We start from the raw sequence: 230,686 nt of genomic DNA, 5'->3' as shown, positions 1-230,686 counted from the left end.
CTCTGTCTGAAATGTTCGGTTACATCGGTCAACTGCGTACCATGACTTCCGGTCGTGGCCAGTTCTCGATGGAATTCAGCCACTACTCTGCATGTCCTAACAACGTTGCAGAAAAAATTATCGAAGAAGCCAAGGCGCGTAAAGCTGCCAAGTAATCCTTCGCTAGCGAAGACGCTTATAAAAGCCCGCCATTTGGCGGGCTTTTTTGTGGCTGTGATTCAGCTGATAGACATCGCTGTTCCTGACTTCGCTCTGCAAAGTTAGCTGTTGTTTGCAGCAGTCTAGTCAGGCAACGGAAGAGTGAGAGTGTTTGAGCGCCCTGAACAACTTTTTTTGCGCTCTGCGCATTGCCAGCAAGGCGGAGGTGTTGGGGGGGGAAGATTTGTACTCAATGACTTCGAAAGCATTGCACAAGGTTTTAAACTGTTGCGCGGCTGTTTCGGGCAAAAGTGGGGAAACTTTGGCACAGTAGGCTCCCACCGGCTGATTGTTGCGTGCCTGCCCGGTATGGGTGGATACTAAAACTTCTGCCTGCTGGTACAGCCTAACGTGTTTGGGCCGTGCGGGCTTGCGCCAGCCGGGTAAAAAATACAGTGCCAGTAATCCTGCTATCAGTGCCAGTACGGCAAGGAAGAGCAAGGTAAGCCGAAGTGGTGTCAGGCTACCGAGCAGCCACTGGAACAAATCCTGCTGACGATTGGCATTGAAACCCAGCACCCACCGGCTCCAAAGGTAGTCGATATTGGCAAAAAGGTGATTCAGTTCAGCCAGCAAAGCAAACTGTTTCAACCCGTAAAACGGGTTGCGGGTGTACGACTCTCCGCTCTCGTTTATCGCCTGTTCAAGCCCGAACCGGATGCGGGCGGGGGCTACAACACTGGTGGGGTCAAAACGAACCCAGCCACTGTCTCCAAGGTGCGCCTCTATCCAGGCATGGGCATCGTACTGGTGAACACTGAGAACCTGGTCGGTTAACAGGGAGCCGCCATGATACCCGGTGACCATGCGGGCGGGGATCCCCGCAAGCCTTAGGGCATATGCCATTGCGCTGGCATAATGGGAGCAAAATCCGCTTTTATGCTCAAACAGGAATGTGTCTACCGGGTCGATGGGCATTACCGGAGGCTCAAGCGTGTAGCGGAATCCGGCATTGGCAAAGTGATCCATCAGAGCATTGAGCAGGGCTCCGTCCTCTGGGTATCGCTGTCTGAGCTGGCTCACCCACTGGCGGGTTTTGGGGTTCCCATTGTCAGGAAGCTGCAGGTTGATACGCTGGTCGAAGGGAAAAGATGCCTGATTGAGCGGCACATGCGGATAGGAATTTACCTGATAGGCCCATTTGCTCATCAGAGGCTGGTGGGCTATCAGCAGGTAGTCGTTGCTTTGCCAAATGGCCGCACGGCTGGCTGAATCGCCGGGCACTGCTAAATCCATCGCATACAGCCAGCGCTGGCCGGATGGCTCAGCAATAACCTGGTATTGATAGGCCGGGCCACTCACGGCAGGGGCAAATTCCATATTCATCCATTGTTGTTTCTCCCGTGTGTTTTTGCGCAGCGGGCTTACCTGCCAGCTCTTGCCGTCAAAATGCTCCAGTGTCAGCGCGCGCCAGTAGCGGTCTTTCATGTCGGGCAGTGCGTTGTTGAATGTGGCATTGAATACCAGATCAGATGACTGACTGAGGCGGGCGATGTCTCCGGGTGTAACTTTTTCAGACAGCCCGGTGGCGGCGGATTTTGCCGCAGGCATTTGCCACATTGGTGGTAGCTTGGGCAGAACGATGAACAGCACCAGAGCAATCGGTGACGCCTGCACACACAGTGTCAGTAATTGGCGAAGTTGCTGTTTGAGAGGCATGCGCGGCGCGTAAGCCCCAAATTGGGCTATCAACAGGGCAACCAGCACGGCGAGGTAGAAAAGGGCGCTGAACAGGGTCTGGGTAAATATGTAACCACAGCCAAGAATAAACAGCCCACAAATGAACAGCTGCAGGAAATCCCGCCGGTTTTTAAGCAGCATCAGCTTCAGGCTGCAGGCCATCACCAGGAGGTTTACCATCGACAACAAAAAGCCCAGTTCGGAACTGAACCAGGCCAAAGTGGAGGCGGACAATATTGCCAGCAGGTTGACAGTGCGGTGGTTGGGAGCATGGTGATACCAACCCAGGTACAAGGCAACCCTGACAGTGACGGCGCACAGCGCAAGCAGCAACACCCAAAGCATCAGGGGCGAATACAAACTGATGCTCAGCACAGCAAACACAAGTGCGATGATCAGGCTGTTTCTGTTGCCGGCTATGGGCAGACGGCCAGCTTTCATACCGCACTCTCCAGGGTGCCGTACCGGGCCAGTGCGAGCAGGCAGGTTTGCTTGTGGCGCTCTCCGCTGCCGGGTTCAACGCACTTTGAACCCAGTATCAGCCCAAAGGGTACCTGATTGTCACTCAGCTGCAGCACCTGAAAGGCCAGTTTGCCCAGTTCTTTCTCGATATCGCGGCTGGACAAGTTCAGGCGCAGGAACCCGCCCAAGGATTGTTGCTGACTGAATGATTTACTGACCCAGTCTGCACCTTTGGCTACGTTTTTCCACGCTACCCGGTTTAGTGGTTCGCCCGGAACAAACGGCCGGAGGGAGTAGAAATCATCGTGCCCTGGTTGTGAGGTTGCGTTTTTACCCGCCTCCTGGGAACGGCTTTCCAACTGCATTTCACAGGGCACGGGCGCTGGGTAGACCACAAGCCGCTGGTCGAAGTCCAGATGTGTCCAGCAGCGGTAGAGTCCCAGGGGATATTCGCTGATACAGGTTACCCTGGGGAGTGGGTAAACTCCCCTTCGCTGGGTAATGTAGGGCAGCCGGATTGAGCGCTCTGCCTGATTCAAATCGCAGTTGAACATTGATTTTTGCCGAAGCCAGCGAAAATGCAACTGGCCTTGCGGAAACTTGTCGTCATGCCCACCTGATGTCCCGGGCCTCACATTCGCGGCCTGGATTTGAATGGATAGAACCGCATTATTGCCGGCAAAAACCGATTGGATAGGATCAACCGTTAACGTCAGGCATGCAAAATTCAGGTAACTTTTGAACAGGCAAACCAGCAGCAGAGCGAGCAGAAAATAACACAGCAACAGCATGAGGTTGTTCTGATAGTTGGTGCCCAACAGAAAAAGGCAACCGCACATCAGCAGGTAGCTGAGTCCAAATTTGCTTGGAAAAATGAAAATGGAACGCAGGTTCAAAGTATGCTTGGTTCTTGCCGGAATGCGGTCATCCAGCCAGCGCAGGGACTGCTGCTGCCAGCGGGTTTTCAGGGTGTTCAATGTCCGGGCCTACGCAGCGAGTGGATCAACGCTTTCAAGCAGTCTGCGGCTCAGAATGCTGTCCTGGTTGCGTTCGTCCTGCTGCGATCGCAACCGGTGCTCGGCAACAGAAACAAATACGGCCTGTACGTCCTCGGGGACCACATAGGGGCGGTCATGCAGGTACGCCCAAGCCTTTGATGCCTGCATCAGTGCTTTGCTGGCTCTGGGCGACAAGGGGTTTGGGTAGCCGATGTCGTCCCGGCTGAGCGCTACCAGTTTCAGAATGTAGTTGATCACAGCGTCACTGCAGTGCACTTTGTTTACCGCATCCTGCATGGTCACCAGCGACTGGGTCTCTACGCAGGTTTCGATGTCCGGATTACGCCGGATGCTGCTGGCTTCCAGCATGGCTTTTTCTGCTTCCCAGCTGGGGTACCCCAGTGATATGCGCATCAGAAACCTGTCGAGTTGCGATTCCGGCAAGGGGTAGGTTCCGGCCTGATGGCTGGGGTTTTGGGTGCCAATTACAAAGAATGGTTGCGGTAAAGGGTGGGTGACACCGTCAATGCTGACCTGCTGTTCTTCCATCGCTTCGAGCAGCGCACTCTGGGTTTTGGGGCTGGCACGGTTGATTTCATCGGCCAGTACCAGCTGGCTGAACACCGGGCCAGGGCGGAACTGAAAGGCATTCTGCTGAGTATTGTAAATGTTGACGCCCAGCATGTCGGAGGGCAGCAAATCGGAAGTAAACTGGATACGGGAAAAGTCCATGCCAAACGCTCTGGCCAGTGAGTGAGACAGGGTGGTTTTGCCCATCCCGGGGAGATCTTCAATCAGCAAATGGCCATTTGCCAAAAGGCAGGTGAGCGCCAGCTTGATTTGCTGCTGCTTGCCAATAATATGTTGACTCAGGGCGTTAACAACCGGCTGAAATTCTGCACGCATAGTCAGGGGTATCCCACAGTTCTTTACTGAAACAGACTACCAGTTGTGGAAAAATCCAAAACCCCACCGCTGATACATGAGTATCATTTAGCCTAATCAAGACCTTAGCATCAGGCAATCTTTTTGCACGTTCATTCCTGTTCATGGATGGAAATTGATCGCCAATGCTTTGCGACACTTCATCGTTGGGCGGCTTTCTGGTACATTCTTGGACCACATAAGATTGTTGCAGCCCAGCGTTCAGGAGGCTGCAGGTGTGTCCAGGTAGCCCACAGTGGTGCAACCCAATTAGGAAGTAGTTATGAAAAGAATTGAAATTGAAGACGATTTGTACGCTTTTATCGCCGCTCAGACCAAGCACATCGGCGAAAGCGCGTCGGATATTTTACGCCGGTTGCTGATGCCCGAATCGCCGCTGCCTCAATCTCTGGTTCAGCAGGACGAAGTGACCGATGCTGAACCGGTTGCCGATATTGCCCCTCAGCCCGAAGAGAATGTTGTTGAGGTAACCGGCCCGCAAACCGACCTTCTGGAAGTGATCACCGACCACAGTCTGGCGGCGTTCAGCAAGCGGGTTGAACAGTTTTTGTTTGTGCTTTCTTCGCTGCACGAGGCTGATCCGAATGCGTTTTCCAGGGTGACGCAAATCAAAGGTAAAAACCGCATCTACTTTGCAACCAGTAAGGAAGCGTTGTTGCAGACTGGTAGCAGCACCAACCCTAAAGCAATTCCAAATAGCCCCTACTGGGTGGTAACCAACAACAACACCGGCAAAAAAGTCGCTATGCTGGAGCAGGTTTTGCAGGTATTGGGGTATGACGACGCATTAATTCGTACTATCGTTGCACGCTTTGCTCCGGAAACGTCTCCAAACGGATAATAAACAGACACTAACCAAACTGATTGAAAAAGGACCTCTCATGGCATTACATCCGCAGGCTGGACAGCCCGCCGCACCAGAACAACTGATCAACGTCGCACAGCTGGTCAGCCAGTATTATTCGTACAATCCAAACCCGGCCGATCCGGCGGAAGCGGTGAGTTTTGGCACGTCGGGCCACCGAGGCAGTGCAATGCACGCCACCTTCACCGACACGCACATCAGTGCCATTTGTCAGGCGTTGGCGGAATACCGGCTGGAGCAGGGTTATACAGGCCCGTTGTTCATCGGCAAGGACACGCACGCGCTGTCTGAACCTGCAATGATGACCGCTATTGAGGTTCTGGCTGCCAATGAGGTTAAGGTGGTGATCCAGCGAAGTGATAATGCCAGCCGCGGATATACCCCTACGCCGGTTATTTCACGCACTATCGTGCGCTACAATCGCGGGCGTCAGGATGAACTGGCTGACGGTGTGGTGATCACGCCTTCTCACAACCCACCGGAAGATGGGGGATTTAAATACAATCCACCGGACGGCGGCCCGGCTGACAGTGACGTTACCAGCCAAATCCAGAAGCGTGCCAATGACCTCATCGCCGGCGGAAACAAAGGCGTAAAGCGACTTGACCTGCGCTCTGCCATGGCATCGGGCAAGGTATCGGAACAGGACTTTATGGAGCCCTACATTGATGACCTGGCCGAAGTCATTGACATGCAGGCCATCGCTAAAGCGGGCTTGAAACTTGGAACGGATCCGTTGGGCGGTGCCGGGGTAGGCTATTGGCAACGCATCGCCGAGAAATACGGGTTGGATATTACCGTTGTCAATGACAAGGTTGACCCGCAATTCGGCTTTATGCGCCGCGACAAGGACGGAAAACTGCGCATGGACTGTTCCTCAGCCTATGCAATGGCAGGATTAATTGAGCTGAAAGACAAGTTTGACCTCGCCTTCGGGAATGATCCGGATTTTGACCGTCACGGTATCGTATGTAAGAGCAGTGGCCTGATGAACCCTAACCATTACCTTGCGGTTGCCATTGATTATTTGTATCAGCATCGCCCTCAGTGGCCTGCTTCGCTGACCGTTGGCAAAACCCTGGTCTCCAGCAGCATGATTGACCGCGTTGCTTCGGCATTGGGGAAAACCCTTGCAGAGATGCCGGTGGGCTTCAAATGGTTCGTTCAGGGCATGGCAAACAGTGAAATCGGCTTTGCTGGTGAAGAGAGTGCCGGCGGTATCTTTCTGCAACGGGATGGTAACACCTGGGCCACCGACAAAGACGGCTTCATTCTGTGTTTGCTGGCAGCAGAAATTCTGGCGGTGACCGGCAAAGATCCGGGCGAGCACTATCAGGCTCTTACACAGCGGTTTGGTTCCCCGTGTTATCAGCGTACGGATGTGGCAGCGAGCCTGGAAGAAAAAGCCAAATTGTCTGCAATGGACGCCTCGGTTGTCACCAGCGATACCCTGGCCGGGGAACGGATAGAGAGCGTTCAAACCCACGCTCCGGGTAACAATGCTGCTATCGGAGGGGTAAAAGTGTCAACCGCTAACGGTTGGTTTGCTGCCCGGCCTTCCGGTACAGAGCAGATTTATAAAATTTACGCTGAAAGCTTCAATGGTGAAACTCACTTACATGAGTTACTCAAAGAAGCGGAGCAATTGGTGGCGAAGATCATCAAATAATACAGAGGTTGTTAATGCTCTGTTAGCACCTTGCTTTTCCGTTGTAAATAAATGGGTGAATGCATACGTTTTCATCCATTTTTTTTGATAATTAACATTTATTTTACGTAAAGCTGTCTTGAACACTGCTATATTGCTGTCATATCGTTGTCTATAAATGTAATTTTATTACAGAATCACTCACGAAAATTTTCTCATTAGCTGGGAAAATCGTGACCAAGGCTAGAGTGAGAAACTGCAATGAACGCAAAAGTGACGTCTGCGAAAAAGCTGACTGAGGTCAGTATCGACAAAAAAGATTTCAAACAGGCGGTGATCCGCCATCTGCACAGTACGCTTGGTACTGATGAAAACAAAGCTAACAACCACGCCTGGTGGAAAGCAACCTGTGCAGCCATGCAGGAACAGGTGCTGGAAGGCTTGCGCAAAACCCAGAAAACCCACTATCTGAACGATACCCGCGCGGTGCATTATCTGTCCGCAGAATTTCTAATGGGGCGTTTGCTGTCCAATAACCTGCAAAACTTCGGACTGTTTGAAGTGGCGCAGGGGGCACTCAAAGAGCTTGGCGTTGAACTTTCGGATGTGCTGGAAGAAGAGCCGGACATGGCGCTGGGGAACGGCGGTCTGGGTCGTCTGGCAGCCTGTTTTATTGACTCTCTGGCGACCATGGAATTGCCGGCAATTGGCTATGGAATTCACTATGAACACGGTCTGTTTCGCCAGGAGATTCACGGCGGAGCCCAGATAGAGCGCCCCGACAGCTGGCGTGATTATGGCAACCCGTGGGAAATCTGCCGCCCGGAGTCGATTCAGGAAGTGTCTCTGTACGGTTATGTTGAAACCAAATACGGTGACAATGGGCGTATCCATAAAGAATGGCACCCCGGCGCTATCGTGAAAGGGGTTCCATGGGATATTCCTATCGTCGGCTACGGCGGCAATACCGTGAACGTACTGCGTTTGTGGCAGAGCCAGTCTTCCGGTTACTTTAACTGGGATGTGTTCAATGCCGGTGGCTATGTGGATGCCCAGCGTGAAAACGTGCTGGCAGAAACTATCTCCAAGGTGTTGTATCCGAACGATGAGACCGAGGCAGGCAAAGAACTGCGTCTTATCCAGCAGTATTTCTTCAGCTCATGCTCGCTGAAGGACATCATTCGCCGTTACAAACGCGCTCATGGTGATGACTGGAGCCGCTTTGCTGATCAGGTGGTTATTCAGCTTAACGACACCCACCCGGCAATCGCTATCCCAGAACTGATGCGCATACTGGTTGATCGTGCGGAACTGGATTGGGACAGTGCATGGAACATCTGTACCAACGTGTTCGCTTACACCAACCATACTCTGTTGCCAGAAGCGCTGGAAAAATGGCCTGCCCGTATGTTCGAAAAGATCCTGCCGCGGCACCTTGAAATTATCTATGAAATCAACCACCGCTTTATGGCGCTGGTAGACAAGCAATGGCCTAACGACAATGCCATGAAGGCGCGCCTGTCCATTATTGAGGAAGGCAACGAGAAAATGGTGCGCATGGGGCATCTCTCGGTTATCGGTTCGTTTGCCGTTAACGGTGTGGCGGAGATTCACTCGCGTCTCGTCAAGCAGAACCTGTTCCCGGAGTTCGACCAACTGTGGCCTGGTAAACTGACCAATGTGACCAATGGGATCACGCCACGCCGCTGGCTGAAAGCCTGTAATCCGGAGCTTTCCAAGCTGATTGACAAAAAGATTGGCAGCGACTGGCCGATGGATCTGGACAAGCTTCAGGGGCTGGCGAAACATGCCGACAACAAGACCTTTCAAAAGCAGTTTATGAAGGTTAAACAGGCCAACAAGCAGGCGCTGGCTGACGAAATAAAGCAAAGCATGGGCATTGATGTGGACGTTAACGCCATATTTGATGTTCAGATAAAGCGCCTGCATGAATACAAGCGCCAGCATTTGAATCTTTTACACATTATGGCCTTGTACCGTCGCCTGCTTGAGGATCCGGACTACGACATGCATCCTCGCGTGTTCATCTTCGGGGCCAAGGCCGCGCCGGGTTACAAACTCGCCAAAGACATCATCTTTGCCATTAATAAGGTAGCGGACAAGGTCAACAACGACCCGCGGGTGAACAACAAGCTCAAAGTGGTATTTATGCCTAACTACCGGGTGTCGTTGGCTGAGAAAATGATCCCCGCAACAGACGTCTCAGAGCAAATCAGTACCGCTGGTAAGGAAGCTTCAGGAACCGGGAACATGAAACTGGCTCTGAATGGTGCTGTGACCATCGGTACCCTGGATGGGGCGAATATTGAAATTGCTGAAGAAGTTGGTGATGACAATATTGTGATTTTCGGTATGACCGTAGAAGAGGTCGAGGCCTTGAAAGCCAGTGGCTACAATCCTTACGACTATTACTACAACGATGCCGAGATCAAGGCTGTGCTGGACTGGCTCGAAACGGATTACTTTACTCCCGGCCAACCAGGTGCGCTGGTTTCCATTAAACAGAGTTTGCTGGAGGGTGGCGACCCTTATATGGTTCTGGCGGATTACCAGGCTTATTCCGAGGCGCATAAAGTGATAGACGCAGCGTACCGTGACAAGGAACGTTGGGCTCGCATGGCAATCATTAATACCGCCAAGATGGGTAAATTTACCTCAGACCGCTCGATCCGCGATTACGTTGAAAAAATCTGGAAGCTGGAATCCTGTAAAGTGGAATCCTGACATCACACCGGAAATATCTTGTAAAACGGGCGCTTAGGCGCCTGTTTTTTGTTGCACGGTTTTTTAAACAGGCTTTACCTGGCTGACAGAGAGCACTCCGGCAGGGAATGGCCTGAATCCGGTTTACCCCGGAATGCTGCAGCATAACAAGGTATTTAGTTTTATACGTTATAACAGTTGCGTAACACAATGTTGCGTGATTTGATGGGCCCGGATTTCATTTTAATCATGCTTTAGTCTAACAAGGCTAACAGCCCAGCGCGCGGGGAAGCGTAAACGATGAGCCGATTGCACCAGTCTCTGGCGACAATCCCGAACCGATATGCCTTTATTGATGCTATCGATCAGCGCGCCAGACGACACTCGGAATTTTCCCTCATGCTGGTGGATGTGGTGCGCTTTTCCGACGTAACCACCAGTCTGGGTATTACCGTGGGCGACCGCTTTTTACTCGAAATTGCCAACCGTATCCTGGCACTTTTTGATGAGGATATTGAGTTTGGGCGCATCAGCGGAGACGTGTTTGGCCTGATGTTTCCCGGTAAAGCCAGTCGTTACCTCATGCAATACCGTTTTGAACGTCTCGTCGAACATTTTAAAACTCCGATGAACTACCGCAATCATGCATTCATCGCCGATTTTAACGTGGGCGTGGTGAGTGGTTGTCGCAGCAATTTCAACCTTACCGCGTTTGTTTCCCGCGCCGAAGCAGCGTTGAAACACGCTAAGGAAAACAAATACGAGAATTTTTCTGTACTGGGGATGACCGAAAAGGCGGATACCGGCCGCAGTCTTGCGCTTAAGGCCGACCTGAAACGGGCGTTGTCTCATAATGAACTGGAGCTGTATTTTCAGCCCAAGGTGAACCTCTCAACGCTGGAGATTATTGGCGCGGAATGCTTATTGCGCTGGAACCATCCGCTGGATGGCCTGCTGTTTCCCGGGCCGTTAATTGAAGCGGCAGAATCCTACAACATGATGAATGAACTGGCTTACTGGACCTTCGAGCAGGCCTTTCGCAGTCAGTCCCTGCTCAAGGCGCAGGGGATCAACATTGTGTTGTCCGTGAATATCTCTCCCACCCAACTGTACGACAGTCGTCTGGTGCCAACCCTGGAAATGCTCAGCCAGAGTTACGATATTGCTTTGTCCAATATTGAACTGGAGCTTACCGAGGATGTAGCCCTGTCGAATTCCCTGATGGTTCGCCGGCAATTGTCGCAACTGCGCGCGCTGGGGATTGACATCTCGGTGGACGATTTCGGCAAGGGTTACTCCAATCTGGCCTACATTCGTGAACTGGAATTCAATTGTCTGAAAATTGATAAAACCTTTGTCATGTCGTTAAGCGACAATCCGGTTAACCGGGCCATTATCGAAGCGGCTAAAATTATTGGTAATGCCAAGGGCTGTAAAGTGCTTGCTGAAGGTGTGGAAACGGTCGAGCAGCTTCACGTGCTGCGGGAAGTCGGGGTTGAACTGGGGCAGGGCTTTCTGTTTTCACCGGCAGTGCCGCTCCAGGAATTTGTGCGCCTGGCCAGTGAGGACATCATTGTCGGCGGCTCTCCAATGCGCCATGCTATGCGCTAGTCTTTCTTTTCTGAGTTTCAAATCCTTTTTGGCATTGCGTGCCGAACCCGTTAGACTAGCCCACATTTGTTAGATTCCTGGGTAGCAGTATGACTATCAGTGCACTCGCACGGGGAGAGTTTCTGAGTGTCTCCCGATTACAGCCCGAATTGCTCGCATCGGTCGCGCCTTTCACCTTGCCTAACGGCACCAGTGTATCGATTCCGGCAGCGGGTATTATTTCCTTTGAACCGCCTGTCCAGGCGTCTCCTGCCAGGCATGTTGTGCTTTCCTGTGGTGTACACGGCAACGAAACCGCGCCGATAGAAATTTGTGACGAACTGGTAAAGCGGGTCCTTACCGGGGATTTGCTGCTTTGCCATCGGGTACTGTTTCTTTTTGGTAATCTTCCAGCCATGGATCTGGGCGAGCGCTTTGTTGAAGAGAACATGAACCGTCTGTTCAGCGGTGCTCATTCCATGGGGCCTGGCCTGGTAAATGAGGAACGTCGGCGGGCCAGGGCGCTGGAGCAGGCCGTTAGTGACTTTTATGCCGGGGGAAGTGATGGCGTTCGTTTGCACTACGATTTGCACACCGCTATTAGGGCCTCAAAAAATGAAAAATTTGCGGTGTACCCCTATTTGCATGAGCGCAGGCACAGCCTGTCTCAACTGGCTTTTCTGGCTGAGTGTGGCGTGCGCACCGTTTTGCTGTCTGAAAGCCCGACAACGACGTTCAGTTATTATTCATCGTATCAGCATCAGGCCCATGGGTTTACTGTGGAGCTTGGCAAGGTACAGCCTTTTGGGCAAAACGATATGAGCCGCTTCGAAGCAGCGAAAATGGCACTGACCCGCCTTGTCAGCGAGGCGGACTTTGCGCCCCGTATCAAGCCGGATGAAGTGGAACTGTTTCGGGTGAATCAGGTTATAAACAAACATCAGGAAGATTTTGTCTTACACTTTGCGGATGACACCCCCAATTTTACCGATTTTGCTGCCGGAACTTTACTGGCGTCGGAGAGCGGTGCCCAATATCGGGCTGAGTATAATGGAGAGGCCATTGTATTTCCGAATGCCAGGGTGGCAATCGGACAACGGGCTTTGTTGACGGTGGTACCGACTCAACTGGAGGAATGGGATGTTTGAACTGGATAAACGGCTTGCCGCAGACTGCCTGGAAGTAGGGGACTTGCCGTTGTGCCGGGTATTGCTGATGAATGACAGTCAGTTTCCCTGGCTTATTCTGGTGCCCAGACGCGAAGGCATCACCGAAATTCTTGAGCTGGATGCTGCGGAGCAACAGCAGCTTTGGGCGGAATCGAACCAGGTTGCCCAGGCTTTGACAACCCTGTACCAGCCTGACAAGCTCAACATTGCTGCCATAGGTAATGTGGTCAGTCAGCTGCATGTCCACCATATTGCCCGTTTTCAGGGCGACAGCCTGTGGCCACAACCGGTGTGGGGTAAGTTGCCCGCCAGGCCCTATGCGGATGAAACGGCGCTTGCGGCAATTGCACAAATTCGACAAACACTATCACTATAGGGATAACGCATGATCATATCGACCACCCCTCAACTGGAGGGCAAACGGATCACTCATTATTACGGCATTGTAATAGGCGAAGCGGTAATGGGTGCCAATTTGTTCAAGGACATGTTTGCCTCAATCCGGGACATTGTGGGCGGGCGTTCCGGCGCGTATGAAGACGAACTGACCAAAGCCAGAAAACTCGCCTTTGCCGAAATCGAGCAGGAAGCGCTGGCTATGGGCGCCAATGCAGTGGTTGGGGTTGATATTGATTATGAAGTTATCGGTGATAAAGGCAGCATGCTGATGGTTAGCATCAGCGGCACCGCAGTACGTGTACAGGATATCGGCTGATACCCGTCACGGCTGATTATCTTCAGGCGGTTTCTGGTTCTGGGGTGATGAATTTTTACCGGAAGGTGCGCCCCAGTCGTCTTCGTCGTCATCGAAACCGGTTCCCTGTTTGTGCTCGGGTGGCCGGTAGCTTTTCGGCATTTTAAAGCGGGCGCTGTACTTCAGCAGCGTAATGTTGCCAATCACCACACCCAGTACCAGCAGAATGATGAGTATTGTCCACCCCAAACTCATAACGCGACTCCACGGTTAAGCACATATCGCCGGTACAACTCATCAAAGCGCGCCAGCACGCTTTCCTTACCAAGCAAATCACTTTCTGCCAGGGCACTGGCCAGTGCATCTTTACTTCGTAGCGCTTCGAACTGGCTGGCGGTAGCGCGGTGGCTGAGGTGCCAGAGTTCCCGGGCAACTCCACCGGTGTAGTGGCGAAAAGGGCGGTAAAAACCGTAGGCTTCACAATTCTGCTCCAGCCATTGTGCCAGTTCGAAGCACGGGCCTCCGGGTTGATACTCGGCGTCCACCAGCTCAAGTCGGTGCCCACAGCGGTTGACTGAATTTTCATCATACACATCCATGTCGGTACCCCAGTGATGGCGAGAGCCGCCGGGCAGTGCTGACCAGGTCAGTATGGCCTCAATGCGTTCATCTTCGGTCAGTGAAGCGGTATCAAGCAGAATGCCGTCTGCGTTGTAGAGGGGAAGTTCGCCCTGCCATTTGCGGTTCCAAATAGAGAGCTGACGATCAAAACTGCGAAAACTGCTGGTAAGCTGGCAGTCCACACCGTCCTGCTCAGCAGCGCCCTGTAATGCAATAAATGCGGCGACAACGTCACAATGCAGGCGGTGACCGTTTCCGGCGTCGGCCAGAAACGGGCTTTGTTGTCCCAACCAGTGCGAGGCAGTGATGATCATGTCAGCAGGTGTACCATAAGGCGATAGTAAACTTCGGTTAAGGTACGAAGATCGTCCATTTTGACGTGTTCGTCAATTTTATGAATGGTGGCATTGACCGGTCCCAGTTCAACCACTTCAGCCCCGGTTGGTGCGATAAAACGTCCATCCGAAGTGCCGCCTGCGGTGGACAGTTCAACTGGCTGCCCGGTTACCTCCAAGATCGCACTCTGTGTGGCTTCGACAAGTGCACCGGAGTCAGTCAGAAAGGGTTGACCGTTAAAAGTCCATTTGATCTCGAAGTCCAGTTCGTGTCGGTTGAGGATCTGCTCGACCCGTTCAATCAGCTGCTGGTCGGTAACTTCGGTAGAGAACCGGAAATTAAAGCACACATGCAGGGTGCCGGGAATAACATTGCCTGCTCCGGTACCTGCCTGAATATTGGATATCTGAAAACTGGTAGGCGGAAAAGAGGCGTTGCCGTCGTCCCAGTGGGCCTGAGCCAATTCGGCCAGGGCAGGGGCAGCACAGTGAACCGGATTTCTGGCCAGGTGCGGGTAGGCCACATGGCCCTGAATTCCCTTGACTATCAGGTCGCCGGTCAGTGAGCCTCGACGGCCGTTCTTGACAACGTCGCCAACCCGCTCGGTACTTGAGGGTTCACCCACCACGCACCAGGTGATTTTTTCATTGCGGGCTTCCAGGGTATCGATAACCCGGGTGGTACCGTTGATAAAGGGCCCTTCTTCGTCGCTGGTAATGAGGTAGGCAATGCTGCCCTTGTGATCCGGGTGCTCCTGCACAAACCGTTGCGTGGCCACCAGCATGGCTGCCAGACTGCCTTTCATGTCTGCGGCACCGCGTCCGTGCAGATTACCGTCTTTTTGTGTAGCAACAAAAGGGGGCGTTTGCCAGGCGTCTTCCGGCCCACTGGGTACCACATCGGTGTGACCGGCAAAGCAGAATACCGGGCCACTGGTTCCTCTTCTGGACCAGAGATTAGTGGTATCCTCAAATACCATGGTCTCGTTACAAAAGCCTGCCGGTTCCAGCAGCTGTGCCATCAACGTCTGGCAGCCTGCGTCTTCAGGTGTTACTGAACGACGGTTGATTAAATCGCAGGCCAGTTCAATTACGTCATTCATTGAGCGAACAATTCCTTATACATGTCGGGTTTGAATCCCAGATAATATTGCCCTTCGTGAACCAGAACCGGGCGTTTTATCATGGCCGGATGAGCCACAAGCAAAGCCAGAGCCTTGTCCCGGTTTAGATCAGTTTTTTGCGCATCAGAGAGTTGGCGGAAAGTTGTGCCACGTTTGTTGAGTAGCGCTTCCCACCCCAGATGCTGCTCAGCAGTTTCCAGCCAGTCAGGGTCCAGGCCGTCTTTGCGGTAATCATGAAATTGGGCTTCAACGTTGTTATCTGCCAGCCATTTGCGGGCCTTTTTAATGGTGTCGCAGTTGCTTATCCCATACAAAGTAGTGCTCATGTGCTTGAGTTCCTGAATTAAAGTAGCCGAAGTCTATCCTTTGCGATGCCCTGATGCAAAAACTACCCGGTAACCTGCGTTGCAACCTGCAGGGGGAAAGAGCACTAACACAGGGGCTCACAAATAAAGTGTAAACAGGGGATCTTCCATGGCCCGAAGGCGGGTGTGATTCGGGCTAGTGAGGGCTTTGATGCCACGGCGATTTGTCACGGTAATGATGCAAACCGGTGATAGCTGATGCTGATTGAGCCACAGTGGGTCAAACCCTGCCAGAGGTGTGCCTGGGGGCACGTTAGTATCTGGTTGAACCAGACGTTGCCAGCGCTCCCCCATCAGTTGAGGGGAGGATTCCCCCACCTGGATACGCAGTTTAAGCCCGTTTTGCGCTCTAAAATGGAGTTCGTAGCCAATTTCCGGCATCGCCACAACCTTACCGGGAAAAGGCGCCAGAATTCGGTTCGACTGAGCCATAACACAAACCCCGGGGCCCAGAGAGCCGGAATGAAACAGCGGAGCATTTACGTTTGAGCGTGGCACTACAGAGCCGCTAACCGGGCTGAGTACCGTGATTTCGTGGCGGAACTGTTCTGGTTTTGATGAGGGGATACTGGCGGTGACAATCATTCAGCTGACCCGATAACCCGCTTTTTTCAATGCAGTTACGGCATCCTGAAGCTTGGTACTTTTAACCAGAAAGAAATCGGTTTCAAACGTTGATATTACAAAAATGCTGATTTTGGCTTTGGCCAGTACGTCTCCGATTTGTGCCATTATTCCCACCATGGAAAGGTGTAACGGCCCAATAAGTTCCAGGGCTCGCCAGTGCTCATCAGATTCCAGTGAGTCCACAGTGACATCAGACGGGACCACAATGGAGAGTTCATCTGAGGTTTTACCGACAAAATACAACGGGCTTTTCAGCACTGCCGCTGGAATTTGTGCATTGCCATCCAGACTGTGAATGGTGAATTCCTGTGGCAGAATTTCCAGTGTTTGTTTTGGCATTGTTATCCTGTCTTGACGGCACCTACCTTGTGTGAGCCATTAAATCACAGAATGGCGACAGTGCCACGTGTTATCCACTTTATCTGTGGATAAGTTTGTTGAGTAGTCTGGTGGATTATTTTAAGTTGTTGATATTAAAGATTTAATATTATTGGTCAAAGAATGCTCAGTGGATAAGATCCGGTTATCCCCAAGCATTTTCCACAGCCGATGTCTACACTCAGAACAACATTATTTTTGGATTATTGTCGGTTTCTTTGCTTTACAGGAGGGTGGGTTTATGCGAACGACTGTACAGTACTTGAGCGTTGTGTAGCCGCTATAGATGCCGAGCATGGGTTTTGTTTTATCAGGCGGCTCCGGGTGGGTTATCGTAATCCGGTGGACTGAATTGCGTGGTCATTGTGCAGATTTGAATTCCTGCAGCTAACTGGTAAATTGTGCGCCACACGTTTTGAACGAGGAGACTCTGTTGGCTGCCCCACTTGATGTTTATGCAGGGCCGGATGCGCTGGCTTTATTGCGGGAAAAAGGGTTTTACCCATTACTGTTTAATTATTTTCTCGGTGCATCGGGTGGCCCGAAGTGGTTTGTTCTAGCAGGTTTGGACAGGGTGTTATTCCCTGAATATTTTCAGAGCCGGGGCGGGCAGATAAACATCATTGGCTCATCTGCAGGTGCCTTTCGCGCCGCCTGCATGGTTCAGCAGGACCCGCTCAAAGCCATCAACCGACTGGCAGAGCACTATTCTCAAACGGTTTATTCCAATAAACCTTCGGCCCAGGAAATTTCCCGCAAAGGCCGGCAACTGATTGATTATACCCTGGGCGACGAAGGCGTTATGGACATACTGACCAACGAACGTTTTAAGGCGCACTTTTTCGTCGCCAAATGCAGCGGGCTGATGCAGAAGGAGAGTCGTATGGCCCAGATGTCCGGGCTTGCTCTGAGTGCGTTAGCCAATACTTTCAGTCGCAGGGCCCTGCAGCGGCAGTATACCCGTTATGTGTTTTCAGCGCCGGGCGCCCATCTGACCATCGAAGATCCCTATTCCATTGAAACCCGTTCGGTTGAGCTGGGCTACAACAATGTCAAGGATGCGTTGCTGGCTTCCGGTTCCATTCCCATAGTGCTTAACGGTGTTGAAAAAATTATTGCCGCTCCTGAGGGCGTTTACCGCGACGGTGGGATTATTGACTATCACTTCGATTTGGCTTTTGGGCCCAAACCGGGTCTGGTGCTTTATCCGCACTTCTACCCTCATCCGGTGCCGGGTTGGTTTGACAAGGGGTTAAAACGCCGTCGCCCGCACGCCAGCAGTTATCGTAATGTGGTGATGCTGGTCCCATCGGCGGAATTTGTCGCCAGTCTGCCCTACGGAAAGATCCCCGACCGCAAAGACTTTGAGAAGCTTGATGATCAGACCCGCATTCGCTACTGGCAGAAGGTATTGTCGGAGACTGACCGTCTGGGGGAATACTTTATGCGCATTACCCAGGATGGCAGTGTTATGGATAAACTGCGCCCGCTTCCTTTCACCTGCGTCTGACCTGTGTTTTTCATTGCCAATGGTATGCCCGTATCGCCTGAAGGGATTGGGCATATTCTTCGCACACTGTCTATGCTCTATGAGCAGGTCAGTGAAATCACCCTGGGATAGCAACAACAGGTGTAAAGTTCTAACTGACCTGGAACAGGTTGCGACTATGGCCGCAATGCGGACCTGAGCAGCTCGCTGAAATCTTGCAGGGAAGTTATGGTATGAGAACGTACTTAGTCTATTTTATTGCTGTCTTTGTTCCAACGGTTTGCGGCCTTCAAGTCTTGGCACAGGAAGCTCCATCGGCAACAACCGTTTCAGAGCCTGAAATCCCCACCGATCATCTGAGTTTATTGCTCGACCCGCTCACAAAAAGCGAACTGGAAGCAGAAGTCTTAGGCTGGCAAGGCCTGCTGCAGGCGAAAGTCCGTGATATAGCAATGGAAGAAATCCGCATACGCAAGCAAAACGCCGTCATTGAGAGTAAACAAGCCGATTCCGGTGATCAGCAAACTGAACAGGCAGAACAGCAAAAGCGGCAGGACCTGGAAAAGATAAACGCATTGCGTGAACAAAAAGCCGCATTGCTGGAACGATTTGATATTGCCATTGAGGCGTTCAAGGAAAAAGGCGGCGAAGCCGAAGATTACCGCCTGTACGCTGATGCAGTAACCGGCATTAAAGTACAGGCAAGCGATGGGCAGGCAATCTGGTCTGCGTTAACCGGCTGGTTCACATCGAAAGAGGGCGGTATTAAGTGGGCCAAAAAGCTGCTGAGTTTTGTAGTGGTGATGCTGATTTTCTGGGTGCTGGCCAAAATCATAGGTTCACTGGCCAACAAGGCCATAGCCCGAAGCCGCAATATGTCGTCATTGCTGAAGAACTTTCTGGACACCTTTGTCAAGCGCACAGTTCTGTTTGTGGGTCTGCTGGTGGCACTGTCAATTGTTGGCGTGGAAGTGGGGGCAATCCTTGCTCTGGTTGGTGGCGGAGCCTTCATTCTTGGCTTTGCCTTGCAGGATACGCTGGGTAACTTTGCCGCCGGGATCATGTTACTTCTTTATAAACCCTTCGATGTGGATGACATTGTTGAAGTGGGAGGGGTGTTTGGAAAAGTAGACAGCGTCAGTCTGGTGAATACGACCATCCGTACTTTTGATAACCAGGTCACACTGGTACCCAACAAACAGGTGTGGGGGCAAATCATTACCAATGCCACCGCGAGTCACCAGCGCCGGGTAGATTTGGTGTTTGGCATCAGTTACTCGGATGACATCGACAAAGCCGAAGAAGTGATGTGGCAGGTTGTAGAGAACCATCCGCTGGTTCTGAAAGATCCGGAAACCGTGATTGAAGTCAATTCACTGGGTGAGTCTTCAGTCGATTTTGTCTGCCGACCCTGGGCCAAAACCGATGATTACTGGCGGGTGTACTGGGATTTGACCAAGCAGGTAAAATTGGCGTTTGACGAGGCGGGTATCAGTATACCTTTCCCTCAGCGGGACGTGCATCTGTTCCAGCATCAGCAGGAGCAGCTTGAATTGCAAATGTCCCCTGCGCAGAATCAACCGCCACATCAGCACCGGCGGCCGGATAAAACCGATCCGGCTCCGGTTGATAATGACAGTGGTGATGATGAAGGAGGCGGTGAGTCTTCCTCGGACTGAATAACGGTTCCTGAGTGTCAGTGGAGGAGCGGACTTTAGGACAGTTATTCAGGTTAGGAATGGGAATTGGCACCCGGCAGAGCAAACTGCTGAATTAGTGAACAAACGGTTGGTTCTTGCAAAAATGTGCTTGCACCCCACAGGCAGCGTCGCTATTATACGCGCCGAATCCGCTGCTCTGTTGCGGAAACATTTCTAAAATGCGTCTATAGCTCAGTTGGTTAGAGCGCTACCTTGACATGGTAGAGGTCCCCTGTTCGAGTCAGGGTAGACGCACCACTTACTCGCCTTGCACTGTTTCAAATCCATCAACTTTTCTAAGTAATTATTATTACTGTAAAAATGCCATCTCATTAAATACCAATTTTGTTGGGTTAAAAGTTCGAGTCATCCAGGGGCGTTTTCCTTTAAACAACCGCTAAAGGAAATTGTACATGCTGCCTGTTGTGGAATACCGATGATATCGATATGGCTGTCCTGAATGGGATAAAAAATCACAAGCCTGCGTTTGCACTGTTTCTGCTCTCAGGAACAATTATGCAGGGGAATCTGAACTTCCGAACAGTTATTTAGAATATATAGCGGGGTAACATCTATTTGTCAGACTGCTTCGTTACCATGGGTTTACGATAGTTAATTTAAAAGCTCGCTATACTATTTTTTGAATTCTGGTGGTGATGCTGGAATGGTTAAATATTTTGATTTAGAAGAGCCAAATGAAAATAATCATGGCTTAACCTATTTGAACTTAATTGCAGGGAAAAGTTAATGTTGAGTAAGGTTTTTGGTCCTCATTCAGGTGGTTTTCTTTTCTCTTTTTTTGCGGTTGTTCCTTACCTTTTTTTTAATGGTGTGATCTTGTATGGAAAAGTGGATCCTCAACTCGGTTTTTATGTTTTAAGTATTGTTGTTGTGGCGATGGTGCTTGTGATGGGGTTATCATATTTTTTGAATGAAATCAAAGTGAAAAGATTTGAAGGTAATTTAATTGGGGCTTTTGTTCGTATTTCTGGATTGATTTTTTTTGTTTTCCTATACGTTGGTTTTTCGGCTAAAGCTTTTCTTGAATATTCAGCATATCAGGACGCATCCAATCCAGAGACTCGCCCAGAAAGACTTCGGGAATTGGAAGGTTTTGAAATTCCTACAGGTTATGAAATTGATAATTTATTAGCTGGAAATCCGTCTTCACCTATTGATTTGCTTGAAGCACTATCAAAAAAGGAAGAGCACATTGGAACGCTGATATCATTGGTAAGCAATGAAAACACGCCTCTTGAAATTCTAAATCGAATTGCATCTATGCCATCTTTTATAGAGGCACGAAAAAGAGAAATCTTGATTCAGTCACTAAAGAAAAATCCTCGCATTGTTAAGGGAGATTTTTTGCTGATTCATTTGCCGTCAGGACGGGTAACTATTGTATCCCGTTGATCAATAGTTACTATCGGGAAAGTGGGCCGTGCCAATTAACCCCTGTTGTGAAATCAAAGTGGCATAGCAAATATCAAGGCTCCGTCCTTCAAAGGGGAATCCTGTCGGCGATGAACGGGCATCGCCCGACAGGAGGTTGTCACTTAGTACGCTCTTACTTTGATAAACTGACAACCATTGCTTGGCGTCAGTTGCAGCACAGTTCCTGTGTAATCGGAAGATTGTTTGTAGGTGGCATCAATTACAATTGAACCTGTGCCATCTACCGAACTTGCCGTGCCGTTAAAGTCGCAGGAGGTGTTTGTGTCACTGTCCCAGAATTGTACGGTGCTACCGGTCAGATCTCTGTCAAAACGAATGCAGCTGTCAGAACCACTCAATTGCACTTCGGTACGGGTGTCCCACGTTATATCGGTGGTACTGCTGCAGGCTCCTGAAGAGGCGTTAACGGTTACGGCCAGTGAACTTTGCCCCTCCAGCCCATTTTCATCCGTCGCCACTGCTGTAATGGTATGCTGGCCAGCGCTAAGCCCAAGCAGTTCCGCTGAGTTCGGAGAGCCCGAATGCCCCCATTCGTAAGGTGCCACTAACTCCTGGCGAATGAAATTACCATCAACGTAAAGCTTTACATCGCTAATCGAAACACCTGTTGCCGGGCTAACCGCACTTACATCAAGGTAGAGCTGCTGATAACCTTCTTCCAATGTGATACTGGATGACGGAAAGCTGACAACTGGTACCGCTGTATTATTCACGGTTACGGTTAGCGATGCTTCACCCTCCAGCCCGTTTTCATCTGTCGCCACCGCTGTAATGGTATGCTGGCCAGCGCTGAGCCCAAGCAGTTCTGCTGAATTCGGAGAGCCCGAATGCCCCCATTCGTAAGGTGCCACTAACTCCTGGCGAATGAAATTCCCATCCACATAAAGTTTCACATTGCTGATAAGCACTCCGGCGGTTGGACTGACAGCCCCTACATCGAGATAAAGTTGCTGGTAGCCTTCGTCCAGTGTGATAGCGGATTGCTGGAAGCTCACCACCGGGGCCTGATAGATATCGAGGTCTATTATCTGCAGGTAAAGCGGCTGGGTGGTGCCGGATGAATTTTCCATCAGGTAGTAATACAGTTTGCCGTTGTCTATATGTACTACACCATGGTCAAACTGGGTTCCCGATGTTTGTTCGTAAACCTGGGTGAAATTATTGGTGCCTCCGGTGGCCTTTTCTACGTAGGGGTACCCGGATGAATTTAAACCAATGATATAGACATTGTTGCCAGCAGTATAAATATCAGTGGCACCGGTAAAATTGGTTGAATGGATGAAACTGCCGCTGCCGGCTGGTTTGTAAGAATGCAGGTACACTTCCTGATAATCGGGCCTGCTGGTGTCTGTTGAGCGCACCTTGCTGATGAAATGCACATCTCCCGCATCCGTTACTGTCCAGTCAAAATTGCCAACAATGTAAACCGAATTTGCTTCGGTGTGAGTAATCAAATCTCCCGGCTCGTAAAATTTGATTTCATCCGAGTTGATCAGTGGAAAGGTCATATTCTGGCCTTGATGATTTTTCCAGCTGCCATTGCCTTCAGGGTGATCAGAATAGGCGTAGTAGAGGCCGTTCTGATATTTGAATTTGTCGTTGTTGTTGCTGCTCCGTTGTTGAAAGCCGACCCTGAGCTTACCGTTGACGTATTTCATGTGGCCATACAATCCCCAATTGTAGGCGTTACCATAGTTCACAGCACTTACCACGTTAAATTCGGTAAAGTTCGACCAGGTTTGAGTGGCGTCGTCGTAGCGGTTAAATACATAACCACCGTTGTTGTTACCGCCTTTGCGCATGTAGAGCAATAAAGTGCCATCGGTGTTGGTGAAAAATGTCGGATAGGTAAGGCTGGCAAAGTTTGCTTTATCGCTTAAGTTTCCGGTCATGGTGAGATGTTTGTAATCATCGCTTCCCTGGCTGAGGCTACTGGTATCCTTTACAAACTGGGTGAGGGTAAAGTTATTGTCAGAAACGTCAGCTGCTCCGGGAATACTGTAGGTATAGCGAAAATAGTCGTCTTCGAAAGCGCCGCCATGATTGGTGTCAGTGTAAGCGTGCATGTCGTAGAGCATGTGGATTGTGCCGTTTATCGGGCTGATTGCGAGCGCGATGGTATTGTGGGATTCCCCTACGTTTGGGTCACCTCTGAAGCCAGTGTGCTGATGGGGAAACTCAATGGAGGCAATAGCCCCTGTTTGTGTATTGTAGCGGGATAACATGACATGACGGTCGTATTTTCCACCACGATACCAGGTCATAAATACGTAGTGCTTGTAGGTTTTTACGGCATCTCCGTGGGCAGAAATATTGGGCCCAAAAAAGTAGTCATAGGTTTCGGTAGTGGTATCGGCGTTGCCCAGCGTACCGTAATCGAGATTTTGTCCGTCAAAATGCAGGCCATAGTCGGTTATTTTAACCTCGGTTTCCAACGTTACGGCCGCCTGGCTGGTGAAACACAAAACCAGCAGTGCGAGTGTGCCGCGCCTGACGACCTGGCTGGCAATGCGGCAGTGGTGTTGAATGTTTTTCAGTGCGGGTCCATTCATATTTATTCCTCTGGGAGTTGTGGATGAGATTGCTCTTCAAACACTTTGAATCTGTTCGCGTTATACGCTTTGTTGATTCACACCGTAGTAACCTTTTATAAACAGCAAAAACTGTGTTTGCGATGCAGTATTATTTGAGTATTTTTGCTCGATTTTGGTTCTTCCTGTCTGACAGTATCTTCAGTTAGAATCTAAATTACACGTAACAGATCATTAAACATTCATTAACAAACAAAATCGATCAGTGTGAGTTTAGGAGAGGCTAAAGGATCCCGCCAGCGTAAAACGGTTAATGCATGCAAGTGGCAACCAGTAACGTCGTTGTTTAAATGGCGTTGAACTTTGTCTGGAATCGAGGAAGGTGTTGTCGAATTTATGCTTAACCTCAGGGGAGATGTGATTATGCCCCCCTGAGATTGCCAAGCGGCTGTCTTTGAAAGTTATTTTTTGATGAGTATCGCACCCACCACCAGGCAAATAATTCCCCCGGCGTAGTGCCATATAGCTTTGTCAGACATGGAGCCGGTGACCGATTCCTGGAGCTGGGAAGAGACTGACCCGGAAATCTGGTACCCGTAGTACAATAATCCGGCGCCAACAATAAACAGAGCAATGGCAATAATTTTACTGGTAGACATGGTATTTTCTCCAATATGCAGTTTGTTGTTTTCCCATTTCTGATGGCAACTTTATAAGGCAGGGCACAGAAAAAGGCTTTTAATGCAACGACCTAAAGCCAGTGTAGCAGTTGTTACACATATACACCGAATTTGGCGGGGAGTGTTTTTATGGCGGTTTCCAGTCAATGCCAAAGTTATAACCGGTATATACGACAATGGTCGGGTTTTCATTCATTACTTTTTGAGTCTACACTCAGATAAGGTACTTACCTATGCCCGCCATGCCGGAGCATTGATGATAAAAAAGGTACTCAGCCTGCCTCATATTCAGAATTGTGTATTTTTTGTTGGCGTTAGCGCCTAACACCTAGCGCCGTCAGGAGAAGTCTTGTCTGTGACTGTGAACTTTAGAATTTCATCCGACATTGGAAGGACCTGAATGCCTGACAAATCGTCTGCAGAGTCATATCAGAAGATATTTCAGCATTGTGCAATGGGTATGGCTCACGTCAGCCCGGAAGGGCGTTTCATTGAGGTAAATCCCCGCCTGTGTGAGTTTCTTGGTTACTCGGAAGATGAGCTGACCAACATGACCTTCCAGCAGGTTACGCCGGAAGAATACCTGGCTATTGACCTGCATCATGTTCACTCTCTGCTGGAGGGCGTGAGTGAAACCTTTTCCATAGAGAAACAGTACGTTCATAAGTCAGGCCTCAGGGTCTGGGGGCGCCTGACGGTCTCGCTGGTCAGGGACGCACAGGGCAACCCGGATTTTTTTGTTTCCGTGGTTGATGATATTGCGGAGAAGAAACGTATTGCTGCACAGCTGTATGAAACCGAAAGAACGTTCGGCAAAATTATTGGCGCCATGTCCGATCACATTATGATCTGGGTGGCGTCGCCGCGGCTGGATTCTCTGTTCTACGTAAATGAAGGGTTTCAGAAGATTTGGGGCCGGCCGCAGGAGGCACTGCTTCGCTCACCACGAAGTTATCTGAGTTTTGTGCATCCGGATGACCATGCCCGGGTCGTTGCCCATTACGAGCAGGTAAATAACAGCCGCTGGGAGCTTGAGTACCGGGTACTGAGGCCAGACGGTGAAGTACGTTACATTCGCGACAGAGGAAACGTGATCACCGATGAAAAAGGCAAAAAGCTCTACCTTATAGGCCTGGCTGAGGATATCAGTTCGGATCGTGAACTGGAAAATGCGCTGAGGCGCGCCAATAAACAACTGGCAAGGATGAACCGGATTGACAGTCTGACTGGCCTGTATAATCGCCGGGAAATACTCCACCAGATTGAAGCTGAAGTAAAACGACTGCAGCGAAGCGAATCTGTTGCAACCCTGATGTTCCTCGATTTGGATGATTTTAAGCAAATTAACGATGAGTATGGCCACTGGGCAGGGGATTGCGCGCTCAGAAGTTTTGCGGAAGGATTGCAGCATGGTTTGAGGGAGTCTGACAAGCTTGGGCGTTACGGTGGTGATGAATTTCTTGTGTTGTTGTGCGATACCGAGCAGGGCGCTGCAGAACAGTTTTACCAGCGTTTGTTACAACTCAATATTCATTTTCGGCTTCCTGAGGAAGAGCGAGACATTCCGTTAAAATTCAGCTGTGGGCGGGTTAGCTGGCAGCCCTCCTTTCAACATGCCCAGCAATGGATAGACGCCGCTGATAAACAGATGTATAGGGATAAGCAGCGGGTGTAGCGCCCCGCAAGGGGCGCGCAGAGTGTTATAAAGTCCGGCTACTCACGTTAAACACGCCGCAGGCTGGTTGCATAATTACGGCTGACGTTGCTGATACCACTGCGCCAGCTGGTTGCGTTCATCCTCAGTCATATTGGTTTTGTTCATAAAAGGCATATCTTTGGTTATGGCAGCCCGCTGTACTATCTGAGGAGCAAGCCGCTCCACATCTTCCCAACCGTCAAGCACAACCCCCAGAGGAGCTATTTTGAAAATGTCGTCTGTGGGTGAACGGGAATGGCAGCTCTGACAATGGGTTTCAACCAGCTGCATAACAGTTTGGTCATCCACTTCAGTATTGGCCTTGGTGCTTTCCTGCGTATTGAGCGAAGCGGGAGAGGCATCCGGCCACGAAACCCAAATACTCAGAGCAAGCATGGCTGCAGCCCCTGACACCAGTATGCCGGGTTTGACGATACCGTGGTGGCGCAAATTGAAAAAATGCCGGATCCACGCAGAAATCGCAATAATCAGAATGAGTACCAGCCAGTTCCATTCATGCTGATAGGTCATAGGGTAGTGATTGCTGATCATGATAAACAGCAGTGGCAGGGTAAAGTAATTGTTGTGCACAGAGCGCAGTTTGGCACCTTCGCCCCAGGCGGGATTGATGTCCTGTTTGTTGGCAACCGCCGCCACCATTTTGCGTTGCGCAGGCATGATATTGAACAGCACGTTCCCGGCCATGATGGTTCCGATCAGGGCGCCCACATGGATATATGCCCCCCGGCCGCTGAACCAGTGGCATGCGAGGTAAGTGGCAAGGCAAATCATTACCGCCAGACAACAGGCAAAAACTACCGGGTACTGGCTCAACGGGCTGCGACAGGCCAGCTCGTATAAAACCAATCCGCCAAATACCAGTGCCAGCCCCAAACCAATGGCCTGCCCGCTTTCCATTGGCATTACTGAAGGATCGATAAGATAGGCGGATGCCCCCAGGTAGTACACCAGAATCAGCAAGGCAAAACCACTCAGCCAGGTGGTGTAGGCTTCCCACTTAAACCAGTGCAGGTTTTCAGGCATTTTCTCCGGGCCGTAGGCGTATTTGGCAACCTCGTAAAAACCGCCACCGTGTACCGCCCATAAATCGCCTTTGATGCCCTTTTGCTTTTTCCACTCCGGCGGGCTCTCCAGGCTGTTGTCCAGCCAGATAAAATAAAATGAAGCGCCTATCCAGGCGACACCGGCAATCACGTGAAACCAGCGTACGAATAATGAGAGCCAGTCAAACCATGGCATAGGGCATTTCCTCCTGTTTGGCGTAAACACACTCACCTGCGACCCAGGTTTCAAAGATGGCGCGATCGTCACCCAGCATGCTCATTGCAAAAATCATATCCTGTGGGTCCCTGGAATCGGCAAGGCGCAACTGTGTCAGTTCGTCAAAAGCCGGTTGCAGAATAACAAAATCCGCATGGGTGCCGGGATTCAGGTTACCAATACTGTGGCTAAGCTGGTGGGCGATAGCGGCACCCTGGGTCATGCTGTAAAGGCCATGCAACGGCGAGTATGCTGTGTGTCGCAGTTGGCAGATTTTGTAGCCCTCGCCATAGGTACGCAACAGGTTAAAGCCGGTACCACCGCCCACATCTGAAGCCAGTGTAAGATGCACCTGACTGGCCTGAGCCTTGGCCAGATCAAACAGCCCACTGCCCAGAAACAGATTCGATGTGGGGCAAAACGCGACGCTGGCGTTGGCATCATGCAGGCGCTGCCATTCTTCATCGGTAAGGTGGACACAATGGCCAAACACGGCACGGCTGCGCACCATATGGTATTTATCGTAAACGGCTAAATACCCATCCTGATCCGGATAAAGGCTCTTCACCCAGGCAATTTCGTCCAGATTTTCGGAAAGGTGGGTCTGAATGAATACATCCTGGTATTGCTGGGCCAGTTCGCCCAGAGCGGCCATCTGTGCTTCGCTGCTGGTGGGAGCAAATCTGGGGGTGAGGGCATACAGATTCCTTCCTTTACCGTGCCAGCGTTCAATCAGTTCGGCACTTTCCCTTTGGGCAAGAGCTGGAGAGTCCATGAGGTAATCCGGGCAATTACGGTCCATGCAGACCTTACCGGTTACCATCGCCATATTCAGCTGGCTAGCCTGTTCAAACAGGGTTTCGGTAGCGGATTGATGCACCGTTGAAAATACCAGCCCGGTCGTGGTGCCGTTTTTAAGCAGTTGGCGCAAGAACACCGCGGCGATCCGCTCGGCATAATCCCGCTCACTGAAACGTTTTTCCGTAGGGAAGGTGTAAGTTTCCAGCCAGTGCAGTAATTGCTTGCCGTACTGACCGATGATTTCTGTTTGTGGGTAGTGCAAGTGGCTGTCGATAAAGCCGGGCAATATCCACTTGCCGCGATGATCATGCAGTTGAGCTTCAGGATAGAGGTTCTGAATTTCAGCGTATACGCCTACATCAACAATGGTGTCATTTCTGATCACCAACGCCCCATCTTCGAAAAAAATGGCGTCGTCGTCCGGCGTATGGGTCTGATGCGGGAAGTGAACAATACTGGCTCGAAAAAGTTGAATGTTGCTAGCCACTTAGCTTCCCCGGTAGCTGCTGAAACCAAAGGGTGAGATCAGCAACGGTACGTGGTAGTGACCACCGTTGTCAGCCAGTTCGAAGGCAATGTCCACATAGGGGTAGAAGCTGTTGCCATGGCGCGTGGACAGATAACCGTGGCAATGAAAACGCAGGTGATAGATGCCGGCGTCAAGAGTTGGTTGCCCCCAGTCTTTACAGCGGCCGTCGTCGTCGGTCATACCTTCATAAGACTGGCCGTCCGGGGTGGTCAGGGTTATGGGGATCCCGGCTGCCGGGCAGCCGGCCGTGGTGTCGAGAACGTGACTGGATAGGGTGTTCATGGCGTGACTTCCTGTGACAAATTCTTTTCGATTCTTAGTAACGTGATCTTTATCTGCTGCTCGGCAGCGTTGCGTATTTCTGTCGGGGTATCGTTTGGCAGGCGTGCATTTAACGCTTCCAGCATGGTTTCAGCGCTGAGCCCGGTGGCGCAGATGATAAAAATAAACCCATGCTTGTCGAGATAGGCGAGGTTGCCGTCCCGCAACGCCTCCAGCGTGGCTTCACCGGCCTGGGCCGCACCGCTTTGTTCACCCGCTGCCATGGTTTTGGTGTGGGCGTACTTTTCGCGCAGGCTATTCATATCGCCTATCATGGGGTGGGCGGAAAAGGCTTCCAGTAAGTCTTCTTGCTGCATGGTTTTCCAGGCTTCGAGGGCCTGCTGCCTGACTGCCTCTATACTGGAATAGGGGCGGTGGGCCACCATAATGTCCACCCATTTCTTTGCCGCACACGTTGCGGCAAACCATTCGCTGGCCTTGGCTTTGTGGAGTTGGTTGAGTTGTTCAAGGGTCATACTTCGGATTCCTTGGTGAGTGGCAGATTGGAAGAACGCTGGGGCCGTGGGGCGTGGTTCTGGGGCTGGTTGAGCCGTTCAATGATTTGCGCACTTATGGACACCGCCACTTCAATTGGGCGTTTCCCTGGCACCGACAGATTACCGATAGGGCTGACCAGAGGCGCCAGGTCCTGATCATTGAGGCCGCGATTTCGTAGCCGGGTTTCGAATCGGCGGGCTTTGGTGTCGGACCCTATCATGCCAACATAATCAAAGCGTTTTTGCCTGAGTGCATTCAACACCAGTTCATAATCCAGCTGGTGGTTGTGGGTCAGGATCACCAGCCAGCAGTTGTCTGGTAGCCGGGCAATTTCGCCTACCGGATCGTCGTCAACCACGGTATCAACGTTGGCAGCAACGGGAGTGTGTTCAAACAGCTGTGCCCGGCTGTCAACCCAGTGAATTTGCAGGGGGAGCTGGGCCAGAATGGGCACCAGAGCCTGGGCGACATGGCCGGCACCAAAGACCGCTACATGCTGGCAATGGGCCGCTTTGGCTTCCAGCAATACTTTGACTGCGCCGCCACAGCACTGACCCAGCGTGCTGGCCAGTGGGAAAGAATGAATTTGCTGGCAGTCCCGGTTCTCCAGCAACAAATGCCGGGCCAGTTCAATGCTTTTGAATTCCAGATGACCGCCGCCAATGGTGTCGTGTACCGAATCGGCAGTTACCACCATTTTGCTGCCAGCCTCCCGCGGGGTAGAGCCGGCAGCGTTCAGCACCGTTACCAGCACGTACGGAGCCCCCAGTTGCTGGCATTGATACAGTGCCTCAAACCAGGTCTGGGTTCTCATACTGCCTCCTTGACAACCTGTTGTATCGCACTCAGCACTTTTTCCGGTGTTGCCGGGGCATGAAGCTGCGGGTCAACCCGATAGCCTGCAAGGCTGGAAATCGCATCTTTCAGTGCGCACCAAACAGAAATGGCGAGCATAAACGGCGGTTCACCGACGGCTTTGGAGTGGTAAATGCTGTCTTCATCATTGGGGCGAGGGTACAACTCCACACTAATCCGCTCTGGCGTGTCGCCTATGGCCGGAATTTTGTAGGTGGCCATATTGTTGCTGATGAGTCGGCCTTCGTTATTCCACAACAATTCTTCACTTGTCAGCCAGCCCATGCCCTGTATAAATCCGCCTTCGATCTGCCCGATATCAATGGCCGGATTCAGGCTGGTGCCAACATCGTGCAAAATATCCACCTCATTGACCCGGTATTCACCGGTGAGAATGTCGATGCTGACTTCCGAAACCGCAACGCCATAGGCAAAGTAAAAGAACGGTCGCCCGTTGCCCGAGGCGCGGTCATAGTGAATTTTTGGGGTGCGATAAAAGCCGCTGGAAGACAGGGAAACCCTGGCCATGTAGGCATCCTGAACCAGTTGAACAAAGTCAATACTGTGCTCGCCAATGAACAGTTTGCGTTCACTGAAACGTGCGTTGTCGGGCGCTACACCCAACTGGCCGGCGTAATATTCGATAAGGCGCTGCTTGATAGCTAAGCAAGCATTCTGGGCGGCCTTGCCATTAAGATCTGTCCCGCTGGACGCGGCGGTGGGCGAGGTATTGGGAACCTTGTCTGTGCGCGTTGCGGTTACCTCCACATCATCAATGGCCACTCCAAATTCATTGGCAACAATTTGCGCTATTTTGGTGTGCAGCCCCTGACCCATTTCAGTTCCACCGTGGTTAACCTGTATGCTGCCATCGGTGTAAATGTGCACCAGGGCACCGGCCTGGTTAAGGTGTTTGGCGGTGAATGAAATGCCGAATTTCACCGGTGTCATGGCCAACCCTTTTTTAATGATTGGGCTGGTTTGATTGTATTGACGAATTGCTTCCCGCCGTTGCCAATACTGGCTGCTGTGCTCAAGCCGCGCAATCATGTCTGGCAGCAGGTTGTTTTCTATCTGCATGCCATACTGGGTGGTGGTACCGGTGTCAGGCCCATAGAGGTTGAGTTTGCGCACAGTCAGAGGGTCCTGCCCGGTTTTGCGTGCGATGGCATCCATCATGGCTTCGGCCATGATCATGCCCTGTGGGCCACCAAACCCCCGAAACGCAGTGTGGGACACGCAGTGGGTTTTAAGCCGGTGACCAACCACGTCGCAGGCTGCCAGGTAGTAGCCGTTGTCGACGTGAAACATGGCGCGGTCGACAATTGCATCGGAAAGGTCGGCCGAGTGACCACAGTTGCCTCGCACTTCAACCTGTGCCGCGAGGATTTTACCTATTTCGTCTACGCCTACTGAATAACGGTTTTCGAACGGATGTCGCTTACCGGTCACCACCATGTCGATTTCTCTGGGCAAGCGCATTTTCACCGCCCGCCGGTTGCGGTGCGCAAGTACGGCCGCGAGACAGGCCCATTGAGCTGCCTGGGTTTCCTTGCCACCGAAACCGCCGCCCATGCGGCGCATATCGACGGTAACCCGGTGCAGTTTAACTCCCAGTACTTCGGCGACCAGTTTCTGCACTTCGCTGGGGTGCTGGCTGGAGGTATAGATGGTCATGCGATCTTCTTCACCGGGCACTGCAAGGGACACCTGGCCTTCCAGATACATGTGCTCCTGGCCGCCAATATTGAGCTCACCGTCAATTTTGATCGGTGCGCCCTCAAAGGCCGTGCAGAAATCTCCCTGCTGCATGCGGTGAGAAGGGCGCACAAACGACTCCTGCTCAAGTGCAGCGTCCACATCTAACAGTGGCGGTTGGGGTATGATATTTATCTGCGCTTTGTTGGCTGCCTGCCAGGCGTGCTGGTGGGTGTCTGCCAGAACGGCGAAAACGGGCTGGCCGTAAAATTTGATTTCCTGCTCTGCCAGAATTGGGTCGCCGTCGAAAACCGGGGCAATGTCGCGGTGGCCAGTGATGTCGTCTACGGTAATCACATCAATAACACCGGTGCTGCTTCTTACCGCTTCAAGATCAATCTGACTCAACTGACCGGCAGCAGCTTGGCTCAATCCTACTGCGGCGTAGCAAAGGTCAGAAGGATGTGGCATATCATCGACATAACGGGCCAGGCCCGTTACCTGGCGGATAGCACTTTCGTGAGGTACAGACTGATTCACTGCGCCTTTCGGTGTGGTGGTGAGGTTTTGATCAATCAGTTTACGCATAGGTCACCACCCGGGTTTCCACCAATTGATGTTTGGCAGAATTGCTACTTTGATGTTCAAGCCAGAATCGATGCCACAGGTTAGCCAGCACCGTTCTGCGATACTCTGCACTGGCGCGGACATCGTCAATGGGGCTGAATGCTTGTTGCAGGATCTGTTTGCCCAGATTCAGGGTTTCCTGGCAATCCCAACGTTTACCTGTGAGAGCGTCGCTGAGTTGGGGACAACTGACGGGGGTTGCGGCAACGCCGCCAAAACCGCTTTGAACGTTTTCGATTACACCGTTTGTAACCGCAATATTGAATACCGCGCAAACGGCGGATATGTCATCCTCGTGGCGTTTTGAGACTTTGTAAGCGGATAGACACTGATTCTTGCTGAGCTTATCAACGTCAATACGGCTGATCCATTCGTCCGATTGCAGGGCGGTTTTTCGGTAGCCAGTGAAAAACTCTGCTACCGGGATTGAACGCTCTGTTTCACCATTGTCGACGAAAATTTGGGCACCAAGTGCCAGGAGCACCGGTGGCATGTCGCCAATTGGCGAGGCATTGGCGACGTTACCCCCTAACGTCGCCTGGTTTCGAATTGGCAGTGACGCAAACCTGTGTATCAGTTCCTTCAGGCTTGGGTAGTGGCTGAGCAACAGTGGAGTAATGTCGGATAGGGGGGCTGCAGCACCAATTTGGATCGTTTGCCCTTCATCGGTGCATTTTTTCAGTGGTTCCATCTTTGCCAGGCTGATCAGGCGGTCAAATTTGTGTCCTTTCTGAGTGACCTCCAGACTTAAATCGGTGCTCCCTGCTACCAGTGGAGCGTCCGGATATCGAGTACGGTAATCGGCGAGCATCTGGCGACTGGTCGGTATCAGCAATTGTGAAGCAGTGGAGCAGGAATCTGTACCCAGAGCCTTGAGTGCAGACATGGTTTGCTGTTGATCACGCAGAAATTCATCCGCAACAGGTTGGTTACAGGCGTCCAGCGCGGCATCGATAATCGGGCGATAACCGGTGCAACGGCACAGATTACCTGATAGCGCCTGTTCAACGTCGCTGCGTACCAAAGGCGCCGCTTCATTACGCGAAGAGTGATAAAGGGAAAAGAGTGACATCACAAAACCGGGAGTACAAAAACCGCACTGTGAGCCGTGATGACGAACCATCGCTTCCTGTACCGGGTGCAACTTCTTATCGCGAGCAAGGTGCTCAACAGTGATCAGCTGCTTTCCGTCCAGTGCCGATAGCAGTGCAATACAACTGTTTATACTGCGGTAGTGAAGGCCGCTTTCGTCCGGATTAAGTTCCGCCACAACCACTGTGCAGGCCCCACAGTCTCCGGCAGCACAACCTTCTTTGGTGCCGGTAAGTGCGCGTTGTTCGCGCAAAAACTGTAACACTGTCAGGTCGGCAGCTGCGCTTATTTCTACGAGTTCCCTGTTTAGTAAAAAGCGGACCATGCCGTTCTCCCGGGTATACTAAATGCTTGTTTAGGCATTACTATATCTGTCTTTGCAACTTAAAAGTAGACCAAATGGTCAGTTTTTTGATTAAAAAAACACGCCAACCCTTCAACAGGCATGACGCTCTCATTTTCCGTTAAACCCGATTTTGCTGGAAAAACGTCCAAAGGCTGTTTATTTGAAACCTGGACGGGTTCGAAGTTTCGTTTTTTCGCCAAAAACCGTACGCAAGTTTCATGCTCAAATGCAATTTTGCTGAGGCCTGGTACAAAATCTGAAGCCAGAAGAATTATTTCTTGTGCCACTATGACAATGTGGCACTATGACTGAATGGTCAGGATCGGCAACGTTCACACAAGGAATTGAAAACACCAATGACATTAAGCAAGATGGCGGACGCAGGAGTAGGGGCCAAGAACAAGGCCCGGATCATGGATGCGGCCGAGAAAGCATTCGCGCAAAACGGTTTTAAAGGCACCTCGGTTCAGCAAATCGCTGACGGTGCTGGTCTTCCCAAAACCAACGTATTGTATTACTTCAAGTCCAAGCAGGATTTGTATCTGGCAGTGTTGCAACAAACCCTTAGTTTGTGGAATTCCCGTTTTGACCAGGCGACAGCGGAGGATGACCCGGCTGAGATTCTGGCCAGTTATATTACCGAAAAGGTGGAAATGTCCCGTACCCATCCTGTTGCATCAAAAATATTTGCCATGGAAATCCTGAACGGCGCGCCGAATCTGAACCGATACTTTGATGACGAGCACGCTAAATGGATGGCCAGTCGAATTGCAATTCTGAAGGCCTGGATGGACAGCGGCAAAATGCGCCGTATGGACCCCTACTATCTGCTGTTTCACATCTGGTCCAGTACCCAGCACTATGCCGATTTTGCCGTTCAGGTAACACGCTTGCGCGGCGCGAAGATGAAGAAGGCCGATTATCAGGCCGCGACCCAGCAACTGATTGAGGTCATTTTAACCGGGTGCGGTCTGACTGTACCTGAAAAATACCGGAGTTCAATTTGATGTCTGAAAAAACGTGCAACGCCTCTTACCCTCGTGATCTGGTTGGATACGGAGCCCAGCCCCCGCATCCAAAATGGCCGAATGACGCCAGAATTGCAGTTCAGTTTGTTCTGAACTATGAGGAAGGGGGGGAAAATTGTGTACTGCATGGTGACAGCCATTCGGAAATTTTTCTCTCTGAGATCGTCGGGGCGCAACCCTTTGCCGATCGCCATATGAGTATGGAGTCGCTGTACGAGTATGGCAGTCGTGTGGGGTTCTGGCGCCTGCACCGGTTGCTGACAAAGTATGATATTCCTGTCACCGTGTTTGGTGTGACCATGGCCCTGCAACGTAATCCCCAAGCGCTGGCGGCCATGCAAGAAGCCAACTGGGAAATTGCCAGTCACGCGTTACGCTGGATCCATTTTCAGGATATGGATCGCGAAACCGAACGCAAGATGATTGATGAATCGATACAATTGCATGAAGCTCTGACCGGCAGTAAACCTGCCGGCTGGTACACCGGTCGTACCAGCCCCCACACGCTGGAACTGCTGGCAGAGCGCGATGACATTGTTTACTGCGCTGACTCATACGCTGACGATTTGCCCTATTATGACACCCATTACGCCCGGCCGCTGCTAATGGTGCCCTATACTCTGGATACTAACGACATGCGCTTTGCGACTCCTCAGGGGTTTAACAGTGGTGAGCAATTTTTTCAGTATCTGAAAGATGCGTTCGATGTTTTGTATGAGGAGGGAACCTATGCCCCTAAAATGCTCTCTATAGGATTGCACTGCAGAATCGTTGGCAGACCGGCAAGGCTGGCTGCACTGCAGCGCTTTATTGAGTATGTACAAGGGCATGAGCAGGTTTGGCTGGCAACCCGGGAAAACATCGCCCGTCACTGGCTTGAGCATCATCCGTATCAGAAATAGACTTACTGCCTGAAGCAAATCGCAAACAAAGGATAATCAACAATGAAACTAAAAGTACTGGGCCTGGTAGCCCTGGCTGTGGCGCTGGCCGGTTGTTCAAAGCTGAATAAAGAGAATTACGACAAGCTGGAGATGGGCATGTCACAGCAGCAGGTTGAAACCATCATTGGTAAGCCGGACAACTGCTCAGAAACACTGGGTTCAACAAGCTGTATTTGGGGAAGCGATGATGGCAGGCACATCAAGGTTCTGTTTATGGCCGATAAAGCCATGACATTCTCAAATGATGGGCTTAAATAATTCTAGGGCCGGTCTGGGTGACCGGCTGTTTGCCAGTGCCTTTTTCAGGCCTGTTCGAGCGCGGTTTCGGGTTGAGGGGTGAGTGAAAGGTGGCTTCTTGCCAACCGGCTTATCAGCGCCTGACATTTTGCCGGCGAGAGCACATCAATCGATGAAATGGCGTGCATTCGGCTGAATTTCGGCAAATCGCCGCTCAACAGAATTTCCTGCATTACCGATAACGCGGCCAGAATATTGGCCTGTTCCTGCACACTGAGCTGGTGCGGTGAAGCTTTGGATTCCGGTTTCGGTTGCTTGTGCTGTTCCCGTAATGTTTGTAATCGTTCTACCGAGTTAACGGTTTCGGTATCAATTTTACAGTAGCCACCAAAATAAAAATTTCTTCTCAGTTTACTGCATAAACGGTCATTGATGGCGACCAAAGGCATTTCAAAAGACAGATTGTCCAGGGGGTCGAAAAATTGAACTATCATGGAAAAGCTTCCTTGTTATGATTTGGTTTTTATGCCGGTGCAAGGGCAGCCCTATCAAATACGCGGACAAAGAATGCAAGAGGAACAATGATCGCTGATGGCCTTGAACAGGCTGAATTAAATTTAGCAATGGACTGGCAGGTTACTCAAGCTGTCTGAATGTAAAATTTGCGTTAATTTTTTGGTTATTCAGCTAACCTTTTGACAGACAAGAAAAACAATATTTCTTTGCGGGGGCGAAACTCCCGCGGGATTCTAGGGCCTGTTGATCTTTGGTGTTCAATTTTGCAACGAGTTGCCTTGCACAAAAGCGCGACAAACGCTGCCCTTCGGGTTCACTCTGAGTGCTTCCATGGCTGCGTTGCTCGCCATTTACTTAGCTGACTAAGCTTCATGACTCTCGCCTTGCCCTGAAACCACTCAGAGAGAACAAATTTTGAACAGTAAAGATCAACAGGCCCTAGGGAGTGTTTATCTTTGTTCATTATTTATGTTGGAAACTAAAATGGCTGAGAACAAGGCGTCGGTGACGCAGTTTGGCAATCCAATAAGTCAGCGACAACGCGGTTATCGGTCATTTTAGCTTCAACCCGTTGGGCAGTGGCCATTATTGCGCCATACTGCCCACAAATTCGTTCATTTAGGCCCGCTAAACCTCACTCATTTGTGATTGTCTGGCGCAATAATGACTGACTGCATAAACAATGCACAAAGATAAACACTCCCTAGCCATATGGCTCGACAGGAATTGAGCCTATTTCAAATCAAACAGGTACCGGAGTACGAACAGGGCAGCCAGCATATAGGTAATCAGGCTAACCTGGCGGAACCGGCCGGAACCGACCATAACAGCGGTGTAGGTGATGAATCCCAGCGCGATGCCCTCACTGATACTGAAGGTCAGCGGCATGGCAATCAGGGCGACGAATGTGGTGGCCAGTGCGCCTAAATCGTCAAAATCAAGTTGGCGGATGGATTCCATCATCAGAATACCCACCATTATCAGCGCCGGGGTTGTTGCCATCAGTGGTATGACTTTCATCAACGGGGTCAGGAACAAAGCGCCGACGAAACACAGGGCAACAACTACTGCGGTGAGGCCAGTGCGGCCACCTGCAGATACGCCCGCTGCAGATTCAACGTAACTGGTGACAGGCGAGGTACCCAACGCCGCACCCACTACGCTGGCCGAAGCATCGGCGGTCATGGCGCTGCCAATTTTGGGCAGGCGGCCGTTTTCATCCAGCAGATTGGCGTTGCGCGATACCCCAATCAGGGTACCAATGGTATCGAACATGTTGACAAACATCAGGGCAAATATCAGGTCCCAGGTTTGTGAAAAGTTATCGATGGGGTACCAGATGTCCATAGCCAAAAATGTATCGGAAATGCTGTCAGGCATACCTACAACGGCATCGGGGTGAGCCGTCAGGAATCCGGATTCTGTGGGGATGAAATACCCAATCAGCGTGAGTACCACAATAGACACCAGAATGGCGCCAGTCACCCGCTTCATTACCATGATCACAGTCAGAATAATACCAGCCAGAGCAAGTAATACGGGAGGGTGAGACAGATCACCAATGGTTACAAACGTGGCGGGATGGTCCACGATAAGGCCGGCATTCTTTAAACCGATGAACGCGATGAACAATCCAATACCGCACTGAACACCGATTTTAAGTTCCGCCGGAATTGCCTCGGCAATTTTGGTTCGAATGCCAGTCAGTGTCAGCATCAGAAACAGAATGCCATTCCAGAAAACGATGCCCAAGGCCGCTTCCCATGGCATTTCCCGTGTCATACAGATTGTGAAGGCAAAGAAGGCGTTAAGCCCCATCCCTGGTGCCATGGCAATGGGGTAATTGGTCAGGGCAGCCATCAGCAGCGTGCCAAGGCAGGCCGCAAGCGCCGTCACTGTGATAAGCCCTTCAACCGGCATTCCGCTGAGGCCTAGAATGCTGGGGTTGACCACCAGAATGTAAGACATGGCGGCAAAGGTAGTCAGGCCGGCTATCACTTCAGTCTTAATGGTTGTTCCGTGTTCCTGAAGTTTGAATATTCGTTCAATTAGTGCGTTTGAAGACATGGTTGCTCTCAATTGATGGGATTTATTATTGTCATCCTGCATAAAGCAATTACCTGACCACATAGTCAGCTTTCGGGTGCGCAACGGGCCTGATTTGTGTTATTACTGCTTTAGCGGTCATCGAACCGGGTTTCAGTGCTCATTAATCAGGCAAATTGTTGCTCCGCATGCCTAAAATTTGCAGCTTTCCCCTTGGTTGGGGCCATTGTCGATGACATTTTGTTTAAGGCTATCATAGTTTTGCCAATCTTTTGCACCGAAATTGTGAGCGTGCATTAGATTGGTGCTAAGGGGTAGCCCAAGAGAGGTTTGAATGAATACAGAGACAATCAGTCAATTACCTAAAGCCGAATTGCATTTGCACATTGAAGGCAGCCTGGAGCCTGAACTTTTATGGCAACTGGCCAGCAAACATCAGGTTTCCTTACCGTACCAGAGTGTAGAGGAAATCAGGGCGGCGTATCAGTTTGAAGACTTGCAGAGCTTTCTGGATATTTACTACCAGGGGGCTAGTGTACTCAGGGATGAGGAGGATTTTTATCAGTTGATGTGGCGTTACCTGTGCCGCTGCCGTGAACAGAATATTGTGCATGCAGAAATTATGTTTGACCCTCAAACGCACACCGAGCGGGGCGTGGGCTTTGAGGTATTTATGCCCGGTTTTTTGCGCGCCATTAAGGATGCCGAATCACAGTGGGGCATGAGTGCAATGCTGATCATGAGCTTCCTGCGCCACCTGAGCGAAGAAGAGGCCATGGATACCCTGGAGTTTGCAAAGCCTTACTATGCACACATAACCGCTGTCGGTCTTGACAGTTCCGAAGTGGGAAACCCGCCATCAAAATTTGAGCGTGTGTTCGCCAGGGCGCGGGAGCTGGGGTTTAAGTGTGTTGCTCACGCCGGTGAAGAGGGGCCACCTGAGTACATCTGGCAGGCCATCAAGCTGTTAGGGGTTGATCGAATCGACCATGGGGTGCGCTGTGAGGAAGACACCGAATTAATGGCTTACATCAAGATGCGTCAGCTCCCGCTGACGGTTTGCCCATTGAGTAATCTCAAACTTCGGGTTATCAGTGCGATGCAGCAGCACAATATTCTTCGGTTGTTGGAGGAGGGGCTGCTGGTAACGGTAAACTCAGATGACCCTGCGTATTTTGGTGGTCAGTTAAATGCCAATTATCAGGCTCTTTGTGATGCTTTGGATATGACAGAAGTGCAGTTGCGCCAATTGGCCATCAACAGCTTTAAAGCCAGTTTTCTGGATGATTCAATTAAACAGAAGTGGATTAACACGCTCACGCCCTGATGTGCAGGGGTAACAGGGGAGCAGGCTCAAGCCTGCCCCAAAAAACCTTATTCCGCAGCAGGCAGGGGTAACTGAGTCTGATATTTAGCCCAGTTGTTTACCAGTTCGTCGACAACGGTGCTGCCAACCAGATAAGCTGCTTCCAGTGACGGGACCATGCCCGCATAGCCTTCACCAGAGCTTTCCATCTTGAGGTTTTCAGCTGCAGTCAGGCCAGGAGGCTGCATGGTGAAATTACTCGCCGTGCGCAAGACAAGAAAACGCTGCTTGTCGACCTTACCGGCGCGATCCAGGTAAATCATAGCCTGATAACTGCCGGTGTCTTCCATACCGGATGTCATGAAGTTGCCATTACCGTTGGTCCAGTATTTGGTCCAGTCGTTGGCCCACTGATTGAACAGTTCACCATGCCAGAACGTTGAAGAGGCCATTTGCGCGCCCTTCATCACAATTGGGGTTTGCATGGCTTTCGGATGCGCGGTGTAGCGGCTGCGCAGCGCCTCCATACCGTGTGTGTCCATAAGGGTTAGTGACTCAGTGAGCTGATAGGCCCAGTTAACCAAATTGGCATTCAACTGGTACATTTCACCATTATGTGCCTGCGGCGCACTGCCATCTTCCGGTTGTTGATAGGGTTCATTAGCAAATAGCGGGAAATAACCGGTTGACCAGTCTTCAGGAATTTCGCGCCCGTCAATCTGATGGGCCAGGTCACCGTCGATCAGGTAGTCGGCCCACACGGCAGAGCCAATGGTACCGTCGGCAGGGTCAATACCGGCAATGCCAGCGACCAGCCAGTAGGCTTCGGTCAAGTCGAATCTTGGATCCAGCCCCAGCGCCATGATTGCCGCAGTGGCGCGGGCAATGCCCATGCCGGTGACAATAGCGAGTACGCCTTTTTCTTCATTCACGTGGATGTCGTGGAAGGATTGTGGGAACGGATATACCGTATCCAGCCCGTAGCGCTCTTTCCACATCTGAAATTCACCGGCTTTGTCGCCGGTATCTTCACCTATTTCAAACATGGTGACGACCACAGCTTTCACTTTTAGCGGGGCAGGGGAATGGGCTGCGGATGTTGACTGGTCGCTCTGGCAACCGGATAGCAGGCTGACGCAGAGAGTCAGCAGCGCCCACAAAGGCACGAATCTTGGCATGATGAATACTCCATTAATAAAACAAAACGGCATAAACCATGACGGTTTATGCCGTTGCAATGTTACAGCAAAATTTGGTTAGAATTTGTAGTTAAATTTCGCATTCCAGTGACGAGGCAACTCAGGAAGTACGATTGCGGTTCCAAACAAATCTGGGAAATTAGAGCGGAAATACTCTTCATTCGTCAGGTTTTTAACCGTCAAGTTTACACCCCAGGATTCGGTCTGGTATGACAAACCAGCGTTCACCAAAGTATAAGAAGGTAACGTTACCGCACCTGAGAAACCTGAAGCAACTTCATCTACGTCGATGACACTGACGCTAGCGGCGTAACCGTTCTGGAAGTCATAGGTTGCGGTCAGACCGTAGGTGTTTTCTGGAATACCTGCTTTAACAGCCCCTGTGTTCGCATAGGCAGTGTTACCGTTAGGCGTTCCACCAAAAAAGATTGAGGGATCGTCGATGTTCGGGAAGTCCTCTGCACCGAAGAAGCCGAATTGGAAACCGCCGCCATCAAGCACAGTCAGGTTGGTTACTTCGATATTGGTGTAAACTGCTGTAAGGACTAATTGCTCATTCACAACCCAACGCAGTTCAAACTCGGTACCTTCGTTGTTGGTGGTATTGTTTGTTACGCTGGACTGAGCGTTGATGTCAGTACGTTCTTGCTCGTAAATGGATAACGCAAAGTACAGGCTGTCATCCAGAAATGAACCTTTGACACCGTATTCGAACAACTCTGACGTATCAAAGTATCCGCCAGGGATATTTTCAACATCGATGTTGGCACCCTGGCCAGCTACAATGGTAACCTGCTCAGCGGCTGTAATGTAAGGGATTAAGCCAAATGGAGTTTTGTAGGAAATACTGGCATTCCAGGAAATTCCATCTTCTTTGTCTTCTGCAGTGATGTCTTCGTCACCGTCAAACAGAGTTATGCCGCCGGGTGTTGTACTTTCAACGTCAACGGAATCATAACGCACACCCAGTACCAGACTCAGCCCTGATTCCCAGGTCAGGTCGGTCATGGCCGCCAAGCCCAGGTTGAGGTAGTTGCCCTTATCATAGTTGGAGTAACCCCAGCCTGCTCGAGTTGCCAACAAACGTCTGTCAAGTGCAGTTGATGGACCGGTCAAATCTCTACGGTCAAAGTATTCATTGATAAAGTCATCACCACTTTCAAAATCCGTATAGCGAACGGAAGGTGAAATTTGGAACTGAGCATACAAGCTGTCGGTTTCAAACTCGGTAGCAACAACAATTTTGTCTTCTACTACAAAAGCATCATGGAACTGAGAGAAGCCATAGGCATTTTCATTGAGGTTCTCGTAGCTTTCATAAAACAGCTGGTTTTTGACTTCCCAGCCACTGTCTGAGTAATAAATAGTGTCAAAGTAAAGAGTAGTTACTTCGTTAGCCAATACGTCGTCAGCTGCAATAAGAGTTTGGTCACGCCCAAGCTTAGTTGTTCCGACATTGACCAGTGCCAGAGAGTCACCGAAGCTTGAACCGTCTTCAGTCTGTGCATCGATACCGCCTACAAACAAACCACCAGCAAAATATTCAAAGTGATCAATGCTGCCGTCACCATTAGCATCAAGAGGCTTGGCGTCACCGGTAATGTAGGTGCCGTGGTCGATAAGGTCTTGGGTCAGGCGGTTCCATCCAGCGTTTTGGTTACCATCGTATTTATGGTACATACCACCAAATTCAATACTCAGACTGTCAGTTAACTCCATATCAAAAGCGGCTTGTACTACTGACTGGTCAGTTTTACTGTTTCTGTAGTAAGAATCAGAATTTTCTACTTCTGCGTAGATGTAGTAACCGAAGTCTTTGCCTGTTACTTTGCCAGGGCCACCTACTTCGGCGGAGACAATATTTTTGTCCCAGGAGCCGGTGGTGTAAGACATTGCGCCTGTTGGCTCTTCAATATAGGCACCGCGGCCAACTTTGGCTGACTTAGGATTGAAGTTCAGGTAGCCACCAATTTTGGCCGGACCATAAATTGGTGATGCCGGGCCACGAACGATATCTACGCTGCTGGATGCACCAATTGGTGTGGGGTAGTTGCCCGGGTTGTCCAGTCGTCTTACGCCCCGGAAGTAAACTTCACCCGGCGTTCCCCGCACATCCAAGGAGCCTGCAACACCGAAGAAAGACTGCGTAAACGTACCGGGGGCAAATGCAACCAGTTCATCGATGTCGGATACGTTAAAACGTTCCATCTGAAGATCGGAGATGGTAGATGCCGAACGTGGAGTTTCCAGAATGGATTTGCCAAAGCCGAATACAGCCTCAACATCCTGACCTGGCAAGCTGCCCAAAGAGCCGGTTACTTCAATTTTCTCGATGGCGCCTTCCTGAGCTGCTTTGCTCTCAGCCTCTTGCGCCAACGCCTGACCTGGCAGTAAAACCATCAGGCCCAGTGTTACCGCGCGGGCAAGCGGGCTTTTGGTGAATGTTGAGTGTGTCATGTTCTTCCTCGCTGTAGTTTTAATATTTTCACAAAGCACTATTTTGGTTATTTACTTAGTGAATTATCTGCCAGAGTTTGCAGATATTGTGCCAGATTACTGTCCATATGGTCAGGTGCGGGATTGGCTTTAACCTATTGTTTTTATTGTATAATTCAATTCTTTACAAAGTTGTTAATGAAATTGTTGGGTGAAAACTAACCGGTTTGTTTTTGTGGCGCACCAAAATAGTGATATGGTGGGTGCGTTAGTCTTATTTTGGTGCATTTTGGAGTGTGAGGGGCTGCAAGAGATGAGCTTGCAGCCCCCTTCAGGGGAAAAGACCTACTGGATTTCGTTAGCTAATGCACATAAGGCGGGGGTATGGCCACAGATAAACTGGCGTTTGGGCGGGCTTTGTTCAAGCGTTTTATTCTGCAGGCGGGCCTCAATAAAACGGTCTAGGCTGGACTGGAATTGCGCTAGCGCAGAATTTTTCTCTTCCTCAGGCAAGAAGCTGTGGGTAAGACCATTACGAGACAAGGTAACCAGTTCCTGCCAGGAAAGGTTGAAGTGCTTTACCGCAATAAAATATTCGTCTGTCAGGTTACTGTCCCACATGCCTCTGTCGTCAGTGGAAAGCGCCACCGGAATACCGGTGCGCAGATATTCCGGGAACGGGTGTTGGCGGTAGTTTTCCACGTATTCCAGAAGTTTATTGGATATCAGATTGATTTCTATAAGGTAAGGGCCGTGTCGCATCAACAGCAGGGTATCCGGATCGGTTATGGTATTCAGGCCGTGGCCGATACGATTGGCACCCAGCAACAAAGTATTGCGAACGTGGGCATTGGGTTCATCCACCTCACCGGCGTGTATGGCCAGAGGAATACTGGGGTACTGATGACGCAGTTCTCTGAGTACCGGAAGAAAGCGCAAAGGATGGCCTTTGTCATTGTCTTCCCGGCCGACAAAGTTTATGCCGACGTAGATGTCTCGGTTCCGATCGACAAAATCGTACATCCAGCGCAGGCGCTCTTCTGCATTCGGTAAAAAGCGCAGCAGGGCGTACTGGAATTTTACCCTTACCCCGGTTTGTTTGGCTGCGGGGCTGGCAAGCATTTGTTTGTAGATTGCCAGTGCCGCTTCGGGTGAGTAGTGCTCGCCATCAGGCTTTAATTTGTTGGCCACATTGACCTGGGTTTCAAGATAGATCAACCCTTCCTGCTGATAGGCCTGCATATTTTTCAGTAGCAGTTGTGCCATCAGAGTGGGGTTACTGGTCATTTCATTGAGGCGCTGCCAGTGGGTCTGGAAAAATTCATCCCGTCCTTCGTGTTGTTTATCCAGCCGAATGCTGTCAAGAAACGCCTGCTGCTGTTGTTCTGACAACTTAATGAGCGGCAGGTATTCACCCTTTTCACAATCATCAAGTCGCTCCCAACTGGACTCTTGCAGGGTTCGGAACATCAGATATTGTGGGTCAGGCCCAAACTCATCAGTGCCATAGCCGCGGCAGTGATTAAACTTCACCCGTGTATAGTAATGATAGCCGCCGTTCAGTTGGGGGTTAATGGCAAGCTCGTACCACCATTCACTGAACGCAGAGCCTGACAGGTGATGATGCAAATCCGCGCCTTTGGGAAACTGCCATAAGAAGTTGTAGAGTTGTTGGTCTGAGGCTTCATTCTTAAAGTCACGAAACCACTGCGACATGCGTCGATGGTTCTCATCAGCAAAGGTACATGGCACCATCAGGGTCATGACGGCAACAATAGAAAGTGTTAAGGCAAGGCGCATAGGGGATCGGCTGTGAATGGTCAGTTTCGGTATTCAATCAATAACCTGACCAGTGAGTCAAGTAATGCCTTGATTTTTAGCGTTAAACGGTGGGAAATGCAGCGGGCATGGCCCGCAGCAACCTAGAATGTAACGTGGTCGGGAAGGGTAACAAAAATGGAATGTCTGACTTCGTTGTACATTGCCCGGCTGCAGTGGCCTTCACCCTCAGTGTCTTCCAGCAACAGGACGTCTCCGGCGCCAAACACCTTACGCTCTCCTGAAGACACAGTAAATTCCGCACGCCCTTTGAGAATGAACAGCAGCTGGCGGGCCGGGGCGGGGTGCCATTTGAAATCGTAGTCTGCGGGAGTTTCCCTGAAAATAATGGTACCCGCATCGAAACGTTCCGAAAGCAGGCCTATCGGGCCTCCGTCTGACAACGGTATGTCAATCTCACCAAAGTGGCTCTTGCCTTGTTCATCGTGGTATATCCGTGGAATTATCATCCTTTACTCCTGTATATCAAAGGTCATCAAAATTTCAGTTGGGTAAGAAAGCGGTGCAGTACCTGCAGGCTTACCGCTACATCATCCTGTCGGATGGCTTCGTCGGGGTGGTGGCTGATGCCACGGTGACAGCGGGTAAACAGCATGGCAACCGGGCAAATGTCAGCCATTGCCATAGCGTCGTGACCCGCTCCCGAAGGCAGTGTCAGCACAGGGTAACCGCACCCGGCCACGGCATTGCGCAAATTTTGCTGCAGAAATTCCGAGCACAATACAGCCGGGGCACTGTGAGTTTGCTGGATTTGCAGTGAAACACCTCGTCGTTGGGCAATTTGCTGAAAGCAGGTAAAAATTTCATCCACTGTGGCATCCCTAAGAGCGTCCGATTCGCTTCGTATGTCCAGTGAAAAACTGGTGTTGCCGGCAATAACATTTACCCCGTTAGGGCGGTTGCTAATTTTGCCGACAGTGGCCACCAGGGCGTGTTGAATGGCCAGCTGTTCGACGCAGAGAATCATTTCACTGGCGGCGCACAGGGCATCCTGACGCATATTCATCGGAACGGTACCGGCATGCCCGGCCATGCCGGACAGCGCTATTTCAAACCTTCGGGCGCCCGCAATGCCGCTGACAACGCCGACCGCAAGATTTTGCTGCTCCAGCACAGGGCCCTGTTCAATATGAAGCTCCACGTAGCCGAGCAGTTGCGCTGGGGCGATTGCGGCTTCTTTTATCCGGCTGAAATCCAGGCCGAATTCCAGCAGAGCCTTAGCCAGTGATTTGCCATCGCTGTCGGTGAGTTTGGCCCATTCATCCGGCCAGGTGCCGGTGAGTGCCCGGCTTCCCAGCAGGGTTGAACCAAATCGGGTGCCTTCTTCGTCTCCAAAGCCTACCACATCAACATGGAATGGCAGTTTTACCTGCTGCCCTTTGAGAATGGCCAGCAACGAAATGGGCGCTACCACGCCCAGCATGCCATCGTAACGCCCCCCATTGGGCACTGTATCCAGGTGGCTGCCAAGGATTAAACGCGGGGCGTCAGGTACGTCACTGGCGTAGCGGCCCCATACATTACCTGCGGCGTCCACCCAGCTATCCATTTCTGTTTCGGCCATCCAGTGTGCCACCAGCTGATTGGCGTGACGGTGTTGCTCGGTCAGGTAACGTCTGTCCAGATGTTGCAGCGATTGGCTGATGTTTCCCAGTTCGTCGCAACGGGCCATGACCTGGGCGGCGGCATCTTCAAACAGCATCATGCAATAGCCTTGGCATAAACGTCCATGGCTGCGTCTACGCCTGCTCCAGGAGAGAGTTTATGACCCGCTCTTCTCAGAACGGTTTCCAGAGACTGCAGAGTGTGCAGTACCGCATCCTGGCGGGCGTTATAGCCCATGGTGCCAATACGCCAGATTTTGCCTTTCAGTGGGCCGAAACTGGTACCAATTTCAATGTTGAAAGTGTTCAGCATTTCGCTGCGGATTTGTTCGCCTTCAACGCCCATGGGAATGTAAACCCCCACCACATTATTCATTTTATGTTTGAGGTTGCCAAACGGGGCCAGATTCATGGCCTGGATCCCTGCCAGCATGGCGACTCCGGCCATCTTGTGCCGTTCAATAACCGCCTGCTGGCCTTCTTCCAGCAGGTTGACGGCACATTCTCTGGCACAGAACAGCATGGAAGCGGCTTCGGTATGGTGGTTCAGACGTTCATCTCCCCAATAATCCATAATCATGGGTAAATCAAAATAGTTGGAGCGAATGCGTGAACCGCTGGCATCTTTGTGGTGTGGGTCACGAATGCCAGCTTCAACATGATGACGTTGGCGCACACAGTCCACAAACCGGTCGCTCATGGTAACGGGGGCGCTACCGGAAGGGCCGCCAAGACATTTCTGTAAGCCCACCGAAACGGCATCCAACTGCCAGGCGTCGGTTTCAAACGGGTTACCGCCAATGGATGCAGTGGCGTCAGAGTAGAACAGAACGTCGTACTGGCGGCAGATAGCACCAATGTGTTCAAGCGGCTGTAGCATGGTGGTTGAGGTGTCTCCCTGCACCAGCGCCAGCACTTTAGGCCGTATCTTACGAATGGCCTGTTCAATTTGCTCTGGGTCAAAAACTTCACCCCAGGGGACTTCAATGGTGTGAACCTCGGCGTCTGCGCGTTCGGCAATTTCGGCCAGCAGGTGTCCAAAACGGCCGAAAATCGGCACCAGTACTTTGTCACCGGGCTCCAGGCAGGATACCAGCACTGCTTCAATACCGGCCCGGGACGTTCCGTCGATCAGCAACGTCTGGGTGTTTTGAGTATTGAATACCTGGCGGTAGAGTGCCATAACCTCATTCATGTAAGCGGTCATGACAGGGTCGTATTGCCCCACCAACTGGGTGGACATTGCCTGCAGTACCCGGGGGTAACAGTTGATTGGGCCTGGGCCCATCAGCAGGCGCGGTGGTAAAGACAAGGCTTTCATTTTTTGCTCCTAAACGAAAGATTGGGCCAGCATGCGAACGCCGGTAATAATGAGAACGATGGCAAAGACTTTTTTCAGTTTGCCGGCATCCAGCCGATTGGCCAGCGCTGCTCCAACCGGGGCGAACAGCACCGTAAGCGGTACAATGCAGATAAATCCAACCAGATTCACTAGTCCAACAGTGCCAACCGGCGCGTCTTGCGGGCTGGCACCGGCAAACAGCAGGGTGACAGCAGCAGGCAGGGAAATCAGCAGGCCTACAGCAGCAGCCGTACCTACCGCCCGGTGAGCGGGGTAGTTGCAAAATGTGAGCGTGGGCACGGTAAGCGTTCCACCACCGATGCCTACCATCGAACTGAAAAGACCAATACTGCCAGCCATGATGCCCTGGCCGGTGCGCCCGGGCAGGCCGCTGAACAGGGCATCCTTGCGGCCAATAAGCATGTTGATGGCCGACAAGGTAGCAATAACACCAAACATAATGCTCAGCCATTCCCCTTTCACCCTGGTGACCAGGTAACTTCCCATCAGCACGCCAATCAGAATGAACGGAGCCCACTGTTTTAACAGGGGCCAGTCGACATTTCCTTTCCCATGGTGCGCGCGGATGGAGCTGACCGAAGTGGGGACAATGGTGGCCAGTGAGGTTGCGGTGGCGATCACCATTGCCGAGTCTGCTGATACTCCCAGCGCCTGAAACAGGAAAAACAGTACCGGAACGATGACAATGCCACCGCCTACGCCCAGCAGGCCTGCCAACAGACCGGCAAACACACCGGTTCCAGCCAGTGCAACAAAGGTACTGGCGTGTTCAGCTATAAATTCCATTGAAATTCCTTAAGTTACAACGAGTCCCCAAGAGAAGATGCGAACGCTTTACCGTCGCTGCGCGGATCGGTGGCAGCATCGGTATAACCGTTTGGATGCAAAACCACGGCACCGGCATGCCCCATTAATTCGTTGCACGGTGGTACAACGACCATCTCGTGCCCACGGCGCAGCAGTTCCTCACCCACATACTCGGCCACGTCGGTTTCGGCCTTGAGGTTGTGGCTTTGATCACCCCAGGTTCGCCCCAGCAGCCAGCGACCGAGGGTGATTGACTTTGCCAGCGGCTGATTGTGGTATACGTAGCGGCTGAATATGGCAGCCTGGGTTTGTGGTTGCCCCTCGCCACCCATAGTGCCATAGCTCATCCTGCGCCCGTCGTTCAGTTCGGCAAACGCCGGATTGAGAGTGTGGAATGGTTTCAGGCCCGGTTTCAGGGCTTGCAAATCATTGGGCTGTAATGAGAACGAGGTGCCGCGGTTGTTCCATACAATACCGGTGGACGGACTGACCACACCACTGCCAAATTCCCAGTAAAGGCTTTGAATGTAACTGACCATTCGTCCCTGGTTGTCACACGCCCCCATCCAGATGGTATCGCCGGGTCTGGCCGGATGGGGCCAGGTCTGAGCCGATTCCAAGTCAATGGCCTGCAGCATTTGGCTGAGCGCATCATCGCTCAGGAGTGCCTGCAATTCCGTGCTCAGCCGGCTAGGGTCAGTCACATAGCGGTTACGGGCTATGAAGGCCTGTTTGGTGCACTCAATCAGTAAATGCACCATGTCGGCGTCGGATTTACCCTGCTGCCACACCCGGTCATACAGGGCCAGAATCAACAGCGAGGCAATACCCTGGGTTGGGGCAGGCAAGTTGTAGAGTGTGCCTTTGGACGTGGTGACCGCGAGGGGCTCTACAAAAGAAGCCTGGTACTGGTGAAAATCTTCCAGCGTGATGGGAGAACCGGCATCCGCCAGGTCATTGGCCAGTTGCTGAGCGATGTCGCCCTGATAAAAATCACTCAGCCCGGCGTGGGCAAGCTGTTGCAGGGTCGCCGACAATTGAGTGAGCTTGACGATTTTACCTTTCTTCAGCGGCTTGCCTTTGATCAGGAAAGGAGCGAAGTTGGCGGCGGAACCCAGTTCCTCAAAGGTTTTGAAGCTGGCATCGGAAAGGCTGGTGGTGACCTCAATGCCCCAATTGGCCTGGCTGATAGCGGTATCGAGCAGTTCTGTCAGTGGTATGCCCGGCTGCCATTGGTGGCTGATGTCGAGAGCCTTCTGCCAGCCGGCAACGGCGCCGGCCATGGTAAGGGCCGCTTTACCTCCGCGGCTTGGAATGGCGCTGTGCCCGGCGTAAAACTCCGGTGTGGCTCCACTGGCTGCGGTGCCTGAAGCGTCTATGGCGATAGGCTTTTTGCCCGGTTCGCTGATAAGCCAGAAGCCGTCTCCGCCCAGACCGTTCATGTGCGGGTATTCCACCGCTATGGATGCGGCAGCGGCGACCATCGCCTCAATAGCTGTGCCGCCCCGCTCAAGAACCTGATTGCCCACCTGGGCGGCAGCATAGTGGGGAGCGGTAAACCCTGTGGCGATTTTTTTTGTCATAGTTCGAATTCCAGAATTTGAGTTGCCACAGCAAGCAAAGCAAGATCGCTGCCTTTTTTGCCCAGCAGGGACACTCCGCAAGGTGCACCGGATACTGAAAATACCGGCAAATGTAATTGCGGCAGCCCGCCAAGCCCGGCCAGAGCCGTGAAATTCAGCAGGTGGTTACGATAGCTGACCAGGTTCTTTGGGGCTTCATCCAGTTTTGGTGCCAGCCCAGGGGTAGTGGGGAGCAGCAGTATGTCTGCCTGCCCGAATAGCGCATCCAGTTGTTTGATAACTGTACCCTGGCCAGCCTTTGCCAACTCAACCTGCTGGTCCGTAATGGTTTTGCACCAATCCAGCCGGCTGCGGATGTCTGCCGCAATCGCGGGTTGGGTTGCGGATATCCATTCACCGTGCTGTTGCCAGATTTCAGCTCCCTGCAATACCCGGAATAACTCTCCGGGGGGAACCGGGCCCCAATCAGTTGAAAGCGCTGTTATTGATTCAAATGCATCGCGAACTGAGTCGGCTTGAAGCCATGTTTCTATCTGCTCCCGGTGCTGCGCGTGATTGAGCAGCGAAGTCAGCACCCCAAGCCTTGGTTGATGGAAGCGGGGCAGTGATCCATTGAACATGGCTTCGGCCACCTTGACCAGGGTGTCGAGGTCCCGGGTCATCCAGCCAACTGTGTCGAAGGATGGGGCCAGCGCAACCATATTGTCGCAGCCGATCGCACCATGCGTCGGGCGCAGGCCGAACAAGCCATTGTAACTGGCAGGTACTCTTATGGAACCGCCGGTATCGGTACCCAGGCCAATGTCGGCTAAATCTGCTGCAACGGCCACGGCTGATCCCGATGATGATCCTCCGGGCAGCCGGTCGGGAGTAATGGGGTTGACTGGGGTTCCGTAATGCACGTTTTGGCCGTTAAGACTGTACGCCAACTCATCCGTAACGGTTTTGCCAACCACATGTGCCCCTCTTTCGAGCAGCCGGGCTACTGCACTGGCTGTGTGGGTTGGCAAAGGGTGAGTACGAGCCCAATCCGGATTTCCGGCAGTGGTTTCCAATCCCTCAATGTGAAACAAATCTTTCACCGCCAGTCGCATACCGCTTAACGGTAAGGAACTAGCTCCGTTTTCTGGGTTTGGGGGGGTAACGAGGATAAAGGGGTTGGGCTGTACTGTTGTTTTCATGATTCATTCCGTTGGATAACAACACAATGAAACAATTGTTTCATAATTAAGTCAAGTGAAACAATTGTGTTTGGCGGTGCTTTTTTCCTTTGCTGCCACCGCACGAAAAAAGGTATGGGGTCAGCTTTTTGAACCGGCAGACAAATAGCGCAGTTCAGCTTCGCTGGAAGGCCGGCCGAGCACGGCATTGCGCTGCGGATAACGACCAAACTCCAGCAGCAGCTTGCGATGCTGGTTCTCGTAAGCGAGGTGTTGCTCAAGGCCGGGGGCGCTGAAAAGTTCATACGCGATGTCGTGCACCTCCAAAGATTCACTGTGCATAAAGGGCATGTATAAAAACAGTTTTTGCTGGTTCTCCAGTGCTGTGTCGGCATTCACACTCAGTGCTTCCTGGGCCAGCGCCAATGCCATTGGGTCGGCGGCGTAGGCTTTGGGGTCATCACGGTACAGGTTGCGCGAAAACTGGTCGAGGACCAGTATTTCCGCCAGACGGCCCTGCGGCGTCGCGCGCCATGGCCAGAGTTCGCCCTGGCAGGCTGCTTCGTGCACCGCCAGAAATCGCGCCCGAATCATGGCGTCCAGCGCTGCATCCGCTTTAAACCAGTGTTCTTCACACAGCTCTTCAAACCAGAATGACAGAATCGCCGCTGACGCCTCGACTGTAATCAACTGTGAGCCCATACCGCTCCTTTCGTCTCTTTCGGTTCGTGCAATGTTTGCTCTGATAAATCAGTATGGACCAGGATGTTCACAATGGTAAGCCGGTTTACCGGATAGACCCGGTGAGCGTGCTCAGGGTTCCAGTTCACCTAACTGGTCATAGGCACGGGTGATACGATCAGAACGGTTGAAGGCACTGTCTCCCAACTGCAGGTAGACCCGGTTGCACAGCAGCGAAATTACACTCATGGGCGCGGCATAGCTGTCGAAGGGCGAATCCTGGCCCAGGTGGCAAACAATCAGGTGGTTGACTTTCTGGTTGTAGACCTGGCCGGTGGGATCGGTAATCAACACGGTATACCGGTCCTTGAGGATTTCCACCAGCGAGGAAAATATTCGGGTTCGACGTCTGAATCCCATCAGAATGATCACTTCGTCTTCGGCCATATCGAGCAAATCTTCCCCTAATGTTTGCCCGGGCTGGGGTAATAGTCGCACGGTGGAACGAATTTGTTTGAGTTGCTGGCGAAAATGCAATGCCATGGGGTAGGCGTTGCGAAATCCAATCACGGTGATCCGGCTGGCAGTGGCCAGTTTTTCGGTAATGACCTGCAGTGCTTCACTGTCCAGGTTATGATAGGTAAGTTGCAGATTTGCCAGTTCCTGCTTGGCTTGATCCGTTGGCGCGGTGGCGGTTTCCAGAGGAACTCCGCTTTGTCGCAGGGCGAGATAATTCTGTTTGGCATCCTGGTGTGACTCAAAACCCAACTGGCGAAAAAAACGGCTCACCGTGGCCTTTGATGTACTGGTATTGCCTGCGATGTCGGCAACTGACTGGCTCAGCATCGCCAGCGGATTTTTCTGCAGATAGTTGGCAATGGCGCGGGAAGAAGGCGGTAGCGCCGGGTAATGCTGTTCTATCAGTGCCAGAAGGTTTTTGCGAGACACCATACTCCCTGCCCAACGCGATACACAAAGGTAACAAAATAGCGAAATCTGACGCTGCTGCCAACCAAAATGCGAATAAGTGAGTTTTGGCCTGAGGTTGCGCGCCAGATCGATAATCTGGCACTACACTTTTTAAGTGCCGGACACAAACAAAACAATATCGCGCACGGTCAGATCTTCATCAGGTGTTAAACAACCAAAACGACTCATCTAGAGAGGAATTACTGTGGACTCCAACGCTAACTGGCAAAAAATGGGTGACCTACTGAATGATTTTGGTCTGTCGTTGTGGCAGCAACTTCCCGGAATCGCTTTGGGGTTGTTGCTGTTGTTACTTACCCTTTTTTTGGCCAACCCGTTGTCGTCCTGGGTGGTGAGCCCGTTTTTCCGTTCTTCACAAAACGCATTGATGCGGCTGGTAACCCGCAGAACGATAGCGGTGCTGATTGTACTGATGGGCTGTTATCTGTTTCTTAAACTGGCCGGACTGACCGAGTTTGCCGTGGCGGTAGTCAGTGGTACCGGCATTTTGGGTATTATTCTGGGCTTTGCGTTTCGGGATATTGCAGAAAATTTTGTCTCCAGTTTGTTACTCACTGTGCAACGGCCTTTTAAGCTGAATGATGTGGTACAAATCAACCAGCATATGGGAATTGTGCAAAAGGTTACCACCCGGGCCACCACACTGGTCGATTTTGATGGCAATCATATACAGATCCCCAATGCCAGCATTTATAAAGGTGTGATTAAAAACTTCACCGCCAACCCGAAAATGCGCGGTCAGTTTGTCATTGGCGTGGGTTATGACAACGACATTGCCGTCGCGCAGCAACTGGCTGTGGACTTGCTGGCGTCCCGCCCCCAGGTGCTGGATGATCCTGCACCCCAGGTGCTGATAGACAGTCTGGGGTCCGCTACGGTCAATATCAAAGTGTATTACTGGATCAATGTGGAACAAACCAGCGTAGTGAAAATGAGCTCGGTACTGATGCGGGAATTGGTGGCCTTGTACACCCGGCAGGGGATCAGCATGCCTGATGACGCCAGGGAGATTATTTTTCCGCAAGGGATCCCAGTCATTCATCAATCTGAAGACAAAGCTGGGCCTGCAGCCAAGCCAGAGGCTCCCGCGCAGTGGGCGCGCACCGCGCCCGAGGAAGTTACTACCCAGTCCCAGTTAAACGAAGACGTGTCCAGTGACAACGAGACCATTCGTCAGCAGGCGGCCAAATCACGGGATCCGGAAGCGGGCGGCAACATACTGTAATGTATGGTTCAGAGTAAGGCTGGGGCCTGGGGAGATAGTGAACAGCGCGCAAAAAGCTGCTGCCACAGTTCGATGTGCTGGGCCATGGCTTGTTGATAAGCGGTAAACGCTTCTTCGGTGTGGTATTTCAGGTAATAGCGAAACTCGGGGTGCAGCGCATCGTCACTCAGCCACGCCTGCCAAACAGGCTTAAGCTGATAGCTGTGGTGGTTCAACCGGCTGGCCACAGGCTGAATTTTCTGGATAAAAAACAGATAAAACACATTTCTGAGTATCTCCACCTGTTCACTTGCCTTACGGCCAGGGCAGGCAAGTTGCTGGAAAAACTGTGGTAATTGATTATTAAGGTTTTCCAGCTCTGCAGTAAGCTGTGCCTGAAGCCGCCATATTGTGGCAGGCAACCGTTCATTAGCCAGAGTTTTGAGTTGTTGCTCAAGCTCTCTGTCCGTTACGGTGTTGTATTCCCTTTGTTGGCCAAGTAGTTGAAGCGCTCTCACACTGGCATCAGCCCCGGCTCCGGGCGCTATGGCCAGATTGTCGTGCCCCATCGTAAATGCCTGACGCATCTCCGGGCTGGTTTGAATAAGGTTCGCCCAGACGGCAGGATACTGGTCCAGCTTGGTTCGCAGCCAACCACGGAGTTGTTGGGTTTGCGCGCTTTGTTGAGGTTGCCCGAGCAGACAATCCTGCAGAGCTTCAATCAGTTTTGCCTCGTAAATAAGGCGTTGTGAGGATGGGGCGGTTTTTCCAAGCGTTGTATTGCGTTCGGCGATTAATGTGCCCAGTCTGCAACTTCGAAGTCCGTACCACTGGGTAAGATTGATGGTTACGGCGGAAATGTCCTGTCGCATCAATCGGGTGTCTGGGAAGGTTAACATCTGCGCCTCAGATGGCTCGCTTAACTCCAGTCTCAATACCCGTGCCAGTCTTTTGCGGTACTCTGCTGTATCACCTTCAAGCCCTTTACTGGCAATACACCCGCTTAAAAAAACAGCCAGTAAACACACAGTGGTATACCGGTAAACGCAGTGTGTCTCACGCACTGGCGTTGGACATGATGCTGCGGCCGCCATCCACATACAGGATCTGGCCTGTGACGTAATCTGCTTTAAGCAAATAATCCAGTGCCTGAGCGATGGCCTGGGGGTCACCCAGCTTGCCGAGTGGGACGGTAGCGAGAAGTGCATTTTTCTCGGCATCATCCAGTTCACGTTCCGGCCAGAGTATGGCGCCCGGAGCGATGCCATTGACTCGTACTGCAGGAGCCAGTTCATTGGCCAGCGAGCGGGTGAGGGAAGCCAGTGCCGATTTGGCCAGGCAATACACCGAATGTTTCGGCAGGGGGCGGTCTATGTGCATGTCAATCAAATTAATAATGCTCCCTCCCTCGCGCCTGAGGGAAGGCAGTAATGCCTGACTGAGAAACAAAGGGCCCTGAACGTTACTACCCACCAGCAGATGCCAGTCCTGAGCGGTTATATTTCCAACAGGGGTGGGGTAAAACGAAGAGGCATTGTTTACCAGCACGTCAACTTGTCCAAACGCAGTGCTTGCACGCTCAGCAAGTGACTCGACCTGGTTTATGTCGCACAAATCTGCCGAAAGGGTCAACGCAGAATTAGGACGCTGGGCATTGAGTTCATCTGCCAGCAGACTCGCCTGGGAGGCGGAATGCTGATAATGAATGATGACCCGGTAACCCGCTTGGTGCATATGCCGGGCTAAGGTAGCACCAATGCGCCTGGCTGCACCGGTGATCAGAACTACTGGATTGGAAACAGTCAAACAGTGACCTCTAGAGTTGTTGCTGAAAGTGTATAATGGCAGATTTGCAGGAGGCCAGATAGTGTCCGCCGAAAATCAGTGCGTGATTCAGCAGATGATACAGTTGATATAGAGATTTGCGCCTTGCATAGTCACCATCAATGGCGTAGGTGTCGTGGTAGCCCTGATAAAACCCGGCCGGAAAGGCACCAAACAGCTCGCTCATGGCCAGGTCAGTTTCCCGATCGCCGATGTAAACGGCCGGGTCGTACACAATGGGGCCACGCTTGCAAATGCTGGCGTTACCGCTCCATAGGTCACCGTGTAATAAGGCTGGTTCAGGACGGTGGGAACTGAGAAACTGAGCAATCTGGGTTATAAAGACATCGATATTCACCAGTCGTTGGTTATGCCGGGCGAGTTCTTCCAGCATCCAGCCAATACGTTGTTCGGCGAAAAAACACGCCCAATTTCCATTCCATTGATTTTTCTGACGGGTCTTGCCAATAAAATTGTCCGTTCGCCATCCATACTGACCGTCAGTGGGTTGCTGGTGCAACCGTGCGAGCTGCTCTCCCAGCATATACCAGTGTGACGCCTCGGGGCTAATAAACCGGACAAATCCGAGAACAAGGTACTCCGACTCCTGGTGCCCCAGTTCCACACTGCCATGGCAAATTAGAGGGGGAGTAAGCAGCTGCCCTGTTTTGGCAATTGCCTTGAGCCCGTCCGCTTCGCATGCCAGTTGACCATGGCATTGCTGAGCACAAACTTTGACGAAATATCGGTGGGTATCGTCACGAATGACGTAGCATTGGTGAGTGTCACCGCCCTGAACTTCGGTTCGGCTTTGACATACAAACAGTGCTCCAGTCGCCTCGCTGATACGTTCGCTGATGAAATGCCACATGTGGAAGATAAATCTAACAGGTCTGTTCCACACTGATTATGACCCAATTTTTCTCCATTGCTAGTTCCATACCTGATGAGCTGATCTTACATGCGAACCGGGAATTCATTGCATGTGTCATATCAGCCGTTATAATCCTTTGGTTTTGATGGCCCTTACCCGCTTTTTATTCAGATTTAAGCATTGCGGATGAGTCTGGCCAAGCCGTTTTTGCCCGTTGTCGGGTTTTGATTTTATGAACAAGTGGCGCAGAGTAGGCGTCACCACTGTAAAGGAATAATAATGCCTGTAATCACCCTTCCTGATGGAAGCCAGCGCGCTTTCGACCACTCAGTGTCCGTTATGGACGTCGCACAAGATATCGGTCCGGGGCTGGCCAAAGCTACCATCGCCGGAAAAGTGAATGGGGAACTGGTTGACGCGGTAGAGCTAATCGAACAGGACGCCCAGTTACAAATTATTACCGCCCGCGACGAGGAAGGGTTGGAGATCATCCGTCATAGCTGTGCTCACCTTATCGGGCACGCCATCAAGCAATTGTGGCCGGGTACGAAAATGGCAATTGGTCCGGTAATTGACAACGGCTTCTATTACGATGTGGAAATGGATCATTCGCTGACTCAGGAAGATCTGCAGAAGCTTGAAAAGCGTATGCTGGAACTGGCGAAATCCGATTACAACGTGATCAAGAAAAAAGTCAGCTGGGCACAGGCAAGAGAAACCTTTGCCCAGCGTGGCGAATCGTACAAAATTCAGATCCTGGACGAAAACATTCCCAAAGACAGTTTCCCTGGCCTTTACCATCACGAAGAATACGTCGATATGTGCCGTGGGCCTCACGTGCCAAACATGAAGTTCTGCCATCATTTCAAACTTATGAAAGTGGCCGGTGCATACTGGCGTGGCGACAGCAATAATAAAATGCTGCAACGTATCTACGGCACAGCCTGGGCAGACAAAAAGCAGTTGAAATCTTACCTTACCCGTTTGGAAGAAGCGGAAAAACGCGACCACCGCAAAATTGGTAAAACTCTGGATTTGTTCCATTGGCAGGAAGAAGCGCCCGGTATGGTGTTCTGGCACAACGATGGCTGGTCGATTTACACCGAGCTGGAACAGTTTGTCCGTCGCAAGCTGCGTGAATACGGATACGATGAAGTGAAGGGCCCGCTGATGATGGATCGGAGCCTGTGGGAAAAATCAGGCCATTGGGACAAGTATTCCGAAAACATGTTTACCACAGAATCGGAAAAGCGTGAGTACGCAATCAAGCCAATGAACTGCCCGGGCCACGTGCAAATTTTCAACCAGGGACTGAAGTCATACCGTGATCTGCCGCTCAGAATGGCGGAATTCGGCTGTTGTCACCGTAATGAGCCTTCCGGCGCCTTGCACGGTCTTATGCGGGTGCGTGGTTTTACTCAGGATGATGCTCATATTTTCTGTACCGAAGAGCAGATCCTTGCGGAAGTCAGCGGTTGTATTCAGATGGTGTACGAGACCTACGCAGCGTTCGGTTTTGAAAAGGTGGCAGTGAAGCTGTCAACCCGCCCTGAAAAACGTGTGGGCTCAGATGAAATCTGGGATAAATCCGAATCGGCACTGGCTGAAGCACTTAAAGCCAATAACATCGAGTTTGACTACCAGCCGGGTGAGGGCGCGTTTTATGGGCCTAAGATTGAATTTACCCTGCATGACTGTCTTGACCGGGCCTGGCAGTGTGGCACCATCCAGTTGGATTTCTCCATGCCTGGGCGCCTGGGCTCCAGTTATGTCGCCGAAGACGGTGAGCGCCGGGTTCCTGTGATGATTCACCGAGCCATTCTAGGTTCTCTTGAGCGTTTTATCGGTATTCTGACCGAAGAATTCGCCGGATATTTCCCGTTGTGGCTGGCGCCTCAGCAGATTGTGGTGATGAATATTACCGACAATCAAGCCGATTATGCTAAAGATTGTGTGAAAAAACTGCAGGAAATGGGCTTTAGAGCAAAGTCTGACTTGAGAAATGAGAAGATAGGCTTTAAAATCCGCGAGCACACGCTTAAGCGCATCCCGTACATGTTGGTCGTAGGCGACAAGGAAATGGAGAGCGGCGAAGTAGCGGTGCGTACCCGCAGAGGCGAAGACTTGGGTAAAATGACCCTGGAAGCCTTTATAGGAATGGCAAAGCAAGAAATTGCCGATAAAGCCATTAAGTAACGATTTATCATGCGATACGCATGAAGCGGTCTGCTTTTCCGATTGGAACCGGGAAGCGGACTTTATGATTAAGATTTTTGGAGGAATAGCACATTAAAGGCGCTAACAACAAGGCTCAGGGTGATAAAGCCCGCATTAATGATGAAATCAAAGCCCGAGAAGTACGACTTATTGGTGTAGAAGGTGAGCAGGTAGGGGTTGTGAGCTTGAATGAAGCTTTGCAATCGGCCGAAGAGGCGAGCCTCGACTTGGTTGAAATCAGTCCCAATGCTGAGCCGCCAGTCTGTAAAATTATGGACTATGGCAAATTCCTCTTTGAAAAAAGTAAAGCTCAGAAAGAGCAGAAGAAAAAACAGAAGCAAATTCAGGTCAAGGAGATTAAATTTCGCCCTGGCACTGATGAAGGCGATTACCAGGTAAAACTGCGCAACCTGCGTCGCTTTCTGGAAGGTGGTGATAAAGCCAAAGTAACCATCCGTTTCCGCGGACGTGAAATGGCGCACCAGGAGATCGGTATCGAACTTTTGAATCGCGTTAAAGGCGATCTGGAAGACGTTGCCAACTGCGAGTCTTTCCCCCGACGGGTGGAAGGCCGGCAAATGATCATGGTGCTCGCCCCAATTAAGAAGTAGTAGTGGTTTAAAGTTTTTGGGAATCTGCACCCCAAAACACCCTGCTGCAAACATTAACCAGCCCAACGATGACTGCACATCCGAAGGTTGATATTTACAATGCGGAGTTTTAGCAATGCCTAAAATGAAATCGAACAGTGGTGCCGCCAAGCGTTTCAAGAAAACGGGCTCTGGCCGCTTTAAAAGCAAACAGTCTCACTTGCGTCACATTCTGACCAAGAAGAGCAGTAAGCGTAAACGCCATTTGCGTGGCAAGAAATTGGTTCATGACTCTGATACCAAACTGGTTCAGCGCATGCTGCCTTACGTTTAAGACTAGGAGACTGAATAATGGCTAGAGTAAAACGCGGTACTATTGCACGTGCTCGTCACAAGAAAGTCCTCAAGCAGGCAAAAGGTTATTACGGTGCCCGCAGTCGCGTTTATCGCGTAGCGGTGCAAGCTGTAACCAAAGCTGGTCAATATGCTTATCGTGACCGTCGTCAGCGTAAGCGTCAATTCCGTCAACTGTGGATTGCACGTATCAACGCTGCTGCACGTCAGAATGGCATTTCTTACAGCCGTTTCATCAATGGTCTGAAAAAGGCTTCTGTTGAAATCGATCGTAAGATCCTTGCTGACATTGCGGTACATGACAAAGCAGCATTCAGCGCATTAGTCGAAGCGGCTAAAGGCGCATTAGCTTAATTTTTTAACTAAATTAAGTTTAAGTTCTTTCGGGAAACGGCGAGCAGGAAGCTCGCCGTTTTTCGTTTCTAATCTAGCTTGCAGCCCATTCGGCATCAGAAGCTACACTATCATCGATCGTTTTCATTCATATCAATATTAAGCAGGGGGAGTGATGTCTCATCTATATGATTTAACCAATAAAGTGGCGGTTGTCACCGGCGGAGGTAAGGGGTTGGGGAAAACCCTTGCGGAGTATCTGCTGAACCAGGGTATGAAGGTGGCTATATGTGGCAGAACCCAGAAGCACATTGATGAAACCGTTGCTGAATTCTCGCAAACGCACCCCGGCAATATCATTGGCAGGGTGTGTGATGTCAGTCAAGCGGCTCAGGTTGAAGCGTTTATTGATGCTGTGATTGGTGAATTTGGTCCGGTGCAGGTACTCATTAATAACAGTGGTTTTGGGAAGGAAACTCTGGTTTGGGAAACTGCGGAACAGGACTGGGATGAGGTGATGAACACCAACGTCAAAGGCACTTATCTGATGTGCAAATCGGTGGTGCCGCACATGATTGAAAGCCGCGAGGGTTACATCATTAATATTGCTTCTCAGGCTGCCTTGAACGGTTATGCCAATGCCGGTGTTTACTGTGCATCCAAATTTGCCATGGTGGGATTGGGTAAAGCACTGCAGGAAGAAGTCAGACAATATGGCATTCATGTGCATTCACTCAATCCGGCATTGATCCAATCGCAGAAACAACCCCAGGACGCGGTCGACAATGGCCTTATCCAGAATGAAGATCTCGCGTCAATGGTGCTTTATCTGTTGCAGCAGCCCAGACGTCTTAAAATTGACAATATTGGTATGTGGGGCTTTTAAAGCTGGCTTTTTGTGCAGACGAGAAGTATCAATCTTTCCAGATAGGTAACGCCAGCGAGAGTTAAAAGTGGCTCTCGCTGGCGTTTTCCATTGCATCAGAATGTTAAGCTGAGCGCTCAATCTTCTGGCTGGCGTTTGCTGGTATCCTTACTTTAATCAAACACCGGCAGTCCACTGGGGACCCGCTTTGGAATAGCGTCCCGCTTGTCCAGCATAGCGGGGTCGGTGAGAGTTTGCAGGAAACTCATCAGGTCTCGTAATTCGCGTGCGGTCAGGGCAACAGGATCCAATTCATTCTGTGATGCACGGTCTGCTCTGGCACCAGCATTATTGTGTTCGACAAAATCCAAATCACCCATTCGATCGCTGTCAGGTAGTACAGCTTCGTCGGTATTATAGCCGTTTAATGATACAACGGGATTAAGGTGGTGGCGTACGACGGCTTCCAGGGTATCGTAGGCACCATCATGACCATAGGGGGCCGTTAACGCTACATTGCGAAGCGACGGTGTGCGGTACTTGTATTGGTCTGCGAGTCTCCCGCTGTTGCGCATGCGACCATTATCTACCCCTCCAAATCCAAACTGCCGTCCCGGACCGATTTGGGGAATGGAGATTGCGTGAAAGTCCTGATCTGTCAGTAGTGGCCCTGAGTGACAGGTATCACAACCGGCTTTACCATAAAATAAATCCGCTCCACGGCGTTCCTGGCCTGTCAGGGCTCCCCGGTTGCCCCTGAGGTAGGTGTCAAACCGGCTGTTAACCGAGGTGAAGTGTTTAATCTGGTAGGCTGCCAGCGAATTGGTTACATGCACTACGGTAATATCTGAGCCCTGATTTACGTCGCTGTAGACTGAACGAAACAAATCAACGTATTCAGGAATGGCTGCCAGACGGGCAGTGTAGGCGTCCCAGACACCTAACATATCCTGAGCCAGACCCAGCGCTGCGATGGGATTGGCCGGGTCAATGCCGGCCATTTCCCGCGGCTGTGCAGGTGGCAGGAAGTTGTGTGCAGCCAGAGGGTTCTGGAATCCGGTTGGAAAACTGTTTCCTAATGGATTAACAAATCCTGTTGGTTCGCTGGGATCGACTATCAGATCACCGTCCCATTGAAAGACTTCAAAACCTTCCCAGCCCAGGTTATAAAGAGGTAGTGCGTTTCGCACGATGCGCCCCCGGGCCCGAGAGTCAGTTGGCGGAAGATGGATGGTAGTACGCATCATACCATGCCCTTCTGAGCCAGTTCCCAACCCCAGAGAGAGACCGTCACCGGTACCCGATGTGGGGTTGTGACAGGTGCCGCAGGAAATATCCTGATTGCCGCTTAAGATCTTGTCCCAGAACAACAATTTACCTAGCTCAACCTGGTCAGCTGGGGGATTGGCGTTGGCGTAGAAATCGTTGACGGATATCGGTGGGGGGAGCGGACCTGCCTGTATTGTCAGCGAAAGCCCTGCCAGGGCTGCGAGTACAGGAGCCCTGACCAGCCTCAGCAGAGAACGAGGCTTTGGCTCAAGAGTATTGGGTGTGTCGCTTGCATTTGGATACACGTTTCTCTCCTCGTGTCATTAAAATGCTACGGAGCTCAATTTTACGACTTCAACATGAGCTGGGTCTGAAAAGCCCTAAACTACAAATATCAAGCATGAGAATTATTGCCGACACAAAGCAGTGTCAGTGAATCGGGTTCAACGCAGGAAAATTTTCAACTTACCAATCCTTTGGCCTGTTTTGTCGTTTCTCAATCGTAGTGTGGTTATTCAGGTGGTCGTAACAATCGGTTAATTATTAAAAACATCAGTTGTACCCGCAGACGGTACATCAGTTTTGACCGGACATCGGAAACATTGCATCTGGGAGTGCCCGCGGGTTACGAGCAATGCAAACATTGCGCTCAGAACAGGAAGGCGAGCTAAAAAATGTCTGCTTAGCTCCAGTATAATAGCTAAATGACCAATTTCACTTTTTTCGACTAAAGTTTGAATTTTTTTTTGATCTTTTTTCTATGTGTTTGTTTTTGTGATTAAAGATACTAATTATTGCGGTATGGGGTTTTGTCAAAATGAATGGTCGCTTTCCCTCATCCTAAGCGCTTGCTCGTGAAATCCAAAACTGCCATAGGGGTCTGCTTCGTAGTACATACGAGGTGTATGGGCGACCCCTTCAAGTTTGCCGTATTCATGTTCTAACCCCAGTTTTTGCAGTGCTTCATGAGCAGCATCATTGTAGCGCCTGGTGCCGTCCTTACTGCCGACCAGCATCCTTATTGCCAGATGCCTTTTACGGATTTTATCTGCATTGTGTTTCAGCCAGTATGAGGGGGAATTCAGGATAAAGTAATTCGGGTCGCTGCTGAATACGTTTTGATAGGCAGCAGCATCCTGCTTGAATGGCATGAATTGTTCACTGAGCAGGGCGGCGCCGTACGTTTGCACCGAATTGAAGTAATCAGGGTATTTGGCTGCCAGTTTCAAGGCTCCGAATCCCCCCATTGAAAAACCTTCCAGCATCCGCATATCGGGATTTCCTCCAATGGAGTGCCGGGACTCTGCCAAGGGAATTAACTCCTGAATCAGCATGTCTTCAACCGGGTGTTTGCCATCAAAGCTGTTACTGTAAAACGAATGCAGACCACCATTGATCAGCACCATGGCAGTAGGGCGGATAATTCCTTTTTGAATTGCTTTTTCAAGGTATTGGGGGATGTATGCCCCGCGTATTTCATTCCCCCCTTTGCCATGCAGCCAGTAGATGACAGGCAGTGCCTGATTGCTGGTGTTTTTGGGTAAGTAAAGGGTATATCCTACCTCGGTTTTGAGTAGTTCACTTTTGAAAGTAAGGTGTGAAACCAATCTGGGTAGTGGTCTCTCTCCGACTTGATTTTTCCATCTTCCCCAGGAATCCCCTGGGGCTAGGCTATCCAGCGGAGACGGAAGCTGGCCGGCTTGCTGATGGTCTTTTTGATCGGTGTGCTCTGGCATGGGGTTGCCCTGCTGGGTTGAATCTGGGGAAATGGCCGCTGAGTTTACTGAAACAGCGGGCACTTGGGTGGCAGTGATTGTGCCAGTACCGTCGAACATTTTGGTGAATTGCTGGTACTGGGGCTTGTCGGCGAATCGCAGTGCATCACTGGCATATACTTCCAGGTAATGCAGCCTGTAGCCCGATATCAGGTTGTAGATATCATCCAGCATCGTCAGGCTGTCGCAGGGGGAAATCTGTCCGTTTGTACGGCAACTTTTGGTGTCCGATACAGGCCAGAGAAATTGTGCAGCAGCGTACGGTCTGGCGTCAAATATCAGTTGCCATCCCATTAATCGTCGGGTTTCGTTTGGGTTCGGCGTTGTGGTGGAAAGATTGTGTCGCTGTATGTAAAACCTTCCCGGATAAGTCTGGCTGGCATAATGGTATATACGTCGGGCAAGTGCGTATCGGTCCCGCATCAGAGGGGGTTGAATTGGACCAACGGCCATACGTACAGCAGCAGTTGGAAACAGTGTTGCTGCACTGTCAATCAGGCTTTTGCAGGCGAAGAACAGTTTGTCGTCATCGAATCGGGATTGATTCCACTGGAGATTGGGCGGGACGTTCCAGTCGTCGGTTGTTGCATTTGCACATTGAACCGAAATCAGTTTCAGGGCTTTGAACCCGGCCAGTTCACGGGCCAGCAGCCGGAGCAGATTGGTTTTGTGTTTCAACAGGGTTTCATCCCAAAAAAGCGGGATCCCCACATCCTGTTTATGGGTGTCATGAAAGCGATTTTTGTTGCTGAATTGCAGCCAGTTTTTGATTTCTTTTTGAATTTGTTCAGGTGTATTGAGGCCTCCATTATTGACGACAAGGCTGGCCGCTTTACCTGCTTTGGTGATTTGTTGCAGTTTCAGCTTAATCTCAGTTACATCAATTTCCTGCTCCGATACATAAATTTCCTGCCAGTTTGCCCGAATTACCATCCCGGTAATCTGCGAAGATTGAAGCAATCGCTCCGGTATGGCTTTATCTGGTGGAATGAGGACGTAAATACCCCCAGGCACGTCAGCCTGCGTGTGAAACGAAATAACAAGAAAAGCAAGCCAGTGAATTACCTTCTTCAATGTTTTTATTCCTATTGGATGAAGTAGGGGTTCTCCCACAGCATCAATTTTCCGTCTGATATCTCCCACATGGTTCGGGTATGCTGATCGAGATAGGACACCATGTCTTCTCCGGCACTGGATAATGACGCCCCGGAAGGTGCGAATAAAAACCAGACACGCCGATGTTTGTGAAGGATTTCTTTAAGCGTGAACCGGTCCTGTATAACCGGATTACCTATCCATTTGTCCAGATAATAGGGCATGGCATCCGGGTAATAAACTACGGTTGTGGAGGTCCCTTGCTGGATATAGTGATCGCCGGTCAGCGTGGTGTAGAACATGAATGGAAAGGGAGCCTGGATAACCACTAAGTCACCTTGCTGGTAATAATGGTTGAATGCCTGATAAATGCTCCTGAATCCAAACCCTTTGGATTCGTAGCTCAATTCATGGGGGGAAAAACCAAACCGCGATCGTTCATAGAGTTTAAATCCCCAGGGGGAACTGATGTATACGGTGAGTCCAAACACAAGGGCAAATGAGAGAGCCTGGAAATACTTGGGTTTCATGCCAGCTCTCAGCGCCAGAGTACCGATGGGCCGGGTTATTTCAATCAACGTGCAGGAAGCCACAATCAGTATGGCCGGTAGCATAAAATAGACATAGCGGAGGGCGTAATAGCCCAGCATTGTGGTGAGTAGCAATATGGCAAAACTCACTGTCATTACCAGAAACATGGGGCTCCATTGTTTACGTAACACATAAATGCCCATCGCAAATGCGAGCAGAATAAGCAGGCTTTCAGGAGTGGTGAGAGCGGTTATATAAAAGGTTGGGTCGAACGAATAGGCCTCATAAGCAGGCTCGAGAAACGACACATCAGAGCGACTTGTGCCAAGCCCTGTGTAGGGCGCACGTAATACGGTACGCCAGGTTAACTGAACAACCAAAAGCACAACAATGATGACTGCGGCTATCCAGGCATGAATCGTCTTAAGCCAGTTCCATCGACCCCATGTCAGAATAATTGCAACAACGAAAAATACTGGCAACAAAAATCCGGAGCCTTCCCAGGTGAGGTAGGTTGTGATGACGCAAAGTGCTATGGCATAGAATAATTTTGGCCGGGTATTGCCATGTAAAAGGATAGCGTGCAGCACCAGCATTGTGATCAGGGTCAACAGTTGCAACTGTGAGGGGTAAAATGCATTGGTGCCCCAGTAGATTGCCCAGGGTAATACTGCAAAACAGCCCGCAGCCATAAGCCCGGCCCTGAGACTGTGAAATCGTTCTCCCGCAAGCACAATTAGCATTGCGGTAAGGCTGGAGAAAATCAGTGCGGGAATTCTGACAGCAAATTCCGACTTTCCAAGGAACGCCATGGAAAGGGCAATCGGAAATGGAACCAGTTCGTATGTAGACATAGCGAACAAACCATTATTTTGATTAATGGTTGGAAAAGTCGGGGATGTGGACGACAGAATGCCTTCGGCGAACAACACCATGGTTGACTCATCCTGGCTGATTGAGCGTTCGTCAATCACACTTAATCGCAGAAAAAAAGATGTTGCTACAATCACTGTGATTGCAAGCCATTTTAGCCTTCTTTGCAGTAACTCCTGGGGATTAGTTTCCATCGGTGATCTTCTCCTGTTTGGTTACCAGCAATGACAGACACAGCAGCATGGCACTGAAAAGACCGATGTAAGGAAGCAAAATAGTAGGCAAAGCCAGCCCCGCTATTTGCAGCAGCATCAATAGTATCCCGCCCAGACAAAGGACCAGTGCGACACCGGTAATCGATTCAATGCTGTCCCGAATTTTAAACCCCTGTAAGAGAGATTTAATCAGGACACAACAAAGAAACGCCAGTATCAAAGGGAATGCGTTGACCAATAGGTTTGTTACGATGACCCGGGAATTGAGAGTTGCCTGTTTTACAGGGCGAAAACGAACGCCGGGAGGGGACTCAGCCAATTTGCCATGATAGAGAATTTCGTGGTCGGCTTCCCAAAACTCGATTTGAGATAGATCCTGCTGGCCCTCCAAAGTATACAGGTAGCCAATGATGGCGGCCTGTGGCTGAAACACCTTGGACTGCAGATAAATGTCGATACGGTTGTACCCCCGTCGCAGAAAGCTGCTCAGATCGTGATACTGAACCGCGTTGGGGTGACCGGCAAATATGGCTGCCGTTGCCTGGTTGATACGTATCTCGTAGGAACCATCGATGGCGATACCCATGTACAGTTCATCACCTTGTGATACAAACAGTGAACGGTTCAATTCGAGGGTCTGGTCGATGGGGTTGTTTGACCAGAACCAGTCGCCCATGGCGTTACCTGTATTGGTGGAAACCGGGAATCCGGAATGACCGGGGGCCAAGCTATCGGGCATTTTTACAAGGGTCGGGGGGGCCCAGTTGCCGCTTCCGTAAACGTGCTTGCCCCAGGGCGCCAGATACTGGTTGTTCTGTGCGTTAGCGGCGACTTCCCACTGCAAAGCAACGGGCTGAACCTCGCTTGAACCCATTCGTTTAGATTCAACGAACGCCTGTAGCAGAGCCGGTGAGGAATGCGAGTTGCTGAATACTTTGATCACCAGCATATTGGCACCGGGACGAACGAAAGGCGTCAAATCAAATTTGCCCAAAAGATATTCGTTGGCAGCGGGGTTTCGCCATATTTTGTCACCGTTGAGATATAGCTCGGCTGTATCTCTGGATGCGAGATTCAAAAAAACAGCTTTCTCATGCTGGGTAACGGTAAGGCGCGCTCTGGCAATCAGCTGTTCTGAGTTACCTGCCGTTTTCATCCACATACCCGAGTGTGTCTGCCACTGCGGTTTTTCTGTGAAGTGGGTGAGAATATCACTCAAACTGGAGAGAAAACCTATACAAACGAGAAGATAAAGCAGTAGAAGCCGGATGCTCACGTCAGGTCCCTCCCAATCCGCTTACGGCCCAATAATTCCCTTCGCTGTCAAAGTCGATGCACTGTTGATAATAATACCGGGCTTGCTCGAAGTAGGTATTGCTGACCATGGTATCACCCAGAGTGCAGTACAGATTGGCGATGACCGTGTGATTGTTCAGTTCCTGAACGGCTTCTTCGAAACTGGATATGGTGTCGTGTAACTGGCCCTGCTTGGATCGCGCGTATCCAAACAGGATCCACGACGACACATCTTCCCTGAACCAGGCCGTGTTGGTAAGCATATTGGCCGCAAGGTTGTAATCCTGCTTCTTAATGGCGTCCAGCGCGCGAATATTTTGCAGCATACGATAGTGACGCATGGCAAACAGCAGAAACATCTTATCGAGATCATTGTGTACCGGAAGGTAGAGTAGTGGTGTGAGCCTTTGCTCCATTTCCGCAAACTGGTGCTGAGAAAGATACAAAAAGTTATTGTTGCCCATAAAGTCGTAGATGACCGGAATATGGGAAACCGGGCCAGCCCAACCGGCGTAATTGGAGTAAGCACGGGCGCACTGGGTAACAAAATAGTCAGACTGGGAAAGCTCGGGATTTTCTTTGAGTTTTTGTCCGCAGTGTTCTATGAGTTGGACAGAGCGTGAAGCGTCCGCGCTGATGCCTGATAACCGATAGGGGTCGCGGGCATAGTAGAAGCTGAATATCATCATCACAACCAGGCCGACCGTCAGGTAGTACAGCGTGGTGCGCTGCTTTTTCTGTGTTATCAGACGGAATACCAGAGGCATCAAAAGCCCCATGATGACAAACGCGTACCAGCCAAAACTGAGGTTGCTCAGGATAGCTACCGTGCGCTCCAGTACACTCCGGACATCGTACACTGCCGTGTAGGTTGGTTGCATGTTGAAATTGTTTTGTACCTGCAGGCGAAAAACCTGTTCCACCAGAGAGCGGGCTCGAGCTTCCTCAAAAAATGTAGGCAGCAGGCCTGAAGTCTCATTAGCAATGATGACTGGCCAGCACAGCCCAAGTAGCGGGGGTAACAGCAGGAATGGTAGCCCCAGTTGAAAATGCATCAGTCCAAGAACTATCGCCAACAGATAGCCGATCAGCACGATTATTGGCATGGAGAGACCAAACAGCCTGATGTCTGCACCCACGTGATTGGCTGACAAAGGCATGTTTAGCCAATCCAGACGCAGAATCAGTATCAGTATCGCCATAATCATTAAAAAGAGCAGGGCGGCTCCCAGCTTTTTGTATTGAATATGGTGGTCAAGCGTATTCGTTCGCATTAGGAATTCACCACGGGTTGCTCATTGCCGTTCGGCTTTTTAAGCATCAACTGGATATCCCGAATGGAATACACCCGCAATGTGAACAGGCACATCAGGTAAACGGGGATACAGGCACTGAGTCTGAGTAATTCCGGTAGCAGCCCGGCCTGCTGAGGAAGCAACTGGTACACGAGCATTGTCAGGCATACAGACAACAGGATCGTGAGGACTTTGCTTAGATTACGGAATCCATAACCCAGCTTTCCGAGAATGACTAAACCGGTGAAAAATACCACGCATTCGGTGACTGCAGTGCCAATTGCGGCACCCAGATAGCTGAAATACCAAATTAGAATAACTCCCAGTACTGAGTTCAGCGCCAGGCTGGCAATCGCCAGTTTCATCAAAATCTTTTGCTCGTTAATGGCCGCAAACGCAGGGTGTAACAGGGAGGCGGGGATCAGTGCAATCAAGCCGATACCCAGAACCTGCAGTACCTGCCCTGCTGATTTGTAGTCTTCTCCGTAAAGTGCCAGAACCAGGTTGTCAGACGCAACCCATAACCATGCTGCAAGGGGGATTGCTGCGGCAAGCATAAAGGTAAGTACATTGTTGAGCATACCGGCATACCGGGTTTTGTCCTGAACAGCCAACTGTGACAAAACCGGAAGCATTACGCCGCTAAAAGCAATTGAAGCCGTTTCGATTAGCTGCAAAACCCGGTAGGCGGAGCTGTAAAGGCCAACGGCAAAAACCGTCGCCAGGACAGACAGCAGGAGTATGTCCAGATGCACAGTCAGCTTACGCAGTACCATGGAGATCCCCAGGGGTAGGGAATCCTTAAATACGGTTTTCCAAAGCGTGCGGTCAAATCGGTACACCAGCGCACCATACTTTCGGTGCACTACCCACTGTAGCCATAAAGTCTGAATCAGGTTGACTATCAGGTTTGCGGCGCATACCGCTGTCAGGTCTCCACCAAGTTCCAATGTGCCCCACATGGCCGCTACCAGCATCAGCTTATGTACAACGCCAATAAATGCCGTGATTTCCATGTCTTCCATCGCCCTTATTGCAGCACCAAAAATCAGGCCCTGCAGAGCACAAAGCTGTGCCAGTAACATTAGCAACAGAGATACACCCACCTTACTGGGTATGTCAGCCACATAAACAACCCCCCCGGTGATTAGCAGTAGTAAGGCAGAAACCATGATTAAGCCGATGGATGTGCTGCCAATGTACCTGTTGAGGCTTTGATTATCTCTGGCAACATCCCGTATGGTGATGTTTACCATTCCGCCATCGGCGAACAGCTGAATCAGACTGACGATTGCCAACAGGGTGGAAAAAATTCCAAAATCCTCCACACCGAGGTATCTGGCCAGAATTATCATGGCCAGAAAAACCAGAATACCTCCTATGGCAACGCTAAGCGTGACGGCGGCGGAGTTTTTTAGCAGGCGACGGTTACTGGCCATAACTGAATGTGACATCCCTTGGGTCAATAGGGTTTACGTAGTCGCCGTCGATCAAGTCAAGCTGGCCCGCTACGACCACTCTGTCACCGGGTTCCAGACCACTGGTTATGGCAACAAAACCGCTGGCCCGCTGACCGGTATTTACTGTCACGAGGTTAGCGGTCGTATCATTAACCCTGAATACCTGAGCCTGGTTCTGATTTTGGTTAAGCAGTGCAACTGCAGGGATGCGCAGTACCTCTTCGGTGGACGTAAATCGAATGAAGCCGGTCATATTGGCTTGTACCATCAGATGATCATTGTTGATGGTGAAATACCAGTTGAGGTTATCGATTTGTTCGGCTTCCGGATCCAATGGCGCTTCCTGCAAAAAGCGCCCTGAAAACTGATAACCGTCCAGACCTTTCAGGACAACTTCGCCTTCATTGCGTTTTGCCATCAAAAACTGATAGTCAGAGGTATCAAACACACAATTTGCAACCATGGGATTGACTACAGTAATAGTGGCTACAGTCTGGTTGACCCGCGCGACTTCGCCCTTGGCGGCTATGATATCCACCCGCCCGGTGACGGGCGAGATTATGTCGGTCTTTTCCAAATCAACCTGAGCCAGGGTTAACTCTTCATCAGCGGTTGAACGATCTCCTTCAGCCTGTATCAGGTCAATAAGCGCACGCCGGTAATCAATCTCCAGCGATTGCCCGCTGGCTCTGTTTTCTTTGTAATACTGCACCAGGCTTGCCCGCTCACGTATCTCCTCATTGAGCCAGCGAATACGATCCTGTGCCTTGCTGATGCTTGCCTGTATTTGACGTTTGTCCAGCTCAAGCAATTTTTGACCCTCAGAAACCAGATCTCCTTCGACAAAATAACTTCCGGTGATGATGATATCGTTGATGGCGCTGGCCAGTTCCACGGTCTTACTTGGTTGAGTGGTACAACTGCCTACAATCAGAGGCTGAATGGGAGCTACGTTGGCTTCGTAGACACTGACCGGAAGGGGTTGGCCGGCTTGTCGGGCGGAGTCGGCGTTAACAATATTGGAATGACGGCGCATTTCTCTGAGCAACAGAAACGCCATTGCGAGCAAGATTAATATAATGGTCGCGGGGATAATCACTTTAACAAAATAATGAATGACAGTTTTCACCCTTTTTGCTCCCTATCTTTGAATGAATCCAACGTCTTTCTGCGGATCAGACACCAGCAACTTATGGCTAGTATTGGCCCATAGATAGCGATGTCGTATACCGCATTTATCAGGTTGTTCTGACTAAACCAGTTATCGTGTTCCACACCATGGAACAGGGTCATCGGAAAGCTGACCGGTAGCTGGCTGAATGGCAGGAAAGCGGGTACGCCAGGCGTACTGTAGAAGCCCAGTTCCGGACCAGTAAGCCCATCTACAATGACGTGACTGAGAACCAGTAAGGTGGCTGCCAGGGCAAGCTTGGTGTTGGTAAACCACCACACCAACCAGCCTGAAATCAGAGAAAATACCAGTGTATGCGTATGTTTGAAATGTAAGCGAATTGCGTCACCGGTGAGTAAATAGGAGTAAATCAGATCCAGGTCTGGCAGGCACGCAAAGAGTATGGACCCTGCGATCACTTTGGGCATGGGCAGGTTAAAATGCTGCTTATTGGTCAACAGTGGTATGGCTACCAGCGTGACGCCTACACATGCATGTACTAAAGGTGTTGCCACAGTATGTCTCTCTCTGGTTACTTGTTGTGGGGTTTACCCCTTTGCACATAGTCCGAGGTGATCGTTCTCGATATCAAAACCCCCGGTACACCCGACACTAAACAGCAGTCCGGAACATCTTTGATGATGCAGGAATTGGCAGCCACAATCGCATTGTCGCCGATACGGACTTTTCCAATGATTTTTGCACCAGCTCCCACATAGACGTTGTTGCCTATCGAAGGTTTGTCTTTAGAAAGAGCGCCTTTTCCAATATATACCCCCTGATTAATCGTCAGATTTTTGCCAATGTGTGCACAATCGATATGCACATTACTGAAGTTATGGATGACAAACCCACCACCAATGGTCTGACGCGGATTGATATAAATTCCAGTCAGTAACTTTACCAATGGCGCCATTAATGCGTGCACAAGTTCAAACGGCAGGCGAACCGGCACAGGCATCAATGTGCAACAGTGGCCAAAACGATAAAACATCACCGCAATTGTCCCATGTTGTAAAAGCACCTTTACAACCTGATTAAAAAAGCGTTGAACCAACACGTAGTTCTGCTGCTTTCTTCTAATATCAGTAAACATCAACTTCATAGTCCGGTCGTTCCGTTCCTTTGGCCTTAACGTCTGGTTTACTGGTCATACTGCGGAAAGGTCAGTACCCCTTCCTTGAGAAAGCTGCTGCCAGCACTGGTGACTTCCACAAACTCGGGTATGTAGGATTTCTTGACGACATTGCGAAGTCGGGCGGTATCAATTTGCCCCCTGTCCACTAACTGTGCGTAAATTTCCACCGTTCCTCTGGCAATGGCGTCCCAGTCAAAGTTACCTTGGATGGTTTCAAATGCCCGTTGACCCAGAACGGCAGAGAGTTGTGGGTCTTTCAACAGCATGAGAATGCCTTTAGCAAAGTCCTCGGTATCTTCGTCCTTTGCTACGTAGCCGTTGTAGCCGTGACACAAAGCTTTTGCGCTGCCGGCAAAACTCACGATAGCTTTTCCAGCGGCCATATAGTTCAGCAACTTAATCGGATAGCCTGGACACGAAGTTCGGGGACTGACAGTAACTGTCGCAGCATCGAGGAAGTCTGGTAATTGAGGGAAACTAACGTTTTCCACCATAATGACATTATTGTGCGCACCGACTTCCTCAGCTAACTTCAGTAACTCTGTTTTGGCCTTGTCATTCTTGACATTTCCGGCAATCAGCAGTTTTGCTTCGGGCATTTGTTTGGCTACGGTCCCCATTGCTCTCATCAGCAGATCGATGCGCTGAAATCCCTCAATCGCTCCGGTGTACAAGATAATGGGGGTATCAGGGGACAGGCTGAGTTTGTCGAATATTACCTGCCTGTTACCATGGGAGAACAGGCTGGGATCCACGCCCGGGGGGATAACAAAAACCTTATCACTATTGATGTTCATATTTTCTGTCAGGTAACCCTTGAGTTCATCGGAGAGCACCATGGAGGCGTTGCCCATGCGGGGAACGATGTAGTCGAGCAGTTTTCCGAATGCACGAAAAAACCACTTTGGCTTCAGAACATTGTAAGTGGGTAATTCATCTGCCATGCTGTTGATACCGTTATAGACTAACGGGGTTTTGGTAAACAGTTTGGCTACCCAGCCGGCAATGTTGGCTTCGTAATTGTGAGCGTGGATAATATCGATGTCGTGCGTCCGGATGACTTCGATTAGTTTGGGAATCAGCAGGTAATCGTAGACCACTCTGGATTTGCTGGGACCAATCGTTATTTTGTCATCTTTAAATCGCTTGGATTCAACTCGATGGATAATCAGGCCCTCTGTAGTCAGGCCTTCTTCATACTGTGGGTAAGTCACAACGTGAACTTCGTGCCCCTGCTTGTGCAAAAACAGTGAAAGCTCTCGTATTGCGCCCGGAGTACCATGGTTTGCAGGAAAAGGGCAGGAAGCAACCATGGCAATTTTCAGTTTTCTTTGCATAAATCAGTCTCAGATAAGTCGTTTAAGGGCCCGCAGTACGGAGCCAGGTGAGCAGGTTTGGGGATCGGGGGCTTGTAAGCTACCGAAGAAGAGGTACTGGTAATTTTGACGGGGTTGCCAATGACTACCGAGTTGTCAGGAACGTCGCTGAGTACCAGGCTATTTGCACGGACTATGACGTTGTTTCCAATATTCACCTCGCCCAGCACTTTTACACCGGGTTCCAGAGTGACGTTATCGCCAATAATTGGCAGGCGTTTTGAACCTCGAACATTACCGACGGTTACACCGGGAAAAACCGTAAACTGCCGGCCAATCGATTCTGCCACAATAAAAATGCACCCACCTCTGACAATTACAAATCCTTCGCCAATTTTTCCCCACAGCTGAATACTTATGCCAAAAAGGGATTGAATCAGGTAAAACATTGTCCAGTATGCAATTTTTGCCGGAATCGCCAGTGGCGCCGGAAGTCGCTGAATCATCCGACCGTAGCGGTATACCGCTACTGCCCAAAAAACGGAGCTGAAAAGTGTTGAAATCAAGCCACAGGCACCACTTTTCTCCTGAATCCGCATAGACTGTTTGATGTCAGCTGTTAAGTTCATGTCACCGTTCCTTGGTCCCGCCTTGTTCACGTCATTGAAGTCACATCACCAGTGGTCGCCCACTCCGTCGAGTTTTTCCTGGATCCAGGTTGTTTCCTTGGAAACTACCCTGGCAGGAACGCCTACTACGGTGCACCCGTCCGGCACGTCGTTCATTACCAGTGAATTGGCTCCCACTACCACATTATTGCCAATTGTTATATCGCCGAGGATCTTGGCGCCGGCACCCAAAAATACGTTATTTCCGATTTTGGGTGGGCGGCCTCCCTGACCACGAAGGTGCCCAATAGTTACATTTTGAAAAACAAACAGATTGTCGCCCGCCGTGGTAGGGGGAATAAAAATGCCTGAGAAGTTGTGAATGGCCAGCCCTTTACCCATTTTGAAGCGCGAAGGAATATAAATTCCAAAACCCAGCACCACCACGGATTTACCCAGAATGTAAATCAGTCTCAACAACTGCTTGAGAATGGGTACTTTTACATGATTGGTCCAGTGACCAAAACGGTAGACAACTACCGCGATGGTCCCGGGTTCAAGCCACACTCGGACATTTTTATTGAATGGCGTATCGTTCTTGAGAAACCAGTGTTTCTTAAGGTCGATGTCAGATTTAACCAGTGCCAAAAATTCTTTGAAGGTCATTCTCATTTGATCACACCCTTGACAAAGCTCGACAGTGAATCGATGGATTCAAATGTCTCTGGTTCGATATCCATATCGCTGATGTTGATATTGAAGACATTCTCCATTTCTGCGATCAGCGTTATCCGGTTAATTGAGTCAAGGTCCAGAGGTGACGATGTGGGTGTATCGCTAAAGTCTTCTCCTTTAACCTGACCAATAGTGGATTTGAGTAATTCAAGTACATTCAATGACATGGTTTTTACCTCTCTGATGTATGCTCTTCCTTGTTTGGATCACTCAAACAACGCCTTGGGAAAGCGTTCGGTGATCAGTATTGCCGCTTCACCACCCAGTACAATGCGATAGGTGCGAAACAGCACTTTAATTTTTTCTATCCGGTTCGAATTCTCGTCGTAATGAAAACTGGGGAAACGCTCAAGGCCAATTTCCAGAACTTCACGATACGATTCCATGCCCGAATCGCGAATCAGCATGCCAATACCAATTTCGCCTCGCAGCAAACGTTGCCGGAAAAAGGCAGGAATGATTTTTGGCCGGATAATTGAGAAGGCTGTGGCATAAACGCTGTGGCTGTTCGCTCCCTGCAGTTTGACCTCGCGGGTCAGAACATCCTCTCCACTGCTTACTTTTAGCCAGGGTACATCGTATTCTGCCTTGCGCAGCCCCTGATCAATGGGGACCACAGTAACCGGCTCCCAAAAGTAAGCCTCCAGACTCTTGGTCACGGTACCATCGGTGACAAGAAGGGTTCGCAGAAACGGGGGAACTTCCTCCATTGGGAGCTGCTTTTCCATGCCACGTTGAGGAATTGACCAGCCTTTCACAAATCCGTCTTTCCTGAATAAGGTTTGCTCGTTTTCAGTCTTACAGTAATACGGTTCAATCATCTTTTTACTCTCCTGAGCAGTGAAACTTGAACATCGATGTACTACAGATACTTGCGCAAAATTTTTCCTAAGGGGCTTTTGGGGATCGCACTCAGAAAAATGATTTGTTTCGGTACCTTATATTCAACAAGCTTGCCTTTTACGTAATGTTGAAGGTCTTCTACGCTGGCTTGTGACTGCGGTAACAGCACCACGTAGGCAACCACCTGTTCTCCATAAGTCTCATGGGGCTTGGCCACCACTACAGACTCTTCCACCTGTTCGTGGGAATTGATTAGTGTTTCAACTTCCAGAGGATCCACTTTGTTGCCGGCTACATTTATCAACAGCTTTTTGCGTCCTGTTACAGTGAGACCGAATTCGGAAAATACCCCCATGTCACCGGTGAAAAACCAGCCGTCCACAAATGCTGCCGCTGTCGCTTCAGGCATCCCATCATATTGCTTGGTCATTGCCGGACTGCGGACCCATATTTCTCCCTCTTCTCCGGCTAGCAATACTTCTCCTTCGTCACTTCGAATTTCGACGTCAATACCAGGGAGTGGGAAGCCGACAGTTTTTTTACTTTCAGGGCAGGGGTGTGTGTTGATGAACATAGCTCCGGTTTCACTGCTACCGTAAATTTGACCGATGTATATGCCTGTTCTATCGTGAAAATCCTTGAAGATTTTCTCTGACAATGGCGCACCGGAGGACAAACAGTAACGAAGTGAGCTGAAGTCGAGAGGGGGATTAAATCGGGCCAGAGCCATGATCTGAAACATGAAAGGTACGGCAGGATACAAACTGACTTTGTAGTCTGCTATGGCTTGCATGGTTTTACGCCCGTTAAATTCATGAGTAAGTACAATGCACTTTGCGCCGGAAAGCAGCGCCATAAGAAGTGCATTACCAAAACCATGAGCGTGATACAGCGGCAGAGTGCATAAAACAATGTCTTGCTCGTTTGCACCATTGACTTCTGACATCATGCTGTACTCACACACCAGATCCTGTTGAGTACGAAAGACGCGTTTGGATTTTCCGGTTGAGCCGGATGAAAATAAATACATTCCACCGCTTTGGCTCATGCTGCTACTGGAAAAGGATGAATGTTGTTCAAGGGCCGTTTCGTCAAACCAGGGAATCGTATGACGGGATGCGCAGTCAACAGCAGCTGGCAGCCCTGTGGGACTGCACAGCCCCTTGACCTCAGCCGTTTCGAGATAGTACTGAAGCTCGTTGGGTTGGTAGGTGTTGTTGACAGGCAACAGGATCCCTCCCAGTGCAAAAGTCGCCAGAGAATATACAACAAACGGGTACCCATTCGGATACAGGTTGGCAATGCAGTCATTTTCCCGTAAACCCTGAGCCAGCATGCAGTTTTTGGCGATCCTGACATCTGCCAACAATTGTGCATACGTATACTCAACGGAGTCTATTACCAGCGCTACAGCGTCTTTGCGCCGCTCCGCAACTTTCTCGAAACGATAACCAATCGATTCCACAAGCAGTCCCTCGTATTTAATTCAATCCTTACTGTATCTGGTGTAAAACCCCAGTTACTTCTTGTTCATGGCCAAATCCATGGCCGCACCTTGTGGTTTTCGCAGCTTTCCGTGCATTTCAATGAGTTCACGGAACGCCTTGAATATTACTTTGATGTTTGCTCCGGTCTGCTCACCAACTTCGCGGGAATAGTGATTTACCGGCACTTCCTTGATGGTCATTTTGTTCTGCTTGGCGCGGGCAAGAATTTCGGTGTTGATCATTGCCCCAACCGATTCCAGTTTGTAGCCATCAAACACATGACGATGGAATAACTTGAAAGCACAATCGATATCCCTGACTTTGACACCCAGTAAGGTTTTCACCAGCGTACCCCAGGCCCAGGCATTGAGTTTTCGGATCATCGGGTCTGCACGCTTTGCGCGGTATCCGGTAACGATGTCATGATGATCAATCCATTCCAGAAGCAGTTCGATTTCATCTAGGTCAAATTGTAAATCGGAGTCAGAAAAGAAAATAAGATCGTATTGCGCCGACTCGATGCCGGTTCGCAGAGCGGCACCGTAACCACGGTTCTTTGCATGGTGCTTGGCCACTACTTCAGGAGTGGTTTCAGCTAAAGCGTCCAAGCGTTCACAGGTTTTGTCCCGGCTGCCGTCATCAACAACGATAATTTCGATTTTATCGAAAAAGCGTCTGAAAGAACTTAGTGCAGCGTTCACTGCACGCTCAACGTTATCTTCTTCGTTGTAGGCCGGAAAAATAACTGAAATTCCCTTGTATGGTTTGCCGGTTTCTGAAAAAGCAATTCGTTCTTTCATTCTGGCTGAGTATTCGTAGCTATCGCTACCTTCAACAGCGTTGACGATCTCAATTTCTTCGTGGCCGTTGAGATCTGAGTAGTCTTTACGGTATTCCATAATTAATCCTTACGATTAAGCGTTAAGTAGATTCCTACAACTTTATGAAACCACTGTTAAATCCTTGTTTGTTCCCTGCTGCCTTTTACTAACTCAGTACTCCCGTAAAAGTACGTCGCATGCCAAACGTAACTTGCTCAGTGAATTGCGAAACAACAAGTTGTTTTGAGCAAAGTTCCTTAGCGTTATTATTGTCTTCCGTTGAAGCTTGTAACTCGTCCATGATGAGGAATGGTTACCGGCCTGCCTGTTTTTCTGACTGTTCTGGCTGAGCAAATCAGAAACCGGTTTCCACACCAACTCCGGCGCGTATCCGTATGTCGCCAAATCGTCTGCAGAGATGCGGGCGAGCAGATTTTTTAAGAATTGGTAATTGTTTGGATTCTCGACCATTTCGTGGGCCCAGCGTTCGATGCTTTGTTTACTCAGCCCCTTGTATTTTTTGATGCCTATCGGGTCACCAAGGCCGCTGGTGGATTTGCTTTTGTCGACACAGAGCATTTCCGGCTCGAACTGCAGGTTTAAAAACTGACATAGTTCCTGGGCATACCGTTGTGGATCCGACACCAAATCTTCATAGCGGATGTGGAAGATATCCATATCCGGGTCTTGCAACATGGCCGATATAGCAGGTATGTAACGCTCAAATAAAGGTTCGTGCTTTTGAGTCAGTGCATAATCGCCTTCAAAAAAGCTGTTCGCAAAGGACGAAAAAATGGCCGCAGGATGGCGACTTATCACGATGTATTTCGCTTTAGGGAACACTTTTTTGAGAAAAGGCCAAACGGTTGCATACTCAGGAGTTTTGTCCAGATATACGGTATCCGGATTGTTCCCGGTGGCGCAATTGTAAAGGGTCTGGGCATAACGATTACACGCATGCCAGTAATCCAGATCCCGGTTGGGCAAACTTTGAATGAAGTCTTTTTGCCCAATACCGGCTACGATGTGGTCGTAGGGGGCCTTGTCCACATTCTTCCAAACCCCCAAATGCGCTAAAGGGGTTAAAAGATGGGGTTCTGGCCCACCCATCACCTGACTGTGACCGGAAATGATCCTTTCCAGCATAGTGGTACCCGACCGAGGGGCACCGATCAGGAAAACAACACGGCTATCCATGGCTTCTCACTCAATATGTAGTTGGCTCGTCAAACTGCGAGTACAGACTTCCCTGTAAACTACGAAAGGGGAGGGAGTACTAAAAAACTAAGACCATACCTTGGTATTACGACCTACAAGCTTTTCAAATTCCTGATTGTGGTATTCGAAATAGGTCGCCAGTTTTTGTTTACTCACATCGTCGATGGACGGAGGACGTTGCTGACTGTCGTTGAACCGTCGCAGCACTTTGGCAATACCGGAGTCAACCACCCATTTTACAAAACGGGTGTAACCGCGGCGAGATAACCACCGATAGCTTTGAACCAGAACATTTTCTAACAGCAGAAAGCGATAGTTTTTCGCTTCATTAGACGGGATGTTGTATCCCTCCGGGAGGTAATCGATATCTTTAACACCAATGTGTTGGTATATCTGCCGCATTCCTGTAGGAATATCGCGCAGAAACTCTTCCAGAACAATAACCAGTATTTGTTCTTTTGGAAATACATCATAAAAGTTTTTCAGGTACTCGTGGTAACGGCCAGGAGCAAGGTTATCCTCATCCTTAATATAGTCAGAAAATGACAGGCTGGGTGAAATGTCACCTTTTCGGATGGAGTGCAGATAATTGGAAAATGCGCGTTTTACCGGGTTACGCACAATTGCAATCAATTTGGCATTCGGAAAATGCTTTTTGATTCTCTTCGGCGCTTCAGGGTGCGCAAGATAAGTGACAGAGAACTCCCCCTTGATCAGCCCGTCGTCTTTTGTTCCAAACTGAGATTGATACCAGCTGAAGTCATGTTCGGGGTAAAGATCGCTGAAGTAATTCAGCTCTTTGAGGTTTACGTCACTGATTTCGGGGTGCTTGACGATATTTTCATAAATCCAAGTAGAACCGCATTTACCTGAGCCTATGCCAATAAAGTCCACCGTGAATGGTGCAGTTTGCATAGCGGCTTTAATCCTTCTTCCATTGAAACGATTATTTGAAGCGACTGAGTCATCATAATGCGATGTACCAGAATAATAGCAACATGTTTGCCTTAGTTCTAATGTTGTTTGAAAGAACCTTGCAAAAAACGTCAGATGCGAAACTTAATTATCTGAAAATAATAATAAAAAAATATCTTAAGTTTTGCTTAAAGGCACTGATTTTTTGGCCTGGAGCAGGGCGCCGCATGCGGCTTGGAAGCTACCCAAACTGGTGCAAATAGAACGAAGCACCTCTTGTTGAGGTGCATTATTAAGCAAAAGTTACAAGACCGTTACTGTAATTGATTGTGCAACTGACGCAAATTGGCTTGCCAGGCGGTTTTTTCCACGTCCCAGACGTAAATTTCAAAGTAATCCGCATCAAAGTCATCGATAGCATAATTTATGCCATCCATCGGTGTAGCATTCTTGACTTTAGGGACGTGTTTGCTGTTGAACGTCTTGTCCCAGCTGCTTAGCATCTGGAAACCGGTTCTTGCCCGGGCGCCCGTATTGGTCATGTGCTGCGCCCAGGTGCTGCTGGGGTAGCCTGTTACCGGATTGCAGTTCGTGCAGGGGCGACTCGCCGCCAGGTTATCCATCCAAATCATAACGTTGTCAAACTGCAGCACTTCGGATTGTATATCACTCCACAGTGGACTTCTGCGATTGTCATCATGTATGGGCCAGAATGAGACAACCAGAGGGGTGCCGGGAAATTGCCGGGAGACTAGATCAAGTACGTAATCGATATGGTAATCCACGAGATTGGAGCGTGAGTAGCCCGGAACCTGGTAGATTTTAGTGCTGGCGTTGTCTCGAATTGCACCATCCGGGAGGCCCGGGAAGGTAGGGTGGATCAATCCAAAGGCAGAATGGTATTTAAGTGCCACTTTTCTGCCCCCTTGTTGTGGATCGGCAATGGGGTAGTTGGCGGCTGCCTGGATAAAATTGGCGTACTGCTCCAAAACGGTGCTGTCCCAGGGAGAGGGCTTGAGTACGCCACCGCTTATATAGGTATTCACTCTTCTCATCGAGGTTATGTAAGTTGGGATATCGCCCATCATCACCCAGGATAATTTTTGGTTCTTCGCAGCCAGTTTGGTAACAATGTGTTCCAGAGGCGCAAAATTGTACCGGCCCTGGCCTGTTTCGAGATCTTTCCAGGAATATCGCCAGGCATAACCATCAATGAAATCCAAATCCCGGATGTTACCATCCCGGTAGGTCCCATTTTTACCGTCCAGAATATACAGACCTTGGCCATAGGACAGGAAGGAAAAGCAGAAAAAAAGTAATCCCGAAAAAAAAGAACAGGATCGCGTCGAAAATACACGTGTTTGATAAGAATACTTTCTCATGTTGCACCTAATAATATCGTTGTAATGAAGCGGAATTTAAGAGGAATTCGCGAAGTCCATTCGCAAAGCGATAGCCCTTGTCCATAGAGGCACTGCATTTGGGGATTGCTTTGAACGGCTTTACAGGCTTGGTTGGAGCCAGCTAAAGACCTACTGCGATTCCATATATCGTTTTCTGTCTTACCGGAGAGTCGGTGCAGCAGAGCCTGTAGAGCTGACAGACAGAAAGGCACCAGCTCTCAATTCACCCGACAATTACAGGGGTAGCAAGGAGTAAGCCGAAAGGTCGAATTGTTATAATTAACTGGATGAATGTTGAGCTTTTTGGGTATAAGCAATTGATTTGTAATATGTGTATTTTTTACAAAAAAGTATGAGATTTATTCGGGCTGTGGGTGACAACTGAAAGAAAAATTCATTATAAAGGGTGGGTCTGTATGAAAAAAAACACACCCTCATTGAGAGGGTGTGGTAAAAATATTGTTAACACAGCTTGCTTATTTGTGAAGTATTTCCTGGAATTGCTTCAGGCCTGCTTGCCAGTCTTTGCGCTCCAGATCCCAGGTGTAAACTTCAAAATACTGAGAGTCAAAAGCTTTCATCGCGTAATCCATGCCGTCCATAGGCGAGCCGTTTGCCACTTTAGGTACGTGGTTAACATTGAAAGGCTTTTCCCATGAACCCAGCATCTGGAAACCAGTCATCAGCTTGCCCGATACGTTGGTCATGTGCGTTGCCCAGGTTTCCTGTGGGTAGCCTGTATAGGGTTCACAGTTTGTACAGGCACGGCTTGCAGCCAGGTTGTCCATCCAGATACCTACGTTATCGTACTCTGCAAATTTGTCGTTCAGTGCATCGTACAAACGGTAAGAACGATCACTGTCATTAATTGGCCACAGTGAGAAGAACAGTGCTTGCTTACGGAAAGTGTTGCGGAACAAGCTGACAACCTGGTCTACGTGTTGGTCAATCAGTTTGCTACGAGAGTATCCAGGGATGTCTTTGATTTGGATACCTTCATTGCGCATGCCACCTCGCGGAGTTCCCGGGAAGGTAGGGTGCAGAACTGCGTTTACCGAATGATAGCGATAAGGAACCATGCGATTGCCTTTCTTCGGATCAGGCATTTTGTGCATGGCCAGAGCATTTACAAACTTGGTGTAACGCTCCATCAATTTAGGATCCCAAGGTGAAGGCACAGCCTGATTTTCATAGATGTAAGTGTCCATGCCAGGAGTTTTTGCCAGGTAATCCGGCAGATCAGGCATGATGATCAGAGACAGTTTCTGATTTCTTTCGTTCAGTAACTTAACAATGTGGTCCAGACCACTGAAGTCATACTTGTCTTGCTGAGGTTCCATTTCCTGCCAGGAAATACGCCACGCGTAGCCATCAACAAAATCATGGTCACTAACGCAGTCGTCGCGGAACTGGCCACGATTACAATCGAGCGCGTACAAACCGGTAAGTGGCTTCATTTGCTCGTTTACTGCAAGGGTGCCAAAAGACGTAAAGGTCATTGCTGCGGCGGCGGACGCTGTAAGAACAGCCTTTTTGATAAATCGGTTGGAAAGAAGATTTTTGTTCAACATGGGAAAACCTCGATACTGCTAAAGTTTTTTGTTGCGAAGTGACTGTTAGTTCGTCAACGCCGGGCCAGAATAGAGGTGGGAATTGGGGATTACAAAAGGTATTAGTTATTATCACTTATCTATAGGTATGCTTTTATATAAACGCTATTAATATTAATGAGTTAGAAAATTCACAAACGTATTAAATTGAATAATGAAAGATTTTTTTTTATTTCGAAGGTTAAAATTTGACCGCCTGTGGGTGAGCGGCAAGTGAAAAAGAGGTTGGTTAATGAGGATTTTGTGGTCAAAAAGTGCTCAGGCATGGTTGAGGAAAACACATGCGGACATTACAAGGGCTATTTTCATACCTTAATTCCACTGAACAACCCGGAAGCTGGCGGGAATGCGTACGTGAGAAATGGGTTTTACTCCATCTGAATTTGCATTAAACAGCTTTATGGCAGGAAAATTCGTCTGCCGGTGTGCTTTGACGGTACAAAAATCTCAATAAAGAGGGATTAATCAGCTCGTTAGGGTAGCACCACCAAAGAGCTGTCGTGTAAACTACCGCCTTTTATACTCAGGCACGCTGCAAACTTGAATTAGGCGCAGTATTCCAGCCATTATACCAATTTGAGGGAATCATGGAGCTTGAAGCCATTATCAATCAGGCCGTCAGTTTGATTGACGCTGCCGAAGAGGCAGCCACGCTCGACCAGGTCAGGGTCGAATTTATGGGTAAGAAGGGGCATTTAACTGAACTGCTGAAAAGTTTGGGTAAATTGTCTGCTGAAGAGCGCCCGGCCGCCGGCCAGAAAATCAACCAGGCCAAACAGCAAATTCAACAGGCCATTCACGCCAAGGGCGAAGCACTTCGCAGTGCTGAAATGAATAGTAAGCTGGCGGAAGAAGCTATTGATGTCACGTTACCGGGGCGAACCACAGTTCCGGGAAATTTGCATCCGGTCAGCCGCACAATTGAACGAATTGAATCATTTTTCGGCCAACTGGGATTTGCGGTCAAGACAGGTCCTGAGGTTGAAGATGGCTTTCACAATTTTGATGCTTTGAATATTCCGGCAAACCATCCGGCCAGAGCTGATCATGATACCTTTTATTTCAATCCGGACGTAATGCTGCGTACGCAAACTTCCGGCGTGCAAATACGTACGATGGAAGTAGAGAAGCCGCCTTTGAGGATCATTTCTCCAGGGCGGGTTTATCGTAATGATTACGATCAGACTCACACCCCAATGTTTCATCAGGTTGAAGGCCTGATGGTGGACAGAAATGTCACCTTTACCGAACTCAAAGGTATTTTGCATGATTTTCTGCATCATTTCTTCGAAGAGTCGTTGCAGGTGCGTTTTCGTCCTTCCTATTTTCCGTTTACCGAGCCTTCTGCGGAAGTGGACGTGATGGGTAAGAATGGACAGTGGCTCGAAGTGCTGGGTTGTGGGATGGTGCATCCGAATGTACTCAGAGCTGTCAATATCGACCCCGAAGAGTTCACTGGTTTTGCCTTTGGTATGGGAGTAGAACGTTTGACCATGTTGCGTTACGGCGTTACCGATTTGCGTTCATTCTTTGAAAACGACCTCCGTTTCCTAAAGCAGTTTAATTAAGGCAGGCAAGACCGAATATGAAATTCAGTGAAAAGTGGTTACGTGAATGGATAGACCCGGCAATTTCTGTCGAGGTTCTTTCTGAGCAGTTGAGTATGGCCGGGCTGGAAGTCGACGTTGTTGAGCCGGTTGCGGGGCAGTTTGAGGGCGTAGTGGTAGGCGAAGTGGTTGAGTGCGGTCAGCACCCCAACGCCGATAAACTTCGGGTTACCAAAGTGAATGTTGGCGGCGACGAATTGCTGGACATTGTATGCGGTGCACCTAACTGCCGTCAGGGCCTCAAAGTGGCCGTCGCCGTTGTCGGCGCGGTTTTGCCCGGCGATTTCAAAATCAAGAAGGCTAAGCTGCGCGGTGAACCGTCAATGGGAATGCTGTGCAGTTTTTCTGAACTGGGTATCAGTGAAGACCACGACGGTATTGTCGAGTTGCCGCTGGATGCGCCTATTGGGGCCGATATCCGCGAGTATCTTGGTCTGGATGATCACACCATTGAGGTGGACCTGACTCCTAACCGCGCAGATTGCCTTGGCATTCGAGGTATTGCCCGTGAAGTTGGGGTGTTGAACAATCTGGATGTGCATGAGCCTGAAGTGGCGCCGGTAGAGCCGACCATTGGTGACAAGCTGGCCATTCATCTTGAGGCGCCGCAAGCCTGCCCGCGTTATCTGGGCAGAGTAGTGTGCAACGTCAACGTGCAGGCCAAGTCACCCCTGTGGCTGGTGGAAAAGCTTCGCCGCTGCGGAATTCGCAGTATTGACCCGATTGTAGATGTAACCAATTTCGTGCTGCTGGAACTGGGGCAGCCCATGCATGCTTTTAATCTGGAAAGCATAGATGGCAGTATTCGGGTGCGCCTGGCACATGAAGGTGAACAACTTACCCTGCTCGATGAAAATACGGTGTCTCTCAGTGATAACACCCTTGTCATTGCCGATGATCAAAAACCACTTGCGATGGCAGGCATTTTCGGTGGGTTACACTCTGGTGTGAATGCGCAGACTCAGCACATTCTGCTGGAGAGTGCGTTTTTCAGCCGTGATGCCATTCAGGGCCGGGCCCGTCAGTACGGCTTGCACACCGATGCTTCACATCGCTATGAACGTGGTGTTGATCCGCAATTGCAGAAGCAGGCCATGGAGCGGGCGACAGCACTGATCCTCGAAATCTGCGGTGGTCAGCCAGGGCCTGTCGTTGAAGCGGTAGCTGAAGAGGCGCTTCCTGCGGTATCACAAGTGTCATTGCGTCGTGCCAGACTCAAGCGGGTACTCGGGATCACTATCGATGACACCAAGGTAACACAAATGTTGACTCGTCTGGGGCTTGCAACGGAAATGACCGATGAAGGCTGGTTAGCCACAGTACCCAGCTATCGATTTGATATCTCGATAGAAGAAGATTTGATTGAAGAGATCGCCCGGGTTTATGGCTACAATAATATTCCTAACGAAGCGCCTAAAGCCAGCCTGCAAATGCTGGCTGCTTCAGAAGCACAACTCAGTACGCAGTCACTGAAATCGCTGCTGATTGCCCGGGGGTATAATGAAGCGATAACCTATTCATTTGTCGACCCGAAAATTCAGTCAGCGCTGTTTCCTGAGCTCGAAGGTTTGGTGCTTCCGCACCCGATTTCGGCCGATATGTCAGTTATGCGGGTCAGCCTGTGGCCGGGCTTGCTCGGAGCAACGGCATACAATCAAAAACGTCAGCAAAGTCGTATTCGGTTGTTTGAAAGTGGCTTACGTTTCATTCCGGATGCTGATGCGCCGAGTGGTGTGCGTCAGGAGCCAATGCTCGGAGGGGTGATAGCAGGGCCCAGAAATGAAGAGCACTGGGATCAGGAAAGCACCGCCGTCGATTTCTTTGATGCCAAAGCCGATGTCGAAGCGTTACTGGCTCTGACAGGAAAATCTCATCTGATTGAGTTTGTGGCAGCTGAGCATCCTGCATTGCATCCGGGTATGAGTGCAGAAATACGTCTTGAGGGCACAGTCATCGGGCACATTGGTGCCGTTCACCCTCAATTTACCAAATTGCTGGGTGTGAACGGGCGTCCGTTTGTGTTTGAACTTGCGCTGACAGCGCTTACAGAACGCCAATTACCCACTGCGAAAGTCATTTCAAAGTACCCGGCAAATCGTCGTGATATTGCGATTACCGTCAAGGAAGAAGTCACTGTTGGTTCGATACTTTCTTTTGTAGAAAAAATTGGCGTAAATCAACTAGTTGGCCTAAACTTGTTCGACGTGTATAAAGGCAAGGGTATTGAGCCCGGGTATAAGAGCCTGGCCTTATCACTAATCTTGCAGGATCCACAGAAAACGTTGGAAGAAGCTGAGATTCAGCAGTCAGTGGAAACCATCGTTAAGGGTCTTGAGTCTGAATTCGGGGCAGCGTTAAGAGAGTAAACTATGGCATTGACCAAAGCCGAGATGGCTGAACACTTATTCGATAAACTGGGTATTAACAAAAGAGATGCTAAGGACTTGGTGGAAGCTTTCTTTGAGGAAATCAAAGAAGCGTTGGAATCCGGTGAACAAGTGAAACTGTCAGGTTTTGGTAATTTTGACCTGCGTGATAAAAATGAACGTCCCGGGCGCAACCCGAAAACCGGTGAGGACATTCCTATCAAAGCCCGCCGTGTGGTGACGTTCAGGCCTGGTCAGAAACTGAAAAGCCGGGTTGAAAACTCTAAGCCTCCCGTTCAGTAAATCCTGAGACGCAGCCAGGATGGCTGCTCCCCCTGCTGATACTGCCTGCCCTTGCTGATTACCGGCGAGGGCAGGCTATTTTTATTCCAGAAAATTGGGGTTTTGAGCTTACACTGAGCCCTTGAATTAATCCTGTTAAAACCCATGTGCCTATTTGTTGTCTTACAGTAAGACACGGGTTTCGATGTATTTGTACCAGAGGAAGCCATGAAGAAGTTGATCATCGCTTTAAGTTTGTTTGGGCTGGCCCTAACCGGTTGGTTTGTTTATTTGTCTCAACAGTCTGCCGAGAGCGTCGCGCGGGTACCGGTTATCACTGTTATGGATATTTTACATGCCAGTGATTTACAGGAAGGGGTTAAGGAGGCGGTCAAAAAACAGGACGACAAGGCTGTAAAGGAATGGCTTGATAAAGCCCTGTACGTAGCCGAAGAGGCTGAACTCGCCCGGTCTGATATTGAATACCTTGGCTCTGTGCAGGCAGAGGAATACGTAATTTTTAATGCCAATCGAGCGCTGTTCAACGAAGCGTTTGAACAACGCTATTATCGGCTTGAAGGCATGGACGATTTGAAAACCCAATATCCCCAGGCTAAAGATCTGTTTGCCAAAGCGGAAGCTTTGCTGGCCAAGCGGGACTCGATTGTTGAAAACATAGCAACGACCCTGGCCAATGGAGATGCTCCGGGCAAGGCTGAAATTCAGCAGGCCAAGCGAATGTGGCAGGAACGTTATCAACACAATCTGTCTTCCGAAGGTGAATAGATTGGCGGATGGATTTGGCCGTTTTATTCGGTCAAATCCGCCACTTTTCCTCGAACCAAACCGATTAAATCCGGTGGCGATATCTCAATTTCCAACCCACGCCGACCACCACTGACATACATTCGCTGTAACCACTGCGCCGACACATGCAACCAAGTAGGTAGGGCTTTCTTTTGCCCCAAGGGACTGACTCCACCCACCTGGTAACCGGTTATGCGCTCAGCGTCTTCAGGCCGGATCATCGATGCTTTTTTGCTGCCGGCAGCTTTGGCGAGCTTTTTCATACTGAGTTTCTGGTTGACGGGAATTAACGCTACAGCGCAGGATTTTCCATCGAGCTCTACAACCAGTGTTTTGAATACGCTGTTCACAGGAAGCGACAATTTTTCTGCCGCCTCCAGTCCGTATGCGGGGGCACTGGTATCGTGTACATACTTTAATATCTGATACGGCAGCTTTTTCTTGTTGAGTAAATTTATCGCTGGAGTCATGGTTTCCTCAAAGACATAATGAGCCGCCATGCCCATTTGGGGGCTGAGATTGGCGTAGTGCAAGGCACCGTTTCTTGCGCATGGTTGAGTGAATTGGTTTCAAACCATCGGGCAAGGCTTAGCAAAATGGCTAAACCCTGAATGTAAAAAGTTTAAGAACCAACCACTTATTTCAATTTAACAGGTGTAAATCTGTTCTTTTTTCTCTATCCTAACTCTTCTTCCTGTGTAACTGAACAGGGAGCGCACTGCGGAGGCAAAATGGGCCCATTAATGCTGGATTGTCAGCAACAGGAATTACTCAAAGAAGAAAAAGAGATGCTGGAGCATCCGCTCACCGGTGGGGTGATCCTGTTTGCGCGCAATTACTACGACAAAGCCCAACTGAAAGCGTTAATTGCAGATATTCGTCGTGCTGCCAAAAGACCAATATTGATTGCGGTAGATCACGAAGGCGGCCGGGTTCAGCGATTTCGTGATGGTTTTACCCGGCTTCCGGCCATGGGCGCAATTCAGTCTCTGGCCTCCGAAATAAAAGAAGCGCAGGTTCTTGCTAGGGCCTGTGGCATGATCATGGCCTATGAACTGAAATCAATGGATATCGATTTCAGTTTTGCGCCTGTGCTGGACGTGAATGGCGTGTCACAGGTGATCGGAGACAGAGGGTTCGCTGCAGAGCCAGAAAAGGTGGTGACGCTTGCCAGCGCTCTGATTGATGGCATGCGTGCCGGAAACATGCCCTCTACCGGAAAGCATTTCCCCGGTCACGGCAGTGTGGCACCTGACTCCCATGTTGCGTTGCCGGTAGATGACAGGACTATGGAGCAAATTGAACACGTTGACCTGGTTGTGTTCCGCAGGTTGATTGAGCAACATTTGCTTGATGCCGTTATGCCCGCCCACGTGATTTACTCATGCCTTGACGCCAATCCGGCGGGTTTTTCTCCTTTCTGGCTGCAAACCCAGTTGCGTCAGCGACTGGGGTTTGATGGGGTCATTTTTTCCGACGATTTATCCATGCACGGTGCCAGTGTGGCGGGAGACTATTTGTCCCGCGCAGAAATGGCGCTTGAGGCGGGGTGTGACATGATACTTGCCTGTAATCATACACCCGGTGCCACACAAATTTTGGATGGCCTAAGCCAGAGCCGTCCAGCGAATACCCGTTTACCAAGGCTTTCAGGACGCCCAATACCATCACATGCGAGTAAGGAATACGCGCAAGCCTGCGTGTTGTTAAAGTCTTATGAAGGTCAAATATAAGTTTGTTCTGATTGCTGGTGTAGCCAGCTTGCTTCTGTCCATGGCTCTAAAGGTGGCCGGGTTGGACCCTGCCATGAGTACAACGGCAGGAATTACTTTGCTGATAGCCGTGCTGTGGCTTACAGAAGCTTTTCCTATTGCGGTGACTGCGTTGATCCCTTTTGTGGCTTTTCCCATGGCAGGGATCATCGATTTTCGCCAGGCGTCATCAGCCTTGGGCAGCCACGTTATATTGCTGCTGATGGGCGCGTTCATGCTATCAAAAGCGTTGGAGAAGTCCGGCGTGCATCATCGGCTTGCCGTATATATGTTGCGTATTACCGGAACGCAAAGCGCGAGACGGCTGGTACTAGGCTTTATGTTGACTGCTGCCGGGTTAAGCATGTGGATATCGAATACGGCAACGGCACTGATGTTAATGCCTATTGCACTGGCTATCATCAGTTCCATGCACGCACCAGCCCTGGCATCGGCAATTTTGCTGGGCATTGCCTATGCCGCCAGTCTTGGTGGTGTCGGAACGATTATTGGCACTCCTCCTAATATCATATTTATGAGCGTGTATCAGCAGGCAACAGGCAACGAAATAAGTTTTCTGGACTGGATGACCACTGGCATACCCATTGTTGTACTGGCTATTCCGCTGATGGCGTTGTGGCTGACACGAGGCTTGAGGCATATGCCGGAGTGTGAATTGCCGAAGGTTGGGCCGTGGCGTTCGGCCGAAGTTCGTGTGCTGGTAATATTTTCCTCTGTGGCTCTTGCATGGGTGTTTCGTCCTTACTGGAGCGGTTGGCTGGGTATGGACGCTATCAATGACAGTACCGTTGCGATTGCCGGAGTCCTGCTGATGTTTTTGGTTCCAGACGGAGACAAACAAAATCCGGGGCAGGTTCTGGATTGGGATACGGCCCAGCAAATTCCTTGGGGGATGCTGCTGGTGTTTGCCGGGGGCATCTGTCTGGCCAATGCTTTCAGCGCATCGGGCCTGAGTCAGGTGTTGGGGCAGGGGCTTGAAGGGTTGTCGGTGCTTCCTATTGTGGCGCTGCTGTTGATTCTGTGCCTGGCAGTGAGCTTTATGACCGAAATCACGTCTAACACCGCAACCGCAACGCTACTGATGCCGGTTCTGGCCAGTGCATCTGTAGCGGTTGGTGTTGACCCCATCGTCCTGATGATGCCAGCCGCCATCAGTGCCAGCTGTGCATTCATGATGCCGGTGGCTACACCCACCAATGCCATCGTTTTCAGTAGCGGTAAAATATCCATTCAGACCATGGCGAAAGAGGGGGCTATTCTGAACGTCATTGTTGCGGTTGTGGTCACTGCGGTGATGATGGTTACCCGGGTCTAGTTGCCGGTATTGGCGAAGAATGCCGGCCCGGGGAACGGGACAACGGTGTTATACTTTTACATCCATGACGCCAGATGCATGATTCAGCGCCCTGGCGAGTACGAAAAAATAATCTGACAGCCGGTTAACATAAGCCAGAACAATTCCCGGAACCGGGTAGTTTCTGGATACCGTAACCAGGTTCCGTTCCGCCCGCCGGCACACTGCCCGGCAAAGGTGTGCCTGTGACGCAGGCTGGCAACCCCCGGGTAAAATGAAATGATTCTGCACAGGGAGCTTTTCTGTCAGTGCGTCGATGCGCATTTCCAGTTCATCCACATCAGCCTGGCTGAGCTGGGTATGGGCTGAAATTGCAAAACCAACCTGAAAAAGCCGTTGCTGACAGACTTCCAGCTCGGCCTTAAATTCATTAGCCTGACACGCGAGCAGGCCAATTTGGCAGTTTAGCTCATCCAGACAGCCGTAACATTCCAAAACGGCGTCATCTTTATCCATTCTTAGCGGTTCAGAGGCAAACACCTGTGTGGAGCCGCCGTCACCTGTGCGGGTATAAACCTTCATCTGCTTCCTCAGTCGAACTCTTCTGGTAACTGATAACGTCGAATCTGTACCACCATTCCGAAAAGCGGATGATCAAAATAATGCAGCTGGTTACTGATCACCCGGCGGATCTGTTTAAAGGGCACGGATACCAGCTGGTATTCCGGTTGTGAGCCGTGCTGTGGCGAGTCAGCCGGGACTGGCTGCCTGTAGAACAGTTCGCTGTCAATGTGAAGATAAGGTACCTGGTTGATGTTCTTTAAAAAGACCTTTAAGTACCCGTCAAGCTGCCATATAGCAGTACCGGAGTTCTGATAGGCAAGACGGGTAACCGGTGGTTCTTCGCCGGCCGACAGTTCAGGAGTGTCGAGCACTTCTTCCAGCGAAATCGGTTGAGCGGTATTCAACTGCTCTTCCAACTGATCAAAAAAATCTGTTTGTACAGTCAAAGAGGGCTGCTCGGTGGGCTCAGTTGCCGGGTCACTTTGCTGTTCAACAGGAGCAATTGGCCGGCCGTTTAGGTCGAATTGACGCTGGTAATTCTGCCCTGCAAACAAACGCACGGATTTGGCATTACTCTGCCCGAATACCACTGGCTGGCGCCAAACCACATGCAACATGCGGGTGATACCTTTTGCCCATCGAATTTGTTGCGACAGCTTTTCCAGCTCCTGTGCGTCACTGGGTAAAATGTGAGGACGGTCTTCGTTTTCGAGCAATTCGCCTTCCAGCACCACTTGCAATCGGTCAGGGTAGGGCAGCAGGTTGTTTGGCGTTTCCTTATGCCAGCCATTTTCATCCCAGCTCAACCATGCACTGTTGGGATCACATTCTCCAACTTTGGGTATAGATACTGAATGTTGGGATATGGGGGCGACAAACTCCAGCCAGTACTCGGCAATGTCTGTGTCGGAAAGTTCAAAAGGCGCTTCCTGCAAACCGTTCGGAGCAGACAAAGATTGTGCTGCAGTCTGGCTGGAAAGGTTTCTGGATGAGGAAAAATCAGATGAAAAGTCTCCTTTCACCTTGAGCAGGTTGTTGGCCTGAAGTGCAGAAGTCGGTGAGCAGTCTTTGAGCCCCTGATTTAACCAGCTGATGTCCGGTTGCAGCAGATTGGTGATCAGATCCCAGTCGGTGGAAACCGGGTCGAGCGAGGGAGCATAGGAAAATTGCTCCTGCAACTGACTGATCGACGCATCACGTTCAAACAGGATCACCTCAACATCAAACCACCAGTCTTCTGCGGCGCTGACAGCAGGGGCAACTCCGCTGCCGAATAACAGCATTGAGAAACCGGCAATGAAGTGCTTCATATCTAGGGTATGTTTATTTTTGTTCATTGTTTATGCAGTCGGTCATTATTGCGCGATACAATCGCAAATGAGTGATGTTTAGTGGGCCTAAATGAGCGAATTTGTGGGCAGTATGGTGCAATAATGGCCACTGCCCTCCGGGTTGTCCTTCGGATGGAAGCTAAAATGACCCATAACAGTGTTGTCACTGACTTTTTTGGATTGCCAAACTGCGTCACAGACGCCATGTGCTCAACCATTTTAGTCTCCAACATAAATTACGAACAAAGATAAACACACCCTAATGCGACTCCCTGGCAAAATCGGTCAGCATATCGTCTACCAGTTGAAGCCGCTCTGACGCGGATTGGGTGGTTTTAACGATACGCAGTTTCTGGCTGCCCTCGAATTTAAATACCTTCGGCTGAGTTTGCACCAGCTGAATGATGTATCCGGGGTCAACCGAGGTGGTTTGTTTGAATTCGACGGTACCACCACCTGCAGAGAGGTCAATCTTGAGGATCCCCAGCTCCCGGGCCCGTAACTTCAATTCCGCTACCTGCACCAGATTTTTTGCGGCATCGGGCAGCAAACCAAAGCGGTCAATGCATTCTATCTGAAATTCGTCGATTTCGGTTTTGTTTTTGCAACTGGCCAGTCGCTTATACAATGACAGTCGGGTGTTGACATCAGCAATGTAGTCTTCAGGCAGAAGCGCAGGAATGCGCAATTCTACCTCGGTGTGGCTGGCCATGGCCTCGTCAAGCGAAGGTTCCTTACCTTCCTTGAGGGCGGTTACTGCCTGATCCAGCATGTCCATATATAAGGTGAAGCCGATGCTGGCAATTTGGCCTGACTGGTCATCACCGAGCAGTTCACCGGCGCCACGGATCTCCAGATCGTGGGTAGCCAGGGCAAAGCCTGCGCCCAAATCTTCCAGCGCCGCAATTGCGTCAAGACGTTTGGCTGCGTCCCGCGTCATACGCTTGGGATGCGGTGTGAGCAGGTAGGCGTATGCCTGGTGATGGGAACGTCCCACTCGCCCCCGTAACTGGTGTAGCTGGGCCAGTCCGAGATGATCCGCGCGGTCCATTATGATGGTGTTGGCGGTTGGCACGTCGATTCCGGTCTCAATAATGGTTGTACATACCAGAACATTGTAGCGCTGGTGGTAAAAATCACTCATTACTGCTTCCAGTTCCCGCTCCCGCATTTGCCCGTGGCCAATAGCTATTCGGGCCTCGGGGACAATTTCCGCCACTTCCTGGGCGGTTTTTTCGATACTTTCCACTTCGTTGTGCAGGAAATATACCTGCCCCCCGCGGAGGATTTCGCGCATGATGGCTTCCCGGATAACCGCCTTGTTGCGTTGCTGCACAAAGGTTTTTATCGACAGGCGTTTGGCTGGCGCGGTGGCAATAATCGATAAATCACGCATGCCGGAAAGCGCCATGTTCAGGGTTCTTGGAATTGGGGTAGCAGTCAGGGTGAGAATGTCCACATCGGCTCTCAGGGCCTTGAACTTTTCCTTTTGCCGTACGCCAAAGCGATGTTCTTCATCAATGATGACGAGGCCAAGATCGTTAAAACGAATGTCGTCCTGCAGCAGTTTGTGTGTGCCAACGACGATGTCGACCTTGCCACTTTGAATACCGTCAATCACGGATTTCTGGGCCTTTGCGCTGACGAAGCGGCTCATGACCTCGATATTGAACGGCCAGTTGGCGAAACGGTCCTTGAAATTCTCATAATGTTGCTGGGCCAGCAGGGTAGTGGGCACCAGAATCGCCACCTGCTTACCCGCGTTGGCTGCCAAAAACGCGGCGCGCATGGCCACTTCGGTTTTGCCAAAGCCTACATCGCCGCACACCAGCCGGTCCATTGCACTTGGGCTGCCCATATCCTGGATAACGGCGTTGATGGCCTGCAGCTGATCTGGTGTCTCTTCAAACGGAAAGCTGTCGGCGAAACTCTGGTATTCCTCCCAGTCTATCTTGTAGGCAAAGCCGGGTTTAGCAGCCCGTTTGGCGTAAACGTCCAGCAGTTCCGCGGCTACGTCGCGAACTTTCTCGGCGGCTTTCTGCTTGGCTTTGCTCCAGGCATCAGAGCCAAGGGCGTTGAGTGGTGCGTGGTCAATGTCACCACCGGTGTAACGGGAAATAAGGTGTAATGACGACACAGGTACATACAGTTTGGCCTGTTTGGCGTATTCAATCGACAAATACTCGGTGGGCACTCCTCCTGCATCCAGAGTCTGTAACCCGAGGTAACGGCCTACGCCATGATCAAGGTGGACTACCGGCTGCCCGACTGACAGCTCAGCCAGATTGCGGATAACGGCATTTTCGTCGGTCGCGGCGCGTTTGTCCCGCAGGCGTCGTTGGCTGATCTTGTGCCCGAGCAATTCGGTTTCCGTGATCAGCAGCAGTTCACCATCCGGGTTGTACCAGGTAAAGCTATGCTCAACCATACCGATGGTGACACCGAGGATTTCATGGCTGGCAAGAAAATCCGAAAAATGTTCGAACACCTTGGGGCGAATGCCTGCTTTATGCAACAGGTTCATCAGGTTTTCCCTGCGCCCCTGGGATTCGGCGCAGAACAACACTTTTGCTCCCCGCTGTGAGGCCTGTTGAAGTGCTATCAGAAGACGGTCAGCTGGTTGTTTTTTCTGGGGACTAAACGCAATGTCGGTCAGTTTTTCACAGCCGAGGTTGCAGTAACCGGCCCGCTCTTCCAGCATTGGGTTTGAGAGCGACACACGGGGCCACTTTTTGACGGCTTCGAACAGCTGATTTATCGGCAGAAACAACTCTTCGGGTGGCAACAGCGGCCGCACCGGGTTGTAACGATGCTGTTCGTAGCGCTCGTTGACATCCGCCCAGTAAAGCTCACTGGCATTTTGCAGGTCACCGTGCATCAGCAACAACGAATCAGGATGTAGGTAGTCAAACAGGGTAGCGGTAGTTTCAAAAAACAGCGGCAAATAATACTCTACGCCGCTTGGCATTGTGCCTTTGCTAACCTGGGCCAGAACCGATTCCTGCGCGTTGCTGGCGTCAAACCGGCTGAGGTATTGCTGCCGGAATAAGGTCAGTGCTGCCTTGTCGGTGGGAAATTCCCTTGCCGGCAGCAGCCGAATACTGTCTACACTCTCGTCCGAGCGCTGAGTGTCCGGATCAAAGTAGCGAATGGTGTCAATTTCGTCGTCAAACAAATCCAGACGAAATGGCTGCTCACTGCCCATGGGAAACAAATCGATGATGCTGCCGCGAATCGAAAATTCACTGTGGCTCATCACCTGGCTCACATGCAGGTAGCCGGCCTGTTCCAGATTGCGGCGAAACTGTTCGCGGTCAAGGGTTTGGCCTTTATTGAGCATCAGCAGATACTGGTTCAGGTAGGTTACCGGCGCCAGTCTCTGCATCAGGGTGTTGACCGGGACGATAAAAATTCCGTTTGGTTCGCAGGTAAACCGGTAAAGGGTTTCCAGGCGCTGGGATATGATGTCCTGGTGCGGTGAAAAACTGTCGTAAGGGAGGGTCTCCCAGTCTGGGAGCAAGGTAATTGCGGAGTTGTCTGTGTCCAGAAAAAATGCCAGTTCTTTTTCCAGCTTTAACGCGGAGGGCGTATCCGCAGTAATCAGAACCACGGGGCCCTTGTGCTGTTTGTGCGCCTGACTGACCGCCAGTGCCTGGCTGCTGCCCTGCAGCTGTCCCCAGCGCTGGTGGTCCTGAATTGCCTTGCCTGCCCTGGATTTCGGCAGTGGCAACGATAAAATTGATGCTGTCATGTCACCCTGATGATGTACCAAACAGAAGCCGATGAATCGAAAACCGTTAGCCGGATGCGTCTGGTGATTGCCTGTGCTGAGCTCGTTTACGCAGTTGCATGGTTTGTAAATGCAGGCTTGCGCGTACCAGAAGTTCCTGATCCTGTTCGCGTATTCGGTTAAAAATAAACGCTATATGGTAGTCATCCGATTCCTGCTGGCAAGCAATTACTTCACCAAAACAATAAATTGCCGCAGATTCTTCCGGCAGAAACAGCTTAAGCTCTGCCTGCAGGCCGATTTGCATGGGCTCGCTGTGCCTGATGACCACACCACCACCACCAAACTGGATTGTTTCAAAACGCTGGCTGGGATCATCCTGTTGCTGAAGAATGTAAGACATCATCAGATCAATCTTTCGGGCCTGATGGTTGAGATAATCGGCCAGATCACTGGCGTGATCACTGAGATTTCTCAGTGGGCGCAGTGCCTGTGCGTCAATTGTGGCCAATTCGCTTGCCATGCGAAAAGCGTACGGCATATGGTCGGCCAGTTGGTCCTCGGGAGGCAGAGAGGCATCTTTGGGTAAAAGTGCGATGTTGATCCTGAGACTGTGGTGGATCATAAAATACTCTGCAAACTGCGCCTGTTTTTGTTCCAGGGTTAAACTGTCCATTCGACTTTCCTGCCACCTAAACCTTGTACGCTCTGTAGCTTACACGTAGTATTGACGTTTTACTAATAGGCGTGGATTTAGTCAGGGAAAAGGTTATTTTTACTTCATCATTCCCGGCCCCACCCATCAGGACTGCCGCTTCAAAACGCTATGTTTCATCCAGTTTCTGCCTACATTGCCCTTCGTTATTCAACCGCGGGAAAACACAACAGTTTCGTATCTTTCATCAATGGCTTCTCCGTTGCCGGAATTGCACTGGGTCTGATGTCTTTGATTGTGGTGTTATCCGTGATGAATGGATTTGAGTCTCAGCTTAAGCAGCGGGTGCTGGGGATTGTGCCACATATTGTGATACCCCAGGCAATGAAAGAGCAGGACATTCAGGCCCTGCCGGGTGTGATGGCCAGCATGCCGTATCAGGAGTCTGAAGGCGTCATACAGTCCCGGCAAGGGTTGAGAGGAGTACAGTTGCAGGGCGTAATGCCGCAGGCAATGTCAGAATACAGCGTGGTTTCTGAACATTTAGTGGTTGGCCAGTTTGAGGATTTACAGCCGGGAGCCTTCCGGGTAATGATTGGCCGGGCTCTGGCGGTGCAGCTGGATATTCGCCCCGGTGATACTCTCAGGGTACTGGTAGCTGGCGCCAGTGTGTATACACCGTTTGGCCGTCTTCCGAGCCAGCGACTGATGCAGGTGTCAGCGATTTTTGATGTGGGTGCGCAGATGGACGACAAGGTTGTACTGATGCATCTGTCTGATTTACAGAAGTTGATGCGTCAACCGGCCGGGTCGGTGCCCCAAACCCGGCTGTTCCTGGCGGATGCGTTTCAATATAAGCCGGTTCTGGCCGGAATACAGCAGCTTGGATTTGAAGCAGATGACTGGCGCAGCCGTCAGGGGCCGTTGTTTGACGCCGTCAAAATGGAAAAAAACATGATGTTTCTTATGCTGTTGCTGATCATCGCCGTGGCAGCTTTCAATATTGTTTCAGCGCTGGTAATGGTGGTTTCCGAAAAGCAGGGAGACATTGCCATACTGCAAACCCAAGGGCTGGGCGGGGCAAAAATAATGCAGGTGTTTATGCTTAATGGCCTATTCAATGGCATAAAAGGGGCTATTATTGGATTGGTGCTTGGGGTGCTTCTGGCCACTCAGCTAAATGGCCTTTTGAGTCTTTTCGGTGTCCCTTTGGCTCTCTCGGCAGACGGGCAGGGGATCCCGGTAAACCTTCAGTGGGGGCAGGTGGTTAGTGTTACTGTACTTTCGCTGGTGTTGTGCTTGCTGGCGAGCTTGTATCCGGCAATTCGTGCCATGCGGGTGCAGCCAGCACAGGCTTTGCAGAATGACTGACAATTGTGTCAAATCCTGACCATATGGTTAATTATAGGTCGTGCATTCCGGAGTGGAATTCACTATACTCCCGGTCTTTTAAATTCCGGGCCGGGAAGATGCTATGAAAAAGAATTTTATTACCTCTCAATCTTTGCTGCAGGACTCGTTCCGCCTGGCGGCGCAAGTCTATGATGATGGGTTTCGCCCGGATTTTATAATCGGCATTTGGCGTGGCGGTGCACCAATTGGCATTGCGGTGCAGGAGTATTTTGAATTCAAAAACACCTCAACCGACCACATTGCAGTCAGAACGTCGTCGTATTACGGCATCAACAAGCAGTCGAAGGAAATTCGGGTGCACGGTTTGCACTATCTGGTGGAAAATGCCAATGCCGAAGATAAATTACTGATAGTGGATGATGTATTTGACTCAGGCCGCAGTGTTGATGCGCTGATCAATCAAATCCGCAAGCTGATGCGATTGAATTTGCCGAAAGACATTCGTATCGCATGCCCCTGGTACAAGCCTGCCAACAACAAAACCGACCTTATCCCGGATTATTATGTTAACAAATCCGAAGAATGGCTGGTGTTTCCCCATGAAATTGCCGGTCTGAGCGAAGAGGAAATTCGTGAAGGCAAAACCGAACTCAATGACGTGATGGACATATTGTTCAGGCGGGATTAAATGCCGCCAGCCTGCGCTTGTCGGCTCTGTCAGGGGGCTGAAAGCGCGGGCCGATGATTCCATCGGTATTCCATCTGGCGGGCGGTTGCTGCAGCCAGTTCGTCGCTCACCAATCTGGATACCAGATACAGACTCATATCAATCCCTGCCGAAATTCCACCGGAAGTGACGAATTTACCAGCACTGACCCAGCTTTGATTTGCCACCACGTTCAACCGGGGAAACTGGCGTTGCAGTTGGGCCTGATCCTCCCAATGGGTCGTGACTTTTAAATCATCCAGAAAACCTGCTTCGGCGAGCAGAAAAGCACCGGTACATACCGATGCGGTAATCCGGGTGCTTCTGTTTTGGGATTGAAGCCAGTGCATGACATCTGGTTTAAGCAATTCCGCCTCATGTACTCCGCCCGCTACAATTATGACATCCAGCTCAGGATGATCATGAAAGCCAAAATGTGGTGTCACGTTAAAACCGCCCCGTGCAGAGACGCATTTTCCGGCCTGGGAAATCAAACTTACCTGCCAGTGTGGCGCTCCGAGCCGTTTGGCGGTGGAAAACACCTCAAAAGGGCCTGAAAAGTCGAGTACTTCTGCGTTGTCGTAAATATAAATACCAATGTGCACTTTGATGAATCCGGATTATGGCTTGTCGAGGTAAAATTTGTCGTGAAAAGTACACACCCAATGTGGCCGGTAGACAATCAGAAGGGTCATGGTCATACCATTCAGCAGACCTTCCGGAAAAAGCAATAAAGGGATAAGTAACAGGTAGTTATCGACTACCGTATCCCAGTCGTACAAGCCATCCAGAGTATAGTAACTGCCAAGCAGGGTCATTTTCATGGCAATCATTGCTGCACCGGGGAAAAAAGCGCACACAAACACATAGACGAAGAAGTTTCTCGGCAGTTTGTGGAATGACAGCATGTAGATTAGGTAAGTGACGGAAACCGGGGCCAATACGCCGAGCAAGCCGTTGATTCCCAGCATTTCCCAGGTTTCTTTGCCAACCAGGGTAACACCGAGCAGGGCAGCGGAGCCCGCCAATGCTGCCCAGTGGAAACCCAGCGTCAGCGTTAGCGCAGTAAGCCACAAAAAATGCACATCCAGACCACTGAAAATTCCCACCCTGAAAATCCACAGGAAGAACAGTGCCGCTGTGCTGCCAAAGACCAGATGCTGTTGAGTCCGGTCTTGAATAAATCCGGACCATTGCAGACGGCGCGCCAGCAATATAAGAACGCTGATGAAAACTATGACTGCCAGGCTTTGCAATGTTGTCACGGTCAGCTCCGGTTATGATGATTTAAATATCGTACACCGCCCAAATTGGAGCGTGATCGGATGGCTTTTCCATTGCGCGAAGATCGTAATCGATTCCGGTTTCCTGCAGGGTCTTGTGCAACGGAGGTGTAGCAAGAATGTGGTCAATCCTCAGCCCCCGGTTGTCGTCAAAGCCTTTTGAGCGATAGTCAAACCAGCTAAAGCGGTCGTCTTCCTGTGGATTTTGTGCCCGATAGGAATCGGTCAGCCCCCAGTCATACAGCCGCTCAATCCACTCACGCTCTTCTGGCAGGAAACTGCATTTCCCGCTGCGTAGCCAGCGTTTGCGATTGTCTTCACCAATGCCGATGTCCAGGTCGGTGGGGGAGATATTCAGGTCGCCCATCACAATGACATTGTCATCCACGCTGTGGTGCTCATTAAGATGTGTCATCAGATCAGCATAGAATTTACGTTTTGCCGGATATTTGATCTCGTGGCTCTGGTTTTCCCCCTGGGGGAAATAACCGTTCAAAACTGTAACCGGCTGACCGGAATTTTCACCCTTTACGGTTACCATGATCATACGTCGCTGGGCATCTGGCTCGTCGGTGGGAAAGCCAAGCTGAACATCCAAAGGCTCTTGTCTGGTTAGCATGGCTACACCATAGTGACTTTTCTGACCGTGGAAAAATACGTGATACCCCAGAGCCTGAACAGCCTCCAGTGGAAATTGGTCGTTGTGGACCTTAATTTCCTGTAGTCCGATAACGTCGGGCTGATGTTTTTCGATCAGTGCTGCCAGTTGGTGGAGTCTGGCGCGAATTCCGTTGATATTAAAAGAAATTATTTTCATTGAAACAGTTTGTGTAGATAGCTGAAACTCACCCAATGGTAACAGAACTCATGCAGCAGCTTAACCGCTGATTTCGCGCCGTTGGCTGGAATCGGGGGAGGCAACAGCATGAACTGTCATTTTTTCTTTGAACACAGCGCGGGGCTGGCACAGTATCGCTCTCATAACTATAATCGCCAGTCTTTCCCAAATTGAGATTTGAATGTGTTCCCCAATACTGTAACAGAATCATTGTCTGAAAATCTGATCAGACAAGCTTGCCAGCTAAGTCCGGAAGAAAGAGCTGAACTTTTTATTCAATATGTACAAAAAGCACAGCAGGTCTGGTTGTTACAGGGTGACGCAGGGTTTGTTATGGTGGAGCACGGTGACAGCGTGTGTTTGCCAGTGTGGCCCCATCAGGATCTGGCAAAAGCCTGGTCCCTTTCATCACAACAACCCGCCAGGCAGATTTCGGTGGAGTTAAGTACTTTCGTTCAAACCTGGCTGCCAGGACTGATGGCAAATCAAACCGAATTACTGATATTTCCTGCCGGACCGGCCACGGATGCGCTGGCCCTGGATGGTGACGAAGTGACTAAAGCCCTGTCTGGCGAAGGTGAGGACTGAGGGTTGGTAATGAACACACAAAACAGCGCCCAGGATCTGTTGCCGCTGGCGCGGGCGGTGGCCAATGCGAGGGGATGGGATGAAGTGACCCGGCAACTGATGATAGCCGGCCGCCAGCTCAATACGCCAGAAAGCTGGTTGTGTGTTGAGGAATACGCGGTTCCCGGCTGTGAAAGTGAGGTCTGGCTGGCGCTGTCATCCGAATCAGCAGCGGCAACAATTGTGGCTTATTCACCGAGCAAGATTGTTCGCGGAGTGCTCGCCATTCTGCTTGAAAAGGCCAATCATCAGGCCTTATCCCAACTAAAGGATACTGACTTTTCAGCATACCTTACAGAAATCGGATTGGCCCGACATTTGAGCCAGTCGCGTGGAAATGGGATCCGAGAAGTGATTAAAAGGCTGAATGGCCTTGTGGGCTGAATGAGACAATTGCTGACTTTTACATGCCATCAGATGACCTGCTGTTGTGGCAAGCTTATAAACACTTCCTGAATACACTTCATATCAGGCTCTTTCAGCTTACATCGGTAGGCAATCAGTCGGGAAATGCGCTCTACTGTCGCAAAGTCATAAAGATAATTAAACAGACACGCATGGGTGAACAGCGGTGCAGCCCACACTGCAGGAAGCTGTCGCGAGGAATCGATAAAGCCGTTTATGGCAGGCATCAGGTCGGTCTGGGCGTGGGCGCTGATGCGATTGATCATGTCTACGCCCTGATTTTCATTATCGTCAATGCCGGATTCCCGGCCTTCGCGAACCAGACCAACGGCATCACCCATACCTTCACAAAGTACCAGTGTGTCCCAGTCGCCATTGTGTTGCGCCAGAGCGGGAGCAGAGTGTCCGGGCAGGATCAAAAGGGTGATAAGCATAAACCCGATTACGGGAGTGTTCCGGGCAGGCATAAATGTTCCACACACATTACCATGATATCTACATTACTGCGGTTATGCGGGGTTTGGCAATAACATCCGAGATCCCCCCCTGCTGCGTTTGTTGAGCCAGGGGGATATGAGTTAGCGGGGGCGATTTTTTTCCTCTATCCATTGGGACATATACTGGGTACTGCGCAGACTGTGGTGCCAGAGCAGTTGCTGTAGAAAGTTCGAATTGCGCCTTGCGGTCAAACTTTCAACCAGTTGCAGCAGCGCATTCTGCAAGGTTTGGCAATTGGTTTTACTGTTGAATTTTTTCTGCAGCAGAGCCGGTATTCTGGCGCAACTGGACTGCCATTCGTTGGGCTGGGTGTAGAGTCGGACTGCCGATTCTATAAAGTCACTTTCGCTTGAACACACTGCTCCTGGCCATTGTTCTGCAGCACCGATGCCTTCGGCTCCAATCGGCGTGGTTACGCTTGGCGTACCGCACTGCATGGCACTGAGTAACTTTCCTTTTACTCCTGCCCCGAAGCGCAAGGGCGCAAGCAGCACTCTCGCCTGGCGCAACGCTTCTGCAGCATCCGAAACCCAGCCGGCCACCTGAAATCCCTGGGCTTTGTCCGACAGTGCCGTCGCCTTTTTCGGCGGGTAGGCGCCATATATTGTCAGGTGTGCATCGGGTAACTGTTTGCGTATGTGTGGCCAGATTTTTTGCTTAAGCTGCAGTACCGCATCCCAATTGGGGGCGTGGCGGAAATTGCCGATGGTGACAAATCCTTCGCGGGCTTTAAACGGCGGGGTGACTTCGCTGGTTTCATCGAGTAGCAAAGGCAGGTGCAGCATCGACGATACAGGCACACCGTAATGCTGAGTCAACAACCGGTACTCGTAATCGGAGATGATCAGACTCAGGTCACTGCGTAAAATGGCCGCTACTTCACGGCAGGCCAGTTCGCTATTAAGCTCGGGCTGCATGGCATCGCGCCCTTGTTTGATGGCTTCGTGACGGGCATTTCTGAGACTGTGCAGATCTTCGGTATTCAAAACCAGGGCCGCATGAGGGCAAACTTTTCGAACCCGCCAGGAAAATTGTTCTTCGGTCATAAACCGGTCAAACACAACGATGTCCGGAGCCAGAGATTCAATGGTCTGATTGAAGGTACTGCAGTTGAGCGCTATGGTTTCGCTGGTTACATACAGGGAAGTCAGGTCCCATTTGTGTGTGCTGTCAGTCGCTGCCGTAAGGAATGTAACCCGCCAGCCCATGTCCCTCAGTGTGGTGATCAGTCCCTGCATGTTCTGTCCTGCGGCTGAGGAATTAGGCTCTGGCCACACAGCACCGATGATAACTGCGTGACGGTTGGAAATGGTTCGGGGCTGCGGAATGTCTGACACAGTAAACGGTCCTGAGGCTAACAAAGCCAGCGAGTTTAGCAAATTTGTGGTTGAATGGTACTTTGACCTGATTTTCGGAGGATGTTTGGCCACACATTGTGTATTTGGCTGCGGGTTAATCGGCTCCTATTTAGGGAGTATTCTGACTGCTAACGGGCAAAACGTTCAATTTGTCGCGCGGGGAATCTGGGCAGAGAGGCTGCAGGCCGGTTTTGTGGTGAGCGATCTGGCTGGCCGAAATCTGGACTTTGCCCGGTACAGCATAGCCGTGCCGAATAGCGGGGAGAGCAACGGGTATGCAGACGTGGTGTGGCTCACTGTTAAATGCACGCAACTGGAGCAAGCATTAATTGATGTTGCTCCGTGGATTGGACCGGAAACAGAGATACTGTGTTGTCAGAACGGCGTAGGTAGCGATGCCGCTGTCAGGCGGGCTTTTGCGGAAAATTGTGTCCGCAGGGTAATGGTTCCGTTCAATGTGGTATTTGAGTGCCCTGCAAGACTGCACAAAAGTACCGAAGGTACCCTGGTACTGGAGAATCTGCGGGGATCAGACCTGACCCTCAAACATCGGCTTGCGGAGCTGCAGCACCCCATGTTGCAGGTTCGGGCGGCCGACGATATGACGGCGGTATTGTGGGCCAAACTGCAATTGAATCTGGGTAACAGCGTGAATGCGTTATCGGGCCTGCCTGTCAGAGAAATGCTCCAGATTCGCCAGTATCGATGGGTTATTGCGGCTGCCATGGAGGAGTTGCTAGAGGTGTGCAGGGCTGAAGGTATGCAGTTGCCACTCGTTGCCAATATCCACGGGCGCTTTCTGCCGGTGTTGTTACGCCTGCCAAATTTTCTGTTCAGCCGAATCGCCCGCAGAATGCTGGATATTGACCCGAGCGCGCGAACATCAATGTGGTGGGATTTGCACAATGGCAGAAAAACTGAAGTCGAATACCTGCATGGGGCAGTGATAGCCGAGGCCAGGCGCTATAGTCTGCCATGCCCGGTTAACCAAGCCCTTTTGGAAGCGGTTGGTGAGGCAGAGCAACAGGCGACGCATCAGAGTGGATATGAAACCTGGTCTGCCCAGGAACTGAAAGATTTCGTTCGCCAAAAGCAATAATGCGCTTCAACCTCTTGAAATCTCCCCCGTATAAAATGCAGAATTGCAGCCAATTGGGTGGCACGCGCCGCCCGTTTGACCTATATGTATTAAAAATACCGGGATTAAGTACGGAGAATGCAATTGCTGTCCATTTACAGGCACAAGGCTCAGTCGCAGTCGGGTTTGGCTCACTCGCCGTCAGTTTGGTTGAAAAATGAGGTGCCTGTATGAATGTCAATGAACTTGCGGCGAATGCGAGCGAGCTGTTTGTCTTACCTGAAGCCGTTACCCGGATTAAGGAATGCATGGATGATCATTCGGCCAGCATAGACGACATAGCGGACATCATTGCGCATGATCCAGGGCTCACAGCGCAGCTTCTCAAGGTCGCGAACAGTGCCCTCTACCGTTTTCCGAACAAGGTAGAAACCATCAGTAAAGCCTTGCAGGTAATCGGTACCCGGGCCGCCTACGATTTGGCGCTTGCCTATGGGGTGTCCCACGCCTTTAATGATATATCCGCCAAAGTGATAGATTTGGACAAGTACTGGGAGCAGAGTGTCAGTTGCGGATTATTGTCAAAATACCTGGCGGAGCAGAAAGGTCAGCGTGAGTCCGAGCGATATTTTGTCAGTGGGCTGCTGCACAATGTGGGTGAACTGGTGATGGTAGCAAGCCATCCTGAGCAGGCAAGGCGCTGCGCGGCCTACAATAAACAGGTTACACCGTCGGAACTGCAAAGGGCCATTTTGGGCTTTACCTACGCAGAGCTGTCAGCAAGGCTGCTAATGCACTGGCAAATACCCCAGAGTATTTATCGGCCCGTGGGGCGGTTGCACGATGTGGCAGATAGTGAGCAGGATACGGACACCGATATCCTGAAGCTGGCTTACGTGCTGGCGCTGGATAATGTGAATGCAGATATCTATCCGAGCTATCACAATCTCAAAGAGGCTTATCATGAGTCGCTGAACTTTTCCCGAGAAGATTTGGAAGATGCGCTGGATATCACCAACCTTCAGTGTGTCAGTGTAATTTCGTTGTTCAATCCCAATTCTTTTATGCTTTATTGAGCCGATCCGCCGCTATCAGAGGGTCGGCATCACAATGTGTATCAGTCGAAGATTGCGACAGTCTGTCGGCTAAGAGCAATCACTTCACCGTCCTTATCCCAAATTGTTGCTTCGGTATGGCCATAGCCATCGGCTGCCTGGCGGGTGTGCGCCTGATAGGCGAACCAGTCGGCACCGGTGACCGGCCTGTGTGGGTGGATAAATTCGAGGTTCCAGCTCACAGTGCTGGCTGGGGCCGGGAAACGCATCATTTGCAGCAGAGTAGGGGGCCAGGCATCTATCATGGTAATAATATGGCCATCGCCGATGGCTTGGGGGGCATCTTTAAAACGCATAAAACCATGATAGTGGCTTTTGGAACGGCCAGTGAACGGAATACCGCCATCGTCAATAGCGAGATCAAAGTGACGCAGAAACTTAGGCGTAACTTTAGGTATCTGGGGAATAAATTTGGCTTTCACCGGCAGTGGCATTGAATGTGTGTCCCGGTTTTCCACCTGTATTTTCGAGCGACGGGCTAACCCAAAACAGGCCTGGCTCATCACGCATACTTTACCCTTTTGAATGGCCTGAACCATTACCTGCGAAACGTTGCTGCCTTCCCGCAGCAGTTGTGCCCTGACAGAAAATGGCATATCGACCTCCAGAGGGCCAATAAAGTTGGTGTTAAATGAACGCAGTACCCGATCTTCACGGATCCCATGTCGGGCCGCCTGGTACAGAATGCCGGCGGAAATTCCTCCAAATGCAGTGCGACCTTGTGACCAGTCACCGGTTATGGTCACATTATCAAACTGCCACTGGTGCTCATTAATGTGCTCTGGTTCAGGCAATGCAAGTAATTCATCAATCTTCATTTTTAATCTTCTGGTCGGATGAGTTGTCTGGCTTTATCCTACCTAAGTTTCGCCGCGTTCGCCAATTTGTGATTGCCTGGACCAAAGGATTGGATTGCTCCAGTTGTTATGACGAGCGGTGCAAAATGGAGAGGAAAGAGCGGGGAAAGGGCCTTGAACTGGCTGCAAAATTAACGGATATTGTGAGCAATCGCAGGGAAGCACTGAGTGAACTTCCCTCGACGTAAGTTGTCTTTTTGCTTGATGAAGTGAAGGGAAAGTTTTTCAGAGCGCGAGCTTTAACACATGGAGCTGTTCTAGTGGATAGAATATTGAGTAGGTTTTTTTACCTGATGGTTGTTTTGGGTTTCTCCCAGGTTTGTCTTGCCGAAGACGAACTGACGTCCGATCAGATTAAACAGTACAAAAAGGGAATTTTTGAGATAGTCACATTAAAACTGGAAGATACAACCGAATACAAAGACGATTTTCCTTTCGATTTGATTCCCTTTCACATTCGCAACGATAAATATTACAGCGTCGGAACCGCATTTCTGATTGGTGAGGATACGTTTGTATCTGCTGCACATGTTTTCCAAGTCGGATATCGCTCACAGTTTTCAAACAATTTTTCAATCCGTGACCACCAGGGGCAGGTGTTCAAGATTGTTGAAATTGAAAAATACTCGGATTACCGCGACCTTGTGCAGTTCAAAATCAAGCAGGATACTTCGGATTATTACAACTTTGCTATCGCACAAAACTACGAAGCAGGCGATACGGTATATGCGGCGGGCAATGCGTTGGGTGAGGGGGTAATTTTCCGCAAAGGGTCACTGACGTCCTTTACCTATGAACCCGTAAACGGGCTTTGGAAAAATATCCGTTTTTCTGCCGCTGCTTCTCCGGGTAACAGTGGCGGCCCCTTGCTGAATCTGGCCGGTGAAGTCATCGGGATTGTGACCAAAAAGTCCACCAGCGAAAACCTTAACCATGCGTTGCCAATTCAGGAACTGGTGGAATTTACTACGGAAAGCGCGGAATTTTTTGACAACCAGCTGGCTGAGATGGAATCCACCAAGACTCACCGATACACCTGGAAGTTTTCCACGCCGTTACCCAAAAGCATTTCGGAGCTTCGCCAGGAGGCTGAAAACAGTCTGTATTCCCGGTTTGTCAGTGGCCGGCAGGAATTTGAGGAGAAATATCAGCAGGATATTTTCCCCAATCATCCTAACGTAAGTAAATATTTAAAGAACCAGTCCAATGAGAACATGTTGTCAGTGATCGACATCAATGGAAACGGAGAGTGGTTTCTGTTTGAACCTTCCGATACACGGGTGGTGAAAATTCACGAAGATGAATCCCTGTATTTCAGCTCAAGCGACAAGATGTTAGGGGACTACCAGTTTACGCTTGATAAGCCGCAAGGAACCAAGCTGATTGACTTCATCAACAATAAGAAGGGTATTCTGGACGGATTTTTGAATTCGGTGCAGTGGCATCGCACGGTTATGAATACCCAGGTTCACATCAGTTCCTACGGTGAACCCGCTTACGAGGAAGCTATCAAGGACGTGTATGGCCGGGTATGGCACATGGCTATCTGGAACGATACTTACTCTGACAGAGGGATCATGATTTACTGTTTACCGGTGCCTAAAGGGGTGGCGTGTGATTTGTCGGAAAATTCAACCGCCGCCATTGAGGTTGAGAAGTTGTCCTATCATGAGAATCTGCATCGGATCATGCTGTCTTATTCGGCAAAAATGAGTGAGTGGCAGGAATTTGTCAGCCTGCCAAAGGAAATGTTGCCGGCGTTTCTGCACAAGGCCAAGGTGAGTGTTGAAGATTCGAACATTGCGTTCTCTATCGGTAATCTGTCGGGTGCGCTGTCTGATCTCAAAATGGATGGGGACAGTGAGCTCTATCTGGCTGTTGAGATAGACCCGTATCAGCAGGATCAACTGGTTGTCGGGCACGCGAACTTTACCCCCAACGCCAATGAGGACAACGCCTACTATGTCTCCAAATATTACGATTTGAAGGAAAATGCCTCGGAGAATTACCAAGATTTCTGGGCTAAATTCACCACCCTCAAATCGCCGTACAATTTTGAGATTATTGATGAAGGTAAACTTATCAAGAAGATGATGAATCTCTCAGCCAACGGAAAGGGAGCGAAGCTGACCCAGGGAAGCGGCGATGATATGGGTTTTCTGGCAGGGTGCCAGGTTCAGTCCGACGTATCAATTGATGAACTGAATCGCACCTGTGATGCGTTTATCAACGGTATTGATTAACCTTTGACATGGAAAAGCCCGCTCTTTGGAGAATATCAGAGAGCGGGCTAAAGGCTTAAACTTTGGAAGGGTTCAGGCCGCCTACCGGCAGCCCGAGCATTTCACGGGTAACCAGCACAACGCCCTTTTCAGAAACGCGGAATCCACGGGCTTTGTCTTCTTCGTGGTCGTAACCGATGACGGTTCCTTCAGGAATGGTACAGCCGCGATCAATAATAACCTTACGCAGTTTGCAGTGGCGTTTGATTTCTACGTCCGGCAGGATCACCGCTTCTTCTATCAATCCGTAGGAGTGGACTCTCACGTTCGAGAATACCAGGCTTCTTCTCAGGGTGGATCCTGAGATAATGCAGCCACCGGAAACTACCGAATTGATGGCCTCTCCGCGACGGTCCAAATCTTCCCAGACAAATTTCGCAGGCGGGAGTTGTTCCTGATAAGTCCAGATTGGCCATTTTTGGTCGTATAGATTCAGTTGGGGCACCGGTGCCACCATTTCCATGTTGGCTTCCCAGAAAGAATCTATGGTTCCTACATCGCGCCAGTAGGCATTGCCGCTATTGCTGTTTTTGAACGGAAATGCGTAGACGGGATGATCCTTGATAATCGACGGAATGATGTCTTTACCGAAATCCCGCTCAGAGCCGGTATTTTTGGCGTCTTTTCGCAGTTGCTCGAACAGGAATTCGGTATCAAATACGTAGTTCCCCATTGAAGCTAAACAACGGGTTGGGTCATTGGGTAACGGTGGTGGATTGGCTGGCTTTTCCTCAAAACCGAGGATCCGGTAATTTTCATCAACTTCCATAACCCCGAATGCGCCTGCGGCCTCTTCGAGAGGAACCGACATGCAGGAAACCGTCATTTTAGCTCCGCTTTCCACGTGATGTGCCAGCATATTGCCGTAATCCATACGATATATATGATCACCGGAGAGGATCATGACAAACCGGGGTAACTCATCACGAATGATGTCGATGTTCTGGAATACCGCATCGGCGGTGCCTTCGTACCAGTTGTCGGAAAAACGCTGGGAAGCAGGAAGAATTTCAATGGATTCGCCCAGCTCCTTTTTGAAGTGCCCCCATCCGCGCACCAGATGCCGGATCAGAGAGTGGGATTTGTATTGGGTGACCACCCCTACACGGCGAATGCCGCTGTTGATACAGTTTGATAAAGGAAAATCGATAATACGAAATTTTCCGCCAAAATAAAGTGCCGGCTTTGCACGCCAGGTTGTCAGTTCATGCAAACGAGACCCTCTGCCTCCAGCCAGGATTAACGCGTAGGTATCGCGGGTCAGGTTACTGATATAGCGCGAACTGTTGTCAGCCATATTATCGCTCTCCATGTAATAAAAACACGATACTGCTGTGCCATTTTTGTTCGGGTGTTTCTGATTTTCGTGGTAATGTTAAGTCCATATTACACAAGAAATAATTATTCACCAGCCTGTGAATTCCATGACTGATACAGATATTCGTCGCAAAGTGATTTTTGACCACGATGGCGGCATCGATGACTTGCTTTCACTGATCCTGCTTTTAAGCCTTCCAACCGTTGATTTACAAGGTGTTAGCATAACTCCGGCAGACTGTTATGCGGACGATGCACTGACCAGCACCCTGAAGTTACTGACCCTGACTGGTCAGACCCATATTCCCGTCAGCGTTGGGGAGTTAGCGGGTCCCAACCCGTTTCCACCGGACTGGCGTGCCCAGCCAAAGATTTGTCATTCGGTACCCGCAATGCTGCGGGTCAGTGAGAATCGACACAATGTGGTATCGCAACCTGCTCACGAGTGGATGGCGTCTTTTCTGATGCAAAGTGATGAACCGATCACTGTGTTGATGACCGGGCCCGCCACCAATTTGGCCTGGGTGCTGTCACACCACCCCGAACTGGCCGAAAAAATTGAGCAGGTGATATGGATGGGCGGGGCTATAAATGTCAAAGGTAACGTCGCAATGCATGACCATGATGGCAGTGCCGAATGGAATGCGTACTGGGACCCAAAGGCCACCGAAACACTGATAGCAAGCCAAGTACCGGTTTGTTTGGTTCCTCTGGACGCAACCAACGCTCTGCCGGTCGACCGCGCTTTCCTGCGGCAACTGGCGGATTGTCAGACTGAGGTTTCTGATCTGGCAGGGCAATTCTGGGCGGCAACGGTAACCGCTATTCCAGCCTATGAATTTACCTATTTTCTGTGGGATATACTGGCGACCAGTGTACTTGGGCTGGAAGCCGACTGTTACCGGGTCCGAAGCGGCAGGGTGGTGGTAGATACCCAAAGTCCGTCTGCTGGCAGGATCAGTCTGGCTGAGGGCGCACCAGGGCATTTCATAGAATGGCTTGAAGATGTTGATGGTGACAGGGTAAGAGCTTTTGTTTTAAAACAATTTTCCCGCCAGTTTAACGAATTTAATGCTGCCAATTGTTAATGTGGTGTTATAGAATCTTGGGTTCAGACACTTAAGAACGGAGTTCTGCATGGCCGTGTTAAAGAAATTGCTTTACGGTGCAGTAGTCCTGGTTGTGGTAGTGGCAATGGCCGGGTTTATGTTACCGAAAGAGTACACGGTGGAGCGAAGTATCGTGATTGATGCGCCACCTGAAGAGATTTACGCAAATGTGGTTGATTTGCGCGCCTGGCCCCAATGGGGCGTCTGGTTTAAGCGCGATCCTGAAATGAAAATTACCTATTCAGGCCCGGACCGGGCTATCGGTATGAGAACGACCTGGCAGAGCCAAACCGAGGGTGATGGTGAGATGGAAATCACCGAATTGCATCACAACCGCCAGGTTGTCTACAGCCTTTATTTTCCTGAGTTTGATATGGGGTCTACGGGAAAATTCCTGCTTGAACCGGTTTCAGAAGGCACCCGGGTAACTTGGAGTGATCAGGGCAGCGTCGGTATGAACCCGGTGGACAGATATTTTGTTCTGATGATTGACAACCTCATCGGACCGGATTTTGAAACCGGCCTGCAAAATCTGAAAACGGTGATAGAAAACCGGGGCTGAGCCGAGTTGTCCCCATCCCCCTGAGGGGGACAACCTGGTTAGGCCGAACAAGCCCGCTTTCTGAATGGCCCTGGGGTATTGCTCAGCAGATGCACTAAACTTTCCTTTTTATGAGCGGTTTCATCCACTCTCGTTCATCCTTGCTGGCAGTACAGCGATATTCTGATTTCAAAGCAAACCCAGCAGTGTTCACAATTTAGTTCAAGAGGTTACTCATGCCATGTTTGAAAATTGCCACTCTGTTGCTGGGTATTATTCCGGCTGTCGCTATGTCTCAGGCCGGTAATGTCAAAGACAATCGTGACAAGCTCGCCGATGACCCCACAAAAGTGATAACCAAAGTTGGTGTTTCCTACGCCGACAATTTTGATTTTGATGACAGCAATGTTTCCGTGTCAGGTTCGTTTGCGTTTGATCAGGCTCGCAAAATCAATCTCAGAGTGAACAGCGACGCCAGCGAGTGGCGGGTTGGTGGTTCCTGGTTGTTCCCGTTAACCATCATCAATTTCAATTTTGGCAAGAACCAGTATGTTAATGGTGCGAATCAGACCAATTACAGTATTGGTACTTTTATGCCACTGAGTTACTTTGGGTTTGTCCCCGGTGGGTTTCAAATTTTTCCCATGGCCGGATACACCTATAACGACGGCGAGTATCCCGAGTGCTCAGAACCGTGCTCCACCGACAACATCACCGTAGATATTTCACCGGAAGGTGGCTTTCATATGGTGTCTTCAAAAGGTGGCAGTGGTTAGCTTGGGGCTTTTTCACTCAAACCGCTGCAGACGCACTGGACAATGCTCAGCTTCCTGGCGGCCAGTTATGGTTCAAAGAACGCCGAGGGCGAAAATTATAAGGGCGTATTCGGAGGGCTGGGATTGAGCTTTGCTCCCAATTCAACCCACTCACTGAGTGTATTTGGCTTTTTTATGAACAACAATACGTACCTCGATGAAGCTGACAAGCGAGTCAGTGTGTCTTATACCTATCAGTTTGACTGAGAGGTATTCTGCCATCTGGGGGCTTCGTTTTAATTGCTGGCAACACGATCCCGCTTTTCGACGGGTTTTTTAATGAAAGGCTCTGTGGTGTACCTTAAGTTATTTAGTGAATCATCCGAAAGGCCCGTCGTCGCATACAAGGGCGCTATGGAGCAAAAGCTGAAATAGGGAGAGATGTCTGCTGTGAAAAATACGGGTAAGCGACGATTGCTGGCAGCCCTGACCCTGAACAAGCTTGCCGACTTGCTGATTTCCGCCAAAACGACGTTACCCGCTCTTCTTACATTGGCAGGTGCACCGGCCTGGATGATTGGCTGGCTTGTGCCGATACGGGAGTCCGGTGCGTTGTTGCCCCAGGCCGTGTTTGGAATTGCCCTGAGAACCATTCGGGCCCGTCATTGGGTCTGGCGGGCTGGAATGGCTGTGCAGGGGCTTATGGCGCTGGTGATGATCGCCGCTGTGTTGTTTATGTCACCATGGTTTGCTGGAATGACGGTATTGTTGGCTTTGGCGCTATTCTCTGTCGCAAGGGCGGGCTGCTCCCTGACCATGAAGGACATTCAGGCTGGCTTGGTACCCAAAGGGCAACGTGGCCGTTTAATTGGAATAGCCGCCAGTTTGTCCGGGGCATTGACGCTTGCCATAGCAGTGCCGCTGGTGGTTTATCAGCCACAACTGGCGGATGGCTGGTTGATAGCGCTGGTGGCATTGGCGGCACTCGGTTTTGCCTGTGCAGTGCTGGTGTTGTGGCCGGTAAAAACCTTTGTGAATATTGAGCAGGATGGTAAACGTGTACCGTCGTTAACCCAGGGCTGGAATTTTGATCCGGTAGTCTATCGGTTTGTTCTGGTACGTGGGCTGTTTGTTCACTCTGCATTGGTGGCACCGTATTTTATGCTTGAAAGCCAACATAATGCGCAATCGCTGTTGCCGGTTTACCTGGCGGGGCAGGCCCTGGCCTCGCTGACGAGCGGTTTTGTGTGGGGCCGGGTTGCGGATCACAGTGCCCGGTTGACATTGCAACTGGCTGGAATGCTGGCTATCGCTGCCTGTATGGGGCTGGTGATACTGACCCAGGCTTCACTGTTTCAATCGGCATTGCTGTTTTTCGTTTTGTCGGTTGCCCATTCCGGAGTGCGTTCCGGGCGTAAGACATTCAGCCTTGATGTGAAGGATGGGCAGAATCGCACGGAGCTTGTGGCATTCAGCAACACGGCGATAGGGGGAATTCTGCTGTTTTTCGGCGTGCTGTATTCTGTATTGGGTGAGTTGCTCAGTTTCAGTCTGGTCTATCCAATGTCGGCAATGTTGCTTGCTGGCGTTTTGCTGACCGGCTTCCTGCCGGATGAAAAGAAACATTAAATCCCTGCCTGGGTTCAGACTGCGTGGCTAACCCATTCTCTGGAAACCCGGGAAGAGGGTTGCCGTTCGAGTTTCTGGCTTATCGTTTTACCGGCCGCGATCACGGCTTCCAGATTCACCCCGGTTTCTATTCCCATTCCGGCAAGCATGTACACCACATCTTCGGTAGCAACGTTTCCTTCGGCTCCGTTGGCATAAGGGCAGCCACCCAAACCAGCGACGGATGAGTCTATTGTTGTGATGCCGTGTTGTAGCGCAATCACAAGGTTGGTAAGAGCCTGACCATAGGTGTCATGAAAGTGGGCGGCCAACATATTCACTGGGACCACACCGGTAACTTTTTCAATCAGATTTCCGGTGGCCAGAGGTGTGCCTACGCCCGTGGTGTCGCCCAGAGAAACCTCATAGCAGCCCATACTGATGAGCTCGGCGGTCACGGATGCTACCGAAACGGGGTCAACGTAGCCCTCGTAAGGGCAACCCAATACACAGGAAACATAGCCCCGCACTTTGATACCCACATTTTTTGCTTCAGCCAGCACCGGTTTGAACCGGGCCAGGCTTTCACTAATGCTGCAGTTTATGTTTTTACGCGAAAAACTTTCAGAAGCGGAAGCAAATACGGCGACTTCGTCTGCTTTGGCGTTGATGGCGGCTTCCAGGCCCTGTAAATTTGGCGTCAGGGCGGAATATACCACCCCAGGGTGTCGCACTATGCCGGCAAAAACGTCGGCGGAATCGGCCATTTGAGGTACCCATCGGGGGGATACAAAGCTGCCGGTTTCGATGCGTTTCAGGCCCGCATTTGCCAACTGGTTCACCAGGTCAATCTTGTCTTCAGTGGAAAGAATAACAGCTTCATTCTGCAGCCCGTCACGGGGCCCGACTTCCACGATACTCACCTTCCGGGGAAAATCATGCTTCATAAGGTTCATACTCCAGCAAGGTTGTGCCGCCGTCGACCAAATCGCCAGCGGCGAAAAAATACTGCTTAACTTTGCCGTCCACAGGGGCGGTGATGCAGTGTTCCATCTTCATGGCTTCCATGATCATAAGGGTTGCTCCTGCTTTTACCTGCTCACCTGGCTCGGCAGTCAGCTTCACAATGGTTCCGTTCATGGGGGCCTGAAAAGAAGGGTTCGCACCGGCAATTTCCGTATCACCCAGATCCGGCGTGACCGCCGCGAAACGCAATGCGTGGCCAGCGGTGAATATGACAAATCCCTGTTCATTACCGGACCAAGCGACCCGGCTGCGATGGCCGTTAATGATGGCATGGATGTAGTGACCTTCCAGCGAACCACTCACTTGCCAAACTTGTTGGCGGTATTGAACCTGCCATGAGCCCGGGGCAGGTTCAATACCTTTGGAAGGGGTAATGTACAACTCAAACTCCTGGTTGCCCGCGGTTAACCGCAGTTGCTGGCAGTGCACTTCGTTTGCCCGCCACGCATTTTGCAGGGACCATGGGGAGTGGGGGTCCTCGCGGTTTATCGTGCTCCCTCGTTGTCTGTTTAGCATTTCAAGCAGTGCCATTATCGCCAGGGTGTCTTCTGCCAGTTCCGGGCGCCCGGGAAGTAACTGGTCCTGGTACAAGTCGATAAAGGTGGTAACCAGACGTGCAGAGCGAAATGGCTCACTGGCAGCGACGGAGTACAAAAAAGGAATGTTGGTGGTTACACCATCCACATAATACTGTTGCAGGGCGCTTAAAAGGCGCTGGAGAGCCTTGTCCCGGTTTTCATCCCACACCACCAGCTTGGCTATCATGGGGTCGTAAAACACCGACACCTCGTCGCCTTCCTGTACCCCCGTGTCAACACGGGTGTGAGTGTCTTCCTCTGGGGGCTGCAGCATTTTCAATCTGCCGGTTGAAGGTAAAAAGCCGTTGGCAGGATCTTCAGCGTAGATTCTGGCTTCAAAAGCATGGCCTTTGGCCGTGAGTTGTTGTTGACTTTTGGGCAGCGGTGCTCCTTCTGCCACACGCAGCTGCCACTCCACCAGATCTTCACCGGTAATTTTTTCGGTGACCGGATGCTCTACCTGCAACCGGGTGTTCATTTCCATAAAATAAAACTGGCCGTCTTCGTCGAGCAGAAACTCTACCGTACCGGCTCCAACATAATCGATGGCCTGAGCAGCCCGCAGCGCCGTTTCCCCCATCTGTTTACGCAGAGCTGCGCCAAGGCCCGGAGCGGGCGCTTCTTCGATGATTTTTTGGTGTCTCCGCTGCACTGAGCAATCCCGCTCAAACAGGTAAACTCCCTGGCCGTGCTGATCACAAAAAATCTGAACTTCAACATGGCGGGGGCGGGTAAGGTATTTCTCCACCAGCATGGCGTCATCGCCAAAGCTGGCCAGGGCCTCGCGCCTGGCAGCTTCAAGAGCGGCGGTAAAATCTTCCTGCCGCCATACCTGGCGCATGCCTTTTCCCCCACCTCCGGAGCTGGCTTTCAACAGCACCGGGTAGCCCATCTCCTGAGCGGCTTTTTGCAATGCTGTGTCAGACTGGTCGTTGTCGTGATAGCCGGGGATTAATGGAACCCCGGCCTTTTGCATGATTTTTTTTGCTGCCGATTTGGAACCCATTGCCTCAATGGCGGCAGCAGGCGGGCCGACGAAGATAATCTGATTGTTTTCACACAGGCGTGCAAAGTCGGCGTTTTCCGACAGGAAGCCGTAACCAGGGTGGATGGCATTCGCGCCCAGCTTACGGGCTGCGGCGATAATTTTGTCGGCAGCCAGATAGCTTTCTTTTGCCGGGGGAGAGCCAATATGAATTGATTCATCGGCCAGGGCAACATGCAATGCGCTGGCGTCGGCGTCCGAGTATACAGCCACAGTAGCAATGCCGATTTTTCGGGCCGTACGGATAATGCGGCAGGCAATTTCCCCTCGATTTGCAATAAGCAGTTTGTCTATCATGCTCCGGGCTCCTGCCATTGGGCGGGGCGCTTCTCAAAGAACGCATGCAATCCTTCCTGGCCTTCATTGGATACCCGGATCCGCGCTATCATCTGGCTCGTGGTGTCCATCAACCCCCGATTTATCGGCTGGCCGGAAACCTGCTGAACCAGCAGTTTGGACTCTCGTACGGCAACCGGGCCGTTGGCAAGAATGTGGCCCAGTAAATTTTCGATGCAGCGGCCCAGTTCCTCTTCGGTAACAGCTTCGCTGAGTAACCCAAAGCGCTTGGCCCTGCGGGCAGAGAAAACTTCTGCGGTTTGAAAATAGCGTCGGCATTCCCGCTCTCCGATGGCTTTGATGACGTACGGGCTGATGGTCGCCGGAATCAAGCCAACCCTGGCCTCGCTGAAACAGAACTTGCTCAGCAGGCTGCCAACGGCAATATCACAGCAGGCAATCAGCCCTACAGCGCCACCAAATGCAGCCCCCTGTACTCTGGCAATGGTGGGTTTCGGCAGGGTGTAAAGGGTTTGCAGCATGCCCGACAGAGCAAGGGCGTCCTGGCGATTTTGCTCTTCGGTGTAGTTTGCCATGCGCTGCATCCAGTGCAGGTCGGCTCCGGCACAGAAGGTATTGCCGCTTGCCTGCAGAATCAAAGCCCGCACTGCGTCGTCTTGGGCAGCCCGGTTAAAACAGTCGGTCAGTTCCTTGATCATGGTATCGTCGAATGCATTGTGCTTGTGCGGGCGGTTCAGTGTAATGCTTGCAATGCCACGTTTATCAACGACATACAAAAGGGTTTCTAGCTGTGAGTTCATTTCTGGTTTCCCTTTATGGTTACATTCGAAATACACCGAATGTGGTGTCTTCCAGTGGCTTGTTCAGGCATGCAGAGAGCGATAAGCCCAAAACCATGCGGGTGTCTGCGGGGTCAATCACGCCGTCATCCCACAAACGGGCGGAAGCGTAGTAGGGGTGGCCCTGTTTTTCATAGGTTTCAATAATAGGTTGTTTGAATTCTGCTTCCTGCTCGGCTGACCAGTTTTCTCCGCTGCGTTCTTTTTGTTCCCGTTTAACCCGAGCCAGGACTCCGGCGGCCTGTTCACCACCCATTACCGAAATTCGGGCGTTTGGCCACATAAACAGAAATCTTGGGTCGTAGGCGCGTCCGCACATTCCATAGTTACCTGCACCAAAGCTGCCGCCAATGAGCACCGTCAGTTTGGGAACTTTGGCGCAGGCCACTGCCGTGACCATTTTGGCGCCGTGCTTGGCGATGCCGTCTGCTTCGTATTGTTTGCCAACCATAAAGCCAGTGATGTTCTGCAGGAAAATCAGCGGAATTTTCCGTTTGGCACACAATTCAATGAAGTGAGTCCCTTTAAGAGCGCTTTCACCAAACAGAATGCCGTTGTTGGCTACGATGCCAACCGGGTAGCCAAACAAACGGGCAAAGCCGCACACCAGAGTGGTACCGTACAGGGGTTTGAATTCGTCAAGCTCCGAGCCGTCGACAATCCGGGCGATGATTTCCCGGACATCCACGGTTTGACGGCTGTCGGCGGGAACAATGCCATACAGCTCTTCCGGCGGATAAAGCGGCTCTCGGCTTGGCTGGACATCAAGCTGGATGTGCTTAACCCGGTTTAGCCGGGCAATGGCGTCCCGGGCCAGTTCAAGTGCATGGTGGTCGTTATTGGCCAGTTGGTCAGCGACTCCGGAAGTGCGGGTATGAACCTCACCACCCCCCAATTCTTCGGCGCTGACAATTTCACCGGTCGCTGCTTTGACCAGCGGCGGCCCACCAAGAAATATGGTGCCCTGCTGTTTGACAATAATACTCTCGTCGGCCATGGCGGGAACGTATGCACCGCCTGCAGTGCAAGAGCCCATGACAACCGCTATCTGAGGAATGTTCTGGGCGGACATGTTGGCCTGATTGAAAAAAATTCGCCCAAAATGCTCCCGGTCCGGAAACACCTCGTCCTGGCGAGGTAAATTCGCGCCGCCAGAATCAACCAGATAGATGCAGGGCAGGTGATTTTGTTCAGCAATGGTCTGGGCACGCAAGTGCTTCTTGACCGTCATTGGGTAGTAGGTGCCGCCTTTAACCGTGGCATCGTTGGCCACAATCATGCACTCAGTGCCCGAAACACGTCCAATTCCGGCGATGACACCGGCGCAGGGAACATAGTCTTGGTAAACATTCCAGCCAGCGAGCTGGCCGATTTCCAGAAAAGGGGAGCCGTCATCCAGCAGGTAATTAATGCGTTCCCGGGGCAGCAGTTTACCCCTGGCCTGATGGCGCGTTGCGGCGTCTTCCCCACCGCCGAGTTTGATTTTTGCCACTTTTTGGCACAGGTCATCAACCAGGCTGCGCATGTGCTTTGTGTTGTGCGCATACGATTCGGCTTTGGTGTTGATCCTGGATTTAACAACGGGCATACCGCCTCCAATTTAAAGACAATGTCGCACAGGGCAGAAATCTGGCCGGCCGGTCATGGAATTATTCCGTTTCCCTGAACAGTTCACGGCCAATCAGCATTCGCCTTATTTCCGAAGTTCCGGCACCAATTTCATACAGTTTGGCATCTCTGAGTAAACGCCCTGTGGGGTAGTCATTGATGTACCCGTTGCCTCCCAGCAACTGAATGGCGTCCAGCGCCATGCGGGTGGCCAGTTCGGCAGAATAAAGAATGGCGCCGGCGGCATCCTTGCGTGTGGTTTCACCCCGGTCACAGGCTTTGGCCACGGTGTAAACGTAGGCTCTGGCAGCATTCATTTGGGTGTACATGTCGGCAACCTTGCCTTGCACCAGCTGGAATTGTCCGATGGATTGCCCGAACTGCTGCCGGTCATGAATGTAAGGAATGACAGCGTCCATACAGGCCTGCATTATTCCAAGTGGCCCACCGGACAGTACCAGCCTTTCATAATCCAGACCGCTCATCAGCACCCGGCTGCCACCCCCAACTTTACCCAGCACGTTTTCTGCAGGAACTTCACAGTTTTCAAACACCAGTTCACAGGTGTTGGAGGAACGCATACCCAGTTTGTCCAGCTTTTGCGCCCGGCTAAAGCCCGGGGCGTCCCGCTCGATGATAAATGCCGTGATGCCTTTTGAGCCGGCGTCGGGGTCGGTTTTTGCGTAAACCACGAAGGTATGTGCGTCGGGACCGTTGGTGATCCACATTTTGTTGCCATTGAGAATAAAGCAATCACCGTGGCGTTCAGCTTTCAGCTTCATACTGACAACGTCGGAGCCAGCGTTGGGTTCACTCATTGCCAGTGCACCAATCTGTTCACCTGTCACCAGCCCGGGAAGGTAACGTTCCTTTTGGGCATCGGTACCGTTTCGATAGATTTGGTTTACACAAAGGTTTGAATGCGCACCATAACTCAGCCCAATACCCGCGGATGCCCGGCTGACTTCCTCCATGGCTATGGTATGGGCAAGGTAACCCATTTCTGAACCACCGTACTGTTCAGACACAGTGATGCCCAATAAGCCCATATCGCCGAGCTTTGGCCATAATGAATTCGGGAACTGATTGTTCTCATCGGCTTCAGCTGCAAGTGGGGCAATTTCTTTCCGGGCAAAGTGTTGCACGTGCTCGCGGAGCATATTGATGTCATCACCAAGGTCAAAATTGAGAGTAGGGTACGGGCGGGTCATTATTGATTTCCTTGTCGTATTTCTGCGAGTTCTTCCCGGCAGCGAGCTTCAACCTCGTCCAGTTCACTGAGTAGCATCTGGATGTCGTCCAGTTGTTGAAGCAGGGTAGTGCGCTTATTCGCAGTCATTGCCAGCATGGTTTCCAGCTGAACCGCCGAATTTGGATTCACGTCATACAGTTCAAAAAGATTTCGTACCTCAGCCAGAGAAAATCCCAGCCGTTTTCCGCGCAATATCAGCTTCAGCCTCACTCTGTCCTTGTTGTGGTAAACCCGATTCTGGCCGATTCGGGTTGGGGTGATTAAGCCCTGCTCCTCATAAAATCGAATGGATCGGGTCGTAATATCGTACTCCTTGGCCAGCTCACCAATGGAGTAAGTAGTTTCAGAATGGTTAAGGGTCATCACGCCAGTCCTGTAGGACCCACCAGGGGTCAAAGTATTAACTTAACGTTAACGTAAATTGAATTTAACGTTAAGGTAAATTAACATTTTGATAACGTCAACATCCAGAGCAGGTAACTTGGAGTAATACCAAAGCACTGTGTTTTCTTTTTTACACAGGCGCTACCCTGTCTCTCTTACTGAGCAACAGATTGTCCGGCCCTGGGCACCGCAACAGGGGGCAATCGCTGACAACGGAACCCGACATGAGCAGTGAAAATATCGTTATTGTGGCGGCTAAGCGCACGCCAATGGGAAGTTTTAACGGCAGTCTGACTTCTGTGACCGCCACGCAACTGGGGGCGGTTGCCATCCGCGCCGCGTGTGAAGGTATGGATAGTAACCAGATTGATGAGGTGATCATGGGCTGCGTACTGCCTGCCGGGCTTGGCCAGTCTCCAGCCAGGCAGGCATCCCTGGAAGCCGGGTTACCATTGCATGCCGGAGTAACTACCATCAATAAGGTTTGCGGTTCAGGCCTGAAAGCGGTGATGCTTGCGCATGACATTATTCGGGCAGGCAGTGCAGATGTTGTGTTGGCCGGGGGGATGGAGAGCATGAGCAATGCGCCGTACCTGCTGCCGAAGGCTCGTTCCGGATATCGTATGGGTCATGGTCAGGTGCTGGACCACATGATGCTGGATGGACTTGAGAACGCGTATGACGGCAAGGCGATGGGGTGTTTTGCACAGGCCACCGCCGATCAGGAAGGTATCACCCGAGTTCAAATGGATGAATTTGCACTGGGATCGCTGGGCAAAGCCCAGGCGGCCATTGACAAGGGCGAATTCAAGGATGAAATAGCGGCCGTAACCGTGACTGATCGAAAAGGCGAAACCGTTGTGGATACCGACGAAGGCCCCTTGGTTGCACGGCCTGAAAAAATACCGGTTTTGCGCCCTGCGTTTAAAAAGGATGGGACCGTTACCGCCGCAAATTCAAGTTCCATTTCAGATGGTGCAGCTGCACTGCTGCTGATGTCAGAATCCAGGGCCAGGGATTTAGGACTAACGGCGCTGGCAAAAGTGGTTGCGCACACAACGCATTCAATTGAGCCTGAAAATTTTACTTTGGCACCGGTAGGAGCAATGAAAAAGCTGCTGCAGAAAACCGGGTGGTCACTTGATGATGTGGATCTTTTTGAGATAAACGAAGCCTTTGCGATGGTCACCATGCTGGCGATTTCCGGCCTTGGCCTGGACCCCGACAAAGTGAATATTAAGGGAGGGGCCTGTGCTTTAGGGCATCCTATCGGCGCTTCAGGTGCGCGTATTCTGGTGACTCTGTTACATGCTTTGCGGCAAAAAGGGCTTAAACGGGGTATCGCTTCTTTGTGTATCGGAGGTGGGGAAGCCGTGGCCGTTGCCATTGAGTCGGTCTAGTTTTAACTTTTCTTTTCGTTGCGGTTTTCAGCTGATCGGAATCTTTTTTGTTCAGACTCTGAGCACCGCAGCGCAAATGGGCAGGATCGGTGGTTGCAATAATCTGTGCGAGCATGGATACTGGTCGACAACATTAAATTTGTTTTGCTGTGCGGAAACTTACCTTGGTGTCGAAGCGTCATTTGTTGCAAATCTGCTACGCCTTTATGTTGGGTTCACTGGTCGCCATCAGTGCCGGTGCCGAACAAGCAAAACAACCGGTAACCTACTGTATTGACCCGAACTGGATGCCCTATGAGGCCATTAGAGACGGCAAACATATTGGCATTTCTGCGGATTACCTCCGCCTGATAGGCGAACTGGCTGAGATTGATTTTCAACTGGTTGAAACCGAGAGTTGGGGGCAGTCTCTGGAGTTTATAGAGCAAGAGCGGTGTATGGTGATCCCGCTTCTCAACGTCACGCCTTCCCGCCGACAGTTTCTCAGTTTTACTTTGCCGTATTTCGAAGCTCCCAACGTTATTGTTGCACGGGCCGGCACACCCATACTGCAAGGGTATGCGGGAATTGGAGACCGCCTGCTGGGAGTGGTACAAGGTTACCGTCATGCAGAGTATCTGGCCCGTTACTACCCGGACATTCGGGTGGAATATGTGGAGTCGGAAAGTGAAGGCATAAAGCGGCTTGCTGCCGGCGAAATCGACCTGTTGGTTGGGTCGCTGCTCAGTGTGAATGCCAACATGAATAATCTGAACGTGAAAAATCTGATTATCACCGGGTATGCGGAGCCTTATGACTCTCTGGGATTCGGTGTCAATAAGCATTTCGCTGATCTGGTTCCCCGTCTCAACAATGCGATTGAAGCCATCCCCGAGGCCCGAAGGGTAGACATCTACAAACGCTGGAATAATGTTCAGATTTCCCGTCAGCAGGATTACACTGAGTCGGTAGTGTTTGTTGTTTTGCTGATTTCCATCATTGCCGTATTTTACTGGCGTCGGCGGGTTATTCGCCAATGCAATACGATGCTGAGTGAGAAAAACGAAGAGTTGGAGTCCCTGCAGTCGGCGCTGGTAGAAAAGAACCGCACACTGGAGTTTTTGTCGTCCCACGATTCGGTTACCGGGCTGTATAACCGTAACTACATGATGCATAAAGCCGAAGAGGAAGTGTCCCGTTTCCAGCGTTTTCACTCATCCGCTACCCTTTTACTGCTGGAGTTATCCAATCTGGACGAACTACTTGCCGTACATGGCGTGAGCACCAAAGACAATGTGCTGAAAACCGTGGCTGGCATTTGCTTGTCAGTGGTCAGGGAAGTCGACATTGCCGGTCGGTGGGGAGGGGAGTCTTTTTTGATCCTTTGCCCGCAAACCCCAATCTCTGCCGCCAAGGTTCTGGCTGACAGGCTGATATCTGCCGTTAATCAGCATCGTGAACTGAATCAGTATGGCATTCAGGTCGCTGTCGGCCTGGCTGCCCTTGAAAATAATGAGACTTTCACTGACTGGTACGACCGTACCTTTAAAGCTCTTTACCACTCACGCCGTCAGGGCAATGGCAAGGCCTGTGTCGCTGACTGAATCCTAACTCATTTCCCGCGTTAAAGCTCGGCGGCAGTGAATGTCTGAATCTGTATGAGGCAGCATCACTTCGCTTCAGGGGGGATAATTCGGCTGACATTGACAGCGCAGAAATTTATGCCACGTTTAAGAGTGAACCCATTCGCTTAACATTCAGCCACTTTGTGAGAAGCCGTAAAGCGTTGTTGAACCAACTGAGGCTCGTTTTTCCTACGAAGCCGCTCACCAGTAGCCAGCACTTTTCAACGGTTTCTCAATCAATAACTGATTTTAGTTGATCAGCATTTATACGGGCCATGTTTGAACCCACAGCCGTTCACAACCCTGGCTACCCTCGGCTGGCTGCGTTGCGAGAATCACTTTCACATATCCTTTCAGGGGAAAGTTTATGAAAACAGTTCACTTTGCCATCAGTACGGTTATCTATCTGATTTTCTGGTGCGTATTCTCTTACTTGCTGGTCTTTATTGGGGGCTCAATGATAAGCCTGTATGTAGAGTTACCGGAGTTCGTTAAAACCGTCGATGCCGGCCCGGTTATGTTTGCCATTCCGGGCATTCCTGAGGGCCTGGCCAATGCCTTGCTTGTGCTTGCTTTTGGCGTGCAACACAGTGTAATGGCGCGGGGAAAATTTAAGCTCTGGCTGACACAGTTTGTGCCTCAGGCGCTGGAGCGAAGTGTATTTGTGCTGGCAACCTGTGTGGTACTGATATGGTTGTATTTGGCGTGGCAACCCATGGAATATCAGGTCTGGTTTGTAAGCGGTGTGTGGTCAGGCTTGCTGCAACTGGCTTTTGCTGCCGGTGCAGGGCTCGTATTGTGGGCGACATTCATGATCAGCCACGGGCAACTGTTTGGTATATCACAAACGTGGCATGCAATGAGGGGTATGAAAGAGCCGGATATTCCCTTTATTACGCCTTCTTTGTACAAAGTTTCAAGGCATCCCATGTATTTGGGGATTCTTTTCGTGCTTTGGGCTACGCCTGTAATGACATTAGGGCATTTGATTGCATCCAGTTTACTTTCTTTTTATGTGTTTATTGGAATTGGTTACGAGGAAAGGGATTTGTTGGCAAGGTTTGGTAAGCGCTATTACGTGTATATGCAGCATGTTCCGCAAATTTTGCCGATAGGTTTTAGAAAAGCACCAAACAACCCTGCAAAACAGGCGGCGTTTCCCGCGGAGGGGAATCAAAAGTGAGGGGGAAATAAAAACGGCCCAAATAGGTTTGGGCCGTTTCCTGGAGATGATCCGTTTATGCGTATACGGCTTTCAATGCGGATACACAAGCGTCGTTTTCTTCAGGGGTTCCGATGCTGATTCGTGACCATGTGTCGTAGCCGGGCCAGGTTCTGCCTACTACCTTGATCCCCAGCGCCTTCATTTTTTCGGCAAACTCCGCATGAGGCATGCCGGTATCCATGTAGATGAAATTACCCTGTGGGTTCTTTGCGTAGGGGCGACCAAGTGCGTCGGCGGTAGAGGTAAGTTTAAGACGCTCGGTTTTGATACGTTCGCGCATAACATTGAGGTTGTTGTGATCGTCCATGCTGGCCATACCTGCAACCAGACCCAGATAGTTCACACCGCCCATTCTCAACATCCGGCCCATCTGTTTTGCCTGTTCAGCGGGCATAATGGCATAACCAAGTCGCTGACCAGCCATAGCGTGAATTTTGGAGAAGGTTCTGCAGATAACAACATTGTAGCCTTCAGCCGCCAGTTTGGACTGAACATTAGCCGGGTAAGCATCAGACATTTCAATGTAAGCTTCGTCGATAAAGACCTGGGCTTTTTGAGAAACTCGTTTTGCAAATTCGGTCAGCTTAACCGGATCCAGGGCACGGCCGGTTGGATTGTTCGGGTTGCAGATATAAACAGCGGTGGTGTCTTCCGTAACAGCTGCTTCAATGGCATCGAGGTCGAAATCCATATTGGCGTCAAGAGGAACATAAGTTACGTCAGCGCCCATGAATTCGGCGCCACGTGGAATTCCTTCGTAGGTGGCCATGGAAGTGACCAGCTTATTGCCGTTTTTGGTGATCCAGTCTGCATAGCCGAAAAGAATGGGGGATGAACCATTGGTTACGACAATCTGTTCTTCCGATACGCCTTCCTGTTCGGCTATTTTTTTGACCAGTACATTTACGGTAGCATCGGCATAGCGGTTCAGGTTAAACAGCTCACCCTGCATCGCTTCAACAGCTTTGGCAGATGGCCCAAATGCGTTTTCATTGGAAGACAGCCGAATAAGGCCATCGTTCAGATTTGGTGTGGCGGTGGGAAAGTGCTCAGTCTTCATGCCAGCAGCCTGGAGCTCTTTAACACCTGAATCAAAGCAACCTGTTAATGCAACTGCACCAGCACCAAGCCCAACGGTTTTTAGCCAGTTGCGGCGTGAAGTATCAACGGATGGAAGATTTTGGATATTATTATTTTTCATAGGTCACTCTGTCTAAAAAATACACGTAGCATTCAGCCTAAGTCTTAACGAAATCATATGCAATAGTTGTGCTAAAAAATTAATTAAATCAATTAGATGTCACTATTTTAGGGCGTAGCTGACACAATTTGGGGCAACGGGTTATGTTTAGCGGATTATAAGGTTTCCGGTATATGTGGAGGCGGTATCTGAGTTTTTTTCTGCACCAACCTGGTGAGCGGCAGAAGTGGTGGATATCTGGTGAAATGCTAAGTGGGCGTTAGGCTACACGGGGGAGTTTTTTATTACACTCCCCGCTGCTGATTATTACACGGTCGGTTTGAACTGCCACTGGTGGGCTTCGTAAACCACTTTTGAACGATCGTATTCCCGTTCAGAACGCCAGTTTCGATTATTGAGTTTTACTGAAACGCCCGGGTACAGGCGCTTGTTAGCGACCAGTTGTACATCGTTAAGGTAGACTTCTTTTGCCTGCTTCATTTCCTCGGCTTTCATTTCAATCCAGTTGAGCAGTGCCGATTCATTTTTTAACAGCTCTTTGGCTTCTTCCACTTTAGGGCGAAGTTCTTCAGGTACCAGTTTGGATTTGATAATCTTGAGTTTTTCCTGGTGCCTGAGGTTATTTTCTCGCAATTGTTTGAGCAGTTCGTCCAGTGAATCTTTGCGCTCCAACAGCAGGTTGAATCCCGGGCTGAAGTCCACTTTGAGGGTGCTGCCGGAAACCGCCCCCAGCGTACCAGCGATAACCTTGGACTGGCTGACGATCTCGCAGGCAAACAGGTTTCCCTGAGGGTTGTCGATTTGACCGACGGTAACTGAACCACCACAACGCAGGCGGCTGTAGGCCAACTGGCGGCCAACGGTGATGTTGCCGGCACACTGTATGTCAATGCCCTGACCGTGTTGTACGTGAATACTGCCTGCGGCGGTCAGGTGGCAACTGAAGTCAGTGGAATCTTCATTAACCTTACCCATTGCGCCTTCGGTGATGATGATATCGCCACCGGATTCGATGTGTGCGGATTCGACAAAGCCATTTACTGTAACGTCACCGGTTGCTTTAATAACCATCTTTTCTGTGACGTCACCGTTTACCAGCACGGCGCCGTCGTAATTTACGTGCCCGGTTCCTACATTGACACCACTGCAGATGAAGGTGTCTTCAATATTCATTGTCTGGTCTTTGAATTTCGGCATGCCCGAAATGGCTGCAACAAGAAGGTTTGGATCTCTATCGCTGACGACTGTACCGCTGCCGGTTTTGAATTCGACCTGTTTCCCGGAGTTTGCTTCGAGCACGGTCCCCGATACGGTAAAGCCTTTGCGGCCCAGGGTTGGCTCTGCACGTCTCAACACTTCTGTGTGAATTTTAACGCAGATAACTTCGCCGAGATTGCGCATATCTACCCGGTCACCACCGCTGGTTTGAGGCCTTAAAACCCGTTCCAGAGCGTTGGGCACAAGCGGAATAAAACGTGAATTTTTGCCGTTTCGGGGTGGAAGCCCTTTTGCGATGAGGCTTTCAAATACCTCACCGGGCGCCCCCTGTCTGGCTTGTGTCAAAAGCGCTTTGATGCGTTTGGAACTCAGGCCCCGGCTGATATTGTTTCTGGCAGCAAGGCTTATCACCATTTTTACGGTTGGCAGCTTTCCGCCATAGGGTGCGGTGAGGCTCATTACCGCCGACATGCCGTCTTCGGCTATCCGAAAATCCACTTCGGCGTGACGCCTTTCGCCAATGCGTTCAGTAACAATAGTATGGTCACCGGTTTTAAAATAGTGATTGGCGTTATCACAGGCAGATTTGACGGTGGATTTGGACAGATAAAGCTGGGCAAATTCGCCCTGTGCAATGTACTCCAACAGAGAACTGGTCTGCAGTTCCTGTTCAAAATGCTCAGGTTCCAGCGTGAGGTCCAAATAGTCTCCGCTTTCGTCAATGACAACAGATACGCCTTTCATTACTTCTCTCGATTAGGCCCGACCGCATATTGCAGTATCGGCTCATTGCACTTAAGACTTTAGAACACTATCCCGAATTACCCGGGCAGGTCAAAGATTTTCCGCATACTGGTACAGCGCTTTCAAAATACGTTGCCGGTTGATATCACTGGCGTATTCCTGTGCCAGGCTTTCCAATTCAAACATGAACGGTTCCAGTGTATAGGCTGCCGGTGAGCCGGGGTCGGTTAGCCGGGCCTGCCGGTGCGCTTGCCATTTCTGCATTTCATCGGCTGTTAATGTTTGCGGATAATTTCGCGCTCTGTAGCGGAACAGCTGGTTTTTTAGCCGGTTGTTGTGGGTCAGTTCAGCCATTGAAGACAGAGCGTCAGGTTTTGCACGATTCACCTGTTCACACCAGCGCCGCTCTTCCTGATTGAGGAAGCCACTGCTGTAGAGTGCATGATCGGGGTCGTCATAACGCTCTGTATGCGGTTCATCGAATACAGCTACCGCTTTTTTTCGGGCATCAGGCGACTGTTTCAGAGCATTGAAATTCTCCCGGCAGGCTGCTTTGTCCAGGCCAAGCCGCTCAGCATTTTCATCGGTCATAGCGGCGGGGGATGTGACAAACGGCGACCGGTTTATGTGAATGAGTTTGAGTCCTGGCCGCAGTGCCGGGTCGCCCAGAGTATCGGCCGATGCATACAGCCGTTCACGCAAGACGTCGGTTGGGGTATCAAACAACTGCTGTGGAGATTTGGATAAATCAATGCATACCACTGCATTCGGATTGTGCGGATGAATGCCCACCGGCATGACCCATGTGGCACAACCCTGGCTCGCCGGCAGTTTCGAGGATACGTGCAGAACCGCTGTCGGTTGTTCAGTGTTCAGCATTCTGGCAACCCGATGTTTGTCTCTGAGAGCAAAGGCATAATCAAACAGTTTGGGTTGCTGGTTTTTAATCAGTTTCGCCAGCCCGATAGTGGCGTAGACGTCAGACAAAGCATCGTGTGCCTGGCCGTGATCGAGGTTATTCGCCTCGGTCAGAATTTCCAGTTTGAAGCTGGGGGAGCCATCCTCCCGGGTGGGCCAGTGAATGCCTTCCGGGCGAAGGGCGTAACAGGCTCGGGCCAAATCTATAATGTCCCAGCGGCTGTTGCCATTTCGCCATTCACGGGAGTAGGGGTCGAGAAAATTGCGATAAAACAAGTGACGAGTGACTTCATCGTCAAAGCGCAAACTGTTGTAGCCCACAACACATGTATTGGGCTCACTCATGTGAGCGAAAATCTGACGGGCAAATTCCGCTTCTATCATGCCGTCTCTGAGCGTTTGCTGCGGGGTAATTCCTGTGATCAGGCAGGCTTGCGGGCTGGGCAGGTAATCGTTGGCAATCTGGCTGATGATATTGATCGGCTTACCGACAATGTTAAGGTCCGCATCGGTGCGAACGGCAGCAAACTGACAGGGCAGATCTTTTTGTGGACTGGTTCCAAAGGTTTCGTAGTCGTGCCACAGAAAAGTTGCTGGTGTACTCATGATTTTGGGAATACCGTAGTCGTCAGTCTAACAAAGCGGGAAGTGTACACCGACTGGGACACAATACCAATGCTACACAGGAACAGCCCAAATACGTAGTGGGATTAACCGTGTAAGCGCCTGCCAGGTAGCTTGGCAAATGCCATAATATTACTGTGGGTCATGGCGTTGTATCCTTCTTGCTGCATCACCATAGTTTTCATAATTCTGAAATATTCACTGAAAAAATAGCTCCATTTAGCAACACAGACTAGGCTTACAGTAAGGGGCCAGCGAACACAAAAGTGGCCCGGCTGATCAGCGGGTTAGCCGATAATCTGCTGATAAATACATTATTAAGAACACAAGCGCAGAGTTGGTTGCCTGGCGGCCAACAGTTTGGGAGGCGAAATGGAATCACTGCAAGTCTGTGACTATATGAATCTGCATCCAGTTAAGTTGCGTCTGGATATGCCGGTAGCAGAAGCGGTAGAACGCTTACTGCAAAGCAGTCAGACCGGTGGCCCGGTGGTGGATGATAAAGGCAGGGTGGTAGGCTTCCTGTCAGAGCAGGATTGCCTGCAACGAATGATTGAATCCAGTTATTACCGGGAGCAGGTATGCCGGGTACATGACATTATGCGCACCCCGGCATTAACGGTAAAACCCTACACCTCTGTGCTGGAGTTGTCTCAGCTGTTACTCAAGGAGAAACCCAGAATTTATCCTGTAGTAGATGACGATGGTGTACTTGTCGGTACAATCAACCGTTCCAGCGTCTTGCGAGCCATCGATATCCAGTTGCGTTCAGGCTATAAAAAAATAGCCTGATCGTCCTTCGCTTCGTTCACTGTGGGTAGTTTAAACAAAAGACTTTCCTGTCTGAAACGTTCCCTCAGTGAACGCTGACACTTTTTGCGAACAGAAACGGTTTTTTATCACTTTGTAAGGCTGTGTTTACTGGAAAAATACTCAGCTATCTTCTAGCATTGGCGCCCAATCAGATTTACGGGGTTCTGCTTTGCCGTCCAGTTCGCTATCTTCGCCATTAAAGCCACTGTTTGAACAGCTTGAACAGTGCATGCTGGTTGATCGTTTTCGTTTTAAGCGCCGTTTGCATCGTTTGAGTGACGAGCTTAAACGTCAGGTGGAAGGTAGTGAATCCAGATTGCATGCACTGACACAACAGATCCAGGCATCGCGTGAACGGCGTGAATGGCGGGAGCTAAATCTGCCAAAGGTGGAATACCCGCCACTACCGGTCAGCGATAAAAAAGAAGCAATAAAGGCCGCAATTGCCAGCCATCAGGTTGTCATTGTGGCGGGTGAAACCGGTTCAGGAAAAACCACACAGCTACCGAAAATTTGTCTGGAGCTGGGGCGGGGAGTCGATGGACTAATTGCCCATACTCAGCCACGCCGCCTGGCCGCCCGAAGTGTTGCGAACCGGATCGCGGAAGAACTCAACACGCCCTTGGGCGAGAAAGTGGGATTTAAAATTCGTTTTACTGATCAGGTCAGCGACAGCAGCTATGTGAAACTGATGACTGACGGTATGTTACTGGCAGAAATGCAGCAGGACCGCTTTCTCAACCAGTATGACACCATTATTATTGACGAGGCGCACGAGCGCAGCCTCAACATTGATTTTCTGCTCGGATACCTGAGCCAGTTATTGCACAAACGCCCTGAAATGAAGCTGATTATCACCTCAGCCACCATTGATCCCGAGCGTTTTTCCAAACACTTTAACAATGCGCCCATTATCGAAGTCAGCGGGCGTACCTATCCGGTGGAAATTCGCTACCATGACCCTCTCGAGCAGGGTGACGACATCGACCAGACCGACGCCATTATAGGCGCAGTGGATGAACTCAAGCGGGCAGCACCCGGTGATATTCTGGTATTTCTGAGCGGCGAGCGCGAAATTCGTGATACCCAGGAGGCGTTGCAGCGCCAGCAGTATCGCAATACCGAAATTGTGCCTTTGTATGCCCGTTTGTCTGCCGCCGAACAAAATCGTATTTTTCAGTCGCACAGTGGCCAGCGGATTGTGCTGGCCACCAATGTTGCTGAAACCTCTCTCACTGTACCCGGTATCAAGTATGTCATTGACCCGGGCACCGCACGGATTTCACGATACAGTGCGCGCAGTAAGGTGCAGCGACTGCCCATTGAACCCATTTCCCAGGCCTCTGCCAATCAGCGGGCCGGGCGTTGCGGGCGGGTGTCGGACGGGATCTGTATTCGTTTGTACAGTGAAGAGGATTATCAGGGCCGGCCGGAATTCACCGACCCGGAGATATTGCGCACTAACCTGGCTTCGGTGATCCTGCAGATGCTGGCATTGGGCCTGGGTGACATTGGCGCGTTCCCTTTTGTTCAGCCGCCGGATAACCGCAATATCAATGATGGCTTTCGTCTGCTTGAAGAAATTCAAGCCATTGAACGCGATAAAGGCAAGGTTCAGCTTACCCGGCTCGGCCGCCAGATAGCCCGACTGCCGATTGACCCACGCTATGCTCGCATGGTGATTGAAGCAGGGAAACTCAACGCAGTGATGGAAGTAATGGTGATTGCTGCGGGTTTATCGATTCAGGATCCAAGGGAACGCCCTCAGGATAAGCGCCAGCAGGCAGATGAACGCCACAGTGAGTTTGCCGATAAAGACTCGGATTTTATTGCCCTGCTAAACCTCTGGCAGGAGTTTCGTAAGCAACAGAGTGAATTGTCCAACAATCAGTTGCGTAAATGGTGCAAAAACCAGTTTGTTAATTACCTGCGTATGCGGGAGTGGCAGGACATTGTCAGCCAGCTGAAAAAGTCGGCAGCGGAGTTGGGGCTGGGCATAAGCGGGCATCATCAGGCGGATTACCAAAGCATTCACCAGGCCATCAGCACAGGGCTGTTGTCTCATCTTGGGTTTAAGGACAAGGACAAAGAATACCTTGGGGCACGTAATACCCGCTTTATGATTTTTCCCGGGTCCTACCTGGCCAAAAGCCAACCCAAGTGGGTGATGTCTGCCGAACTGGTGGAAACCTCAAAGCTGTTTGGGCGTATGAACGCTCGTATCGACCCGCAGTGGGTTGAACCCCTTGCGAAGCACCTTACTCAAAGCAGCTATTCAGAACCCCACTGGTCAAAAAAGCGCGGTGCGGTGATGGCGTGGGAAAAGGTCACTTTATTCGGACTGCCATTAATTCCGCGCCGGGCGGTGGTGTACAGCCAAATTGATCCGGCGGTCAGCCAGGAACTGTTTATTCGTCACGGGTTAATTGAGGGAGAGTGCAAACTCAATTACGATTTTTTGACTCACAACCGTGCATTGCTTGAGCAGGCTGACGAGCTGGAACAAAAGACCCGTAGACGGGATCTGATGGTGGACGATGAATCACTGGTGGGTTTCTATGCCAGCCGCATTCCGGCTGAAGTGAATAATGAAGCGGCGTTTAAAAAATGGATGAAGTCTGCGGGCAGAGCCCAGGACCTGACTTTTACTGAAGAAGATGTATTTCGCCAGCAACCGGGAATGGCTGTGGAACTGGCATTTCCGGATACCTGGCAGCAGGGCAATTTGCGCTTACCTGTCAGTTACCATTTTGAGCCTAATGCAGACGACGACGGTGTCACGGTAAACATTCCCTTGCCACTGCTTAATCAGGTTGAAAACATCGGCTTTGACTGGCAGGTGCCCGGTCTTCGCGAAGAACTGATTGTGGCTCTCATAAAAAGCCTGCCAAAACGGTTGCGGCGCAATTTTGTGCCTGCACCAAATTTTGCCCAGGCCTGCCTTTCTGACATATCACCCCAGGATGATAAGGGGCGCCCCGTATCCCTTATCGAAGCGGTAACCCGCAAGCTGCGCAAAATGACCGGTGTTTCTGTAGAGCCGGAAGACTGGAATCTCAGTCAGCTTGAACGCCATTTAACCGTGCATTTTGCCGTGGTGGGTGAAAACCAGAAACCCATCGCCCGGGGCGACGATCTGGATGCGCTCAAAACCCAGTGCCAGGGCCAGGTGAAGCAGACTTTTGAAGCAGCGGCCACCCCTGAGCTGGAACGTAAAGGTCTTGAAGAATGGGATTTTGAGGCGCTTCCCGAAACCTTTACTCAGCGTCTGGGAGGCTTTGAAGTTCAGGCATTTCCTTCTCTGGTGCGTCAGGGTAACAAGGTGAATATTGAGCTGGTCGAAGAGGCACCACGAGCCCGCCTACTGCATCGTCAGGGCGTGAATATACTGATTAAAAACGCCATGCCTTCGCCGCTGAATTATTTGCAGAACAAGTTGCCCAATAAAGCCAAACTAGGCCTGTACTTTAATCCCTTTGGTCAAGTCAAGGCTCTGATTGATGATTGTATTCTGGCCGGTATAGACGCGCTTGTTGGGGATTTTTGTCAGCAACATCAGTGCGAAGTGCGGACCAAAGCTGAGTTTTCCCAGTGCCTCGATGTTGTGCGCTCAGAAATCAATGACACGGTGTTAAAGATTGCCCAGCAAGTTGAGACGGGGCTGACACTGGCCCATCAATGCCAGAAGCAAATGAAAGGCAACGTGCCATTAACCATGGTCAGCGCGCTGGGCGACGTCAAGCAACATCTGAGTACGCTGGTCTATCCCGGCTTCGTTACCGATATTGGTGCTCATCGGCTGGATGACTGGAATCGCTATATTAAAGCTCTGGTTCGTCGACTTGAGAAACTGCCGGTAGACCCGAACCGCGACAGACTGCAACAAATCAGTGTGGAAAAAGCCCGTTCGGAGTTTGACAAAACAGTGGGTAAGTACCCCATCGGAAAAGCACCTCAGGCGTTGATGGATGCACGATGGATGCTGGAAGAGTTGCGGGTGTCCCTGTTTGCCCAGCAATTGGGAACCGCCTATCCGGTTTCGGTTAAGCGTATACTGAACTATCTGGAAGATTTTTAGACTTTTTTCTACATTGACAAGCTTCCCTAGTCACCCTATAAAAGAACTAGGGTCGCAAGCGGCTTAATAACTGGGAGAGGTAGGAATGCTCGGATACGACGATAAAAGGAATTTTTTCAGAATGATGGTGAACTCACCCTGTTTACTTGAGGTAAACGATGAGGAATCCAGCAGAACATTGCAGGCGGTATGTAAGGATATCAGCGCAACCGGCATGTCTTTAGAGGTGGAAGAGCCCTCATTGGAAATTGGTACTAAGGTGAATGTGTCAATTGACTCCCAGAGTTCACAAGTCCCCTCACTTTCTGCAGTCGCTACTGTGGTGCGATGCGAGCCAGAATCTGAATCCAGCTGTGTTATCGGCGTCGAAATTTCAGAAATGAATTAACCATTGCGGTTGCACCGCGGTGAATCGATTTCTTGCATGAACTCCATCGCTTAAAGGCATTAGCGATCACTGCTTTAATTAATAATAATTCCTATTATTATTGAGTGATGGGGAAGACCATGAAAAAGACAGTCAGTTTTGCTGTAATGCATTTTACCGTCGCATTCAGTGTGGCGTATTGGCTTACTGGTAGTGTGGTAGTGGGTGGGGCTGTGGCTTTGGTTGAACCTGCCATCAATACTGTTATGTTTTATTTTCATGAAAAGGTATGGCAACGAGTTCAGTCAGTCCGCGGTCAGCGCAGGCCCGAACCGCGGAGGATGGTCAGCCGTGAAGGATTCACACCTTTTGTTCACTAAAAGCGTTTGGTTGCAAGCCGTTAGTCAGTGACTTCACAAACCAGACCTTTCAGGTAGTAGCCTTCCGGGAAGCTGCCAATAACCGGGTGATCTTTGGCCTGTGAGAGGCGTTCAATAATTTTTATGGTACGGCCAGCATCCAGAGCGGCGTCAGCAACAATTTTCTGAAACAACTCGCCAGGCATGAGCCCGGAGCAACTGAACGTCAGCAGTAATCCCCCGGGTTTTACTGCGTGAATTCCATAGAGGTTGATGTCTTTATAGCCCCGGGCGGCACGATTCAACGAGGCTTTGCTGTCGACAAACTTTGGTGGGTCGAGGATCACCATATCAAACTGACGCTGTTCACGGTGATATATGCGCAGGGTTTCAAACACATCGGCGTTCACCATGCTGCATTTTTGCGGGTCCAGCCCGTTCATTTCCAGATGCTGCTGTGCCAGGTCCAGTGCAGGCTGGGATACATCCACATTGGTAACGTGACGGGCTCCGCCTTTGAGAGCATAACAGGAAAAGGTGCCCGTGTAGCTGAAGCAATTCAGTACCTCTGCATCCCTGGCGTAGCGGCCCGCAGCAGCACGGCTGTCCCGCTGGTCGAGGTAAAAACCGGTTTTATGGCCGTGCTCGATATCCACCTTGATTTTGATGCCGTTTTCAGTGATGTCGACCACCTTTTGCGGTTCGCCGGCCAATGTCTGAATGACGGGCTGCAACCCTTCCTTGCTACGAATATCCACATCACTGCGCTCGAATACCGCCAAATCAGGCATAACCTTGTTGAGTGCCCAGACAATTTTGCTGCGCTGGCGGTCAGCGCCTGCACTTAGCAACTGCACCACGGCAACACTGTTGTATACATCAATAGTCACGCCAGGCAGGCCATCAGACTCGGACGCAATCAGGCGAAATGCGTTGGTATCGGAACCTGCGATCAGGCGTTGGCGCAGGGCAAGTGCCTGTTCCATGCGTCTGACAAAGAAACCATTATCAACTACTTCCTGCTGATTGAATGTCCAGATGCGTACCCTGATTTGGGATTCCGGTGAATAAGCTCCGCGTCCCAGCCATTTCCCATCGGAACTCAACACATCAATGGTATCTCCGGCACGGCAACGCCCTTTGATTTGTGCAATGGCACTGGCAAATACCCACGGATGGCGGCGAAGTAGAGATTTTTCTCGATTAGGAGCGAGAATGGCGGTGGCAGACATTGGCAGAACCTTGTACCCAGTTTAACGGCGGCGAAGTATATACAGTATTTACCCGATTATCGACTTTTGCCTGCCAGCCTTGCTAGAGTGTGGTGAGTTCATTCAACAGGCATCGATATATGCGTTTTGTAGATCATCAACCCGGGCGGGGGCCTGAATGTTTATTGATTGGGCAAATGGATGCACCACAGCTGCTAAAGGATAAAGTTCGTGTGAATGTTGCTGCATTCGGTGTAAACCGTGCAGACACCCTGCAGCGGCAAGGGCGTTATCCGCCTCCCGCTGGTGAAAGCCCGATTTTGGGGCTGGAAGTGGCAGGAACCGTCATTGAGGCAGGTTCGGATGTATCGGCCTGGGTGCCGGGAGACCGGGTTTTTGGTTTGGTTGCTGGTGGCGGGTATGCCGAGCAGGTTGTGGTCAATCCTGAGCATCTTATGCCTGTCCCTGACACGATGACGTTCGCTGAAGCTGCGGGTGTGGCAGAAGTGTTTTTGACGGCCTATCAGTCTTTATTTGAAATTGCAGGGCTTGATTCCGGCGACAAAGCGCTTATCCATGCCGGAGCCAGTGGGGTAGGGCTGGCAGCACTGCAATTGTGCCGGAGGTTTAATATCAGCACCGCTGCCACAGCCTCTGGAGAGGAAAAGCTAAGCCTGTGCGCAAAGATGGGAGCGGAAATTCTAGTAAACTATCGCGAGCAGGATTTTTCCCATGTGCTGGCCGAAACGTGGCCTGGCGGAGCCAATGGTGTGGTGGATTTTGTCGGCAAGGAATACCTGAACCGTAATCTTAACGTACTTGCGCAGGATGGGTGTATCGTTTATCTGGCTATGCTGGGAGGTCGCTATGCAGATGCACTTGATATGGCCTTGCTATTGGCAAAGCGGGCTCGAATACAGGGGTCAACCCTTCGTAACCGCAGCGATGGCTATAAAGCTAATCTGGTGAGGCAATTCAGCCAGCGCTGTCTTGAAGCGTTCAGATGCGGAGAGTTGCACGCCAACATTGACAGCATACTGCCGGTTAGCGAAATTGGCCTGGCCCATCAACGAATAGAAGACAATGACACCATGGGTAAACTGGTCATGGTTTGGTAATGAGCCTGAAGGCATGGTGTCGGGCGCATTGAGAAGGCAGGATCGATCAGCTGGGCTGAAAACCTTTGTCTTCGCGGCTGGGTGATTCTGCGGCGGCACGGGCCAATTCGTCACAGCGTTCGTTTTCCGGATGGCCGGAGTGCCCTTTAACCCAGTGCCAGTGAACGTCGTGTTTTTTTACTGCCTCGTCCAGCAGTTTCCACAGATCGGCGTTCTTTACCGGTTTTTTGTCGGCAGTACGCCAACCGTTCCTGCGCCAGTTGTGGATCCACTGATTGATACCGTTTTTTACGTACTGGCTGTCGGTGGTCAGATCAACCCGACAGGATTCGGTCAGACTGTTGAGCGCTTCAATCGGGGCCAGCAATTCCATACGGTTGTTGGTCGTCATAAAATACCCGCCACTGAGCTCTTTCTGGTGTTGTTTGTATTTCATAACTGCACCGTATCCGCCGGGACCGGGGTTGCCCAGACAGGATCCGTCAGTAAAAATTTCGATGTGTTTTTGTGCCACGCCGGCTCCTTTTTTCTTCTCGCCCATAGCCTGATGCTGAGGGCTTGATATACTAGCAAAAAAGCAGGATGAAATTTTAGAGATATCATGCGTCAAATAGTACTGGATACCGAAACTACTGGTATTGACCCAAAAGAAGGCCATCGCATCATCGAAATCGGGTGTGTTGAAGTTATCAATCGTCGCCTTTCCGGCAACCACTTTCACGTTTACATTAATCCTGAACGGGAAGTGGAGCAGGAAGCCGTTGAAGTTCACGGGATCACAAACGAATTTCTGGCCGACAAGCCCAAGTTCCGTGAGGTTGCGGCAGATTTCGTAGAGTTCATTCGCGGCGCTCAACTGGTTATTCATAATGCCCCGTTTGACGTCGGCTTTATGGACCATGAATTTGGCCAGTGTCCGACAACGCATGGAATCATAACTTCTGAGATTTGCGGCGTGCTGGATACTTTGGTGATGGCCAGGAAAATGCACCCTGGTCAGAAGAACAACCTGGATGCGTTGTGCAAACGCTACGGTATAGACAACAGCCATCGTGACCTTCACGGCGCATTGCTGGATGCCGAAATCCTGGCCGATGTTTACCTGATAATGACGGGTGGCCAGACCAAATTGAATTTGGCCGGTCAGAACAATGAAGAGGGGGATGCCAGTGGCAACGGTATTCGCCGAGTGGCCTTAAATGGAAATAAATTAAAGGTTATTCGCGCCAGCGCCGATGAATTGGAACAACATGAAGCGCGATTGGATATTGTGCAAAAAAGCGGTGGGCAGTGCTTGTGGCGAGTGTCTTCAGACCAGTAATCAGTGAGAAATTCAGCTTGTTCCGGCCTAAGCTGTGGCTGGCTGGCCTGGCGGCATTGTGCTGTTTCTACGCGTCAGCCCAGCAACAAGCATCAGATGCAGTAAATCCAACCGCCGAATCGCCTATTGAGCAGCTCGGCAGCGAGTTTCATAATTCCATTCAGTTGCTGCAAAACCGCTTTCGGGTTGATCACAACGTTGAAGAGTTGACCCTGGTGTTTTTTCGGGAGTACGGTTCTGCCCCGGTTGTGCTGGTTCAGCCGGACGGTTCGAAAATTTTTCAAGGCCAGGTGGAGGACATGGATGAAGATGGCCCTATGTACTGGTTTTACACCGAAACTTATGATCTGATTCGTATTAAAAATCCGGTACCCGGCCCCTGGCAGGCAGTAGGGCAGGTTTTGCCAGGCAGCCGGGCAATGGTTCTGTCGGACCTCAAACTGCATGTGGCTCCGTTGCCGTCGATGATTTTTTCCGGTGAAATTCTCAAGCAGACGGCGCACCTGACGAACGGAGGCAAGCCGTTGGAGTTTAATCAGTTTCGTGACCTGGTCGAGCTGACCTTCGAACTTATCAGCACTAATAACCCTGATTTTGACAACTTTGGCGCCGATAATGAGCTGGTTGCCCGGTTCGAGGATAATGGCCGCGGAATGGATGAGGCGCCTCTGGACGGGGTATTTACCGGTCAGTTCAACCTGTCGGTACCTGCAGGCGAATGGACACCGGTATTTCGGGTTTCTACCCCCATGTTCACCCGCGAACAGGTTGAGCCGGAGCTGCGCCTGCATCCCAATCCAGTCAACGTTTCTGTAGTGCAGGACTCAGGCGAGGAGGGCTACCATGCTCTGTTAATTGATGCGAACCGCGAACTGGTAAAAATGGACACGCTGCTGGTGGACGGAAAAATTCGTTACCCTAACGGAGATATGCAAAATTTTTCCCTGACCAAACTCAGTAGTGATATCCGGGAACATCGCATTATTGCCTACGAAGAAGGCATTTTCAGAGTCAAGCTAACGGCCTATGGCAGTACCGTGAATGGCCGTGAGTTTATTTTGGATGTGCCGGAGTTTACCTTTTTAGCTGAATTTCCTGTCCCAGAAGAAGAGTTTATCGAGGAAGTCTCCGAATTAGAGCTGCAGGCCCCCTTTGATGAAGAAACTTTATCTGACGAAATACCGTCAGATTACGAATTGGTAGCCACTATATCGCCAGAATCTGAACCCGAGATGGATTCCGCAACATTGACAATGTGGTTGCTGGCCGTTAACGGAAGTATTTTGATGGCAGGGGGAATGATTGTCGGGTTGCTGATATGGCGCAGACGAAAATTGGCAGCTTAGGCTTTTGGGTTGTACGCATTTTCGCCTCGCTGGTGGCTATTGCATCAATATGGTGATAAATCAGGCAAACAGTGCGCTGCGGGCAATATATTCAAAAAAAACCGTTGACTCTGCTAGGGTGAAACCGTATTATCTGCGCCGCAGTGAGGGCAGGGCGATTCTAGAATTGCTTGTAACTTGCTGATATATTTGAAAATTGTGGAGCGGTAGTTCAGTTGGTTAGAATACCGGCCTGTCACGCCGGGGGTCGCGGGTTCGAGTCCCGTCCGCTCCGCCACTTTTCAAATCGAAACACTTGGTCTTCGGAGCGGTAGTTCAGTTGGTTAGAATACCGGCCTGTCACGCCGGGGGTCGCGGGTTCGAGTCCCGTCCGCTCCGCCATTTCGTTTCACACAATTTATTCCCTTTGCGGAGCGGTAGTTCAGTTGGTTAGAATACCGGCCTGTCACGCCGGGGGTCGCGGGTTCGAGTCCCGTCCGCTCCGCCATTCAAGGGAAAGCAATAAGCCACCGCGAGGTGGTTTTTTTGTGCCTGAAAAAAGCAGAACGAGAATCCCCAAAGCAGGTTTTGCGTATCTTTCGGGAAAGGAAAAACAAACCTGAGTGCTTCCATGGCTACGTTGTTCGCCATTTACTTAGCTGACTAAGCTTCATGGCTCTCGCCTTGCCCTGAAAGCACTCTGAGAGAACAAATTTCGAACAGCAAAGATCATCAGGCCCTAGAAATCCTTAAACCACATTAATCGTTTTTCGCTGCACTCCATACCTAGAATAAGATGGCATTGGATACAGCATTCTTGTTACCATTTCCAACTTGTGTTCAGCGGAAAATATAAGAATAGGATATGGAACAACTGTTGGCCTGCCGGCATATCAGTAAGCATTACCATGATGGCGAAAACAACACACAGGTATTGAATGATGTGTCTTTCTCTGTTTCACCGGGGGAACAGGTCGCGATTCTGGGTAGCTCCGGTTCTGGTAAAAGCACCTTGCTGCACATTTTAGGGGGGTTGGATAAGCCCAGTCAGGGTGAGGTTGAATTTCAGGGGCAGTCGCTGTTTGGAATGAAAGCTTCTGAGCTGTCGAGGCTCAGAAACCGTCATATGGGTTTCATTTATCAGTTCCATCACCTGCTCGCGGAATTCAGCGCGCTTGAAAACGTCGCTATGCCGCTGTTGATTGGCGGCATGAAAGAATCTGAGGCGATCACACAGGCGAAAAGCATGCTGGAGCATGTTGGGCTCCAGCATCGGTTGTCACACAAACCCTCTGAACTTTCAGGTGGAGAACGTCAGCGAGTGGCTATTGCCAGAGCGTTAGTGACACGTCCTTCGGTTGTACTCGCCGATGAACCGACAGGTAACCTTGACCACAAAACTGGTTTGCAGGTTTACAACCTGTTGAAATCACTGAGCGAACAACTCAACACCAGTTTTGTTGTGGTTACCCATGACAATGCTCTGGCTGATAAAATGGATAGGGTTCTTACTCTTCAGGACGGTCAGTTATCGCTGGTTCGCGAAGGGAGTGAACTGAGTTGAATCTTGCCTGGAAACTGGCCCGCCGCTTCAGGCGAGGTAAACAGCAAAGTCGCTTCGTTTCTTTTATTTCTTTTTCATCTACTTTTGGTGTCGGATTGGGCTGTTTTGTCCTTATCACGCTGTTATCAATTATGAATGGTTTTGAGCACGAGCTGACCCAGCGCATCCTGTCAGTGATCCCTCACGGTGAGCTCTACTCCGTCAACCAGCGTGGCATTGCGGATTGGCAGGAACATCAGCGTCAGTTTCAACAGCGTGAGGATATCCTTAAGGTTGAACCCTACACAAAGATTACCGGAATGCTGCAGCATAAGGGGGCTCTTAAAGCAGTTGAATTGACGGGTATGGCCTATCAGGAACAATCTGCGGATGCATTTTCGCAGGAAGTGGATGAACAGGACTGGCAACGTTTTCTGGCTACACCAGATGGTGTTTTGCTGGGGAACGGGATCATGCAAAAGCTCAGTCTGGACATTGGGGATAATATTCAGATCCTTATCCCGACGGTTACCGACGATCTCAGTTTCAAAGCGCCTAAGACCGTAAAACTGACCATCGCCGGGCGTTTGATTATTGGCGGAGAACTGGACAATTACCTTGGTATCATGCACCTTTCCCGTGCGTCAGAAGTGGCGGGTATTCAAAGTGGTGCCCAAGGGTTACGTTTTACCCTTGAGAACCCGTTTGGTGCTTACGCTACAATGCGTGAAATAGGCTTCGCGTTTCCCCAGGCCGTGTACATGTCAGACTGGACCCGAACCCAGGGGCATCTTTACCAGGACATTCAATTGGTCCGCACCGTGGTTTATATCGCCTTGACACTGGTGATTGCGGTGGCCTGCTTTAACATTGTTTCCACCCTGGTGATGTCAGTGCGGGAAAAACGTGCAGCCATTGCGATTTTAAAAACCATGGGTGCTGATGATGGGCTGATTCGGCAGACATTTGTGATCCAGGGGGTTCTGAACGGGGTGATAGGTATTGTTGCCGGAACCGGCATGGCGTTACTGATCGCGCCGAATTTATCCGCTATTGTCGCCTGGCTGGAATCCCTAACGGGTATTACATTACTTTCCGGTGATGTCTATTTTATTAACTTTTTACCGTCACAATTGCATTGGCAGGATGTGGCGTTTACTGTGCTGATTGCATTTGTGCTATGTGTTGTAGCGACGCTGTACCCGGCACAACGTGCGGTGAGAGTTTCGCCGGCCCGCGCGTTAAACGGCTAGCCGGCGTTATTTCAGGCGTTGCGGTCGAAGTGATGGAAATCCAGTTCTTCCTCGCGTTCGCCGGCTTCCGGGTCGTTGTAGACCTGTTCGTTTAGTTCACCCTCAGTCTTGGCGACAATGCAGGCAACCGTGCAGTCGCCGGTAATGTTTACCGCCGTTCGGGTCATATCCAGCAGGCGGTCCACGCCAATGATAAGCGCAATACCTTCAACTGGCAGGTTAACCTGCTGCAGCACCATGGCCAGCATGATCAATCCAACGCCCGGAACACCCGCAGTACCAACGGAAGCAAGTGTGGCCGTCAGAACCACCATGATGTAATCACTGGCCGACAAGTCCACAGCGTAAACCTGGGCGATGAATACCGTTGCTACACCTTGCATGATGGCAGTGCCGTCCATATTGATGGTGGCGCCAAGAGGCAGTGTGAAAGAAGATACCGAGTTGCCTACGCCCAATTTATTGCGGGCGGTTTCCATGGTTACCGGTAGAGTGGCACTGCTGCTGGATGTGCTGAATGCGAACAGCGCAGCGTCACGCATCTTTTTTATAAGAATCAATGGGTTGAGGCCGGTTAGCAGTTTCAGCATTATTGGGTAGGTAATAAAGGCATGCAGCGCCAGGACCACCAGTACCAGGAAGAAGTATTTGGCCAGGCTGGCGATAGTTCCCAGGCCTATGGTGGCGAAAAGTTTGGCCATTAATACGAATACGCCATAAGGAGCCAGGTTCATTATGATGGTAACCAATCGCATGATGACGGTGTTAACGTCTTCAAAAAACGCCCCTAAACGTTTACCTGCTTCTCCGGTCATCGCCATTGCAATACCAAACAGTACTGCAAATACAATGATTTGAAGCATGTTTCCTTCCGCCATGGCATTAATGGGATTGGCGGGGAACATATTGACAATAACATCAGAAAGCGAGGGGGCTTGCTTGGCAGCGTAGTCAGCTTCGGTAGTGAGATTCAGGCCTTCACCGGGTGCCACCAGTAAACCCATGCTGATTGCCAGTGTTACCGCAATGGCAGTAGTGAGAATATACAGGCCAACGGACTTTGCGCCCAGACGCCCCAATTTGCTGGGGTCGGTCAGGCTGCAGGTTCCGCAAATCAGTGATACCAATACCAGTGGGACAACCAGCATTTTCAGGCTGGCTATGAAGATTTGGCCGACGGTTGAAAATATACCTTCTACCAGAATGCCATACGTGGAAACCTCTATTCCAAATATCGAAAAGCGTAGATCTCCGTTATCATCGAATAGAATTTGAAGCAGAAAGCCGATCAAGATTCCGGCGGTCATGCCGATAAAAATTCTCGTGGTTAAGCTGTATTTGTGTGCGGTTTGAGACATGAATGTTCCCTGAGCGTTATGTTCTTATTCTAAATTGCCCGATTAGTTTGCCAGATTTTGTAGAGATTTAAACGTAAAACGACCCAATAGTCATCAATAAGAGGTCCAGGAAGACAACTATGAGAGCATTTGCTAAGTCGCTGACCCTATTCAGCACGTTGTTACTGCTAATTGCCTGCGGAGGCGGTGGTTCCCTCGACAGAGGCGACAACACCCCTGGTGAAGGCGGTGGTGAGTCAGAACCGGCCATTAATATCAGTCTGGAAATGGTCAATGCCAATGGTGAGTCTGACAAAGCCTTGTCGATTGGTAACCCTTTGACCATCCTGGCAACTGTGACTGACGAGAGCGGAGCACCGATCGACGCATCGGTGGTGTTTGCTTCCAACCCGGCTAACATGGCGGTGTTTGCTGGAAACGGCATTGCGACCACCAACTCCAGCGGTCTGGCAGCCATGGTGATGACTGTGGGAGCGGGGGCCGGAGGCGGTGAAATTTCCGCAACTGTGACTTCCGGTGACTTGACAAAAACCGCTACCATTACCTTTACCTCCAGTGGTAACGGCCAGGGCAGCCTTGAACCTGCGACTCTGGAACTGTATTCCAGTGCAGTGCAAATGGCATCCAGTGGTTCTGACAAGGTTGAGTTGATAGCGTTAGTCAAAAATGCTCAAAGCGTGTTGATGGAAGGGGTAGACGTAAGTTTCTCCACGTCATCCGATGCCGGTGTTGAACTGCAGGTGACCCAGGGTGAATCTGCCGCGGATGGCACAGCCCGGGCGATGCTTTCTACCCAAAATAATGCCGCTAACCGCACCATTACCGTTACTGCGCAAACCGGCACGCTGACCCAGTCAGTCGACATTCTTATCACCGGTACCGAAGTTTTCATTAACGGAAGCCGTTCCATCACTTTGGGCGACACCGTTGATTTAACGTTGCGTGTGCAGGACTCCGACGGTGTCGCGATTGCCAACCAGGCCATTGAAGTGACTGCCGATAAGGGAACCCTGTCGAGTTCATCTGTTGTCAGTGGCGCAGATGGCCAGGCAACGGTTCAGTATACCGGTGGTGAGTCTGGTGTGGCAGTTATCAGTGCCAGTGCATTGAACGCCAGTGGTGAACTGGAAATCAACGTTCAGGAAGACGCTTTCTCTTTCACCACTTATCCTGAAGATGATGTGGAACTGGGTGAAGAAGTTACCCTTACGGTAACCTGGAACCGCGAAGGCAGCCCTTTTGTGGGTGGTGATGTGACCTTTACGGCTTCCCGTGGAACCATCGTTTCCGGTGCTACTGGTACCACAGACGCAAGCGGCCAGGCAAGCTTTACGCTTCGCTCCGATAATGCCGGTGGCTCTTCTATTACAGCGACTGGTACCGACTCGGAAGGTGAAGAAGTTAGTGCTCGGGTACAGGTTGAATTCGTGGCAACAGTGCCGGCTACCGTCCAGGTTGACGCCAGTCCCGATCAAATTGGCCCGGACGGACAGACCAGTACCATTACCGCGATAGTTAAAGACGCTTCCGGTAACCTGGTAAAAGGTGCGGTGGTTAGCTTTAACGTAGACGATACCAGCACGGGCTCCGTTTCTCCTTCGCAGGCAACCACTGACAGTAACGGTGTGGCTTCCACGGTATTTACTTCGGGTTCAGTTACCAGCGAAGATGCAGTACTGATTCGGGCTGAAATTGGCAACAATTCAGCGGTGTTTGATACCGTTACGCTGACAGTGGGTAAGCGTGCATTTGATGTGTCCATTGGTACAGGTAATGTTCTGCAGGTTGTAGATGACTCTACCTATCTCAAAGAGTTTGCAGTATTCGTTACAGATTCAGCAGGTCAGCCGGTTGAAAATGTTGAACTGACAGCATCATCAACTCCGATCAAGCTCAGTAAAGGCGGGGTATATCGAAAAGGTACCTGGGGATGGGACGGTGATGTCTGGTTCCCAATGGTTTCTGCGACCTGTGATAATGAAGATCAAAATGAAAATGGTATCCTGGAATCTTCTGAAGATTTCAATAATGACAACTTCCTGACTCCTGGTATCGTCGGTTCGTTGAGCTTCAAGAACGGTAGCATCACTGATGCGAATGGTCAGGCAACACTTCAACTGCGTTACCCGAAGGCTTATGCGATTTGGTATGACTCTGAAGTGTCTGTGTTCGCTGAGTCGTTCGGAAGTGAAGCCAGTGCATCCATGAAGTTCAATTACAGTATTGCTTCTTCAGACATTGATGATGAGGCAGCTCCGCCACCTGATAGCCCGTTTGGTACCGGTACACTGTGTTCCGATACTGAATAGATAGTGCTGAAAAGCAAACAAAAGCCCGGGATATCCGGGCTTTTTGCTATTTATCAGTATTATTCGTCAGTTTGAATCCATTCGCGTAACGGCAGGCATTAAAAAGCCCGGTCTTCGCCGGGCTTGTAAATAGTTAGTCCTGCTGAAACGGGTAAACAGAGCCAAGTTTGAGCAACTGGGTCAGTTCGTCCAGCGCAGTGCGGGATTCAATCAGCAATTGTGGGTCGCGTAAATCCGCTTCGTTCAGTTCATCACGGTAGTGTTTATCAACCCAACGGTTGAGACGGTCAAACTGGGCATCATTAATCAGGGTGTTGGGGTTAACCGCATCCAGCTCCTGTTGGTCCAGTGCTACGCGCAATCTCAGGCAAGCAGGGCCACCGCCGTTGCGCATACTTTGTTTTACGTCAAAATAATTGACCGACTTAATTGGGGTGTTGAGCGTCACCAGTTCGTTCAGATACCGGTAAACTGATTCATTCTCCTGGCACTCGGTAGGGGCAATGATGGTCATATTTCCATCAGGCAGAGTGAGGATCTGGGTATTGAACAGGTAAGATTTAACCGCATCCTGAACCGAAACCGCGTCGCTGCTGACCTCAATAAAATGCAGGGGAGAGTCGCCAAATTTACGGCGAGTTTCCGCAAGAGCGTCTTCCTTGTTATAGAATGCCTGCTCGTGGAAAAACAGCACATTCTGATTGCCGACTGCAATTACGTCGTTATGGAATACACCCTGATCTATTACGTCGGGGTTTTGCTGGACATATACCACGCTATCTTCGTCCAGGCCATGCAGGCGCGCAATAGCCTGGCATGCTTCCAGAGTCTGGCGGGCAGGGTATTTTCTGGGCGCGGGTTTACTGGTGTCAAAGGCATAACGCCCGTAAACAAACATCTCTACACCTGAGTGTCCGTAGCTCGAACACAAGCGTGTGTGATTTGCCGCACCTTCGTCACCAAAGTGCTCGTTGTCCGGCAGGTGAGCGTGGTGAGCAAAATATTTCTCGTTGGCGAACGTTGCCTTAAGGATGCGTCCGGTAACTTCAGGCTCCAGCGAACGGTGAAATTTGTTAGTCAGATTAGCCGGGGTAAAATGAACACGTCCGTCCGCCGTATCGGCGCTGGGAGAGACGGTGGCGGCATTTGCGGTCCACATGCTGGATGCAGAGCAGCAAGCCAGAAAAACCTCACGAGCCTGTTTAGCGGCTTGCTCAAGTACTGAAGCGTCGCTGCCACTGAAACCTAATCGGCGTAAGGTGGCAATGTCGGGGCGCTCCTGCGGGGCAAGAATGCCCTGAACCATGCCCATGTCGCTGAGTGCCTTCATTTTCGCCAGTCCCTGCTTGGCCGCCTGTTTGGGACTGCTGATTGCGTTTGCGTTGCTTTGGGAGGCTACATTGCCGAACGACAGGCCTGCATAATTATGGGTAGGGCCGACCAGACCGTCGAAATTTACTTCAAATTGTTTCATATATCCCTCTTTGAACCATGGAACTGGCGATGTCTCCATGGAAATCTTTGATTTACTATCGACAAAAAGCACTTGATTGGTGTAGGTTCTGCACCAATTCAAAATGGCTGTATGTGAAAGAGAATGAGCGGCATTATACGGGTTTTCCGGACATTGCCAACGTAACTGGTTAAAAAGTGTACGTATTGATTGGCGTTCAGACCTTTATATAAGAATAAGTATTAAGAAGATCTTGTTTTCCATTCACTTTGTAGATATATGTTTAAAATGATCAGACGCCCGCAGGGCAGTTTCCCGGCGTCTGTCCTGAATTCTCACTGAGGCAAATAGCCCATAAAAATCAAAAGGTTTGGTTCAATTATATGGCAAAGTCACTGGTCATAGTCGAGTCGCCGGCCAAAGCGAAGACGATAAATAAATATCTCGGTAAAAATTTTATCGTGAAATCGTCCGTTGGCCACGTCCGCGATCTCCCGACCAAAGCGCTCGGAAAAGTAGAACCGAAAAAAAGCGCCAAAGAATTAAAGAACTACTCCGAAGCTGAAAAGCAGGAGTATCTGAGAAAGTACGAATATCAAAAGCTTGTTGATCGCATGGGCGTTGATCCTGAGCGGGACTGGCAGGCTCATTATCAGGTGCTGCAGGGTAAAGAGAAAGTTGTCAATGAACTGAAAAAACTGGCGAAAGACGCTGATACGGTTTATCTGGCAACGGATTTGGACCGCGAAGGGGAGGCGATAGCCTGGCATCTGCGGGAACTTCTTGGCAATAAAAACACCCAGTACCAGCGCGTGGTATTCAACGAAATTACCAAAAATGCCATACAGGAAGCTTTTTCGCATCCTGGTGAGGTGAATGTTGATAGAGTTAACGCACAGCAGGCCCGGCGTTTTCTTGACCGGGTAGTGGGCTTTATGGTTTCCCCGCTGTTATGGAAAAAAATTGCCCGGGGGCTGTCTGCAGGTCGTGTACAATCGGTTGCGGTGCGCCTGGTGGTGGAACGGGAACGTGAAATCAAGGCTTTTGTGCCGGAGGAGTTCTGGGACATACATGCTGATCTGACGACCTCTGAGCGCTCTGCTCTGAGAATGCTGGTCAATCGTTATCAGGACAAAGCCTTTAAACCGGTCAATAAGGCTGATGCAGACAAGGCAGTGGCGCAACTTGACGGTGCCAGTTATGTGGTTGAGAGCCGCGAATCCAAACCAACCCAAAGCCGACCGTCTGCACCGTTTATTACTTCGACGCTACAACAGGCCGCAAGTACCAGGCTGGGATTCGGAGTCAAGAAAACCATGATGATGGCCCAACGCTTATACGAAGCGGGCCACATTACCTATATGCGTACCGATTCGACCAATCTGAGCCAGGAGGCACTGGATAGCTGCCGGGCCTATATCGATGATAATTTTGGTGCCGCCTATTTACCGGATTCTTCTCTGCGCTATGGCAGCAAGGAAGGGGCCCAGGAGGCTCACGAGGCCATCCGACCGTCGAATGTAATGGTTAAGTCTGAGTCTTTGAGTGACATGGAGCGCGATGCCCAGCGTTTGTACGAACTGATTTGGCGACAGTTTGTGGCCTGCCAGATGACACCGGCCAAATACGATGCCACTACCATCAAGGTTGCGGCCGGGGATTACGAACTGACGGCCAAAGGCCGGGTATTGAAGTTTGACGGTTGGACCAAGGTTCAGCCACAGTTGCGTAAAAAGGGTGAAGAAGAACTGATGCTGCCGGATGTGCAGAAAGGCGACAAACTGGCCCTTCAGGCTCTCGATCCCAAACAGCACTTTACCAAGCCGGTCGCCCGTTTCAATGAAGCCTCACTGGTAAAAGAACTGGAAAAGCGTGGAATTGGCCGTCCTTCCACCTACGCAAGCATTATCTCTACCATTCAGGACCGTGGTTATGTACGGCTTGAAAATAAGCGTTTTTATGCAGAGAAAATGGGTGAGATTGTTAATGATCGTTTGATGGAAAATTTCGACGATTTGATGAACTACGACTTCACCGCCAACATGGAGCAACGTCTGGACGACATTGCCGAAGGCAAGAAAAACTGGAAGCAGGTTCTCAACGATTTCTATTCAGAATTCTATGGCAAGCTGCTGGCTGCCGAAAAAGATCCTGAAGAGGGAGGCATGCGCGCAAACCAGGCGGTGCCTGCCGGAATCAATTGTGATAAGTGTGGCCGTGAGATGAATGTCCGTACTGCCAGTACAGGGGTTTTTCTTGGCTGCTCTGGCTACAATCTGCCGCCTAAAGAGCGTTGCACCAACACCATGAACCTTACCTCAGGCGATGAGGTTGTTAAGGTAGACGACGAAGAGGAACTTGAAACCGAAGCTTTGCGCGCTAAGCGTCGCTGTGATATTTGCGGTACTGCAATGGATACTTATCTGGTGGATGAAACCCGTAAGTTGCATGTATGCGGCAACACGCCGACCTGTCCGGGCACTTATGTAGAAAGCGGAACCTTCAAAATAAAGGGCTATGACGGACCAGTTATTGAGTGCGATAAGTGCGGCAGCAATATGGAACTCAAAACCGGCCGGTTTGGTAAATATTTTGGTTGCACCAACGAAGCGTGCAAGAATACACGTAAACTGTTGCGCAACGGGGAGGCAGCACCACCTAAGGAAGATCCAGTGGATTTGCCTGAGCTACCCTGTTCACAATCGGACGCTCATTTTGTTTTAAGAGACGGGGCTTCCGGCATTTTCCTGGCGGCTCACAATTTTCCCAAATCAAGGGAAACCCGTGCTCCAATGGTGGAAGAACTGGCGCGTTTTCGCGATAGATTGTCGCCAAAATTTTATTACCTGGCGGATGCGCCCAAGACAGACCCGGAAGGTAATCCGGCCATCGTTCGCTACAGCCGCAAGACCAAACAGCAGTACGTGATGTCAGAAAATGAGCAGGGTAAAGCTACCGGCTGGTCAGCCTGGTTCCAGGATGGAAAATGGCAGCAGCAAAGTGGTAAAAAGAAATAGTTAACATAAGCAGGTAGAAGATTTTGGCAACGTCATTGCAGGATCAGTTACTAAAGGCGGGTCTGGCTGATAAATCCAGCGCCCGTCAGGCTCGCGCCGATAAACGTAAAAAGCAGAAGCTCAAAAACAAGAGCAAGCAAGTCGACTTGGATGAAAATAAACTCGCTGCGCTACAGGCGACAGAGCAGAAGAAGGCCCGTGATCGTGCCCTGAATCAGGAGCGTCAGCAGGAACTGGAAAAACGTTCAGTTGCAGCTCAGGTGCGTCAGCTGATAACCATGAATGTCCAGAGTAAGGGCAATGGTGAAACGGTTCTTAACTTCTCTGACAACAATCTGGTAAAGCGGATGTATGTTAGTGCGGAAGTTCACAAGTTGGTTACCCAGGGCCGTCTGACCGTCGTGCGGCTGGACGAAGGTTACGAACTGGTGCCCACTCCGGTAGCAGACAAGATTGCACAACGCGATGAATTTAGCGTGGTGTACCGTGCTGACAGTCATCAGGAAGAATCCGGTGCTGAAGACGATGACTGGTACGCCGATTACCAGATCCCGGATGATCTGACCTGGTAATGTGCTGAGAAAATGCTGGCCTAATCCGCCAGTATTTTTAATGCCCTTTGGGTCTGACTTTTAAGCAAAGCATTGATTTTCCAGTGGCCCGGGCTCCAGCCCGCAAGAAAGCGGTGAAAATCGGCGCAGGCAATATCAGTACGGACACGCCAGTCCGCTGTAACCTCATTGGCTTTTTGATGACCGGATTTGTTGGCAATAACTCGCCACAGGTATTCAAAATAATTGTCGACCAATTCATCAAAATGTACCTTTTGCTCCGACTCTTCTAACGCGCTCCCTAAAAAATACACCAGGTCCTGTACTCCAATGCCTTTTCCTGTGTACTGAAAATCCACTGCCGCAGCCTGGCTGAAATCCGGCGTAAAACAGAAGTTGGCAACTTTTGCGTCGCCATGCAGAAGAGTCTGGTAAGGGCTGCAGAATAGAGCCTTTTCGAGCTTGCTGGCTGAACTTTTCAGAGGTCCCCCCGGCATGGCCTCGAACTCCTTTTGTCGTGTGCCGAGATGCCAGTATGTGCCCCTTGACCACGTACCCGGAGTATCGATTCCGATAAATTGACCATGAAACTGCGCCAGCCACTGTAGTACCGGTTGGCATTGTTGTGCAGACAAAGTGGTGGGTGTGACGCTGAACCCGGAATACTTCAGGTCTTCCAGTACCAGCAGCGAAGTGTCCCTGCTTTGATATTGAAACAGTAGTTTCGCGCTGAAAGCAGGTGCGTTGAGTTGCGATTGGATGCGGGTGTAGAAGGCGGTTTCTACTCTGTATGATTCCAGTTTTCGGTTATGTGCGGTTTCGCTCGCCCAGCCTTTTGGATGCTCTGCAGCCTGGGGAGGGGAGATGATTTTTGCGACCCGGTACTCCTGGTTCTGCAATGAGTAATAACGCAGGCACTGGCCATAGCCACTCCACAAGGTTTGCAGCACTGACACCCGGCAGATATCCGGATCCTGAGTGGCAGATTTAAGCAACAGAATTAATGCAGGGTTTGGAAGTTCGGCGACCATAACAAAAAAAGCCGTGTCGGTTAGGACACGGCTTGGGAAGAGGGCACTAGGCCACTACTTCCGATTCAGGTTTGGTTGGCGGTGCGGACGCCCCTGACTTAATGTGTGCCATCGAAGCCAGTCGACCGGACACTGCCAGTTGCGGACGGCTATCGTCAGACCTTGGAGTCAGAGCTACTTCCCCGAAGGTGGCCTCTACCGACGCCGGCAGTGCCATTGGGTGTGACACATTTACCCGCCCTTTGCCACTGGCTATCTGTATTGTGGTAACTGGCGCTGGTGCTTTGGGCTTAGCCTTGGGTACACTCGATGTCTCAACCGCTTCCGTAACAACGTTGGTGGCTTCAGGATGGGTCTCTTCTGCAGAGGATTGAATTACGCCTTTGTCAGCAACACTATCTGCCGGCTCGGAAGATTCAGTCAGTTTAATTTCCACCTGTTCAGGTTCGTTTGCTGCCTCAGGGGCCGATTCTGCTGGTTCGTCTGCCTGTTTAAGCTGTGTTTCAGGCGTATCAAACTGCATTTCGTCCTGACGGATTTCCCCGGCCGCAGGCTTTGCCTTGGCTCTTGGTTTACGGCTCTTAGGCTTGGCTTCTGTTTCAACAATGCTATCTGCATCCTGAGCTTCTGTTTTAGTCTGCGTGTCGTTTACAGCCTCCACAGTTTCTGCAGCTACCTGAGCACTGGTATGCTCAACCGACTCTGCGTTTTGCTCCACTGAAGTTTCTTCAGATGCGCTTTCGTCATCTTTGACTTGCTCTTTCTTGCGGCGCTGTCCCGCTGCCCGAACATGACGAGGTGACCGGCGACTGCGGCTGCGGCCTCCGTTTTCACGTTTTTCCTGCTCGGCCTGGTCATTTTCACTGGCTCCAGAATCTGTATCTTCGCTGGTTACATTTTCCGGGGAACCAGTTGTCACCGCAGCAGTTTGTACCTGTTGGGTCTGGGCAGCCTTTTCGTTCGGTACTTCAACAGCGGTGAACTCAGGCGCATCGCCAGGCTGTTCATTTATCAGCTTGGTTTCCGCTACAACAGCTTCAGCGGTGCTTACTGGCTTCTTATCTTCAACAGTAGCAGGGGCTTGAGTTGACTTCGTTACCTCAGACTGAGTTTTATCAGAAGCGGCCACTCTTACACTGCGACGACCGTCACGACGCTTGCGACGCTCCGCAACCTGTTTGGGTTTGGAGTCAGTTGCCTTTTGCTCAGCGCTGCTGTCAGCCTGTACCTGGGTATCCTGAATACTTTGCTGCTCGTCACGGTTGTTGCGACGTGAACGATTGCCGCGCCCTTTACTGCGTCGGTCGTCCTGCTGGCGCGAACGATTTCCGCTCTGTTCTTCAGCATTGGTTTCGCTGTCAGCTGGTTTGCTGCGGCGATTTTTGTTGCTTCTTGAGCGGCGGTTGGTGTTGTCCTGATTACGCTGGCGGGAAGACTGGCCAGATTTCCCTTGTGCCTGCTTGGGCGTAGCTTCCGGCTTTTGCTCTTCTTCACTGCTGAACAACTCGCCCAGCCATTTACCAATTCGAGCAAACAAAGAAGGTGACTTAGCGGTTTCCTCGTTGGCTGGTTTTGCAGCAGGAGCAACCGGGGCCTGAGTCGGCGCCACCAAACCTTGCAGAGCTGGCTCTTCACGTTTGACCGGAGCAGCGACAGGCCGATCTGCCGGGGTTTCTTCAGAGGCGATCAGTTCAACGTTATAGCTGGCATCTGAAATAATATCGTCAGGACGGCGTCGGGTTACCTGATAGTGTGGCGTTTCCAGGTTTGCATTCGGGATCAGCAGCAATGAAACGCCGTGGCGTTTTTCGAGCGAGTTGATCGATTTGCGCTTTTCATTCAGCAAATAGGTTGCAACCGGAACCGGTAACTGGGCTTCAATTTGACCGGTATTGTCCTTGATGCTTTCCTCTTCAATGATGCGAAGAATGGAAAGGGCCAGCGATTCTGTTCCCCGAATGGTACCGTGACCAGAACAGCGCGGGCAGACATGGTGAGCAGATTCACCCAGGGAAGGGCGCAGGCGCTGGCGCGACATTTCCAGCAGGCCAAAACGGGAAATACGTCCCAGTTGGACCCGTGCACGGTCTGAGCGCACTGCATCTTTTAAACGGTTTTCAACTTCCCGCTGATGACGGGGAGGGGTCATGTCGATGAAGTCGATTACAACCAGACCACCCAAATCGCGCAAACGCAATTGGCGGGCGATTTCGTCTGCTGCTTCCAGATTAGTATTTAGTGCGGTCTCTTCAATATCACCGCCCTTGGTTGCGCGGGCGGAGTTGATATCGATTGAGGTCAGAGCTTCGGTCGGATCGATGACAATCGAGCCACCGGAAGGCAGTCGCACTTCACGCTGGAATGCGGATTCAATCTGGCTTTCGATTTGATAGTGACTGAATAATGGTACATCACCGGAATAAAGTTTTACCCGGCTTGCAAAGTCCGGCCGAACCAGTTGAATATGCTGCAATGCCTGTTCGTATACGCGGTTGTTGTCGATCAGGATTTCGCCGATATCACGACGCAGATAATCCCGAATTGCCCGCACGATGACGTTGGATTCCTGATGGATCAGGAAAGGAGCAGAGCGTTCTTCTGCTACTTTTGAGACAGCTTGCCAATGAGTGAGCAAGACTTTCAAATCCCATTCGAGTTCCTCGTAGGATTTGCCTACACCGGCAGTACGCACAATCAGCCCCATGCCATCTGGCAGGTCGAGCTTACTCAGAGCTGCCTTGAGTTCGGTACGCTCGTCGCCTTCAATGCGGCGGGAAATGCCGCCAGCACGAGGGTTGTTGGGCATCAGCACCAGGTAACTGCCAGCCAGTGACAGGAAAGTAGTCAGAGCAGCACCCTTTTGGCCTCGCTCTTCCTTATCAATCTGTACAATAACTTCCTGACCTTCTTTGATCACGTCCTTGATGTTTGGACGGCCGTCAAATTTGTAGCCTTTAGGGAAGTAGGTTCTGGCAATTTCTTTGAGAGGAAGGAAGCCGTGGCGTTCAGCACCGTAATCAACAAAAGCGGCTTCAAGGCTGGGTTCTACACGGGTAATTTTACCCTTGTAAATGTTCGCTTTTTTTTGTTCGTGCCCGGGACTTTCAATATCAAGATCATACAAACGTTGCCCATCAACCAGGGCAACCCGCAACTCTTCTTGTTGAGTTGCATTAATCAACATTCTTTTCATTGTATCTAACTCTGTTTTTTACAGCCGTTCAGATACAAAATTAAAGTGACATGTGCAAACCCTCACCGCGCAGCCTCACGGCCGGACGGGGACTTTGTTGTGTGTCGTATTACCCTTACATCGCAGATTTTCCCGGTTTGGATTCGGGTTTTTTGATGTCTTTCGGGTGCCGGGAACGACGGCCCTTAACCATTACGATAACGCTTTCCATCACCCTTCGATTGTGTTGCCAAAGGGGGATTGTCAATTCAATTCTGTATTTCTAAACGGCGAACTTTATTGTTTCTTGGGGCCTGGGTTGTGTGAAGTCGTCAAAAGGTTTTAGTACTACCTTTTTCGTAAGGCTGGCCATTTTGATTAATGTCAGGCCGACAACTCAGGCAAGTGGCTAACTTTAAGCTCTAACCGGTTTCACAGCACAACTATTGCTGATAAAACGCAGCGATTATCGCACTAAAGACAAGAAATAGGCAAGCAAATAACCACACAAGCAATTTTGGCAAGCGTAATGCGGCCTTTCAGGCCAGTTGATTTCCGCTTTATGCTTCGTTGGATAGGAGCTATTTTAAAGCCGGGCTTGCTTCGGTGCGCGTTAAACAGGGGGCCAACAGAATTGAAAAGTACCACTTCGCAGTCAGGCAACAAAGCTACGGCTATTGTATCTGTTTCACAGGAGCGCAGCGTTATTCCTGCGGTGTTGAATGAACCCTGGGCGACAGCCTGGTGGTTACCCCGTCATGAGCAAAAGGTCGCCCAGGCACGCGGCAAAACGGCTGAGTTGGTGTTGATAGGAGATTCGATTATCCATGGTTGGGAGAACGAAGGGGGGGCTGTCTGGAGGCAGTATTTCGCAGATATAGACACACTGAACCTGGGGTTTAGCGGTGATCGCACAGAAAATGTGTTGTGGCGCCTGCAGCAAGGAGAGTTGGAGAGACAGGAACCTGCGTTGGCGATATTGTTAATTGGAACCAATAATACCGGGCATCGCATGGACACGCCGGAAGCTATTCGTGATGGTGTCAAAGCCATTTTAGCTGAATTGCGAATCCGTATTCCGGCTAGCCCGGTATTACTGCTGGGAATTTTTCCCCGTGGCGCAGATAGTGACGATTCTTTGAGGATCAATAACAACAAAGCCAACGACTTATTGGCGGACCTGGCATCTGAAGCCGAAATTCTGTTTGCCCGCTTCGATGACGCGTTTTTGAAGACAGATGGCACATTAAACAGGGGGATTACGCCCGACATGCTGCATCTCAATCAGTTTGGATATCAAATATGGGCGAGGCAACTACAGCCCTATATTCAGCGCTATGTGCGTGAATCCGGTGGCTATTTGCAACCTATGTTTTAGGCTCTTTGCCTGCGGAGTAATTCACGCCGGGAAAGGTTCCGGCAAATTCCTGCTCCAGTAAAGTGAGTTTTATGCTGGCCTGCTGCAAAGGCAGGTTTTGGTCCCGCACTTCCCTGGACAGTGCAATCAGGCGGCGGTGATATTCCCAGTGCCATTCACCGCGCTGTTCCCATTTAAATGTTCTCTGGAACAAAAGTATGAAGGCAGGAATTGCTGCAATAGCAGCCGTGTATTTTTCATTTCCCTGGCTGAATATCTGAGCAAAAGCCGGATAACTGCTTGCCACTACCATAATCAAAAGTAACAAGTGATTAAATATGAAATCAAACCTGGCATACCAGTAACGTTTGCAAATCTCCCGTTTGATTTCCTTCATAATGGGGGAGTTGTTACTCATGATCGACTCTCCGGGATATTTATGGGTTCGGTTGCTTCGGTGGAAACGAAGCCGCACTTTAGGGCAGTAGTCATTTATTTTGTTCTGTGCTGTATTGGACTCAATTGTTGGATACTGAAATTGCCGTAGTGCAATCCGATACCTGGAATCACTCCGCATATGTAAACCTTAGCAGTATTGGGAATACAGGCATTGGTTTAGCGCTTTTCTGCGCAGTGAAATGTTAAGTATGTAAATGAAGCGTTATGAGCTTTAGTGCTTGACTGAAACTGACGAGTTCCATTAAATGGAAATTCAGCCCTAAAATTAAACCGTTAGTGGGATTTAAGGGAACAATAATAATATCAAGGATTTAATATGAAAAATAACCTAGACTTTGCGAGTTATTCATACCAGGAACTGCTCGAAGCCAGGCAAACTGTGGATGACAAGGCATATCCCGAAAATGCTTCAGAACTGGACGCACTGATTGCAGACCATCCGGATAATCCAGTGAATCAGTTTCGGGAGCCTGAGAGTACAAGAGCTGCTGAGGTTGAGTTCAGTGGCAAAGCAGGCGAATTTTTCTCTATCTGGATTGTTAATTTGTTGCTGACTGTTGCGACACTGGGGATCTACTCAGCGTGGGCCAAAGTCAGAAGCAAACGCTACTTCTACGGCAATCTGTCCATTGACGGTCATCGGTTCTCCTATTTGGCGGAACCCATGCAAATTCTGAAAGGAAGAATTATTGCGGTGCTGTTATTCAGCGCCTACTTTCTGTCATCCTTGTACAGCCCGATATTGAGTGGGGTGATTGCAATAGCTTTGTTTATTGTGTACCCGTGGCTTATTTGCAAGGGGTTGAATTTCAATATGGGAATGACGGCCTACCGTAATGTTCGATTTGGATTTGTCGGGCAGTATGGGCAGGCCTTTAGAGCTTTCGTGCTCTACCCAATTGCGACGGTTTTTACTTTGTATCTGGCACTGCCTTGGGCGTTGAAAAAAATGGATACCTTCATTCTTGAGAACACCCGTTACGGCGATAGGAAATTTACCACCAGCCTGGAAGCCGGTACTTACTTCAAAGCCAGCTATGCTGCTTTTTTCGTTGGCGTTGTAATCGCATTCTGCTTTGCATTCACGGTAGGTTTTGTTGCAGGAGGGTTTGAAGGGCAAGCAGATGGAGTGGCACGCATCAGTACGGTTATCAGTCTTCTGATGTATGTGATTGTGTATGGCGTAACCAGCAGCATTTATACAGCCCTCATCAGAAACCACATGTTTAGTGTTAGCCAGCTGGAAAATGCAGCAACGTTTGGTTCAGATATGTCGGTAGGTGGTTTACTGAAACTCAGGGTTACCAATTTACTGGCGGTTATTTTTTCACTTGGCCTGGCGTTACCCTGGGCTAAGGTGCGAACCACACAATTTTTTGCAGCTCACACCCAGGTGAATGTGCTTCCAGGGCTAGATGAAGTCGTGGCAACTCCTGAGCAGACAGCCAGTTCTGCTGCTGAAGAAGTTTCGACGCTGTTTGATCTTGATGTGTCACTGGGCTAAGGGATCGTAATGTACGGTCCTTATGAGGGGCAATATTACCTTGCTGGCAGTTCGAGCTGCCAGCGGGTAATTGTCAGGATAACAGAGAAACAGCTGCTGGTGTCTGGGTCAGAAGGCGGTGAGCTGGTTTGTTGCAGTGAACAACCGGAACTTAAGGTACAGAGCAGGGTGGGCAATTTGCCTAGAGAGGTAGTGCTGCCAAACAGGGATATGCTCTATGTCGAAGGGGGCCCGGAACTGGACAGCTGGCTGGATGGAAACAGCCATATGTCTGTTGCATCAAAGCTGGAAAAAAGCCGGGCGTGGTTGATAGGTAGCCTGGTGTTTTCGCCAATTTTACTGTTTGGTATTTTTAAATATTTGGTACCTGCACTGGCTATAACTTTTGCCGCCTACGTACCTTATTCACTTACCAAAGTCACCTCGGCACATACGCTCGCGGCACTGGATAAATCGATCTTGAACGCAAGCCAGCTGGACGCCCAGCGTCAGTCTGATTTGCAGATGGCGTTTTCAGCTACCATCGAGCAGTTCAGTGACGATGAAAAATTCTACAAGGTTCTTTTTCGAGACTCTGACGAAATGGGGGCCAACGCTTTTGCGTTGCCCGACGGTACCATAGTGTTTACCGATGGTATTGTTGAACTGATGGACGGCGACGCACAGCTGCTAAATGCTGTTCTGTTGCATGAAATAGGGCATGTGGAACACCGGCATTCCATGCGGATGATTGCCGAATCGCTGGCCTCTACCTTAATCATCAGCTATTTTTTTGGCGATGTGAGTGGAGCTGTGGAGTTATTCTTTGGTGTTTCCGGTACTGTGGTGCAAAACCAGTATTCACAAAAACTGGAATGGCAGGCGGATGAGTTTGCCCTGCAACAGGCGCCGCGCGTTGGTTTGCAACCAGAGGATTTTGCTGATGCCATGCAAACTCTGGCCGATTCTCATCCCGGGAATGATTACCTGATGAGGCTTTTCAGCTCTCACCCTTCAATAGAAGAGCGTATCGAACGGGCTAGAGCAGCACAGGTAAAGGAATAAGGGACTGTAAAAAAATAGCGGCATTATAAAATGGTTGCTAGTGGGGCCTTGGGGATATGCGGTATACTCCGGGCCCATGAAACAAGACGCCCCTCAAACCGTTCAATTTATTACTATCGATGCTGACCAGCAGGGCCAGCGAGTCGACAACTTTCTGCGTACCCAGCTAAAAGGCGTACCCAAAAGCATGATTTACCGTATCCTGCGTAAAGGCGAGGTACGGGTCAACAAGGGGCGTGTTAAGCCCGAATACAAGCTGCAGGCGGGTGATCTGGTGCGTGTGCCCCCCGTGCGGGTATCTGAAGGTGCACCTGCGCCATCCCCTAAACTGCAGAAAATCGCTGAGCTTGAGTCACAGATTCTGTTCGAGGATGACCGCTTGCTGGTTATCAACAAGGCATCGGGTACCGCAGTTCACGGTGGTAGCGGCCTGAGTTTTGGATTAATTGAAGGGCTGAGAGCTTTGAGGCCTGACACGCCTTTTATGGAACTGGTTCACAGGCTTGACCGCGATACGTCAGGGTGTATTTTGATTGCAAAACGTCGTTCGGCTTTGCGACATCTGCATGAGCAATTGCGTTGTGGCCAGATGGACAAACGTTATCAGGCTTTGGTCGCGGGGCAGTGGCCAGAAAATCGTTTTAAGGTAAAAGCGCCGTTAAAGAAGAATGTGTTGCAGTCCGGTGAAAGACTGGTCAGCGTCAGTGACGCAGGGAAACCATCGGAGACCCGTTATCGACTGTTGCAAAGCTATAAGGGCGCGACACTGGTTGAAGCCTCGCCAATCACCGGCCGTACCCACCAAATCCGGGTGCATTGCCAGCATGCCGGTCATCCTATCGCCTGTGATCCCAAGTACGGCGACAGTGAGTTTGATGCGCACATGCGTAGCCTTGGCCTGAATCGTTTGTTTTTGCACGCAGCAAGTATCAGTCTGACTCACCCTAAAACCGAGCAGCCCATCCGTTTTGAAGCCCCGCTGAGTGAAGAGTTAATTGCAGTATTGGATAAATTGAAATGAAGCAGTACAAGTTAGTGATTTTTGACTGGGACGGAACCCTGATGGATTCAGCCGCCAAAATCATCAATTGTATGCAGTTGGCTGCAAAGGCCTGCGGCCTTCCTGTACCCACCGATAACGCAGTGGCGCACATTATTGGCATCAGTCTGCAACCTGCCATCAGGCAGTTGTTTGATATTGACGACGAGATGGCTGATAAAGTGGTGCTGGCATACAAGCAGATTTATCTGCAGCAGGACGCTACACCCTGCCCATTGTTTGATGGTGTGGAGGCGTTACTGACGGCACTCACAAGTGCGGGGATCACTCTTGCGGTAGCAACCGGTAAGGCAAGAAGAGGGCTGCAACGAGCCTGGGACAGTACGGCGACCGGTCATTTTTTCAGCCATTCCCGCTGCGCCTGTGAGGCGGACTCCAAACCTTCCCCGGATATGCTTGCCCAACTGCTTGTCGAGACCGGAGTTGATGTGGATGAGGCGGTTATGATTGGTGACACCACCTACGACATGCAAATGGCGAAAGCCTTGGGAATGGACCGGATCGCAGTTTCCTACGGTGTGCATGCGCCGGTGAATTTGCAGGCGTTTGACCCTTTGGTCATTGTTCATTCGGTTAACGAACTACTGGGCCTGTTATTACCCCAGTCTGAATCAGCGAGTCGCAAGCTCGAGCAGGTCGACACCGGATTGTGCAAGCAAGTCCCTTAAAAGCAATACCGGTAAGCCAATAAGACTGTTTGGATCGCGGGAGTCAATGGCATCGAACAATAAAATGCCTTTGCCCTCGCTTTTAAAGCTGCCGGCACAGTCATAAGGTTCCTCAGTGCGCACATAGCGTTTGATTGCTGAAAGAGACAGCGGGCGAAAATGAACCTGGGTAATATCTATATCAGCGTACGACAAGTTCTGGCTTTCGCTATGAACGCACACGGCAGTGTAGAAGTTGACGGTTTTGCCCTGACACATCTGTAATTGCACCACGGCATTGTCAAAGTTGCCAGGTTTACCCAGCAATCGTGGTTGCCCGTTTACTTCTACGCAGGCTACCTGGTCACTGCCAATAACGAGCGCTTCAGGATGTCTTATTGCCACTGCGCGAGCTTTGGCTTGTGCCAGACGCATTGCGAGTTGCTGCGCCGATTCCTGTTCTGTGGGGGTTTCATCCACATCAGGAGCGATGGCGGGTACATCAAGCCCCAGCGAGGCCAACTGCGCCTGACGATAACGGGAAGATGATGCGAGAATAATGGGCTTCATTGGCCTATTGCTTAAGCGAAACATATGTCGCAGTATAAAACTTCAGTGCTGGGGTAAGGTAATTTATTTTTCTGTTCACACACCAGTGCGAACTTTCGGCCGGTTATCGCCAGGATATTTCTGATTCCGGTGATTAAATCTTTGACACCAAAGGGTGGAGCCTATATTATGCGCGCCCTATGCAGAAAGTGAAATTACCGCATTCCGTTGAGCCAGTCAAAAGCGCTATGAAGCGTTCCGATTATCGGGGCGTGATGGCGAGTAAAGATATGGAACGACTGTGCGGTACTGTTGTCCGTTGTGATGACTGGGTGGACGCCGAAGTACAGTTTGAAAAAGACGCGCAGGGTCTTACTGTTTTTCACGGCCATCTTGATACACAGGTCACACTTCTCTGTCAGCGATGTAACGGAGAGTTTGACTTTCCACTTCACGTAACGTTCTGTTTCAGCCCGGTGCAGGGGCATCAGGACAGTGAAGAGTTACCCGCAGCTTACGATCCGGTTGAGGTTAACGACCAAGGAGAAGTCGATTTACTTCAATTATTTGAAGACGAGCTGATCCTGTCTTTACCTATTGTGCCCCTTCATGCAGAGGAGGATTGCACGGTAAGCGAAGACGATATGCAGTTTGGCGAAATCGAACCGGAACAAGAGCGACCAAACCCTTTCGCGGTTTTGAAAGAACTTAAGCGAGACCAGGAGTAAGTTATGGCAGTACAACAAAATCGTAAAACGCGTTCTAAGCGCGGTATGCGTCGCTCTCACGATGCATTGACAGGCGCGACTTTGTCTGTCGATTCAACGTCGGGCGAAACACACCGTCGTCATCACGTAACCGCTGATGGTTACTATAAAGGCAAAAAAGTTATCGCTGGCTAATCGCTGTCGGTGACAATATTTTGTCTGAGCTAACCATCGCGTTAGATATCATGGGGGGCGATCATGGTCCCCCTGTTATCCTTTCCGCCGCCCTTAAGGCGATTCAAAAACACCCCGATACCCACTTTATACTGTGTGGCCAACGCACGGTTATAGAACCAGCACTGCTTGAACTAAGTGATCAGCAACGTACCCAGGTAACCATTGAGCATTGTGACGAAGTGGTTGAGATGGGCGAAGCCCCCACGGCGGCGCTGCGCACTAAAAAATTCTCCTCCATGCGCCGAATCATTGAGCTGGTGCAAAGTGGTGAAGCGGACGCTTGCGTAAGCGCCGGAAACACAGGCGCCTTGCTGACTTTGGCATTCTACATCCTAAAAACTTTGCCAGGCATAGATCGTCCGGCTCTTATTTCAGCCATGCCTACCGCGGAACATCATAAGGTTTTTCTGCTCGATTTGGGTGCCAACGTTAACTGTACTTCGGAAATCCTGTTTCAGTATGGCGTAATGGGCTCGGTTCTTGCGCAACAGGTGGCCGGAATTGACACTCCCAGGGTCGCGCTGCTGAATGTGGGGGAAGAAGACATCAAAGGCAATGCGCAGGTGAAATATGCGGACCAGCTGTTCCGCAACGCGCGCGGTTTAAACTATATAGGCTATGTAGAAGGGGATGACATTTTTGCTGACGTTGCGGATGTGGTGGTGACCGACGGTTTTACCGGCAACATCGCGCTAAAATCTACCGAAGGGCTGGCCAAGCTGGTTATCAAAGAGGTCAAAAGGCAATCACAGGTAAATGTTTTTACTCGATTTATGGCCCGTGTGGCGCTGCCGCTGCTAAAAACTATTTATAATCGGGTGAACCCCGACCAGTATAACGGTGCCAGTCTGATAGGATTGCGCGGAATTGTTATCAAGAGTCATGGGAACGCCTCGGCTGATGCTTTTTACTACGCCATACGTCAGGCAAGAGAAGAAGCCAGAATGCGGGTTCCCGAAAAAATAAGAAGCAAAATTGAAACCGTCTTGTTGGAGCAGCTTTGAGTAAATATTCACGATTTATCGGTACAGGTAGTTATTATCCTAGTGAAGTTCGCACGAACGCGGACCTGGAATCTATGGTAGACACCAGTGATGAGTGGATAACCGATCGTACCGGAATCAAGGAGCGGCGTATCATCGGCGCAGATGAGACCGCAGCTACCATGGGCTATGAAGCCAGTAAGAAAGCCATAGAAGCCGCCGATATCGATCCAAAATCCATCGACATGATTGTCTGCGCCACCACCAGTGGGCGTTATGCTCTGCCGAGTACAGCCTGTGAAATCCAGCGTATGCTGGGTATCGACGGTATACCAGCCTTTGACGTAGCTGCAGCATGTGCTGGTTATTGCTACGCGCTGAGTGTTGCGGATCAGTACATCAAGTCCGGAATGGCCAAGCGCATTCTGGTGGTAGGAACCGATTGTTTAAGCCGGCTTGTTGACCCTGCGGACCGAAGCATGGTGATCCTGTTTGGCGATGCGGCTGGAGCAACTCTGATTGAAGCCAGTGATGAGCCCGGCATTCTGTCTACCCACATTAATGCCGCAGGTTCCTACGGCGATTTGCTATACGTTGGACACCCGACACGCGGTGATGAAGCCTCCATACACCAGAACTGGGGGGTAATGAAAGGCAACGAAGTTTTCAAAGTTGCGGTAACCAAATTGTCTGAAGTGGTTGAACAGACCCTGGAAGCCAACAACATGGCCAAGTCGGATCTTGACTGGCTGGTACCTCATCAGGCCAATTTCCGTATTATTAAGGCAACCGCCAAGAAACTCGACATGTCGTTGGATCAGGTTGTACTGACCCTGGAAAAGTACGGCAACACCTCCGCTGCAACCGTACCTACTGCACTGGATACCGCCATTCGCGATGGCCGAATCCAGCGAGGCCAGAATTTGTTGCTTGAAGCCTTTGGTGGCGGTTTCGCGTGGGCGTCTGCGCTGGTCCGCTATTAGTACAGGCTTAAATCTTTTCCAATCCAAGATTAAGAATAAGGAACTCTATATGACACGCATAGCATGCGTATTTCCTGGACAGGGTTCGCAATCCGCCGGAATGCTCAAAGAACTGGCTGATGCACATTCCTCCGTTCTGGATACCTTTAACCAGGCTTCGAATATCCTCGGATACGATTTGTGGGATCTTGTGCAAAACGATGCCGACGGCAAACTGAATGAAACACAGGTTACCCAGCCTGCGTTGTTGACTGCCAGTGTTGCGGTCTGGCGTTTATTGCAGGAACGTGGATTGCAGGCTTCCTATCTGGCGGGGCACAGTTTGGGTGAGTATTCTGCCTTGGTTTGTGGTGGTGCGCTGGCATTTGAAGACGCGGTAAAGCTTACCGAAGCCCGCGGTCAGTATATGCAGCAGGCCGTGCCGGCAGGTGCAGGAGCGATGTACGCCATTATTGGCCTGGATGATGCGGCCATTACCGAAATCTGTCATCAGACTGCTATTGCCACAGGCGAGGTGGTCGCGCCTGTGAATTTCAATTCTCCAGGCCAGGTAGTAATTGCCGGTGAAAAGTCAGCGACAGAACAGGCGGCAAGTGCCTGTAAGGAAGCCGGTGCAAAAAGAGCACTGCCACTTGCAGTCAGCGTGCCTTCCCATTGTGAGCTTATGCGCCCTGCGGCAGATAAGCTGGATGAAGCTTTGTCCGGGATCAGTATTCAAACGCCAGCTATTAACGTGGTGAATAATGTTGATGTCACTATCGAGACCGAGCCTCACGCCATTCGTTCTGCTTTGGTGCGTCAGTTGTATTGTCCCGTACAGTGGACTCGCAGTGTGGAATACCTTGCATCTGCCGGCGTGGAGCGTGTGATTGAGGTTGGGCCGGGTAAAGTCCTGACCGGATTGATCAAGCGTATTGATAAATCACTGGATGCATTTGCGATAAATACGCCAGAAACACTGGCAGAACTTTGAGCTATCTGCGTAAAAGGATCACGAAATGAAACAATTTGACGGAAAAGTCGCGCTGGTCACAGGTGCCAGCCGCGGAATTGGTAAAGCCATTGCCATGTCACTCGCAGAGCAGGGGGCTAAGGTAATCGGCACTGCTACCAGTGAAGGTGGAGCTTCAGCCATTGGCGAATATCTGCAACCTTTTGGTGGCAAAGGACAATGCCTCAATGTAACAGACAAAGCTGCAGTCGAATCAGTAATCAAGTCCATTGGCGATGAGTTTGGTGGTGTGGATATTCTGGTCAATAACGCCGGTATCACTCGTGACAATCTGCTGATGAGAATGAAAGATGAAGAGTGGCAGGACATTATTGATACCAACCTGACGTCCATCTTTACGTTATCCAAAGCGGTACTGCGCGGCATGATGAAAAAGCGCAAAGGGCGTATTATTAATGTTGGTTCAGTGGTGGGTTGCGCCGGGAACGCAGGTCAGGCAAACTACGCCGCCGCCAAAGCCGGGGTGATTGGTTTCAGTAAATCGATGGCCAGGGAAGTGGCCTCCCGAGGCATCACTATCAATGTGGTTGCTCCCGGCTTTATTGACACGGATATGACGAAAGCATTGACAGACGACCAGCGAGAGGCGATCTTTAAGGACATTCCGGCCAACCGGTTGGGGCAGCCTGAAGAGATAGCGGCAACGGTAACCTTTCTGGCAAGCGAAGGTGCGGCATACATTACCGGTGAAACCATTCATGTGAATGGCGGTATGTACATGAGTTAATTGCACATTTGTGTGTAAACATTTAAGCTGGGGTTGTAGTATACAGGCAGCCTGGTTGTAGAATTTTAATTTAATACACTTTGGAACGTTGCTGGTTTGACCACGAAATTTGTTGTTTCTGGTGCTTGCAAGCGGATACCTTGCAAAATAAACTAGCGACACTTTAGAAAAATCTAGTGACGTTAAGGGAAACCTAGAACTATGAGTAACATTGAAGAACGCGTTAAAAAGATCATCGTTGAGCAGCTTGGCGTGAAAGAAGAAGAAGTAAAACCTGAGGCCTCATTCGTTGACGATTTGGGCGCGGACTCACTCGACACTGTTGAGTTGGTGATGGCGTTGGAAGAAGAATTCGATACTGAGATTCCTGACGAAGAAGCAGAGAAAATCACTACTGTTCAGTCAGCAATTGACTACATCAACGCTAACAAGGACGCGTAAGCTCCTTACCTTGAAAAACGGCTCATCTGAGCCGTTTTCTGTATACCCACCTTAGTTCCAATACGAGGGCTTTTTGTGACAAAACGTCGCGTAGTGGTTACTGGTCTTGGCATGTTGTCTCCGTTGGGTCAGTCTGTTGACCAAACCTGGAGCCGTCTTCTGAACGGCGAAAGCGGTATCGGTGACATCACGCATTTCGACTGCAGTAACTATTCCACCCGTTTTGCAGGTCAGGTCAATGACTTTGATCCGCAAGAATACATCGAAAAGAAAGAAGCAAAGAAAATGGACCGCTTCATCCAGCTGGGTATTGCAGCTGGTAAGCAGGCGCTGGCGCATTCCGGTCTGGTGGTAGACGCCTCCAATGCAGACCGTGTTGGTGTGGCAATCGGCTCGGGCATAGGTGGCCTTGAGCAGATTGAACAGAATCATCTGAAGTTGCTCAACAGTGGCCCTAAGCGCGTATCGCCATTTTTCGTGCCTTCGACCATCACCAATATGATTTCCGGCTTTCTTTCCATTATGGAAGGCCTGAAAGGCCCTAACCTGAATATCGTGACCGCCTGTACCACAGGTGTACACAATATCGGTGTTGCTGCCAGAACCATCGCCTATGGAGATGCGGATGCCATGCTGGCGGGCGGAGCCGAAGCTTCCATTACGCCGTTAGGCATTGCCGGGTTTGCCTCCGCCAGAGCGTTGTCTTCACGCAATGACGATCCACAGGCGGCCAGCCGCCCCTGGGACAAAGACCGTGATGGCTTCGTAATGGGCGAAGGGGCAGGCGTGGTCATGCTCGAAGAGTATGAGTCTGCGGTAGCCCGTGGCGCAACCATCTATGCGGAACTGGTTGGCTTTGGCATGAGCGGTGACGCCTATCATATGACATCACCACCGGAAGACGGCGAAGGCGCTGCGGCTGCAATGGTAAATGCATTGAAGGATGCTGGCATTTCCAGCGACGTTATTGGTTACATCAATGCCCACGGTACCTCAACGCCAGCGGGTGATGTGGCTGAAGTGGCAGCGGTCAAGCGGGTGTTTGGTGAGCATGCTTGTAAAGTACTGGTGAGTTCAACCAAATCCATGACCGGGCACTTGTTGGGTGCCGCGGGTTCGGTTGAAGCAATCTTCACTATTCTGGCATTGCGCGACAAAGTGGCACCGCCCACTATTAACCTTGACCAACCCGGTGAAGGCTGTGATCTGGATTTTGTGGCGCATACCAAAAAATCCTTTGATGAACCGTATGCTCTGTGTAACTCGTTTGGGTTTGGCGGAACCAACGGGTCATTGATCTTTAAACGCATCTGATGCGATTGAGACAAATCTGTCGAAGGCAACCGTTACGGTTGCCTTTTTGCTTTTAAAAGGCCCGCAAGAGGGTGTTATACTGAGCGCTTTTCCATTGAGTAATACAGGGCAGTTTTGGATTACGCAACCCATCCGAACCAATTTTCAATAAACGATCGGGCCGCAAATTACGGTGACGGCGTTTTTACCACCATGGCGGTCGACCAGGGGCGTGTAGCGCTGTTTCGCCGCCATCTCGACCGACTGCAGCATGACAGTGCTAAATTGGGAATTTCCTTCGATGCCGAAGCCCTTGCGGCCCAGATTCGCTCTCATGCCACCGATATGCAGCATGGTGTATTGAAAGTATTGTTGAGTGCCGGCGAAGGTGGCCGGGGGTATGCCCGTAGCGCACAGTGTTCATCAGGCATATTTATTACCCGGCATATGCTCCCCGAACACTATAATCAGTGGCGTCAGAGCGGAATTCAGGTAGATGTCAGTTCTCTGAAACTGGCCCGTCAGCCTGCGCTGGCCGGGCTTAAGCATTTAAACCGCCTTGAACAGGTACTGATAAAACGCGAGCTTGCAAACAGCACTGCCCAGGATGCCATTGTTTGTGATCAGCAGGGATGTGTGGTCGAAACCAGCGCGGCTAATTTATTCTGGTTGCGTGACGGGATTTGGTATACACCAGAATTGAGTGACTGTGGAGTGGCAGGTGTCATGCGCGGTTTTTTGCTTGATTGGTTCGCCAATAGCGGTGTGACTGTTGAAGTGGGGCGATACTCCCTGTCTCAGCTGGGCCAGGCTCAAGCGGTAATGCTGTGTAACGCCCTTATGCAGATAGTTCCGGTAACAGGTATGGGCGGGGCTGCGGAGCAAACATTTGATCCGGAGCCGGTCAGGCAACTGGCAAACAATGTAATCACCTCATATCAGGAAGAGTATGACCAGCTGGATTAGAGCGTTGTTGGGTACTGCGGTACTTGCTGTTGTTGTTCTGGTTGTAGCTTACACAATGTGGCAGGAGCAGCTCAATACGCCACTTGCGCTTTCAAGGGCACAACTTGTAACGATAGAGGCGGGCACCACGGGGCATCAGGCGGCAAAGTTGTTGCGCCAGAAAGGCTGGCTGAAAACACACCCTTTAGCGGTAAGAGTATGGTTAAAGCTGGATAAGTCCGCTGGTGCTGTTAAGGCAGGAACTTACCAGGTGCAACCAGGTATGAATGTCGAAGATGCCTTTGAGGTATTGTCCAGTGGTGAGGAATTTCAGTTCAGTGTCGGTTTGATTGAAGGGCAAAGTTACTCCCAGTGGCTGGGTACGTTGAAAGCCCAGGAGCATCTTGACTTTGATATGACCGATGAACAGGCGGAACACCTGCTGAGGAGCTGGCCATGGCCGATGAAAACGCCGTTGTCGGGTCTGGAAGGTTTGTTGCTGGCCGATACCTATTACTTTACTTCAGGCACTCCGGTTTCGGCCATTCTGACAAGAGCCATGGCCGCCATGATTGAGTTTATGTCAGTACAGTGGCCTCAGCGGTCAGAAGATTTGCCGCTGGGCTCGCCTTACGAGGCGTTGATTCTGGCTTCAATTGTTGAAAAGGAAACAGCGGTGCCAGAAGAGCGTGCACGTATAGCAGGGGTGTTCGTAAACCGTCTGAACCGGAATATGCGCTTGCAGACCGACCCAACGGTAATTTACGGCCTCGGGAGCGAATTTGATGGCAATATTACCCGGGCACATCTGAAACAAAAAACCGCGTACAATACCTATGTGATTAAGGGGTTGCCGCCAACGCCAATCGCGATGGCTGGCCGGGCGGCCATTCAGGCTGCTCTGAAACCGATGGTTACCGATGAGTTGTACTTTGTCGCGCGTGGTGATGGTACCCATCAGTTTTCTGAAACCCTGGAAGCGCACAACCGGGCTGTCTATCAGTATCAGATCAACAAAGAGAAGTAACAGATACCATGAGCGGAAAATTTATCGTTGTCGAAGGCCTGGAGGGGGCGGGAAAGAGTTCGGTCATTGGCTTGGTCGTTGATATCCTGAAACAACAGGGAATTGCATGTATTACAACACGCGAGCCAGGCGGCACGCCTATGGCGGAAGCCATCCGTGAATGTGTGAAACACCCGTGGGAAGAGCGGGTTGCGGAAAAAACCGAGCTCATGCTGATGTATGCAGCGCGCTTGCAATTGCTGGAGAATGTAATCAAACCTGCTTTGGCTGATGGTGTCTGGGTGGTCGGAGACCGGCACGATCTCTCCTCGCAAGCCTATCAGGGCGGGGGGAGAGGTATCGACGCAGCGTTGATGAGAACCCTGTCTGATATTACGCTGGATGGCTTTAAGCCTGACTTGACCCTGTATCTGGATGTGGACCCGCAGGTGGGGCTTAACCGGGCCAGAGGCCGTGGTGAACTGGACCGAATTGAACTTTCCGGGCTGGCTTTTTTCGAGCGTACCCGGGCCAGATATTTACAGCTCGCTGAGGCCGATTCAACAATCAGGGTAATCGATGCCATGCAGGAAATGGAAGCCGTTCACAGGCAGGTTCAGGCGCAGGTCAGGGAGTTTGCATCCTGATGTTGCCGTGGTTTTCCCCTGTGAGTCAGCGTTTTTTCAACCGGCTTATGGAACGGCGACTGCACCATGCGTTGTTACTCGCAGGGCCCGCCGGGATTGGTAAAGGTATACTGGCACGTTGGCTGGGCAAGGTATTGCTTTGTAAACAGCCGGTTTCCGATGGCGCCTGTGGCCAGTGTCAGAGCTGTATGTTGTTCGAGGCAGAAACCCATCCGGACTATCTGCAACTGATGAGTGAAAAGCAAATTGGCGTGGACCTGATTCGGGATGGCATACGTAAACTCAGTGGTACTGCTCAACTTGGCGGCAACAAGGTTATGGTTATTTTTGCCGCCGACAGTCTTACCGAATCGGCCGCCAACGCATTGCTCAAGACGCTCGAAGAGCCCACCGGGAATACATATATTCTGCTTATAACGGATAAAATTCAGCGGTTGTTACCGACCATACTCAGCCGTTGCGAAAAGCAGGTTTTTTCTGTACCCGAATCGCATCTGAGTCTGGAATGGTTGAAGTCACAGGGCGTTACAAACGCTTCTGTCGCGCTGCTTAAGGCCTATGGTGGTGCGCCTTTGCGCCTGAAGGGGGCTTTGGAGCAACAGGAAGGACTGTCTTATCAGCTTTTTTTTGAACGCTTTACACAACTGCTCTGTGGGCAAACCGATGCGTTGGAGTTGGCCCGGGAGTGGCAGGAAAACGCGGAACAGGTGGTGAACTGGTGTCAGCTTTATGCTCACGAACAATATATTCAGCATCAGCAATCTGAGGATCAGCAGCGTTTTTCCCACTGCCTTGAAGCGAAACGGGTGTTGCAGCACCCAGGGGTAAACAAATCGGTGGTCCTTACCGGCCTGTTGTCGTTATTTGCCTGAGCAGGTTGAATTACCATTTATTGAGGAGTCATTTTGTTCGTAGATTCTCACTGTCACCTTGATCGGTTGAAGCAAAACGATCAGCAATTGTCGGAAACTCTCGCATTTGCCCGTCAGCGTGGCGTGGAGCACTTTTTGTGTGTTGCGGTGTCGGTTAAGGAATTTGACGACATGCTGGCTAAAGTGGCCGAATATAAGGATGTCTCGGTGTCCTGTGGTGTTCACCCATTGCATCAGGAAGACGCCTGCAGCTATGCTGAACTGCTGGAAAAAGCGGCTCATCCCAGTGTGGTTGCCGTTGGTGAAACCGGGTTGGATTATTTTTACAGTTCTGACACCCGGGAGGTCCAGCGTCAATCCTTTATCGATCACATCAGGGTAGCGAACGAACTGAATAAGCCATTGATTATTCATACGCGGGACGCCAAACAGGACACCATTGATCTGCTGAAGGAACACAAAGCGCCAACAACCGGAGGCGTGCTGCATTGTTTCACAGAAGATCTCGAAATGGCGCAGGCTGCAATGGAACTGGGTTTTTACATTTCCATTTCCGGTATCGTAACCTTTCACTCTGCCAGCGCGCTAAGAGAGGTGGTTAAAGCGGTACCTCTTGAACGGTTGCTGATTGAGACTGATTCGCCCTGGCTGGCTCCGGTACCCCACCGAGGCAAGCAGAACCAGCCTGGCTATGTGGTTGAGGTGGCTGAGTTTATCGCGCAATTGAAGGGCATTACGGTTGCAGAGCTAGCCCGAATTACCACCGGGAATTTTTACTCACTGTTTCCCCTGGCCCGGCCGTCATGATCCCAGAGCGTAGCTGGCAGCAGCGATTGCATGCCAGCCTGACGCTGGCCACAACTCCTGAAAATCGCTATTTTCAGATGGCCACCTGTGATGAGCACGGAATACCCCACAATCGTACAGTTGTCTTCAGGGAACTGGAGTCGTCACCGGAAGCGCTGTTGATTGTATCTGATTTGCGCACTGAAAAATGCCAGCATTTGCAGAGTAATCGCAATGTATCCGGTTGCTGGTATTTCTCGCAGACCCGTGAGCAGTATCGATTTGCGTGCCAGGGGGAAGTGTTGACATCTTCCGGCCATCATAATTTGCTTGAAGCACACTGGCAGAGGCTTTCAGAACCGGGCCGTCAGCAATATTTCCGCAACCAATTGCACGCTTCCGAATATTTCGATTGCAGCGGGAGAGGCTTTCCGTTGGAAAATTACCCGCCGCAGTTTTGTGTCATCCGCCTCATCATCGAACGGGTTGACTACTTGAGTGTTGCTGAGCAGCCACATGAGCGGATCATGTTTGAAAAAAGCAGCGATGGCAGCTGGCTTGGTTCCCAAATTGACCCTTAATAACGTATTCCACCACTGGTGTGGCATCGATCGCACAGGGCGACTTCTTTCTCATCTACGGTATACCAGTTAAAGCTTGAATCCCACCCGAATTCAGTTCCACATCTGGCGCAGAATTGCGTGGCCTGGTGGGTAAGATAGCGGCTATAAAAGTGAATTCCGAGTGCGATCAATATGAAAAAAAGCGCAATGGCAAATAGAATTAACATGCTGACCTCTCAACTAGCGTGCAATTAGTTACAATAGAAAAATATTGTTGTCAGAAAAATTTTCCGGTTTGCAAAATTAGAACTGGCTCTCTTAGTCATAGGCCTGATGGGGTTCACCAATGTCCTCTGCCCATTCCTCCGGGTGGCGTTGCATAAACTTCTGCATCAGCGCCTTACATTGAGGATTGTCGAGCACAATGACCTCAACGCCACGAGATTTGAGTAACGGCTCTTCTCCCATAAAACTGAGATTCTCGCCAATTACAATCCTGGGAATTTTATACAGCAGCGCGGCACCGGTGCACATTGAGCAGGGGGACAGGGTGGTATATAACGTACTTCGCTGGTAATCGGCAGCTGTCAGGCGCCCTGCAGATTCCAGTGCATCCATTTCAGCGTGAAGGGTAGGGCTCTGCTTCTGCATTCTCTGGTTGTGGCCTCTGCCAACGATTTTTCCATCGATAACCAGCACTGACCCGATGGGAATGCCGCCTTCGTCCAGGCTTTTTTGAGCCTGCTCAACCGCCGCTTGCATAAAAAACTCGTGATCCATGACTCTTTTTTCCTTGTCTAACGCGAATTTCAGTATTCTACAAAGCGTGAAGCAACTCAAGATTTCCGCTAATTCCTAAAATAAAAAACCGGCGAACAGCATTCCTTTCGCCGGTTGTCTATATGCGCATTGCCGTCAGGTTACCAACCGCACTGGCGCCCCTGGTTTTGCTCATCCAGCCAGTTTTTGAGCGGTGCAAAGTAATCCTGAATGGTGCTGGCATCCATCTGGCTGGTTCCCGTCAGGGTTTCCAATGCGCTTTGCCATGGCTGGCTGGCACCCATTTCGAGCATGGCATTGAGCGCGGTTCCTGCTTCTTTGCTGCCATAAATGGTACAACGGTTGAGAGGGCCCTGGTCGCCAGCTATGTCGCACAACGCTTTGTGAAACTGAAATTGCAGGATATGGGCCAGGAAATACCGTGTATATGGCACGTTCGCGGGGACGTGGTATTTAGCTCCGGGGTCGAATGCATCAGCCGAGCGCTCTATAGGGGCTGCAACCCCCTGGTATTGCTCGCGTAACTGCCACCACAGTTCGTTATATTTTTCCGGGCTAATTTCGCCGGAAAAAACTTTCCATCGCCATTGGTCAACCATCAATCCGAACGGAATGAAGGCGATTTTGTCCAGCGCAATCTGTAAGAGCATGCCTATATCATTGGAGGCATCGGGTATATCATCAATCAGGCCAATTTGCTTGAGGTACTTGGGGGTAATGGACAGCGCAATAGTATCACCAATGGCCTCGTGGAAGCCGTCATTCGCGGAATTGCGGTACAGCAGTGGCTGATGCTGGTATGCCCGCTGATAAATATTGTGGCCCAATTCATGATGAATGGTGTTGAATTCTTCCCCGGTAATTTGAATGCACATTTTGATGCGCAAATCTTCTTTGTCATCAAGGTCCCAGGCAGAAGCGTGACATTGCACTTCGCGATCATCGGGTTTTTGAAACTGTGATCGTTGCCAGAATGTGTCGGGTAGAGGTTCGAAGCCTAAAGAAGTGAAAAAAGATTCAGCTTGCCTGACCATTCTGATTTCATCGTAACCCTGGGCTGTGAGTGCCGCTGTGACATCCGGAACCTGCATTTCCTGTTCAGGTTTTACGATGTCATAAATGTTTCCCCAGCTCTGTGCCCACATGTTGCCGAGCAGATGGGCAGGGATAGGCTTGTCCTGTGGGACTTGATCTTCGCCGTAAAACTCGCCTAATTTTGCTCTGACATGACAGTGTAGTGCTTCGTAGAAGGGTTGTACCTGACCCCAAAGGCGATCAAGTTCCCCGGGAAATTCATCCGCAGGCATATCGTATTGCCCTTGCCATAGCTCACTGACGTTGGCAAAGCCCTGCTCCTGAGCCCCCTTGTTGGCCAATTCGACCTGCTCAGCATACAATGATTTCATGGGGATTGAGGCTTGCCGCCAGCCTTCCCAGAATTCAAGCAGCAGGTCTGGGTTTCGGGAAGTGGCTATTTCTGCACTCATTTCAACCAGGCTGAAACATTCCTGTTCGTTTCGGCAGTACTTTCCTGCTCCGTATAAACCATCGAGATCAGCACTGATTTGCGCGAGTCGGGCGGATTTTGCGCTATCCTGAGGCGGTGGCATGGTCAAACCGTTGCGCAACAGGTCCAGTTGACGTCGGGTGTCAGTGTCCACCTCAACGTTGTTAAAGGATGCGGCCTGTTTGGCCAGTTTGGCGATAAGATTTGAGTACTGCTCGTTCATGTACGCAGCAACGGCCGCAGTATCAAGATTAATGTTTGTGGCGTAACTCCATTGTGCATGCGCTGAGGGAAGCTGAATTTTTTCGATATCGGCCTGTGCCTGCTGCAAGAATGCTTTTGCGTCCTGTGCCGTTAGCGTCGTAGCCATGGTCTGGTCTGTGGCTTGTGCATTAGTGGAAGATTCGCCGCAGCCAATCAGGCTGGTGCCGACAATGAGAGCTACCAGTGTTTTAGTCGGATATTTCATCGTGATTCCTGTTGTCGTTTTATTCTTGTTCTGATGGTGCGATCAGTGCTATGAACGGTATTGCTGGGTTTTTCAGTGTCCATCCTAAAGCTAGGAATATCAAGACTTGGTTTTAGGATATTGTTCATCGACCCTGTGAGTTTGTTATTGAACCAGAGCTATAATTTTTCAGGTCGGCAGGGGGCGAGGGCTAATTCGAATTGTATTGCAGCACCCAGGTCACGTTCCGCGTCTAATGATATTATCTTATTCTGCCGCCTTATTTTCGGTGACGGAATAGAATGGGTGACGGAATCGACTTGAACCGAATCATCCTGTGTGGGGTATTAAACCGGGTTCAGATTAATTCAAGGGCTCTACCATTCTGCAGTTGAGGTCTGATAATGGCTGTGAATCGGTAGTGTTATGAATCCGTTAAAACATACATGAATGGATAAAAGCAGTTATCGGCGGATAAATTGGACAATTTGGAGTGGCCATTTTGAAACTTGACGCGAGCCATACGGACAGGCATTCAAACGTGATTAATGCTGCTATCAGTTACCCTCAAGAGGACGTTTGGTTCGACAGAATCAACATGTTGCGATTTTTACTGATCATTGGGTTGGTCTTATTACATTATGGCTCTTATCCAGGCAGTGATATTTCTCCCTTTCGGGGATTGATTGAAAGCCCATTTCCGCTAGCGACTTTCTTTAACAGCTACATTTTGTTTTTCTTTTTCAGTGCAGTGCCATTGCTGAGCACAATTTCAGGCTGGCTGTTTTTTAAAAATTTCAAACCTGGGTCTGCGTTCTTTGTCGGGCGATTTATTAGCCGCTCACGCTCAGTTTTACTGCCAATGATTTTGTGGAATGCTTTGGTGCTGGGGGCGATGGTGGTTATTTTTCACCTCTACCCTGATTCTCCGGCACTGTCATACGTTCGCTATTCGATGAATGAAATGGATTGGTCCTCGGTGATTAATTCGCTGTTTGGGGTCACTCAACACCCGATTAATTTTCAATTCTGGTTTTTACGTGACTTGTTACTTACGGTGGCGATTAGCCCGTTGTTGGCGCTGTTCTTACGCAGGAACCCATGGGCCGGATTCACGTTGCTGGCCCTTGGGTGGCTGTCCGGTTTTGATTTTTTGATATTTTTTCGTTCGGATGTGGTTTTTTTCTTTTACCTTGGGGCCATGGTGCGCTTTGGTTATATGCAATTTCCTGAAGTGAGTCGCAGGGCGGCTATCAGCCTGATGCTGTTTTACGTTTGGCTTGTGGCATTGCGAACACTGGCTCCGTTTGTTTTTGATGAGGCTAACCCAACTGAAGATTTCCTGTTGGATTTTGCTACCAGAATCATGAGACTTTTTGGCGTCGCTGCATTCTGGACGATATCTCCCTACCTGGTAATGGGTAAACCCGGGCAACTGCTGGTTAAACTTGGGCCACTGGCGTTTTTTCTGCACGCCATACACTGGCCTATGAACCAGGCTATTAAGCAGTTTCTGGATGTGATTCTACCATCTGGGGGCGGCTATTTGATCATCAACTATATATTAACGGCGCTTATAACAGTGATGCTGGCTGTTTTGATTGCGCGCATTTTGCATAGAACTGTGCCTGCCGTATTTAATACGCTAAGTGGTGGCAGAGGAGGTGTGTTTGCTAACCGGGCTAATAGCTGTTAGCGATGTATTTTGCCGACAGATGTCAGTTCATCATCCATGCTGAGGATTCTCCTGGGGATTCTCCTGGGGATTTTCAAATTGTCAATTTAGCCTAAATTGACAGTTACTTAATGCTTGTCTAATCTGAATTAAAGCGCTCTTCAAGCCGTAGGGCAAACTTCAAAGCCTGGGACAAGGATGCTTGGCAAATCTTGCAGCACTCCTTATATAACAATTCTTAACATCCTGTTCCTATGCTCCCCTTTCTAACTGCGAGTTAAGGATTAATCTGTGTTGGATGGCACCAAGAAAAATTGCTTGCACGCGATTTCCTATCCGTCTTCGCCAGTGAATGAGCAGACTTCATTGCCGGTAATTCCTCAGCCTGAAGAAAACAGGACTTTTTTTGACAAACTTCGCGATGCAGTTATTCGTCAAAGCCACAGTATCCCACTTGAAGTCGCGGACTTCCTGGTCCAGTGGAGCTGGTTTTTGTTCGGTATCGATCCGAAAAAAGTAGGGTACGGAAAAGGGCCAATCACTTGGTATCGCAAACGGACAATGCCACCCAAAAGACAGATTCGAATCCATCTTTTGGGGGCGGGGGATACCATTCCACGGTTTGCAGAGCTTACTGCATGGGCAATTAACCGCGGCAGTTCTCTTTGTTCAGCAACGGTTCGTGGTGATTTGAGTGAAGCCGATGTGATCTGGATTTACGACCAAGATCCAATTCATCCTGATCTGCTCGATAAACTAAAGCGTAAAATTTCTCCGTTTGTGCGATGCGGTGCAGCAGTTATCAATGAGCCGGGAACATACAATGCCTATCATAAAGCTTCGGCCTTTCCCCGCCTTGAACGCGCCGGAGTGAGTGTTCCGCGCTTTCGTTTTACCCAGCAGGACATTGGTAAATGCCTGGTAGTGTATAAATCCATCGGCAAGCAGGGAAAGCGTAAATGGCTGGACTACTTTGATGGTGAACGGCCCGGTTGCAAGGCATTTGAATACATTCATTGCCTAAATAATGATGGGCTGTTTCGTCGCTATCGGGCGCATTACCTTGCAGGGATGGTGAGAGGCAGTGAAGTAATGCTGTCAGACAGTTGGCATGTGTGTAACCGAAGGGCAGTTGGTATTGAGTACGACTTTGTTCCAACGGATTATGAAAAAGAGCAGATAACCAGGATAGCAAAAGTATTGTCACTGGATTATTTTGCAGTTGATTACCTGCGCCCGCCAAAAACAGGCGGCGCGGTTTTTACTGATATAAACGTATTTCCAACGGTGCAGTCTCCCCGCAGCAGGGTGCATGCAAGAGGAGACTGGGGGTTGTGGCATACATTTGATGCCCGTGCCCGGCTAGGAATTAAGGAGCCTGACGGGGGGCCCGTGTGGCTGGAGTTTGATAGAGCAATGGAAGCGCTTGTTGAGAACGCCCATTCACAGAGCAATGTAAAGCAGCGCAAGGCGCGGTGAATGCGGCTATTGGGCCCCGCACACTGTTTTTTTATTCAATCTGGGTTAAGGGCGTAGAAAAATTATCAGGCTTTGTTGAGGCAACATTGCTTAAATTTTTTACCACTGCCACAAACGCATTTGTCATTCCTGCCCTGGTTCACGGTGCCACAGTCGTCATGCAATTCACCGTCCAGGTATCGCCACTGGTTGTCTTCCATCACAAAATTCGAAGTTTCATGAAGCACACCCAGTTTTTTGCCCGGAAGAAAATAATACGCACTGTATTCAACCTGGGATGGCAGTAAGGTGGGGGATGGGTGGACAATCAAAGTTAACCACTGGGTACCCCGGGCACTGTCTTCCAGGCTGGCAATACTCAAAGCACTGCGGGGGGCTTGAGCATAGGTCGCAAGAATATAATCGTAATTGCCTAAACAGTAGGCAGTATAGCGTGATCGCATTAAACTTTCGGGCGATGGGGCAGCAATTTGGGCAGAAATTAACGGCCCACAACAATCTACGAAGGCCCTTTGGCTACCGCAATAACAATTTTCAGACATGGCATTCCTATTCGTAAAGCAGGTGCAGCCTGGTAATTATCCGTTACCAACGACGAAATCTGCCACTCCTTTTTGTCGGAGTGAATGATGGCGGTAAATTGTAGCGGTTCAAGGCAAGCTCACCAAGGGCCTATCACGACATTTTGACCGACGGGCTGATTTCCTCTAAGGCAAACCCCTACATTTACCACTGAAACCGAGAATTCCTGGCACAAGCGGCGGATGGATTCCTGTTCCTGTTCAGGAAGACTCAAATCTTCAACATAGATGGTGGTGCATTGGCCACTTGTGATGAGTTTTCGGATCCATAGCGGGATTTTTTCCTGCGTTGGTTTCTGGATTCTAATGGCATTCAGAACATCTTTTTTAAATGCTACTGAGTCAGAGATCAAATAAGACCACCCTTTTGTTGTTTTTGGCTCCGGAGTCGGTGGCATTAACGGTAATGGAAATTGAAACACGTTGTTGGGCAGATTTGCAGACATAGACATATTTCACCTTTGTATTTATATGCAGTGTATATTTATACAGTAGTTGATTGTTTTTTATCTAGCAAGCAATTTTTGAGTTTTTTTAGCGTGGGACAATTGCGGCAGATGAATGTGATTTCTCTTATCAGTCTGTTGGTATAGCTCTGCTTTGAACTGGCGCTCTTCTGTCGTGGGAGACTGGATGGTTTTTTGTGACCGGGCCTGGTTTGTTGGTGAAACAGTACGTTTGGCGGGCAGCGGCCTAGACCACCAAGAGAGGTCTAGGTTGGATGTTGTCGGAAGTCGAATTTTAACGAAGCAGGGCAATTGCCACAGAGTTTAGCTCTTTTCTGAGCTTGCCCGAGGTGAGAATAAAGTGCCCACAGACTTACTCCACGCAGCCAGTTTGCTTTTCCGTTGGCTCATCAGCAGCACAAATCCGGCCCAGTAAAATAACGGGTTCCCCCAAAGGGTTTTAAGTGACCAGGTATAGTGTAACAACCCCAGTGCAGCACAAAGGTACACGAAGTTGTGTACCGTCTGCCAGCGATGCCGAAGCCGTCTTTGTATTGCATTTGGTGAGGTTGCTGCGAGCACTAGCAGCAGCATAAGGGCTGTGAATCCAACAGTGATGTAGGGGCGTTCAATGATTTCAGACGTAAGTAATGTCCAGTCGAGCTGTAATTCAAAAAGTAGATAGGCGGCAAAATGTGCCAGGGCGTAGCTGAAACAGTAAAGCCCAACCAGGCGACGACAACGTATCAAATCACCGCAAGGCAAGCGTTGTGCAAGAGGAGAAATACACAGTGTGACCATCAATAAGTTAATACTTCCCAGCCCCGTGGCATGCAGCAGCGATTCCACCGGGTCGGCACCCAAACGGTCCAGTATGGCGAGGCTGAAAACGGTTATCAGATAGCCCAGGCACAAAACATGAATGGCCGTTTTCAAAGTTACAACCTGCCACCGTGAAAGCCGAATGGGCCGGACGAATAAGCGGTTCATTAGTAATTTTTTCGCAGGTCGAGATTTTTGTACAATGGTGCGACTTCCTCGTAGCCGTTGAATAGCCGGGTTGGAATTCGATTACGGGCTAACAGGCCACCATCGGTGATTCGACGTTCACTGGCCTGGCTCCATCTGGGGTGATCAACGTCTGGATTCACGTTGGCATAAAAACCGTACTCCTGCGGGGCCAGCCTGTTCCAGGTTGTCGGAGGTTGTTTATCGGTAAGGCGTATTCTTACGATGGATTTTATGCTTTTAAACCCGTATTTCCAGGGCACAACCAAACGCACAGGGGCTCCGTTTTGCGGAGGCAGACTTTTTCCGTACAACCCTGTTGCGAGGATGGTGAGCGGGTGCATGGCTTCCTGCAGTGTCAGGCCCTCAACGTAGGGGTAATCAATTCCTCCGCCGATAAAACGGTTGGCCTGCCCTGGCATTCTTTGTGGGTCATAGAGGGTCTCGAAAGCCACAAAGCGTGCCGCCGACAGAGGTTGGGCCTGTTCGAGCAGGCTGCCGAGTTCAAATCCCAGCCAGGGGATCACCATCGACCAGGCCTCAACACATCTTAACCGGTATATGCGCTCCTGCAGTGAAAATTTCTTATCAAGGTCTTCCAATCCCAGTGTGAAGGGTTGTTCAACCAAACCATCGACCGTCAGTGTCCATGGGCTCACTGCAAAGCCGGATGCCCGTTTTGCCGGGTCAGACTTGTCGGTACCAAATTCGTAAAAATTGTTGTGCGTGGTGACTTTATCGAACGGCGTGAGAGTTTCACTGCTCTGATACTCAGCGGGCTTGGTGTGCTTTAACGGGCGTAACTGAGGCATATCGGTTTTTTTGCTGCTGCTAAACCAGTCAACGGCGCCAGCTGAAGGCATCAGCAGTGCTCCCGCTCCGACAAACCCCAGAGTTTTAATAAGCTGGCGTCTTTGATTATACACCGACTCGTCAGTAACCTGATTGTCGGTGAATTGTTGTGAGGGGCGAAAAATGCGAGCCATGGTATCCGTCCTTTTGTCAGGTATTGACCGTCATTCATAGAGACCGAAGTTATCGTCTTCAACTTTCAGATAGGGGTTGAACTTGAGGCTCGGTGCTAAAATGTCGTATCCCAGCTTTGACCAGGCCCCTGCCTGGGAGTGAAAAGGCTTGCATACTGACGGCTTGCAAATTCATCGGTCATGCCGGAGATATAGTCTGCAATAATCCGCATACCCGACCCGTGGCTTTCGGCTGCGGACCATCGCTTGCGGGTAGTGTGAGGTAACAGGCGTTCAGGGTCTGAGGCAAAGGTTTCAAACAATGCCATCACCATCTGCTGACCCTTGTATTCCAGTTGCTGAACTTCCGGCTTGCGGATGACTTTCTGATAGACAAAAGCCTTGAAATGCTCCAACGCCTTAAAGTGCAATTCAGGCAGTGTGGCTTGAAAGTCGAGCAGAGGGTGCTCAAACCGTTGGTGCTGTTTAATAACGATGGCTGTAATGAAGGCGTTCACCAGTGCGCCAATGGCGTTTTTGCGTTCATACTGATGATCACTGAAGAGGCGCTTTGCCAAAAACTCGATATTATCCGATAGCCAGGGTGTCCCAAGCGATTTTATCGGGTATACCAGTGCCTCCATAAACTCCGTTTGATTCACCATACCCATAACGATTGCATCTTCCAGATCATGAATGCCATAGGCGACGTCATCGGCAAGCTCCATGATGGAACAGTCAAATGATTTGAAACTGGTTTTGGCGTGTTTTCCCGGTTGGCGATTGAAAGCCATAAAGGTAGTTTTGTCTGCTTCGTTTAAGGGAAGTAATAGCCATTCAAGCAGTTCTTGATCGCAGCGGAACAGGCCTTTTGCCGGTTGCCATTGTGCAGCCTTTACCTGCCTCAGGGTGTCCGGTGCGCGGGGCAGAAGGCAAGGATCGGTCAGACTGTCGAGGAAATTCGGGTATTTGACCAGACCCAGGATGCTGCGGCGGCACAGGTTCATTCCATGGCTTGCGGTGTAAGGCTCCAACTGGGTTATGATGCGAAAGGTCTGGCCGTTACCTTCAAATCCTCCATGTTCCCTCATCATGAAATTCAGCGCAATTTCGCCACCGTGACCAAAAGGAGGGTGGCCGATATCATGGGCCAGACATAAGGTTTCGATTAAGGTCGGATCCAGGCCCAGATCCTGCGAGAAAAGCGGATATTTTGCCGAGAGCTGTGCTGCGATGCCCGTACCGATTTGAGCTGCTTCCAGTGAGTGTGTCAGGCGGGTTCGATAGAAGTCACTTAATCCGACACCCAATACCTGTGTTTTTGCCTGCAGCCTGCGAAAGGCTTCAGAGTGCAGTACACGGGCTTTGTCCCTTTGATAAGGCGTGCGATGATCGCCGTCCCTCGCCTGGGTTCGGGGCTGAAGGCGTTCAAACCACAGGGCATCATCCGGCCGGTAGTGGCTCGAAACCAGTGTGGATTGGTCGGTCGGAATCACATGCGCTCCTGGATGCAGTTAGCCCTGATGTGGATCTTCCTGGGTAATTTCATCCAGGCTCAGCGTAAAGCTGGGTGCATAGCGGGACAAAAAGTAATCCACTTCGGGAGAATGATATTCCTTGAGAATTCGATCGAGACGATTTTTAGCCAGTTTAAATTCCCGGTTACCGGCACTGAGCTCTTCGAGTGTTTTTAAATAGGCACACAGAACGTCGGCTGCTTTAACAATAAATGCTTCGTCTTCGGTAAAGAACTGTTCGTCAATCAGTTGCGAATAGTCATCGCGGAATTCTTCAGGTGCCATGGCAATCAGTTTTTGCCTGGCAATGCCTTCAATCTTTTTATACTCATCTCGTATGGCTGGATTGTAGTATTTTACCGGGGTGGGTAGGTCTCCGGTAAGCACCTCTGATACATCGTGAAACATGGCCAGGGTAGCCACGCGATCCGGATTCAGACTGCCGTTGAAAAATCGGTTTCGAATTAACGCCAGTGCATGAGCGACCATGGCCACCTGCAAACTGTGTTCCTGAACATTTTCACTGCGGACATTGTGCATAAGTGGCCAGCGATGGATCAGTTTCATCCTGGCCAAATGGGCAAAAAAGTGGCTTTGTTCAGTCATAGCAGAATTATTTGCTAACCTGTTGGTAATGCTCGAAAAAATTCCCAATTCTTGTTAAAGCCGGTTTTAGCACGTCACTGTGGGGCAAAAATACCAGCCTGAAATACACTCCTTCAGAAAGGTTAAATGCGCGACCGTGCACCAGCAGGATTTTTTCTTTGCTGAGCAAGTCAAATATCATCTGTTCATCATTAACAATATTGAATTTTTTGTCGTCAACACGGGCAAAACAGTACATGGCCCCCTTGGGTTTAACACAGTGAATGCCGGGAATGTCATTCAGCATGGTGCTTGCCAGGTCGCGCTGTATTTTTAAACGCCCGCCATCCCGGACCAGATCATTAATACTCTGGTAACCGCCCAATGCGGTTTGAATGGCACTCTGACAGGGAACATTCGCGCACATACGCATGGAAGACAACATGTTCAAACCTTCGATGTAGTCTCTGGCAATGCGCTTATTCCCGCTAACAACCAGCCAGCCGGCCCGAAATCCAGCAACCCGGTAGTTCTTTGACAAACCACTCAGGGTAACAATAAACACGTCATCGCACAGTGATGCGATACAGGTATGTTTGTGGCTGTCATACAGAATTTTGTCGTAAATCTCGTCACTGAATATAACCAGATTATGTTCGCGGGCCAGTTCCACAACTTCCTGCAACAATTCCTTGCTGTATACCGCGCCGGTTGGATTGTTGGGGTTGATCAGTACAATGGCCCGGGTACGACTGGTGAGCTTGCCCTTGATATCATCGATATCGGGGAACCAGTCAGCCTGTTCGTCGCAACGATAATGCACAGGCGTTCCCGACGACAGGCTGACAGCAGCGGTCCATAACGGGTAATCCGGGCTAGGCAGTAAAACCTCGTCGCCTGTGTTCAGCAGCGCCTGCATCGACATCATAATTAACTCACTGACTCCGTTGCCAATGTAGATGTCGTCAACGCCCACGTTCTGGATGTTCATTTGCTGATAGTACTGCATGACTGCCACCCTGGCAGCATAAATACCTGCAGAATCTGAATAACCCTGGGAGGTAGGCAGGTTGTGGATCACATCTTTGAGTATGTCGTCTGGGGCATCAAAACCAAATGGCGCAGGGTTACCGATATTCAGCTTTAAAATCCTATGGCCTTCGTCTTCCATTTTGCGCGCCTGGGCTGCAATGGGGCCGCGAATGTCATAACAAACGTTATCGAGTTTGTGCGAGCGTTCAACAGGTTTCATGGTGTACTACATCTATTATCAGGGGGCCAAGAGTATCCTAAAGGCCGTTCTTTATTAAACAAATTTTTGCGTTTATGGCTGTTTTTAAAGCCTCTTTGGGTAAGGCTATCACACTCCTGCTTACAATTTCTTCATTGAACAAGGTGGTGACTGTGTCTAAATAAGTAAAGGGATGGAATTTATGAGGTTAAAGGCACATGGCGTTACCTCTTGTTTGGCTCGGCGCAGGGCTGGTTGCAGCGTATGCGGGTAGTCAGTTGGCTCGTGAACAACAGCGTCAAAGCGGTCATCTTGGCCACTTTCCTGGTGACTGTAAAATGGAAGTGCAACCTAAGAATGGTTCGGTAGTATGCTGCGGCATATATGAAGTTTTTCAGCACACCGGAATTTGGGTTGATGATCAAATTATTGAACTGAAAGGCAACGGACTGGTACGTGCAGTTTCGCCCAGGCGTTTTCTGGCCGACCGTTCCGGCAACCGGATTTATGTGGCCTGTGACGGCAATTTACGCCCATTGGTTGACGAGCAGGCTATTACCCGCAGCGTTGGTCAGGTATTCAGCTATTCCGAATACCACGTATGGTCGAACAATTGTCACCGTTTTGTTTTCAGCTGTATCAGTGGTAAAAAGCAGCCAGTTACCCGTTTTGGAGAGCTGAATGAAAAGATGTATCGGCATTTCGGTACCGTGGTCCACTGGCAACCCGTCCCGGTAACCAAATGATTCGGTCGCAAAATTAAGGTTAAATATTTGTGAACTTTTCCATCTGAGCCTATCGTAAAGAATAGTTAAAGGTGCCAGTCTGGCACATTGCGCTAATTCAACGAGGTGAGGAAAATTATGTCACAACACTTCAAAGATGCCCAAAGTAATGCAATAACACAAAGCGGTATTTCCCGGGTAATTCCCTGTAAAGAGCTCGACATTGGTGATCCGATAAAGTGGTTGTCGCTGGGGCTCAGGGATTTCCTGCGTACTCCTGTCATAAGCCTTTTCTACGGCATTATGTTCGCGGTCATTCCCTGGCTAATTGTATTTTTGGTCAGAATGACGGGCTGGCACCTGGTTATCCTTCCCGCCATAGTGTGTTTTATGCTGATTGGACCGTTTCTGGCAGCTGGGCTTTACGATGTCAGCTGGGAACTGGAAAAAGGGCATAAGCCAACGCTCAGGCATTCTCTGCGCGCGATGAAGCGAAACGCAGTTAACGAATGGGGTTTTGGGATCCTTTTGATGGTTCTGATGATTTTCTGGTTGCGGGTTGCTTCACTTATTCATGCGCTCTATCCGCCTTATCTGGATGATTCACTGGATTCTTTGCTGCCATTTTTGGCATTGGGTACGCTGGTGGGAGCTGCCTTTGTTTCCTTTATGCTGTTTATCAGCGCGTTCACGCAACCGATCCTGATGGAGCGCAAAGTAGACTTAGCCACTGCTGTTCTAACCAGTGTTAACGCCGTTTGGCTAAACAAAGTCCCCATGTTCATTTGGGGTGGGTTGATTTTCAGTGCGGTTGCCATTGGATTTGTCACCGGATTCATTGGATTTGTGTTTTTGATGCCGTTGATTGGCTACGCTACATGGCATGGATACATTGATACAATCACTACAAAAAGAGAGCGGAATTACGTTTGAAATGTAGTTTTATTACAACATTATCTGCCATATAGCTCAAAAAACGACTAATAAGAGCGGTAATTTTGTGAAACTTTCAGAAAGTTTTTTTCATTTTGGTTGAAAAATGACCGCTCTAACTAGACTTTTTTTGAATTGTTTTTTAATTTAATAGATCTTAACGGAATATGCATGTGAGAAAAACGCAATAAATACAATGATTTAAGTCGTTAAAGGATGTGTAACATTCAGTTTTACCATCAGTTTACTCACCTTCAACAATATTCCAACAGCAAATCTTTTTAAGTTGAGGCATAAATATAGTGCACCGACGAGATACTGCGGTGTACGAAATACCACTATCGAGTTTGCCAAAACATTTGAGGATTTGAACATGAAAACATTTAAGAAAACTGCCGCTGTTGTACTGGGTTTTGCTGCACTGTCATCACAAGCCCTGGCTGCCGCTCCTGAAAAAGACGTACGTTTCGTAGGTGACACCCGTTTCTCTAGCTTCTGTAAAGCAGTAGTTATGGATGATGTACGCGTACTTCGCTCCAGCCTGGCTCGCAATGTTGGTCGTATTGCCGCTAGTCAGCGTGAAGTATTGCGCATGGTAACTTCCGAGGAAGGTCTGACTTGTAACGGTGCCAGCCTGATTGAGTTCTCTGTACAGCGCGATGCAAGCTCTGTTCACGAGTTTCTGATTACCCGTAGCTAATCATGACCGGGCTAAAGAACCGGGTGGCGAACCTTTTCAGCAGAGAGGCGCGCCCCCGGGTCAATGGCTATTGTTGGCGTGTATTACTCGGCGCCTATCCTTACCCATCGGGATACTCGAGTTCGACTTTCAGCCATCATGCGTTGGGTATGAAAACGCAGTTTGAGCAGCAGAACGTACGCCAAAGGTACAAGGAATAAGCTGGTCAAGGTTGAGAAAATCAATCCTCCGATTATGGCGATGGCCATGGGGGAATAGGGAGGGCCATCGCCGCCTATCCGTGTGCTACCAAGGGCTAACGGAACCAAACCAAGTACTGTTGTTGCAACCGTCATCAAGATAGGGCGGATCCGTGACTGACATCCATCCACCACCGCCTGGTATAAATTCTCGCCCTGTTCAATCAGCTGATTGATTCGGTCAACCAGCACGATGCCGTTGTTAACCACAATTCCCATCAGAATCAACATTCCTATCATCCCCATGATGGACATGGGGGTAGCGGTGACAAAAAACGCCCAGAATACACCGGTAAAAGAAAACAGCAGTGACGTGATGACCGCAGTTGGCAACAGCAAAGATTCGAACAGTGCAGCCATAACAACGTAAATCATGCAGATAGCCAGCAACATATTCATCTGCATTACCGCATTGGCTTCATCCTGGCGGCGAAAACTTCCGTCCAGTGTCCAGTTGTAACCATCGGGAAGGGTAACGTAGCCCATTGCTTTTTCAATCCGCCCACGGGCCTGTTCAACTGTGGTGTTGTCGCTCAGGTTAGCGCCAATTGAAAGTGCTGTTTGACGGTAATGGCGCTGAATTTCAGCCAATTGTGGAACTGTGGTGATTTCAGCAACCATATCCAGTGTGATGCTTCTGCCTTGCTGGAAAGCAATACTTATGTTTTTCATTGCCTGCACAGATGCCTGGATGTCTTTACCATACATTACCCGGACATTGATTTCGCCGCTGTCACCAAATCGAAAGGTACGCAAACTGTTGCCGCGCAGTGCGGTGGCCACCAGACTGGCGATGTCACTGACATTCAAGCCCAGCCGATAGGCTTTCTCCCGGTCAATGCGGACTTGTATTTCTTCCCGTTCGCTGCCCAGATCAGCCTTGACGTCTTCCAGCCCATCGATATTGGCAATCACCGGAACAATCTGATTAGCAAGGTTACGCAACCGATCAGAAGATTCACCCAGCAAAGTCAGTCGGACACCGCCACCGTTGCCCTCATTCCATTGAAAGGAGGGGCGCGCTCGTACAAAGGTTGGCATGGCGTCACGAATTTTCTTCTTCAGTGTACCAACATCAATAGGCAAATCGTCCACCAGGGTAATACCGGAGACGGCATGACCCGCTTCGAAATAGCTGTATACCTGCTTGATGTAAAACGCTTCCTGGTTGGCATACAGAAAGTCTTCCATCTTATTGACGGTTTGCTCAACTTCTTCAAGGCTGTAATTCTGTGTCAGATGATAGTTCAGCCAGATTCGCTCCTGATTGTTGTTCCCTTCATCATCACCGGAGACAAATTGCATCGGAATGGCAGTGCTGAGCAGAATAAGAACTGCAATCAATGCTGTTTTGCCCTGATTGTGCAAAGTCCAGTTAAGCACTCGGCCATAGCGATGAATGTACGCTGGCTTCTGCACAACCTTATCTGCCGGAAGTCTGATCCTGGATGCCAGCAAAGGGATCAGGGTTTGAGCGATGAGCAGGGATGCGAACAATGAAATGCAAATGGCAATGGCGACGTGTTCCAAAAATACCGTTACGTCTATTTTCACACCCACAATGTTGGGTAAAAATACGATGGCGGTGGTCGCTGTGCCTGCAATAACTGCCAGGCTGACCTTGCTGACACCTCTTTGGGTCGCGAGTTTGGCATCGCTGCAGCCCTGGCGTTCCTGAAATATGCTTTCGGTTATTACCACTGCGTTGTCTACCAGCATTCCTACTGCCAGCATTAAACCCATAAGCGACAGGATATTAAGTGAATATCCCATTAGATACATTACGCCCAGCGTGATACAGATTGAGAAAGGAACCGACAACACCACTATGAGGGTGGTTGTCAGCTGGCGAAGGAACAAAAACAGCACAACAACGGATAAACCGGCCCCCAGCAGGCCCGCATAAATCAGGTCTGATAATGACGATGTGACGCTGTCAGCGGTGTCTTCCATAATGAACAGGTTAATGCCCTGAAACTCAGGATCGCGCTTAGCTTTGTTGATAACCTTAAGGACTTTTTCAGATACTTCCACGAGGTTACTGCCGGATTCCCGATATACGTTGAAACCCACCGCGAAGGTCCGATCGAGGTGACGACCCTCGGTGCGTTTTGGCAGTTCGTAAGCAATTTCTGCGATGTCTTTCAGACGCACATCCTGGCGAATGTAGAGCTGTTCAAAATCACGAATGTCAGTGAATGCGCCCTGAGGATTGACGCTGATTTTCTGATCGAGTGCGTCAAGCTGGCCGGCGGTCATGGAGAAATTGGCATTTTGCAATACCTTGCCCAGGGCCGTGGTGTCGATTCTCAGCGCAGCCAGTTTTTCAGGCAAAAGACGTATGGTGATTTGCTTTTTCTGTACGCCGTACAGTTCCACTTTGGAGACGCCCTCAACCCGCTCCAGCGGCTGTTTGAGATTGCGGTCTAATAAATCGTAAGCATTGGATAAATCCCTGTCACTGGATACCCTTAGCTGGAACACTGGCATATCATTGGTGTTGAATTTGTATACCATGATTCGTTCAACGTCGGCTGGTAACAGATGCCGGATCGCGTCAATTTTTTCCCGCGCTTCGATGCCTTTGGCTTTGATGTTTTCCTCCCAGGCAAATTCAACCTGAATGAGTGCCCGGTCTTCTTTTGAGGTAGCACGTAAGCGCTTGATGCCGGACATGGTGGCAACGGCTTCCTCTACAGGGCGTGTGATCATGCGTTCAATTTCTGCCGGAGTGGCATCGTTATAGGGGATTTCAATCACCATCTCCGGAATGTCGATACCCGGAAATTTTTCCAGTGGCAGTAACCTGCCCGCAACGATCCCAAATAGCAGCATGGACATGAAGCACATACACACGGTCACGGGCTTACGCATGGCAAATCGGGCGAGGGCGGCACCGGTTGAAGCAATCTTATCCATAGGTGGTTTCTCCCTGAGGGATGATGGCGGTCTCTTTTTCGAAATGTTTGCGATCAAACAGGCTGTAAAGTACCGGCAAAAGTACCAGCGTCAGCAGCGACGCAAACAACAGGCCGAATATCACTGTGATGGCCATTGGCGTTCTCACTTCAGCGCCGTTGCCAATGCCCACTGCCATCGGCAGCAATCCAAGTATGGTCGTCAGGGAGGTCATTACGATGGGGCGCAAGCGGCTTTTTCCTGCATCGATAATGGCTGAGTGCTTGTCCATGCCTTGGTGGCGCAATTGGTTAATGCGATCAACCAGTACAATGGCGTTGTTGACCACGATGCCACTGAGCATTATCAGGCCAATAAACACCACCACACTGACATGGGTACCGGTAAAAAACAGTCCGTACACTGAGCCGGCACCGGCCAAAGGTACCGCGAACAGGATCAGCAGCGGGTGCAGCAACGACTCGAATTGCGACGCCATAACCAGGTAGACCAGGAATACAGCCATTGCCAGAGCGAACATGAGAGAGCGGAAACTCTGTTGCATGTCTTCACTTTGGCCGGCTATTTCAGCCTGAATTTGCAACGGAAGCGAAACACTATCGATAATCGATTGGGCTGCGGTGACCCCCTGAGCCAAGTCACCAAACGTCAGATTTGCCTGAATTATCGCTACCCGCTGCTGGCCCAGACGGGTGATTTCGCCAGGGCCGGTACTCATGTATACATCGGCGACCGAGCCCAGTGGAATGGGGTGCTGACTGCCCGGGTTTACCACTATTGCCTGCACATCACGAATGTCATCCCGTTGCTGTTGCTGGGTACGCACCAGAATGTCAACCTTGCGATCCTCCAGACTGTATTGGGTCGCAACTTTACCGCCAATTTTGGCAGCGATAAGTTGCGATACCGTTGGTGCGTCAAGTTCAAGCCTTGACAGCCTTGCGTGATTGAATTCAATTTTGATTTCAGGGTTTCCGGGGCGCAGGGTGCTGTTGATGTCGGCAAAGCGAGGTTGTTTTTCCATGGCTTCGGTAATGCGCAGGCTTGCCAGCTGTAACTGGTTAAGGTCGTAACCGCGGATCTCAATCTGGATAGGGGCATCAAAGCTGAACAGCTCGGGTTCACCGAACTGGCTTTCAACCCCAGCCCGGGTAGCCAGATATTGGCGCAGGGCTGCACGTGCCGCTTCGGTTTGTTCAGTGCTGGCGTCCGGTTCCATGACTACATTCAGTTTTCCCCAGTGGTCTCCACCCTGGCTGGGTGCTGCAGAAATAAGACTGCCGGTACCTGCGAGTGAATAGGAACGCTGAACGCCAGGCTGACGGTTTGCCAGTTCAGCGAGTTCTGCAAGCAGAGTGTCGGTCTGTTCTACTTTTGCTCCTGCAGGCAAATTGACTTCAACGTGGAATTCACCCTGCGACATTTGAGGAATGAGCTCCATACCAAGTTTGGGCACCAAAAGAAGCGCACCCGATGAGACGGCAATTATGGCGCCCAGTACCGCAATGCGAAAGGATAACGCAGCGCACAAAACTTTTTCATATCCTTTTTCAAGCGCGGACATTAGCGCTGAAAATACAATCGTAAGGGGGTAAAACAGCCAGTAAAGCCCTTTGGCCGCAATACGCCAAAAACCAATTGCCAGGGTCATAGCGGCGGCAGGCAGATAGACGAATACTGCGCGCATAATCATGCGAACTGGAAAGGTCACCCAGTAGAAAATACGGGCAGGCAGGCTGGCTGGCATATTGGTTTTGGGCTGTGAAAAAACTTCTTCGTGCTCTAGCCCGGATCTTTTTGATCGGCTGGCCAGGGTAGGGATGAGTGTCAGTGCCACGATCAGAGAGGCCAGCAAAGCGAAGGACACGGTCAGAGCCTGGTCGCGAAACAGTTGACCGGCAATGCCTTCCACAAACACCAAGGGGATAAACACTGCCATGGTAGTAAGCGTTGAAGCAATGATGGCCCCAGCGACTTCCTTGCTACCCTGAACCGCCGCCAGCCGGGCATCTGACTGGTTTGGCTGACGTTTGCGGTGCCGATCAATATTCTCAAGAACCACAATGCTGTTGTCTACCAGCAGACCAACGGCCAGCGCAATACCACCCAGGCTCATGATGTTAAGGCTTATGTCGTTGCCGTACATCAGGTTGAATGTGGCAACAATTGAAACCGGGATTGATACCGAGATGATGACCGTGGTCCAGAAGTCACGCAGAAACAGGTACAACACCAGCATAGCTAATAAGCCGCCAATCAAAGCTGCAGACAGAACGTCGTCAATAGCATTTTTGATAAACACGCTCTGGTCATAGACCAGATCCAATTGGTATTGGGAAGGCAAATTCTGGCGTACGGAAGCCAGTTGTTGCTTCACTTTTTCAGCAACATTCACCGCATTGGCATCGCCCTCTTTGTAGATGGCAATTTCGGTGCCCTCAATGCCATTAAATCGGGTAATGGCATTGCGCTCCTTATGGGCGTTGGTAATTTGAGCTATGTCTTTAAGCTGAATATTTTTTCCTTCAAAACGACCCACGTACATATTTCGTATCTGCTCGAGGTCATCAAACTGATTCAGCGTTCGCACCAGATACGCCTGAGAGCCCTCGTTTATTCGGCCGCCGGAGGTATTAACATTTTCACTTTTCAGTCGGTCTATAACCGTTGCGAGTTTGATGTTCAGCTGACTGGCCTTGTTCTGATCTATCAGAATCTGAATTTCATTTTCCAGGCCACCGCCAATGCGGACTGATGCGACGCCCTCGATGGATTCTAGGCGCCGTTTTATCTGCTCATCGGCATATACCCGCAACCGTTTCATATCTTCCACGGTGTCATTATTGGCGGAGTTTTCGCTCTGATGGCTCAGGCCAAGGCGCAGAATAGGGTCAAGGCTGGGGTTAAAGCGCAGCAATCTTGGCTTTTTAACATCCAGGGGCAGCTGCAAAATGTCGAGCTTTTCCCGCACTTCCAGGCTGGCGAAGTCCATATCGGTTCCCCATGCAAATTCCAGCACCACATCAGACTGGCCCGGACGGGATGTAGAGGTAACAGTGCGCACGCCTTTAACAACGCCGATTGCCTCCTCTATGGGTTTGGACACCAGCTGTTCCACCTCACCGGGGGCGGCACCTGGATAATCTGCACGGATAGTCAGGGTAGGGTAGGACAAATCCGGTAACAGGTTGACGGAAAGCCGCCCCAGTGAAACCATGCCAAACAACAGAATGGCAAAGGTAAACATGGCAACGGCTACAGGACGTTTGACGGCAATTTCAACAATATTCATTTTCTGGCTCCCTGAAGGTTAATGGAAAGTCACCTGCTGTGAAAATATCAGCTGTTCACGACTTCCACGGGAGACTGGTCTTTCAGGTTCTGGTGACCGGCAGTCACTACCGATTCATCACCATTCAGCCCTTCAGTGACTTCAACCACATCGCCTTCCTCAAACCCCAGAGCGACATCCACTTTACTGGCAACGCCGTCATGCACTACAAACACGCTGGTTTGATTGTCAATGCTAACCAGGGCTTTGCGTGGCATCAGCATGGCGTTTTCACGGCGGGCGTAATTTAACGCGACTTCACTGAACATGCCGGCTTTAAGACGTTCGTCGTCATTGGGCACCTGCAACGTGACTTTGAATGTGCCTGTCTGGGCATCCACTACCGGGCTGATGCGGTCCACATACGCCGCAACGTGTTCAGTAATAGCGGGAACCGTAAGTGTGGCAGATTGCCCCTGGCGCAAGTTGCGCAATTCACTCTCCGGCAGGTACACGATGCCCTGAAGTTCCTTTTGCTGAACAATGTGGAACATTTTTTCCCGCTGGAAAGATTCAGTCAGATTACCAACCTTTGCATTTCGTTCAGCGATGTAGCCACTGATGGGAGCAGTAATGGTGGTTTCCTTGAGATCCAGTTCAGCCAGGCGCAAAGTTGCCTGCGCTGCTTCGTATTGGGCAGTGAGTTTGTCAAAGGTATCGTCACTGACCAGTTTCTGGGAATAAACCTTGTTAATTTTGTTGAGCTCCTGCTCGATGCCGCGTAAATCTGCTTTGGCCCGAGCCAGGTTCAGCTCGTAGCGCTTTTTATCGAGTTGGGCCAGGGTTTGTCCTTTCTCCACGTAATCGCCTTCCTCAACATGAATGTGTTCAATGATACCGGATGCCCTGGCCACCACGAAGGCTTCTTCTTTGGCTTCAAGAATGGCTGTGGTGTTGTAGGTGAATGTGATGCTGCCAGAGGTGAGTGGGCGGGTTTCGACGGGAATGCTGATAACTTCGGTTTCGTTGGTTTTGGCGGAAGAGTCGGTGGCTTCTGCGTTGCCGCAGCCGCTCAGGTTTGCGGATAAACCAATTAATCCCGCAAAAACCAGAGCGCGTGCGATTGGGGTTTTGTTCAGTTCCATGGAGATGACCTATGTCAATGTTATGTAAGTTTTCACTCATTTGAGCATTGACTGTGCCACTCTTGGGTTTTAATTAAATTTCCTTATAAAACAGAGTGATAAAGGTGTTTATGGATTGGGTTTAAATTCGGCCAGCCAATTTAGGTGACCGAATTAACTAAAAGGTGGTTAAAAAAACCAAATTATTCGCCGGCCAGGATTTCAAAGCTGGTGGTGATGTTGACCGATTTTTGCAGCATCAGCATGACTGAACAGTATTTTTCGGCCGACAAGGTAACGGCCCGTTGCACTGCTTTTTCGGTCAGGCCCTCGCCCTGAACCTTGTAATGTGCGTGAATATCGGTGAATACCCTTGGTGGGTTCTCTGCCCGTTTTGCTTCCAGCACACACTCGCACTTTGTAAGCGTAAAACGCCCTTTTTTCAGAATATCGACAATGTCGATGCTGGAGCAGGCGCCTACCGAATTAAGTACCGCCTCCATGGGAGACAACGCTTTGCCTTCGCCGTCCATAATTGTGTTAAAGCCGGTTTCAGTGCTGGCTGAAAAAGTCAGATCCTTTTCCCAAACTACATTTGATTTCATGCTAAAAAACGACCTCCAAAATCAAGAATCGGAATCAAGAAGCCGGATCGTCTGTTTGTCGATCAGGATCCGGCGCTGTTTAAATAAGGCACCCAGAGCTTTCTTGTATGCGCCTTTGCTGACGTTAAAACGCTGGTAGATTTCATCCGGTGCGCTTTTGTCGGTTAACGTAGAGAGGCCGCCGTGGGCCTGAAGATCCTCGATGATGGCCTGCTCAAGGCTGCTACGCCCGGTTTTGTCTGTTCTTTGCAAAGCAACGTCAATTTTCCCGTCCGGGCGGATATGTTTGATCACCGCGCTGGTGGCATCACCAACCTTGAGCGGCTTGAACGCATCGCTGTGGAATATCAGCCCCAGATAGCGGCCGTCAATGACAACCTTGAGCCCCAGTTCGGTTTTTGCGTAAACCAGGCATTCTACCGTGTCGCCGGGGCTGAGTTCTTCTGCTTGTTCTTTTAAAAAATAGTGCAGGCGGGTTGCGCCAAGAATACGCTTGCTGTCGTTGTCGTAGAAGGCATGAACCACATAGCGCATCCCCGGGTTAACCGGGCTTTCCTGGTATTCGCTGGGTACCAGCAGGTCTTTTTCCAGACCCCAGTCAAAAAATGCGCCAAAGGCTGTGGCGCCTGCAGCTTTGAGTACGGCGGTCTGCCCGACCTGCAGCAAAGGCTGCCTGAGCGATGCCACCAGTGCGCCACTTTCGTCCGTGCCTACAAAAACATCCAGCTCATCACCGCATTTTAGGCCCTTGGGGGCAATGTGGGAGGGCAGTGTAACGTAAGTATCTTCGCTCTCGGGACAGGAAAGGTGGAATCCAAAAGGAAATTCGGCGACCACGGTCAACCGGTTGGGTTTGCCAATGTGTATCATCAAGGCCTGACTGAAAATGAAATTGCGGTTAACATAATACCTAAATGGTCAGCAGAGCTAAACAACAATGATGTTAAATTGCGATTTGGGAGAGGGCTTCGGTGCCTGGACAATGCCCGTAGATGAGCAAATCATGGTGTATATTGACCAGGCCAACATTGCCTGCGGCTTTCATGCAGGTGACCCGCTGGTTCTTCAGAATGCCATTGGGTTGGCAAAGCGCCATAATGTTGCCGTTGGCGCTCACCCTTCCTATCCGGATCTACAGGGGTTCGGACGTCGCAGTATGAATATGGCCGCCGATGAGTTAAAGGCGTGTTTGCTCTATCAGATATCAGCACTGTGGGGCATGGCAAAATGTCAGGGTGTGGAACTGGCGTACGTCAAACCCCATGGCGCACTCTACAATGACCTGATGAAGAATGCCGAGGTTCGTAATACGGTTATGGAGGCCGTTGCTGAATTTAGCGAAGCGCGTTTACCGTTGATGATTCAGGCCCATCCGCGCTATCCGGAACTGCAGCAGCAGGCTAACACGTTAGGTCTGGTGTTGTGGTTTGAGGCTTTTGTAGACAGGCGTTATACCGATGATGGATACCTTATGTCCCGAAGGCTTGAGGGCGCGGTGCTGTCTTTTGAGCAGGCTATCGGGCAGGCAGTCAGAATGCTGAATCGCCAGGAAGTGGTTACTGAGTCTGGTAATGTGTTGCAATTGCCAATAGATACTTTGTGTGTGCACGGTGATTCTCCCGATGCGGTGGGAATGGCGGCGGAGCTACGCAAAATCATGACCAAGGCCAAGCTGGGTCAGGCTCCCAGCGGTAACACTGCATTATGAGGCCGTTTGGTCGGATTACCGATATCCGCAGTGCAGGGCTGGACGGCCTTATCCTGTATTTTGGCGGTGATGATCTCACTCAGTCCAATCAGGCGGTGCAGCATTGTGTTCAGGCACTTCAATACCTTAATCCGACCTGGCTGAAAGAATTGCTGCCGGCGTATGATTCCCTGACTATAGTGTTTGATCCCTGGCTTACTGATGACCATGGTGTGTACCGCTGCCTGGCTGAATTGCCAATGAATAGCCAGACAGTCCGTTTTGAAGGCCACCATCATCGGTTACCGGTCTGGTACGGGGCTTCTCAATGCAACGATTTCGAACACCTGTGTTCGTACACCGGGTTGTTGCAATCCCAGATTGTTGATTTGCACACGCAAGCCAGATTCCGGGTGTTTGCTGTAGGGTTTGCTCCGGGGTTCGCCTATCTTGGCGAATTGCCTGAGCAGTTGGCTTGCCCCAGGCTGGCAACCCCGCGCAAGCGTGTTCCAAAGGGAGCTGTTGCTATTGCCGACAGGCAGACAGCGGTGTATCCCCAGGCCTCCCCGGGAGGGTGGAATCTGCTCGGACTGTGCCCGGTGCCGATGTTTGACGTTGGCAAGTCACCTGCAAGTCTGCTTGCGGTAGGCGACACGGTGCAGTTTGAGGCCATCAGTGAGCAGCAATATCAGGAATGGTGCCATGAGCGATAATAGCGCCAAGCAATTATTGCTGAACATTGCTGATAAAGGATTGCTGTCAATGATTGTCGATGGCGGGCGAAGCGGGTTGCAGCAACAGGGCTTCTGTCAGTCGGGTCCTATGGATGAGCCTGCATTTCATTGGGCCAATTGGTTGTGTGACAACGAATCAGCCAACCCGGCAATTGAATTTATTGGGCAGGTCATTGTTGATTTGCCTGCAACTATTGCTTTTGCTGTTACTGGCCCAGGAGCAGAAGTGTGGTTTAACGGGCAATTGCAACCGTTGTGGCAGACTCTGTCTTCGCTCAAAGGCGGGACACTTCGCATTCAGCCTCATCGGATTGGCACCCGACATTACCTTGCCTTCTCGGCAGACTGGGCACTGAAATCGGCGATGGGCTCGGTCAGTACCGTAATACGTGAAGGACTTGGAGGCCTGGCAGGGGACGGCAAACCGCTTGCTTCAGGAACACAGTTGAAGGTGTGTCCAAAGCAGTGCCCCGATCGCAGCGTACCAGTCCAAATACAGCCGGAGTATGCATTGACCCGTCCCCTGGAGGTGATATTGGGTTATCAGGCAGACTGGTTCTCCGGGGCAACAAAAAATCTGTTTTTTAGTGAATCCTTTCAACTGTCGAGTCAGGTGGATAGAATGGGATATCGGTTGCAGGGCACTCCTGTGCGATGTGGACGCACGGACCTGCGTTCGGAGGGGATCAATCAGGGGGCTATTCAGGTTCCTTCCGACGGTCAGCCGATCATAATGATGAAAGACAGGCAGACCCTCGGGGGATATCCTAAAATAGGTTGTGTGGCACTGTACGATATTCCCCGCCTTGCTCAGGCCACCCCCGGCGACCGGGTAACCTTTACTTCCATAGATACAAACAATGCCAGAGCCACATGGTTACTGGCCAGACAACGACGTCACCTTTACAGGAAAGGTAAATAATCTCATGACAATAGCGTTTTTAAACGGCCAGTATTTGCCGTTGGATGAGGCCAGAATCTCACCCATGGACAGGGGGTTCCTGTTTGGTGATGGTATTTATGAAGTGATACCGTCTTATGGGGGCAAGGCAGTGGGACTGGCTGCACACCTTGAAAGAATGAATAATGGTCTGGCTGAGCTGGAAATTAAAAATCCTTACCGGGATCAGGAATACCAGCAGATCATCTCAACCCTCATATTGCGAAACAAGAGCAAACTGGCAAGCGACAATATCGGCGTTTATTTGCATGTCTCCCGCGGTACCGATACAAAGCGGTTTCACGCCTATCCGAAACACATTACTGCAACCATATTTGCCTTTGCTTTTGAGATTTCACCGCCTCCGCCAGCAGATCGAAAGCTGGTTAAGGGGCTGAAAGTTTCTCTGTGCGAAGATTTACGCTGGCACCGTTGCCACATTAAATCCACTGCTCTGTTGGGTAATGTGATGCATTTTGAACACGGGCAGCGGCAGGGCAACCAGGAAACCATTCTCTATAATCGCGAGCGTCAGGTTACAGAAGCCAGTTCGTCCAATGTCTTTGTGGTCGACAATGGTGTCATCCGGACACCACCGCTGGATAACCAGCTGCTTCCGGGTATTACACGTAAGCTGGCATTGGAGAGCTTTAAACGGGAAGGGCTGGTGTTCAGCGAGAGCGTGGTTACGGTCAGAGAATTGCTCAATGCCCAAGAGGTCTGGCTAACCAGTTCCAGTAAGGAAATCTCACCGGTTATAGAAGTGGACGGACACAAGGTTGGCAGTGGCAGACCTGGCCCTGTCTGGGAGAGAGCCATTCAGGCTTACAACAAGTACAAATTTTCCTGTTAAAAGAAAGCCTGCGGTTAGCAGGCATTTTTCTATTCAAAAGGACTGTTATTCTTCGTCCGGATTGTCGCACTCGCCATCCAGACATTCTCCGTACAGGTACAGACTGTGGTGGGTCAGCTTCATCTTGTTTCTGCGCGCCACTTCAGTCTGCCTTTGCTCAATAACATCGTCTTCGAATTCGACTACCTTGCCGCATTTCAGGCAAACCAGGTGGTCGTGATGGGCCTTGTGGCTTATTTCAAATACCGACTTTCCACCCTCAAAATGGTGTCGGTTAAGAATGCCGGCATCATCGAACTGGTTGAGTACCCGATATACGGTCGCCAGACCTATTTCTTCGCCCTGTTCGATCAAAATCTTATAAACATCTTCGGCACTGATATGCTGATTCTCTGGCTCCTGCAAAATTTGCAGAATTTTTAGTCGGGGCAGAGTAACCTTGAGGCCGGCTTTTTTTAGTTCTTTGTTTTGATCCATGAGCTCGCTATCAAATTCGGGTTTCGCATTTAGCAGCTATTATAGGTAAGTTGTTCTGATTTGGAAGCAAAAGCCTGCCCCGTACCTGTAACAGATTGAAAAATAATCGGGTTTGTTGTGATTATTTCGGCAGAAGTTCTTTTGGGAGTTTTGTCGCTGACACGCAATTGGCATGTCGAAGCTATGGCGTAACCAATAACGCCGGGAATGTGACATTCAGTATATTGGGTAGGTAAGGGTGTTTATACCAGTTAAAAGGGCCGAAGCGGCCCTTTTAATGCCCTGTACCATTAAGCCAGTTCGGCCAGACACAGTTCTTCGTAGAGTTGTTTACACCAGGCTTTGACCCTGTCTTCGGTAAGCTCTGGCTGGCGATCTTCGTCAATCCCAAGACCAACAAAGTGATTTTCATCTGCCAGACCCTTGGAGGCTTCAAAGTCGTAGCCCTCAGTGGGCCATTGTCCAACCAGGATGGCGCCCTTGGGTTCTACGATGTCACGGATCATGCCCATGGCATCGAGAAAATATTCGGCGTAGTCTTCCTGATCGCCGCAACCAAATATGGCAACCAGTTTGTCAGTGAAGTCGATTTGTTCCAGTTCCGGGAAGAAATCGTCCCAGTCACACTGGGCTTCTCCATAGTACCAGGTAGGGATGCCAAAAATCAGCAAATCAAAATTGGCGATATCTTCTTTGGTGCTTTTTGCGATGTCCTGAACGTCAATCAGATGTTTACCCAGTTCTTTTTGGATCATCTTTGCGACATGTTCGGTATTACCCGTGTCACTGCCAAAAAACAGGCCCACACTTGCCATAATTAACCTCTGTAAAATAAATCCGTTCTAGCCCATGCCTGTACTTAGCCAGAACAATTCAATGATACCTTTAGCGATAAAGCCTAAAGCGCCCAATCCCAAAACTCCGTAAGCCACAAAGCGACCGGTTCTGGGGACATTGTTTTTTTTCAGCACATCATGAACGGCATAGCCCATTAAACCGAACAGACCTACCAGTCCGATATTGAGCATTAATGATTCAATCAGTTCGTAATGTTCAGCGAGCATACAGCGTGCATCGGTTGGTCAGCTAAAAATTGGCGCAAACTATACCACACTACAAAGCAATGAAGCAGGGAAGAACAAAGAAATTGTGAATTTTTGCCCGCTTATTGATCCAGTTGGTGTTTAAGAAATTTTTCCACAATTCGATTGAACATGGCTGGCTTCTCTGCATGAAGCCAATGACCGGCGCTTTCAAGAATATGCGCCTTAGCCGCCGGAAAATATTGTGCAATAGCGCTTCGGTGTGCAGACGTAATGTAGTCAGAGTCTCCGCCCTTGATAAACAGGGTAGGACCCGGGTAGGTAGTATTGCTTTCTGGCCAGCTTGTAACATTATCATAATGCTCACTCAGGCCCTTTAGATTGAACCGCCATTGCCAGGAATTGTCCGCGTGCTGATACAGCCCTTTGAGCAAAAACTGCCGGATCCCATTTTCAGGAATATCTGCCTTCATTTGTTCATCGGCCTGTCTGCGGGACGAAAGGGTCTCCAAATCAACAGAATTCAATCCAGCGAAGATGCTCTGGTGACGCGCAGGGTAGGTAACCGGAGCAATATCTGCCACCATCAGGTTAGATACCCGTTGTGGACTTCGCAACGCTGCAAGCATTGCAACCTTGCCGCCCAGAGAGTGTCCGAGCAAGTTTGCCTGTTGAATTTCCAGTTCATCCAGCGTATTGAACAATGCGGTCACATTATCTTCTAACTGAAATTCGCTGGTGTGTACAGAACGGCCATGATCGAGTAAGTCGACACTCAATACATTGATTTTGGATTCGAAATGCCTGCGCAGTGCAGACAGATTGTCTGAATCCCCAAATAAGCCGTGGATTAAAACCAGCCACGAAGACGATGAAGAGCGTTGATATTTCTGAAAAGACAACCGATCGTGCATAATTAAGCTGAATAATGTAGGAAAGCCATGGGGGAGGGCGGTGATTTTAAAAAACGGCGGGTATTTTCCCACCGCTTTTTAAACTTTCTTCAAGATTTAGATAGCAAAGTCTTCCAGATTTTTGCCTTGTTCTAACGCATTTTTGAATACCTTTGGCATACGACCGATGCCTGTCCAAGGGTGCTCTTTTCCGCTCTCATCGGTGATTTGATATTTTACCGGGCGCTTTTTGCCGGTAACCCGCTTTTTAACGGATTCGCCACCGATTGCTTTTAGGTCGTTCAGATCCAATCCAGCTTCTGCCAGTTGCTTTTGGATATCTGCAATTTTTTGGAGCTTTGCCTGCTCTTCTTTTTGTTTTTCTATCTCTTTTTCTTTCCGCTTCTCAATAATATTCGTTAGTTTATCTTGTACGGCTTCCAGTTCGGAGATGCTTAAATCCTTTACTGCTCCCTGTAAACGTCTTCCGTGAGTTAAAATATCTAGAAAATCGTTCATTTATTAACCTTAACGTTATTTAGCAAAGAAATCCTTTAAATAGTAATTAAGTTTTGGGTAAAAAAAAAGCAGATTATGTCCGCTTTTATAAATTAGATTTACATGTTGGGATAATTTGGCCCGCCGGAGCCTTCCGGGGTTACCCAATGAATATTCTGGGAGGGATCTTTAATGTCACAGGTTTTACAGTGTACGCAATTTTGTGCATTAATTTGCAGTTTGTCCTCACCGTTTTTTTGCACGATCTCATAAACTCCGGCAGGGCAGTATCTTTGTGCAGGCTCATTAAATTTGGGAAGATTCACTGTGACAGGAATTGAATCGTCGATTAACTGCAAGTGACAAGGCTGGTCTTCTTCGTGATTGGTATTAGACAGGAATACTGAAGAAAGCTTGTCAAAACTTATTTTTCCATCCGGCTTTGGGTAGGCGATTTTGGGAGATGTGTCTGCCTGATGCATTTGGCTGTAATCTGGGTGATCATCTTTCAGGTTAATTGGAAGCCTGCCGGCAAAATAATTTTGCTCAATGGTATTAAATACTCCGCCGTAAAAAGTACCATATTTATGAATTGCCGGACCAAAGTTTCGTGCACGATACAATTCATCATACAGCCAGGAATCTTTCATTCTTTGGGTGAAATCCAGTGCGGTGTTGTGTGTGTCAGAGCTGGCTTGCTGCAATGCTGAAAAAACCGATTCGGCGGCCAGCATACCGGATTTCATCGCGGTGTGATTGCCTTTGATTTTGGCGAAGTTCAGAGTTCCAGCGTTACAGCCAATTAATAATCCACCGGGAAATACCATTTTAGGTAATGAGTGAAATCCACCTTTGGCAATGGCTCTTGCACCGTAGGCGACCCGTTTTCCGCTTTCCAGAAACTGGCTGTATATCGGGTGGTGTTTCATTCGCTGAAATTCATCAAATGGGCTGAGATGTGGGTTAGCGTAATTTAAATCCACGATCAAACCGACAAATACCTGATTGTTTTCCGCATGGTACAAATACCCGCCTCCGGTGGCTTTATCAAGCGGCCAACCACCGGTGTGAACAACCATGCCCGGTTGATGAAGTGAAGGGTCTATGTCCCATATCTCTTTAAATCCGATTGCATAATGTTGCGGACTACTATGTTTATCAAGATCAAATTTTTTGCTCAGTTCCTTACCCAGATGACCTCGACACCCCTCAGCAAACAGGGTGTATCTGGCTTTGAGTTCCATACCTGGCAGGTAACTGTCTTTGGGATTTCCATTGGCGTCCAGGCCCATGTCGCCGGTAATGACTCCGCCTACACTGCCATCTTCCCGATAAAGTACCCGGGCAGCGGCAAAACCGGGAAAAATTTCTGCTCCAAGCTGTTCAGCCTGTTCAGCCAGCCAGCGACACAGATTGCCCATTGAAGTCACATAATTGCCTTGGTTGTGCATGGACCTGGGAGTAGCAAATTCTGGCAGACGTTGGGAATCGGACTGATTTTTAAGATAGTACAGGTGATCATCCGTGACAGCTGTCCCTACAGGTGCTTGCCTGGACTGCCAGTCGGGAAAGAGTTCGTTCAGCGCTTTGGGTTCAAATACTGCGCCGGAAAGAATGTGTGCTCCAACTTCGGAACCTTTTTCAACCACACACACTGTTAGTGACAGCTCCTTTTCCTGTGCAAGTTGCATAAGCTTACAGGCTGCGGACAATCCTGCCGGGCCGGCACCGACTATAACTACGTCAAACTCCATCGATTCGCGTTCCAAAGCAGGCTCCTCAAACGTTACAAAAGTAAAAAAGACAGTGCAGTACTAATTTGGCTGAAGTGTCAAAAAGATGTAAAAAATTAGATAATGCAACGTTAGAACAGGTTGACGTTTACGTCAACAGTAAGTACATTTTGGCAAACTTGACATCAAGATCGAGATTCGTCCTGCGAGCCGCAATAACCGGGTTCACGGGCGTTTATACAATGAATGAACTGGTTGGACACAGAAGCGCATTAAAGCGCCAGCCAAACAATGCCAGTTACCGAACCCTGCGATCTTGTCCTGAACCAACATGAGGATCCGGATGAAAATACTTGTACCGATAAAACGTGTTATTGATTACAACGTTAAAGTGAGAGTCAAACCCGACAACTCCAGTGTGGATTTGACCAATACAAAAATGGCAATGAATCCGTTCTGTGAAATTGCTGTTGAAGAAGCGGTCAGGCTCAAAGAAAAGGGGATCGCGACTGAGGTTCTGGTGGTTTCTATCGGAGACAAAACCTGCCAGGAGCAAATTCGAACAGCAATGGCCTTGGGGGCCGATCGTGGTCTTCATATTGATTGCGAACAACCCCTGGATTCCCTGCATGTTGCCAAATTGCTAACTAAAGTGGTTGAGCAGGAACAACCGCAACTGATTATTCTGGGTAAACAGAGCATCGATTCGGACAATAACCAAACCGGACAGATGTTGGCGGCAATGGCCAATTTACCCCAGGGAACATTTGCTTCCGAGGTTTCTGTTGAACAAGGCACAGTTAAAGTAACCCGTGAGATCGATGGTGGTCTGCAAACTCTGGTTCTGACGCTTCCTGCTGTCGTTACAACAGATTTGCGTCTTAACGAACCTCGTTACGCATCATTACCCAATATTATGAAAGCTAAACGCAAACCGCTGGATGTAAAGCCTGCCGATGAGTTTGGTGTCGATCTATCACCACGTGTGGAAATTCTCAAGGTTACACCACCGCAGAAGCGAAGCGGCGGAACAAAAGTTTCCGGTGTTACAGAACTGGTTGAAAAATTAAGAAATGAAGCGAAGGTGATCCCATGACGGTACTGGTATATGCAGAGCATGACAACAGCCAGTTGAAGGCTGACACCGCGAAACTGGTAAGTGCAGCGAGTCAGCTTGCTGATGACATTCATGTGCTGGTTGCAGGTGAGCATTGTGCGCAGGTTGCTTCACAGGCCGCTGAGTTGAAGGGAGTTACCCGAGTATTGCAGGTTAACCATTCTGCCTATGCACACCAACTGGCAGAAAATTGTGCGCAATTGGTTGTGTCGATCGCGAAGGACTACAGTCATATTCTGGCTGCGGCAACCACGGGTGGTAAGAACTTTATGCCCAGAGTGGCGGCATTACTCGATGTGGCGCAGATATCGGACATTATCCAAATCGAAAACAGTGCCACTTTTGTTCGGCCTATTTATGCGGGTAATGCTATTGCAACCGTTTCATGCAACGAGCCGATCAAAATTCTGACAATACGCAGTGCGGCTTTCGATGCGGTTGAAACCGGTAACAATGCGCCAGTCGAAACGCTGGATGTTATTAAGGAAGACCCTCGTGTGCGCTTCGATTCAGAGCAGCTGACTGTATCGGAAAGACCTGAACTGACAGCGGCGGAGGTGGTGATTTCTGGTGGCAGAGGCATGCAAAACGGCGAAAATTTTGCGTTGCTTGAGGCCATTGCCGACAAACTGGGTGCTGCGGTCGGAGCATCACGGGCCGCGGTCGATGCAGGCTTTGTACCTAACGATATGCAGGTAGGCCAAACGGGTAAAATTGTCGCTCCCCAATTGTACATTGCGGTTGGAATTTCCGGAGCGATTCAGCATCTGGCCGGAATGAAAGACTCCAAAATAATTGTCGCTATCAATAAGGACGAAGACGCCCCCATTTTTCAGGTCGCAGATTATGGGCTGGTGGGAGATCTGTTTGAAATTTTGCCGGAACTTGAGAAAGCGTTGTAGCAAAGAGGCTATCCCGGCGCCCTTCAGACTGACAACAAACCGTTTAGTACGTTAAATTGTGGTTTGTCATCAGTCTGAAGAGTATCCAAGAGATTAATACTTTGAATCAATACTCTGTAGGCTGAGCGGATTGATTCAGACAATAACCACCGAATTATCTTCAAGGCTGACTGGCGAAGGCTGGTAACTGTCTGCGGACCAGTCATTTTCCCAGGTTTCGTCGTCAAGCAGATAACGGAACTGATATTCCTGATCCTTTTCCAGCTCAATGGTTTGGGTGAAATCGCCGTTTTTCAGTTTTTTCATTGGTTCCACGGACGCGTTCCAAGCATTGAAATCGCCTACCAATTTGGCTGAATCGGCGTTGCCTGCTTCTTCAGAGTTTAAACGGAAAGTGACTTTGCACACGGGTTTTGATTTCAGATACTGTTTTTTTAAGCTCATAATTTCCCTCTGTAATGGCTTGTTGAGTGGTGCCCAGTACCAAAATAAGATTAAAAAATAATCAGCACAAGTGCTTTTGTGTTAAATAATCGTTAATTTTAGAGTTCTGGCCGCGTCATTTTTCAATAGAGATCTTGCGTTAAAAACCTTGGCTCGCTCATTGTGATCAAAATACTGCATTGGGCGTACTCAGGATGCGCTTGTTGCAGATGCCCATTGTGATTGTGGAAATTAATAATTTTTAACAACTTATTACGAGAAGTGAATTCAGGTTGTGGTTAGAATGCAGGCGTCTTAATGCAATCTTGCAGGTTTGCGCCTGTATCATTATTGCAAACAATTTAATCGAAGTTTCCATGCGGTTAATGCGAAATTTCCGCATTTATCCGTAGCGGCACCGTGCAAATAATAAAAAGGTTTGAGATCCGGGGTAGGGAGTAAAATGAAGCATTCAAAGTGGCTGAAAGTAGGCTTGCCTTTTGCCATCGTGTTAATCGCTGCAGTTGTGGCGAAGATGATGATAGAAGGTCGTAAGGCGCCGGAACAAAAGCCGGTCGAATCAAAAGCTCTGTTGGTTGAAACTCTGACGGTGGGTAAACAGGCTGTTGAATTTACTGTCAGCTCGCAGGGAAATGTGGTGCCACTAAACCGGACCAGTCTGAGTGCCCAGGTTGGTGGCCGGGTAGTTTCAATGGCAGACGGGTTTGTTACCGGTGGCATGTTTAAAAAAGGCGATGTGCTCATCACCCTGGAGCAGGAAGATTACGTCACGGAAGTGAAGCTGGCAGCTGCAGAACTGGCTCAGGCTCAGGCTTCACTGGCTGAAGAACGTGCGAGGGCAAAAGTTGCTGAGCAGGAATGGCGTTCAGTTGATAATGTTCTGCCCCCTGAGCTGGGGCTAAGAAAGCCGCAACTGGCAAAAGAGCAGGCCAATGTCCAGGCTGCGGAGGCGAAATTGGAGCGGGCCAATCGCAATTTGCAGAGAACGCAAATTCGTGCGCCTTATAATGGTCTGGTTGTAAGCAGAAGTGCAGATATTGGTCAGTTTGTCAGTGCCGGGAGTGCGCTGGGCGAAATTTACGCCACCAATGTCGCCGAAGTCAGATTGCCAATAACCGATCGCGAGTTGGCATTTATTGATTTGTCTGCGGGGGTAACCAATCGCAATAAAGTGGATTTAAGTGCTGTTGTGGCCGGTAAAACCCGTCACTGGCACGGTGAACTGGTTCGTACCGAGGGAGTGATGGATTCTGGCAATCGGGTAATTTACGCCATTGTGCAGGTTATCGACCCCTATTTGCGTGAATCGGGTAACAAATCGCCGGTTCCGTTGCGTTTTGGGCAGTTTGTTCAGGCCAGTATTCACGGCACCCAGCGACAGGAATTATTCAGTCTTCCGCGCAGTGTATTGCGGCTCGATAATACCGTGCTGGTGGTAAATAACCAGAATCAGCTTGATATCCGGGAAGTGGTATCGGTGCGTTCTACGGAATCACTGGTGTATCTGTCTGATGGGTTACTGGATGGTGAAAGGGTTGTCGTAAGTGCGGTTCCCAATCCGTTTCAGGGCATGGAGGTACGTGTGGCCGGGGACCCTGACGATACGGAGAAAGATATGCGCGATGATTCTGATTCAATCCAGGTTTCCGAGGCTCTGTGATGAATAAAATTGATACTCAGCACGGCGTTATTGCCTGGTTCGCACGCAATCATGTGGCCGCCAACCTGTTGATGTGGATCCTCATTGTTGGCGGTCTGTTTGGCGCCGCATCAATCCAGAAACAAATATTTCCTGCTTTCGAAATAAGCATTGTGAATGTCAGGGTACCTTATTTGGGCGCCGCACCGCAGGAGGTTGAAGAAGGCGTCATACTGAAAATTGAGGAAGCCGTAAAAGACCTCGACGGCATCAAGCAGATCACCTCTACCGCAAGGGAAGGGATGGGTACCGTCAGTATCGAAATAGAGGACAACTACAACGTTCAGGATGTTCTTGATGAGATTAAGGCCCAGGTGGATGCCATTCCCAGTTTTCCACTAAACACTGAGAAGCCTGTGGTATACAGGCAAAAAGTTCAGCAGGATGTTATCTGGCTATCGGTTTATGGAGATGCCAGTGAACGGGAGCTCAAGGAATTTGCCAAGGATATTCGGGATGATATTGCCAACCTGCCCGGTATCTCCAGTGTTTCCGTAGTGGGAGCCAGGGATTATGAAATCTCCATTGAACTTTCCGAGCAGGACTTGCAGAAGTACGACTTAACATTTTCAGAAGTAGTAGACCGGGTGCGGCAGTCCAGTGTTGATTTGCCAGGTGGTTCCATTCGTACCAAGAATGGCGATATATTGTTGAGAACCCTCGGGCAGGCCTACACCGGCTGGGACTTCGCCCAAATTGTTTTGTTAACCGCCACCGACGGTACCCGCGTTACACTTGGGGATGTGGCCTTCATCGACGATGGATTCATTGAAAACAACCAGTATTCAGAATTCGACGGCAAGCCTTCCGTCAGCCTTAGAGTAAGAGCTGTTGGTGACCAGAATGCGCTGGAAATTTCCAGGCAGGTTAATGATTATCTGGATAAAACGCGCAAAGATTTTCCGGCGCACATCAGCGCCGACAGCTGGGGAGACAGTTCGTTTTACCTCGCTGACCGCTTGAACATGATGCTTGAGAACATGGCATTTGGGGCCTTGCTGGTGTTCATCGTGCTGTCGCTGTTTCTCAAAATTAAACTGGCGTTTTGGGTGATAGTCGGGTTGCCGGTCTGTTTTTTGGGTACCTTGCTGGTTATGCCCATCGATATGCTGGGGGTTTCGATCAACCTGTTAAGTCTGTTCGCCTTTATTCTTGTATTAGGAATTGTGGTGGACGATGCCATTATTATGGGGGAGTCTGCTTACTCGGAAATAGACCGCAAAGGCCACAGCACAGAAAACGTGATTGCCGGCGTACAAAAAGTGGCCATGCCGGCAACGTTCGGGGTGCTTACCACCATCGCGGCATTTTCACCAATGCTGATGGTTTCCGGCCCCTTCGGCATCATATGGAAAACCATCGGGCTGGTGGTCATTATCTGTCTTGCGTTCTCGTTGCTGGAGTCAAAACTCATACTGCCAGCGCACCTTGTGCACATGAAACTGAAACCCTATGATCCCGCGAAAGCCAATCGCTTCCAGCGATTCAGGGATTTTTTCAGTGAAGGTATAAAGTCGTTCATAGAGAAAATCTACATCCCAGCGCTTGGAACGGCGCTTAAACATCGCTATACCACCCTTGCTACCTTTATTGCCATGCTGATAATAACTATTGGGCTGTTTGGCGGCGGTATTGTCCGATTTGTGTTCTTCCCTAACATTCCCAGTGATTTCATGATGGCAAGTATCGAACTGCAGCCTGGGTCTTCTCTTGAGCAGCGAGATCACGCCATCGATAGCCTGGTTGAGTCCATGAGGCGAATGGACGAACAGTTGCAGCAGGAAGGGATGGCTCCAGTGGTAAAACATGCGATTGCCTACGACAATGGCAACCTTGGCGGCGAGGTGTTTGTTGAACTCACCAAGGGCGAAACCCGGGAACTTGCAGATTTTGATATCCATCAACGTTGGCGGCAACAAATGCCTGAATTGCCAGGGGTTAAATCCTTCAATATTGGTTCTCCGGGGGGCCCGGGAGGTGGTGCAGATCTGAGTTTCGAGTTCACTGCGGCAGATATTGATGCATTGCGGGCGATTAGTAACGATTTAAAACAGCAGCTTGCCAGCTATCAGGGGGTCACAGACATCAATGACACTTTCGCAGGCGGCAGTGATGAAATCCAGTTATCCCTCAAACCTCAGGCTGAGGCCCTGGGCATAACTCTGCAACAATTGGGGCAACAGGTCCGGTACGGGTTTTATGGCGCTGAGGTTCAGCGGGTACAGCGCGACGAAGAAGAAATCAAGGTTATGGTGCGGTATCCGCAACAGGAGCGAACGTCGGTTGAACACCTGGAGTCTATGCGGGTAAGAGCGCCCACGGGTGAAGATGTGCCCTTTGAAGAGGTAGGAGAAATTCAGCTGGGTAAAGGTTATGATTCTATCGTTCGCGTGGATGGGAACCGCTCTGTTACCGTTACAGCGAAAGTGGATAAGGGCAGTCTGGATCCGGGAGAAATTACCCGTGAAATTACCGAAAATGTGATGCCGGGGCTGCTTGAACAATACCCAGGTGTCCATTTCCAGCTTCAGGGTAATTCCCGTGAGCAGGCAGAGGCAATGATGGGACTGGCAAAAGGGCTGCTGTTTGCATTATTTGCCATTTATGCCTTGCTGGCAGTGCCGTTGAAGTCCTATTCCCAGCCACTGATCATCATGTCGGTGATCCCATTTGGGGTTGTTGGTGCCATTGTGGGCCATCTAGTTTTGGGTATGGCAGTGAGTGTGTTGTCGTTGTGCGGAATTATCGCATTGTCAGGCGTGGTAGTGAACGACAGCCTTATTATGGTCGATTTTGTTAATCGTGCCCGGAAGGAAGGGCACCGTATGCTGGACGCGGTCATTAGTGCCGGCAGTCAGCGGTTCAGAGCAATCATACTGACCTCGCTGACAACCTTTATGGGCCTGATGCCAATTATTTTTGAGCGCAGCCTGCAGGCTCAGGTGGTTATCCCCATGGCGATATCACTGGCCTTCGGTATCCTGTTTGCTACCGTTATCACATTGTTGTTGGTACCAGCGTTGTATTTGATTCTGGATGATATCAAAGGGTTGTTCAGACGTAAAAGCGTGCATGAGCCTCTTTCAGCCGCAGAATAAAATCCAGGTATAAGCGATTGAATCGGGGCAGCAAAAGCTGCCCTATTTTTTTGCCTGAAATGGTTGAAAAGTATCCAATTGAATTTATACTGTTTGTATATACAGTATTTTGTGGGTGACACATGGATACAGGGCTTAAAACGTTGGACAAATTAATCGAACAGCATGGCATTCGTGTTATGGAAGGGCAGGATGAATTGCAGTCTGTTGTGTATTTGCAAGGAGGAGACAGGCGTGCTGTGAGTATGAAGCTGCCGTTCTGTTTTTATCGCGTCATAATGTCAAAACCGGTTTCAAGTGTGATCAAGCTCCATCAGGTATATCTGCCATACAGACGGGCCCGGCTTGCGAGTTTTCTGGTTGATGAAAAAGGCCGGGTGATGGAACAGGTTTATTACCAGCGTGACTCCCGTTATGTTCGGGCCTGTCGCAGCATACAAAAACTGGTCGCGCAGGCGCATCACAATCGGGTTCAGCAGGTGGCATAAAAAAGCACCGCTAAAAGCGGTGCTTGATAACAGGAAGTGGGGTCTGCTGCGAAATTGCAAAACCCGTTAATAAGATCCTCGGTTAAAAGAACATAACCTTGGCTTCTACACCCCACACGCGAGGCTCGTTCATAATTCCTGTAAGGTTGTTGAAATCAACCGCGCCTTTTACATTGTGCTCGTCGGTAATATTACGCCCGAACAAAGCAACGGTGTAATTGTGGTTGAAGTTTTCATATCCAACGCGCAGACCGCCTTCAAAGTTGTCTTTGGTGGTAAATTCAACTGCTTCATAAAGGAACAGGTTGGTTTCACCCTGGAATGCCCAATCGGTATAAACAAACACCTCGCCATTTTCACCTACCGGTACGGAGTAGCGCGCAGTGAAACTAAGGATACTTTCTGGTGCCTGTGGGAACGGGTTGCCGTCAATGATAGCCAGGTTTCCTTCCAGACGAGGATCGGTAACGGTGCAGTTACCTTCAAAGTCTGCATTGGAGCCACATGGTTGCACAGTTAGGCTGTCATCCTGTATTTCGGTGTGATTGTAGCTGTATCCTGCTGTAAGGGTCAGGCTGTCGGTAGCCAACCATTTGGCATCCACTTCAAAACCGTAGCCCACGCCTTTGTCCGCGTTTACCAGTGCGGTAAAGTTATTACCCCCACCAATGGCAGAAAACTGCATGTCGTCGATTTGGTAATAATACGCGGCAGCGTTCAGGCGAAGAGTATTATCCAGAAGGTCAGACTTGATACCCAATTCTACCGAATTAATGGTTTCAGCATCTGCAACGGATGGCGAGCCTTCAAAGGCCACATCCCGTCCTTGAATGGTTTGCGCGCGGAAGCCGTTGGCATAGCGAGCGAACAGTGACGCATCATCAGTAAGCTTGTAGTTGGCACTCAGTTCGAAACTCACCTGACCGTCATCCACATTGGTGTGCTCGTAATCCTGGATGGTGGCATCACCTGTGACCAGCGCAAAGCCGTTTACGTTCTGGTCGCCCACATCCAGTGATTTTTCATCATGGGTATAACGTACGCCACCGGTTACATTCAGCTTGTCGGTTACCTGATAAGAGCTTTGACCAAATATGGCCCAGGTGGTGTTTTCATGGAATACCGTTGTGGCACCAAAGTAGCCATCAATACTGGTCACATTGAAAGAAGAATCAAAGTAGAACGCGCCAGCCTGCCAGTTAACGGCACCGTTAGTATTGCTGGCAATCCGCAATTCCTGGGTGAACTGTTCCAGGTCGTTCAGGCTGTCCTGGGTCACGGCTGAAAATGGAATGAAACCCGGGTTAGAGGTTTCACCACTGCCGGAGCCTCCGTCGATATCGCCCAGGCTGTAGCCATCAGCTTCTTCGTACGCGGTGATTGATACCAGTTCAACCGTATCCAGTTGATAGGTCAGTCTGAGTGACGAACCAAACCCTTCGTACTCCTGCGGGTTGTTGTCTGCGCCATTACCGTCTAGGTCACCATCAAAGTAAACTGTCTCGCGATCGTAATTGTCGTTGAGATTATTGCTGCCTTTATCAAAGATGTTGGCGCGAAACACTGACGCTGTGCCTTCCAAATCACGACCATGCAGGTTCAGTAAGGCAGAAAAACGATCGTTAGGGTTATACAGCAACTGGGCACGCCAGGCTTTTTCGTCATAGCCACCCAGCGCGTCTTTTTGGTCGGTAAAGGCGTTGTCGATGTAATCATCGCGCTGCTGTGACAACACAGAGAAACGTGCTGAAAGGTCATCTGTCAGGCCTCCGGCAACTGCGCCTTCAAAGTTCAGGGTGTTATAGGTACCGAAACCCAGTTTGGCGTAGGCATCAAAATCCTGAGAGGGTTTGACCGTATCAAACTTAACAATACCGGCTGTGGTGTTGCGCCCGAACAGTGTGCCTTGAGGGCCACGCAGTACTTCTACCTGCTGGATATCAAACAGCGGGAAGCTTTTCAGAACCACATTTTCCATTACCACCTCGTCCATAACAATGGAAACCGGTTGTGATGCGGCCAAATCGAAATCCGTGTTGCCTAAACCGCGAATGTAAAAGCGAGGGGCAACCCGTCCGTTTGAAGATTCTGCATACAGGCCAGGAACATGCGTTGCCAGAGCCAGAATGTCTTCACCGGCAGAAAACAGGCTTTCAAATTGTTCACCGTTCAAAGTAGCAATTGAAAGTGGCACCTCTTGAATGGACTGAGTGCGTTTTTGTGCCGTAACTGTGATTTTTTCGAGAGAAGTTTCTTTTTGCTGTCGGGTAGACGGAGTGTCTTGAGCAGAAACCGTAGTGCTGAGAGCGGAAGCTATCGCCAAAGCGATAGTGGCGATTTTCGTCGTTTTCATGTGTTCACCAAGTGAGTTTGTTTTTCATTTGCACTGAAACATGCTCGTAAGCGCTTTAATTATAGTGCACCGCTTACGGGGCCGGCAGTCTATATGCGTTTTCGGATAAATCAATATTTTCGGCTGGCAAAATGGCAAACTTTTGCGATTGCCGTGTACTGAAATTGCTACGCCTCTGAGAGGTAGCTTGCTGGGTTCTTTTGAACTCGCGGTGTAGTAGGGTAGAAATCCGCCAGGCTGACTAAATCAATCACGAGTTTCGGGTAACCTGGGGGAGGGAGAGCATGACATCAATCTTGAAAAGTAGAAGTTAGCGCCTATTGTAAGCACGTCGAGTTTTCATCTTTTTGTTAACGGATATTGAGGTTTTATCGCCGAACGCCTGCGGCCCTAAAATTCCAGCATCCTAATTTTTACAGGACACAGACAATGCAAAATAAACAGTGGCTTCTGGCCTCTCGCCCGGTGGGTGAGCCTACCGCTCAAAACTGGACACTCAATGAGACTCAGGTACGTGAACCTGAAGCGGGTGAGGTACTGGTGAAAGTGCTGTACCTTTCTCTTGACCCTGCCATGCGTGGCTGGATGAATGACGGCAAATCCTATATTGAACCGGTTGGAATTGGTGAAGTCATGCGCGCCGGAGCGATTGGTCAGGTGGTGGAATCCGGCGACGAAAACTTTTCTGTCGGTGATTTTGTCCACGGGATGCTGGGAGTTCAGCAGTACGCAACAGTTGCCGGGCAGAGCTTACACAAGGTCGATCCGGCATTGGCACCGCTTCCCCGATATTTAGGCGTATTGGGCATGCCCGGTATGACCGCGTATTTTGGGTTACTCAACACCGGGCAGCCTCAGGCTGGTGAAACCGTGGTGGTATCCGGGGCGGCGGGAGCCGTCGGTGCGGTAGTTGGTCAGATTGCCAAACTGAAAGGCTGCCGCGTGGTAGGTATCGCGGGTGGCAAGGATAAATGCGATTACCTTACTCAGGAACTCGGTTTTGACGCCGCCATCGATTACAAGGAACAGGATGTATTGTCCGGGCTGAAAGCTGCCTGTCCCGAGGGGATCGACGTGTTTTTTGATAATGTTGGCGGCGAAATACTGGATGCGGTGCTGGCGCTGATTAACTTCAAGGCGCGCATTGTTATTTGCGGAGCGATCAGCCAGTACAACAATACAACCCCTGTCAAAGGGCCATCGAATTATCTGTCACTATTGATCAATCGAGCCCGAATGGAAGGCATCATAGTGTTTGATAATGCTGAGCATTACGGCGAAGCGGCCAAGGAAATGGCAGGCTGGATAGCACAAGGGAAATTAAAAGCGAAGGAGCATGTGGTTGAGGGAATAGACACCTTTCCCGATACGCTGATGATGCTGTTTCGTGGCGAAAACTTCGGCAAGCTGGTTATAGAGGTTGCGAAACCGGCCTGATGCTATGGACCGCTTCTGAGCGGTGATCGCAGTCAGTCGCCTGATTGACTGCTGATCTTTTCGGTTAGCACGTTATACTGGGCCCAAATTGTATAGCGGTAACCATTTGCTGATCCAAAGCCAGATCACGCTGCGTTGTCGCATCTATGGAAGGAATAACGTATGCGGCACCGGCCAACCAGCTCTGATATACCGACTCACCCTGTCCGACCTCAAGGCTCGTCCTGTTCTTTGGAAACAGCATCTCTTCGTTTGGTTCGCGTTGCCGTCAGTATATTGATGGCAACCTTAGTGAGCAGTTGTACAGGCCCGCTTGAGACAAATTCAGCGTTACAGAATCACACAGCTCCCGCATTGCATACACCAGTGAGCCCGATGCCAGAGTCCTTCTATCATGCTTCTGCAGCAGAATTGAAGCGCAATTTTAAAAATCCACCGGCGGCAGTAAAACCTTGGGTCTACTGGTACTGGATCAACGACCACATCTCCAAAACGGGTATAGAGCGTGACCTGGCCGCCATGCAGGAAGCGGGCATCAGTGCCGCATTAATCGGCATTATTCACCTCAATCCAAGCGTTGGAGGGTATGGTGAGGTTAGCGCGTTAACCGATGAGTGGTGGGATCATCTGCGCTTTGCGATTGAAAAAGCAGCGGATTACAACATTGATATCGGCTTGTTCAATTCGCCAGGCTGGAGCCAGTCAGGCGGGCCCTGGGTTCAGCCCGAGCAGTCGATGCGCTATCTGGATTCCCAGGAGTACCAGGTTAGCGGCCGGGGCTCAGACACACTCCCGGCATCATTAACGTTGAGAAAACCAGAGGGGTTTGCTCAGGATGTCAAAGTCCTTGCGTTCAGAACACCAGCCAGGGAACAAGAGCGTTTAAACAATCAGCAAACCTCCGTAACGGTTCGCTATCAGGTGGCTGAGGAAGCGGTGGAACAAAAGCAGGTTACTGCTTTGATAGATGGGAATCCGGAGTCGGTGTATTCGTTTCCTGTTGAAGTGTTAACTCAAAACGCGAGCGATGATGCAGACCACTGGCAGGTTGACTTTGCCCATGAGCGGCCGTTCCGGGCCCGGACTCTGGAAATTTACCCCCAACACCAGTTTTCTGCCCAGGCCACCTTGCTGGCGAAAAATAGCGAAGGTCAGTTTGATGTTATTCGATCGTTTTCATTGCAACGGCCGCGCTCCATGCCAGCCATTGGCCCTGAGCATGACGCCCCCATAGTGATTAACTTTCCAGCGGTGACTGCGCGGGAATATCGCTTGCGCTTAACCGGATTTAATGCGAGCCCAAAGCCGGAACAAATACCAGGTATCAAGGATATTGTGGTGTCGAGCGGTTATAAACTGGAGCGTTATGTTGAGAAAAAGCTCGCCAAAGTGCACCCCACACCCCAGCCAAAACATGACAGCTATCAATGGCCCAAACCCACCCCGGAAAGTGAACCTGATATGGCCATCAGTGCTGAGCAAGTGTTGGATATTACCGAATTTGTTGAAGGCGACAGGTTAACCTGGCAAGTGCCCGATGGGCAGTGGACTGTGGTGCATTATTTTATGCGTTCAACGGGCACAACCAATGGCCCCTCGAGCAAGAACGCCAAGGGCCCGGAAATCGACAAATTGAGCAAAGCCATTGCGCAATTTCACTTTGATGAGTATGTCGGTAAAGTGCTCAACACGATGACACCCTTTGAGCGCCGCGCTCTGAAGTATGTGGTTGTCGACAGCTATGAACAGGGCGCCCAGAACTGGACTGACGGTTTTTCCGAAAAATTTGAACAACAGTTTGGCTACAGCCCAATTCCGTATTTGCCAGTGTATACCGGCCGTATTGTCAACAGTGCCGAACAGAGTGAACGCTTTTTGTGGGATGTGCGGCGCATGGTCGCCGACAGAGTTTCCTATGAATATGCAGCGGGCCTGCGAGAGCGCGCCCATCAGCACGGCCTCAAGTTGTGGCTGGAAAATTACGGCCACTGGGGGTTCCCTGGTGAGTTTTTGCAGTACGGGGGGCAGGCCGATATTGTCAGCGGTGAATTTTGGGCGTCAGGTAATTTAGGAGCTATTGAATTAAAAGCGGCGTCTTCTGCGGCTCATATCTATGGCCACAAAACCGTGATGTCAGAATCTTTCACTGCCGGGCGCAGTGATGGCTTTAAAAATCACCCCTGGAACTTTAAAAAACGCGGTGACTGGTCATTCGTAGAGGGCATCAATCACACCTTGCTTCACGTTTATATACAACAAGCCTACGAGGATAAGTTTCCTGGTGTGAACGCCTGGTTTGGTTCTGAGTTTAACCGTAATAACACCTGGTTTGATTTTATGGGCAGCTGGCTGGACTACATCCAGCGTGCCAATTATATGATGCAGCAGGGCCAGTATGTAGCCGATATCCTGTTTTACATCGGTGAAGATGTGCCGAAAATGACCGGCGCACTCAACCCGGCGGTTCCCGATGGGTATTCCTACGACTTTATTAACGCCGAAGTCATACTGAATGGATTGACCGTAAAGGATGGTCTGTTCGAGTTGCCCAGTGGCATGACGTTCAAGCTGCTGGTTCTGCCTGATTTACCTTACATGCGCCCTGAGGTGCTGGAAAAAATCAGCCAGTTAGTGGCTGAGGGCGGTGCAGTTTACGGCCCCAAACCCGCCCATTCCCCCAGTTTGCAAAATTATCCGCACGCCGACGAAAACGTCTGGCGAATGGCCGATAAGCTTTGGCAACAGATTGATGGCAGGCAGGTGACACAGGCAAAGTATGGGCTTGGGCAGGTATTTTATGCGGTTGACGACCAGGCTGATTTGGCCGCGGTAATGCAACAGCTTGGTGTGCAGCAGGATGTTACCGGCCTGCCAGAATCGGTGATATGGAGCCATCGCAGCAGCAACACCCATGAGATTTACTTTATCGCCAATCAGTCTGAAGCCGAGGTAAAACTTCAGGCCAGCTTCAGGCTGGATGAACATATGGGGCGGCCGCAGCTGTGGAATGCGGTGACCGGTGAAACCAAAGCAGTTGCCCAGTATCAGGTTGAGAATGAACGGTTGACATTGCCAATAAAATTGCAGGGGCTGGAATCAGCTTTTGTGGTTTTTGAAAAATCTTCGAGTGCAGCCTTTACCCCCGGGAACACTGAAAACGCCGTGCAGGCCATTTCTCAAGCAGGGCTTGGTGGACCTGTTTGGCTTCCGTCTGCGTTTGATCAACAAGGTAATATTGTGCTTGATATTCCACAAAATGGGCACTATCAGGTTCTGTTTAACGATGGTCAGACCCGGGAAATAAAAGTGGATGACTTGCCATTGGAACAGCGTTTGAATCAGCCGTGGAAACTGACCTTTGAAGCAGACAGGGACGTTGCTATTCACCACACCCTGGAAAAACTGGTGTCGTTGACCGAACTGGAACCGCTGGCGCTGAAACACTATTCCGGTGCCGTTGTGTACCGAAATCAGTTTTCGCTTGAACCGGATATGCTGCGTAGCGATCAGCGTTGGGTTCTGGACCTGGGGCAGGTGGGGGTGATTGCACGCGTGCGGGTGAATGGGAATGATTTTGGAGAAGTCTGGAGCCGCCCCTTGAAGGTGGATATTACGGGTGCGCTTAAAGTGGGTAGCAATCAGCTTGAGGTTGAAGTGGCCACAACCTGGGTCAATCGTTTGGTGGGCGATCAACAATATCCGGGGCAGTTCCCGGATAGTTCAGCGCCCAAAGCGTTTGAAACGGAGATAACCTTTGAAAGCAAAATTACCAAAGACAGCCCGCTGCAACCTGCTGGTTTAATAGGGCCAGTCACAATCAGGCCGGTTCGAAAAGTGAGCTTGTAATCAACAGCCCAATACCTGTTTGGAGCAAAAATACGGTGATTTCTCAGCTGCATATGTCGATTTGGATACTGTTAATGTATAGTGCGATTATGGTTAACAAGATTAAATTATGGTTAAAACAGGCTGTATTTTGCATTCAACGGATCCTATTTCAAAGCAGCAGTTATCTTCAGCTGACTCGAAGCCAACCAGTGCATCGCTTTTCAGGCAGTTGTTTGAAGCGGATAAAAACCGTCTTTACGCCTACATCTATGCATTCGTATCCAACCGCGCAATTGCAGACGATATTTTTCAGGAAACCTGTTTAACCCTTTGGAAAGAGTTTGAAAAGTTTGAACCCGGTACGAATTTTTCGAAATGGGCGAATGTCATTGCGTTTAACCGGGTGCGGCATTATCGGCAGGTAAACAAAAAATACCAGCTGGGATTAAGTGACGATTTTCTGCAGGAGTTCAGTCGTAACATCGCCATTATGGAATCCCGGTATGATTCACAAGAGCAAAAATGGCGCCATTTAGAGCATTGTAAATCACTGCTTTCCGCTCCGCTTAGGGACATATATCAGCGTTTTTATGCACAAAATCTCACTGCTCCGGAGATCGCCCAAAGTACAGGAAGATCGATTCACGCCATTCGAAAAGCCGTGCACAAATTACGCAAACGGCTGTTTGATTGTGTCGAGCAAAAAAATACAGGGGCGTCAGTATGAGTCGAAGTGACCAATACCCCGAGGTCAGAGACATCGCGGATGCGGTTTGCTCAGGTATTGCGACTGAGGACCAAATTGCCCGGCTCGAAGGGCACCTGAAAGGGAATTTTGAGGCCCAGCGTTTCTACTACGATTACCTGAACATGCATATGCAGTTGCAGTCCCCCGCGGAACTCAATATGGAGTTTGTTTACAGGCGTATTTCGGAGGAAGTTATCGTACGGCCTGCTACTCCGCCACCCCCTGATGGTATTAACAGTACTCTGGTTTATGAGCGGAATCGGGAACCTGATTCGCGTAAATCCCGTAAGGTTATGCTTTTTGGCCTGCTGGTACTGGTGTGTTTGTTAGCAAGTTTGCTGTGGCTGCTTGCCGATCGCAGCGCTACACCATATGTCGCCCGGGTTTTACAAGGCAATCTTGCTCTTTTCGGTCAACAGGGTGATATTGATGGCAGTGCTTTAATGGCAGGGGATTACCTGGCTGAACAGGGGGCAAGCATCCAGTTGGTAGATGGCGACACCCTGCACCTGGCACCAGGCTCTGTGATTAAGTTGTTTAACCGCAATGAGATAAAGCTAAAGCAGGGCAAACTTACCGTTGAATCTATCCCAGGCCATAACACCATCGTTCATGGGCGCAGATTTATTGTGCAGTCTAATGGCAGTGGGCTTACCTTTGACCTGACCCATCGCGCACCGCGGATCACCAGCGGTGAAAACTCGCTGCTGATACCTTCTCGTTGGCGGCCAAGTCACTTCTGGAGTTTTAATGGGCAAAGTGACAGGGTGGTTGATTCAGCCGGCAGTGCTTACGGTTTGCCAGCATCGGGCGCTAAGCGGGTTGACGGGCTGGTTGGCCGAGGTGCCTTTGCCTTTGACAACAGTGCCAGTGCGCGTATTGAGGTTGGCAGCGGCGGCGGAACTGTGCCAGGAACGGGCTCTTTTGCGGTTACCGATGGTGTGACAATCGAAGCACTGATTCGCCCGCAATACTCAGGAGAGCCGATGGAAATTGACGAGATATTTCGCAAGGACCACGGCGATGATGAACTGCGTATGCTGCTCAGTTTCCAAAACGACAAAGGCAAAGACTTCTTAATGCCAAAAGGCGACGTGAACGAAAGCCTGAGTTTTGGTTTATTCATACTGGGGCAGGGCTATCACGAATTGAAACTGCCGCTGGATGGTCAGGATGGTCGCCCCAGTTTGGCAGATCTTAAAGACGGAAATTTTCACCATGTGGTGGCAACCTACAGTGTTCAATCCGGGTTGAAAGCCATTTACATAGATGGTCAAAAACAGGCTTCGCACCAGTATCCAGCGGGTTCAAAAATGCTCAGTGGTGGCCCTGGTACCGCTGCCATAGGCAACAACCCCGCTGAACCCAGGTGGCAGAAGGAAGCCTTTTCCGGGATTATCGATGAAGTGGCTTTTTACGACTTTGCGCTTCCTGAGTTTGCGTTGGCGCAACACTTAAAAAATGTCCTGAGCGGGCTAAATTATTACGGTTTGCCAGCAAATGATAAACCCTTACCGGATTATCCCAAATTCCCTTTGCCTTCCAATACAACTTTTGAATTGGATCACCTCACCGGCTTGCCTGCGAGAATTATCAGTAAACCGTAATATGGGGTAGTTATTATAAAAATATCTGATTGAAGGGTAGCAATTTCTGACTTGGAGAACCTTTTCTTATAAACGTTAACTGTTTATCACGGCTTGATAAATTTATGCATTATAAGAAAAGTGTCCTGCAAGCACTGGTGATTGGTCTGTTCAGTCAGGCTGTCAATGGCAACGGGTTGTCGGTATCTGATTTTAGGGAGCCAGCGAAGCCCTACCTGCCTAAAACCTGGATGCATGCCATGAATGGCAACCTCAGCAAGCCAGGGTTTACTGAAGACTTCAAAGCCATGCAAGAGGCGGGTATCGGCGGGGCGATATTCTTTCATGTGCATCGTCGCGACAAACCTTACTCCTCCCGCGGCCCCGTGCGTTTTGGCACCGACGAATTTTTTGATCACCTGGTGCATGCCGCCGCCGAGGCCGGCAACAACGATATTGAGTTTGGTGTTCACAACAGTGACGGCTGGACCTCCAGCGGCGGTCCTTGGGTGACCCCTGAAATGTCTATGAAGCGGATTACCTGGTCCGAACTGGCCGTGAAGGGCGGGCAAAACATAGCTTTGCCACAACCCGGATTTGCCGAAGGTTTATATCAGGATGTGGCAGTTATCGCCTTGCCACAAAACCCGTTCAATCAAAGCAATGCGTTTGCCAATGCCAAATATTCCGTTTCGGATCCATCCCTGGATGCCACTGTTCTGGCCGACAGTGACTGGGATACCGAGCTTGAGTTTATTGAAAATGACAACAGCGAGTACTGGGTACAGGTTGAGGTTGATGAGCCAGCCAGCCTGCGCAGTTTACAGATAGAAACCCCTAACCGGCATGGTGATGCGGCGTTGCAAATATCGGACGACGGCATTCACTTCACCACTGTGGTTGAAAACCTGCGCCGGCCGCGAACCGGTGCCAGAATGTGGACATTCAGCCCGCAGTTGGTGAGCACCGAGCGAGACGGTTACAAGGCAAAATATTTCCGGCTTGTATTTACCCACCCGATTACCCTTAAACGTTTTGACCTTTGGGCGGTTCCCAGAGTGGATGACTGGCTGTCGATGAACGCCATGGAACGCGGCCGGTTGAGCATGGCCCCACAAGTTGATTTAAAAGCGATTACCAAAGCCAGCGACGTGCGAGTATTAAATCGGGGAGAGTTGCCTGACGGGGGAGTCGTCGTTCCCGAAGGAAACTGGCGGGTCTTGCGTTTTGGTTACACCAGTACCGGCGCGTTTAATGTGCCGGCTACGCTGGAAGGTGAAGGCCTGGAAGTCGACAAGTTTGACCCTGAGGCGCTGGGATTTCACTTTGAACAATACGTTGGCAAGCTGTTAAAACAGGCACAGGCCAAAGGGATCGAGGCATTCAAAACCACTGAAATTGACAGCTATGAAGTGGGCGGCCAGAACTGGACGCGAGACCTGGATAAGAGTTTCCAGGCCCAATTCGACTACGACTTGATCCCCTGGTTACCGCTGTTGACCGGCCGTGTGATTGAATCGCCTGAACATACCGGTGCCGTCCTCCAGGAGTTTCGTCAGCATCTCTCAGACTTAATGGTGGAAAACTATTTTGGTGAATTCACCCGTTTGTCCAATCAATACGGCCTCGAGTCTTACATCGAACCTTACGGATGGGGGCCTTTTGACGAACTGGCAGCGGGTGGTCAAGCCGACCGCCTGATGGGGGAGTTCTGGGTGCGCGACCAGGAGTATAACGGCCGGGTAATGGCCGCCATATCGTCGGGGCACATTTACGGTAAAAAGATCATTTCGGCCGAATCCTTTACCTCCATCAACACGGTTAACTGGTACGGGCACCCGTATTTTTACAAACACTACGGCGACAAAATGTGGGCCCGGGGCATTAATGAAACCATGTTCCACCGTTTTGCACACCAGCCAAACAACCACGTCAAACCGGGCATGACCATGGATTCCATAGGCTCCCACATCGATCGTACCCAAACCTGGTGGAGTAACGGCGGGGTAGAGTGGTTCCGGTATCTGGCCCGCGGCTCGTACCTGCTGCAACAGGGTGTACCCGATGCGGATTTCCTTATTCATCTGGGCGACTTGGCACCACTGCGCGTGGGCAACGGTAACAACACAGGTGTGCCCGATGGCTATGGCTACGATTACACCAACACCGATGTGTTACTGAATCGTGTGAGTGTGAAAGACGGTTATCTGGTGTTGCCGGAGGGCACACGCTACCGAGCATTGCAGTTGGTCAGCACCGATTATATGCACTTGAAAACCTTAAAACGGATCCAGCAACTGGTTGCCGCTGGTGCCACCGTCATCGGTAATAAACCGCAAAACGTCATCGGATTCAGCGAATGGGGAGCACAAGCTGAATTTACCCATATCGCAGATACCTTGTGGGGTAAGGACAATAACAGCGAACCACAAATCAGGGTTTATGAAAAAGGGTTGATAAGCAGTTTTGACCTCGAAAAATCCATTGAGCGGCTGAAGTATCAGCCTGATCTCAAATTAAATGGTAAACCAGCTAAATTCTTTGCGCACCGCCGTATTGGTGGCAATGACCTGTATTATTTTTACAACGACCAGCCAACCTTTGAACAGATTGAAGTGGATATCCGTGACGGCGATGGGATAGCTGAAATCTGGAATGTTGATGATGGCAGCATTGAAGAAATTAAGCAGTTTACCTGCAATGGCAAACGATTGATTACTGAATTGGGTTTGGAGCCGTACGCAGGGCGTTTCGTGCTGATCCGTCGTGACAATCAGCCGCCGGCTTACAATGGCAAACATTCACAGTTGGTGAACGACGTATACACAAGCCGCTCTCACAACACCAATGTAACGGCATTATCTGGCCCATGGACGGTGGAGTTTGATACCGACCTTGGCGGCCCGGGTAAAGCCTCTTTTCCTCAGTTGTTTGACTGGGTTGACAGTGACCTTGAAGGCATCAGGTACTACTCGGGCACGGCGACTTACTCAACCAGATTCACCTTAAGCCCTGAACAGCGGCCAGGCAGCCAACCGCTGTATCTGGACCTGGGCGACGTGCAGCAGATCGCTGAAGTCTCTGTAAACGGGCAGGATATGGGCACCTTGTGGAAACCCCCGTTTGCCCTGGATATTCGTGAAGCCGTGCGGGCCGGACAGAATACATTGACCGTAAAGATCACCAATACCTGGGTTAACCGCCTGATTGGTGATGAGGCCTTGCCGGATACCAGTGGTTACGCAATGACAGGTGATACGGTGCCCTGGCTGAATGCCAACCAAAAGCCGCCTGAAAGTGAGCGGGTTACCTTCACCGGCTACAACTTTTTCGCCAAGGAAAACCAAAGAGAGCTGCAGAGTTCGGGTCTGTTGGGGCCGGTTCGTCTGATTAGTCAGTAGTGTTGGGTAAGTAAATCACAGGCCTGACTTCAAGCTACACTGCGCCGGTGTGTTTGCCGTTGTTCAACCCGGTTTCTTTATTGAGTGGTCTGAGCGGTTTTTCGGAATGCATGTTAAAAATGCGTAATCAGAATTTATCTTTTTTGAAAATTTATGGTATATAGTGACTGATAGTGACTGATGGTGACAACATGTGAAATGTATTTTGTCAAAACAGTGAGACATTCAATGAAATCAGATTTTTATCGTTTCAAGGTACTGCGAGTAAGCCTGCTATTCGCGGGTGTGTTGACAACCGCAGCGGGGCTTGCCCATGAGGGTTCACATCATAGCTATGAAGTCTCAAATGAATGGCAGGAACTCGCAGATGGTCGCGAGGTGATTGGCAAGGCCCATGGAGAAATAGATGTCGCGGCAGACGGTAAGTTTTATGTCAGCATTATGGGTGATGACACCGTCAAAGGCGGAATTCGCATCTATTCTGCTGCAGGCCAGTACCTCGGTGATGTGCCCAATGGACCGGATGATTTTCATGGTTTTGTTATTCACCGGGCCAAGGACGGGCAGGAATATCTCTATGGTGCATCGCTGGTTCAACAACGTCTGATTAAGATGACCCTGGACGGTAAAGTGGTATTGAGCGTGGATGCCAGACATGCGGTTCCCAGCCAATTTCATAGCAGCGGTGTGT

199 protein-coding genes and 4 tRNA genes (2 of these 203 cut by a window edge) are annotated in these 230,686 nt (G+C 50.3%); 98 read left to right on the top strand and 105 right to left on the bottom strand.

The window, feature by feature from the left end; all coding sequences use genetic code 11:
- Positions 1-155: the end of an elongation factor G gene (fusA, locus tag DXV75_RS05940; RefSeq protein WP_115592464.1), read on the top strand. 1,933 nt of this gene lie to the left of the window's left edge; only the last 155 of its 2,088 coding nucleotides appear in the window; its start codon lies beyond the left edge, outside the window; its stop codon occupies positions 153-155.
- Between the two features lie 130 nt (positions 156-285).
- Here fusA and DXV75_RS05935 read toward each other — a convergent pair whose 3' ends face one another.
- From DXV75_RS05935 to DXV75_RS05925, 3 genes are read right to left on the bottom strand one after another with little or no spacing between them, the layout of a single operon-like run.
- Complete coding sequence (locus tag DXV75_RS05935; RefSeq protein ID WP_115592463.1) at positions 286-2,319, bottom strand: transglutaminase TgpA family protein; 2,034 nt, start codon at positions 2,317-2,319, stop codon at positions 286-288.
- On the bottom strand, positions 2,316-3,317 hold the full coding sequence (locus DXV75_RS05930; RefSeq protein WP_115592462.1) for a DUF58 domain-containing protein: 1,002 nt from the start codon (positions 3,315-3,317) through the stop codon (positions 2,316-2,318). Before DXV75_RS05930 ends, DXV75_RS05935 begins: the two co-directional genes overlap by 4 nt.
- 9 nt (positions 3,318-3,326) lie before the next feature.
- Positions 3,327-4,244: an AAA family ATPase gene (locus tag DXV75_RS05925; RefSeq protein WP_115592461.1), complete on the bottom strand. Its 918-nt coding sequence runs from the start codon at positions 4,242-4,244 to the stop codon at positions 3,327-3,329.
- A 301-nt stretch (positions 4,245-4,545) separates the two neighbouring features.
- On the opposite strand from DXV75_RS05925, the gene seqA reads away from it, so the two are divergent.
- The 7 genes from seqA (at position 4,546) to DXV75_RS05890 (ending at position 12,994) form a co-directional block, all read left to right on the top strand.
- Entirely contained in the window at positions 4,546-5,124 is a 579-nt protein-coding gene (gene seqA / locus DXV75_RS05920; RefSeq protein WP_115592460.1) for a replication initiation negative regulator SeqA, read from the top strand.
- Between the two features lie 40 nt (positions 5,125-5,164).
- Entirely contained in the window at positions 5,165-6,817 is a 1,653-nt protein-coding gene (pgm, locus tag DXV75_RS05915) for a phosphoglucomutase (alpha-D-glucose-1,6-bisphosphate-dependent) (protein WP_115592459.1), read from the top strand.
- 240 nt (positions 6,818-7,057) lie between these two features.
- Positions 7,058-9,541 carry a glycogen/starch/alpha-glucan phosphorylase gene (locus DXV75_RS05910; RefSeq protein ID WP_115592458.1) on the top strand — a complete coding sequence of 828 codons (2,484 nt, stop codon included), beginning with the start codon at positions 7,058-7,060 and terminating at the stop codon, positions 9,539-9,541.
- 279 nt (positions 9,542-9,820) lie between these two features.
- Positions 9,821-11,131, top strand: coding sequence for a putative bifunctional diguanylate cyclase/phosphodiesterase (locus tag DXV75_RS05905; protein WP_115592457.1), 1,311 nt, complete (start codon positions 9,821-9,823; stop codon positions 11,129-11,131).
- Between the two features lie 89 nt (positions 11,132-11,220).
- A complete protein-coding gene (gene astE / locus DXV75_RS05900; protein ID WP_115592456.1) occupies positions 11,221-12,258 on the top strand; it encodes a succinylglutamate desuccinylase in 1,038 nt (345 codons plus the stop codon).
- Positions 12,251-12,655 (top strand): HIT domain-containing protein, encoded by a 405-nt coding sequence (locus DXV75_RS05895; RefSeq protein WP_115592455.1) that lies wholly within the window; start codon positions 12,251-12,253, stop codon positions 12,653-12,655. The genes astE and DXV75_RS05895 overlap by 8 nt, the downstream gene beginning before the upstream one ends.
- 9 nt (positions 12,656-12,664) lie before the next feature.
- Entirely contained in the window at positions 12,665-12,994 is a 330-nt protein-coding gene (locus DXV75_RS05890) for a heavy metal-binding domain-containing protein (protein ID WP_115592454.1), read from the top strand.
- A 6-nt stretch (positions 12,995-13,000) separates the two neighbouring features.
- Here DXV75_RS05890 and DXV75_RS05885 read toward each other — a convergent pair whose 3' ends face one another.
- The 6 genes from DXV75_RS05885 to DXV75_RS05860 form a co-directional block, all read right to left on the bottom strand.
- Positions 13,001-13,228, bottom strand: coding sequence for a DUF2897 family protein (locus DXV75_RS05885; protein ID WP_115592453.1), 228 nt, complete (start codon positions 13,226-13,228; stop codon positions 13,001-13,003).
- Positions 13,225-13,908, bottom strand: a complete 684-nt coding sequence (locus tag DXV75_RS05880) for a M15 family metallopeptidase (RefSeq protein WP_115592452.1) — start codon at positions 13,906-13,908, stop codon at positions 13,225-13,227. Before DXV75_RS05880 ends, DXV75_RS05885 begins: the two co-directional genes overlap by 4 nt.
- On the bottom strand, positions 13,905-15,032 hold the full coding sequence (gene dapE / locus DXV75_RS05875) for a succinyl-diaminopimelate desuccinylase (protein ID WP_115592451.1): 1,128 nt from the start codon (positions 15,030-15,032) through the stop codon (positions 13,905-13,907). The genes DXV75_RS05880 and dapE overlap by 4 nt, the downstream gene beginning before the upstream one ends.
- Positions 15,029-15,379 carry an ArsC family reductase gene (locus DXV75_RS05870; protein ID WP_115592450.1) on the bottom strand — a complete coding sequence of 117 codons (351 nt, stop codon included), beginning with the start codon at positions 15,377-15,379 and terminating at the stop codon, positions 15,029-15,031. The genes dapE and DXV75_RS05870 overlap by 4 nt, the downstream gene beginning before the upstream one ends.
- A 117-nt stretch (positions 15,380-15,496) precedes the next feature.
- Complete coding sequence (locus DXV75_RS05865) at positions 15,497-16,003, bottom strand: PTS sugar transporter subunit IIA (RefSeq protein ID WP_115592449.1); 507 nt, start codon at positions 16,001-16,003, stop codon at positions 15,497-15,499.
- Positions 16,004-16,384: an ACT domain-containing protein gene (locus DXV75_RS05860; protein WP_115592448.1), complete on the bottom strand. Its 381-nt coding sequence runs from the start codon at positions 16,382-16,384 to the stop codon at positions 16,004-16,006.
- Positions 16,385-16,856: 472 nt separating this feature from the next.
- Between DXV75_RS05860 and DXV75_RS05855 the strand changes: the two genes are divergently transcribed.
- From DXV75_RS05855 to DXV75_RS05840, 4 genes are all read left to right on the top strand, one after another.
- Positions 16,857-17,933: a patatin-like phospholipase family protein gene (locus tag DXV75_RS05855; RefSeq protein ID WP_115592447.1), complete on the top strand. Its 1,077-nt coding sequence runs from the start codon at positions 16,857-16,859 to the stop codon at positions 17,931-17,933.
- 212 nt (positions 17,934-18,145) lie between these two features.
- Complete coding sequence (locus DXV75_RS05850) at positions 18,146-19,591, top strand: mechanosensitive ion channel family protein (RefSeq protein WP_115592446.1); 1,446 nt, start codon at positions 18,146-18,148, stop codon at positions 19,589-19,591.
- A 202-nt stretch (positions 19,592-19,793) separates the two neighbouring features.
- Positions 19,794-19,870, top strand: a tRNA-Val gene (locus DXV75_RS05845).
- Positions 19,871-20,359: 489 nt separating this feature from the next.
- Complete coding sequence (locus DXV75_RS05840; protein WP_115592445.1) at positions 20,360-21,025, top strand: DUF456 domain-containing protein; 666 nt, start codon at positions 20,360-20,362, stop codon at positions 21,023-21,025.
- Positions 21,026-21,168: 143 nt separating this feature from the next.
- Here DXV75_RS05840 and DXV75_RS05835 read toward each other — a convergent pair whose 3' ends face one another.
- Both DXV75_RS05835 and DXV75_RS05830 read right to left on the bottom strand, forming a co-directional pair.
- Positions 21,169-23,619, bottom strand: a complete 2,451-nt coding sequence (locus DXV75_RS05835) for a BNR-4 repeat-containing protein (RefSeq protein ID WP_115592444.1) — start codon at positions 23,617-23,619, stop codon at positions 21,169-21,171.
- 440 nt (positions 23,620-24,059) lie between these two features.
- A complete protein-coding gene (locus DXV75_RS05830) occupies positions 24,060-24,257 on the bottom strand; it encodes a DUF3185 family protein (RefSeq protein ID WP_115592443.1) in 198 nt (65 codons plus the stop codon).
- A 421-nt stretch (positions 24,258-24,678) separates the two neighbouring features.
- On the opposite strand from DXV75_RS05830, the gene DXV75_RS05825 reads away from it, so the two are divergent.
- Positions 24,679-25,953 carry a diguanylate cyclase gene (locus DXV75_RS05825; RefSeq protein ID WP_115592442.1) on the top strand — a complete coding sequence of 425 codons (1,275 nt, stop codon included), beginning with the start codon at positions 24,679-24,681 and terminating at the stop codon, positions 25,951-25,953.
- A 75-nt stretch (positions 25,954-26,028) separates the two neighbouring features.
- On the opposite strand, the gene DXV75_RS05820 is transcribed toward DXV75_RS05825, so the two are convergent.
- The 7 genes from DXV75_RS05820 to xdhA are packed head-to-tail and all read right to left on the bottom strand — an operon-like array spanning position 26,029 to position 34,001.
- A complete protein-coding gene (locus tag DXV75_RS05820) occupies positions 26,029-27,234 on the bottom strand; it encodes a urate hydroxylase PuuD (protein WP_115592441.1) in 1,206 nt (401 codons plus the stop codon).
- On the bottom strand, positions 27,221-28,531 hold the full coding sequence (guaD, locus tag DXV75_RS05815) for a guanine deaminase (RefSeq protein WP_115592507.1): 1,311 nt from the start codon (positions 28,529-28,531) through the stop codon (positions 27,221-27,223). Before guaD ends, DXV75_RS05820 begins: the two co-directional genes overlap by 14 nt.
- A 12-nt stretch (positions 28,532-28,543) precedes the next feature.
- Positions 28,544-28,867: a hydroxyisourate hydrolase gene (gene uraH / locus DXV75_RS05810; RefSeq protein WP_115592440.1), complete on the bottom strand. Its 324-nt coding sequence runs from the start codon at positions 28,865-28,867 to the stop codon at positions 28,544-28,546.
- A complete protein-coding gene (gene uraD / locus DXV75_RS05805; protein WP_115592439.1) occupies positions 28,864-29,382 on the bottom strand; it encodes a 2-oxo-4-hydroxy-4-carboxy-5-ureidoimidazoline decarboxylase in 519 nt (172 codons plus the stop codon). Before uraD ends, uraH begins: the two co-directional genes overlap by 4 nt.
- Positions 29,379-30,218, bottom strand: coding sequence for a xanthine dehydrogenase accessory protein XdhC (xdhC, locus tag DXV75_RS05800; RefSeq protein ID WP_115592438.1), 840 nt, complete (start codon positions 30,216-30,218; stop codon positions 29,379-29,381). Before xdhC ends, uraD begins: the two co-directional genes overlap by 4 nt.
- Positions 30,215-32,545: a xanthine dehydrogenase molybdopterin binding subunit gene (gene xdhB / locus DXV75_RS05795; protein ID WP_115592437.1), complete on the bottom strand. Its 2,331-nt coding sequence runs from the start codon at positions 32,543-32,545 to the stop codon at positions 30,215-30,217. The genes xdhC and xdhB overlap by 4 nt, the downstream gene beginning before the upstream one ends.
- Positions 32,538-34,001 (bottom strand): xanthine dehydrogenase small subunit, encoded by a 1,464-nt coding sequence (gene xdhA / locus DXV75_RS05790; RefSeq protein WP_115592436.1) that lies wholly within the window; start codon positions 33,999-34,001, stop codon positions 32,538-32,540. Before xdhA ends, xdhB begins: the two co-directional genes overlap by 8 nt.
- A gap of 377 nt (positions 34,002-34,378) precedes the next feature.
- On the opposite strand from xdhA, the gene DXV75_RS05780 reads away from it, so the two are divergent.
- The 3 genes from DXV75_RS05780 to bamE are packed head-to-tail and all read left to right on the top strand — an operon-like array spanning position 34,379 to position 36,252.
- Positions 34,379-35,029 (top strand): TetR family transcriptional regulator C-terminal domain-containing protein, encoded by a 651-nt coding sequence (locus tag DXV75_RS05780; RefSeq protein ID WP_115592434.1) that lies wholly within the window; start codon positions 34,379-34,381, stop codon positions 35,027-35,029.
- Positions 35,029-35,952: an allantoinase PuuE gene (gene puuE, locus DXV75_RS05775; protein ID WP_115592433.1), complete on the top strand. Its 924-nt coding sequence runs from the start codon at positions 35,029-35,031 to the stop codon at positions 35,950-35,952. Before DXV75_RS05780 ends, puuE begins: the two co-directional genes overlap by 1 nt.
- A gap of 42 nt (positions 35,953-35,994) precedes the next feature.
- The gene (gene bamE, locus DXV75_RS05770; protein WP_115592432.1) at positions 35,995-36,252 is read left to right on the top strand and encodes an outer membrane protein assembly factor BamE domain-containing protein; all 258 of its coding nucleotides are present in this window, start codon (positions 35,995-35,997) and stop codon (positions 36,250-36,252) included.
- 44 nt (positions 36,253-36,296) lie between these two features.
- Here bamE and DXV75_RS05765 read toward each other — a convergent pair whose 3' ends face one another.
- On the bottom strand, positions 36,297-36,725 hold the full coding sequence (locus DXV75_RS05765) for a hypothetical protein (RefSeq protein WP_115592431.1): 429 nt from the start codon (positions 36,723-36,725) through the stop codon (positions 36,297-36,299).
- A 754-nt stretch (positions 36,726-37,479) separates the two neighbouring features.
- Positions 37,480-38,814, bottom strand: coding sequence for an NCS2 family permease (locus tag DXV75_RS05760; protein WP_115592506.1), 1,335 nt, complete (start codon positions 38,812-38,814; stop codon positions 37,480-37,482).
- A 313-nt stretch (positions 38,815-39,127) separates the two neighbouring features.
- Here DXV75_RS05760 and DXV75_RS05755 point away from each other — a divergent pair, with 313 nt between their 5' ends.
- The gene (locus DXV75_RS05755; protein WP_115592430.1) at positions 39,128-40,120 is read left to right on the top strand and encodes an adenosine deaminase; all 993 of its coding nucleotides are present in this window, start codon (positions 39,128-39,130) and stop codon (positions 40,118-40,120) included.
- A gap of 47 nt (positions 40,121-40,167) precedes the next feature.
- Here DXV75_RS05755 and DXV75_RS05750 read toward each other — a convergent pair whose 3' ends face one another.
- The 11 genes from DXV75_RS05750 to DXV75_RS05700 form a co-directional block, all read right to left on the bottom strand.
- Complete coding sequence (locus DXV75_RS05750; RefSeq protein WP_115592429.1) at positions 40,168-41,277, bottom strand: purine nucleoside permease; 1,110 nt, start codon at positions 41,275-41,277, stop codon at positions 40,168-40,170.
- Between the two features lie 78 nt (positions 41,278-41,355).
- Positions 41,356-43,755 (bottom strand): TonB-dependent siderophore receptor, encoded by a 2,400-nt coding sequence (locus tag DXV75_RS05745; protein ID WP_115592428.1) that lies wholly within the window; start codon positions 43,753-43,755, stop codon positions 41,356-41,358.
- A gap of 324 nt (positions 43,756-44,079) precedes the next feature.
- On the bottom strand, positions 44,080-45,534 hold the full coding sequence (locus tag DXV75_RS05740) for an adenosine deaminase family protein (protein ID WP_115592427.1): 1,455 nt from the start codon (positions 45,532-45,534) through the stop codon (positions 44,080-44,082).
- Positions 45,535-45,656: 122 nt separating this feature from the next.
- Positions 45,657-46,022, bottom strand: coding sequence for a cupin domain-containing protein (locus DXV75_RS05735; protein ID WP_115592426.1), 366 nt, complete (start codon positions 46,020-46,022; stop codon positions 45,657-45,659).
- 26 nt (positions 46,023-46,048) lie between these two features.
- Complete coding sequence (locus DXV75_RS05730; RefSeq protein WP_115592425.1) at positions 46,049-47,278, bottom strand: allantoate amidohydrolase; 1,230 nt, start codon at positions 47,276-47,278, stop codon at positions 46,049-46,051.
- Positions 47,275-48,498, bottom strand: coding sequence for a pyridoxal-phosphate-dependent aminotransferase family protein (locus DXV75_RS05725; RefSeq protein WP_115592424.1), 1,224 nt, complete (start codon positions 48,496-48,498; stop codon positions 47,275-47,277). The genes DXV75_RS05730 and DXV75_RS05725 overlap by 4 nt, the downstream gene beginning before the upstream one ends.
- 9 nt (positions 48,499-48,507) lie before the next feature.
- Positions 48,508-49,326, bottom strand: coding sequence for a sulfite exporter TauE/SafE family protein (locus tag DXV75_RS05720; RefSeq protein WP_115592423.1), 819 nt, complete (start codon positions 49,324-49,326; stop codon positions 48,508-48,510).
- Between the two features lie 14 nt (positions 49,327-49,340).
- Positions 49,341-50,930, bottom strand: coding sequence for a gamma-glutamyltransferase family protein (locus DXV75_RS05715; RefSeq protein ID WP_115592422.1), 1,590 nt, complete (start codon positions 50,928-50,930; stop codon positions 49,341-49,343).
- Entirely contained in the window at positions 50,927-52,111 is a 1,185-nt protein-coding gene (locus DXV75_RS05710; protein WP_115592421.1) for an amidase, read from the bottom strand. Before DXV75_RS05710 ends, DXV75_RS05715 begins: the two co-directional genes overlap by 4 nt.
- Before the next feature lie 120 nt (positions 52,112-52,231).
- Complete coding sequence (locus DXV75_RS05705; protein WP_115592420.1) at positions 52,232-52,792, bottom strand: DUF924 family protein; 561 nt, start codon at positions 52,790-52,792, stop codon at positions 52,232-52,234.
- Between the two features lie 111 nt (positions 52,793-52,903).
- A complete protein-coding gene (locus tag DXV75_RS05700) occupies positions 52,904-53,722 on the bottom strand; it encodes a MurR/RpiR family transcriptional regulator (protein ID WP_115592419.1) in 819 nt (272 codons plus the stop codon).
- Between the two features lie 223 nt (positions 53,723-53,945).
- Between DXV75_RS05700 and DXV75_RS05695 the strand changes: the two genes are divergently transcribed.
- Positions 53,946-54,986 (top strand): mechanosensitive ion channel family protein, encoded by a 1,041-nt coding sequence (locus tag DXV75_RS05695; protein ID WP_245953131.1) that lies wholly within the window; start codon positions 53,946-53,948, stop codon positions 54,984-54,986.
- An 8-nt stretch (positions 54,987-54,994) separates the two neighbouring features.
- On the opposite strand, the gene DXV75_RS05690 is transcribed toward DXV75_RS05695, so the two are convergent.
- Genes DXV75_RS05690 through DXV75_RS05680 form a run of 3 tightly spaced genes read right to left on the bottom strand, consistent with a single transcriptional unit; the run spans position 54,995 to position 57,660 of the window.
- A complete protein-coding gene (locus DXV75_RS05690) occupies positions 54,995-55,993 on the bottom strand; it encodes a DUF3080 family protein (protein ID WP_181898366.1) in 999 nt (332 codons plus the stop codon).
- Positions 55,994-56,021: 28 nt separating this feature from the next.
- Positions 56,022-56,771: a pteridine reductase gene (locus tag DXV75_RS05685; protein ID WP_115592417.1), complete on the bottom strand. Its 750-nt coding sequence runs from the start codon at positions 56,769-56,771 to the stop codon at positions 56,022-56,024.
- Between the two features lie 10 nt (positions 56,772-56,781).
- Positions 56,782-57,660, bottom strand: a complete 879-nt coding sequence (locus DXV75_RS05680) for a fructosamine kinase family protein (RefSeq protein WP_115592416.1) — start codon at positions 57,658-57,660, stop codon at positions 56,782-56,784.
- A 282-nt stretch (positions 57,661-57,942) separates the two neighbouring features.
- Here DXV75_RS05680 and thrS point away from each other — a divergent pair, with 282 nt between their 5' ends.
- The 5 genes from thrS to DXV75_RS05655 all read left to right on the top strand — a co-directional run bounded on the left by thrS (position 57,943) and on the right by DXV75_RS05655 (position 62,043).
- A complete protein-coding gene (thrS, locus tag DXV75_RS05675; RefSeq protein WP_115592415.1) occupies positions 57,943-59,859 on the top strand; it encodes a threonine--tRNA ligase in 1,917 nt (638 codons plus the stop codon).
- 92 nt (positions 59,860-59,951) lie between these two features.
- On the top strand, positions 59,952-60,491 hold the full coding sequence (gene infC / locus DXV75_RS05670) for a translation initiation factor IF-3 (protein WP_115592414.1): 540 nt from the start codon (positions 59,952-59,954) through the stop codon (positions 60,489-60,491).
- A 115-nt stretch (positions 60,492-60,606) separates the two neighbouring features.
- On the top strand, positions 60,607-60,804 hold the full coding sequence (gene rpmI / locus DXV75_RS05665) for a 50S ribosomal protein L35 (protein WP_075609147.1): 198 nt from the start codon (positions 60,607-60,609) through the stop codon (positions 60,802-60,804).
- Positions 60,805-60,821: 17 nt separating this feature from the next.
- On the top strand, positions 60,822-61,178 hold the full coding sequence (rplT, locus tag DXV75_RS05660; RefSeq protein ID WP_115592413.1) for a 50S ribosomal protein L20: 357 nt from the start codon (positions 60,822-60,824) through the stop codon (positions 61,176-61,178).
- A gap of 154 nt (positions 61,179-61,332) precedes the next feature.
- A complete protein-coding gene (locus tag DXV75_RS05655; RefSeq protein ID WP_115592412.1) occupies positions 61,333-62,043 on the top strand; it encodes an SDR family oxidoreductase in 711 nt (236 codons plus the stop codon).
- Between the two features lie 152 nt (positions 62,044-62,195).
- On the opposite strand, the gene DXV75_RS05650 is transcribed toward DXV75_RS05655, so the two are convergent.
- From DXV75_RS05650 to DXV75_RS05555, 20 genes are all read right to left on the bottom strand, one after another.
- Positions 62,196-63,596: a cytochrome-c peroxidase gene (locus DXV75_RS05650; protein ID WP_115592411.1), complete on the bottom strand. Its 1,401-nt coding sequence runs from the start codon at positions 63,594-63,596 to the stop codon at positions 62,196-62,198.
- A 507-nt stretch (positions 63,597-64,103) separates the two neighbouring features.
- Positions 64,104-66,140, bottom strand: coding sequence for an alpha/beta hydrolase (locus tag DXV75_RS05645; RefSeq protein WP_115592410.1), 2,037 nt, complete (start codon positions 66,138-66,140; stop codon positions 64,104-64,106).
- A gap of 11 nt (positions 66,141-66,151) precedes the next feature.
- Positions 66,152-67,759, bottom strand: coding sequence for a glycosyltransferase family 39 protein (locus DXV75_RS05640; protein WP_115592409.1), 1,608 nt, complete (start codon positions 67,757-67,759; stop codon positions 66,152-66,154).
- On the bottom strand, positions 67,749-68,936 hold the full coding sequence (locus tag DXV75_RS05635; protein ID WP_115592408.1) for a hypothetical protein: 1,188 nt from the start codon (positions 68,934-68,936) through the stop codon (positions 67,749-67,751). The genes DXV75_RS05640 and DXV75_RS05635 overlap by 11 nt, the downstream gene beginning before the upstream one ends.
- Before the next feature lie 121 nt (positions 68,937-69,057).
- Positions 69,058-70,350, bottom strand: a complete 1,293-nt coding sequence (locus DXV75_RS05630) for a hypothetical protein (RefSeq protein WP_115592407.1) — start codon at positions 70,348-70,350, stop codon at positions 69,058-69,060.
- Complete coding sequence (locus tag DXV75_RS05625; protein ID WP_115592406.1) at positions 70,350-71,825, bottom strand: flippase; 1,476 nt, start codon at positions 71,823-71,825, stop codon at positions 70,350-70,352. Before DXV75_RS05625 ends, DXV75_RS05630 begins: the two co-directional genes overlap by 1 nt.
- Positions 71,800-72,960 (bottom strand): efflux RND transporter periplasmic adaptor subunit, encoded by a 1,161-nt coding sequence (locus tag DXV75_RS05620; RefSeq protein WP_115592405.1) that lies wholly within the window; start codon positions 72,958-72,960, stop codon positions 71,800-71,802. Before DXV75_RS05620 ends, DXV75_RS05625 begins: the two co-directional genes overlap by 26 nt.
- Positions 72,957-73,517 carry a metal-dependent hydrolase gene (locus tag DXV75_RS05615; RefSeq protein ID WP_115592404.1) on the bottom strand — a complete coding sequence of 187 codons (561 nt, stop codon included), beginning with the start codon at positions 73,515-73,517 and terminating at the stop codon, positions 72,957-72,959. Before DXV75_RS05615 ends, DXV75_RS05620 begins: the two co-directional genes overlap by 4 nt.
- A gap of 17 nt (positions 73,518-73,534) precedes the next feature.
- On the bottom strand, positions 73,535-74,107 hold the full coding sequence (locus tag DXV75_RS05610) for a serine O-acetyltransferase (protein ID WP_115592403.1): 573 nt from the start codon (positions 74,105-74,107) through the stop codon (positions 73,535-73,537).
- A 38-nt stretch (positions 74,108-74,145) separates the two neighbouring features.
- Positions 74,146-75,477 (bottom strand): glycosyltransferase family 4 protein, encoded by a 1,332-nt coding sequence (locus DXV75_RS05605; protein ID WP_115592402.1) that lies wholly within the window; start codon positions 75,475-75,477, stop codon positions 74,146-74,148.
- Entirely contained in the window at positions 75,462-76,085 is a 624-nt protein-coding gene (locus tag DXV75_RS05600; RefSeq protein ID WP_115592401.1) for a serine O-acetyltransferase, read from the bottom strand. The genes DXV75_RS05605 and DXV75_RS05600 overlap by 16 nt, the downstream gene beginning before the upstream one ends.
- A 45-nt stretch (positions 76,086-76,130) precedes the next feature.
- Positions 76,131-76,736, bottom strand: coding sequence for a serine O-acetyltransferase (locus DXV75_RS05595; RefSeq protein WP_220272511.1), 606 nt, complete (start codon positions 76,734-76,736; stop codon positions 76,131-76,133).
- Positions 76,733-76,966 carry a phosphopantetheine-binding protein gene (locus DXV75_RS05590; protein ID WP_115592400.1) on the bottom strand — a complete coding sequence of 78 codons (234 nt, stop codon included), beginning with the start codon at positions 76,964-76,966 and terminating at the stop codon, positions 76,733-76,735. The genes DXV75_RS05595 and DXV75_RS05590 overlap by 4 nt, the downstream gene beginning before the upstream one ends.
- A 39-nt stretch (positions 76,967-77,005) precedes the next feature.
- Positions 77,006-77,620, bottom strand: coding sequence for a chorismate--pyruvate lyase family protein (locus DXV75_RS05585; RefSeq protein WP_220272510.1), 615 nt, complete (start codon positions 77,618-77,620; stop codon positions 77,006-77,008).
- A gap of 41 nt (positions 77,621-77,661) precedes the next feature.
- A complete protein-coding gene (locus tag DXV75_RS05580; protein WP_115592399.1) occupies positions 77,662-79,107 on the bottom strand; it encodes a class I adenylate-forming enzyme family protein in 1,446 nt (481 codons plus the stop codon).
- Between the two features lie 54 nt (positions 79,108-79,161).
- Positions 79,162-80,028: a glycosyltransferase family 2 protein gene (locus DXV75_RS05575; protein WP_220272509.1), complete on the bottom strand. Its 867-nt coding sequence runs from the start codon at positions 80,026-80,028 to the stop codon at positions 79,162-79,164.
- Between the two features lie 93 nt (positions 80,029-80,121).
- Positions 80,122-81,147 (bottom strand): sulfotransferase family protein, encoded by a 1,026-nt coding sequence (locus tag DXV75_RS05570; protein WP_115592398.1) that lies wholly within the window; start codon positions 81,145-81,147, stop codon positions 80,122-80,124.
- A gap of 87 nt (positions 81,148-81,234) precedes the next feature.
- The gene (locus DXV75_RS05565; protein ID WP_115592397.1) at positions 81,235-82,083 is read right to left on the bottom strand and encodes a sulfotransferase family protein; all 849 of its coding nucleotides are present in this window, start codon (positions 82,081-82,083) and stop codon (positions 81,235-81,237) included.
- Positions 82,084-82,397: 314 nt separating this feature from the next.
- Positions 82,398-83,465: a hypothetical protein gene (locus tag DXV75_RS05560; protein ID WP_115592396.1), complete on the bottom strand. Its 1,068-nt coding sequence runs from the start codon at positions 83,463-83,465 to the stop codon at positions 82,398-82,400.
- Positions 83,466-83,962: 497 nt separating this feature from the next.
- Positions 83,963-85,057 (bottom strand): beta-galactosidase, encoded by a 1,095-nt coding sequence (locus tag DXV75_RS05555; RefSeq protein WP_115592395.1) that lies wholly within the window; start codon positions 85,055-85,057, stop codon positions 83,963-83,965.
- A 626-nt stretch (positions 85,058-85,683) separates the two neighbouring features.
- Here DXV75_RS05555 and pheS point away from each other — a divergent pair.
- The 4 genes from pheS to DXV75_RS05535 all read left to right on the top strand — a co-directional run bounded on the left by pheS (position 85,684) and on the right by DXV75_RS05535 (position 90,137).
- Entirely contained in the window at positions 85,684-86,664 is a 981-nt protein-coding gene (gene pheS / locus DXV75_RS05550) for a phenylalanine--tRNA ligase subunit alpha (protein ID WP_115592394.1), read from the top strand.
- A gap of 17 nt (positions 86,665-86,681) precedes the next feature.
- Positions 86,682-89,069, top strand: a complete 2,388-nt coding sequence (pheT, locus tag DXV75_RS05545) for a phenylalanine--tRNA ligase subunit beta (RefSeq protein WP_115592393.1) — start codon at positions 86,682-86,684, stop codon at positions 89,067-89,069.
- Positions 89,070-89,072: 3 nt separating this feature from the next.
- Positions 89,073-89,372 carry an integration host factor subunit alpha gene (gene ihfA, locus DXV75_RS05540; RefSeq protein WP_115592392.1) on the top strand — a complete coding sequence of 100 codons (300 nt, stop codon included), beginning with the start codon at positions 89,073-89,075 and terminating at the stop codon, positions 89,370-89,372.
- Between the two features lie 207 nt (positions 89,373-89,579).
- On the top strand, positions 89,580-90,137 hold the full coding sequence (locus tag DXV75_RS05535; RefSeq protein WP_115592391.1) for a hypothetical protein: 558 nt from the start codon (positions 89,580-89,582) through the stop codon (positions 90,135-90,137).
- 23 nt (positions 90,138-90,160) lie between these two features.
- Here the strand turns inward: DXV75_RS05535 and ybaK are convergent, their stop codons facing one another.
- A complete protein-coding gene (gene ybaK / locus DXV75_RS05530; protein WP_115592501.1) occupies positions 90,161-90,628 on the bottom strand; it encodes a Cys-tRNA(Pro) deacylase in 468 nt (155 codons plus the stop codon).
- Positions 90,629-90,889: 261 nt separating this feature from the next.
- On the opposite strand from ybaK, the gene nagZ reads away from it, so the two are divergent.
- Both nagZ and DXV75_RS05520 read left to right on the top strand, forming a co-directional pair.
- Positions 90,890-91,891, top strand: a complete 1,002-nt coding sequence (nagZ, locus tag DXV75_RS05525) for a beta-N-acetylhexosaminidase (RefSeq protein ID WP_425451681.1) — start codon at positions 90,890-90,892, stop codon at positions 91,889-91,891.
- The gene (locus DXV75_RS05520; protein WP_115592390.1) at positions 91,875-93,245 is read left to right on the top strand and encodes an SLC13 family permease; all 1,371 of its coding nucleotides are present in this window, start codon (positions 91,875-91,877) and stop codon (positions 93,243-93,245) included. Before nagZ ends, DXV75_RS05520 begins: the two co-directional genes overlap by 17 nt.
- 48 nt (positions 93,246-93,293) lie before the next feature.
- Here the strand turns inward: DXV75_RS05520 and DXV75_RS05515 are convergent, their stop codons facing one another.
- From DXV75_RS05515 to DXV75_RS05500, 4 genes are all read right to left on the bottom strand, one after another.
- Positions 93,294-93,806 carry a cob(I)yrinic acid a,c-diamide adenosyltransferase gene (locus tag DXV75_RS05515; RefSeq protein WP_115592389.1) on the bottom strand — a complete coding sequence of 171 codons (513 nt, stop codon included), beginning with the start codon at positions 93,804-93,806 and terminating at the stop codon, positions 93,294-93,296.
- An 8-nt stretch (positions 93,807-93,814) separates the two neighbouring features.
- The gene (locus DXV75_RS05510) at positions 93,815-95,125 is read right to left on the bottom strand and encodes a CsiV family protein (RefSeq protein WP_115592388.1); all 1,311 of its coding nucleotides are present in this window, start codon (positions 95,123-95,125) and stop codon (positions 93,815-93,817) included.
- A gap of 253 nt (positions 95,126-95,378) precedes the next feature.
- A complete protein-coding gene (gene mfd, locus DXV75_RS05505; protein ID WP_115592387.1) occupies positions 95,379-98,870 on the bottom strand; it encodes a transcription-repair coupling factor in 3,492 nt (1,163 codons plus the stop codon).
- A gap of 46 nt (positions 98,871-98,916) precedes the next feature.
- On the bottom strand, positions 98,917-99,525 hold the full coding sequence (locus tag DXV75_RS05500; RefSeq protein ID WP_115592386.1) for a PilZ domain-containing protein: 609 nt from the start codon (positions 99,523-99,525) through the stop codon (positions 98,917-98,919).
- A 150-nt stretch (positions 99,526-99,675) separates the two neighbouring features.
- Here DXV75_RS05500 and DXV75_RS05495 point away from each other — a divergent pair, with 150 nt between their 5' ends.
- Both DXV75_RS05495 and DXV75_RS05490 read left to right on the top strand, forming a co-directional pair.
- Positions 99,676-100,875, top strand: a complete 1,200-nt coding sequence (locus DXV75_RS05495; RefSeq protein ID WP_115592385.1) for a lipoprotein-releasing ABC transporter permease subunit — start codon at positions 99,676-99,678, stop codon at positions 100,873-100,875.
- 103 nt (positions 100,876-100,978) lie between these two features.
- A complete protein-coding gene (locus DXV75_RS05490) occupies positions 100,979-101,545 on the top strand; it encodes a phosphoribosyltransferase (RefSeq protein ID WP_115592384.1) in 567 nt (188 codons plus the stop codon).
- 29 nt (positions 101,546-101,574) lie between these two features.
- Here the strand turns inward: DXV75_RS05490 and DXV75_RS05485 are convergent, their stop codons facing one another.
- Genes DXV75_RS05485 through xthA form a run of 3 tightly spaced genes read right to left on the bottom strand, consistent with a single transcriptional unit; the run spans position 101,575 to position 103,663 of the window.
- Positions 101,575-102,168 (bottom strand): DJ-1/PfpI family protein, encoded by a 594-nt coding sequence (locus tag DXV75_RS05485; RefSeq protein WP_115592383.1) that lies wholly within the window; start codon positions 102,166-102,168, stop codon positions 101,575-101,577.
- Between the two features lie 15 nt (positions 102,169-102,183).
- A complete protein-coding gene (locus tag DXV75_RS05480) occupies positions 102,184-102,828 on the bottom strand; it encodes an energy-coupling factor ABC transporter permease (protein ID WP_115592382.1) in 645 nt (214 codons plus the stop codon).
- Positions 102,829-102,850: 22 nt separating this feature from the next.
- Positions 102,851-103,663, bottom strand: coding sequence for an exodeoxyribonuclease III (xthA, locus tag DXV75_RS05475; RefSeq protein ID WP_115592381.1), 813 nt, complete (start codon positions 103,661-103,663; stop codon positions 102,851-102,853).
- Between the two features lie 204 nt (positions 103,664-103,867).
- On the opposite strand from xthA, the gene DXV75_RS05470 reads away from it, so the two are divergent.
- Positions 103,868-104,272: a DUF2750 domain-containing protein gene (locus DXV75_RS05470; RefSeq protein WP_181898365.1), complete on the top strand. Its 405-nt coding sequence runs from the start codon at positions 103,868-103,870 to the stop codon at positions 104,270-104,272.
- 9 nt (positions 104,273-104,281) lie between these two features.
- Positions 104,282-104,695 carry a SufE family protein gene (locus DXV75_RS05465; RefSeq protein ID WP_115592379.1) on the top strand — a complete coding sequence of 138 codons (414 nt, stop codon included), beginning with the start codon at positions 104,282-104,284 and terminating at the stop codon, positions 104,693-104,695.
- Positions 104,696-104,724: 29 nt separating this feature from the next.
- Here the strand turns inward: DXV75_RS05465 and DXV75_RS05460 are convergent, their stop codons facing one another.
- Together DXV75_RS05460 and DXV75_RS05455 are read right to left on the bottom strand one after the other, a co-directional pair.
- Positions 104,725-105,183 (bottom strand): hypothetical protein, encoded by a 459-nt coding sequence (locus DXV75_RS05460; protein ID WP_115592378.1) that lies wholly within the window; start codon positions 105,181-105,183, stop codon positions 104,725-104,727.
- Between the two features lie 111 nt (positions 105,184-105,294).
- Entirely contained in the window at positions 105,295-106,551 is a 1,257-nt protein-coding gene (locus DXV75_RS05455; protein ID WP_245953130.1) for a glycosyltransferase, read from the bottom strand.
- Between DXV75_RS05455 and DXV75_RS05450 the strand changes: the two genes are divergently transcribed.
- Both DXV75_RS05450 and DXV75_RS05440 read left to right on the top strand, forming a co-directional pair.
- The gene (locus DXV75_RS05450) at positions 106,541-107,671 is read left to right on the top strand and encodes a 2-dehydropantoate 2-reductase (protein WP_181898364.1); all 1,131 of its coding nucleotides are present in this window, start codon (positions 106,541-106,543) and stop codon (positions 107,669-107,671) included. The genes DXV75_RS05455 and DXV75_RS05450 overlap by 11 nt on opposite strands.
- A 209-nt stretch (positions 107,672-107,880) precedes the next feature.
- Positions 107,881-108,726 (top strand): HDOD domain-containing protein, encoded by an 846-nt coding sequence (locus DXV75_RS05440; RefSeq protein ID WP_115592374.1) that lies wholly within the window; start codon positions 107,881-107,883, stop codon positions 108,724-108,726.
- A gap of 41 nt (positions 108,727-108,767) precedes the next feature.
- On the opposite strand, the gene DXV75_RS05435 is transcribed toward DXV75_RS05440, so the two are convergent.
- Complete coding sequence (locus tag DXV75_RS05435) at positions 108,768-109,583, bottom strand: acyl-CoA thioesterase (RefSeq protein ID WP_115592373.1); 816 nt, start codon at positions 109,581-109,583, stop codon at positions 108,768-108,770.
- 311 nt (positions 109,584-109,894) lie between these two features.
- Between DXV75_RS05435 and DXV75_RS05430 the strand changes: the two genes are divergently transcribed.
- On the top strand, positions 109,895-111,865 hold the full coding sequence (locus DXV75_RS05430; RefSeq protein ID WP_147291799.1) for a S1 family peptidase: 1,971 nt from the start codon (positions 109,895-109,897) through the stop codon (positions 111,863-111,865).
- 55 nt (positions 111,866-111,920) lie between these two features.
- Here DXV75_RS05430 and glgC read toward each other — a convergent pair whose 3' ends face one another.
- Entirely contained in the window at positions 111,921-113,201 is a 1,281-nt protein-coding gene (gene glgC, locus DXV75_RS05425) for a glucose-1-phosphate adenylyltransferase (protein WP_115592371.1), read from the bottom strand.
- Positions 113,202-113,328: 127 nt separating this feature from the next.
- Here glgC and DXV75_RS05420 point away from each other — a divergent pair, with 127 nt between their 5' ends.
- From DXV75_RS05420 to DXV75_RS05405, 5 genes are all read left to right on the top strand, one after another.
- On the top strand, positions 113,329-114,309 hold the full coding sequence (locus DXV75_RS05420; RefSeq protein WP_115592370.1) for a nucleoside hydrolase: 981 nt from the start codon (positions 113,329-113,331) through the stop codon (positions 114,307-114,309).
- 49 nt (positions 114,310-114,358) lie between these two features.
- Complete coding sequence (locus DXV75_RS05415) at positions 114,359-114,892, top strand: SRPBCC family protein (protein WP_115592369.1); 534 nt, start codon at positions 114,359-114,361, stop codon at positions 114,890-114,892.
- Positions 114,893-115,107: 215 nt separating this feature from the next.
- A complete protein-coding gene (locus tag DXV75_RS05410; protein ID WP_220272508.1) occupies positions 115,108-115,647 on the top strand; it encodes a hypothetical protein in 540 nt (179 codons plus the stop codon).
- A gap of 42 nt (positions 115,648-115,689) precedes the next feature.
- The gene (locus DXV75_RS17165) at positions 115,690-115,893 is read left to right on the top strand and encodes a hypothetical protein (RefSeq protein ID WP_220272507.1); all 204 of its coding nucleotides are present in this window, start codon (positions 115,690-115,692) and stop codon (positions 115,891-115,893) included.
- A gap of 174 nt (positions 115,894-116,067) precedes the next feature.
- Positions 116,068-117,255 carry an MFS transporter gene (locus DXV75_RS05405; RefSeq protein WP_115592368.1) on the top strand — a complete coding sequence of 396 codons (1,188 nt, stop codon included), beginning with the start codon at positions 116,068-116,070 and terminating at the stop codon, positions 117,253-117,255.
- A 14-nt stretch (positions 117,256-117,269) separates the two neighbouring features.
- On the opposite strand, the gene DXV75_RS05400 is transcribed toward DXV75_RS05405, so the two are convergent.
- The 6 genes from DXV75_RS05400 to DXV75_RS05375 form a co-directional block, all read right to left on the bottom strand.
- Positions 117,270-118,181 carry a hydroxymethylglutaryl-CoA lyase gene (locus tag DXV75_RS05400; protein ID WP_115592367.1) on the bottom strand — a complete coding sequence of 304 codons (912 nt, stop codon included), beginning with the start codon at positions 118,179-118,181 and terminating at the stop codon, positions 117,270-117,272.
- Positions 118,171-120,180 (bottom strand): acetyl/propionyl/methylcrotonyl-CoA carboxylase subunit alpha, encoded by a 2,010-nt coding sequence (locus DXV75_RS05395; RefSeq protein WP_115592366.1) that lies wholly within the window; start codon positions 120,178-120,180, stop codon positions 118,171-118,173. The genes DXV75_RS05400 and DXV75_RS05395 overlap by 11 nt, the downstream gene beginning before the upstream one ends.
- Positions 120,177-120,980, bottom strand: a complete 804-nt coding sequence (locus DXV75_RS05390) for an enoyl-CoA hydratase/isomerase family protein (protein WP_115592365.1) — start codon at positions 120,978-120,980, stop codon at positions 120,177-120,179. The genes DXV75_RS05395 and DXV75_RS05390 overlap by 4 nt, the downstream gene beginning before the upstream one ends.
- Positions 120,981-120,999: 19 nt before the next feature.
- Positions 121,000-122,607, bottom strand: coding sequence for a carboxyl transferase domain-containing protein (locus tag DXV75_RS05385; RefSeq protein ID WP_115592364.1), 1,608 nt, complete (start codon positions 122,605-122,607; stop codon positions 121,000-121,002).
- A 61-nt stretch (positions 122,608-122,668) separates the two neighbouring features.
- Entirely contained in the window at positions 122,669-123,838 is a 1,170-nt protein-coding gene (locus DXV75_RS05380; protein WP_115592363.1) for an isovaleryl-CoA dehydrogenase, read from the bottom strand.
- On the bottom strand, positions 123,838-124,242 hold the full coding sequence (locus tag DXV75_RS05375; RefSeq protein WP_115592362.1) for a MerR family transcriptional regulator: 405 nt from the start codon (positions 124,240-124,242) through the stop codon (positions 123,838-123,840). Before DXV75_RS05375 ends, DXV75_RS05380 begins: the two co-directional genes overlap by 1 nt.
- A gap of 245 nt (positions 124,243-124,487) precedes the next feature.
- Between DXV75_RS05375 and DXV75_RS05370 the strand changes: the two genes are divergently transcribed.
- From DXV75_RS05370 to DXV75_RS05360, 3 genes are all read left to right on the top strand, one after another.
- Entirely contained in the window at positions 124,488-125,663 is a 1,176-nt protein-coding gene (locus DXV75_RS05370) for a thiolase family protein (protein WP_115592361.1), read from the top strand.
- Between the two features lie 167 nt (positions 125,664-125,830).
- Positions 125,831-127,246 carry a diguanylate cyclase gene (locus DXV75_RS05365; RefSeq protein ID WP_245953129.1) on the top strand — a complete coding sequence of 472 codons (1,416 nt, stop codon included), beginning with the start codon at positions 125,831-125,833 and terminating at the stop codon, positions 127,244-127,246.
- Between the two features lie 388 nt (positions 127,247-127,634).
- A complete protein-coding gene (locus tag DXV75_RS05360; protein WP_115592359.1) occupies positions 127,635-128,450 on the top strand; it encodes a methyltransferase family protein in 816 nt (271 codons plus the stop codon).
- Between the two features lie 55 nt (positions 128,451-128,505).
- On the opposite strand, the gene DXV75_RS05355 is transcribed toward DXV75_RS05360, so the two are convergent.
- The 3 genes from DXV75_RS05355 to sbcB all read right to left on the bottom strand — a co-directional run bounded on the left by DXV75_RS05355 (position 128,506) and on the right by sbcB (position 133,179).
- Positions 128,506-129,693, bottom strand: a complete 1,188-nt coding sequence (locus DXV75_RS05355; protein ID WP_115592358.1) for a pyridoxal phosphate-dependent aminotransferase — start codon at positions 129,691-129,693, stop codon at positions 128,506-128,508.
- A gap of 306 nt (positions 129,694-129,999) precedes the next feature.
- Positions 130,000-131,655 (bottom strand): flagellar assembly protein A, encoded by a 1,656-nt coding sequence (locus tag DXV75_RS05350; protein WP_115592357.1) that lies wholly within the window; start codon positions 131,653-131,655, stop codon positions 130,000-130,002.
- Between the two features lie 90 nt (positions 131,656-131,745).
- Complete coding sequence (gene sbcB, locus DXV75_RS05345) at positions 131,746-133,179, bottom strand: exodeoxyribonuclease I (RefSeq protein ID WP_115592356.1); 1,434 nt, start codon at positions 133,177-133,179, stop codon at positions 131,746-131,748.
- A gap of 390 nt (positions 133,180-133,569) precedes the next feature.
- Between sbcB and DXV75_RS05340 the strand changes: the two genes are divergently transcribed.
- From DXV75_RS05340 to DXV75_RS05325, 4 genes are all read left to right on the top strand, one after another.
- Entirely contained in the window at positions 133,570-133,989 is a 420-nt protein-coding gene (locus tag DXV75_RS05340) for a CBS domain-containing protein (protein WP_115592355.1), read from the top strand.
- A gap of 190 nt (positions 133,990-134,179) precedes the next feature.
- Entirely contained in the window at positions 134,180-138,088 is a 3,909-nt protein-coding gene (gene hrpA, locus DXV75_RS05335; RefSeq protein ID WP_281268907.1) for an ATP-dependent RNA helicase HrpA, read from the top strand.
- Positions 138,089-138,173: 85 nt separating this feature from the next.
- Positions 138,174-138,476 carry a PilZ domain-containing protein gene (locus DXV75_RS05330; protein ID WP_115592353.1) on the top strand — a complete coding sequence of 101 codons (303 nt, stop codon included), beginning with the start codon at positions 138,174-138,176 and terminating at the stop codon, positions 138,474-138,476.
- 119 nt (positions 138,477-138,595) lie between these two features.
- A complete protein-coding gene (locus DXV75_RS05325) occupies positions 138,596-138,835 on the top strand; it encodes a DUF2061 domain-containing protein (protein WP_115592352.1) in 240 nt (79 codons plus the stop codon).
- A gap of 20 nt (positions 138,836-138,855) precedes the next feature.
- On the opposite strand, the gene DXV75_RS05320 is transcribed toward DXV75_RS05325, so the two are convergent.
- Positions 138,856-140,046, bottom strand: coding sequence for a class I SAM-dependent rRNA methyltransferase (locus tag DXV75_RS05320; RefSeq protein WP_115592351.1), 1,191 nt, complete (start codon positions 140,044-140,046; stop codon positions 138,856-138,858).
- 119 nt (positions 140,047-140,165) lie between these two features.
- Between DXV75_RS05320 and DXV75_RS05315 the strand changes: the two genes are divergently transcribed.
- The gene (locus DXV75_RS05315; protein WP_115592350.1) at positions 140,166-141,143 is read left to right on the top strand and encodes an NAD(P)H-quinone oxidoreductase; all 978 of its coding nucleotides are present in this window, start codon (positions 140,166-140,168) and stop codon (positions 141,141-141,143) included.
- Between the two features lie 46 nt (positions 141,144-141,189).
- Here the strand turns inward: DXV75_RS05315 and rnhA are convergent, their stop codons facing one another.
- Complete coding sequence (rnhA, locus tag DXV75_RS05310; protein WP_115592349.1) at positions 141,190-141,684, bottom strand: ribonuclease HI; 495 nt, start codon at positions 141,682-141,684, stop codon at positions 141,190-141,192.
- A 60-nt stretch (positions 141,685-141,744) separates the two neighbouring features.
- Here rnhA and dnaQ point away from each other — a divergent pair, with 60 nt between their 5' ends.
- The 7 genes from dnaQ (at position 141,745) to DXV75_RS05275 (ending at position 146,585) form a co-directional block, all read left to right on the top strand.
- Positions 141,745-142,464, top strand: coding sequence for a DNA polymerase III subunit epsilon (dnaQ, locus tag DXV75_RS05305; protein ID WP_115592348.1), 720 nt, complete (start codon positions 141,745-141,747; stop codon positions 142,462-142,464).
- 17 nt (positions 142,465-142,481) lie between these two features.
- Positions 142,482-143,810 carry a TIGR03503 family protein gene (locus DXV75_RS05300; protein ID WP_115592499.1) on the top strand — a complete coding sequence of 443 codons (1,329 nt, stop codon included), beginning with the start codon at positions 142,482-142,484 and terminating at the stop codon, positions 143,808-143,810.
- 200 nt (positions 143,811-144,010) lie between these two features.
- A tRNA-Asp gene (locus tag DXV75_RS05295) sits at positions 144,011-144,087 on the top strand.
- Positions 144,088-144,114: 27 nt separating this feature from the next.
- A tRNA-Asp gene (locus DXV75_RS05290) sits at positions 144,115-144,191 on the top strand.
- 29 nt (positions 144,192-144,220) lie between these two features.
- A tRNA-Asp gene (locus tag DXV75_RS05285) sits at positions 144,221-144,297 on the top strand.
- Between the two features lie 357 nt (positions 144,298-144,654).
- A complete protein-coding gene (lolD, locus tag DXV75_RS05280; protein WP_115592347.1) occupies positions 144,655-145,353 on the top strand; it encodes a lipoprotein-releasing ABC transporter ATP-binding protein LolD in 699 nt (232 codons plus the stop codon).
- Positions 145,350-146,585: a lipoprotein-releasing ABC transporter permease subunit gene (locus DXV75_RS05275; protein WP_115592346.1), complete on the top strand. Its 1,236-nt coding sequence runs from the start codon at positions 145,350-145,352 to the stop codon at positions 146,583-146,585. The genes lolD and DXV75_RS05275 overlap by 4 nt, the downstream gene beginning before the upstream one ends.
- A gap of 11 nt (positions 146,586-146,596) precedes the next feature.
- On the opposite strand, the gene DXV75_RS05270 is transcribed toward DXV75_RS05275, so the two are convergent.
- A complete protein-coding gene (locus DXV75_RS05270; protein ID WP_115592345.1) occupies positions 146,597-147,943 on the bottom strand; it encodes a dicarboxylate/amino acid:cation symporter in 1,347 nt (448 codons plus the stop codon).
- A 119-nt stretch (positions 147,944-148,062) separates the two neighbouring features.
- Here DXV75_RS05270 and DXV75_RS05265 point away from each other — a divergent pair, with 119 nt between their 5' ends.
- A complete protein-coding gene (locus DXV75_RS05265) occupies positions 148,063-150,252 on the top strand; it encodes an Ig-like domain-containing protein (RefSeq protein ID WP_115592344.1) in 2,190 nt (729 codons plus the stop codon).
- A 133-nt stretch (positions 150,253-150,385) separates the two neighbouring features.
- On the opposite strand, the gene astB is transcribed toward DXV75_RS05265, so the two are convergent.
- Positions 150,386-151,726 (bottom strand): N-succinylarginine dihydrolase, encoded by a 1,341-nt coding sequence (gene astB / locus DXV75_RS05260; protein WP_115592343.1) that lies wholly within the window; start codon positions 151,724-151,726, stop codon positions 150,386-150,388.
- Positions 151,727-152,088: 362 nt separating this feature from the next.
- Between astB and topA the strand changes: the two genes are divergently transcribed.
- Entirely contained in the window at positions 152,089-154,722 is a 2,634-nt protein-coding gene (gene topA, locus DXV75_RS05255) for a type I DNA topoisomerase (RefSeq protein WP_115592342.1), read from the top strand.
- Between the two features lie 23 nt (positions 154,723-154,745).
- Positions 154,746-155,294, top strand: coding sequence for a DUF2058 domain-containing protein (locus tag DXV75_RS05250; RefSeq protein WP_115592341.1), 549 nt, complete (start codon positions 154,746-154,748; stop codon positions 155,292-155,294).
- Between the two features lie 20 nt (positions 155,295-155,314).
- Here the strand turns inward: DXV75_RS05250 and DXV75_RS05245 are convergent, their stop codons facing one another.
- Both DXV75_RS05245 and rne read right to left on the bottom strand, forming a co-directional pair.
- A complete protein-coding gene (locus tag DXV75_RS05245) occupies positions 155,315-156,304 on the bottom strand; it encodes an oxidoreductase family protein (RefSeq protein WP_115592340.1) in 990 nt (329 codons plus the stop codon).
- Positions 156,305-156,350: 46 nt separating this feature from the next.
- Entirely contained in the window at positions 156,351-159,497 is a 3,147-nt protein-coding gene (gene rne, locus DXV75_RS05240) for a ribonuclease E (protein WP_115592339.1), read from the bottom strand.
- 613 nt (positions 159,498-160,110) lie between these two features.
- Between rne and DXV75_RS05235 the strand changes: the two genes are divergently transcribed.
- A complete protein-coding gene (locus DXV75_RS05235) occupies positions 160,111-160,854 on the top strand; it encodes a GDSL-type esterase/lipase family protein (RefSeq protein WP_181898363.1) in 744 nt (247 codons plus the stop codon).
- Here DXV75_RS05235 and DXV75_RS05230 read toward each other — a convergent pair.
- Positions 160,844-161,251: a hypothetical protein gene (locus tag DXV75_RS05230; protein ID WP_115592337.1), complete on the bottom strand. Its 408-nt coding sequence runs from the start codon at positions 161,249-161,251 to the stop codon at positions 160,844-160,846. The two genes, DXV75_RS05235 and DXV75_RS05230, sit on opposite strands and share 11 nt — an antisense overlap.
- A 357-nt stretch (positions 161,252-161,608) precedes the next feature.
- Here DXV75_RS05230 and DXV75_RS05225 point away from each other — a divergent pair, with 357 nt between their 5' ends.
- From DXV75_RS05225 to DXV75_RS05210, 4 genes are all read left to right on the top strand, one after another.
- Positions 161,609-162,796 (top strand): YjgN family protein, encoded by a 1,188-nt coding sequence (locus tag DXV75_RS05225; protein ID WP_115592336.1) that lies wholly within the window; start codon positions 161,609-161,611, stop codon positions 162,794-162,796.
- 9 nt (positions 162,797-162,805) lie between these two features.
- A complete protein-coding gene (locus DXV75_RS05220) occupies positions 162,806-163,840 on the top strand; it encodes a M48 family metallopeptidase (protein WP_115592335.1) in 1,035 nt (344 codons plus the stop codon).
- A gap of 76 nt (positions 163,841-163,916) precedes the next feature.
- The gene (gene rluC / locus DXV75_RS05215; RefSeq protein WP_115592334.1) at positions 163,917-164,861 is read left to right on the top strand and encodes a 23S rRNA pseudouridine(955/2504/2580) synthase RluC; all 945 of its coding nucleotides are present in this window, start codon (positions 163,917-163,919) and stop codon (positions 164,859-164,861) included.
- Positions 164,858-165,568 carry an HAD-IA family hydrolase gene (locus tag DXV75_RS05210; protein WP_115592333.1) on the top strand — a complete coding sequence of 237 codons (711 nt, stop codon included), beginning with the start codon at positions 164,858-164,860 and terminating at the stop codon, positions 165,566-165,568. The genes rluC and DXV75_RS05210 overlap by 4 nt, the downstream gene beginning before the upstream one ends.
- On the opposite strand, the gene DXV75_RS05205 is transcribed toward DXV75_RS05210, so the two are convergent.
- Complete coding sequence (locus DXV75_RS05205; protein ID WP_115592332.1) at positions 165,512-166,117, bottom strand: Maf family protein; 606 nt, start codon at positions 166,115-166,117, stop codon at positions 165,512-165,514. The genes DXV75_RS05210 and DXV75_RS05205 overlap by 57 nt on opposite strands.
- A gap of 179 nt (positions 166,118-166,296) precedes the next feature.
- Between DXV75_RS05205 and yceD the strand changes: the two genes are divergently transcribed.
- The 14 genes from yceD (at position 166,297) to DXV75_RS05135 (ending at position 177,316) form a co-directional block, all read left to right on the top strand.
- A complete protein-coding gene (gene yceD / locus DXV75_RS05200; RefSeq protein ID WP_115592331.1) occupies positions 166,297-166,824 on the top strand; it encodes a 23S rRNA accumulation protein YceD in 528 nt (175 codons plus the stop codon).
- 3 nt (positions 166,825-166,827) lie between these two features.
- Positions 166,828-166,998: a 50S ribosomal protein L32 gene (gene rpmF / locus DXV75_RS05195; protein ID WP_115592330.1), complete on the top strand. Its 171-nt coding sequence runs from the start codon at positions 166,828-166,830 to the stop codon at positions 166,996-166,998.
- Between the two features lie 20 nt (positions 166,999-167,018).
- Positions 167,019-168,044 carry a phosphate acyltransferase PlsX gene (gene plsX / locus DXV75_RS05190; RefSeq protein ID WP_115592329.1) on the top strand — a complete coding sequence of 342 codons (1,026 nt, stop codon included), beginning with the start codon at positions 167,019-167,021 and terminating at the stop codon, positions 168,042-168,044.
- Positions 168,041-169,006 carry a beta-ketoacyl-ACP synthase III gene (locus tag DXV75_RS05185; protein WP_115592328.1) on the top strand — a complete coding sequence of 322 codons (966 nt, stop codon included), beginning with the start codon at positions 168,041-168,043 and terminating at the stop codon, positions 169,004-169,006. Before plsX ends, DXV75_RS05185 begins: the two co-directional genes overlap by 4 nt.
- Before the next feature lie 49 nt (positions 169,007-169,055).
- A complete protein-coding gene (gene fabD / locus DXV75_RS05180) occupies positions 169,056-169,979 on the top strand; it encodes an ACP S-malonyltransferase (RefSeq protein ID WP_115592327.1) in 924 nt (307 codons plus the stop codon).
- Positions 169,980-170,004: 25 nt separating this feature from the next.
- Entirely contained in the window at positions 170,005-170,745 is a 741-nt protein-coding gene (gene fabG / locus DXV75_RS05175; RefSeq protein ID WP_115592326.1) for a 3-oxoacyl-ACP reductase FabG, read from the top strand.
- 201 nt (positions 170,746-170,946) lie between these two features.
- A complete protein-coding gene (gene acpP / locus DXV75_RS05170; protein WP_044056889.1) occupies positions 170,947-171,186 on the top strand; it encodes an acyl carrier protein in 240 nt (79 codons plus the stop codon).
- 75 nt (positions 171,187-171,261) lie between these two features.
- Positions 171,262-172,500: a beta-ketoacyl-ACP synthase II gene (fabF, locus tag DXV75_RS05165; protein WP_115592325.1), complete on the top strand. Its 1,239-nt coding sequence runs from the start codon at positions 171,262-171,264 to the stop codon at positions 172,498-172,500.
- Positions 172,501-172,614: 114 nt separating this feature from the next.
- Positions 172,615-173,445 carry an aminodeoxychorismate lyase gene (gene pabC, locus DXV75_RS05160; RefSeq protein ID WP_115592324.1) on the top strand — a complete coding sequence of 277 codons (831 nt, stop codon included), beginning with the start codon at positions 172,615-172,617 and terminating at the stop codon, positions 173,443-173,445.
- Positions 173,429-174,451 carry an endolytic transglycosylase MltG gene (gene mltG, locus DXV75_RS05155; protein WP_115592323.1) on the top strand — a complete coding sequence of 341 codons (1,023 nt, stop codon included), beginning with the start codon at positions 173,429-173,431 and terminating at the stop codon, positions 174,449-174,451. The genes pabC and mltG overlap by 17 nt, the downstream gene beginning before the upstream one ends.
- An 8-nt stretch (positions 174,452-174,459) precedes the next feature.
- Positions 174,460-175,077, top strand: coding sequence for a dTMP kinase (tmk, locus tag DXV75_RS05150; RefSeq protein ID WP_115592322.1), 618 nt, complete (start codon positions 174,460-174,462; stop codon positions 175,075-175,077).
- The gene (gene holB, locus DXV75_RS05145; protein WP_115592321.1) at positions 175,077-175,949 is read left to right on the top strand and encodes a DNA polymerase III subunit delta'; all 873 of its coding nucleotides are present in this window, start codon (positions 175,077-175,079) and stop codon (positions 175,947-175,949) included. Before tmk ends, holB begins: the two co-directional genes overlap by 1 nt.
- Before the next feature lie 33 nt (positions 175,950-175,982).
- Positions 175,983-176,756: a TatD family hydrolase gene (locus DXV75_RS05140; protein WP_115592320.1), complete on the top strand. Its 774-nt coding sequence runs from the start codon at positions 175,983-175,985 to the stop codon at positions 176,754-176,756.
- On the top strand, positions 176,753-177,316 hold the full coding sequence (locus DXV75_RS05135; RefSeq protein ID WP_115592319.1) for a pyridoxamine 5'-phosphate oxidase family protein: 564 nt from the start codon (positions 176,753-176,755) through the stop codon (positions 177,314-177,316). The genes DXV75_RS05140 and DXV75_RS05135 overlap by 4 nt, the downstream gene beginning before the upstream one ends.
- 300 nt (positions 177,317-177,616) lie before the next feature.
- Here the strand turns inward: DXV75_RS05135 and DXV75_RS05130 are convergent, their stop codons facing one another.
- The gene (locus tag DXV75_RS05130) at positions 177,617-178,078 is read right to left on the bottom strand and encodes a nucleoside deaminase (protein WP_115592318.1); all 462 of its coding nucleotides are present in this window, start codon (positions 178,076-178,078) and stop codon (positions 177,617-177,619) included.
- A gap of 140 nt (positions 178,079-178,218) precedes the next feature.
- Positions 178,219-180,054 carry a M2 family metallopeptidase gene (locus tag DXV75_RS05125; RefSeq protein ID WP_115592317.1) on the bottom strand — a complete coding sequence of 612 codons (1,836 nt, stop codon included), beginning with the start codon at positions 180,052-180,054 and terminating at the stop codon, positions 178,219-178,221.
- 577 nt (positions 180,055-180,631) lie between these two features.
- Between DXV75_RS05125 and DXV75_RS05120 the strand changes: the two genes are divergently transcribed.
- Both DXV75_RS05120 and DXV75_RS05115 read left to right on the top strand, forming a co-directional pair.
- Positions 180,632-181,729, top strand: a complete 1,098-nt coding sequence (locus DXV75_RS05120; protein ID WP_147291798.1) for an acyltransferase family protein — start codon at positions 180,632-180,634, stop codon at positions 181,727-181,729.
- A gap of 270 nt (positions 181,730-181,999) precedes the next feature.
- Entirely contained in the window at positions 182,000-183,187 is a 1,188-nt protein-coding gene (locus DXV75_RS05115; protein WP_115592315.1) for an ATP-grasp domain-containing protein, read from the top strand.
- Positions 183,188-183,252: 65 nt separating this feature from the next.
- Here the strand turns inward: DXV75_RS05115 and DXV75_RS05110 are convergent, their stop codons facing one another.
- The 7 genes from DXV75_RS05110 to DXV75_RS05080 form a co-directional block, all read right to left on the bottom strand.
- Entirely contained in the window at positions 183,253-183,729 is a 477-nt protein-coding gene (locus DXV75_RS05110) for a YchJ family protein (protein ID WP_115592314.1), read from the bottom strand.
- 119 nt (positions 183,730-183,848) lie between these two features.
- On the bottom strand, positions 183,849-184,214 hold the full coding sequence (locus tag DXV75_RS05105; RefSeq protein WP_245953127.1) for a deoxyguanosinetriphosphate triphosphohydrolase: 366 nt from the start codon (positions 184,212-184,214) through the stop codon (positions 183,849-183,851).
- 324 nt (positions 184,215-184,538) lie between these two features.
- The gene (locus DXV75_RS05100; protein WP_181898362.1) at positions 184,539-185,150 is read right to left on the bottom strand and encodes a protein-methionine-sulfoxide reductase heme-binding subunit MsrQ; all 612 of its coding nucleotides are present in this window, start codon (positions 185,148-185,150) and stop codon (positions 184,539-184,541) included.
- 53 nt (positions 185,151-185,203) lie between these two features.
- Positions 185,204-186,208: a protein-methionine-sulfoxide reductase catalytic subunit MsrP gene (gene msrP / locus DXV75_RS05095; protein WP_115592312.1), complete on the bottom strand. Its 1,005-nt coding sequence runs from the start codon at positions 186,206-186,208 to the stop codon at positions 185,204-185,206.
- 95 nt (positions 186,209-186,303) lie between these two features.
- Positions 186,304-187,626 carry an anti-phage deoxyguanosine triphosphatase gene (locus tag DXV75_RS05090; protein ID WP_115592498.1) on the bottom strand — a complete coding sequence of 441 codons (1,323 nt, stop codon included), beginning with the start codon at positions 187,624-187,626 and terminating at the stop codon, positions 186,304-186,306.
- A gap of 75 nt (positions 187,627-187,701) precedes the next feature.
- Positions 187,702-188,310, bottom strand: a complete 609-nt coding sequence (gene yfbR / locus DXV75_RS05085) for a 5'-deoxynucleotidase (protein WP_115592311.1) — start codon at positions 188,308-188,310, stop codon at positions 187,702-187,704.
- 7 nt (positions 188,311-188,317) lie between these two features.
- The gene (locus DXV75_RS05080) at positions 188,318-189,541 is read right to left on the bottom strand and encodes a pyridoxal phosphate-dependent aminotransferase (RefSeq protein ID WP_115592310.1); all 1,224 of its coding nucleotides are present in this window, start codon (positions 189,539-189,541) and stop codon (positions 188,318-188,320) included.
- Positions 189,542-189,738: 197 nt separating this feature from the next.
- Between DXV75_RS05080 and DXV75_RS05075 the strand changes: the two genes are divergently transcribed.
- The 3 genes from DXV75_RS05075 to DXV75_RS05065 all read left to right on the top strand — a co-directional run bounded on the left by DXV75_RS05075 (position 189,739) and on the right by DXV75_RS05065 (position 191,878).
- Complete coding sequence (locus tag DXV75_RS05075) at positions 189,739-190,266, top strand: C40 family peptidase (protein WP_115592309.1); 528 nt, start codon at positions 189,739-189,741, stop codon at positions 190,264-190,266.
- 117 nt (positions 190,267-190,383) lie between these two features.
- Positions 190,384-191,178, top strand: coding sequence for a DUF2189 domain-containing protein (locus tag DXV75_RS05070; RefSeq protein ID WP_115592308.1), 795 nt, complete (start codon positions 190,384-190,386; stop codon positions 191,176-191,178).
- Between the two features lie 373 nt (positions 191,179-191,551).
- On the top strand, positions 191,552-191,878 hold the full coding sequence (locus tag DXV75_RS05065; protein WP_115592307.1) for a DUF3718 domain-containing protein: 327 nt from the start codon (positions 191,552-191,554) through the stop codon (positions 191,876-191,878).
- Positions 191,879-191,961: 83 nt separating this feature from the next.
- On the opposite strand, the gene DXV75_RS05060 is transcribed toward DXV75_RS05065, so the two are convergent.
- The 5 genes from DXV75_RS05060 to DXV75_RS05040 form a co-directional block, all read right to left on the bottom strand.
- Positions 191,962-195,036 carry an efflux RND transporter permease subunit gene (locus DXV75_RS05060; RefSeq protein WP_115592306.1) on the bottom strand — a complete coding sequence of 1,025 codons (3,075 nt, stop codon included), beginning with the start codon at positions 195,034-195,036 and terminating at the stop codon, positions 191,962-191,964.
- The gene (locus DXV75_RS05055; protein ID WP_115592305.1) at positions 195,029-198,328 is read right to left on the bottom strand and encodes an efflux RND transporter permease subunit; all 3,300 of its coding nucleotides are present in this window, start codon (positions 198,326-198,328) and stop codon (positions 195,029-195,031) included. Before DXV75_RS05055 ends, DXV75_RS05060 begins: the two co-directional genes overlap by 8 nt.
- A gap of 47 nt (positions 198,329-198,375) precedes the next feature.
- Entirely contained in the window at positions 198,376-199,452 is a 1,077-nt protein-coding gene (locus tag DXV75_RS05050; protein WP_115592304.1) for an efflux RND transporter periplasmic adaptor subunit, read from the bottom strand.
- Positions 199,453-199,634: 182 nt separating this feature from the next.
- A complete protein-coding gene (locus tag DXV75_RS05045) occupies positions 199,635-200,036 on the bottom strand; it encodes an OsmC family protein (protein ID WP_115592303.1) in 402 nt (133 codons plus the stop codon).
- A 21-nt stretch (positions 200,037-200,057) separates the two neighbouring features.
- Entirely contained in the window at positions 200,058-200,906 is an 849-nt protein-coding gene (locus DXV75_RS05040; protein WP_115592302.1) for a CvfB family protein, read from the bottom strand.
- A gap of 67 nt (positions 200,907-200,973) precedes the next feature.
- On the opposite strand from DXV75_RS05040, the gene DXV75_RS05035 reads away from it, so the two are divergent.
- The 4 genes from DXV75_RS05035 to DXV75_RS05020 are packed head-to-tail and all read left to right on the top strand — an operon-like array spanning position 200,974 to position 204,250.
- Complete coding sequence (locus DXV75_RS05035) at positions 200,974-201,744, top strand: 5-oxoprolinase subunit PxpA (protein WP_115592301.1); 771 nt, start codon at positions 200,974-200,976, stop codon at positions 201,742-201,744.
- Positions 201,741-202,436, top strand: coding sequence for a 5-oxoprolinase subunit PxpB (gene pxpB / locus DXV75_RS05030; protein ID WP_115592300.1), 696 nt, complete (start codon positions 201,741-201,743; stop codon positions 202,434-202,436). Before DXV75_RS05035 ends, pxpB begins: the two co-directional genes overlap by 4 nt.
- Positions 202,426-203,379: a 5-oxoprolinase subunit C family protein gene (locus DXV75_RS05025; RefSeq protein ID WP_115592299.1), complete on the top strand. Its 954-nt coding sequence runs from the start codon at positions 202,426-202,428 to the stop codon at positions 203,377-203,379. The genes pxpB and DXV75_RS05025 overlap by 11 nt, the downstream gene beginning before the upstream one ends.
- Before the next feature lie 4 nt (positions 203,380-203,383).
- Positions 203,384-204,250: an aminotransferase class IV gene (locus tag DXV75_RS05020; protein WP_115592298.1), complete on the top strand. Its 867-nt coding sequence runs from the start codon at positions 203,384-203,386 to the stop codon at positions 204,248-204,250.
- 45 nt (positions 204,251-204,295) lie between these two features.
- Here DXV75_RS05020 and fur read toward each other — a convergent pair whose 3' ends face one another.
- The 6 genes from fur to DXV75_RS04990 form a co-directional block, all read right to left on the bottom strand.
- A complete protein-coding gene (gene fur / locus DXV75_RS05015) occupies positions 204,296-204,727 on the bottom strand; it encodes a ferric iron uptake transcriptional regulator (protein WP_115592297.1) in 432 nt (143 codons plus the stop codon).
- 290 nt (positions 204,728-205,017) lie between these two features.
- On the bottom strand, positions 205,018-205,542 hold the full coding sequence (gene fldA, locus DXV75_RS05010; RefSeq protein ID WP_115592296.1) for a flavodoxin FldA: 525 nt from the start codon (positions 205,540-205,542) through the stop codon (positions 205,018-205,020).
- Positions 205,543-205,569: 27 nt separating this feature from the next.
- Positions 205,570-205,791 (bottom strand): DUF2788 domain-containing protein, encoded by a 222-nt coding sequence (locus DXV75_RS05005; RefSeq protein ID WP_115592295.1) that lies wholly within the window; start codon positions 205,789-205,791, stop codon positions 205,570-205,572.
- 101 nt (positions 205,792-205,892) lie between these two features.
- On the bottom strand, positions 205,893-206,684 hold the full coding sequence (locus DXV75_RS05000; protein ID WP_115592294.1) for an alpha/beta fold hydrolase: 792 nt from the start codon (positions 206,682-206,684) through the stop codon (positions 205,893-205,895).
- Between the two features lie 96 nt (positions 206,685-206,780).
- A complete protein-coding gene (locus DXV75_RS04995) occupies positions 206,781-207,182 on the bottom strand; it encodes an H-NS histone family protein (RefSeq protein ID WP_115592293.1) in 402 nt (133 codons plus the stop codon).
- A gap of 98 nt (positions 207,183-207,280) precedes the next feature.
- On the bottom strand, positions 207,281-208,930 hold the full coding sequence (locus DXV75_RS04990) for an electron transfer flavoprotein-ubiquinone oxidoreductase (RefSeq protein WP_115592292.1): 1,650 nt from the start codon (positions 208,928-208,930) through the stop codon (positions 207,281-207,283).
- Between the two features lie 307 nt (positions 208,931-209,237).
- Between DXV75_RS04990 and DXV75_RS04985 the strand changes: the two genes are divergently transcribed.
- Both DXV75_RS04985 and DXV75_RS04980 read left to right on the top strand, forming a co-directional pair.
- The gene (locus tag DXV75_RS04985; protein ID WP_115592291.1) at positions 209,238-209,990 is read left to right on the top strand and encodes an electron transfer flavoprotein subunit beta/FixA family protein; all 753 of its coding nucleotides are present in this window, start codon (positions 209,238-209,240) and stop codon (positions 209,988-209,990) included.
- A complete protein-coding gene (locus DXV75_RS04980; RefSeq protein ID WP_115592290.1) occupies positions 209,987-210,913 on the top strand; it encodes an electron transfer flavoprotein subunit alpha/FixB family protein in 927 nt (308 codons plus the stop codon). The genes DXV75_RS04985 and DXV75_RS04980 overlap by 4 nt, the downstream gene beginning before the upstream one ends.
- A gap of 135 nt (positions 210,914-211,048) precedes the next feature.
- Here the strand turns inward: DXV75_RS04980 and DXV75_RS04975 are convergent, their stop codons facing one another.
- Positions 211,049-211,357: an isoamylase early set domain-containing protein gene (locus tag DXV75_RS04975; RefSeq protein WP_115592289.1), complete on the bottom strand. Its 309-nt coding sequence runs from the start codon at positions 211,355-211,357 to the stop codon at positions 211,049-211,051.
- A gap of 442 nt (positions 211,358-211,799) precedes the next feature.
- On the opposite strand from DXV75_RS04975, the gene DXV75_RS04970 reads away from it, so the two are divergent.
- The 3 genes from DXV75_RS04970 (at position 211,800) to DXV75_RS04960 (ending at position 216,642) form a co-directional block, all read left to right on the top strand.
- Complete coding sequence (locus tag DXV75_RS04970) at positions 211,800-213,017, top strand: efflux RND transporter periplasmic adaptor subunit (RefSeq protein ID WP_115592288.1); 1,218 nt, start codon at positions 211,800-211,802, stop codon at positions 213,015-213,017.
- On the top strand, positions 213,017-216,154 hold the full coding sequence (locus DXV75_RS04965) for an efflux RND transporter permease subunit (RefSeq protein WP_115592287.1): 3,138 nt from the start codon (positions 213,017-213,019) through the stop codon (positions 216,152-216,154). The genes DXV75_RS04970 and DXV75_RS04965 overlap by 1 nt, the downstream gene beginning before the upstream one ends.
- Positions 216,155-216,276: 122 nt before the next feature.
- Positions 216,277-216,642, top strand: coding sequence for a hypothetical protein (locus DXV75_RS04960; protein ID WP_115592286.1), 366 nt, complete (start codon positions 216,277-216,279; stop codon positions 216,640-216,642).
- 82 nt (positions 216,643-216,724) lie between these two features.
- Here DXV75_RS04960 and DXV75_RS04955 read toward each other — a convergent pair whose 3' ends face one another.
- Positions 216,725-218,995 carry a TonB-dependent receptor gene (locus DXV75_RS04955; RefSeq protein WP_115592285.1) on the bottom strand — a complete coding sequence of 757 codons (2,271 nt, stop codon included), beginning with the start codon at positions 218,993-218,995 and terminating at the stop codon, positions 216,725-216,727.
- Between the two features lie 429 nt (positions 218,996-219,424).
- Between DXV75_RS04955 and DXV75_RS04950 the strand changes: the two genes are divergently transcribed.
- From DXV75_RS04950 to DXV75_RS04920, 6 genes are all read left to right on the top strand, one after another.
- Complete coding sequence (locus DXV75_RS04950) at positions 219,425-220,432, top strand: NADP-dependent oxidoreductase (protein ID WP_115592284.1); 1,008 nt, start codon at positions 219,425-219,427, stop codon at positions 220,430-220,432.
- 375 nt (positions 220,433-220,807) lie between these two features.
- On the top strand, positions 220,808-224,278 hold the full coding sequence (locus tag DXV75_RS04940) for a glycosyl hydrolase (RefSeq protein ID WP_245953126.1): 3,471 nt from the start codon (positions 220,808-220,810) through the stop codon (positions 224,276-224,278).
- A 109-nt stretch (positions 224,279-224,387) separates the two neighbouring features.
- A complete protein-coding gene (locus tag DXV75_RS04935) occupies positions 224,388-224,987 on the top strand; it encodes a sigma-70 family RNA polymerase sigma factor (RefSeq protein WP_115592282.1) in 600 nt (199 codons plus the stop codon).
- Complete coding sequence (locus DXV75_RS04930) at positions 224,984-226,615, top strand: LamG domain-containing protein (protein ID WP_115592281.1); 1,632 nt, start codon at positions 224,984-224,986, stop codon at positions 226,613-226,615. The genes DXV75_RS04935 and DXV75_RS04930 overlap by 4 nt, the downstream gene beginning before the upstream one ends.
- Before the next feature lie 104 nt (positions 226,616-226,719).
- Positions 226,720-229,995: a glycosyl hydrolase gene (locus tag DXV75_RS04925; protein WP_115592280.1), complete on the top strand. Its 3,276-nt coding sequence runs from the start codon at positions 226,720-226,722 to the stop codon at positions 229,993-229,995.
- A gap of 228 nt (positions 229,996-230,223) precedes the next feature.
- Positions 230,224-230,686: the beginning of an NHL repeat-containing protein gene (locus DXV75_RS04920; RefSeq protein WP_115592496.1), read on the top strand. 602 nt of this gene lie beyond the right edge of the window; the window shows 463 of its 1,065 coding nt (coding positions 1-463); the start codon lies at positions 230,224-230,226; the stop codon falls past the right edge of the window.

Origin of the sequence: Alteromonas aestuariivivens (assembly GCF_003367475.1) — a bacterium.
Taxonomy (GTDB): domain Bacteria; phylum Pseudomonadota; class Gammaproteobacteria; order Enterobacterales; family Alteromonadaceae; genus Alteromonas; species Alteromonas aestuariivivens.
Note: the sequence above shows the minus strand (reverse complement) of the source record. Positions and strands in the feature narration are given on the sequence as shown.

Bases quoted from the DNA above. Each gene is read 5' to 3' on its own strand.
- DXV75_RS05450 (WP_181898364.1), top strand. From the start codon at position 106,541: ATGTCTGACACAGTAAACGGTCCTGAGGCTAACAAAGCCAGCGAGTTT.
- DXV75_RS05460 (WP_115592378.1), bottom strand. From the start codon at position 105,183: ATGCCTGCCCGGAACACTCCCGTAATCGGGTTTATGCTTATCACCCTT.
- DXV75_RS05520 (WP_115592390.1), top strand. From the start codon at position 91,875: ATGAAGGTCAAATATAAGTTTGTTCTGATTGCTGGTGTAGCCAGCTTG.
- DXV75_RS05390 (WP_115592365.1), bottom strand. From the start codon at position 120,980: ATGAACTCACAGCTAGAAACCCTTTTGTATGTCGTTGATAAACGTGGC.
- dnaQ (WP_115592348.1), top strand. From the start codon at position 141,745: ATGCGTCAAATAGTACTGGATACCGAAACTACTGGTATTGACCCAAAA.
- DXV75_RS05860 (WP_115592448.1), bottom strand. From the start codon at position 16,384: ATGCCAAAACAAACACTGGAAATTCTGCCACAGGAATTCACCATTCAC.
- DXV75_RS05705 (WP_115592420.1), bottom strand. From the start codon at position 52,792: ATGGGCTCACAGTTGATTACAGTCGAGGCGTCAGCGGCGATTCTGTCA.
- DXV75_RS05600 (WP_115592401.1), bottom strand. From the start codon at position 76,085: ATGAACTTAACAGCTGACATCAAACAGTCTATGCGGATTCAGGAGAAA.
- DXV75_RS17165 (WP_220272507.1), top strand. From the start codon at position 115,690: ATGCTCAGCTTCCTGGCGGCCAGTTATGGTTCAAAGAACGCCGAGGGC.
- DXV75_RS05925 (WP_115592461.1), bottom strand. From the start codon at position 4,244: ATGCGTGCAGAATTTCAGCCGGTTGTTAACGCCCTGAGTCAACATATT.
- DXV75_RS05005 (WP_115592295.1), bottom strand. From the start codon at position 205,791: ATGCTCGCTGAACATTACGAACTGATTGAATCATTAATGCTCAATATC.
- DXV75_RS05590 (WP_115592400.1), bottom strand. From the start codon at position 76,966: ATGTCATTGAATGTACTTGAATTACTCAAATCCACTATTGGTCAGGTT.
- DXV75_RS05570 (WP_115592398.1), bottom strand. From the start codon at position 81,147: ATGGATAGCCGTGTTGTTTTCCTGATCGGTGCCCCTCGGTCGGGTACC.
- DXV75_RS05730 (WP_115592425.1), bottom strand. From the start codon at position 47,278: ATGATGCTGTTTGAAGATGCCGCCGCCCAGGTCATGGCCCGTTGCGAC.
- rpmF (WP_115592330.1), top strand. From the start codon at position 166,828: ATGGCAGTACAACAAAATCGTAAAACGCGTTCTAAGCGCGGTATGCGT.
- mfd (WP_115592387.1), bottom strand. From the start codon at position 98,870: ATGACAGCATCAATTTTATCGTTGCCACTGCCGAAATCCAGGGCAGGC.
- DXV75_RS05465 (WP_115592379.1), top strand. From the start codon at position 104,282: ATGAACACACAAAACAGCGCCCAGGATCTGTTGCCGCTGGCGCGGGCG.
- xdhC (WP_115592438.1), bottom strand. From the start codon at position 30,218: ATGAGAACCCAGACCTGGTTTGAGGCACTGTATCAATGCCAGCAACTG.
- DXV75_RS05025 (WP_115592299.1), top strand. From the start codon at position 202,426: ATGAGCGATAATAGCGCCAAGCAATTATTGCTGAACATTGCTGATAAA.
- DXV75_RS05595 (WP_220272511.1), bottom strand. From the start codon at position 76,736: ATGAGAATGACCTTCAAAGAATTTTTGGCACTGGTTAAATCTGACATC.
- DXV75_RS05435 (WP_115592373.1), bottom strand. From the start codon at position 109,583: ATGAAGATTGATGAATTACTTGCATTGCCTGAACCAGAGCACATTAAT.
- DXV75_RS05055 (WP_115592305.1), bottom strand. From the start codon at position 198,328: ATGAATATTGTTGAAATTGCCGTCAAACGTCCTGTAGCCGTTGCCATG.
- DXV75_RS04940 (WP_245953126.1), top strand. From the start codon at position 220,808: ATGCCAGAGTCCTTCTATCATGCTTCTGCAGCAGAATTGAAGCGCAAT.
- uraD (WP_115592439.1), bottom strand. From the start codon at position 29,382: ATGACCCTTGAACAACTCAACCAACTCCACAAAGCCAAGGCCAGCGAA.
- DXV75_RS05535 (WP_115592391.1), top strand. From the start codon at position 89,580: ATGAAGAAGTTGATCATCGCTTTAAGTTTGTTTGGGCTGGCCCTAACC.
- DXV75_RS05105 (WP_245953127.1), bottom strand. From the start codon at position 184,214: ATGTCTGCAAATCTGCCCAACAACGTGTTTCAATTTCCATTACCGTTA.
- DXV75_RS05610 (WP_115592403.1), bottom strand. From the start codon at position 74,107: ATGAAGTTGATGTTTACTGATATTAGAAGAAAGCAGCAGAACTACGTG.
- DXV75_RS05720 (WP_115592423.1), bottom strand. From the start codon at position 49,326: ATGGAATTTATAGCTGAACACGCCAGTACCTTTGTTGCACTGGCTGGA.
- DXV75_RS04960 (WP_115592286.1), top strand. From the start codon at position 216,277: ATGGATACAGGGCTTAAAACGTTGGACAAATTAATCGAACAGCATGGC.
- DXV75_RS05840 (WP_115592445.1), top strand. From the start codon at position 20,360: ATGTTGAGTAAGGTTTTTGGTCCTCATTCAGGTGGTTTTCTTTTCTCT.
- uraH (WP_115592440.1), bottom strand. From the start codon at position 28,867: ATGAACACCCTATCCAGTCACGTTCTCGACACCACGGCCGGCTGCCCG.
- DXV75_RS05400 (WP_115592367.1), bottom strand. From the start codon at position 118,181: ATGAAGCATGATTTTCCCCGGAAGGTGAGTATCGTGGAAGTCGGGCCC.
- DXV75_RS05245 (WP_115592340.1), bottom strand. From the start codon at position 156,304: ATGGTCGCCGAACTTCCAAACCCTGCATTAATTCTGTTGCTTAAATCT.
- DXV75_RS05780 (WP_115592434.1), top strand. From the start codon at position 34,379: ATGACATTAAGCAAGATGGCGGACGCAGGAGTAGGGGCCAAGAACAAG.
- astE (WP_115592456.1), top strand. From the start codon at position 11,221: ATGACTATCAGTGCACTCGCACGGGGAGAGTTTCTGAGTGTCTCCCGA.
- fabD (WP_115592327.1), top strand. From the start codon at position 169,056: ATGACACGCATAGCATGCGTATTTCCTGGACAGGGTTCGCAATCCGCC.
- DXV75_RS05080 (WP_115592310.1), bottom strand. From the start codon at position 189,541: ATGAAACCTGTTGAACGCTCGCACAAACTCGATAACGTTTGTTATGAC.
- rplT (WP_115592413.1), top strand. From the start codon at position 60,822: ATGGCTAGAGTAAAACGCGGTACTATTGCACGTGCTCGTCACAAGAAA.
- DXV75_RS05750 (WP_115592429.1), bottom strand. From the start codon at position 41,277: ATGCCAAGATTCGTGCCTTTGTGGGCGCTGCTGACTCTCTGCGTCAGC.
- DXV75_RS05415 (WP_115592369.1), top strand. From the start codon at position 114,359: ATGGCCGTGTTAAAGAAATTGCTTTACGGTGCAGTAGTCCTGGTTGTG.
- topA (WP_115592342.1), top strand. From the start codon at position 152,089: ATGGCAAAGTCACTGGTCATAGTCGAGTCGCCGGCCAAAGCGAAGACG.
- DXV75_RS05745 (WP_115592428.1), bottom strand. From the start codon at position 43,755: ATGACACACTCAACATTCACCAAAAGCCCGCTTGCCCGCGCGGTAACA.
- DXV75_RS04925 (WP_115592280.1), top strand. From the start codon at position 226,720: ATGCATTATAAGAAAAGTGTCCTGCAAGCACTGGTGATTGGTCTGTTC.
- DXV75_RS05320 (WP_115592351.1), bottom strand. From the start codon at position 140,046: ATGTCTGCCACCGCCATTCTCGCTCCTAATCGAGAAAAATCTCTACTT.
- lolD (WP_115592347.1), top strand. From the start codon at position 144,655: ATGGAACAACTGTTGGCCTGCCGGCATATCAGTAAGCATTACCATGAT.
- DXV75_RS04980 (WP_115592290.1), top strand. From the start codon at position 209,987: ATGACGGTACTGGTATATGCAGAGCATGACAACAGCCAGTTGAAGGCT.
- DXV75_RS04935 (WP_115592282.1), top strand. From the start codon at position 224,388: ATGGTTAAAACAGGCTGTATTTTGCATTCAACGGATCCTATTTCAAAG.
- DXV75_RS05380 (WP_115592363.1), bottom strand. From the start codon at position 123,838: ATGACCCGCCCGTACCCTACTCTCAATTTTGACCTTGGTGATGACATC.
- mltG (WP_115592323.1), top strand. From the start codon at position 173,429: ATGACCAGCTGGATTAGAGCGTTGTTGGGTACTGCGGTACTTGCTGTT.
- sbcB (WP_115592356.1), bottom strand. From the start codon at position 133,179: ATGAGTACACCAGCAACTTTTCTGTGGCACGACTACGAAACCTTTGGA.
- DXV75_RS05125 (WP_115592317.1), bottom strand. From the start codon at position 180,054: ATGAAATATCCGACTAAAACACTGGTAGCTCTCATTGTCGGCACCAGC.
- DXV75_RS05765 (WP_115592431.1), bottom strand. From the start codon at position 36,725: ATGATAGTTCAATTTTTCGACCCCCTGGACAATCTGTCTTTTGAAATG.
- yfbR (WP_115592311.1), bottom strand. From the start codon at position 188,310: ATGACTGAACAAAGCCACTTTTTTGCCCATTTGGCCAGGATGAAACTG.
- ybaK (WP_115592501.1), bottom strand. From the start codon at position 90,628: ATGACTCCAGCGATAAATTTACTCAACAAGAAAAAGCTGCCGTATCAG.
- DXV75_RS05895 (WP_115592455.1), top strand. From the start codon at position 12,251: ATGTTTGAACTGGATAAACGGCTTGCCGCAGACTGCCTGGAAGTAGGG.
- DXV75_RS05370 (WP_115592361.1), top strand. From the start codon at position 124,488: ATGAGCAGTGAAAATATCGTTATTGTGGCGGCTAAGCGCACGCCAATG.
- DXV75_RS05050 (WP_115592304.1), bottom strand. From the start codon at position 199,452: ATGGAACTGAACAAAACCCCAATCGCACGCGCTCTGGTTTTTGCGGGA.
- fldA (WP_115592296.1), bottom strand. From the start codon at position 205,542: ATGGCAAGTGTGGGCCTGTTTTTTGGCAGTGACACGGGTAATACCGAA.
- msrP (WP_115592312.1), bottom strand. From the start codon at position 186,208: ATGGCTCGCATTTTTCGCCCCTCACAACAATTCACCGACAATCAGGTT.
- DXV75_RS05850 (WP_115592446.1), top strand. From the start codon at position 18,146: ATGAGAACGTACTTAGTCTATTTTATTGCTGTCTTTGTTCCAACGGTT.
- DXV75_RS05075 (WP_115592309.1), top strand. From the start codon at position 189,739: ATGGCGTTACCTCTTGTTTGGCTCGGCGCAGGGCTGGTTGCAGCGTAT.
- DXV75_RS05405 (WP_115592368.1), top strand. From the start codon at position 116,068: ATGTCTGCTGTGAAAAATACGGGTAAGCGACGATTGCTGGCAGCCCTG.
- DXV75_RS05605 (WP_115592402.1), bottom strand. From the start codon at position 75,477: ATGCAAAGAAAACTGAAAATTGCCATGGTTGCTTCCTGCCCTTTTCCT.
- DXV75_RS05440 (WP_115592374.1), top strand. From the start codon at position 107,881: ATGAATGTCAATGAACTTGCGGCGAATGCGAGCGAGCTGTTTGTCTTA.
- DXV75_RS05585 (WP_220272510.1), bottom strand. From the start codon at position 77,620: ATGATTGAACCGTATTACTGTAAGACTGAAAACGAGCAAACCTTATTC.
- nagZ (WP_425451681.1), top strand. From the start codon at position 90,890: ATGGGCCCATTAATGCTGGATTGTCAGCAACAGGAATTACTCAAAGAA.
- seqA (WP_115592460.1), top strand. From the start codon at position 4,546: ATGAAAAGAATTGAAATTGAAGACGATTTGTACGCTTTTATCGCCGCT.
- DXV75_RS05045 (WP_115592303.1), bottom strand. From the start codon at position 200,036: ATGAAATCAAATGTAGTTTGGGAAAAGGATCTGACTTTTTCAGCCAGC.
- holB (WP_115592321.1), top strand. From the start codon at position 175,077: ATGTTGCCGTGGTTTTCCCCTGTGAGTCAGCGTTTTTTCAACCGGCTT.
- DXV75_RS05350 (WP_115592357.1), bottom strand. From the start codon at position 131,655: ATGAAAGGCGTATCTGTTGTCATTGACGAAAGCGGAGACTATTTGGAC.
- DXV75_RS05515 (WP_115592389.1), bottom strand. From the start codon at position 93,806: ATGAAGGTTTATACCCGCACAGGTGACGGCGGCTCCACACAGGTGTTT.
- DXV75_RS05000 (WP_115592294.1), bottom strand. From the start codon at position 206,684: ATGCACGATCGGTTGTCTTTTCAGAAATATCAACGCTCTTCATCGTCT.
- DXV75_RS04950 (WP_115592284.1), top strand. From the start codon at position 219,425: ATGCAAAATAAACAGTGGCTTCTGGCCTCTCGCCCGGTGGGTGAGCCT.
- pheS (WP_115592394.1), top strand. From the start codon at position 85,684: ATGGAGCTTGAAGCCATTATCAATCAGGCCGTCAGTTTGATTGACGCT.
- ihfA (WP_115592392.1), top strand. From the start codon at position 89,073: ATGGCATTGACCAAAGCCGAGATGGCTGAACACTTATTCGATAAACTG.
- DXV75_RS05565 (WP_115592397.1), bottom strand. From the start codon at position 82,083: ATGCAAACTGCACCATTCACGGTGGACTTTATTGGCATAGGCTCAGGT.
- DXV75_RS05270 (WP_115592345.1), bottom strand. From the start codon at position 147,943: ATGTCTCAAACCGCACACAAATACAGCTTAACCACGAGAATTTTTATC.
- DXV75_RS05625 (WP_115592406.1), bottom strand. From the start codon at position 71,825: ATGTCACATTCAGTTATGGCCAGTAACCGTCGCCTGCTAAAAAACTCC.
- DXV75_RS05360 (WP_115592359.1), top strand. From the start codon at position 127,635: ATGAAAACAGTTCACTTTGCCATCAGTACGGTTATCTATCTGATTTTC.
- DXV75_RS05495 (WP_115592385.1), top strand. From the start codon at position 99,676: ATGTTTCATCCAGTTTCTGCCTACATTGCCCTTCGTTATTCAACCGCG.
- DXV75_RS05500 (WP_115592386.1), bottom strand. From the start codon at position 99,525: ATGGACAGTTTAACCCTGGAACAAAAACAGGCGCAGTTTGCAGAGTAT.
- DXV75_RS05020 (WP_115592298.1), top strand. From the start codon at position 203,384: ATGACAATAGCGTTTTTAAACGGCCAGTATTTGCCGTTGGATGAGGCC.
- tmk (WP_115592322.1), top strand. From the start codon at position 174,460: ATGAGCGGAAAATTTATCGTTGTCGAAGGCCTGGAGGGGGCGGGAAAG.
- DXV75_RS05700 (WP_115592419.1), bottom strand. From the start codon at position 53,722: ATGGTGTCTCGCAAAAACCTTCTGGCACTGATAGAACAGCATTACCCG.
- DXV75_RS05825 (WP_115592442.1), top strand. From the start codon at position 24,679: ATGCCTGACAAATCGTCTGCAGAGTCATATCAGAAGATATTTCAGCAT.
- DXV75_RS05490 (WP_115592384.1), top strand. From the start codon at position 100,979: ATGAAAAAGAATTTTATTACCTCTCAATCTTTGCTGCAGGACTCGTTC.
- DXV75_RS04970 (WP_115592288.1), top strand. From the start codon at position 211,800: ATGAAGCATTCAAAGTGGCTGAAAGTAGGCTTGCCTTTTGCCATCGTG.
- DXV75_RS05420 (WP_115592370.1), top strand. From the start codon at position 113,329: ATGACTGATACAGATATTCGTCGCAAAGTGATTTTTGACCACGATGGC.
- DXV75_RS05890 (WP_115592454.1), top strand. From the start codon at position 12,665: ATGATCATATCGACCACCCCTCAACTGGAGGGCAAACGGATCACTCAT.
- DXV75_RS05910 (WP_115592458.1), top strand. From the start codon at position 7,058: ATGAACGCAAAAGTGACGTCTGCGAAAAAGCTGACTGAGGTCAGTATC.
- DXV75_RS05820 (WP_115592441.1), bottom strand. From the start codon at position 27,234: ATGCCATGGTTTGACTGGCTCTCATTATTCGTACGCTGGTTTCACGTG.
- rnhA (WP_115592349.1), bottom strand. From the start codon at position 141,684: ATGGGCGAGAAGAAAAAAGGAGCCGGCGTGGCACAAAAACACATCGAA.
- DXV75_RS05385 (WP_115592364.1), bottom strand. From the start codon at position 122,607: ATGCCCGTTGTTAAATCCAGGATCAACACCAAAGCCGAATCGTATGCG.
- DXV75_RS05635 (WP_115592408.1), bottom strand. From the start codon at position 68,936: ATGAAAACGGCAGGTAACTCAGAACAGCTGATTGCCAGAGCGCGCCTT.
- astB (WP_115592343.1), bottom strand. From the start codon at position 151,726: ATGAAACAATTTGAAGTAAATTTCGACGGTCTGGTCGGCCCTACCCAT.
- DXV75_RS05040 (WP_115592302.1), bottom strand. From the start codon at position 200,906: ATGATACACATTGGCAAACCCAACCGGTTGACCGTGGTCGCCGAATTT.
- DXV75_RS04985 (WP_115592291.1), top strand. From the start codon at position 209,238: ATGAAAATACTTGTACCGATAAAACGTGTTATTGATTACAACGTTAAA.
- DXV75_RS05205 (WP_115592332.1), bottom strand. From the start codon at position 166,117: ATGAAGCCCATTATTCTCGCATCATCTTCCCGTTATCGTCAGGCGCAG.
- DXV75_RS05710 (WP_115592421.1), bottom strand. From the start codon at position 52,111: ATGAAAACAACAGTACAGCCCAACCCCTTTATCCTCGTTACCCCCCCA.
- DXV75_RS05870 (WP_115592450.1), bottom strand. From the start codon at position 15,379: ATGAGCACTACTTTGTATGGGATAAGCAACTGCGACACCATTAAAAAG.
- acpP (WP_044056889.1), top strand. From the start codon at position 170,947: ATGAGTAACATTGAAGAACGCGTTAAAAAGATCATCGTTGAGCAGCTT.
- fur (WP_115592297.1), bottom strand. From the start codon at position 204,727: ATGGATCAAAACAAAGAACTAAAAAAAGCCGGCCTCAAGGTTACTCTG.
- DXV75_RS05220 (WP_115592335.1), top strand. From the start codon at position 162,806: ATGTACGGTCCTTATGAGGGGCAATATTACCTTGCTGGCAGTTCGAGC.
- rpmI (WP_075609147.1), top strand. From the start codon at position 60,607: ATGCCTAAAATGAAATCGAACAGTGGTGCCGCCAAGCGTTTCAAGAAA.
- glgC (WP_115592371.1), bottom strand. From the start codon at position 113,201: ATGGCTGACAACAGTTCGCGCTATATCAGTAACCTGACCCGCGATACC.
- DXV75_RS05880 (WP_115592452.1), bottom strand. From the start codon at position 13,908: ATGATCATCACTGCCTCGCACTGGTTGGGACAACAAAGCCCGTTTCTG.
- DXV75_RS05725 (WP_115592424.1), bottom strand. From the start codon at position 48,498: ATGAAAGCCTTGTCTTTACCACCGCGCCTGCTGATGGGCCCAGGCCCA.
- DXV75_RS05325 (WP_115592352.1), top strand. From the start codon at position 138,596: ATGAAAAAGACAGTCAGTTTTGCTGTAATGCATTTTACCGTCGCATTC.
- dapE (WP_115592451.1), bottom strand. From the start codon at position 15,032: ATGAATGACGTAATTGAACTGGCCTGCGATTTAATCAACCGTCGTTCA.
- DXV75_RS05715 (WP_115592422.1), bottom strand. From the start codon at position 50,930: ATGACAAAAAAAATCGCCACAGGGTTTACCGCTCCCCACTATGCTGCC.
- DXV75_RS05130 (WP_115592318.1), bottom strand. From the start codon at position 178,078: ATGGATCACGAGTTTTTTATGCAAGCGGCGGTTGAGCAGGCTCAAAAA.
- DXV75_RS05340 (WP_115592355.1), top strand. From the start codon at position 133,570: ATGGAATCACTGCAAGTCTGTGACTATATGAATCTGCATCCAGTTAAG.
- DXV75_RS05355 (WP_115592358.1), bottom strand. From the start codon at position 129,693: ATGAAAAATAATAATATCCAAAATCTTCCATCCGTTGATACTTCACGC.
- fabG (WP_115592326.1), top strand. From the start codon at position 170,005: ATGAAACAATTTGACGGAAAAGTCGCGCTGGTCACAGGTGCCAGCCGC.
- DXV75_RS05735 (WP_115592426.1), bottom strand. From the start codon at position 46,022: ATGATAATTCCACGGATATACCACGATGAACAAGGCAAGAGCCACTTT.
- pgm (WP_115592459.1), top strand. From the start codon at position 5,165: ATGGCATTACATCCGCAGGCTGGACAGCCCGCCGCACCAGAACAACTG.
- DXV75_RS05760 (WP_115592506.1), bottom strand. From the start codon at position 38,814: ATGTCTTCAAACGCACTAATTGAACGAATATTCAAACTTCAGGAACAC.
- DXV75_RS05865 (WP_115592449.1), bottom strand. From the start codon at position 16,003: ATGATTGTCACCGCCAGTATCCCCTCATCAAAACCAGAACAGTTCCGC.
- DXV75_RS05905 (WP_115592457.1), top strand. From the start codon at position 9,821: ATGAGCCGATTGCACCAGTCTCTGGCGACAATCCCGAACCGATATGCC.
- DXV75_RS05680 (WP_115592416.1), bottom strand. From the start codon at position 57,660: ATGTGGCATTTCATCAGCGAACGTATCAGCGAGGCGACTGGAGCACTG.
- bamE (WP_115592432.1), top strand. From the start codon at position 35,995: ATGAAACTAAAAGTACTGGGCCTGGTAGCCCTGGCTGTGGCGCTGGCC.
- DXV75_RS04975 (WP_115592289.1), bottom strand. From the start codon at position 211,357: ATGAGCTTAAAAAAACAGTATCTGAAATCAAAACCCGTGTGCAAAGTC.
- DXV75_RS05835 (WP_115592444.1), bottom strand. From the start codon at position 23,619: ATGAATGGACCCGCACTGAAAAACATTCAACACCACTGCCGCATTGCC.
- DXV75_RS05555 (WP_115592395.1), bottom strand. From the start codon at position 85,057: ATGTTGAACAAAAATCTTCTTTCCAACCGATTTATCAAAAAGGCTGTT.
- thrS (WP_115592415.1), top strand. From the start codon at position 57,943: ATGCCTGTAATCACCCTTCCTGATGGAAGCCAGCGCGCTTTCGACCAC.
- DXV75_RS05755 (WP_115592430.1), top strand. From the start codon at position 39,128: ATGAATACAGAGACAATCAGTCAATTACCTAAAGCCGAATTGCATTTG.
- DXV75_RS05135 (WP_115592319.1), top strand. From the start codon at position 176,753: ATGATCCCAGAGCGTAGCTGGCAGCAGCGATTGCATGCCAGCCTGACG.
- puuE (WP_115592433.1), top strand. From the start codon at position 35,029: ATGTCTGAAAAAACGTGCAACGCCTCTTACCCTCGTGATCTGGTTGGA.
- DXV75_RS05740 (WP_115592427.1), bottom strand. From the start codon at position 45,534: ATGCGCCTTGCCTTAACACTTTCTATTGTTGCCGTCATGACCCTGATG.
- DXV75_RS05265 (WP_115592344.1), top strand. From the start codon at position 148,063: ATGAGAGCATTTGCTAAGTCGCTGACCCTATTCAGCACGTTGTTACTG.
- rluC (WP_115592334.1), top strand. From the start codon at position 163,917: ATGAAACAAGACGCCCCTCAAACCGTTCAATTTATTACTATCGATGCT.
- pheT (WP_115592393.1), top strand. From the start codon at position 86,682: ATGAAATTCAGTGAAAAGTGGTTACGTGAATGGATAGACCCGGCAATT.
- DXV75_RS05830 (WP_115592443.1), bottom strand. From the start codon at position 24,257: ATGTCTACCAGTAAAATTATTGCCATTGCTCTGTTTATTGTTGGCGCC.
- DXV75_RS05575 (WP_220272509.1), bottom strand. From the start codon at position 80,028: ATGGAATACCGTAAAGACTACTCAGATCTCAACGGCCACGAAGAAATT.
- DXV75_RS05060 (WP_115592306.1), bottom strand. From the start codon at position 195,036: ATGGATAAGATTGCTTCAACCGGTGCCGCCCTCGCCCGATTTGCCATG.
- yceD (WP_115592331.1), top strand. From the start codon at position 166,297: ATGCAGAAAGTGAAATTACCGCATTCCGTTGAGCCAGTCAAAAGCGCT.
- DXV75_RS05330 (WP_115592353.1), top strand. From the start codon at position 138,174: ATGCTCGGATACGACGATAAAAGGAATTTTTTCAGAATGATGGTGAAC.
- DXV75_RS05230 (WP_115592337.1), bottom strand. From the start codon at position 161,251: ATGAGTAACAACTCCCCCATTATGAAGGAAATCAAACGGGAGATTTGC.
- DXV75_RS05885 (WP_115592453.1), bottom strand. From the start codon at position 13,228: ATGAGTTTGGGGTGGACAATACTCATCATTCTGCTGGTACTGGGTGTG.
- DXV75_RS05225 (WP_115592336.1), top strand. From the start codon at position 161,609: ATGAAAAATAACCTAGACTTTGCGAGTTATTCATACCAGGAACTGCTC.
- DXV75_RS05510 (WP_115592388.1), bottom strand. From the start codon at position 95,125: ATGAACAAAAATAAACATACCCTAGATATGAAGCACTTCATTGCCGGT.
- xdhA (WP_115592436.1), bottom strand. From the start codon at position 34,001: ATGGTCCGCTTTTTACTAAACAGGGAACTCGTAGAAATAAGCGCAGCT.
- DXV75_RS05560 (WP_115592396.1), bottom strand. From the start codon at position 83,465: ATGAGAAAGTATTCTTATCAAACACGTGTATTTTCGACGCGATCCTGT.
- rne (WP_115592339.1), bottom strand. From the start codon at position 159,497: ATGAAAAGAATGTTGATTAATGCAACTCAACAAGAAGAGTTGCGGGTT.
- DXV75_RS04995 (WP_115592293.1), bottom strand. From the start codon at position 207,182: ATGAACGATTTTCTAGATATTTTAACTCACGGAAGACGTTTACAGGGA.
- DXV75_RS05630 (WP_115592407.1), bottom strand. From the start codon at position 70,350: ATGCGAACGAATACGCTTGACCACCATATTCAATACAAAAAGCTGGGA.
- DXV75_RS05315 (WP_115592350.1), top strand. From the start codon at position 140,166: ATGCGTTTTGTAGATCATCAACCCGGGCGGGGGCCTGAATGTTTATTG.
- DXV75_RS04930 (WP_115592281.1), top strand. From the start codon at position 224,984: ATGAGTCGAAGTGACCAATACCCCGAGGTCAGAGACATCGCGGATGCG.
- DXV75_RS05375 (WP_115592362.1), bottom strand. From the start codon at position 124,242: ATGACCCTTAACCATTCTGAAACTACTTACTCCATTGGTGAGCTGGCC.
- DXV75_RS05120 (WP_147291798.1), top strand. From the start codon at position 180,632: ATGTTGCGATTTTTACTGATCATTGGGTTGGTCTTATTACATTATGGC.
- pxpB (WP_115592300.1), top strand. From the start codon at position 201,741: ATGAGGCCGTTTGGTCGGATTACCGATATCCGCAGTGCAGGGCTGGAC.
- DXV75_RS05410 (WP_220272508.1), top strand. From the start codon at position 115,108: ATGCCATGTTTGAAAATTGCCACTCTGTTGCTGGGTATTATTCCGGCT.
- DXV75_RS05070 (WP_115592308.1), top strand. From the start codon at position 190,384: ATGTCACAACACTTCAAAGATGCCCAAAGTAATGCAATAACACAAAGC.
- DXV75_RS05210 (WP_115592333.1), top strand. From the start codon at position 164,858: ATGAAGCAGTACAAGTTAGTGATTTTTGACTGGGACGGAACCCTGATG.
- DXV75_RS05655 (WP_115592412.1), top strand. From the start codon at position 61,333: ATGTCTCATCTATATGATTTAACCAATAAAGTGGCGGTTGTCACCGGC.
- DXV75_RS05110 (WP_115592314.1), bottom strand. From the start codon at position 183,729: ATGTCTGAAAATTGTTATTGCGGTAGCCAAAGGGCCTTCGTAGATTGT.
- DXV75_RS05935 (WP_115592463.1), bottom strand. From the start codon at position 2,319: ATGAAAGCTGGCCGTCTGCCCATAGCCGGCAACAGAAACAGCCTGATC.
- xdhB (WP_115592437.1), bottom strand. From the start codon at position 32,545: ATGCGTAAACTGATTGATCAAAACCTCACCACCACACCGAAAGGCGCA.
- DXV75_RS05395 (WP_115592366.1), bottom strand. From the start codon at position 120,180: ATGATAGACAAACTGCTTATTGCAAATCGAGGGGAAATTGCCTGCCGC.
- DXV75_RS04955 (WP_115592285.1), bottom strand. From the start codon at position 218,995: ATGAAAACGACGAAAATCGCCACTATCGCTTTGGCGATAGCTTCCGCT.
- DXV75_RS04965 (WP_115592287.1), top strand. From the start codon at position 213,017: ATGAATAAAATTGATACTCAGCACGGCGTTATTGCCTGGTTCGCACGC.
- DXV75_RS05065 (WP_115592307.1), top strand. From the start codon at position 191,552: ATGAAAACATTTAAGAAAACTGCCGCTGTTGTACTGGGTTTTGCTGCA.
- DXV75_RS05640 (WP_115592409.1), bottom strand. From the start codon at position 67,759: ATGGAAACTAATCCCCAGGAGTTACTGCAAAGAAGGCTAAAATGGCTT.
- xthA (WP_115592381.1), bottom strand. From the start codon at position 103,663: ATGAAAATAATTTCTTTTAATATCAACGGAATTCGCGCCAGACTCCAC.
- DXV75_RS05035 (WP_115592301.1), top strand. From the start codon at position 200,974: ATGATGTTAAATTGCGATTTGGGAGAGGGCTTCGGTGCCTGGACAATG.